The sequence below is a fragment of the Pseudomonas azerbaijanoccidentalis genome, assembly GCF_019145495.1.
GTDB lineage: Bacteria > Pseudomonadota > Gammaproteobacteria > Pseudomonadales > Pseudomonadaceae > Aquipseudomonas > Aquipseudomonas azerbaijanoccidentalis.
This window is the reverse complement of record NZ_JAHSTU010000004.1, coordinates 1-230,686: the sequence shown is the minus strand read 5'-3', so window position 1 is coordinate 230,686 and position 230,686 is coordinate 1. Positions and strand designations below refer to the sequence as shown.

198 protein-coding genes, 1 tRNA gene, 5 pseudogenes and 1 riboswitch (1 of these 205 cut by a window edge) are annotated in these 230,686 nt (G+C 59.2%); of the genes and pseudogenes, 103 read left to right on the top strand and 101 right to left on the bottom strand.

Going from position 1 to position 230,686, the window contains the following annotated elements; translation table 11 throughout:
• The 11 genes from KVG88_RS15215 to madM all read left to right on the top strand — a co-directional run.
• Positions 1 to 741: the 3' portion of an Hpt domain-containing protein gene (locus tag KVG88_RS15215; protein ID WP_217871940.1), read on the top strand. It extends 5,292 nt beyond the left edge of the window; only the last 741 of its 6,033 coding nucleotides appear in the window; its start codon lies off the left edge, out of view; the stop codon is at positions 739 to 741.
• Complete coding sequence (locus KVG88_RS15210; RefSeq protein ID WP_150701740.1) at positions 734 to 1,204, top strand: chemotaxis protein CheW; 471 nt, start codon at positions 734 to 736, stop codon at positions 1,202 to 1,204. The genes KVG88_RS15215 and KVG88_RS15210 overlap by 8 nt, the downstream gene beginning before the upstream one ends.
• A 194-nt stretch (positions 1,205 to 1,398) precedes the next feature.
• Positions 1,399 to 3,069: a malonate decarboxylase subunit alpha gene (gene mdcA / locus KVG88_RS15205; RefSeq protein WP_150701739.1), complete on the top strand. Its 1,671-nt coding sequence runs from the start codon at positions 1,399 to 1,401 to the stop codon at positions 3,067 to 3,069.
• Positions 3,069 to 3,944, top strand: coding sequence for a triphosphoribosyl-dephospho-CoA synthase (locus KVG88_RS15200; protein WP_217871939.1), 876 nt, complete (start codon positions 3,069 to 3,071; stop codon positions 3,942 to 3,944). The genes mdcA and KVG88_RS15200 overlap by 1 nt, the downstream gene beginning before the upstream one ends.
• Positions 3,944 to 4,243: a malonate decarboxylase subunit delta gene (locus KVG88_RS15195; RefSeq protein ID WP_150701737.1), complete on the top strand. Its 300-nt coding sequence runs from the start codon at positions 3,944 to 3,946 to the stop codon at positions 4,241 to 4,243. Before KVG88_RS15200 ends, KVG88_RS15195 begins: the two co-directional genes overlap by 1 nt.
• Positions 4,236 to 5,087, top strand: coding sequence for a biotin-independent malonate decarboxylase subunit beta (locus KVG88_RS15190; protein ID WP_150701736.1), 852 nt, complete (start codon positions 4,236 to 4,238; stop codon positions 5,085 to 5,087). Before KVG88_RS15195 ends, KVG88_RS15190 begins: the two co-directional genes overlap by 8 nt.
• Entirely contained in the window at positions 5,084 to 5,887 is an 804-nt protein-coding gene (gene mdcE, locus KVG88_RS15185; RefSeq protein WP_217871938.1) for a biotin-independent malonate decarboxylase subunit gamma, read from the top strand. The genes KVG88_RS15190 and mdcE overlap by 4 nt, the downstream gene beginning before the upstream one ends.
• Positions 5,881 to 6,501, top strand: a complete 621-nt coding sequence (locus KVG88_RS15180) for a malonate decarboxylase holo-ACP synthase (RefSeq protein WP_217871937.1) — start codon at positions 5,881 to 5,883, stop codon at positions 6,499 to 6,501. The genes mdcE and KVG88_RS15180 overlap by 7 nt, the downstream gene beginning before the upstream one ends.
• The gene (gene mdcH / locus KVG88_RS15175) at positions 6,498 to 7,409 is read left to right on the top strand and encodes a malonate decarboxylase subunit epsilon (RefSeq protein WP_217871936.1); all 912 of its coding nucleotides are present in this window, start codon (positions 6,498 to 6,500) and stop codon (positions 7,407 to 7,409) included. Before KVG88_RS15180 ends, mdcH begins: the two co-directional genes overlap by 4 nt.
• Before the next feature lie 66 nt (positions 7,410 to 7,475).
• Positions 7,476 to 7,892: a malonate transporter subunit MadL gene (gene madL / locus KVG88_RS15170; protein WP_217871935.1), complete on the top strand. Its 417-nt coding sequence runs from the start codon at positions 7,476 to 7,478 to the stop codon at positions 7,890 to 7,892.
• Position 7,893: 1 nt separating this feature from the next.
• Positions 7,894 to 8,658 (top strand): malonate transporter subunit MadM, encoded by a 765-nt coding sequence (gene madM / locus KVG88_RS15165; RefSeq protein ID WP_150701731.1) that lies wholly within the window; start codon positions 7,894 to 7,896, stop codon positions 8,656 to 8,658.
• Between the two features lie 117 nt (positions 8,659 to 8,775).
• Here madM and KVG88_RS15160 read toward each other — a convergent pair whose 3' ends face one another.
• Positions 8,776 to 9,684, bottom strand: a complete 909-nt coding sequence (locus KVG88_RS15160; RefSeq protein ID WP_217871934.1) for a LysR family transcriptional regulator — start codon at positions 9,682 to 9,684, stop codon at positions 8,776 to 8,778.
• 209 nt (positions 9,685 to 9,893) lie between these two features.
• Between KVG88_RS15160 and trhA the strand changes: the two genes are divergently transcribed.
• Positions 9,894 to 10,511, top strand: coding sequence for a PAQR family membrane homeostasis protein TrhA (gene trhA / locus KVG88_RS15155; RefSeq protein ID WP_056853953.1), 618 nt, complete (start codon positions 9,894 to 9,896; stop codon positions 10,509 to 10,511).
• A 112-nt stretch (positions 10,512 to 10,623) separates the two neighbouring features.
• Here trhA and KVG88_RS15150 read toward each other — a convergent pair whose 3' ends face one another.
• Both KVG88_RS15150 and KVG88_RS15145 read right to left on the bottom strand, forming a co-directional pair.
• Entirely contained in the window at positions 10,624 to 11,343 is a 720-nt protein-coding gene (locus tag KVG88_RS15150) for a 16S rRNA (uracil(1498)-N(3))-methyltransferase (RefSeq protein WP_217871933.1), read from the bottom strand.
• Positions 11,344 to 11,483: 140 nt separating this feature from the next.
• On the bottom strand, positions 11,484 to 12,890 hold the full coding sequence (locus KVG88_RS15145) for an adenosylmethionine--8-amino-7-oxononanoate transaminase (RefSeq protein ID WP_217871932.1): 1,407 nt from the start codon (positions 12,888 to 12,890) through the stop codon (positions 11,484 to 11,486).
• A 222-nt stretch (positions 12,891 to 13,112) separates the two neighbouring features.
• Here KVG88_RS15145 and KVG88_RS15140 point away from each other — a divergent pair, with 222 nt between their 5' ends.
• On the top strand, positions 13,113 to 14,876 hold the full coding sequence (locus tag KVG88_RS15140) for a flavin monoamine oxidase family protein (protein WP_217871931.1): 1,764 nt from the start codon (positions 13,113 to 13,115) through the stop codon (positions 14,874 to 14,876).
• Positions 14,877 to 15,248: 372 nt separating this feature from the next.
• On the opposite strand, the gene llpB is transcribed toward KVG88_RS15140, so the two are convergent.
• Complete coding sequence (gene llpB / locus KVG88_RS15135; protein ID WP_217871930.1) at positions 15,249 to 15,761, bottom strand: lectin-like bacteriocin LlpB; 513 nt, start codon at positions 15,759 to 15,761, stop codon at positions 15,249 to 15,251.
• A 472-nt stretch (positions 15,762 to 16,233) separates the two neighbouring features.
• Between llpB and KVG88_RS15130 the strand changes: the two genes are divergently transcribed.
• Positions 16,234 to 16,785: a cytochrome b gene (locus KVG88_RS15130; protein WP_150701726.1), complete on the top strand. Its 552-nt coding sequence runs from the start codon at positions 16,234 to 16,236 to the stop codon at positions 16,783 to 16,785.
• A gap of 32 nt (positions 16,786 to 16,817) precedes the next feature.
• The gene (locus KVG88_RS15125; RefSeq protein WP_150701725.1) at positions 16,818 to 17,414 is read left to right on the top strand and encodes a YceI family protein; all 597 of its coding nucleotides are present in this window, start codon (positions 16,818 to 16,820) and stop codon (positions 17,412 to 17,414) included.
• 148 nt (positions 17,415 to 17,562) lie between these two features.
• Here the strand turns inward: KVG88_RS15125 and rhlE2 are convergent.
• From rhlE2 to ahcY, 4 genes and pseudogenes are all read right to left on the bottom strand, one after another.
• Positions 17,563 to 19,442, bottom strand: a pseudogene (gene rhlE2 / locus KVG88_RS15120) (RNA helicase RhlE2).
• A gap of 223 nt (positions 19,443 to 19,665) precedes the next feature.
• A complete protein-coding gene (locus tag KVG88_RS15115; protein ID WP_217871929.1) occupies positions 19,666 to 20,481 on the bottom strand; it encodes a substrate-binding periplasmic protein in 816 nt (271 codons plus the stop codon).
• 186 nt (positions 20,482 to 20,667) lie between these two features.
• Positions 20,668 to 21,513 (bottom strand): methylenetetrahydrofolate reductase [NAD(P)H], encoded by an 846-nt coding sequence (gene metF, locus KVG88_RS15110; protein WP_150701722.1) that lies wholly within the window; start codon positions 21,511 to 21,513, stop codon positions 20,668 to 20,670.
• A 129-nt stretch (positions 21,514 to 21,642) separates the two neighbouring features.
• A complete protein-coding gene (gene ahcY / locus KVG88_RS15105) occupies positions 21,643 to 23,052 on the bottom strand; it encodes an adenosylhomocysteinase (protein WP_150701721.1) in 1,410 nt (469 codons plus the stop codon).
• 23 nt (positions 23,053 to 23,075) lie between these two features.
• A riboswitch (S-adenosyl-L-homocysteine riboswitch) is annotated at positions 23,076 to 23,178 on the bottom strand.
• 197 nt (positions 23,179 to 23,375) lie between these two features.
• On the opposite strand from ahcY, the gene KVG88_RS15100 reads away from it, so the two are divergent.
• Together KVG88_RS15100 and KVG88_RS15095 are read left to right on the top strand one after the other, a co-directional pair.
• Positions 23,376 to 23,780 carry an acyl-CoA thioesterase gene (locus KVG88_RS15100; RefSeq protein WP_150701720.1) on the top strand — a complete coding sequence of 135 codons (405 nt, stop codon included), beginning with the start codon at positions 23,376 to 23,378 and terminating at the stop codon, positions 23,778 to 23,780.
• A gap of 72 nt (positions 23,781 to 23,852) precedes the next feature.
• Positions 23,853 to 24,749 carry a formate/nitrite transporter family protein gene (locus KVG88_RS15095; RefSeq protein ID WP_150701719.1) on the top strand — a complete coding sequence of 299 codons (897 nt, stop codon included), beginning with the start codon at positions 23,853 to 23,855 and terminating at the stop codon, positions 24,747 to 24,749.
• Between the two features lie 48 nt (positions 24,750 to 24,797).
• Here the strand turns inward: KVG88_RS15095 and KVG88_RS15090 are convergent, their stop codons facing one another.
• Together KVG88_RS15090 and KVG88_RS15085 are read right to left on the bottom strand one after the other, a co-directional pair.
• A complete protein-coding gene (locus KVG88_RS15090; RefSeq protein WP_217871928.1) occupies positions 24,798 to 26,795 on the bottom strand; it encodes a patatin-like phospholipase family protein in 1,998 nt (665 codons plus the stop codon).
• Between the two features lie 250 nt (positions 26,796 to 27,045).
• A complete protein-coding gene (locus KVG88_RS15085; RefSeq protein ID WP_150701717.1) occupies positions 27,046 to 28,215 on the bottom strand; it encodes an MFS transporter in 1,170 nt (389 codons plus the stop codon).
• Between the two features lie 294 nt (positions 28,216 to 28,509).
• On the opposite strand from KVG88_RS15085, the gene KVG88_RS15080 reads away from it, so the two are divergent.
• On the top strand, positions 28,510 to 29,343 hold the full coding sequence (locus KVG88_RS15080; RefSeq protein ID WP_150701716.1) for an EamA family transporter: 834 nt from the start codon (positions 28,510 to 28,512) through the stop codon (positions 29,341 to 29,343).
• Positions 29,344 to 29,374: 31 nt separating this feature from the next.
• Entirely contained in the window at positions 29,375 to 29,758 is a 384-nt protein-coding gene (locus KVG88_RS15075) for an MAPEG family protein (protein ID WP_150701715.1), read from the top strand.
• Between the two features lie 96 nt (positions 29,759 to 29,854).
• On the opposite strand, the gene mltA is transcribed toward KVG88_RS15075, so the two are convergent.
• A complete protein-coding gene (gene mltA, locus KVG88_RS15070) occupies positions 29,855 to 31,027 on the bottom strand; it encodes a murein transglycosylase A (protein WP_217871927.1) in 1,173 nt (390 codons plus the stop codon).
• 128 nt (positions 31,028 to 31,155) lie between these two features.
• On the opposite strand from mltA, the gene KVG88_RS15065 reads away from it, so the two are divergent.
• Complete coding sequence (locus KVG88_RS15065) at positions 31,156 to 31,605, top strand: c-type cytochrome (RefSeq protein ID WP_075946268.1); 450 nt, start codon at positions 31,156 to 31,158, stop codon at positions 31,603 to 31,605.
• An 85-nt stretch (positions 31,606 to 31,690) separates the two neighbouring features.
• On the opposite strand, the gene KVG88_RS15060 is transcribed toward KVG88_RS15065, so the two are convergent.
• From KVG88_RS15060 to KVG88_RS15045, 4 genes are all read right to left on the bottom strand, one after another.
• Entirely contained in the window at positions 31,691 to 32,086 is a 396-nt protein-coding gene (locus KVG88_RS15060; RefSeq protein WP_150701712.1) for a DUF1090 domain-containing protein, read from the bottom strand.
• Between the two features lie 64 nt (positions 32,087 to 32,150).
• Entirely contained in the window at positions 32,151 to 33,866 is a 1,716-nt protein-coding gene (gene ligB / locus KVG88_RS15055; RefSeq protein WP_217871926.1) for an NAD-dependent DNA ligase LigB, read from the bottom strand.
• A 210-nt stretch (positions 33,867 to 34,076) separates the two neighbouring features.
• Positions 34,077 to 35,267, bottom strand: a complete 1,191-nt coding sequence (metK, locus tag KVG88_RS15050; protein ID WP_150701710.1) for a methionine adenosyltransferase — start codon at positions 35,265 to 35,267, stop codon at positions 34,077 to 34,079.
• An 18-nt stretch (positions 35,268 to 35,285) separates the two neighbouring features.
• Positions 35,286 to 36,281, bottom strand: coding sequence for an ArsR/SmtB family transcription factor (locus KVG88_RS15045; protein ID WP_150701709.1), 996 nt, complete (start codon positions 36,279 to 36,281; stop codon positions 35,286 to 35,288).
• Between the two features lie 272 nt (positions 36,282 to 36,553).
• Between KVG88_RS15045 and tkt the strand changes: the two genes are divergently transcribed.
• From tkt to fba, 6 genes are all read left to right on the top strand, one after another.
• Positions 36,554 to 38,551 carry a transketolase gene (gene tkt / locus KVG88_RS15040; RefSeq protein WP_150701708.1) on the top strand — a complete coding sequence of 666 codons (1,998 nt, stop codon included), beginning with the start codon at positions 36,554 to 36,556 and terminating at the stop codon, positions 38,549 to 38,551.
• A gap of 165 nt (positions 38,552 to 38,716) precedes the next feature.
• The gene (epd, locus tag KVG88_RS15035) at positions 38,717 to 39,772 is read left to right on the top strand and encodes an erythrose-4-phosphate dehydrogenase (RefSeq protein WP_150701707.1); all 1,056 of its coding nucleotides are present in this window, start codon (positions 38,717 to 38,719) and stop codon (positions 39,770 to 39,772) included.
• A 17-nt stretch (positions 39,773 to 39,789) separates the two neighbouring features.
• Positions 39,790 to 40,953 carry a phosphoglycerate kinase gene (locus KVG88_RS15030; protein ID WP_217871925.1) on the top strand — a complete coding sequence of 388 codons (1,164 nt, stop codon included), beginning with the start codon at positions 39,790 to 39,792 and terminating at the stop codon, positions 40,951 to 40,953.
• Positions 40,954 to 40,987: 34 nt separating this feature from the next.
• Positions 40,988 to 41,209 carry a hypothetical protein gene (locus KVG88_RS15025; protein WP_217871924.1) on the top strand — a complete coding sequence of 74 codons (222 nt, stop codon included), beginning with the start codon at positions 40,988 to 40,990 and terminating at the stop codon, positions 41,207 to 41,209.
• A 56-nt stretch (positions 41,210 to 41,265) separates the two neighbouring features.
• Positions 41,266 to 41,598 (top strand): MliC family protein, encoded by a 333-nt coding sequence (locus KVG88_RS15020; protein ID WP_217871923.1) that lies wholly within the window; start codon positions 41,266 to 41,268, stop codon positions 41,596 to 41,598.
• Positions 41,599 to 41,849: 251 nt separating this feature from the next.
• Entirely contained in the window at positions 41,850 to 42,914 is a 1,065-nt protein-coding gene (gene fba / locus KVG88_RS15015; RefSeq protein ID WP_007981624.1) for a class II fructose-bisphosphate aldolase, read from the top strand.
• Between the two features lie 737 nt (positions 42,915 to 43,651).
• Here fba and KVG88_RS15010 read toward each other — a convergent pair.
• Positions 43,652 to 44,320, bottom strand: a complete 669-nt coding sequence (locus KVG88_RS15010; protein WP_150701702.1) for a polysaccharide lyase family 7 protein — start codon at positions 44,318 to 44,320, stop codon at positions 43,652 to 43,654.
• A gap of 318 nt (positions 44,321 to 44,638) precedes the next feature.
• Here KVG88_RS15010 and KVG88_RS15005 point away from each other — a divergent pair, with 318 nt between their 5' ends.
• Genes KVG88_RS15005 through KVG88_RS14995 form a run of 3 tightly spaced genes read left to right on the top strand, consistent with a single transcriptional unit; the run spans position 44,639 to position 47,648 of the window.
• Positions 44,639 to 46,762: a putative bifunctional diguanylate cyclase/phosphodiesterase gene (locus KVG88_RS15005; protein ID WP_217871922.1), complete on the top strand. Its 2,124-nt coding sequence runs from the start codon at positions 44,639 to 44,641 to the stop codon at positions 46,760 to 46,762.
• A 45-nt stretch (positions 46,763 to 46,807) separates the two neighbouring features.
• Entirely contained in the window at positions 46,808 to 47,314 is a 507-nt protein-coding gene (locus KVG88_RS15000) for a M48 metallopeptidase family protein (protein WP_217871921.1), read from the top strand.
• Positions 47,315 to 47,351: 37 nt separating this feature from the next.
• Positions 47,352 to 47,648, top strand: coding sequence for a winged helix-turn-helix domain-containing protein (locus tag KVG88_RS14995; protein ID WP_217871920.1), 297 nt, complete (start codon positions 47,352 to 47,354; stop codon positions 47,646 to 47,648).
• Positions 47,649 to 47,771: 123 nt separating this feature from the next.
• Here KVG88_RS14995 and KVG88_RS14990 read toward each other — a convergent pair whose 3' ends face one another.
• The gene (locus KVG88_RS14990) at positions 47,772 to 48,224 is read right to left on the bottom strand and encodes a GNAT family N-acetyltransferase (protein WP_150701698.1); all 453 of its coding nucleotides are present in this window, start codon (positions 48,222 to 48,224) and stop codon (positions 47,772 to 47,774) included.
• 255 nt (positions 48,225 to 48,479) lie between these two features.
• Between KVG88_RS14990 and KVG88_RS14985 the strand changes: the two genes are divergently transcribed.
• Positions 48,480 to 49,217: a substrate-binding periplasmic protein gene (locus KVG88_RS14985; RefSeq protein ID WP_150701697.1), complete on the top strand. Its 738-nt coding sequence runs from the start codon at positions 48,480 to 48,482 to the stop codon at positions 49,215 to 49,217.
• Positions 49,218 to 49,288: 71 nt separating this feature from the next.
• Here KVG88_RS14985 and yccS read toward each other — a convergent pair whose 3' ends face one another.
• The 12 genes from yccS to betI form a co-directional block, all read right to left on the bottom strand.
• Positions 49,289 to 51,472, bottom strand: coding sequence for a YccS family putative transporter (gene yccS, locus KVG88_RS14980; protein ID WP_150701696.1), 2,184 nt, complete (start codon positions 51,470 to 51,472; stop codon positions 49,289 to 49,291).
• Positions 51,473 to 51,690: 218 nt separating this feature from the next.
• A complete protein-coding gene (locus KVG88_RS14975; protein ID WP_217871919.1) occupies positions 51,691 to 52,869 on the bottom strand; it encodes a BaiN/RdsA family NAD(P)/FAD-dependent oxidoreductase in 1,179 nt (392 codons plus the stop codon).
• Positions 52,870 to 52,915: 46 nt separating this feature from the next.
• Positions 52,916 to 54,253, bottom strand: a complete 1,338-nt coding sequence (gene dbpA / locus KVG88_RS14970) for an ATP-dependent RNA helicase DbpA (RefSeq protein ID WP_248692268.1) — start codon at positions 54,251 to 54,253, stop codon at positions 52,916 to 52,918.
• Positions 54,254 to 54,479: 226 nt separating this feature from the next.
• Complete coding sequence (mdtD, locus tag KVG88_RS14965) at positions 54,480 to 55,907, bottom strand: multidrug transporter subunit MdtD (RefSeq protein ID WP_217871918.1); 1,428 nt, start codon at positions 55,905 to 55,907, stop codon at positions 54,480 to 54,482.
• 185 nt (positions 55,908 to 56,092) lie between these two features.
• The gene (locus tag KVG88_RS14960) at positions 56,093 to 57,430 is read right to left on the bottom strand and encodes a TldD/PmbA family protein (RefSeq protein ID WP_217871917.1); all 1,338 of its coding nucleotides are present in this window, start codon (positions 57,428 to 57,430) and stop codon (positions 56,093 to 56,095) included.
• Positions 57,430 to 58,872: a TldD/PmbA family protein gene (locus tag KVG88_RS14955; RefSeq protein WP_217871916.1), complete on the bottom strand. Its 1,443-nt coding sequence runs from the start codon at positions 58,870 to 58,872 to the stop codon at positions 57,430 to 57,432. Before KVG88_RS14955 ends, KVG88_RS14960 begins: the two co-directional genes overlap by 1 nt.
• A gap of 229 nt (positions 58,873 to 59,101) precedes the next feature.
• Positions 59,102 to 59,446 (bottom strand): AzlD domain-containing protein, encoded by a 345-nt coding sequence (locus KVG88_RS14950; RefSeq protein ID WP_150701690.1) that lies wholly within the window; start codon positions 59,444 to 59,446, stop codon positions 59,102 to 59,104.
• Between the two features lie 4 nt (positions 59,447 to 59,450).
• On the bottom strand, positions 59,451 to 60,167 hold the full coding sequence (locus KVG88_RS14945) for an AzlC family ABC transporter permease (RefSeq protein ID WP_217871915.1): 717 nt from the start codon (positions 60,165 to 60,167) through the stop codon (positions 59,451 to 59,453).
• Positions 60,167 to 61,159: a hypothetical protein gene (locus KVG88_RS14940; RefSeq protein WP_217871914.1), complete on the bottom strand. Its 993-nt coding sequence runs from the start codon at positions 61,157 to 61,159 to the stop codon at positions 60,167 to 60,169. Before KVG88_RS14940 ends, KVG88_RS14945 begins: the two co-directional genes overlap by 1 nt.
• Before the next feature lie 227 nt (positions 61,160 to 61,386).
• The gene (gene betA / locus KVG88_RS14935) at positions 61,387 to 63,093 is read right to left on the bottom strand and encodes a choline dehydrogenase (RefSeq protein WP_217871913.1); all 1,707 of its coding nucleotides are present in this window, start codon (positions 63,091 to 63,093) and stop codon (positions 61,387 to 61,389) included.
• Positions 63,094 to 63,239: 146 nt separating this feature from the next.
• Positions 63,240 to 64,712 carry a betaine-aldehyde dehydrogenase gene (gene betB / locus KVG88_RS14930; RefSeq protein WP_217871912.1) on the bottom strand — a complete coding sequence of 491 codons (1,473 nt, stop codon included), beginning with the start codon at positions 64,710 to 64,712 and terminating at the stop codon, positions 63,240 to 63,242.
• A gap of 61 nt (positions 64,713 to 64,773) precedes the next feature.
• Positions 64,774 to 65,367, bottom strand: a complete 594-nt coding sequence (gene betI, locus KVG88_RS14925) for a transcriptional regulator BetI (RefSeq protein ID WP_150701685.1) — start codon at positions 65,365 to 65,367, stop codon at positions 64,774 to 64,776.
• Positions 65,368 to 65,746: 379 nt separating this feature from the next.
• On the opposite strand from betI, the pseudogene KVG88_RS14920 reads away from it, so the two are divergent.
• Together KVG88_RS14920 and KVG88_RS14915 are read left to right on the top strand one after the other, a co-directional pair.
• Positions 65,747 to 67,311, top strand: a pseudogene (locus tag KVG88_RS14920) (BCCT family transporter); the annotation flags it as partial.
• Positions 67,312 to 67,381: 70 nt separating this feature from the next.
• A complete protein-coding gene (locus tag KVG88_RS14915) occupies positions 67,382 to 67,687 on the top strand; it encodes a hypothetical protein (protein ID WP_191630458.1) in 306 nt (101 codons plus the stop codon).
• A gap of 179 nt (positions 67,688 to 67,866) precedes the next feature.
• Here KVG88_RS14915 and choV read toward each other — a convergent pair whose 3' ends face one another.
• The 3 genes from choV to KVG88_RS14900 all read right to left on the bottom strand — a co-directional run bounded on the left by choV (position 67,867) and on the right by KVG88_RS14900 (position 70,898).
• A complete protein-coding gene (gene choV, locus KVG88_RS14910; RefSeq protein ID WP_150701682.1) occupies positions 67,867 to 69,045 on the bottom strand; it encodes a choline ABC transporter ATP-binding protein in 1,179 nt (392 codons plus the stop codon).
• Positions 69,042 to 69,887 (bottom strand): choline ABC transporter permease subunit, encoded by an 846-nt coding sequence (gene choW, locus KVG88_RS14905; RefSeq protein WP_150701681.1) that lies wholly within the window; start codon positions 69,885 to 69,887, stop codon positions 69,042 to 69,044. The genes choV and choW overlap by 4 nt, the downstream gene beginning before the upstream one ends.
• A 66-nt stretch (positions 69,888 to 69,953) precedes the next feature.
• Entirely contained in the window at positions 69,954 to 70,898 is a 945-nt protein-coding gene (locus KVG88_RS14900; protein WP_150701680.1) for a choline ABC transporter substrate-binding protein, read from the bottom strand.
• A gap of 435 nt (positions 70,899 to 71,333) precedes the next feature.
• Between KVG88_RS14900 and KVG88_RS14895 the strand changes: the two genes are divergently transcribed.
• Together KVG88_RS14895 and gbdR are read left to right on the top strand one after the other, a co-directional pair.
• Positions 71,334 to 72,710, top strand: coding sequence for an L-serine ammonia-lyase (locus tag KVG88_RS14895; RefSeq protein ID WP_150701679.1), 1,377 nt, complete (start codon positions 71,334 to 71,336; stop codon positions 72,708 to 72,710).
• A gap of 520 nt (positions 72,711 to 73,230) precedes the next feature.
• Entirely contained in the window at positions 73,231 to 74,334 is a 1,104-nt protein-coding gene (gene gbdR, locus KVG88_RS14890) for a choline metabolism transcriptional regulator GbdR (RefSeq protein ID WP_095052585.1), read from the top strand.
• Positions 74,335 to 74,446: 112 nt separating this feature from the next.
• Here gbdR and KVG88_RS14885 read toward each other — a convergent pair whose 3' ends face one another.
• The 6 genes from KVG88_RS14885 to KVG88_RS14860 all read right to left on the bottom strand — a co-directional run bounded on the left by KVG88_RS14885 (position 74,447) and on the right by KVG88_RS14860 (position 79,857).
• On the bottom strand, positions 74,447 to 74,713 hold the full coding sequence (locus KVG88_RS14885) for a hypothetical protein (RefSeq protein WP_150701678.1): 267 nt from the start codon (positions 74,711 to 74,713) through the stop codon (positions 74,447 to 74,449).
• A gap of 351 nt (positions 74,714 to 75,064) precedes the next feature.
• Complete coding sequence (locus KVG88_RS14880; protein WP_217871911.1) at positions 75,065 to 76,228, bottom strand: gamma-butyrobetaine dioxygenase; 1,164 nt, start codon at positions 76,226 to 76,228, stop codon at positions 75,065 to 75,067.
• Positions 76,229 to 76,241: 13 nt separating this feature from the next.
• Positions 76,242 to 76,718 (bottom strand): thioesterase family protein, encoded by a 477-nt coding sequence (locus KVG88_RS14875; protein WP_217871910.1) that lies wholly within the window; start codon positions 76,716 to 76,718, stop codon positions 76,242 to 76,244.
• A gap of 124 nt (positions 76,719 to 76,842) precedes the next feature.
• On the bottom strand, positions 76,843 to 77,808 hold the full coding sequence (locus KVG88_RS14870; protein WP_150701675.1) for an L-carnitine dehydrogenase: 966 nt from the start codon (positions 77,806 to 77,808) through the stop codon (positions 76,843 to 76,845).
• Between the two features lie 131 nt (positions 77,809 to 77,939).
• Complete coding sequence (gene cdhC / locus KVG88_RS14865; protein ID WP_075946234.1) at positions 77,940 to 78,827, bottom strand: 3-dehydrocarnitine:acetyl-CoA trimethylamine transferase CdhC; 888 nt, start codon at positions 78,825 to 78,827, stop codon at positions 77,940 to 77,942.
• A gap of 85 nt (positions 78,828 to 78,912) precedes the next feature.
• A complete protein-coding gene (locus KVG88_RS14860) occupies positions 78,913 to 79,857 on the bottom strand; it encodes a choline ABC transporter substrate-binding protein (RefSeq protein ID WP_150701674.1) in 945 nt (314 codons plus the stop codon).
• A 210-nt stretch (positions 79,858 to 80,067) separates the two neighbouring features.
• On the opposite strand from KVG88_RS14860, the gene KVG88_RS14855 reads away from it, so the two are divergent.
• Positions 80,068 to 81,012 (top strand): GlxA family transcriptional regulator, encoded by a 945-nt coding sequence (locus KVG88_RS14855; protein WP_217871909.1) that lies wholly within the window; start codon positions 80,068 to 80,070, stop codon positions 81,010 to 81,012.
• A gap of 86 nt (positions 81,013 to 81,098) precedes the next feature.
• Here KVG88_RS14855 and KVG88_RS14850 read toward each other — a convergent pair whose 3' ends face one another.
• Positions 81,099 to 81,515 (bottom strand): DUF3010 family protein, encoded by a 417-nt coding sequence (locus KVG88_RS14850; RefSeq protein ID WP_217871908.1) that lies wholly within the window; start codon positions 81,513 to 81,515, stop codon positions 81,099 to 81,101.
• Between the two features lie 61 nt (positions 81,516 to 81,576).
• Complete coding sequence (locus KVG88_RS14845; protein ID WP_150701671.1) at positions 81,577 to 81,978, bottom strand: lysozyme inhibitor LprI family protein; 402 nt, start codon at positions 81,976 to 81,978, stop codon at positions 81,577 to 81,579.
• 224 nt (positions 81,979 to 82,202) lie between these two features.
• Between KVG88_RS14845 and KVG88_RS14840 the strand changes: the two genes are divergently transcribed.
• From KVG88_RS14840 to KVG88_RS14805, 8 genes are all read left to right on the top strand, one after another.
• Positions 82,203 to 83,180 (top strand): dipeptidase, encoded by a 978-nt coding sequence (locus tag KVG88_RS14840; protein WP_056853892.1) that lies wholly within the window; start codon positions 82,203 to 82,205, stop codon positions 83,178 to 83,180.
• Positions 83,181 to 83,348: 168 nt separating this feature from the next.
• On the top strand, positions 83,349 to 83,879 hold the full coding sequence (locus KVG88_RS14835; protein WP_027617090.1) for a DUF5943 domain-containing protein: 531 nt from the start codon (positions 83,349 to 83,351) through the stop codon (positions 83,877 to 83,879).
• Between the two features lie 15 nt (positions 83,880 to 83,894).
• A complete protein-coding gene (gene dgcA, locus KVG88_RS14830) occupies positions 83,895 to 85,955 on the top strand; it encodes a dimethylglycine demethylation protein DgcA (protein ID WP_150705234.1) in 2,061 nt (686 codons plus the stop codon).
• Positions 85,956 to 86,097: 142 nt separating this feature from the next.
• The gene (dgcB, locus tag KVG88_RS14825) at positions 86,098 to 88,044 is read left to right on the top strand and encodes a dimethylglycine demethylation protein DgcB (RefSeq protein ID WP_217871907.1); all 1,947 of its coding nucleotides are present in this window, start codon (positions 86,098 to 86,100) and stop codon (positions 88,042 to 88,044) included.
• Entirely contained in the window at positions 88,044 to 89,264 is a 1,221-nt protein-coding gene (etfA, locus tag KVG88_RS14820; RefSeq protein ID WP_217871906.1) for an electron transfer flavoprotein subunit alpha, read from the top strand. Before dgcB ends, etfA begins: the two co-directional genes overlap by 1 nt.
• Before the next feature lie 15 nt (positions 89,265 to 89,279).
• Positions 89,280 to 90,050, top strand: coding sequence for an electron transfer flavoprotein subunit beta (gene etfB / locus KVG88_RS14815; RefSeq protein ID WP_150705237.1), 771 nt, complete (start codon positions 89,280 to 89,282; stop codon positions 90,048 to 90,050).
• 123 nt (positions 90,051 to 90,173) lie between these two features.
• Positions 90,174 to 90,740, top strand: coding sequence for a GNAT family N-acetyltransferase (locus KVG88_RS14810; protein ID WP_217871905.1), 567 nt, complete (start codon positions 90,174 to 90,176; stop codon positions 90,738 to 90,740).
• A gap of 148 nt (positions 90,741 to 90,888) precedes the next feature.
• Complete coding sequence (locus KVG88_RS14805; protein WP_217871904.1) at positions 90,889 to 92,124, top strand: retropepsin-like aspartic protease; 1,236 nt, start codon at positions 90,889 to 90,891, stop codon at positions 92,122 to 92,124.
• A 731-nt stretch (positions 92,125 to 92,855) separates the two neighbouring features.
• Here the strand turns inward: KVG88_RS14805 and gbca are convergent.
• Positions 92,856 to 94,151, bottom strand: a complete 1,296-nt coding sequence (gene gbca, locus KVG88_RS14800) for a glycine betaine monooxygenase oxygenase subunit (RefSeq protein ID WP_217871903.1) — start codon at positions 94,149 to 94,151, stop codon at positions 92,856 to 92,858.
• 283 nt (positions 94,152 to 94,434) lie between these two features.
• Here gbca and gbcB point away from each other — a divergent pair, with 283 nt between their 5' ends.
• Complete coding sequence (gene gbcB, locus KVG88_RS14795; RefSeq protein ID WP_150705242.1) at positions 94,435 to 95,535, top strand: glycine betaine monooxygenase reductase subunit; 1,101 nt, start codon at positions 94,435 to 94,437, stop codon at positions 95,533 to 95,535.
• A gap of 133 nt (positions 95,536 to 95,668) precedes the next feature.
• Here gbcB and KVG88_RS14790 read toward each other — a convergent pair whose 3' ends face one another.
• Entirely contained in the window at positions 95,669 to 96,493 is an 825-nt protein-coding gene (locus tag KVG88_RS14790) for an SDR family oxidoreductase (RefSeq protein WP_217871902.1), read from the bottom strand.
• Positions 96,494 to 96,679: 186 nt separating this feature from the next.
• Positions 96,680 to 97,720: a threonine aldolase family protein gene (locus tag KVG88_RS14785; RefSeq protein WP_150705244.1), complete on the bottom strand. Its 1,041-nt coding sequence runs from the start codon at positions 97,718 to 97,720 to the stop codon at positions 96,680 to 96,682.
• Between the two features lie 131 nt (positions 97,721 to 97,851).
• On the opposite strand from KVG88_RS14785, the gene KVG88_RS14780 reads away from it, so the two are divergent.
• From KVG88_RS14780 to fdhA, 8 genes are all read left to right on the top strand, one after another.
• Positions 97,852 to 98,580: a TraX family protein gene (locus KVG88_RS14780; protein ID WP_224792413.1), complete on the top strand. Its 729-nt coding sequence runs from the start codon at positions 97,852 to 97,854 to the stop codon at positions 98,578 to 98,580.
• 283 nt (positions 98,581 to 98,863) lie between these two features.
• Positions 98,864 to 100,117: a serine hydroxymethyltransferase gene (gene glyA / locus KVG88_RS14775; RefSeq protein ID WP_217871901.1), complete on the top strand. Its 1,254-nt coding sequence runs from the start codon at positions 98,864 to 98,866 to the stop codon at positions 100,115 to 100,117.
• 23 nt (positions 100,118 to 100,140) lie between these two features.
• Complete coding sequence (locus KVG88_RS14770) at positions 100,141 to 101,391, top strand: sarcosine oxidase subunit beta (RefSeq protein WP_008057117.1); 1,251 nt, start codon at positions 100,141 to 100,143, stop codon at positions 101,389 to 101,391.
• A gap of 14 nt (positions 101,392 to 101,405) precedes the next feature.
• Entirely contained in the window at positions 101,406 to 101,735 is a 330-nt protein-coding gene (locus KVG88_RS14765; protein ID WP_007980417.1) for a sarcosine oxidase subunit delta, read from the top strand.
• Complete coding sequence (locus KVG88_RS14760) at positions 101,732 to 104,749, top strand: sarcosine oxidase subunit alpha (protein WP_150705247.1); 3,018 nt, start codon at positions 101,732 to 101,734, stop codon at positions 104,747 to 104,749. Before KVG88_RS14765 ends, KVG88_RS14760 begins: the two co-directional genes overlap by 4 nt.
• A gap of 100 nt (positions 104,750 to 104,849) precedes the next feature.
• Positions 104,850 to 105,482, top strand: a complete 633-nt coding sequence (locus tag KVG88_RS14755) for a sarcosine oxidase subunit gamma (protein WP_150705248.1) — start codon at positions 104,850 to 104,852, stop codon at positions 105,480 to 105,482.
• A 112-nt stretch (positions 105,483 to 105,594) separates the two neighbouring features.
• A complete protein-coding gene (gene purU / locus KVG88_RS14750; RefSeq protein ID WP_150705249.1) occupies positions 105,595 to 106,452 on the top strand; it encodes a formyltetrahydrofolate deformylase in 858 nt (285 codons plus the stop codon).
• A gap of 200 nt (positions 106,453 to 106,652) precedes the next feature.
• Positions 106,653 to 107,852, top strand: a complete 1,200-nt coding sequence (gene fdhA / locus KVG88_RS14745; protein ID WP_150705250.1) for a formaldehyde dehydrogenase, glutathione-independent — start codon at positions 106,653 to 106,655, stop codon at positions 107,850 to 107,852.
• Positions 107,853 to 107,914: 62 nt separating this feature from the next.
• On the opposite strand, the gene KVG88_RS31095 is transcribed toward fdhA, so the two are convergent.
• A complete protein-coding gene (locus KVG88_RS31095) occupies positions 107,915 to 108,994 on the bottom strand; it encodes an RHS repeat-associated core domain-containing protein (RefSeq protein ID WP_225934026.1) in 1,080 nt (359 codons plus the stop codon).
• Positions 108,995 to 109,094: 100 nt separating this feature from the next.
• Here KVG88_RS31095 and KVG88_RS14735 point away from each other — a divergent pair.
• Positions 109,095 to 109,288, top strand: a pseudogene (locus KVG88_RS14735) (formaldehyde dehydrogenase, glutathione-independent); the annotation flags it as partial.
• Between the two features lie 53 nt (positions 109,289 to 109,341).
• Here KVG88_RS14735 and KVG88_RS31090 read toward each other — a convergent pair.
• Positions 109,342 to 110,463: an RHS repeat-associated core domain-containing protein gene (locus tag KVG88_RS31090; protein ID WP_225934025.1), complete on the bottom strand. Its 1,122-nt coding sequence runs from the start codon at positions 110,461 to 110,463 to the stop codon at positions 109,342 to 109,344.
• A gap of 95 nt (positions 110,464 to 110,558) precedes the next feature.
• On the opposite strand from KVG88_RS31090, the pseudogene KVG88_RS14725 reads away from it, so the two are divergent.
• Positions 110,559 to 110,757 (top strand): annotated as a pseudogene (locus tag KVG88_RS14725) (formaldehyde dehydrogenase, glutathione-independent); the annotation flags it as partial.
• 60 nt (positions 110,758 to 110,817) lie between these two features.
• On the opposite strand, the gene KVG88_RS14720 reads toward KVG88_RS14725, so the two are convergent.
• Positions 110,818 to 111,837 carry an RHS repeat-associated core domain-containing protein gene (locus KVG88_RS14720; protein ID WP_217871900.1) on the bottom strand — a complete coding sequence of 340 codons (1,020 nt, stop codon included), beginning with the start codon at positions 111,835 to 111,837 and terminating at the stop codon, positions 110,818 to 110,820.
• A gap of 224 nt (positions 111,838 to 112,061) precedes the next feature.
• Between KVG88_RS14720 and KVG88_RS14715 the strand changes: the two genes are divergently transcribed.
• Positions 112,062 to 112,619 (top strand): DUF2780 domain-containing protein, encoded by a 558-nt coding sequence (locus KVG88_RS14715; protein ID WP_150705252.1) that lies wholly within the window; start codon positions 112,062 to 112,064, stop codon positions 112,617 to 112,619.
• Here KVG88_RS14715 and yihG read toward each other — a convergent pair whose 3' ends face one another.
• Positions 112,620 to 113,507 (bottom strand): 1-acylglycerol-3-phosphate O-acyltransferase, YihG family, encoded by an 888-nt coding sequence (gene yihG, locus KVG88_RS14710; protein WP_217871899.1) that lies wholly within the window; start codon positions 113,505 to 113,507, stop codon positions 112,620 to 112,622.
• Positions 113,508 to 113,672: 165 nt separating this feature from the next.
• Between yihG and rloA2 the strand changes: the two genes are divergently transcribed.
• Entirely contained in the window at positions 113,673 to 114,176 is a 504-nt protein-coding gene (rloA2, locus tag KVG88_RS14705) for a retropepsin-like aspartic peptidase RloA2 (protein ID WP_217871898.1), read from the top strand.
• 23 nt (positions 114,177 to 114,199) lie between these two features.
• On the opposite strand, the gene KVG88_RS31085 is transcribed toward rloA2, so the two are convergent.
• On the bottom strand, positions 114,200 to 115,081 hold the full coding sequence (locus KVG88_RS31085; protein WP_225934024.1) for an RHS repeat-associated core domain-containing protein: 882 nt from the start codon (positions 115,079 to 115,081) through the stop codon (positions 114,200 to 114,202).
• Positions 115,082 to 115,260: 179 nt separating this feature from the next.
• Between KVG88_RS31085 and creB the strand changes: the two genes are divergently transcribed.
• From creB to creD, 3 genes are all read left to right on the top strand, one after another.
• Positions 115,261 to 115,941, top strand: a complete 681-nt coding sequence (creB, locus tag KVG88_RS14695; RefSeq protein WP_217871897.1) for a two-component system response regulator CreB — start codon at positions 115,261 to 115,263, stop codon at positions 115,939 to 115,941.
• Positions 115,941 to 117,368 (top strand): two-component system sensor histidine kinase CreC, encoded by a 1,428-nt coding sequence (gene creC / locus KVG88_RS14690; RefSeq protein WP_217871896.1) that lies wholly within the window; start codon positions 115,941 to 115,943, stop codon positions 117,366 to 117,368. The genes creB and creC overlap by 1 nt, the downstream gene beginning before the upstream one ends.
• Before the next feature lie 160 nt (positions 117,369 to 117,528).
• Complete coding sequence (gene creD, locus KVG88_RS14685; protein WP_217871895.1) at positions 117,529 to 118,899, top strand: cell envelope integrity protein CreD; 1,371 nt, start codon at positions 117,529 to 117,531, stop codon at positions 118,897 to 118,899.
• Between the two features lie 181 nt (positions 118,900 to 119,080).
• Here the strand turns inward: creD and KVG88_RS14680 are convergent, their stop codons facing one another.
• From KVG88_RS14680 to KVG88_RS14640, 9 genes are all read right to left on the bottom strand, one after another.
• Positions 119,081 to 119,710 carry a glutathione S-transferase gene (locus KVG88_RS14680; protein ID WP_217871894.1) on the bottom strand — a complete coding sequence of 210 codons (630 nt, stop codon included), beginning with the start codon at positions 119,708 to 119,710 and terminating at the stop codon, positions 119,081 to 119,083.
• A gap of 113 nt (positions 119,711 to 119,823) precedes the next feature.
• A complete protein-coding gene (locus KVG88_RS14675) occupies positions 119,824 to 121,116 on the bottom strand; it encodes an MFS transporter (protein ID WP_217871893.1) in 1,293 nt (430 codons plus the stop codon).
• A 263-nt stretch (positions 121,117 to 121,379) separates the two neighbouring features.
• Complete coding sequence (locus KVG88_RS14670) at positions 121,380 to 121,559, bottom strand: hypothetical protein (protein WP_217871892.1); 180 nt, start codon at positions 121,557 to 121,559, stop codon at positions 121,380 to 121,382.
• Entirely contained in the window at positions 121,556 to 122,686 is a 1,131-nt protein-coding gene (locus KVG88_RS14665; protein ID WP_150703884.1) for a PepSY-associated TM helix domain-containing protein, read from the bottom strand. The genes KVG88_RS14670 and KVG88_RS14665 overlap by 4 nt, the downstream gene beginning before the upstream one ends.
• Before the next feature lie 72 nt (positions 122,687 to 122,758).
• Entirely contained in the window at positions 122,759 to 125,191 is a 2,433-nt protein-coding gene (locus KVG88_RS14660; RefSeq protein ID WP_217871891.1) for a TonB-dependent siderophore receptor, read from the bottom strand.
• A 145-nt stretch (positions 125,192 to 125,336) separates the two neighbouring features.
• Complete coding sequence (locus KVG88_RS14655; RefSeq protein WP_217871890.1) at positions 125,337 to 126,311, bottom strand: FecR domain-containing protein; 975 nt, start codon at positions 126,309 to 126,311, stop codon at positions 125,337 to 125,339.
• Positions 126,308 to 126,826 (bottom strand): RNA polymerase sigma factor, encoded by a 519-nt coding sequence (locus tag KVG88_RS14650; RefSeq protein WP_217871889.1) that lies wholly within the window; start codon positions 126,824 to 126,826, stop codon positions 126,308 to 126,310. The genes KVG88_RS14655 and KVG88_RS14650 overlap by 4 nt, the downstream gene beginning before the upstream one ends.
• Positions 126,827 to 127,034: 208 nt before the next feature.
• Positions 127,035 to 127,742 (bottom strand): 3'-5' exonuclease, encoded by a 708-nt coding sequence (locus KVG88_RS14645; protein ID WP_150703880.1) that lies wholly within the window; start codon positions 127,740 to 127,742, stop codon positions 127,035 to 127,037.
• Positions 127,739 to 129,679, bottom strand: a complete 1,941-nt coding sequence (locus KVG88_RS14640) for a putative nucleotidyltransferase substrate binding domain-containing protein (protein WP_217871888.1) — start codon at positions 129,677 to 129,679, stop codon at positions 127,739 to 127,741. Before KVG88_RS14640 ends, KVG88_RS14645 begins: the two co-directional genes overlap by 4 nt.
• 254 nt (positions 129,680 to 129,933) lie before the next feature.
• Between KVG88_RS14640 and KVG88_RS14635 the strand changes: the two genes are divergently transcribed.
• A complete protein-coding gene (locus KVG88_RS14635) occupies positions 129,934 to 130,380 on the top strand; it encodes a response regulator (protein WP_150703878.1) in 447 nt (148 codons plus the stop codon).
• Positions 130,381 to 130,534: 154 nt separating this feature from the next.
• Here KVG88_RS14635 and KVG88_RS14630 read toward each other — a convergent pair whose 3' ends face one another.
• Complete coding sequence (locus KVG88_RS14630; RefSeq protein ID WP_217871887.1) at positions 130,535 to 132,712, bottom strand: malate synthase G; 2,178 nt, start codon at positions 132,710 to 132,712, stop codon at positions 130,535 to 130,537.
• A 535-nt stretch (positions 132,713 to 133,247) separates the two neighbouring features.
• Here KVG88_RS14630 and KVG88_RS14625 point away from each other — a divergent pair.
• Positions 133,248 to 133,766, top strand: coding sequence for a glycine cleavage system transcriptional repressor (locus tag KVG88_RS14625; protein ID WP_150703876.1), 519 nt, complete (start codon positions 133,248 to 133,250; stop codon positions 133,764 to 133,766).
• A gap of 215 nt (positions 133,767 to 133,981) precedes the next feature.
• Here KVG88_RS14625 and rarD read toward each other — a convergent pair whose 3' ends face one another.
• From rarD to KVG88_RS14600, 5 genes are all read right to left on the bottom strand, one after another.
• Positions 133,982 to 134,869, bottom strand: a complete 888-nt coding sequence (rarD, locus tag KVG88_RS14620) for an EamA family transporter RarD (protein WP_217871886.1) — start codon at positions 134,867 to 134,869, stop codon at positions 133,982 to 133,984.
• Positions 134,870 to 135,027: 158 nt separating this feature from the next.
• Positions 135,028 to 136,002: a serine/threonine protein kinase gene (locus KVG88_RS14615; protein ID WP_150703874.1), complete on the bottom strand. Its 975-nt coding sequence runs from the start codon at positions 136,000 to 136,002 to the stop codon at positions 135,028 to 135,030.
• A 179-nt stretch (positions 136,003 to 136,181) separates the two neighbouring features.
• Complete coding sequence (locus KVG88_RS14610) at positions 136,182 to 138,083, bottom strand: PhoX family protein (RefSeq protein ID WP_217871885.1); 1,902 nt, start codon at positions 138,081 to 138,083, stop codon at positions 136,182 to 136,184.
• Between the two features lie 66 nt (positions 138,084 to 138,149).
• Positions 138,150 to 138,914 (bottom strand): TOBE domain-containing protein, encoded by a 765-nt coding sequence (locus KVG88_RS14605; RefSeq protein WP_217871884.1) that lies wholly within the window; start codon positions 138,912 to 138,914, stop codon positions 138,150 to 138,152.
• A gap of 81 nt (positions 138,915 to 138,995) precedes the next feature.
• A complete protein-coding gene (locus KVG88_RS14600) occupies positions 138,996 to 139,736 on the bottom strand; it encodes a ComF family protein (RefSeq protein ID WP_217871883.1) in 741 nt (246 codons plus the stop codon).
• 92 nt (positions 139,737 to 139,828) lie between these two features.
• Here KVG88_RS14600 and bioB point away from each other — a divergent pair, with 92 nt between their 5' ends.
• The 11 genes from bioB to KVG88_RS14545 all read left to right on the top strand — a co-directional run bounded on the left by bioB (position 139,829) and on the right by KVG88_RS14545 (position 154,552).
• Positions 139,829 to 140,884 (top strand): biotin synthase BioB, encoded by a 1,056-nt coding sequence (gene bioB / locus KVG88_RS14595; RefSeq protein WP_150703870.1) that lies wholly within the window; start codon positions 139,829 to 139,831, stop codon positions 140,882 to 140,884.
• 132 nt (positions 140,885 to 141,016) lie between these two features.
• Complete coding sequence (gene bioF, locus KVG88_RS14590) at positions 141,017 to 142,195, top strand: 8-amino-7-oxononanoate synthase (RefSeq protein ID WP_217871882.1); 1,179 nt, start codon at positions 141,017 to 141,019, stop codon at positions 142,193 to 142,195.
• The gene (locus KVG88_RS14585) at positions 142,188 to 142,919 is read left to right on the top strand and encodes an alpha/beta fold hydrolase (RefSeq protein WP_217871881.1); all 732 of its coding nucleotides are present in this window, start codon (positions 142,188 to 142,190) and stop codon (positions 142,917 to 142,919) included. Before bioF ends, KVG88_RS14585 begins: the two co-directional genes overlap by 8 nt.
• Entirely contained in the window at positions 142,912 to 143,724 is an 813-nt protein-coding gene (gene bioC, locus KVG88_RS14580; protein ID WP_150703867.1) for a malonyl-ACP O-methyltransferase BioC, read from the top strand. The genes KVG88_RS14585 and bioC overlap by 8 nt, the downstream gene beginning before the upstream one ends.
• Positions 143,721 to 144,401, top strand: a complete 681-nt coding sequence (gene bioD / locus KVG88_RS14575; protein WP_130930290.1) for a dethiobiotin synthase — start codon at positions 143,721 to 143,723, stop codon at positions 144,399 to 144,401. Before bioC ends, bioD begins: the two co-directional genes overlap by 4 nt.
• A 107-nt stretch (positions 144,402 to 144,508) precedes the next feature.
• On the top strand, positions 144,509 to 144,805 hold the full coding sequence (locus KVG88_RS14570; protein ID WP_150703866.1) for a pyrroloquinoline quinone biosynthesis protein PqqE: 297 nt from the start codon (positions 144,509 to 144,511) through the stop codon (positions 144,803 to 144,805).
• A gap of 276 nt (positions 144,806 to 145,081) precedes the next feature.
• Complete coding sequence (locus KVG88_RS14565) at positions 145,082 to 146,887, top strand: phenylacyl-CoA dehydrogenase (protein WP_150703865.1); 1,806 nt, start codon at positions 145,082 to 145,084, stop codon at positions 146,885 to 146,887.
• A gap of 268 nt (positions 146,888 to 147,155) precedes the next feature.
• Positions 147,156 to 149,270, top strand: coding sequence for a cytochrome-c peroxidase (locus KVG88_RS14560; protein WP_217871880.1), 2,115 nt, complete (start codon positions 147,156 to 147,158; stop codon positions 149,268 to 149,270).
• A 152-nt stretch (positions 149,271 to 149,422) separates the two neighbouring features.
• Positions 149,423 to 150,715: a GGDEF domain-containing protein gene (locus KVG88_RS14555; protein WP_150703863.1), complete on the top strand. Its 1,293-nt coding sequence runs from the start codon at positions 149,423 to 149,425 to the stop codon at positions 150,713 to 150,715.
• Positions 150,716 to 150,800: 85 nt separating this feature from the next.
• Positions 150,801 to 152,597: an acyl-CoA dehydrogenase C-terminal domain-containing protein gene (locus tag KVG88_RS14550; RefSeq protein ID WP_217871879.1), complete on the top strand. Its 1,797-nt coding sequence runs from the start codon at positions 150,801 to 150,803 to the stop codon at positions 152,595 to 152,597.
• A 176-nt stretch (positions 152,598 to 152,773) separates the two neighbouring features.
• Positions 152,774 to 154,552: an acyl-CoA dehydrogenase C-terminal domain-containing protein gene (locus KVG88_RS14545; RefSeq protein ID WP_217871878.1), complete on the top strand. Its 1,779-nt coding sequence runs from the start codon at positions 152,774 to 152,776 to the stop codon at positions 154,550 to 154,552.
• 228 nt (positions 154,553 to 154,780) lie between these two features.
• On the opposite strand, the gene KVG88_RS14540 is transcribed toward KVG88_RS14545, so the two are convergent.
• A complete protein-coding gene (locus KVG88_RS14540) occupies positions 154,781 to 155,710 on the bottom strand; it encodes a LysR family transcriptional regulator (RefSeq protein ID WP_217871877.1) in 930 nt (309 codons plus the stop codon).
• Positions 155,711 to 155,880: 170 nt separating this feature from the next.
• On the opposite strand from KVG88_RS14540, the gene KVG88_RS14535 reads away from it, so the two are divergent.
• From KVG88_RS14535 to KVG88_RS14520, 4 genes and pseudogenes are all read left to right on the top strand, one after another.
• Positions 155,881 to 157,164 carry an aspartate aminotransferase family protein gene (locus tag KVG88_RS14535; RefSeq protein ID WP_217871876.1) on the top strand — a complete coding sequence of 428 codons (1,284 nt, stop codon included), beginning with the start codon at positions 155,881 to 155,883 and terminating at the stop codon, positions 157,162 to 157,164.
• Positions 157,165 to 157,417: 253 nt separating this feature from the next.
• Positions 157,418 to 157,775 (top strand): annotated as a pseudogene (locus tag KVG88_RS14530) (type II toxin-antitoxin system RelE/ParE family toxin).
• A complete protein-coding gene (locus tag KVG88_RS14525) occupies positions 157,768 to 158,088 on the top strand; it encodes a helix-turn-helix domain-containing protein (RefSeq protein ID WP_150703858.1) in 321 nt (106 codons plus the stop codon). Before KVG88_RS14530 ends, KVG88_RS14525 begins: the two are co-directional and overlap by 8 nt.
• An 83-nt stretch (positions 158,089 to 158,171) precedes the next feature.
• Positions 158,172 to 158,330, top strand: coding sequence for a YqaE/Pmp3 family membrane protein (locus tag KVG88_RS14520; protein WP_003228885.1), 159 nt, complete (start codon positions 158,172 to 158,174; stop codon positions 158,328 to 158,330).
• A 3-nt stretch (positions 158,331 to 158,333) separates the two neighbouring features.
• On the opposite strand, the gene KVG88_RS14515 is transcribed toward KVG88_RS14520, so the two are convergent.
• The 10 genes from KVG88_RS14515 to KVG88_RS14470 all read right to left on the bottom strand — a co-directional run bounded on the left by KVG88_RS14515 (position 158,334) and on the right by KVG88_RS14470 (position 169,300).
• A complete protein-coding gene (locus KVG88_RS14515; protein WP_217871875.1) occupies positions 158,334 to 160,160 on the bottom strand; it encodes a S9 family peptidase in 1,827 nt (608 codons plus the stop codon).
• On the bottom strand, positions 160,126 to 161,262 hold the full coding sequence (gene pqqE / locus KVG88_RS14510; RefSeq protein ID WP_437179949.1) for a pyrroloquinoline quinone biosynthesis protein PqqE: 1,137 nt from the start codon (positions 161,260 to 161,262) through the stop codon (positions 160,126 to 160,128). Before pqqE ends, KVG88_RS14515 begins: the two co-directional genes overlap by 35 nt.
• A 7-nt stretch (positions 161,263 to 161,269) precedes the next feature.
• Entirely contained in the window at positions 161,270 to 161,545 is a 276-nt protein-coding gene (gene pqqD / locus KVG88_RS14505; protein ID WP_150703855.1) for a pyrroloquinoline quinone biosynthesis peptide chaperone PqqD, read from the bottom strand.
• Positions 161,542 to 162,294 (bottom strand): pyrroloquinoline-quinone synthase PqqC, encoded by a 753-nt coding sequence (gene pqqC / locus KVG88_RS14500; protein WP_150703854.1) that lies wholly within the window; start codon positions 162,292 to 162,294, stop codon positions 161,542 to 161,544. Before pqqC ends, pqqD begins: the two co-directional genes overlap by 4 nt.
• Before the next feature lie 128 nt (positions 162,295 to 162,422).
• Positions 162,423 to 163,334 carry a pyrroloquinoline quinone biosynthesis protein PqqB gene (gene pqqB, locus KVG88_RS14495; RefSeq protein WP_217871873.1) on the bottom strand — a complete coding sequence of 304 codons (912 nt, stop codon included), beginning with the start codon at positions 163,332 to 163,334 and terminating at the stop codon, positions 162,423 to 162,425.
• An 81-nt stretch (positions 163,335 to 163,415) separates the two neighbouring features.
• The gene (gene pqqA / locus KVG88_RS14490) at positions 163,416 to 163,490 is read right to left on the bottom strand and encodes a pyrroloquinoline quinone precursor peptide PqqA (protein ID WP_003444522.1); all 75 of its coding nucleotides are present in this window, start codon (positions 163,488 to 163,490) and stop codon (positions 163,416 to 163,418) included.
• A 158-nt stretch (positions 163,491 to 163,648) separates the two neighbouring features.
• Positions 163,649 to 166,078 (bottom strand): pyrroloquinoline quinone biosynthesis protein PqqF, encoded by a 2,430-nt coding sequence (pqqF, locus tag KVG88_RS14485; protein WP_217871872.1) that lies wholly within the window; start codon positions 166,076 to 166,078, stop codon positions 163,649 to 163,651.
• Between the two features lie 48 nt (positions 166,079 to 166,126).
• Entirely contained in the window at positions 166,127 to 166,921 is a 795-nt protein-coding gene (locus tag KVG88_RS14480; RefSeq protein WP_217871871.1) for a carbon-nitrogen hydrolase family protein, read from the bottom strand.
• Between the two features lie 12 nt (positions 166,922 to 166,933).
• Complete coding sequence (locus KVG88_RS14475) at positions 166,934 to 168,616, bottom strand: flavin monoamine oxidase family protein (protein WP_150703850.1); 1,683 nt, start codon at positions 168,614 to 168,616, stop codon at positions 166,934 to 166,936.
• A gap of 222 nt (positions 168,617 to 168,838) precedes the next feature.
• Positions 168,839 to 169,300: an Lrp/AsnC family transcriptional regulator gene (locus KVG88_RS14470; RefSeq protein ID WP_217871870.1), complete on the bottom strand. Its 462-nt coding sequence runs from the start codon at positions 169,298 to 169,300 to the stop codon at positions 168,839 to 168,841.
• 185 nt (positions 169,301 to 169,485) lie between these two features.
• Between KVG88_RS14470 and KVG88_RS14465 the strand changes: the two genes are divergently transcribed.
• Positions 169,486 to 171,840, top strand: coding sequence for a glucose/quinate/shikimate family membrane-bound PQQ-dependent dehydrogenase (locus KVG88_RS14465; RefSeq protein WP_217871869.1), 2,355 nt, complete (start codon positions 169,486 to 169,488; stop codon positions 171,838 to 171,840).
• 112 nt (positions 171,841 to 171,952) lie between these two features.
• On the top strand, positions 171,953 to 172,630 hold the full coding sequence (locus KVG88_RS14460) for a zinc metalloprotease (RefSeq protein ID WP_217871868.1): 678 nt from the start codon (positions 171,953 to 171,955) through the stop codon (positions 172,628 to 172,630).
• A gap of 352 nt (positions 172,631 to 172,982) precedes the next feature.
• Here KVG88_RS14460 and KVG88_RS14455 read toward each other — a convergent pair.
• From KVG88_RS14455 to rpsU, 5 genes are all read right to left on the bottom strand, one after another.
• Positions 172,983 to 173,059, bottom strand: a tRNA-Ile gene (locus KVG88_RS14455).
• 15 nt (positions 173,060 to 173,074) lie between these two features.
• Positions 173,075 to 176,821 (bottom strand): bifunctional diguanylate cyclase/phosphodiesterase, encoded by a 3,747-nt coding sequence (locus KVG88_RS14450; protein ID WP_150703846.1) that lies wholly within the window; start codon positions 176,819 to 176,821, stop codon positions 173,075 to 173,077.
• A 123-nt stretch (positions 176,822 to 176,944) separates the two neighbouring features.
• Positions 176,945 to 178,792: an RNA polymerase sigma factor RpoD gene (gene rpoD / locus KVG88_RS14445; RefSeq protein ID WP_217871867.1), complete on the bottom strand. Its 1,848-nt coding sequence runs from the start codon at positions 178,790 to 178,792 to the stop codon at positions 176,945 to 176,947.
• Positions 178,793 to 178,859: 67 nt separating this feature from the next.
• Positions 178,860 to 180,833, bottom strand: a complete 1,974-nt coding sequence (gene dnaG / locus KVG88_RS14440) for a DNA primase (RefSeq protein WP_217871866.1) — start codon at positions 180,831 to 180,833, stop codon at positions 178,860 to 178,862.
• A 481-nt stretch (positions 180,834 to 181,314) separates the two neighbouring features.
• Entirely contained in the window at positions 181,315 to 181,530 is a 216-nt protein-coding gene (gene rpsU, locus KVG88_RS14435; protein WP_002551877.1) for a 30S ribosomal protein S21, read from the bottom strand.
• Between the two features lie 199 nt (positions 181,531 to 181,729).
• Here rpsU and tsaD point away from each other — a divergent pair, with 199 nt between their 5' ends.
• Positions 181,730 to 182,755: a tRNA (adenosine(37)-N6)-threonylcarbamoyltransferase complex transferase subunit TsaD gene (tsaD, locus tag KVG88_RS14430; protein WP_150703843.1), complete on the top strand. Its 1,026-nt coding sequence runs from the start codon at positions 181,730 to 181,732 to the stop codon at positions 182,753 to 182,755.
• A gap of 23 nt (positions 182,756 to 182,778) precedes the next feature.
• Here the strand turns inward: tsaD and plsY are convergent, their stop codons facing one another.
• Positions 182,779 to 183,348: a glycerol-3-phosphate 1-O-acyltransferase PlsY gene (plsY, locus tag KVG88_RS14425; RefSeq protein ID WP_150703842.1), complete on the bottom strand. Its 570-nt coding sequence runs from the start codon at positions 183,346 to 183,348 to the stop codon at positions 182,779 to 182,781.
• Between the two features lie 74 nt (positions 183,349 to 183,422).
• Between plsY and folB the strand changes: the two genes are divergently transcribed.
• Both folB and folK read left to right on the top strand, forming a co-directional pair.
• The gene (gene folB, locus KVG88_RS14420; RefSeq protein ID WP_150703841.1) at positions 183,423 to 183,779 is read left to right on the top strand and encodes a dihydroneopterin aldolase; all 357 of its coding nucleotides are present in this window, start codon (positions 183,423 to 183,425) and stop codon (positions 183,777 to 183,779) included.
• Positions 183,770 to 184,288: a 2-amino-4-hydroxy-6-hydroxymethyldihydropteridine diphosphokinase gene (folK, locus tag KVG88_RS14415; RefSeq protein WP_217871865.1), complete on the top strand. Its 519-nt coding sequence runs from the start codon at positions 183,770 to 183,772 to the stop codon at positions 184,286 to 184,288. Before folB ends, folK begins: the two co-directional genes overlap by 10 nt.
• Positions 184,289 to 184,374: 86 nt before the next feature.
• On the opposite strand, the gene KVG88_RS14410 is transcribed toward folK, so the two are convergent.
• From KVG88_RS14410 to KVG88_RS14360, 11 genes are all read right to left on the bottom strand, one after another.
• Entirely contained in the window at positions 184,375 to 185,598 is a 1,224-nt protein-coding gene (locus tag KVG88_RS14410) for a multifunctional CCA addition/repair protein (protein ID WP_217871864.1), read from the bottom strand.
• A 63-nt stretch (positions 185,599 to 185,661) separates the two neighbouring features.
• Entirely contained in the window at positions 185,662 to 187,224 is a 1,563-nt protein-coding gene (locus tag KVG88_RS14405; protein WP_150703838.1) for a SpoVR family protein, read from the bottom strand.
• The gene (locus KVG88_RS14400; RefSeq protein WP_150703837.1) at positions 187,221 to 188,492 is read right to left on the bottom strand and encodes a YeaH/YhbH family protein; all 1,272 of its coding nucleotides are present in this window, start codon (positions 188,490 to 188,492) and stop codon (positions 187,221 to 187,223) included. The genes KVG88_RS14405 and KVG88_RS14400 overlap by 4 nt, the downstream gene beginning before the upstream one ends.
• A gap of 140 nt (positions 188,493 to 188,632) precedes the next feature.
• Positions 188,633 to 190,555 (bottom strand): PrkA family serine protein kinase, encoded by a 1,923-nt coding sequence (locus tag KVG88_RS14395; RefSeq protein ID WP_007980217.1) that lies wholly within the window; start codon positions 190,553 to 190,555, stop codon positions 188,633 to 188,635.
• A gap of 297 nt (positions 190,556 to 190,852) precedes the next feature.
• Positions 190,853 to 191,182: a thiosulfate sulfurtransferase GlpE gene (gene glpE / locus KVG88_RS14390; protein ID WP_217871863.1), complete on the bottom strand. Its 330-nt coding sequence runs from the start codon at positions 191,180 to 191,182 to the stop codon at positions 190,853 to 190,855.
• A gap of 33 nt (positions 191,183 to 191,215) precedes the next feature.
• Positions 191,216 to 192,100, bottom strand: a complete 885-nt coding sequence (locus KVG88_RS14385; RefSeq protein ID WP_217871862.1) for a symmetrical bis(5'-nucleosyl)-tetraphosphatase — start codon at positions 192,098 to 192,100, stop codon at positions 191,216 to 191,218.
• Positions 192,100 to 192,480, bottom strand: coding sequence for a Co2+/Mg2+ efflux facilitator ApaG/CorD (apaG, locus tag KVG88_RS14380; protein WP_150703834.1), 381 nt, complete (start codon positions 192,478 to 192,480; stop codon positions 192,100 to 192,102). Before apaG ends, KVG88_RS14385 begins: the two co-directional genes overlap by 1 nt.
• A gap of 123 nt (positions 192,481 to 192,603) precedes the next feature.
• Positions 192,604 to 193,422: a 16S rRNA (adenine(1518)-N(6)/adenine(1519)-N(6))-dimethyltransferase RsmA gene (rsmA, locus tag KVG88_RS14375; protein WP_150703833.1), complete on the bottom strand. Its 819-nt coding sequence runs from the start codon at positions 193,420 to 193,422 to the stop codon at positions 192,604 to 192,606.
• Positions 193,419 to 194,408 (bottom strand): 4-hydroxythreonine-4-phosphate dehydrogenase PdxA, encoded by a 990-nt coding sequence (pdxA, locus tag KVG88_RS14370; protein WP_217871861.1) that lies wholly within the window; start codon positions 194,406 to 194,408, stop codon positions 193,419 to 193,421. Before pdxA ends, rsmA begins: the two co-directional genes overlap by 4 nt.
• Positions 194,405 to 195,727 (bottom strand): peptidylprolyl isomerase SurA, encoded by a 1,323-nt coding sequence (gene surA, locus KVG88_RS14365; RefSeq protein ID WP_217871860.1) that lies wholly within the window; start codon positions 195,725 to 195,727, stop codon positions 194,405 to 194,407. Before surA ends, pdxA begins: the two co-directional genes overlap by 4 nt.
• Positions 195,702 to 198,500, bottom strand: a complete 2,799-nt coding sequence (locus tag KVG88_RS14360; protein ID WP_217871859.1) for an LPS-assembly protein LptD — start codon at positions 198,498 to 198,500, stop codon at positions 195,702 to 195,704. The genes surA and KVG88_RS14360 overlap by 26 nt, the downstream gene beginning before the upstream one ends.
• Before the next feature lie 130 nt (positions 198,501 to 198,630).
• Between KVG88_RS14360 and KVG88_RS14355 the strand changes: the two genes are divergently transcribed.
• Genes KVG88_RS14355 through KVG88_RS14345 form a run of 3 tightly spaced genes read left to right on the top strand, consistent with a single transcriptional unit; the run spans position 198,631 to position 201,087 of the window.
• On the top strand, positions 198,631 to 199,650 hold the full coding sequence (locus tag KVG88_RS14355; protein ID WP_217871858.1) for an aminoglycoside phosphotransferase family protein: 1,020 nt from the start codon (positions 198,631 to 198,633) through the stop codon (positions 199,648 to 199,650).
• A complete protein-coding gene (murU, locus tag KVG88_RS14350) occupies positions 199,647 to 200,318 on the top strand; it encodes an N-acetylmuramate alpha-1-phosphate uridylyltransferase MurU (RefSeq protein WP_217871857.1) in 672 nt (223 codons plus the stop codon). Before KVG88_RS14355 ends, murU begins: the two co-directional genes overlap by 4 nt.
• A gap of 1 nt (position 200,319) precedes the next feature.
• On the top strand, positions 200,320 to 201,087 hold the full coding sequence (locus KVG88_RS14345) for a TerB family tellurite resistance protein (protein ID WP_217871856.1): 768 nt from the start codon (positions 200,320 to 200,322) through the stop codon (positions 201,085 to 201,087).
• A 138-nt stretch (positions 201,088 to 201,225) separates the two neighbouring features.
• Here KVG88_RS14345 and KVG88_RS14340 read toward each other — a convergent pair whose 3' ends face one another.
• Positions 201,226 to 202,218, bottom strand: a complete 993-nt coding sequence (locus KVG88_RS14340) for an alpha/beta hydrolase family protein (protein WP_217871855.1) — start codon at positions 202,216 to 202,218, stop codon at positions 201,226 to 201,228.
• 73 nt (positions 202,219 to 202,291) lie between these two features.
• Between KVG88_RS14340 and KVG88_RS14335 the strand changes: the two genes are divergently transcribed.
• The 14 genes from KVG88_RS14335 (at position 202,292) to KVG88_RS14270 (ending at position 217,992) form a co-directional block, all read left to right on the top strand.
• On the top strand, positions 202,292 to 204,691 hold the full coding sequence (locus KVG88_RS14335; protein ID WP_217871854.1) for a PAS domain-containing sensor histidine kinase: 2,400 nt from the start codon (positions 202,292 to 202,294) through the stop codon (positions 204,689 to 204,691).
• Entirely contained in the window at positions 204,692 to 205,321 is a 630-nt protein-coding gene (locus KVG88_RS14330; protein ID WP_020798801.1) for a response regulator, read from the top strand.
• Positions 205,322 to 205,605: 284 nt separating this feature from the next.
• Positions 205,606 to 206,730 (top strand): ABC transporter ATP-binding protein, encoded by a 1,125-nt coding sequence (locus KVG88_RS14325; RefSeq protein ID WP_150703824.1) that lies wholly within the window; start codon positions 205,606 to 205,608, stop codon positions 206,728 to 206,730.
• Between the two features lie 44 nt (positions 206,731 to 206,774).
• Entirely contained in the window at positions 206,775 to 207,818 is a 1,044-nt protein-coding gene (locus tag KVG88_RS14320) for an ABC transporter substrate-binding protein (protein ID WP_056853528.1), read from the top strand.
• Positions 207,819 to 207,998: 180 nt separating this feature from the next.
• Positions 207,999 to 209,246, top strand: a complete 1,248-nt coding sequence (locus KVG88_RS14315; protein WP_053162906.1) for an ABC transporter permease — start codon at positions 207,999 to 208,001, stop codon at positions 209,244 to 209,246.
• 12 nt (positions 209,247 to 209,258) lie between these two features.
• Positions 209,259 to 210,083, top strand: a complete 825-nt coding sequence (locus tag KVG88_RS14310) for an ABC transporter permease (protein WP_130905963.1) — start codon at positions 209,259 to 209,261, stop codon at positions 210,081 to 210,083.
• Positions 210,084 to 210,257: 174 nt separating this feature from the next.
• The gene (locus KVG88_RS14305; protein ID WP_150703822.1) at positions 210,258 to 211,406 is read left to right on the top strand and encodes an iron-containing alcohol dehydrogenase; all 1,149 of its coding nucleotides are present in this window, start codon (positions 210,258 to 210,260) and stop codon (positions 211,404 to 211,406) included.
• A 115-nt stretch (positions 211,407 to 211,521) separates the two neighbouring features.
• Entirely contained in the window at positions 211,522 to 212,196 is a 675-nt protein-coding gene (gene rpe, locus KVG88_RS14300) for a ribulose-phosphate 3-epimerase (protein ID WP_217871853.1), read from the top strand.
• Positions 212,193 to 213,011, top strand: a complete 819-nt coding sequence (locus KVG88_RS14295; RefSeq protein WP_217871852.1) for a phosphoglycolate phosphatase — start codon at positions 212,193 to 212,195, stop codon at positions 213,009 to 213,011. Before rpe ends, KVG88_RS14295 begins: the two co-directional genes overlap by 4 nt.
• A 70-nt stretch (positions 213,012 to 213,081) precedes the next feature.
• Positions 213,082 to 214,563, top strand: coding sequence for an anthranilate synthase component I (gene trpE, locus KVG88_RS14290; RefSeq protein WP_217871851.1), 1,482 nt, complete (start codon positions 213,082 to 213,084; stop codon positions 214,561 to 214,563).
• 114 nt (positions 214,564 to 214,677) lie between these two features.
• Positions 214,678 to 215,271 (top strand): aminodeoxychorismate/anthranilate synthase component II, encoded by a 594-nt coding sequence (locus KVG88_RS14285; protein ID WP_096514722.1) that lies wholly within the window; start codon positions 214,678 to 214,680, stop codon positions 215,269 to 215,271.
• Positions 215,272 to 215,280: 9 nt separating this feature from the next.
• Complete coding sequence (trpD, locus tag KVG88_RS14280) at positions 215,281 to 216,330, top strand: anthranilate phosphoribosyltransferase (protein WP_217871850.1); 1,050 nt, start codon at positions 215,281 to 215,283, stop codon at positions 216,328 to 216,330.
• Positions 216,327 to 217,163: an indole-3-glycerol phosphate synthase TrpC gene (trpC, locus tag KVG88_RS14275; protein WP_150703818.1), complete on the top strand. Its 837-nt coding sequence runs from the start codon at positions 216,327 to 216,329 to the stop codon at positions 217,161 to 217,163. The genes trpD and trpC overlap by 4 nt, the downstream gene beginning before the upstream one ends.
• A gap of 127 nt (positions 217,164 to 217,290) precedes the next feature.
• Positions 217,291 to 217,992 carry a lipoate--protein ligase family protein gene (locus KVG88_RS14270; RefSeq protein ID WP_217871849.1) on the top strand — a complete coding sequence of 234 codons (702 nt, stop codon included), beginning with the start codon at positions 217,291 to 217,293 and terminating at the stop codon, positions 217,990 to 217,992.
• Positions 217,993 to 218,002: 10 nt separating this feature from the next.
• Here KVG88_RS14270 and crp read toward each other — a convergent pair whose 3' ends face one another.
• Complete coding sequence (crp, locus tag KVG88_RS14265) at positions 218,003 to 218,647, bottom strand: cAMP-activated global transcriptional regulator CRP (RefSeq protein WP_075946134.1); 645 nt, start codon at positions 218,645 to 218,647, stop codon at positions 218,003 to 218,005.
• Positions 218,648 to 218,877: 230 nt separating this feature from the next.
• On the opposite strand from crp, the gene KVG88_RS14260 reads away from it, so the two are divergent.
• Both KVG88_RS14260 and speD read left to right on the top strand, forming a co-directional pair.
• Positions 218,878 to 219,300 carry an OsmC family protein gene (locus KVG88_RS14260; protein WP_008061600.1) on the top strand — a complete coding sequence of 141 codons (423 nt, stop codon included), beginning with the start codon at positions 218,878 to 218,880 and terminating at the stop codon, positions 219,298 to 219,300.
• A gap of 239 nt (positions 219,301 to 219,539) precedes the next feature.
• Complete coding sequence (speD, locus tag KVG88_RS14255) at positions 219,540 to 220,334, top strand: adenosylmethionine decarboxylase (RefSeq protein WP_150703816.1); 795 nt, start codon at positions 219,540 to 219,542, stop codon at positions 220,332 to 220,334.
• Positions 220,335 to 220,419: 85 nt separating this feature from the next.
• On the opposite strand, the gene coq7 is transcribed toward speD, so the two are convergent.
• From coq7 to hemJ, 6 genes are all read right to left on the bottom strand, one after another.
• Positions 220,420 to 221,067, bottom strand: a complete 648-nt coding sequence (coq7, locus tag KVG88_RS14250) for a 2-polyprenyl-3-methyl-6-methoxy-1,4-benzoquinone monooxygenase (RefSeq protein WP_150703815.1) — start codon at positions 221,065 to 221,067, stop codon at positions 220,420 to 220,422.
• 165 nt (positions 221,068 to 221,232) lie between these two features.
• A complete protein-coding gene (locus tag KVG88_RS14245) occupies positions 221,233 to 221,571 on the bottom strand; it encodes a histidine triad nucleotide-binding protein (protein WP_008027110.1) in 339 nt (112 codons plus the stop codon).
• 81 nt (positions 221,572 to 221,652) lie between these two features.
• Positions 221,653 to 222,441: an SDR family NAD(P)-dependent oxidoreductase gene (locus KVG88_RS14240; RefSeq protein WP_150703814.1), complete on the bottom strand. Its 789-nt coding sequence runs from the start codon at positions 222,439 to 222,441 to the stop codon at positions 221,653 to 221,655.
• Between the two features lie 61 nt (positions 222,442 to 222,502).
• Positions 222,503 to 223,459, bottom strand: a complete 957-nt coding sequence (locus KVG88_RS14235; RefSeq protein WP_217871848.1) for a DUF805 domain-containing protein — start codon at positions 223,457 to 223,459, stop codon at positions 222,503 to 222,505.
• A 76-nt stretch (positions 223,460 to 223,535) separates the two neighbouring features.
• The gene (locus KVG88_RS14230; RefSeq protein ID WP_217871847.1) at positions 223,536 to 224,504 is read right to left on the bottom strand and encodes an NAD(P)H-dependent flavin oxidoreductase; all 969 of its coding nucleotides are present in this window, start codon (positions 224,502 to 224,504) and stop codon (positions 223,536 to 223,538) included.
• Positions 224,505 to 224,535: 31 nt separating this feature from the next.
• Complete coding sequence (gene hemJ / locus KVG88_RS14225) at positions 224,536 to 224,964, bottom strand: protoporphyrinogen oxidase HemJ (protein WP_217871846.1); 429 nt, start codon at positions 224,962 to 224,964, stop codon at positions 224,536 to 224,538.
• A 134-nt stretch (positions 224,965 to 225,098) separates the two neighbouring features.
• Between hemJ and argC the strand changes: the two genes are divergently transcribed.
• Both argC and erpA read left to right on the top strand, forming a co-directional pair.
• Positions 225,099 to 226,133 carry an N-acetyl-gamma-glutamyl-phosphate reductase gene (gene argC / locus KVG88_RS14220; protein ID WP_150703810.1) on the top strand — a complete coding sequence of 345 codons (1,035 nt, stop codon included), beginning with the start codon at positions 225,099 to 225,101 and terminating at the stop codon, positions 226,131 to 226,133.
• Between the two features lie 167 nt (positions 226,134 to 226,300).
• Positions 226,301 to 226,651, top strand: coding sequence for an iron-sulfur cluster insertion protein ErpA (gene erpA / locus KVG88_RS14215; protein WP_007906865.1), 351 nt, complete (start codon positions 226,301 to 226,303; stop codon positions 226,649 to 226,651).
• 66 nt (positions 226,652 to 226,717) lie between these two features.
• Here erpA and KVG88_RS14210 read toward each other — a convergent pair whose 3' ends face one another.
• Together KVG88_RS14210 and KVG88_RS14205 are read right to left on the bottom strand one after the other, a co-directional pair.
• Positions 226,718 to 227,809: an anhydro-N-acetylmuramic acid kinase gene (locus tag KVG88_RS14210; RefSeq protein WP_217871845.1), complete on the bottom strand. Its 1,092-nt coding sequence runs from the start codon at positions 227,807 to 227,809 to the stop codon at positions 226,718 to 226,720.
• Between the two features lie 3 nt (positions 227,810 to 227,812).
• Entirely contained in the window at positions 227,813 to 229,252 is a 1,440-nt protein-coding gene (locus KVG88_RS14205) for a peptidoglycan DD-metalloendopeptidase family protein (protein ID WP_217871844.1), read from the bottom strand.
• A gap of 198 nt (positions 229,253 to 229,450) precedes the next feature.
• Between KVG88_RS14205 and tyrS the strand changes: the two genes are divergently transcribed.
• On the top strand, positions 229,451 to 230,650 hold the full coding sequence (gene tyrS, locus KVG88_RS14200) for a tyrosine--tRNA ligase (protein ID WP_217872133.1): 1,200 nt from the start codon (positions 229,451 to 229,453) through the stop codon (positions 230,648 to 230,650).
• The last annotated feature ends 36 nt before the right edge of the window (positions 230,651 to 230,686 follow it).

Sequence of the window (230,686 nt, the reverse complement as noted above, 5' to 3'; positions counted from 1 at the left end):
CATTTCCGTCTCGATCCGCCGAGCTATGAATACGCCGGGCAACGCTATGAACTGTGTTACCTGGGCGAACTGCTGAAAACCAGTCCGCGTCCAAAGCTGTTGGGCCAAAGCCTGCCGCTGCCGGTGTTGCTGGTGCAGTGCAACGATCGGCACATCGCGGTGCTGGTCGACGCCATGGCCGGCACGCGCGAGATCGTAGTGAAAAGCCTCGGCCCACAGTTCGCCGCCGTGCAGGGTGTCTCCGGGGCGACGATTCTGGGGGACGGCCGCGTTGTGCTGATTCTGGATTTGCTGGCGCCGATCCGCGCCATGCAAGCGCGTGTACCGCAACGTCCGGGAGGTCACGAAATCGAGGCCGAGCCGCAGCGTCCGTTACTGGTAATGGTGGTCGACGACTCGGTCACGGTGCGCAAGGTCACCAGTCGTTTGCTCGAACGCCATGGCATGAACGTGCTGACCGCCAAGGACGGAGTCGACGCCATGCTGCTGCTCGAAGAGCACATGCCCGACCTGATGCTGCTGGACATAGAAATGCCGCGCATGGACGGCTTCGAAGTGGCGACTCAAGTGCGCAACGATGAGCGCTTGCAGCATCTGCCGATCATCATGATCACCTCCCGCACCGGCCAGAAACACCGCGACCGGGCGATGGCCATCGGCGTCAACGACTACCTCGGCAAGCCGTACCAGGAATCGGTACTGCTTGAAAGCATTGCCCTGTGGAGCAAAACCCATGCTTGAGCGGCTGATCAGCCAGCGCACCAGCCACCTCACCGGCCTGCTGCTGCCTCTGGCCGACCGTAACCTGATCTTGCCCAACGTCGCTGTCGCCGAGCTGATCGACTACCAGCCGGCGGCGTTCGATCTGGATACACCGCCGTGGTATCTGGGCCGAGTGACGTGGCGCAACCGGCAAATTCCGCTGCTCAGTTTCGAGTCGGCGTGCGGGCAAAAAATCGTCCTGGGCGAGCGCGCGCGAATTGTCATTCTCAATGCGTTGGGTGGGCGCGCTGAGCTGAAATTCATTGCGATGCTGGTGCAGGGGATTCCGCGCTCGTACAAGCTCGACAGTCAGTTGAGCTATGTCGACGTGCCGCTGTGTGCGCTGGAGAAAGCGGCGGTGCAGGTGGCGGATCAAGTGGCAAAGGTGCCGGATTTGCTGGCGTTGGAGGAGTTGCTGGTGAATGCCGGGTTGGGTATTTGATCCAAAGTTTGTGGTGACTTCACAGGCGGCAACCACTAACCCTGTGGGAGTGGGCTTGCCCGCGATGGGGCCCGCATAAACGACGCAGATCCCGATCATTAACCTGAGCGTAACTATTCACCACTCCGCTTGATTGATACCCCACACCCAACACTCCTAAGGTAGCTCCACGACAGCGAACCCGTGGAGTGGTCATGACTACAACAATATCCCCCGACTCACGATGGACGCGGCGGCGCAGCGAAAAGCAGCGGCGCCTCGAACAGGTGCGAGGTCTTGCCGACGGTGTGGTGTTGCCTACCGACAACATCGTCGCGGCGCTTGAGGCGTTGATCCTGCCGGGCGATCGCGTGGTGCTGGAGGGCAACAACCAGAAGCAGGCGGATTTCCTTTCCCGCTCCCTGGCCAAGGTTGACCCGGCCAAGCTCCACGATCTGCACATGATCATGCCCAGCGTCGGCCGCTCCGAGCACCTGGACCTGTTCGAACGCGGCATCGCCCGCAAGCTCGACTTCTCTTTTGCCGGCACCCAAAGCCTGCGCATCAGTCAGTTACTCGAAGACGGCCTGCTGGAAATCGGCGCGATCCACACCTACATCGAACTCTATGCACGGCTGGTGGTGGACCTGATTCCCAACGTCGTGCTCTCAGCCGGTTTCATGGCCGACCGCGCCGGCAACATCTACACTGGGCCAAGCACCGAAGACACCCCGGCGCTGATCGAACCGGCGGCGTTCAGCGACGGCATCGTGATTGTTCAGGTCAACCAATTGGTCGACGACGTCAGCGATTTGCCGCGCGTCGACATTCCGGCGTCCTGGGTTGATTTCGTGGTGGTGGCCGACAAGCCGTTCTACATCGAACCGTTGTTCACCCGCGACCCACGACACATCAAGCCTGTGCACGTGTTGATGGCGATGATGGCGATCCGCGGTATCTACGAAAAACACAACGTGCAGTCGCTTAACCACGGCATCGGTTTCAACACCGCGGCCATCGAGCTGATTTTGCCGACCTACGGTGAATCCCTCGGCCTCAAGGGCAAGATCTGCCGCAACTGGACCCTCAACCCGCATCCAACCCTGATCCCGGCAATTGAAAGCGGCTGGGTGGAAAGCGTGCATTGCTTCGGCACCGAACTGGGGATGGAGAACTACATCGCCGCCCGGCCCGACGTGTTCTTCACCGGACGCGATGGCTCCCTGCGTTCCAACCGGATGTTCTGCCAATTGGCCGGACAGTACGCCGTGGACCTGTTCATCGGTGCCACCCTGCAAGTCGATGGCGACGGCCATTCTTCCACCGTGACCCGTGGGCGCCTGGCTGGTTTCGGCGGAGCTCCGAACATGGGCCACGACCCGCGCGGGCGCCGTCACGGCACGCCAGCCTGGCTGGATATGCGCCATGACGACGCGGGGGAACCGATGCTCGAACGTGGCAAGAAACTCGTGGTGCAGATGGTCGAAACCTTCCAGGAGGGCGGCAAGCCGACTTTCGTTGAAACCCTCGATGCGGTCGAAGTGGCGAAGAAAAGCGGCATGCCGCTGGCGCCGATCATGGTGTACGGCGACGACGTCACCCACCTGCTGACCGAAGAAGGCATCGCCTATCTGTACAAGGCACGCTCGCTGGAAGAGCGTCAGGCCATGATCGCGGCGGTCGCGGGCGTGACAGCCATCGGCCTGCGCCACAACCCCAAAGACACTGCGCGCATGCGCCGCGAAGGCCTGATCGCCTTGCCCGAAGACCTCGGCATTCGCCGTACCGACGCCACCCGTGAACTGCTGGCCGCGAAAAGCGTGGCCGATCTGGTGGAGTGGTCCGGTGGCCTCTACAACCCGCCCGCCAAGTTCAGGAGCTGGTAATGCACGCATTCAATCTGCAACCGAAAACCCTGAACCTGGCCGAGCGTTTGGCGGACATGGCGGTGGACGCGCTGATCGATGAAGCCGACCTGTCGCCGAAGCCGGCGCTGGTCGACCGTCGCGGCAATGGCGCCCACACCGATTTGCACCTGGGCTTGATGCACGCCTCGGCGCTGTCCCTGTGGCCGGCCTTCAAAGAGATGGCCGACGTCGCCATCAACATCGGCGAAATCAGTTTGCCGCTGCGCGAAGCCGTGGGCCGTATCGGTCGTGAGGGCGAGCTAGCCATGCTCGATACCACGGCTGGCGTGAACACCCATCGCGGTGCGATCTGGGCCTTGGGCCTGTTGGTCACCGCCGCGGCGCTGGAACCCGAATCCACCAGCGCAGCTGCAATGACGTTGCGCGCTGCACGGTTAGCCTTGCTCGATGATCGTTACGCCCCGCGTCCGCTCAGCCATGGTGCGCAAGTCGCCCAACGCTTCGGCGCTCGTGGTGCCCGTGAGGAAGCGCAACTTGGCTTCCCTGCGGTCACTCAACGGGCTCTGCCGCAACTCAAGCGCAGCCGCGCCGACGGCCATGGCGAACAGAATGCGCGGCTCGATGCCTTGCTGGCGATCATGACCCAGCTGGTCGACACCTGTGTGCTGTACCGCGCTGGCGAAGAAGGCCTGGACACCATGCAACTCGGCGCCCAAGCGGTGCTCGATGCCGGCGGCAGCGCCAGCCTTGCCGGACGTCGTCGGTTGCATGAGCTGGACCAACAACTCATCGCATTGAATGCCTCGCCCGGTGGTGCTGCCGACCTGCTCGCAGCCTGCCTGTTCATCGACCGTGTCGAGTCGGGCGAAAGCTTTATACAGGGAGCTTTCTGATGGAAACCTTATCCTTTGAATTCCCGGCCGGGCAGCCACCACGCGGTCGCACGCTGGTGGGTTGTGTCGGCTCAGGCGATCTCGAAGTCATGATCGAACCGGGGCAGGCCGGCAAATTGACCATCACCGTGCAGACCTCGGTCAACGGCAGTGAACAACGCTGGCAGCATTTGTTTGCGCGGATGTTCGACGGCCAGACGCCACCGGCCATGGACATCGACATCCACGATTTCGGCGCCACCCCCGGCGTAGTCCGCCTGCGTCTGGAACAAGGCTTTGAGGAGATCGGCCATGACTGACAGCGCAGCCTTGCTCAACAAGCACAGCTTCGTCGAACTCGGTGCCCGGCAACGAGCGAAAGCCTTGCTTGATGCGGGCACCTTTCGTGAATTGCTCGACCCGTTCCAGCGCGTGATGTCGCCGTGGCTGTCACGCCAGGGCGTGGTGCCGCAGGCGGATGACGGCGTAGTCATCGCCAAAGGCACCGTCGATGGTTTGCCAGTGGTGATCGCCGCCATCGAAGGCGCATTCCAGGGCGGCAGCCTCGGTGAAGTCGGCGGGGCAAAAATTTCCGGCGCACTGGAACTGGCCGCTGAAGACAACCGCAAAGGCATCCCGACGCGTGCCGTGTTGCTGCTTGAAACCGGCGGCGTGCGTTTGCAGGAAGCCAATCTGGGCCTGGCGGCGATTGCCGATATCCACGCGGCGATTGTCGACTTGCAACAGTATCAGCCGGTGGTTGGCGTGGTCGCGGGCAGCGTCGGTTGCTTTGGCGGCATGTCGATTGCCGCCGGGTTGTGCAGCTACTTGCTGGTGACCCAGGAAGCGCGCCTTGGCCTCAATGGCCCGCAGGTGATCGAGCAGGAGGCCGGGCTTGAGGAGTACGACTCCCGCGACCGGCCGTTCATCTGGAGCCTGACCGGTGGCGAGCAGCGCTTCGCCAGTGGTTTGGTGGACCGCTACGTCGCTGACGATGCGACGCAGATTCGCCAGCAGGTCGGTGAGTTGCTCAAGCAAGGTTTGCCGGCGCAACCGCGCAGCCGTCAGGCCGATCTGTTCCTGCAACGGTTGGCGCGTCTGGACGCCGAACCGCAAATCGAGCCGTCAGTGGTTCGCGACCTGTATCAAGGAGAGCGCTCATGAGTGCGTATTCCCTAAGAGGCCTGAACTGGTTCAACGCCTTGAGCGCCAAAGCCAATCCTGTTGACGGTTTGCCGGCCTCGTTGAAAGTCGCCGATGGCGTCTTGGGCGGGCAGCCGGTGCGGTTTATCGCCGTGGTCGCCGACCCGGAAAACCGCTTCGTTCGTGCCCGTAATGGCGAGGTTGGTTTGCTCGAAGGATGGGGGCTGGCCAAGGCTGTGGATGAAGTGATCACCGCGGATCAGGACAAACCGCAGAAGCGCGCATTGATCGCGATTGTCGATGTGCCGAGCCAGGCCTACGGTCGACGCGAAGAGGCACTCGGCATTCATCAAGCGTTGGCGGGTGCGGCGGACAGTTATGCCCGCGCACGTCTGGCCGGGCATGCCGTGATCGGTTTGCTGGTGGGCAAGGCAATGTCCGGGGCGTTTCTCGCGCACGGTTATCAGGCCAACCGCTTGATCGCCCTGCGCGATCCGGGGGTGATGGTGCATGCCATGGGCAAGGCATCGGCGGCGCGGGTGACTTTGCGCAGTGTTGAAGAACTGGAAACCCTGGCCGCCAGCGTGCCGCCGATGGCGTATGACATCGACAGCTATGCCAGCCTGGGTTTGCTGTGGGAAACCTTGTCGGTGGAGCAGATCGAACAGCCGACCTCGGCAGATGTGGCGCGGGTGACTGACTGCCTGAGCCAAGCGATGGGCGATGTCGCCACGAAGGGCGTTGATCTCAGCGGTCGCCTCGGCGCAACCAATCGCGCGGCATCGAGCAAGGTTCGCCAGTTGCTGAGTGAGCAGTGGTGAACACGTTTCTCGCCCACGACCTGCTCTGGGGTATGACCCCGGCGCAGTTGCCTGCGGACGCGCCTGCGTGGGCAGTCGAGTCGCTCAGCGCCGGGCAACCGGTGGTGGTGCGGCGCGCGCTGTCGACGGCGGATCGGATGGCGGTCGGCGTGCGTGGGCGTTTGCGCGAGCAGCGTTATGCGGCGTCGATGGCGATGGCTTCGATAACCCGTCGCGTGATGCCCGAAGAACTCTGCCATGTCGACGTCGCCCGAGACTTGCCGGCACTCGAAGCCTTGGCGCAATTGCGTCCGGCACTCGATGCTTGCGGTTGGGTCTGGGGTGTCAGCGGCAGCGCCGGGTTCGAGTTGGCCAGCGGGTTTGCTGCCCTCCATCAGGGCAGCGATCTGGATCTGATCCTGCGCACACCAATGCCCCTGGCGCGGGATCAGGCTCGGGAGCTGGTCGCGTTGCTCGATACGGCGGTGTGCGTGGTGGACCTGCAATTGCAGACACCGCTGGGTGGTGTTGCCCTGCGTGAATGGGCCGGCGCATCGAATCGCGTGCTGCTGAAAAGCGCCAGCGAGGCCTGTCTGGTGACTGATCCATGGAACCCGCAGGAGCAAGCAGCGTGAGCAGCTTGCTGGTGTTCCCGGGGCAAGGCGCGCAGCAGCCGGGCATGCTCCAGCGCTTGCCTCGGGAAACGCTGATTGAGGCCAGCGACGTGCTTGGTAAAGACGTTTTACTGTTGGATTCTACCGAGGCATTGCAGTCGACAAGGGCGGTACAGCTTTGCTTGCTGATCGCCGGTGTGGCGGCTGCGCGGCAGTTGTCGATGACGCCGGATTATGTCACCGGGTTGTCCATCGGTGCCTATCCGGCAGCGGTGGTGGCCGGTGCCTTGAGCTTCAGTGATGCGTTGCAGTTGGTCAGTTTGCGCGGTGAGTTGATGCAGCGAGCTTATCCACAGGGCTACGGCATGACCGCGATCATCGGTCTTGATCTGACCACTGTGGAAGGGTTGCTGGCGCAGGTTCACAACGCTGATTCGCCGGTTTACCTGGCCAACATCAACGCAGATAACCAGGTGGTGATCGCCGGCAGCGACGGTGCAATGAAAGCCGTGGCCGAGTTGGCGAGAAGTCGCGGTGCTGGTCTGGCCAAGCGTCTGGCAGTCAGCGTGCCTTCGCATTGCCCGCTGCTGGAAGCGCCTGCGCAAACCCTCGCCGAAGCCTTCGCCAAGGTGTCACTGCAAACACCGAAAATCGGCTACCTGAGTGGCAGCCGCGCGCGGCCGGTGACCCGGATCGAAGCGCTGCGCGACGACCTCGCGTTCAACATGTGCCGCGTAGTGGATTGGCGCGGCACGGTACAAAGCGCTTACGAGCGCGGCGTACGGCTACAGATCGAACTGCCGCCCGGTGCGGTGCTGACCGGGCTGGCGCGCCGGGTGTTCGAGCAAGGCACCGTGATTGCTTTCGATGGTGCACGGCTCGATACCCTGCAGGCGCTGTTGCGTGAGGAGGGAAGCCGCCAATCCTAGACCACCCGACTTAAGGCTTCGAACAACAAAAACAACATTCGACGATGCACTTTGAGGACGACAACAATGATTATTTACGGTGTGGCGCTGCTCGCGATCTGTACGCTGGCAGGGGTGATCGTGGGTGACATGCTCGGCGTGTTGCTGGGCGTCAAATCCAACGTCGGCGGGGTCGGGATCGCGATGATTCTGTTGATCTGCGCAAGGTTGTGGATGCAAAAAGGCGGCGGCATGACCAAGGACTGCGAAATGGGCGTCGGCTTCTGGGGCGCCATGTACATTCCGGTGGTGGTGGCGATGGCGGCGCAACAAAACGTGGTTACGGCGTTGCACGGCGGGCCGGTGGCGGTACTGGCGGCAATCGGTTCGGTGGTGGTCTGCGGCTGCACCATTGCCTTGATCAGCCGGACTCACAAAGGCGAACCGTTGCCCGATGAATCCGAAGAGATAAGCCCCGTTGGCACACCCGTAGGAGGCCGCTGATATGTGGGATCTCATTGAGAAAGGTCTGGAGCATAACGGCCTGGTCACTGCATTCGCCTTCGTCGGCGTGATCATGTGGGTGTCTGTGGTGCTCTCCAAACGCCTGACGTTCGGGCGCATTCACGGCTCGGCAATTGCCATCGTCATCGGGCTGGTGCTGGCCTGGGTGGGCGGCACCATGACCGGCGGGCAAAAAGGCCTGGCGGACCTGACGCTGTTCTCCGGCATCGGCTTGATGGGCGGCGCCATGCTGCGCGATTTCGCCATCGTCGCCACAGCGTTCGAAGTGCAGGCCACTGAAGCGAAAAAGGCCGGTTTGATTGGCGTCATCGCGCTGCTGCTGGGCACCGTGCTGCCGTTCATTGTCGGTGCGTGCATGGCCTGGGCGTTCGGTTATCGCGATGCGGTGAGCATGACCACCATCGGCGCGGGGGCGGTGACTTACATTGTTGGCCCGGTAACCGGTGCGGCCATCGGCGCGACTTCGGATGTGATGGCGCTGTCGATTGCCACGGGGCTGATCAAGGCAATTCTGGTGATGGTCGGCACGCCGGTGGCGGCACGCTGGATGGGCCTGGATAACCCGCGTTCGGCGATGGTGTTTGGCGGCTTGGCCGGCACCGTGAGCGGTGTGACGGCGGGCCTGGCGGCGACGGATCGGCGCCTGGTGCCTTATGGTGCGTTGACGGCGACATTCCACACCGGGCTTGGGTGCTTGTTGGGGCCTTCGCTGCTGTACTTCATTGTTCGCGGGATTGTTGGCTAGCCATTAATCCTGAGTCGTCAGATCCGACGCCATCGCGGGCAAGCCCGCTCCCACATGGACAGCGTAAATCCTGTGGGAGCGTGGCTTGCCCGCGATGCAGGCGACGCGGTCTCAAGCCTACCGATTGGCATACATCCGACACTCCGCCAGCAACGCCAGCAAATTCGGATCGCGCTCCTTGGCCTTCAAAAACACCACGCCGATGTGCTGCTGCAAGCGGTATTTTTCCTGCAACGGGATGAGCTTCACCCGGTTCTCGTACACCGCCGCAATCCTCCCCGGCAGCAACGCATAACCCACGCCCGAACTGACCATGCTCAGCAGGGTGAAGATGTCGTTGACCTGCATCGCCACCTTCGGCTCGAACCCCGCCTGCTCGAATACCCGTTTGCCGTCCTGGTGCGTGGCGAAGCCCTGGGTCAGGGTGATGAAGGTTTCATCGCGAACCTCGGCCAGGTCCACTTCGGCGCGTTGCGCGAACTTCGAATCGGCCGGTGTGGCGAGGAAAATGTCGTCGGAGAACAGCGGAATGTGTTCCAGGTCCGGGTCGATGATGCTGTCGTCCAGCGACACCAGGATCGCATCGACTTCCATGTTCTTGAGCTTGTACAGCAGGTCGAAATTGGAACCGAGAATCAGGTCGATGTTGAGCTCGCTGCGGCGGATTTTCAGGCCCATGATCAACTGCGGCACGGTCTTCACCGTCAATGAATACAGCGAACCCAACTTGAAGCGCTCAGCGGAAAAACCGGCCGCCTCGCGGGTCAGGCGCACGCTCTCGACGACGTCCTGAATCAGCTTCTGCGCCCGCTCTTCCAGCACGTAGGCGCTTTCCAGCGGCGTCAGATTGCGCCCTTCGTGTTTGAACAGCGGGCAGCGCAGGGCGCTTTCCAGCGAGTGGATGGCGCGGTGAACGCTGACGTTGCTGGTCTGCAACTCGACGGCGGCCCGGGCAAGGTTGCCGGTGCGCATGAAGGCCAGGAACACCTCAAGCTTTTTCAGGGTCAACTCTTCATCGATCAGCATGGGGCAGACTCTTATTGGAATGACCTGATTGTAAGGCTCTTTGTGGGAGCTGCCGAAGGCTGCGATCTTTTGCTGTTGGTTTTTAAGATCAAAAGATCGCAGCCTTCGGCAGCTCCTACAGGGGATTTCGTTGTATGGAAACATTGCGCTTTTAGGCTTGAGGCCTGAGCCTTGCGCACTGCGGTAACGAATGTCGAGGTAAGTAACGCATGTATCACGGGGAAAGATTGAACGCCTGGACGCATTTGGTCGGCGCGGTGGCGGCGACGGTCGGCGTGGTGTGGATGCTGGTCATCGCCAGTATGGACGGCAGTCCGTGGAAGATCGTCAGCGTGGCGATCTACGGTTTTACCTTGATGTCGCTGTACAGCGCATCGACTGTTTACCACAGCGTGCGCGGGCGCAAGAAAGCGATCATGCAGAAGGTCGATCACTTCTCGATCTACCTGTTGATTGCCGGCAGCTATACACCTTTCTGTCTGGTGACCCTGCGCGGGCCGTGGGGCTGGACGTTGTTCGGGATTGTCTGGGGGTTGGCGTTGATCGGCATCCTGCAGGAGATCAAGCCACGTTCCGAAGCGCGCATTCTGTCGATCGTGATTTATGCGGTGATGGGCTGGATCGTGTTGGTTGCAGTCAAGCCACTGCTGGCGGCACTGGGCAGCGCCGGGTTTGCCTGGTTGGCGTCGGGCGGCGTGTTGTACACCGTGGGCATCATCTTTTTTGCCCTCGACCATCGCCTGCGCCATGCCCACGGGATCTGGCATCTGTTCGTGATCGCCGGGAGTTTGCTGCACTTTGTGGCGATTCTGTTTTATGTCCTTTAGACCGAGTCGCGGCCAATCGCTAGCAGGGCTAGCTCCCACAGGAGATTTCCAGTGAACATGAAATGGGACACCCAAAATTCAATGTGGGAACTAGCCTGCTAGCGATGGCGGCCTAGAAGTCCCCCCAAAGCTGCTGGGCCACCGCCAACGCCACAACCGGCGCGGTTTCGGTGCGCAGCACGCGGGGGCCGAGGCGGGCAGCATGAAAACCGCTGGCCTTGGCTTGTTCGACTTCAGCATCGGACAACCCACCTTCGGGGCCGATCAGGAAGGCCAACGTTGCAGGCTTGGCGTGGCTCACCAGCGGCTCGGCCACCGGATGCAGTACCAGCTTCAATTCAGCTTCAGTCTGCTTCAACCAGTCAGCCAACAGCATCGGCGGATGAATCACCGGCACCCTTGAACGACCACACTGCTCGCACGCGCTGATCGCCACCTGACGCCAGTGCAGCAAGCGTTTGTCGGCGCGCTCGTCTTTGAGCCGTACTTCGCAGCGGTCGCTGAAAATCGGGGTGATTTCGGTGACGCCCAGTTCGGTGGCTTTCTGAATCGCCCAATCCATTCGCTCACCACGGGACAAGCCCTGGCCGAGATGAATCTGCAGCGGCGATTCGACCTGGCCGGCGAAGCTTTCATCGATCTGCACCACCACGCGCTTCTTGCCGACTTCAAGCAACCGGGCGCGAAACTCCTGGCCCGAACCGTCAAACAACTGCAACGGGTCGCCCTCGGCCATGCGCAGCACGCGGCTGATATAGTGGGCCTGGGCCTCGGACAGTTCGTGCTCGCCAGTGCTCAGGGGGGCGTCGATGAAGAAGCGGGACAGTCTCATGAAGGGTCTCTGGAAAAGTATTGGATCGGTGTGACTTCTGTGGGAGCGAGCCTGCTCGCGATGACGATCTGACATTCAACATTGATGTCGGCTGAAAGACCGCTATCGCGAGCAGGCTCGCTCCCACATTGACCGCATTATCAACCCGGATCGCGGAACCCCGGATGGAAATCCTTCGGTACTGCCACGCTGACGCTGTCGCGGGTGGCGATGTCGATGCCTTCGCTGGCCACTTCGGCCAGGAAGTCGATCTGCTCCGGGGTGATCACATACGGCGGCAGGAAATACACCACGCTGCCCAACGGACGCAGCAAGGCACCGCGCTCCAACGCATGCTGGAACACCGTCAAGCCACGACGCTCCTGCCACGGGTACGCTTCTTTAGTCGCTTTGTCTTTGACCATCTCGATGGCCAGCACCATGCCGGTCTGGCGCACTTCCGAGACATTCCGGTGATCGACCAGATGCGCGGTGGAGGAGGCCATGCGCTGGGCCAGGGCCTTGTTGTTCTCGATGACGTTGTCTTCTTCGAAGATGTCCAGCGTCGCCAACGCGGCCGCGCAGGCCAGCGGGTTGCCGGTGTAGCTGTGCGAGTGCAGGAAAGCGCGCAGGGTCGGGTAGTCGTCGTAGAACGCGCTATAGACTTCATCGGTGGTAATGCACGCCGCCAGCGGCAGGTAACCACCGGTCAGGGCCTTGGACAGGCAGAGGAAGTCCGGACGGATGCCGGCCTGCTCGCAGGCGAACATCGTCCCGGTGCGGCCGAAGCCGACGGCGATTTCGTCGTGGATCAGGTGCACGCCGTAGCGGTCGCAGGCTTCGCGCAACAGCTTGAGATACACCGGGTGGTACATGCGCATGCCGCCGGCGCCCTGGATCAGCGGCTCGACAATGACGGCAGCGACGCTGTCATGGTTCTCGGCCAGGGTCTGTTCCATGGCGGCGAACATGTTGCGCGAATGCTCTTCCCAGCTCATGCCTTCGGGGCGCAGGTAGCAATCCGGGCTCGGCACTTTGATGGTGTCCATCAGCAGCGCTTTGTAGGTTTCGGTGAACAGCGGCACGTCACCCACCGACATCGCCGCCATGGTTTCGCCGTGGTAGCTGTTGGTCAGGGTGACGAAGCGCTTCTTATTCGGCTGTCCGCGATTGAGCCAGTAGTGAAAACTCATTTTCAGCGCGACTTCGATGCAGGACGACCCGTTATCGGCATAGAAGCACCGGGTCAGGCCTTCGGGCGTCATCTTGATCAGACGCTCGGACAACTCGATCACCGGTTGATGGCTGAAACCGGCAAGGATCACGTGTTCCAGCTGATCGACCTGATCCTTGATGCGCTGGTTGATCCGCGGGTTGGCGTGGCCGAACACGTTGACCCACCAGGAACTGACCGCATCGAGGTAGCGTTTGCCTTCGAAGTCTTCCAGCCAGACGCCTTCACCGCGCTTGATCGGGATCAGCGGCAGTTGTTCGTGGTCTTTCATCTGGGTGCAGGGATGCCACAGCACCGCGAGGTCGCGTTGCATCCACTGATTATTCAGGCCCATTTTCTCTCTCCTCGAGGCGGTCCGCGGCAGGCGCGAACAAACAATCGCGCAAGCCTATGCAATGCACGCCACCGGGACAACCCATTGTGTCGATTGAGCTACTTTGTATAGGCCGATAGACGTTGCTGGCGGGCGTCAGATGCCTGACGTATCCTTCTCGGCTCTTGAGTCGTCTGGCTCGCAAAAATCGCTCATTTTTCGTGTATTTCCGGAGTTCGCTGAATGTCTGTCGGTTGGCTGCGCGCCTGTGCGCTGGTGATGTTGGGGCTGTTCAGCGTGTCTGCGCTGGCCAAGGATAAAACCGCGATCGTGATCGGTGGCGGGGTCTCGGGCCTGACGGCGGCGTATGAACTGCAAAACAAAGGCTGGCAGGTCACCCTGCTGGAAGCCAAATCGAGCCTGGGCGGCCGTTCCGGCATGGCCACCAGCGAGTGGATCGGCAACGACAAGACCCAGCCGGTGCTGAACAAATACGTATCGACCTTCAAGCTGAGCACCACGCCGGCCCCTGAGTTTGTGCGGACTCCAGGCTACTTGATCGACGGCGTGTATTACACCGCTGCCGATCTGGCCACCAAGGACCCGACCACTGCCGAAGCGCTCAAACGCTACGAAAAGACCGTTGACGACCTCGCTCGTTCGATCGATGACCCGCAAAACCCGTCGGCCAACAGCACCCTGCACGCCCTGGACCAGATCAATGTGTCCAACTGGCTGGATCGCCTGAACCTGCCGGCCACCGCCCGTCAGCTGGTGAACCAGCAGATTCGTACCCGTTATGACGAACCTTCGCGCATCTCGCTGCTGTACTTCGCTCAGCAGAGCCGTGTGTACCGCGGCGTTTCCGACCGTGACCTGCGGGCTTCGCGCCTGGTCGGTGGCAGCCCGGTGCTGGCTCAGGCCTTCGTCAAACAGCTGAAAACCATCAAGACCAGCTCGCCTGTCTCGGCGATCATCCAGGATAAGGACAGCGTCACCGTCAAAGTCGGCAGCGTTGGCTATCAGGCGGACTACGTCGTGCTGGCCGTGCCATTGCGCGCGCTGAACAAGATCCAGATGACCCCGGCGCTGGACGCTCAACACCTGGCCGCGATCAAGGGCACCAACTACGGTTGGCGCGACCAGATCATGCTGAAGTTCAAGACCCCGGTCTGGGAGCCCAAGGCGCGCATGTCCGGCGAAATCTTCAGCAACGCCGGCCTTGGCATGTTGTGGATCGAGCCAGCCCTGAAGGGCGGCGCCAACGTGGTGATCAACCTGTCGGGCGACAACGCCCGCGTGATGCAAGCGTTTGGCGACAAGCAAATGGTCGATCAGGTGTTGATCCGTCTGCATGCGTTTTATCCACAGGCGCGTGGCTCGTTCACCGGCTATGAAATCCGTCGCTATAGCACCGACCCTTCGATGGGTGGCGCTTACCTGGCCTTCGGTCCAGGCCAGATCAGCAAATACTGGCGTCTGTGGGAACGTCCGATCCAGCGCGTAGCGTTCGCTGGCGAACACACCGACACCCTGTACCCGGGCACCCTGGAAGGCGCATTGCGCACCGGCCAGCGTGCTGCCAGTCAGGTTGAAGACCTGGCAGCAGGCAAGTCCTTCGAACCTGCGAAAGTCGTACCGGCAGCTGCTGCGGCAGCGGCAGGCGCTGGCGCGGCGGCGAAGAAGGGCAACTTCTTCACCAACCTGTTCGGCGGCTCGGATGACGAGAAAAAGCCAGAGCCGGTCAAGGCACCTGAGCCTGTTGCACCACCAGCCCCGGCGCCTGCTCCAGCCCCGGTCGCTGCACCGGCGCCGGTTGAAGCTCCGAAGCCTGCAACACCGGTGAAAGCAGAACCGGCCAAGAAAGCTCCCGCCAAGACCCCGGCAAAACCGGCCGCCAAGACCGAGGCCAAAAAAGCCCCGGCCAAAGCCCCGGTGAAGAAAACCGAGCCGGCCAAGAAGCCCGCGGCCAAACCGGCCGCGACGACTGAGACCAAAGCTCAGTAACGTTCAGGTATATAAAAGCGCGGCCCGAGGGCCGCGCTTTTTTTTGCTCATTTATCAGACGTCGTGATTCATGATCCCGGTCCTACACACTCCGAATACATATCAGACTCTTCCCACAATTTAATCAGAAGTAAATGATGGATGATGAAGGGCGTTGAAATCTATGCTTTTCAAAACTCCGGAGGGTATATGAAAGCACTAGTGGTGATAATGTTATTGATGTCACTTTATGGTTGTAAGGGTGGTGAGTTTTCCCTGAAGGATACGGTCATGAGCTGGCCTATAAATGTGATATCAATCCATATGATTCTGATTGCTTACAACCACCTCCCATTTACAAAGGTCCTTAGAAGTTAAAGTCATTCAAAGCGATTAAAGAGGGCCCAGCGAAAATTTCCATTCATGAATCTGTTTACCATCCGGTAGCACTTTTACCCACCTTTGCTTGGACTTTGGAATTCGACCAGGGACAAAGCCAAAGCGCGCCCAGCACAGGTTTCCCGTGCGCTGATCGTAAATGACCAAATTGCCGTCGTCTTGCATGACCATACAAGCGTTGTACCAAAGCGATTTATCAATGCTGTGAGTGCTGTCAGCGATCCATAAACGCCTTCTGGACGGGTCATAAAGAAAACCATTGTTGCTGATCACAAACATCACGGGTTCACGCATTTTTTTCGGATATAACGTTCTGCTGTAAATCTGATTGCCATCTGCAATCCAGATCACGGCACCGTTGTCGGTGATTACTAAATTGCCATCCACTTTCAGTACCAAGCGAAATCGTCCGTTTGGGGACATGAGATATTGCCCAGGTGTCATTGTTTGGTTGGGAGGCAGTACTGGCGAGCCACTCGCTTGAAACGGCGTATATCTGATAGCCATGGTTCATTCCTTGATCAATGAGTTGTTGAGTGCTCATTGAATCAAGTCCAACTTTGTAAGTTGCGGTACATATGTATTGCAAACTAATTAACCAAGCCACATCGCGACTCCACGTAGCAGCTGCCGAAGGCTGCGTTCGGCTGCGCAGGTGGTCTATCTGACAGACCGCGAGTTTTGACTTTGCGCCTGCTTCGCAGCCGAACGCAGCCTTCGGCAGCTGCTACAGGTTGCATTCTGCTCAAGGGCCGTGTGGTGGGTCGAAAAAAAACGGTGGCAGCCATCGAATAAAAATTTTGATACAGGTGTTGTCTGTTTTGTATTCACTTTTTTTCACAATTTCGGCTTTAATCTTTCCTTAACTTGCTTGCTGCAGGGTCTTGATCGCATTTATCGATATTTCAAAGCGAAATTTTCGGCTTTAATTCGATAGATAAATCGATAGTCTTGGGCCAGCACTTACAGGATCTAGGCAATGCAGCTACGAAACTCTACCTCCCGTTACGGCTGGGTCAGCATCTTCATGCACTGGGGTGTGGCACTGGCGGTCGTCGGTTTGTTCGCGCTCGGGTTGTGGATGGTCGGGCTCGACTACTACAGCACTTGGCGTAAAGACGCGCCGGACCTGCACAAGAGTATCGGCCTGGTGTTGCTGGGTGTGATGGTGCTGCGGGTGTTGTGGCGTTTTATCAGCCCGCCGCCACCGACCCTGTCCAGCTACAGCCGCATGACGCGCCTCGGCGCCAAGTTCGGCCATGGCTTTCTGTATCTCAGTCTGTTTGCTGTGATGGTTGCCGGTTACCTGATTTCCACCGCAGACGGTGTCGGTATCCCGGTGTTTGGCTTGTTTGAAGTCCCTGCGCTGGTATCCGGACTGCCGGACCAGGCAGATACCGCTGGCGTGATTCACTTCTACCTGGCGTGGGCGTTGGTAATTTTTTCCGGCCTCCATGCGTTGGCAGCATTGAAGCACCACTTTATCGACCGTGATGTGACCCTCAAACGAATGCTGGGTCGCAAAGCCTGAAGTTCAACCTCGACTCCAAAGGAAAACAAAGTATGTTGAAAAAGACTCTGGCCGCTCTGGCAATCGGCTCCGCCCTGTTGTCCGCCGGTAACGTAATGGCCGCTGACTACGTGGTCGACAAAGAAGGCCAGCACGCCTTCGTTGACTTCAAGATCAGCCACCTGGGCTACAGCTTCATCACCGGTACTTTCAAGGACATCGACGGCAAGTTCAGCTTCGACGCTGCCAAGCCTGAAGACAGCAAGATCGAGTTCAACGTGAACACCGCCAGCGTGTTCACCAATCATGCCGAGCGCGATAAGCACATCGCCAGTGGTGATTTCCTCAACGCAGGCAAGTTCGCCAAAGCCACCTTCGTTTCCACCAGCGTCAAATCCACCGGCAAGAACGCCGCTGGCAAAGACACTGCCGACGTGGCTGGCGACCTGACCATCGCAGGCGTGACCAAGCCAGTCGTGGTCAAGGCCACTTTCCTGGGTGAAGGCAAGGATCCATGGGGCGGCTACCGTGCCGGTTTCGAAGGCACTACCAGCATCAAGCGTTCCGATTTCGGCAAGCAGAAAGACCTGGGCCCAGCGTCCGATGCCGTTGAGCTGTACGTATCCTTTGAAGGTGTGAAGGCGAAGTAATGCTGAGACTGTAGGAGCTGCCGCAGGCTGCGATCTTTTGATCGTTTAAAAGATCGCAGCTTGCGGCAGCTCCTACAAAAGCACTTTGCGGCCATAAAAAAATGCCCCGACTCTCACGAGCCGGGGCATTTTTTATGGCAGTGTTAAATCAGCGATTGCGGGTCAGCAACGCCGGTTTTTCACCACGAGGACGGCTTGGCAGTTGATCCAGTTGCTCAGGTGTCGGGAAGCGGTCAGCCTTCGACTCCTTGTGCATGATCTTCGGTGCCGGACCGCGCGGGTTCTGCACGGCCGGTTCCGAACGCGGCTGGTCGTCACGTGCCGGGCGACGGTTGCGCGAATCTTCGCGACGGGCCTGGCCGTCACGTGGCGCACCATTGCGTGGGCCACTGCGCTTGGCCGGTGGAGTGCCGGTGGTGGCGCCATCGCTGTTGCGTGGACCGCTCTGACGACCCTGTGGCTTGCCGCCACGCGGTGCGCCTGCACCAGCAGCCGTGCCTTGTGCCGGAGCACCCGGACGACGGCCACGGCCCTGAGCCGGCTTTTGCTGCGGAACGTAGTCGACGCGGTTACCGAAGTTATCGATATCGTCGTCCAGGAACTCGTCCGGTGCACGGTCAGCAGCGGCACGAGGCGGCTGCGACGGACGCTGTTCGCGGGCCGGGGTGCCTTCGCGTGGCTTCTGCTGACGGGCAGGACGCTCGCCGCGTTCGCCCGACGCCGGTTTTTCCTTGCCCTTGTCCTTGCCTTTGTCTTTACGGCCGCCACCGCCGCCACCGCCATTCGGACCGTCGCCGCGCGGGCCACGTGGGTTGCGCGGGTTGCGCATGTCCGGACGCTCGCGCACTTCAGGCTTTTCGGCCTCAATGGTGCTGGCATCGAAACCCATCAGGTCGCCATCGGCGATTTTCTGCTTGGTCATGCGCTCGATGCTTTTCAGCAGTTTTTCTTCATCCGGGGCGACCAGCGAAATCGCCTCGCCCGAACGACCGGCACGGCCGGTACGACCGATGCGGTGCACGTAGTCTTCATCGACGTTTGGCAGTTCGAAGTTGACCACGTGTGGCAACTGGTCGATGTCCAGGCCGCGAGCGGCGATGTCGGTGGCGACCAGGATGCGCACGGTGCCGGCCTTGAAGTCGGCCAGGGCTTTGGTGCGGGCGTTCTGGCTCTTGTTACCGTGGATCGCGACGGCGCTCAGGCCGTGCTTGTCCAGGTACTCGGCCAGGCGGTTGGCGCCGTGCTTGGTGCGGGTGAAGACCAGCACTTGTTCCCAGGCGCCTGCGGTGATCAGGTGCGCCAGCAGCGAACGCTTGTGGCTGGCCGGCAGGCGGAATACGCGCTGTTCGATACGCTCGACCGTGGTGTTCGGTGGCGTGACTTCGATGCGTTCCGGGTTGTGCAGCAGTTTGCCGGCGAGGTCGGTGATGTCTTTGGAGAACGTCGCCGAGAACAGCAGGTTCTGACGTTTGGCAGGCAGGCGCGCCAGGACTTTCTTCACGTCATGGACGAAGCCCATGTCGAGCATGCGGTCGGCTTCGTCCAGTACGAGGATTTCCACGTGGGACAGGTCGACGCTGCCTTGGCCGGCGAGGTCGAGCAAGCGACCAGGGCAGGCCACGAGCACGTCTACGCCACGGGACATGGCCTGAACCTGAGGGTTCATGCCGACGCCGCCGAAGATGCAGGCGCTGACGAATTTCAGGTCACGGGCATAGACCTTGAAGCTTTCGTGTACTTGCGCCGCGAGTTCGCGAGTTCGCGAGTCGGGGTCAGGACCAGTACGCGTGGCTGGCGCGGGCCGTGACGCTGGGATTTGTCCGGGTGACCGTTGGGGAACAACCGCTCCAGGATCGGAAGGGCGAAACCGCCGGTTTTACCGGTACCTGTCTGTGCCGCGACCATCAGATCGCGACCTTGCAACACGGCGGGAATGGCCCGCTGTTGCACCGGAGTAGGCTCGGTATAGCCCGCTGCCTCGATGGCGCGGACTAAAGCCTCGGAGAGACCGAGGGAAGCAAAGGACATGAGTAATCCTGTTCTAAGTTAGGGCTTGGCCCAATGGGAGTCTTGCCTGGCGCGAATAGCGTTTAAGAGGACGCAATCCCGTCCGGTCCTGCTTCGGTCACGAAAGCTCGTCTGGAGCGCTCGCGCGGGCTGCAAAGCTGCGCTGTAGCGGGGTCGAGATGCCTTTACGATTCCGAGCGTCCGGGCGTGAGCCTGGCGGGAACGCCGGAGTATAACAGAGCAATCACTGCGCGCCGCTTTCCTGCTGCTCAACGGTTTTTGCGGTAGTGGCCGTGGCCCTTGCAGAACTCAAGGCGTTTGGCGGCGCGGCACCATACCGCGCACTCAGCTCCGCGTAGGCGGGCTCACGTTTGAACCGCTTGAGTTCGGCCCCGAAACGCTGCACCAGCAAATCCATGCCGGCATTGCGGCGCACCGCCAGGAACTGGCTTTGCTGGCTGATGATTGCCGGGTTTTCGGTGATCTTGTCGCGTATGTTCAGTTCGTCGAGCAAGTGCTGGCCGACTCGGCGATCGGTGATCAGCAGGTCGATTCGGCCACGGACCAACTTGCCGAAATTCGCTTCATGGCTCGGCGCCGGTTCGCGGGTGAACAGCGTCGAGTCGCGGAAATCCTGGCTGTACAGGTAACCGGGCGAGGTGCCGATGGTCAGGCCGCGCAGTTCGTCGAGGGTACGGAATGGATGGGGCCGGTCGTTGGCGTAGAACATCACGAACTGCACTTCCGACAGCGGTTCGCTGGGGTAGAGCAGGGTCGCATCGCGTTCGTCGCTGTGGAAAATATCCAGCGCGCCGTCCGCCTGACCCGATTCGAGCATCGACAGGCAGCGCTTCCACGGCAGGAATTGCCATTCCACTTCGATGCCCAGGCGCTTGAAGACAATCGCGGTAGTTTCGTAGTCCAGCCCCAGGGCGTTGCCATTCTCTTCGTAGACGTAAGGTGCCCACGGTTCCGTGACAATGCGCAGCTTCTCGCCCCGAGCGGCGAAGCTCAGGCAAGTGAAAACAAGCAGGGCGAATAACTGCGTGATCAAAGGCATGGGATTGAGATTACGACGAGAAACAGGAAAGAGCCAGAACCGGGAACCAGAAGCTCTATCTCCGAGTGTTGCGTCACAATAAATGCAAAAGATCGCAGCCTTCGGCAGCTCCTGCATGGGGACGTGTAACCCCTGTAGGAGCTGCCGAAGGCTGCGATCTTTTGCTCTTGCCTTTACCGCTTTTGCTTAACGCGGCAACTTCAGGTTGTTCCACACCGCCAGGCTCGCTTCAGCCTGATTCAGTGTGTAGAAGTGCAGGCCCGGGGCGCCACCTTCGAGCAGTCGTTCGCACATCTCGGTGATGACTTGCTCGCCGAAACGCTGAATGCTCGCGGTGTCGTCGCCGTACGCTTCCAGCTGCTTGCGGATCCAGCGCGGGATTTCCGCACCGCAGGCATCGGAGAAGCGCGCCAGCTTGCTGTAGTTGGTGATCGGCATGATGCCCGGCACGATCGGGATGTTCACGCCCAACGCCCGCACACGCTCGACAAAGTAGAAGTAGCTGTCGGCGTTGAAGAAGTACTGGGTGATCGCACTGTCGGCGCCGGCGTTGGCCTTGCGCACGAAATTAGCGATATCGTCTTCGAAGTTGCGCGCTTGCGGATGCATTTCCGGGTAAGCGGCGACTTCGATGTGGAAATGGTCGCCGGTCTCTTCACGAATGAATTCAACCAGGTCATTGGCGTGGCGCATTTCGCCGCTGGCCATGCCCATGCCGGAAGGCAGGTCACCGCGCAGGGCAACGATACGCTTGATGCCGGCCGCTTTGTATTGGCTCAGCAGGCCGCGCAGGTCGTCCTTGCTGTCGCCCACACAAGACAGGTGCGGTGCGGCAGGAACTTTGACTTCGCTTTCAAGCTGCAAAACGGTGTTCAGCGTGCGATCACGGGTCGAACCGCCGGCGCCGTAGGTGCAGGAGAAGAAATCAGGATTGTAAGTGGCCAACTGGCGAGCAGTGGCGAGCAGCTTTTCATGCCCAGCATCGGTCTTCGTAGGGAAGAACTCGAAGCTGTAGCGACGATCTTGGGACATGGTCATATCCTTGGAAACACGTAAGCCTGACGCAAGCTCCATGCAGGAGCTGCCGCAGGCTGCGATCTTTTAAGATCAAAGGATCGCAGGCTTCGCCAGCTCCTGCAAAGAGCGTTTACACAGCGCCGATCAGTAGCGGTAAGCGTGCGGCTTGAACGGACCTTCGACGGTCACGCCGATGTACTCGGCCTGGGTCTTGGTCAGTTGAGTCACGACGCCGCCGAAGCCACGGACCATTTCCAGGGCCACTTCTTCGTCGAGTTTCTTCGGCAGTACTTCTACGGTCAGGCGCTCGGCTTTCTGGGCTGGCGACAGGTCGGCGTACTTCTGGCCGAACAGGAAGATCTGTGCCAGAACCTGGTTGGCGAACGAACCGTCCATGATACGGCTTGGGTGACCGGTAGCATTGCCCAGGTTAACCAGACGGCCTTCAGCCAGCAGGATCAGGTAGTCATCGTTCTGCGGGTCGAAATCGCCAGCGCCGGTACGGTGAATTTTGTGAACCTGTGGCTTCACTTCTTCCCATGCCCAGTTCTTGCGCATGAAAGCGGTGTCGATTTCGTTGTCGAAGTGGCCGATGTTGCAGACAACAGCGCGCTTCTTCAGGGCTTTGAGCATGTTCGAGTCGCAAACATTGACGTTGCCCGTGGTGGTCACGATCAGGTCGATCTTGCCCAGCAGTGCTTTGTCGATGCTGGCTTCGGTGCCGTTGTTGATACCGTCGATGAACGGCGATACCACTTCGAAACCGTCCATGCAGGCTTGCATGGCGCAGATCGGGTCGACTTCGGAGACTTTAACGATCATGCCTTCCTGACGCAGGGACTGAGCGGAGCCCTTGCCCACGTCGCCGTAGCCGATGACCAGCGCTTGCTTGCCGGACAACAGGTGGTCGGTGCCGCGCTTGATCGCATCGTTCAGGCTGTGACGGCAGCCGTACTTGTTGTCGTTCTTGCTCTTGGTGACCGAGTCGTTGACGTTGATGGCCGGGATCTTCAGCTCGCCCTTGGCCAGCATGTCGAGCAGGCGGTGCACGCCGGTGGTGGTTTCTTCGGTCACGCCGTGGACGCGATCCAGAACCTGAGGGTACTTCTTGTGCAGCAACTCGGTCAGGTCGCCGCCGTCGTCGAGGATCATGTTGGCATCCCAAGGCGCGCCATCTTTGAGGATGGTTTGCTCCAGGCACCACTCGTACTCTTCTTCGGTTTCACCTTTCCAGGCGAAAACCGGGATGCCGGCAGCAGCGATGGCAGCAGCGGCTTGGTCCTGAGTCGAGAAAATGTTGCAGGACGACCAGCGTACTTCGGCACCCAGGGCAACCAGGGTTTCGATCAGCACGGCAGTCTGAATGGTCATGTGGATGCAGCCAAGGATCTTCGCGCCCTTGAGCGGTTGCTCGGCGGAGTACTTGTTACGCAGACCCATCAGTGCCGGCATTTCGGATTCGGCGATGATGGTTTCGCGACGGCCCCAGGCAGCCAGGGACATGTCGGCGACTTTGTAATCGTTAAAATCTGCAGGCGTGATAACAGCGCTCATGAAGAGCCTCCATTCGTAATGTATGCGAATGGGCGCCGTTGTGCGTTTAGTGTCCAGCCAGTAAAGGCCGGGCAACGCCCCATCCGAGCCTGACAGGTCGAACCTGCTGCAGCGCCCCTCGGACAGGTGGCGGGAAACGGTATCAAGTGATGATGACCGTTTTGAAACGGAGGCGATTATAGCGGGCTATGCTGATCTTCCAAAGCGTTTCTGTTGGTCAATGTCCGAACGGTAATCGAGGCCATAGGCGATGCCTGATAGAGCTCTAGGCCGGGCTCTGCCATGATGGTCAGCATCATTCGGCAAGACGCTCAGGAGTGAATATGAATTTCCACACCCGCAAATGGGTTAAACCCGAAGACCTCAACCCCAACGGCACGCTGTTTGGCGGCAGTCTTCTGCGCTGGATCGACGAAGAAGCGGCCATTTACGCCATCGTCCAGTTGGGCAACCAGCGCGTGGTCACCAAGTACATTTCAGAAATCAATTTCGTCAGCGCTTCGCGTCAGGGCGACATCATCGAGCTCGGCATCACCGCCACCGAATTCGGTCGCACCTCAATCACCCTGACCTGCGAAGTGCGCAACAAGATCACTCGCAAGAGCATTCTCACCGTTGAAAAAATGGTGTTTGTGAACCTCGGTGAAGACGGCTTGCCGGCGCCCCATGGCCGAACCGAGATCAAGTACGTCAAAGATCAGTTCAAGGAAGATGAAGCCGTCGAATAATTCGAGGATGACGAACGGAATCTGAACCGCGCGGGTCGTAACTACATCGCACGCCAGCGGTTCAGGAGTTCTATGGACACTCGTAAAGACGGCAAGACCCCCGACCTCTCCGCCAAAGAGCAGCACGAGGTCGAAAAAAACCAGCCACCGCGCGCGGCGGTGCTGCACGAAATCATCCGCACCCAGGGCGATCAGGAACTCGAACGCAGCATCGCCGCGCTGTGGTGGTCGGCGCTGGCGGCCGGGTTGACCATGGGCTTGTCACTGATGGCAATGGGATTGCTCAACTCCCGATTGCCGGACGACGAAGGCTTCAAGGTGATTGCCAGTTTCGGCTACTGCGCCGGTTTTCTTGCGGTGATCCTCGCCCGCCAGCAACTGTTCACCGAAAACACCCTGACCGCCGTGCTGCCAATCATGAGCAAACCCACACTGGGCAATTTCGGTCGATTGCTGCGGCTGTGGGGGGTGGTGCTGTTCGGTAACCTCTGCGGCACCTTGCTGGTGGCCTACGTCATGCTGGAGTTGCCGATTTTCGACAGCAAGACCGACGAGGCCTTCCTCGACATCGGCCGCAAGGTCATGGAGAACCACACCAGCCAGATGTTCGCCAAGGGCATCATTTCGGGCTGGATGATTGCGACCATGGTCTGGATGATCCCGTCCATGGAGAGCGCCAAGATGTGGATCATCATTCTCATCACCTACTTCATGGCGCTGGGTGATTTCACTCACATTGTGGTTGGCTCGTTGGAGGTCTCGTACCTGGTGTTCGCCGGTGAGCTGCCATGGCAGGATTTTTTTCTGGTGTTCGCAGGCCCGACGCTGGCGGGCAACATCATTGGTGGCAGCTTTATTTTTGCGCTGATCAGTCATGCGCAAATCCGTAGCGAAAGCGGTGCGCCGAAGGAAAAAAATGGTGGCAAGGCCGACACGGACTCTCCCGAAGAAACCAGCCGGCGGTCATGACGAGCGAGCAGGGTGAATTGCTCGCCCGAGCCAGTCCGGCGGTTGTGTTTATCGGTCTGGAATCAACCATGCCCGAGCTTGATCGACGGTGGTCGAGTTGAATGTGCGTGACAACGATGGAAGGCTGCGCGAGACGTACTGATCGGCAATTTGGTTGAGCGCAGCGTTGAAGTCTGTGGGATTTTTCGACTCGCGCAGTAGGCTGATCGCCCGAGTCAGCAGCTTGACGTTGGAATCTGGCTGGCCGAGGCGGTATAGCGAGGGGTAGATCACTTCGCGGATGAAGTTTTCGCTTTTGGTTTTAATATCGCGTACGCCCATTTCCTCGATCGCTTTGGTCAGCACGGCGGATTTCGGCCCTGCGTTCTGGGCATCGATGCGTTTAACGGCTTGAAGCAACTCCATGTAGTCCGGAGCATTTCCATGGTTCAGTTTGAGTGCCAGCCATTCAATTTTACCCGGTGTGTCGCCCAGTTGATCAAGACGGTTGATGGCCTCTATCAGTGACGCCGTAAGGCCTAGCAGGTCGGGGTACTTGGCTTTCGCCTCGATCAGGCCCTGGCTTAAATCGGCCATTAGCTGTTGAGCTTGCTGGCGGAACTGGATGATTTTTACGCTCGACTCATCGTTTTGCAGCTCGTTCGCAGCAGCGTCGAACAAAGAGTCATCGAGGGCCAAGAGTGCGCCACCGATTGAGTTGAATGTATAGGTTTCGCTGCCTTCACCGTTTTTCAGGTAATCGCTGACTTCAACTTCCAGTTTTTGCTGCAGGTGGTTCTTGAGCACCAGTTGCATGCTGAAATTTACGGTGCCGTTGACCGTGCCCCTGAAGTCACCTTTTTCAGTTTTCAGTGGAACGACGACAGTCTGCTTTTCAAAGGCTTTGAGGCTGCGCGTTTCCTGCGCGTTCCGAGCCGCATAGCTCACGCCAACGACTTTATCGGTCAAGTTCGAGATGAACGTTCCACGATCTTTTTGCAGCTCTCCATCTCCGTTCTCAAACTTGAGAATCAACTGAGCCTGTTCGCAAATCGGGCTCATAGGGAACTGAGGTTCGTAGAGGTCCACGACAGGGGTATTGAGCATGATTCCGCCATCCTGGAAGGTGGTTGACTCTCCGTCAGACTGAAAGGGCAAACTTTGTTCCGAAGGCTGCTGGAACACGAAGGGCAACGAACCTGAAATATGAGCGGCGCGGGCGACATCCATTTCCGGGGTCAGGCTGGCGTTGAACACGACCATTTGGGGGCGTCCGTCGAACATGGCTGTTCCGGTGATATGCAGTTGCTTGATTTGCGGCATGTCCTTGCTCAGTGTCGCCAGATCACCGAATGTCACATAGCCTTTGTTTTTAATCTGGTCTACGCAGTCTTTGGTTTCTGTCGAAAGATTTTTTTGCTTTTCGAAGTGCGACTGAATCGATTCGACCATTTTCTCGTGAAGCAAATTTTCCAGCGGCACGGCTTTGGATTGAAGGCGAGGCATCAGATCGAGCAGCAGCCGTCCAATGGTGCCAGTTTTCCCCGGTACCCTTGCGATGACCTTGCCAATCTCGGAGCTGACCTGCTGTATCGGTCCCAGTATTTTGCTGGAACTGTTGAGCAACTCTACGAGGTTGGTCTCGTCCGACATCTTGTCGAAGTCGGCATGCACCATGCCGCTGGCCAGAAAAGCTGCCGAAATAGCGCCGGCCGAAGAACCGGAAATGCTTTGGATGTTGTCCAGCGTCTGATAATCCCCCAGTGCTTTGACCATCCCCGAAAACGCCACGCCCTTGGCGCCTCCGCCGCTAAGAACCAGGTGTTTGATATCGGGATGCTTGAGGTCCATTTCGACCACGTCGTTTTCAAAACGACGAATCGTCAATCCACGGTCGGTCAGGGATTCAACCAGCCTTTCAGATTTTCCTTGTCCGATTCGCATGGCGCCGAACCTGAAATCATTGCAGTCAATTTCTTTCAAGTCGGTCAGAGGGCCTTGCGAGGCATTTTCCTGAAAGGTTGACGAACTGGGTGGGAGTAATTGGGGCGTGCCGATTATGTTCATGAGTGTCTCTTCCTTTGAGAACGAATTCGGAAGTTGCACTTTATGAGAGTCGAAGGGGGGTGAGAGCAGGGCGTAATGCCTTGGGACAATCGCCTCAGGACGCTTTGCGAGAGGTCTGTGCGTGACTGAAAAGGCTCTGGCATGAGCCTTTCAGAGGGGCAGAATTAATCGTGTGTCAGCCCCGAAGAAACTTCATACAGATTGCGTCCAGTTTCTCCAGACAGTCAGTGCCGGTTTTCTGATCAGCGATTCAATGGGCTGTTTCTGGCGCACGGGCACTGCGACGTTGCCGATAAATGAAGTACAGCGCGGTCAGCACGGTCAGGCCGCTGACCAGTGCGCCGGTCCAGGGCAGGTCTGCGAGATCGGCCCCACTAGCGACTACCAATCCGCCAATCCAGGCACCGGCCGCGTTGCCGAGGTTGAACGCGCTCTGGTTCAGCGTTGAGCCAAGGTTGGGCGCTTCATGGGCTTGATCGATGATCAGCAATTGCAGAATCGGGCAGAGGGCGAACGCAAATATTCCCCACAGCACCAGCGTGATCGCCGCCGGGACGACCGAGTGGCTGGTCTGGCTGAACGCGGCCAACACCAGCACCACGGCCAGCGCCATACCCACGAGTGACGGCAACAAACGGCTGTCGGCCAAGCGTCCGCCGAGCATGCTGCCCGCGGTCAGGCCCACGCCGAACAACAGCAGCATGATCGTCACGCCATGGGGGCTGACACCGGTGATGTCCTGGAGGATCGGCGCGATGTAGGTGAACACGCTGAACAGGCTGGTCGACGCCAGTACGCTCATGCCCAGCGCTAACAGTACGTTGGCCTTGCCCAGCACTTTGAATTCGCTGGCGAGGTTGGCTTTGTCCATCGCAATGTTTTTTGGCAACCAGAGCCACTGGGCAATCGCGGCGATCACACCGATGACCGATACCGCCCAAAACGTCGAACGCCATCCGGCGTACTGACCGAGTGCGGTGCCCAAGGGCACGCCCAGCACGTTAGCCAGGGTCAAGCCTGTGAACATCATGGCAATCGCCTGGGCGCGTTTGTTGGGTGCGACGAGGCCGGCGGCTACAACCGAACCAATGCCGAAGAACGCTCCATGACACAGCGCCGTCACCACTCGGGCGGCCATCAGCGTGGCGTAATTCGGTGCCAGGGCGCAGAGCATGTTGCCGAGGATGAACATCAGCGTCATGCCCAGCAGCGTGGCTTTGCGCGGCATGTTGGCGGTGCCGACCGCGAGGATCGGCGCGCCGAACACCACCCCCAAGGCATAACCGGTGATCAACAGCCCGGCGTGGGGAATGCTCACGGCGAGGTCGCGGGCAACATCGGGCAGCAGGCCCATGATGACGAATTCAGTGGTGCCGATGCCGAACGCGGCAACAGCGAGGGCAAGCAAAGCGAGTGGCATGCGCAAGGTCTCTATCGGTAGTCTTGACGCTCTGATCAGGCATACGCATGCCAGGGCCCGTTCTCGACGAGAGCGGACCAGGGCAGGTTTTTTATTGGAATTAGTCGTGCGCAACTGAGTGCGGCGTGGTCGCTTGCAGTATAAACAGCCACTGACATATGGCGAATCAATTCTCCATCCGCTTTATGTAGGAGCTGTCGCAGGCTGCGATCTTTTGGCTTTTAAAAGCAAGCTCAACGGATTGCACCCTGCGGCAGCTCCTACAGGGGAGGGTGACCAAAAAAGGAGTGTGCCGTGTTTGCGACGGCGTTGGTATTGGTGGCGGCGCTGTTGCACGCGGCGTGGAATACCCTGATCAAATTCAGTGCGGAGCGGCTGTTGGTCGTGGCCTGCATGGACAGCGTGGCACTGCTGTTTGTCGCCATGATGCTACCGTTCGTGGCAATGCCGCCGCTGGAAATCTGGCCATGGATTCTGGCCTCGGCGGCATTTGAGTTGCTCTACCGCTATTTGCTGATCCAGGCCTATCGGGTCGGCGATCTCGGGTTGGTCTATCCGCTGATGCGCGGACTGTCGCCATTGGTGGTGCTGGCGTTGACGCTGATCTTTGCCGGTGAAGTCCTGACGAACCAACAGATTTTCGGAATCCTGTTGATACCGCTCGGCATGCTGTGCCTGCTTTGGCAGGGTGGCGGCGGGGCACGCCTGCCGTGGTCGATGCTGCCGGTGGTGGTGCTGATCGGACTGTGCATCGGTTGCTACACCTTTATCGACGGTCAGGCGTTGCGGCGCTGGTCGCATCCACTCGACTACCTGGTTTGGGTGACGCTGCTCAGCGCCTGGCCGTTTCCGCTGTTGGCCTGGGTGCGCAAACGACCCGCGTTCAAGTTGTTCTGGCGCGAGCAGTGGCGGTTGGGTTTGGCCGTCGGGTTTTGTGTGCTGTTCAGCTACGCTCTGGTGCTGTGGGCCATGCAGCTGGGCTCGATTGCCGAAGCCGCGGCGTTGCGCGAGATCAGCGTAATTCTGGTGGTGCTGTTTGGCATGCGTTACCTGAAAGAACCTTTTGGCGGACCGCGCCTCTTAGCTTGTGGACTGGTGTTGATCGGCATTTTGATCATGAAATTTTGACTGTTCTGAAATCTGAAGAAGGGACTGCTTTATGACGGTTGCTCTGTGGTGCATTTTGATCGCGATTTTCCTGCCCTACATCTGCACGGGCATCGCCAAGGCCAGTGGCGGGTATCGTCTGAGTGACAACCATGACCCCCGGGACTTTCTCGAGTCACTCAACGGTTTGGCCCGGCGCGCGCATGCGGCGCAACTGAACAGTTTTGAAGTGACTCCGGCGTTCGCGGCGGCAGTGATCGTTGCGCATCTGGCGGGCAATGCGGAATTGGTGACGCTCAATGTGTTGGCAGTGCTGTTTATCACCAGTCGGCTGTTGTACATCATTTGCTATCTGGCGGACTGGGCGATTTTGCGGTCGTTGGTGTGGTTCGTGGGGATGGGGTTGATCGTGAGCTTTTTTGTGGTCTCGGCTTAAAAACAAGATCAAAAGCTCGCAGGCTTTGCCAGCTCCTGCATCGACGGTACGCGTACCGGTCCCGTAGGAGCTGGCGAAGCCTGCGAGCTTTTGCTTTTAAGGTTTATCCGCCACCTGAGGCACTTGCGGAAGCGCCGCGCCTTTGGGCCAGAGCAGCCAGATTTGTCCCTGTTGCTTCATGTCCCCCGCCAGTTGTCCCGCCGCCTCGCCGGTGCCCCAGAACAAATCCGCCCGCACTTCGCCGGCAATCGCGCCGCCGGTGTCCTGCGCCGCGACCGGTCGCACCAATGCGCTGCCGTCCGGTTTGGTGGTCGACAACCACAGCAGGCTGCCCAGCGGGATGACTTTGCGATCCACTGCTGCACTGTAACCCGCCGTCAGCGGCACATTGAGCGAGCCGCGTGGCCCTTCATTGCTGTCCGGGTTGCGGGTGAAGAACACGTAGCTTGGGTTGCTTCCCAACAGCTCGGGGATGCGCGACGGATTGGCCTTGGCCCAGTCGCTGATCGCGCCCATGGTCACGTCTTCTTTCTTCAGTTCGCCTTGCTCCACCAGCCAGCGGCCGATGGGACGATACGGATGACCATTCTGGTCGGCATAGGCAATGCGCAACTGGCGGCCGCTGTCGAGCTGGATCCGACCCGAGCCCTGGATTTGCAGGAATTGCAGGTTCATCGGATCGGTCAACCAGGCCACGACGGGAGCCTTGACCCCTTTGGTTTCAATCGTTGCCGCATCGTCGTAAGGCTTGAGCACGCGACCTTCAAGACGACCGCGCAGGCGTTTGCCTTTGAGTTCCGGATAGATACTGTCGAGGGAGACGATGATCATGTCCTCGGGGACGCCATACACCGGCACATTGGCAACGCTGGTCTGGGTCAGGCTGCCGGGGTAGACCGGTTCGTAGTAGCCGGTGATCAAGCCGTTCGGGTTGTCGTTGGCAGCGCGCAGGCCGTAGACGTCGAGGTTCTGCTTGAGGAAGCCGCGAATCTCATTGGCAGTTTGCGGTACGTTGGCGGCCGCAGCACAAGTGCCGCCCCAGACCGGGTCGGCCTTGAGGCGAGTACAGGCGCTGCGCCAGGAACCGAAACCGGCGACGAGGTCGGTGTCCGACACTGCCGGCAGGGCGTCCCATGTGGCACTGGAGTATGTGGCCAGCGCATGGGTTTTCGGTTGTTGCTTGTCGCCACCGGTGCAACCTGCGAGCAGGGCCACCATCGGCAGGGTCCAGATCAGGCTGTGACGCCATGCCTTGGAACGGCTGTTCATGGAGTGATTCCTTTGTCGATTACCTGAGTGCTCCATGCGCTCAGGCAACCCGTATTGATAATAGGGCTATTGGTGTTTGCCGGTGACACGAGGATACTGGCCGCCGTTTCCCGTGACCTGAAGCCACCATGACTCTTAAAAGACTTTCTGTTGTATTGCTGGCATGCCTGACGTTGTCCGCGTGTGGCGGTGTCGACCCCAACTCGCCGCTTGGCCAGCGCAAAGCCATTTTCAAACAGATGCTCAAGACCGGCGAAGACCTGGGCGGCATGTTGCGTGGGCGTATTCCCTTCGACGGGGCGAAATTCGCTGACGGCGCGGTGAAGCTCGACGCGTTGTCCCATGAGCCCTGGAAGCACTTTCCACAAGTGCGAGAAGAGGACCATACCAGCGCCACCAGCGATGTCTGGGAAAAACAGGCACGCTTTCAGGAAATGGCCCGCACCCTTGAAGCCGCCACCGGTGAATTGGTGATAGCCAGCAAAGTTCAGCCCTACAAAGCCAGCAACCTGGGGCCGGCGGTGCAGAAGGTCGAAGACGCCTGTAGTGCGTGCCATAAAGAGTTTCGGGATCACTGATTGCTGAAAAGATCTCCGCCTTCGGCGGCTCCTATAAGGGAATGCGAACTCCTGTAGGGCTGCCGAAAGGCTGCGATCTTTTGATTTACTTATCCAGCTCGTCTACCGCTTCCTGCAATTCCTTGCGAGATTCGGCCAGCTTGTCTTTACGCTTGTTGATCTTCTCTGGATCGCCTTTTTTCATGGCCTTGTCGAGGTCGGCCTGACGCTGGCTGACTTCGTGTTTGGCTTCGAGCACTTTGTTTTCCCGTTCTTTTTTCAGCGAAGCGTCGGTGCAGTTGGCAGTGACTTCGCTGAGGGCTTTTTCCAGGCCGGCCTGTTGGTCGGCGTTGCCATGGGATTTGGCCAGCTCGATCTGATTGATGATGCCTTGCTTCTTGGCCGCGCAGCCGGTCAGGCCTGGTGCGTCTTCGGCGGCCATCAATGGAGCGGCCATTACGCTGCAAAGGGTCAACAGGGCCAGCGGTGAAAGAAATTTCATAAAAGCTCCAGGTGAAAAAGGCAATCTTGTCGATGCGGCGATGGCTTGTTTGAGCCCATCGGCACTAGGGGGTTCCCCGGTCGGCTGGCGTCGGCGGTTGCTTGAAACCGTCAATGCCCGCCTCACGCAATATTTCGCTCAGGGCGAGGACCTGCGGCTCGCGGAAAAACGCATTCAACTGCGCCGCGCGCCCCGGACCAATACCGGGTTCGGCCTGCCATTGTTCAATGTCTCGTTGTTCCAGTGCCTGCCATGACCCACCCAACTGTGCCTGCCCCGTAGGCGGTAGGCCCAAGGCTTTCAGCCAGCGGGCGAAGGGGCGATCCCGGGCAGCATTGAAACTGTTCAATAAACGAGCAGCGCTGCGCTCGCCCAAACCATCAATGTTAGCAAGCTCTTGAAGGTCGAGGGTCAACCAATCCAGAAGACTGTTCAGGCTACCTGTTGCAAGAAGTTTTTCCCAAGTGCCGGGACCGACGTGGGACAAGGCCAGGCCCTGTTTGCCGCTGAGCCAGGTCAGGCGTGCGAGAAACTGTTGCTCGCAGCCCGGTGTCGGCTGCCAGCAGCTCAGCGAATGAAAGTCCTGCGCCTGCGGCACACTGATTTCTGCTCGTTCGCTGGCGCGTATCACCACGCTGTCGAGCCTCGGAATCGTCAGGCCGGCCAGGCTGATGGCAACTTGATCTCCGGGGCGAATATCCATTGCCTGCCAGCGTTGCAGTGAGCTCACGCTGACTCGCTTGATTTGGCGGTCATCGAGCATGACCGCAGAAAGCTCCAGCACGGGGGTGATCCGCCCGGTCCGGCCAATCTTGAAGTTAACCTTGCGTACCTCGGCGAGGGCTTGGGCGAAGGGGTATTTCCAGGCGACGCCCCAGTAAGGTGGTTTGGCCTGCCAGCGCTCAGCAGCAGGGCGTTTGCCCTGGCGCAGGACAACACCGTCGCTGGCAAACGGCAGGGGCGAGCGATACCAGTGCTCGCGCCAACGTTCGGCGTCGCTAAATGCGTTGACCGGCTGGTTATAAAGCGCCGTGTCTGCAAAGCCCAGCTCATGCAGTTTTTCGATGCGCTCCGGCATGTTCGCTGGGCCTTCAGGCCACTCCCAGACAAACAGACCGACCCCGGCAGCCTGCTCGGCGCTCAGCATTTTGCGGGCCATCAAACCGGCGACCGTGGCGCGTGCGTTAAGGCTGCCGGCGCGAGTCTGCACGTGATCGGTCAGGCGCCAGTAGAGTTCGCCTTGCACCAACAGGTCCGAAGGCTGGGACAGTTGTTGAGGGATCGCCGGCATCTGGCGAGCCGCAGGCGTCCAGTCCTGGCCCTGCACGCCGTCGCCGCGACTGATGGCTTGAGTCAGCAAGCCCTGGTGATAAATCAGGGTTACGGCTACACCGTCAACCTTGGGTTGAACCCAGATATCCGTGCGGCCACGCAGCCAGTTTTCGACAGCCTGAGCATCGCGCAATTTGTTCAGACCGGTATGGGCGACAGGATGCGCGTACGTCCCGCGTGCGGTGCGTAGCGGGTCTGCTGTTTCGTTCTGGTTGAAGCATTGGCGCCATGCATTGAGCCTCTCACGGGACTGATCGTAGAGTTCGTCGGCGACCAGGGAGCGGCCTTGGCGATGATAGCTGTCGTCCCAGAGAGCGATTTGTTTTTGCAGGGCGGCGATTTCGCTCGAAGCGCGCGTGGCTTGCCAGTCAGGGCATTCAGCTGCGTTGGCATTGAGCCAGGTGAAGATCAGAAAAAAACAGAAAAACAGGCGCGGGAAGGGGAGCATCGAGAGCGTCCTTGCTCAATGGGATGCTTGAAGGTTAGGTCAGGATTCGAGGGTGCCAGGACCGGGTGTTTTGCCGGGTATTTCGGGTGGTTGTACTGGCATCATCTTCAGATCGCCGCCCGGAGCAAGCTCGCCCGCACAGTTAGGCGCAGACAATAAAAAGCCCCGCACGGCGAACCGTGCGGGGCTTTGGGTACCGCCAGGAAAGTCTTACAGGCCGGCAGCGGAACGCAGGTCGTCGGCGCGGTCGGTTTTTTCCCAAGTGAAGGTGGTGAAGGTGTCTTCGCCAACAGTCTTGGTAGCCGGGGTGCGACCGAAGTGGCCGTACGCAGCGGTTTCCTGGTACATCGGATGCAGCAGGTCGAGCATGGTGGTGATCGCGTATGGACGCAGGTCAAACACTTCGCGGACCAGTTTGACGATTTTGTCGTCGCTGATCTTGCCGGTACCGAAGGTATTCAGCGAGATCGAAGTCGGTTGAGCAACACCGATGGCGTAGGAGACCTGAATCTCGCAGCGCTCGGCCAGGCCGGCAGCGACGATGTTCTTGGCAACGTAACGACCGGCGTAGGCGGCCGAACGGTCAACCTTCGATGGATCCTTACCGGAGAACGCGCCACCGCCGTGACGAGCCATGCCGCCGTAGCTGTCAACGATGATCTTGCGACCGGTCAGGCCGCAGTCGCCTACCGGGCCACCGATGATGAACTGGCCGGTCGGGTTGATGTGGAACTGGGTGTCCTTGGACAGCAGTTCGGCAGGCAGCACGTGCTTGACGATCAGCTCCATCACGCCTTCGCGCAGGTCGTTGTACGACACTTCCGGGTTGTGCTGGGTCGACAGAACAACGGCGTCGATGCCGACAACCTTGCCGTTTTCATAACGGCAGGTCACTTGCGACTTGGCGTCCGGACGCAGCCAAGGCAGCAGGCCGGATTTACGGGCTTCGGCCTGGCGCTGCACCAGTTGGTGCGAGAAGGTGATCGGTGCTGGCATCAGCACGTCGGTTTCGTTGCTGGCGTAGCCGAACATCAGGCCCTGGTCGCCGGCACCCTGATCTTCAGGCTTGGCACGGTCAACACCCTGGTTGATGTCTGGGGACTGCTTGCCGATGATGTTCATTACGCCGCAAGTCGCGCCGTCGAAGCCAACGTCGGAACTGGTGTAGCCGATGTCGGTGATCACGTCACGAACGATCTGCTCAAGGTCAACCCAGGCAGTGGTGGTGACTTCGCCGGCGATGATGGCTACGCCCGTTTTCACCAGAGTCTCGCACGCCACACGGGCGAACTTGTCTTCAGCAATGATGGCGTCCAGCACCGCATCAGAAATCTGGTCGGCGATTTTGTCCGGATGCCCTTCAGACACGGACTCGGAGGTGAAAAGGGAGTATTCGCTCATCTCGATGTTTTCCTGAAATTACCGATGGTGAGTGTCGCCAGCCGGCCGCTGAAAGTGGCGGACCTGGATCTGGAAACCATTACGTAAGCCTACATAGAGGCTTTCCCCGGGAACGAGTCCCGCAGCGGTGGCCCAACGGGCCAGATCGTCCTGTTCAAAACCCAACCAGAGATCACCGCAGGCCTCCTTGGCCCAACTCTGGTTGTGGCTACATAACTCTGTCACTAACAGGCTACCGCCTGGTTGCAGCAAATGGGCCATGTGCTTGAGCGCATCGGCCGGTGCGGCAAAGTGGTGCAGCACCATGTTCAGTACTACGCAATCGGCCGTGAGGCTGACGCCGTTCAATGCATCGGCCAGTTGCAGGCTGACGTTAGTCAGCTTGTCGCGTTCGCAGACCTGGCGCGCCAGTTCGAGCATCGCCGGACTGTTGTCCAGCGCCGTCACCTCGGTGAAGCGGCGCGCCAGCTCCGGCAGAAATGCGCCGTCTCCGGGGCCGACTTCAATGGCTGTGGCGCCCTGACCGAAGCTCAGCTTGTCGAGCAGGGCCACCACGCTGTCGCGGTACTGCGGCAGACCGGCGATCAGGTCTTGCTGGGCGCGAAACTTCTCCGCGACCCGTGAGAAAAAGTCCTGGCTGGCCGCCGCACGTTGCCCGTGGACCTGTGCGATGCGCGCCAGTACGTCAGCCGGCAGCGTCAGGTTGTCCACTTCGTCGAGCAGCGCGGCGTGCAGTTTGCCGCCCAGCAACTCGGTGTGGGGCAGGGCCCGACGGTAAAAAATCGCGTTGCCTTCACGGCGGGTCGCCACCAGGTCGGCCTGGGCCAGCACCTTGAGGTGGTGGCTCATGCCTGACTGGCCGATGCCGAAGATCTGTGCCAGCTCCAGCACACCGAACGAGTCGTTGGCCAGCGCGCGCAATACATTCAACCGCAGAGGGTCGCCGCCAGCCTTGCACAAGGCCGCCAGCTCATCGCAATCGTCATGTTGAATGGAAGGCACGCGTAAGTTCATAGGGCCGGCAGTCTAGTCATGGGTCGGAAGCATCGCAAGAGCAATATCAAAAAGTTTTGATATTGCTCGATAGATGGCACTTCTTGACGTTAGCTTCAGTCAACAAACGAACGGCGGAAAGGTTTCACCCACCGAAACCGTCGTTATCGATTGGAAAAACGCCCTCAGATGACTATCTGTCATTGCCCCGAGGCGTCCCGGTGAGGGAAAATGCTCGCCTTTTTTCCGTTTCGATTTACTCACTCTTGTTTCAGAATCCCAGGAGAACAGCGATGCCTAGCCGTCGTGAGCGTGCCAACGCCATTCGTGCCCTCAGCATGGATGCCGTGCAAAAAGCCAACAGCGGCCATCCCGGTGCCCCTATGGGTATGGCAGATATCGCCGAAGTGCTTTGGCGCGACTACCTCAAGCACAACCCGAGCAATCCATCGTTCGCCGACCGTGACCGCTTCGTGCTGTCCAACGGTCACGGCTCGATGTTGATCTACTCGCTGCTGCACCTGACCGGCTACGACCTGTCGATCGAAGACCTCAAGCAGTTCCGCCAACTGCACAGCCGCACCCCGGGCCACCCGGAACTCGGCTACACCCCGGGTGTTGAAACCACCACCGGTCCATTGGGCCAAGGCCTCGCCAACGCCGTGGGTTTTGCCCTGGCTGAAAAAGTCCTGGCTGCCCAGTTCAACCGTCCTGGCCACAACATCGTTGATCACCACACCTATGTGTTCCTGGGTGATGGCTGCATGATGGAAGGCATTTCCCACGAAGTCGCTTCCCTGGCCGGTACCCTGGGCCTGGGCAAACTGATCGCCTTCTACGATGACAACGGCATCTCCATCGACGGTGAAGTCGAAGGCTGGTTCACCGACGACACCCCGAAGCGTTTTGAATCCTACAACTGGCAAGTGATCCGCAATGTCGACGGTCACGACCCGGAAGAGATCAAGACCGCGATCGAGACGGCCCGCAAAAGCGAGCAGCCGACCCTGATCTGCTGCAAGACCACCATCGGCTTCGGTTCGCCGAACAAGCAAGGCAAGGAAGACTGCCACGGCGCTCCACTGGGCGACGCGGAAATCGCTTTGACCCGCGCTGCGCTGAAGTGGAACCACGGCCCGTTCGAAATCCCGGCCGACATCTATGCCGAGTGGGATGCCAAGGAAGCCGGCCGCGCCGTAGAAGCCGAGTGGGACCAGCGTTTCGCCGCCTACTCCGCTGCATTCCCGACCGAAGCCAACGAACTGGTGCGTCGCCTGAGCGGCGAACTGCCGGCCGACTTCAGCGAGAAAGCCTCGGCTTACATCGCCGAAGTGGCTGCCAAGGGCGAAACCATCGCCAGCCGTAAAGCCAGCCAGAATGCCCTGAACGCGTTCGGCCCGCTGCTGCCTGAGTTCCTTGGCGGCTCGGCTGACCTGGCCGGTTCCAACCTGACCCTGTGGAAAGGTTGCAAAGGCGTCACCGCCGAAGACGCCAGCGGCAACTACATGTACTACGGCGTGCGTGAATTCGGCATGACCGCGATCATGAACGGCGTTGCCCTGCACGGCGGCCTGGTGCCTTACGGCGCGACCTTCCTGATGTTCATGGAATACGCCCGCAACGCAGTGCGCATGTCGGCCCTGATGAAGCAGCGTGTCATCCACGTCTACACCCACGACTCCATCGGTCTGGGCGAAGACGGCCCGACTCACCAGCCGATCGAGCAACTGGCCAGCCTGCGCTGCACGCCGAACCTCGACACCTGGCGTCCAGCCGATGCCGTTGAATCGGCCGTCGCCTGGAAAAACGCTCTGGAGCGCAAGGACGGTCCTTCGGCCCTGATCTTCTCGCGTCAGAACCTGCAGCACCAAACCCGTGATGACGGCCAGATCGCCGACATCAGCCGTGGTGGTTATGTGCTGAAAGACTGCGCAGGCGAGCCTGAGCTGATCCTGATCGCTACCGGTTCGGAAGTCGGCCTGGCTGTTCAAGCCTTCGACAAGCTGACCGAACAAGGTCGCAAGGTTCGTGTGGTTTCCATGCCGTGCACCAGCGTGTTCGATGCCCAGGACGCCGGCTACAAGCAATCGGTCCTGCCGTTGCAGGTCAGCGCCCGTATCGCCATCGAAGCCGCTCACGCGGACTACTGGTACAAGTACGTCGGCCTGGAAGGTCGCGTGATCGGCATGACCACCTACGGCGAGTCGGCCCCTGCGCCTGCCTTGTTCGAAGAGTTCGGCTTCACCCTGGAAAACATCCTGGGTCAGGCTGAAGAGCTGCTGGAAGACTAAGCACCGTGCGGTGGTCTCACGACCACCGCCGTCCCGGTAGGAGCTGCCGCAGGCTGCGATCTTTTGATCTTGATCTTCAAAACCAAGATCAAAAGATCGCAGGCTCGTTTCACTCGACAGCTCCTACACGGGATTGTGTTGTTAGCGAATACTATCGAGAACCCCATGCCTCAACCGCGTCCCTACAAAGTTGCACTCAACGGCTACGGCCGGATTGGTCGTTGCGTCTTGCGTGCGTTGTTTGAGCGAGGCGCGAAAGCCGGGTTTGAAATTGTCGCGATCAACGATCTGGCCGATATGGCCAGCATCGAATACCTGACACGCTTCGACTCTACGCACGGGCGTTTCCCCGGTGAAGTGAAGGTCGATGGCGATTGTCTGCATATTAATGGCGACTGCGTGAAGGTCCTGCGCAGTGCCACCCCAGAAGGCATCGATTGGGCGTCGCTAGGCGTCGATCTGGTCCTGGAGTGCTCCGGCGCTTACCACACCCGCGAAGACGGCCAGCGTTTCCTCGACGCCGGTGCTCCGCGTGTGCTGTTTTCCCAGCCGATGGCCAGCGAGGCCGATGTCGACGCCACCATCGTCTACGGCGTGAACCAGGATTGCCTGACCGGCGACGAACTTCTGGTATCCAATGCCTCCTGCACCACCAACTGCGGCGTACCGCTGTTGCGTCTGCTGGATCAGGCTATTGGTCTGGAATACGTGTCGATCACCACGATCCACTCGGCGATGAACGATCAGCCGGTGATCGATGCCTATCACCACGAAGACCTGCGCCGCACCCGTTCAGCGTTTCAATCGGTGATCCCGGTGTCCACTGGTCTGGCGCGCGGCATCGAACGTTTGTTGCCGGAACTTGCGGGGCGAATTCAGGCCAAAGCCGTACGTGTGCCGACGGTGAACGTGTCTTGCCTCGACATTACGATGCAAACCGTAAGCGATACCGACGCCACCGAGGTCAACCGGATCCTGCGCGAGGCTGCCACCAGCGGCCCGCTCAAAGGCCTTTTGGCCTACACCGAGTTACCTCACGCCAGTTGTGATTTCAACCATGACCCACATTCGGCGATCGTCGATGCCAGTCAGACCCGCGTTTCCGGCCCACGGCTGGTTAACATCCTGGCCTGGTTCGACAACGAATGGGGTTTTGCCAACCGAATGCTGGACGTTGCAGAACACTATCTGCAAACAGCCTCTCCATCATCAAAACAGTAACTCAGGAACTGCGACCCATGACCGTGTTGAAGATGTCCGACCTCGATCTGCAAGGTAAGCGCGTACTGATCCGCGAAGACCTCAACGTCCCAGTCAAGGACGGTGTAGTCACCAGCGATGCGCGAATCCTGGCTTCGCTGCCGACCATCAAGCTGGCCCTGGAAAAAGGCGCGGCCGTAATGGTTTGCTCGCACCTTGGTCGTCCGACCGAAGGTGAGTTCTCGGCCGAGAATAGCCTCAAGCCAGTCGCCGACTACCTGAGCAAGGCCCTGGGCCGCGAAGTGCCGTTAGTGGCTGATTACCTGGGCGGCGTCGACGTGAAAGCGGGCGACATCGTGCTGTTCGAAAACGTGCGCTTCAACAAGGGCGAGAAAAAGAACGCTGACGAACTGGCCCAGCAATACGCCGCCCTGTGCGACGTGTTCGTGATGGACGCCTTCGGCACCGCTCACCGTGCCGAGGGTTCGACCCACGGCGTGGCCAAGTTCGCCAAAGTCGCTGCTGCCGGCCCTCTGCTGGCTGCCGAACTGGATGCACTGGGCAAAGCCCTGGGGGCTCCGGCCCAGCCAATGGCAGCCATCGTTGCCGGTTCCAAGGTATCGACCAAACTCGACGTGCTGAACAGCCTGAGCCAGATCTGCGACCAACTGATCGTTGGCGGCGGCATTGCCAATACCTTCCTGGCCGCTGCCGGTCACCCGGTAGGCAAATCGCTGTACGAGCCGGACCTGCTGGACACTGCTCGTGCCATCGCTGCCAAGGTCAGCGTTCCGTTGCCGGTTGACGTCGTGGTGGCCAAGGAATTCGCCGAAAGCGCTGCAGCGACCGTCAAACTGATCGCTGACGTAGCCGCGGACGACATGATTCTCGACATTGGCCCACAGACCGCTGCCAACTTCGCCGAGCTGCTGAAATCGTCGAAAACCATCCTATGGAACGGCCCGGTCGGCGTGTTTGAATTCGACCAATTTGGTAACGGCACCAAAGTGCTGGCCCAGGCCATCGCTGAAAGCTCGGCGTTCTCCATCGCGGGTGGTGGCGATACCTTGGCTGCCATCGACAAATATGGCGTTGCTGAACAAATCTCCTACATTTCTACCGGCGGCGGCGCGTTCCTCGAATTCGTCGAAGGCAAAGTGTTGCCAGCCGTTGAAGTCCTGGAAAGCCGGGCCAAGGCCTGAGGCCGCCCGTTTGACCAGGCAAGGGAGTGGTGAAATGGTCAAGACGATAGCGCTGTTGATCGTCGCCGGTTCGCTGGCGGCTTGCGGGAGTAACCCGAAAGCCACCCCGGAACCGGCGCCGTCTTCGCCCCAGAATGGTTGCTACCAGGCCGACTGGCAGGCGGAAACCAATCCGGTGCTCAACAAGCGCTCCGGGCCTGATGGCCTGGACAAGTACGAGACACAGACTCCCGCCAAGGAACATGGTTGTCCTTGACGGGTCTGACTCTTTACTCAGGGCCGGTGGCGTGTGCCGCCCGCCGAGGAACACGGATGAAAGGTTTTATCGCCATTACGGCGCTGGCACTGCTGGCAGGGTGCGCCAACTTGAACCCGTTCCAGTCGTCAGCACCTGCTGACAACTGGACCACCTGGACCTGCGACAGTCAGGCCAAGGTGTTGTGGCGCTACACCGACGACACCCACCAGCAAGTCGACGTTCGCCTGGGCGGCGCCGATCAGGTTTACCGCCTGAAAGAAGAGCCCGGCGCCTCGGGTTCGCTGTACAGCGACAACATGCTGGCGTTTCACATAAAAGGTGAGGAAGGCCTGGTTTACTGGGTCGCCACCAATGATTTGATTGGCCGTGGCTGTAAAGCGCAGTAATTGACACACCGCAGGCCTAAAGTGGGAGCGAGCGTGCTCGCGATAGCGGTCTGACAAGCGCTGCAATGTTGGCCGCAAGATTGCTATCGCGAGCAGGCTCGCTCCCACAGGGGACCTGCGTTGTTCTGAAGATTTTGTACCACCGGATTCGCAGCCCGGGTTTAACCCCCGATCTGCAATAACTTGAATAGCCGCCGCCGCTCCGGCAGGCTGGCACGATTAACGACCCTCAACCGGGAGAGACACACACAATGGCACTTATCAGCATGCGCCAGATGTTGGACCACGCAGCCGAGTTCGGCTACGGCGTTCCAGCTTTCAACGTCAACAACCTTGAGCAGATGCGCGCCATCATGGAAGCCGCTGACAAGACTGACTCCCCGGTGATCGTCCAGGCTTCGGCCGGTGCTCGCAAATACGCCGGCGCGCCGTTCCTGCGTCACCTGATCCTGGCAGCTATCGAAGAATTCCCGCACATCCCGGTGTGCATGCACCAGGACCACGGCACCAGCCCTGACGTCTGCCAGCGCTCCATCCAACTGGGCTTCAGCTCGGTGATGATGGACGGTTCCCTGGGCGAAGACGGCAAGACCCCGACCGACTACGACTACAACGTCCGCGTTACCCAACAAACCGTAGCCATGGCTCACGCCTGCGGCGTTTCGGTAGAAGGCGAGCTGGGCTGCCTGGGTTCGCTGGAAACCGGCATGGCCGGTGAAGAAGACGGCATCGGCGCTGAAGGCGTTCTGGATCACAGCCAGATGCTGACCGACCCGGAAGAAGCCGCTGACTTCGTAAAACGCACTCAGGTGGATGCCCTGGCCATCGCCATCGGCACCAGCCACGGCGCCTACAAGTTCACCAAGCCGCCTACCGGCGACGTGCTGGCCATCGACCGCATCAAAGAAATCCACAAGCGCATTCCGAACACTCACCTGGTGATGCACGGTTCGTCTTCGGTTCCGCAAGAGTGGCTGGCGATCATCAACCAGTACGGCGGCGACATCAAAGAAACCTACGGCGTACCGGTTGAAGAAATCGTCGAAGGCATCAAGCACGGCGTGCGCAAGGTCAACATCGACACCGACCTGCGTCTGGCATCCACCGGCGCGATGCGTCGCCTGATGGCCACCAACCCGAGCGAGTTCGACCCGCGTAAATTCTTCGGCGCCACCGTCACCGCCATGCGCGACGTGTGCATCGCTCGCTACGAAGCTTTCGGCACCGCCGGCAACGCTTCCAAAATCAAGGCGATCTCGCTGGAAGGCATGTATCAGCGTTACCTGAAAGGTGAACTGAACGCGAAGGTCAACTAAGCCGCTTAGGTTTTAGTTTCATAAAGAACCCGCCGAAAGGCGGGTTTTTTATTTATTCGATCAGGACGGGTTAAAATTGTGACCATATGGGAGTACTAAGATTGATTGTGGTAATTTCGAAACGTTATTAAGTTCTGGTATTTGTGACAGGTGACAGGTTAAATATTTAATTTTAATTTACCAGCTAAATGTGACATTGATGCCCGATTGGTTCTTCGTTGGTTACATACTTGGCGGAAGGGAGAATTAGAATGAACTCATTGCAAGTGAGGTTTATTGTGCCTGTGATTATGCTTGCCCTGCACAGCAGCGCCAATGCTGCCAGTGATCCTGAATGCTTAACACTATGGGAGGCGACGACCGCTTCCGAAAGCTGCCGACTATTAAGTGATTTGACTAAAATGCAAAACGAATCGGGTGTATTTCAGTGCAGGGTCAACGTCTCATGTATTGCTCCCGGTACGTATACTGAAAAACCGGGATCGTTATATTCACGAGAAATTAGTAATAGGATGAATAGTGACCTCGCATGGCCGATAAGTTTAATGAAGGGGGGATTAAACAATTGCAATGGGATGCTGACTTTTCGGAGTTGCTAGATGGGGGTATGGTTTGGAAAGGAAATTGAGCCGGCATAAAAGGGGAGCGACGGTGCCAGTCGCCCCCTTTTTATGGATGCTGAATTTTAACTAAGGTTTTAGATTTTTTTATAAATATTTCTAACAGATGCGAGTTTTTTATTTGTCGTGATCTATATCCAACTTGCTAAATGTCACTTTCCCGCCTTCACTGGTGTACCCGGTGTTGTCCTGCACGTACACCCCGGCCTTGAAGTACAACGGTTTGTCTCGCCAAGTGGCGCTGATGTTGGTGTCCCACTGGTAGCCCGCTGCGCTTACGCCCAGTGCACCGCCGGGGCTGAGGTGGATGAGGTAGTTGAATTCACGGTTGAGCTTGATGCCGGTGGCGAGGGTGATGACCCGGCTTTCGGCATCGCCGGGGCGCATGCGCACTTTGATGACGAGGTTGCCGGTTTCGCTCGCGGTTTTGTATTGGTATTCGAGTTTGACCATCGGCTTCTGGCTGTTGTATGCATGGATCTGCCCGATGACGATCTTGCCCGAACTGGGCACCTGGTTCACCGCCAGCGTGGCGTGCAGCAGGTTGTCGGCATCCGGGTAGTACCAGTTGCGCAGCGTGCCGTTGCTGTAGGTTTCCCGCAGTTCGGTGCGCGGATAGATGGCGTTTTCAGTTTTTGAACCGGTTACCGGTGACCAGAAAAACAGAGTGCCGGTGTCGGAGTGGAAGTATTGATCCTTGAAGCCGTCCACCAATTTTGAGGTTTCAACGGTGTACGGCGGACTGCCGACGGGAACGCTAAGGTTCCAGGTTGCGAGATCGATCATAAAAAGCTTCCACGGATTTTGCTGCACGCACGTGCCAGAAGCTCTAGCACGCGCCTTGGAGGGCGGTCTTTATAAGCGTAGGCGGCCGCTTTGTTAATCTCGGACTGACAGATGGATGACGTCAAAATCCTGTTAAATGGCCATCCTTCCCGGTTTTAGCGGCCTCCAGAGACGACCGTTAGTCGGCGAATTAACCCTTTAGTTAGATGATGGCGTACTGACAGCTTCTGATTTTATTGATCCCGGTCTAGAGTGAAGGCACAGTATTTGTCCGGTTTTCACGAGAAACCGGCCTGACGTCCCGAATAGAGAAGCAGCATGGAATGCGCGCACCCACCGCCAATTGAAGGCAACTCAACGTTATTGATCGTCGACGATTACCCTGAAAACCTGATCAGCATGCGCGCGTTGTTGCAGCGCCAGGACTGGCAGGTCATCACCGCTGCCTCGGGTTTCGAGGCACTCGGCTTGCTGCTTGAACATGATGTCGATCTGGTGCTGCTCGATGTGCAGATGCCAGGCATGGATGGTTTTGAAGTGGCGCGCCTGATGCGCGGGAGCCAGCGGACCCGACTCACGCCGATCATTTTCCTGACCGCCAACGAACAGTCCCAGGACGCCGTGATCAAGGGCTACGCCAGCGGCGCCGTGGATTACCTGTTCAAACCGTTCGATCCGCAGATTCTCAAGCCCAAAGTCCAGGCGTTGCTAGAGCATCAGCGCAATCGCCGTGCCTTGCAGCGCCTGAGCCACGATCTGGAGCTCGCTCGCGCCTTCAATGCCTCAGTGCTGGACAACGCTGCCGAAGGCATTCTGGTGGTCAGCGAGGACGGTCTGATCCGCTTCGCCAACCCGGCGATGTCGCGGCTGCTCAGCGCCACGGTGCAGGAACTGCAAGGCAAGGAATTTCTGGATTTCCTGCAAAAACCGCACATTGCGGTGTGGGCCGATTCAGACTTGCTGGCCGGCTACAAACGCGGTGAGACGTTGCGCCTGCATGACGCACTACTGCGTACCGCCCCCGGCCAGCAAGTACCGGTGGCGTTGTCCTGCGCACCCTTGCCTGCCGAGCAGCATGCAATGGTCGTGACCGTGCTGGACATGTCCGTAGTACGTCACTTGCACCAGCAGCTTGAGTTTCAGGCGGTGACCGATCCGCTGACCGGGTTGCTCAACCGCCGCGGTTTTTACCAGACCGTGGAAAACCTGCTGTTGCGCGGCGAGCGAACCGACAGTGCCTGGGTCCTGATGTACCTTGATCTCGACGGTTTCAAGCGGGTCAATGATTCCCTGGGTCACGATGCCGGCGATCGGGTGTTGCGCTGGGTCTCCGAGCAATTGAAGGCTTGCTTGCGGCCCTTCGACATCCTGGCGCGCATGGGCGGTGACGAATTCACCGCGTTGCTGGATCTGGAGTTCCCAGAGCAAGCGGCGAAGATCGCCGAGAAGCTGATCGAGCGCGTATCGATCTGCCAGCAAATCGACGGTCTGGACATCGCGCTGGGCGCGAGCATCGGCATTGCCACGTTCCCCGATTGCGGCGCCAATCTGGACGGCTTGCTGCGGGCTTCAGACATCGCCATGTATGAAGCCAAGCGCGCCGGTCGTCAGCAGTATCGCTTCTACGATCATGAAATGAATGGTCGGGCCCGCTCACGACTGATGCTGGAAGAAAGCGTGCGCGACGCTATCGAGAACCGTGATTTCAACCTGGTGTATCAACCGCAGGTGGCCATCGCCGACGGGCGGATTCGCGGGTTTGAGGCACTGTTACGCTGGCAGCATCCAAGCGTGGGGGACGTGCCGCCGGGGCTGTTCCTGCCGTTGCTGGAAGAGGCGCGGTTGATCAGCCGCCTGGGCAGCTGGATTTACCAGCGCAGCGCCGGGCAGCGTAAAGCCTGGGAAACCCTGTTTGCCGAAGACCTGGTGCTGGGTGTCAGCCTGAGCAGTACGCAGTTTGCCATGCCCAACCTGGTCACCGAGTTGCGCCAGGTGTTGGAACGACATGGCCTGAAGCCGCGTCATCTGGAAGTTGAAGTGACGGAAGACGCCCTGACCCACAACCCGGAAGAAACTCGCAAACAGCTGCGTTTGCTGCGCAACCTCGGGGTCAGGGTGGCGCTGGATGATTTTGGTTCCGGCCCTTGTTCGATGTCCCATTTGCGTGACCTTGAGCTGGACACGCTGAAGCTTGATCGCCACTTGATCGCCCGTCTGCCCGAGTCTTCCCGGGACGCGGCGCTAGTGCGCAATGTGATCGAGTTGTGCAAACAGTACGGCATGCTGGTGATTGCTGAAGGGGTTGAAACCGTTGAGCAATACCAGTGGTTGCAAGCCAACGGCTGCGAGTATGTGCAGGGTTTTCTGGTGGCGCGGCCGATGATGGCCGAAGACACCGGGCACTTTGCGCAGCCGTTCGACTGGAGCGCGTTGACCGGCTGAATTCGCTACACTGGCGACCTCTTCATGATGTGTGTTGCCGCTGCGATGACTGCGTTGAAATACCTCCAGGCTTATCCTGCTTCCTTGCAGGACCAAGTGCGCCAGCTGATCGCTGAGGGTCGGCTGGGCGACTACTTGAGCAAGCGCTATCCGGAAAAGCACGGTGTGCAGAGCGACAAAGCGCTATACACCTACGCACTGGATCTCAAGCAGGAATATCTGCGCAACGCTCCGGCCATCGACAAGGTGCTGTTCGACAACCGGCTGGACCTGACGCACCGCGCCCTCGGTTTGCACACCACCATTTCCCGAGTGCAGGGCGGCAAGCTCAAGGCGAAAAAAGAAATCCGTATCGCCTCGTTGTTCAAGGAAGCGCCTTCCGAATTTCTGAAAATGATCGTGGTTCACGAGTTGGCGCACTTCAAAGAGTCCGACCACAACAAGGCGTTCTACAAGCTGTGCGAGCACATGCTGCCGGGGTATCACCAGGTGGAATTTGATGTGCGGGTCTACCTGACGTGGCGGGATTTGCCGGCGCCCACAGGCACGTAGGAGCTGCCGCAGGCTGCGATCTTTTAAGGAGTGTCAGATGGACGTTAGCAAGACCAAGAGCAGCTTCTACCGCCGCTTGTACGTGGCGTACCTGATCGATAGCGGCCTGGCCAGCAGCGTCCCCGCGCTGACCGATGTCACCGGCATGCCCCGACGCACCGCCCAGGACACCATTGCCGCGTTGGCGGACCTGGACATCGTTTGTGAATTCGAGCAGGAAGAGGGCGCGCGCAACCATGCCGGACGCTACCGGATTCGCGACTGGGGGGCGATTGACCGGGGGTGGATAGAGCGTAATTTGCGGCAGATAAAAAACGTGTTGGAGTATCCCTGAGTTTCTCGCTGCCAGTGCTGACGCTATCGCGGGCAAGCCCGCTCCCACAGGTTCCGAGGCGGGTTGCAAATTAGCGCTGCGCTCGCGTTCACTGTGGGCGCTGGCTTGCCAGCGATAGCATCCTCAGGAACGCCGCATGCCAATGTGCGGAATGCCATCCTCGACATACTCCTCACCCGCCACCACAAACCCGTACTTCCCGTAATACCCCTGCAAATGCGCCTGGGCCGAGAGATAGATCGGCATATCGGGCCAGCGTTTTTCGGCCTGTTTGAGTGCTCGCTCCATCAATTCATGACCGAGCCCTTTGCCTCGACCCAGCGGCGCAGTCACCACCCGGCCGATGACCACGTCGCCACCCTGTAGTTCGGGGTCGAGCAAACGCAAATACGCCACCAGTCGATCCCCGTCCCAGCCCATCAAATGGCAGGTATCACCTTCCAGATCCTGGCCGTCGATGTCCTGATAGATGCACTTCTGCTCAACGACAAACACTTCATCACGCAACTGCAAAATGGCATAGAGCTGTTCTTTGCCCAGATCGCTGTGGTGTTTGCAGACCCAATCAATTGTCATGTTCTGATTTCCTGAAAACGTCCCTCCGATACTAAGCGTCCAGGCGCTGGATGTCTTTATGGCAGAGAAATCTGTGATAAAGACCAAAATGCCATCATTCATTTCGCGCGGCGCTGACTTCTTTGTGTAATCTGGGATTACGCGATGCGCAGTGGCTTCAATGAGCTACCGTTTAGTGCCTGTTTGTGCCGTTACTGGATCTTGGGGTTTTGGCTGAAAACACGTCGGGTAGCCGCCCGCTAAGGATTTTCTAGCATGCCGCGATTGCATCGAGCCTTTGCTTTGATTGGATTGCTGTTGCTGACTCAAAGTGCGGCAGCAGAAAAGCTGCGGCTGGTGGCTGATGCCTGGCCGCCGTTCACCGACGCGACATTGGTCAATGGCGGGTTGGCCACGGACATTGTCAGTACCGCACTGGCGCGCGCCGGCTATGCCAGTGATTTCGAACAGGTGCCTTGGGCGCGCGCGCTGCTGGGCGTGACCGAGGGGCGCTACGACGTGCTGATCAACGCCTGGTACACCGACGAGCGCACGAAACTGGGGAAATTCTCCGGTGAGTATCTGGTCAATCGCGTGCGCTTTCTCAAGCGCAAAGATGCGCCCATCGAATTCAATAATCTGCAGCAACTGCACACTTATCCGATTGCAGTGGTGCGCGGGTATGCCTACTCACCGGCGTTCGATGAAGACCCATCATTCCAGAAAATTCCGGTACACAGTTTTGCAATGGCCGTGCGGATGGTTGCCGCCGACCGGGTCAAGCTGACGCTGGAGGACGAATACGTCGCGCGGTATTACCTGGCCCGTGAGCCTGCCAAAGTGCGCAATGCCGTGGAGTTCCTGCCCAAACCATTGAGCGAGAACGGCCTGCACATTTTGGTCAGCCTGAAGAACCCTAAACATGAGCAAATCGTCGCCGGCTTCGACCGGGCGATTGCCGCGATGAAGGCGGATGGCAGTTATGAGCGGCTGTTAAAGCAGCATGGGATGTAGCGGCAGATCGCATTTTTGTAGCAGCTGCCGAGCCTGCGAGGCTGCGTTCGGCTGCTACAAAAGTCCGTGCATCAATCCTCGCTCGTATCCTTGATCAAATGCGCGGCAAGCGTGCGCAATGGCCCCAACTGCCGACAGATCAACGCCAATTGCGTCTGCACCAATCGTTGGCCTTCATCGATTTCATCGGGCATTTGCTCAAGTTCATTGGCCAGCGCTTCTTCCTCATCGCTCTGAATCGCAATCGCGGATTTGCTCGCCAACCCTTGAGCGATTTCGTCGATGCTGATGGCCAGTTTCACCCCGGCGTTTTCAATCAAGTGCTCGCGCACATCGGCCGGTAATTGCGTTTCTCGGTGCGCACCCAGGCCGGACAGATAACTGAGCAAGGTGTGCGACAGCACCAGAAAACGAAACCCCACATCCGCTTCCTTACGGAAATGCCCTGGCTCCATCAGCATGTTGGCCAGGGTGGTCGACAGCGCCGCGTCAGCGTTGTGTGCGTTGCGCCGGGCCAGGCGATACGCCAGGTCGTCGCTTTTGCCGGCGGCGTATTGCTGCATGATTTGACGCAAGTAAATGCTGTTGCAGGTCAGGGTGTTGGCCAGCACTTTGTTCAGGCGTCGACCCTGCCAGTCCGGCAGGAACAGGAACACCGCGAGCCCGGCGATCAGGCTGCCGAGCAAGGTATCGAACAGACGTGGCAGGAACAGCCCGTAACCGTCACCGACCTGATTGAAGCAAAACAGAATCATCAAGGTGATTGCCGCCGTCGCCAGCGTGTAGCGGGTGGTGCGGTTGGTAAAGAACACAATGCCGGCGGCGATGGCGAAACACGACTGGATCAGCGGATTGGGGAACAGGTCGAACAGCGCCCAGGCCAGGGTCAGACCGATGGCAGTGCCGATGATCCGCTGCCCGAGTTTGCGCCGCGTAGCGCCGTAGTTCGGTTGGCAGACAAACAGCGTGGTGAGGATGATCCAATAACCCTGGGACGGGTGGATCAAGTGCACCATCGCATAGCCGATGCTCAACGCCAGGGGCAAACGCAGGGCATGGCGGAACAGCAGCGACGTCGGCGTCAGCTGGGTGCGCAAACGTATCCACACGTCCTTGAGGCTGCGCGGTGAGCGATCGAGCAAGCTGCTGTCGGTGGCGTCCGCCAGGGCATCGGGGTTGCTGGCGTCGCTGAGCAAGCGGTCGAGCGTACCGAGGTTCGCCGCCAGCGCCCGAAGTGAGCGCAGCAAGCCGCGCCAGGCCGGGTTGCTCTGGATGCGCAAATGTTCGAGGGAGGCGTGCAGGTCGCCCAAGGCTTCGGCGAAACTCGCGTCATAGATGAACGGCTGGCGCATCTGGATCGATTCGGCCAGTGCCCGGCAGGCCTTGCCTTGCTGGCGCAGCAGGCGCTGACAGCGGAACAGCACGTCGCTGTGAAAGAAGGCATCGGCCAGGGCGTTGTAAGGGTAGTGCGAAGAACTGGCGCGCTCGTGGATGTCTTGGGCGAGGAAGTACAGTTTCAGGTAACGGCTGACTTTCGAGCCTGGCCGACCGTTGCCGACCCGGTGCAGGATAATTTCCTTGGCAGCGTTCAGTGCTGCAACGACCCGGCCGTTTTGTTGCGCCAGTTCCAGTCGCCGCGCTTCCACGTCCATCTGGCGGATCGGCTCGAACAGTGAGGATTTCAGTTTCAGGTAAAAACCCAGCTCGCGGAACAGCCGCGCCAGGCTCTGTTGCACCGGCTGATTGGAGAACAGCGCCTGCCACAGCACCGAGAGCACGCCGTACCAGGCCGCACCGGCCACCAACAGCAGGGGCTCGTGCCAGAAGTCGGTGACCGCGCCACCGCGTTGGTCCACGCCGATCATGGTGTAGACCGACAGAATCAGCGTCGCCGAGGCAATTGCCCCATAGCGTTCGCCCAGCGCGCCGAGCATGGTCAGGCAGAACGCGGCAAGGGCAAAGGCAATGATGAAGAGATAGGGGTAAGGGAAGAGCAGTTCGACGGACAGGGCGGCAACGGCGAAACACACCAGCGTTACGGCCAATGCGTTGAGGCGGCCCTGCCAACTGTCGTCGGTCTCGGCCAGGGCGCTGGCGATAATCCCGAGGAACAACGGGATCAGCAGCCCCATTTCATCCTGATACCAACACAGCGCCATGGTGCCGGTCAGGGCGATGAATACCCGCACGCTGTAGCTGAATTTATCCAGCGCCCAAAGGCGACGCAGAGACTGACGGAACGAAGTCGATGACATGAAGTGCGAAGGCCTTCCGAGGCAATGACGCTAAATTGAGCCACTAATGACGCCGACGCAATGGCGCCGATCACATCAGACAGCAAAATTTGTTCCTTTCCTGATTGAAATACGGTCCCTGTAGGAGCTGCCGCAGGCTGCGAACTTTTGACTTTGCTTTTCAAGATCAAAAGATCGCAGCCTCGTTCCACTCGGCAGCTCCTACAAGAACGGTGCGATCAGACGTACTGCGCGGCGGCGTAACCTGAGGCCCAGGCCCACTGGAAATTGAAGCCGCCCAGATGCCCGGTCACATCGAGCACTTCGCCAATGAAATACAAGCCGGGGCTTTTCAGCGATTCCATGGTCTTGGAGGACACTTCGTTGGTGTCCACGCCGCCCAGTGTCACTTCCGCAGTCCGGTAGCCTTCGGTGCCGGCCGGCACGACTTTCCAGCTCGCCAGTTTTTCGGCGATGTCGGCAATCTCAGCGTGCGTGTACTGCTTCATCGGCTTGGACACGAACCAGTTGTCCGCGAGCAAGCTGGCCATCTTCTTGGTGAAGATTTCCCCGAGCAGGGTTTTCAGCTCGCTGTTGGGGCGTTCGGCCTGTTGCTGTTGCAGCCAGGTCGGTACGTCGTGGTCCGGCATCAGGTTGATCTCAACTGTGTCACCCGATTCCCAGAACGAAGAAATCTGCAAAATCGCCGGGCCGCTCAGGCCGCGGTGAGTGAACAGGATGTTCTCGCGAAAGCTCTGGTCGTTGCAGCTCACCAGGCAATCCACTGAAGTCCCGGACAGCTCGCTGCACAATTCCTTGAGCTGATCGGTGATGGTGAACGGCACCAGGCCGGCGCGGGTCGGCAGCAATTCGTGGCCAAATTGCCTGGCCACCTGATAGCCAAAGCCGGTCGCGCCCAGGGTCGGGATCGACAGACCGCCAGTGGCGATCACCAGGGATTCGCACGTCACCTGGCCGAGGGTGGTGTCGAGCAAGTAGCCCTTTTCGAGCTTCTCGATGGTCTGGATCGAAGTGTCCAGGTTCAGGCTGACGCCGACCTGATCGCACTCGTTCAGCAGCATCTCCAAGATGTCGCTGGATTTGTTATCGCAGAACAGCTGGCCGAGTTTTTTCTCGTGGTATGGCACGCCATGCTTGGCGACCATGCCGATGAAATCCCATTGGGTGTAGCGTGCCAGCGCTGACTTGCAGAAATGCGCGTTCTGCGAGAGGAAATTGCTCGGTTCGGTGTACATATTGGTGAAATTACAACGGCCACCGCCCGACATCAGGATTTTCTTGCCAGCCTTGTTGGCGTGGTCGAGCAGCAACACCTTGCGCCCACGCTCGGCGGCGGTCAGTGCGCACATCAACCCTGCGGCGCCAGCGCCAATGATCACGACTTCGGTAGAGCGCAAAACGGTGTCCTCAAAATAGAAAACCTGTAGGAGCTGTGTGGCGTTGTTACAGAATACGCACGCGCAGCGATCGGCCTTTGATCTTGCCGTCGTTCAGGCGTTGCAGGGCCTGCTTGGCAACGCCACGATCCACGGCCACGTAAGCCTGGAAGTCAAAGATTGCGATCTTGCCGACCTGGGCGCCCGGGATGCCGGCGTCGCCAGTCAGTGCGCCCAGAATGTCGCCTGGACGAACCTTGTCTTTACGGCCAGCGCCGATGCACAGGGTGCTCATCTGCGGCAGCAGCGGACCGCCGCCCTGGGAAGTGAGGTTGTCCACCTGATCCCAGGTCAACGGCGACTTCTGCAATTGCTCGATGGCTTGTGCGCGCTGGGCTTCGGATGGGGCGACCAGGCTGATCGCCAGGCCTTTCTCACCGGCGCGACCGGTACGGCCGACGCGGTGGATGTGGATTTCCGAATCACGGGCCAGCTCGACGTTGATCACCATGTCCAGGGAGTCGATGTCCAGGCCACGGGCCGCGACGTCGGTGGCAACCAGTACCGAAGTGCTGCGGTTGGCGAACATCGCCAGCACCTGATCGCGGTCACGCTGTTCCAGATCGCCGTGCAGGCCGACGGCGGAGATGCCCTTGGCGGTCAGGTGATCGACGGTTTCCTGAACCTGCTGCTTGGTAAAGCAGAAGGCCACGCAGGACGCCGGACGGAAGTGGCCGAGGACTTTGGTCACGGCGCTCATGCGCTCTTCCGGGGAAATCTCGTAGAAGCGCTGCTCGATTTGCGTGTCGTCGTGGAACGCTTCGGCCTTCACTTGCTGCGGGTTGCGCATGAACTTCGAGGCCAGTTGTTTGATGCCCACCGGGTACGTGGCGGAGAACAGCAAAGTCTGGCGACGCTCCGGGGCCTGCATGATGATTTCTTCGATGGAATCGTAGAAACCCATGTCGAGCATACGGTCGGCTTCGTCGAGGATCAGGGTGTTGAGGCCGTGAAGGACCAGCGAGCCCTTGCGCAGGTGCTGCTGGATCCGCCCCGGCGTGCCGACGATGATGTGTGCGCCGTGCTCCAGCGAAGCGATCTGTGGGCCGAGGGACACGCCGCCGCACAGGGTCAGGACCTTGATGTTGTCTTCGGCACGGGCCAGACGACGGATTTCCTTGGCGACCTGGTCGGCCAGCTCGCGGGTCGGGCACAGGATCAGTGCCTGGCAGCCGAAGTAGCGCGGATTGATCGGGTTCAGCAGGCCGATACCGAAGGCCGCGGTTTTGCCGCTGCCGGTCTTGGCCTGGGCGATCAGGTCCATCCCCTTGAGGATCACCGGCAAGCTTTGCGCCTGGATCGGCGTCATCTGGGCATAACCGAGGGAGTCGAGGTTAGCCAGCATGGCGGCGGACAGCGGCAAAGTATTAAATTCGGTGGCGATGGTGGTCACGGGACTGGCCTGCAAAACAAAATGTCGCGCAGTGTACCAGTCCCGCTGCCTCAACCTGCAAATTCTGGACGAGTTGTAGCCGCTGCCGAGGCACGAGGCTGCGTTGCGTGTCCGCAGGACCGCCATCGGGGCCGCTTCGCCGCCCAACGCAGCCTCGTACCTCGGCAGCGGCTACGGGTCAGTGTTCGATGTCGTGCTCGCGGCTGACCACTCGTCGTCCGTCTTTAGGGGACAGCTGCGAAAAGATCGTGGCGGCCAGCATGGCCATGATCCCGACCGTCACAAAGGTCAGCTGGAACGCGCCCAGCACCGTATCGACACCGTCGTTGCCGAGCTCCGCCGTAAACCCGCCCAGCAGTGCACCGGCGCACGCCACACCCAGGCTCAGGGACAATTGCGCAACTACCGACAGCAGGCTGTTGCCGCTGCTGGCGCTGGCGTCGTCGAGGTCGATCAATGTCACGGTGTTCATCGCGGTGAATTGCAGCGAGTTGATCGCACCGAGAATCGCCAGCAGGCATAGCAGCAGCCAGTAGGGCGTCTGCTCGCTGACCAGACCCATGGCCGCCAGCATGATGCCCAGCGCCAGCGTGTTGCCGGTCAGCACAATGCGATACCCCAGGCGCTCGATCATCGGTCGCGCGACCCATTTGGCGATCATGGCGGCGGCGGCCAGCGGCAGCATGCTCATCCCCGCCTGCGACGGTGAATACCCCAGCGCCACTTGCAGCAGCAACGGCACCAGGAACGGCAGTGCGCCGCTGCCAAGCCGGGCGAACAGGTTGCCGAGAATCCCCACGGCGAAGGTCCGCGTCTTGAACAGCGACGGCGCAAACAGTGGATTGTCGATGTGACCGGCGCGTAGCCAGTACGCTGCCAGACAGGCCATGCCGCCGAACAGCAGCAGCATCACCCGCAGGTGCGGCAGGTGCAGTTCGCCCAGGCCTTCCATGGCGACGGTGATCAGAATCATCGCGGCGCCGAACAGCAAGAAGCCCAGGCTATCGAAGCGTGTGCGCTCGGAACCGCGCAAGTCGGGAATGAATTTCCACACGGCGTAGCAACCGATCAGCCCCACCGGCAGGTTGATCAGGAAGATCCAGTGCCAGGTCAGGTATTGCACCATCCAGCCGCCCATGGTCGGGCCGATCAGCGGGCCGAGCAGGCCGGGAATGGTGATGAAGCCCATGATCCGCACCAGTTCCGAACGCGGGTAGGCACGCAGCACCACCAGTCGCCCGACCGGCAGCATCAACGCACCGCCCAGGCCCTGGATCACTCGGGCGCCAATCAATTGGCTGAGGCTGGTCGACAATGCGCAAAGCAGCGAGCCGAGGCTGAACAGCAGAATCGCGCTGAAGAAGATTTTCTTGGTGCCGAAGCGGTCGGCGATCCAGCCGGAAGCGGGAATCAGCAACGCGACGGTGAGCATGTAGGCGATGATTACGCCCTGCATACGCAGCGGATCTTCTGCCAGATCGCGGGCCATGGCCGGCAGGGCGGTGTTGAGGATCGTCCCGTCGAGGGACTGCATGAAGAACGCAATGGCGACGACCCACGGCACCCAGCGGGCGGTGACAGGATCGAGAGGCGGGCGATTGGGCATGGGACCTCTTATGGGTTGAGATGAAGCATTGCGCAAGACGAAAGACCCTGTAGCAGCTGGCGAAGCCGGCGTTCGGCTGCGAAGCAGCCGTTAACACTGCCAATGCGTTTCCGGTTGAAACCCGGTAGCCGGACAGGCGAGGACTTCGTCCTCGAACGCAGGCTTCGCCAGCGGCTACAGGTTTGTCACAGCGTCAGGGTCAACCGGCTGACAAGTGCCCCCGGCAACAACGCCGAGGCCGTTGCCCGCTGGCTGTAAGTACTCGCCGACAGCAACATTTCGCGCTCCTCGGTCAACGCTTCCAGCTGCGAACCGAGCAGGCTGAAGGCGCTGTCATCAAAACGCATGGTGCTGACGGGCGCCTGTATCTCGCCGTTCTCGACCCAGAACGTCGCAAACCGGGTCATGCCGGTCAGGCGTGCCGCCGGTTGATCCGAGAAGTTCAAGTACCACAGGTTGCTGATGTACAGGCCCGTGCCCAGTTGCTTGAGGATGTCCGAATCAGGCAATGCCCCGGCCTTCATGTTCAGCGCACTGGGCGACTCTCCGCCGCTGGCGCCATTGGCGGTCAAACCGTATTCCGCGGCGCTACGTGAGCCAACCAGTTGCGCCCCGGCCTTGCCGTCGACGATCAACCCCAGGTCGCTGCGCGGATAACCTTCATCGGAAAATGCCGGACTCAACGAGCCGCTGACTTTTTCATCCAGCGAGACCAGCGGGCTGAAGTGTTGATCGCCCGCGTAGAGTTTCTGCAGCGGGCTGCTTTTGCTGGCAATCGACTGTGCCGAGAAACCACCCCAGCACAACATGCCCATGATTTCTTCCAGCGCGGCGGGGGCGAGGTAAGCGCGGTACTGACCCGGCGCCAACGTACGCAGCGGCCGGCCGAGAAACTCAAGCTGCTCGCGCGCTTGCTGGAAGCGCTTGGCAAAGCCTTCACTGTTCCAGTCGTGCCCGGCATAGCTGGCTTTCACTGCCTGACCGTTGTCATGGAACAGGCTGAAATCAAAGTTGAAGCTGTTGGCCTGGTGCCAACCGAATGCTCCGGCGGAACTGGCAAATCCACGGCTGATTGGCCCGGCAGCGTAGAAGCCGACCATGTCCAGTCCTTCAGCCGCACGGGTGATTTCGGCAACCGCTTGCTCGGTATCCGGCAGTGGGTGTTCCTGCACGTTCTTGCTTTGCCAGCCGTTGTAGTTGAGCAGCAGGTACGGGTCCTTGGGTAGCAACGGCAAGGTTTCGCGCAGTTGTTGCAGACCTTCGGCCAGACGCTCGAGGTCGACTTCTGGATCGCCGGCCAAGGTGATTTGCAAGTCGGCGTGGCGGCCATCGTTGATCAGCTTGAGGCCGATGCTCGCTTGCTGCACCTGCCCGGCCTGACGGACCTTGGCGTGGTTGAAACGCACGAAGGCCGATGATTCGGCGGCGTAGCTGAGGGTGAATTGTTCCGGCTCGCGCAGCGCTTGGCGAAAACCTGCGACCAATGCCTTGAACGAATCGGCTTGAGCCCTGGATGTACTCATCAGGCGTCTCCCCCAAACACATCAACGTTACTGAAGACACACGCGGGCGAGGCGTGGCCGACGCGGATCACTTGATTCGGCTCGCCCTTGCCGCAGTTCGGCGTGCCAAGGACCTTGAAGGTGTTGACATCGCCGACGGCGCTGAGGCTTTTCCAGAACTGTGCGGAAATCGCCCGGTAATTCGGGTTCTTCACCACGCCCTTCAGCTCACCGTTTTCGATCAACTGGCCCCATTCGCAACCGAACTGGAACTTGTTGCGCGCATCGTCGATGGACCAGGAACGGTTGGTACTCATCAGAATGCCGTGCTCGATGTTGCCAATCAGTTGTTCCAGCGGTTGATCGCCCGGCTCGATATTCAGGTTGGCCATGCGGTCGATCGGCGGACGATTCCAGCCACAGGCGCGGCTATTGGCGACACCGTCCATGCCTGCGCGAAATTGCGACAGCGCACCGCCCAACGGCCGCAGCAACAGGCCTTCGCGGATCAGGAATTGTTTGCTGGCGGGCGTGCCGTCGTCGTCATGACCGTAACTGGCGAGCTGCTCGGGGATGTCCGGGTCGAACGTCACATTGAGCAGTTTCGAGCCGTATTGCAGGCGGCCGAAGTCTTCGGCTTTGACGAAACTGGTGCCGGCGTAATTGCGCTCATCGCCGAGGATGCGGTCCAGCTCCAGCGGGTGACCAATGGACTCGTGGATCTGCAGCATCATTTGGTCGGGCATCAGCAGCAGGTCGCGCGGACCTTGCGGGGTGTTCGGCGCCGACAGCAATTGCAGTGCCTGATCGGCGATGTTCACTCCTGCTCCGATCAGTCCGCAGCGGCTGATGACATCAAAACCACCCTGTTGGCCGAAGTTTTCCCGACCGAGGGTACGGGTCTGGCTGTCGTTGCCGTCGTAGGCGGTGACATCGAGACCGGGGTAAACGAAGCGCTGGGCCTGACGCAGCTCGGCGCCGGCGCTGTTGAGGTAGATCTGCTCGACGTGGGTAATGCCGATGCTCACCTGCCAATTCACCAGGCGCTCGTCCTTGGGCACGGCGGCGGATTCGGCACTGAGCACGGCGTAGCAAACACTCAGGGACGGAAAGGGCTGATCGAGGTTCGGTGAAAAGTAATCGGCGCGGTCGCTGGAAACAGACTGTTCGCGCAGGTTCAACAAGGCATGAGGCTTGAGTCGGCGGGCCTGGTGTTCGGCACGCTCAAGCGCCGCTTGCAGGCCTTGTTGCGAGAGGTCATTGGTCGCGGCATAGGCTTCGACACCGTTGACCCGAACGGTCAGCATCGCCCCTTCGTCACGGCTCAGGCTCGGCGGTTCAGCGACGTTCTTGCGCACCGACAGGTACTGGCCGGACTCGCGCACATAGCGCAAGGAAAAGAATTCAGCGCCCGTGCGCAACGCAGCAAAGCGCTGCTTGAGCTGGGGGTGGAAATCGAACATTCGGGAACCTCCTTGGTATGGAGTGACGGTGACGCGGTGCCGCGAGGGGGGTGAAACGATTGCGTGGCGCTAGAGTAGGCCTGCGCGGGGGGAGGATCAAGGCTGGATCAGTTTCGGGAAAGACTGACAAGGTGCAGATGGCGCGAGACGACTTGATTGATGATCCCGTTCGCGAACAGCCATTGCAGTCTGCTCGCGAACAATCTTGCCGCTTGGCAAAGGACCGCTGTTAGCCGTTCAAATAAACGAAAGCCGCAACATAGATGAAGAGGCTTGCAAAAAAAGCAGGCAGAATTTTTCTTGTTTTTACGACCGCGAGGAAGGTGCCGACCAGCAGGAGTAATTTCAATGCATCCAGCGTTTCAAATTGCTGTATCAGAGTGAGGGCATCCCTTTTGTTAAATGCCGTGTCGTAAATGATGACCCCCAGCATTGCTTGCGCGCTGTAGCTGATGAACCGATAAAAGGAACCTTGGGTTTGCGTCAGCGCAGTGCTGTTTTTGAAGGCAAAGGGGAGGGCACGAAATGCAAAGGCAGTCATGGCGGAGAATGCAATAAGAAGCCAGATTGTCATGGCGCTACACCGTCTCTTTTCTGTAGTTGTTTTCAATGAGTACGAGTAGTCCGCCGATGATAAACGGCGTGCAGAGCAAGCTGTAATCCTTGAATAGATAGACCAGCAATGGTGCACCGACAAAGCCAAGCCAGTAACTCGATACTTCTGAATAGTGGGGCCAATGCTTGCCGGCCAAGGCGGTAAATTGCAAGGGTAGTAGAAGTGTCATCGCAGCATAGATGACCGGCGAGGTGAACTCCGCACCGGCGATGAAGCCGATGTAGGTGCAAATTATCGATACGCCAAATATTGGAAGGCCAAGACCGATCATGTAAATAAATGGATGATCGGCTTTGCGTTTGAAGCGAGTGAGGCAGCCCGTGAATATGGAAGGTGTAATCAGAATCAAAGAGGCCATGGTTTTGGCGGTGGAAGTATTTCGTATGTAGGGGGCAAGTGTAGCGGACATTAATACGAAGCGAGCGTTGAGCGCCACGATGATAGGGAGCAGAATCCATCCGTCGCTATGGCTTTGTATTATTAAAAACTGTAATGGGGTGGAGAATATCAATAAGGTCGTTGCAATGGATTGAGTTAATGATAACGATTGTGCTGCACTTAAAATGCCTATGGATAAGTATAGAAAAATGAAGGCAACTCCGAAGGTTATTGCATCGCGAGCACCCTCATTAAAAACCTGGGCGGCCGTGGATCGGGTGGAGGTATCTGGAGTGGCCATCAATGCGCGTCCTGTGTACAAGTTGTCTCATCCAGGGGGAAGTAGCGTTTTCTTGGCCCCTTACTTCGAAACAGCAGACGCGGTGTTGTGGTGAGCGTCGAGTGTTGCGCTTGTTCGCGAGCCTCGTTGGCTTTGATGTTCAGCATCGGGCGGGCATGAAGTATTTTGTGGTTGGCTACGATCAGGAACGTGCCGGTTTCGGCTGTTGAAACATGGTGTTTTGCGTCTGGCAGGCCGCAGCGGATTTTGTCCAGCACGTGTTGACCGCCATCCCTTGCGCGCATCCGCTCCCCGTTTTCCGAATCGATGCGGAAATCCAGCGAAAACTGAAAGCCGTAAAGTTCGGAATACTCAACTACGTGACGAACCCTTTCTTTCAAACCGCTGACGTTTTTTCCTGAAATGAACGTTGCTTGCATCGTGAGTAATTGATGCATTTCCTCGTCGTTCAAGTCGCACAGTAGATCGCTTGGAAAGTAATAGGCGGTGGGGGTTTTTGTAGTGTCACGGCAAACGGTCAGCGCCAGGTAGTCAACGTTCAGGCTTTCATATAAATCATCGGAGTGCGGTGTGATATCGCCATGGCCGTTACCCCATTCCCGGTATTTCTCTGCAGAGGGTTTTAAATACAGCGCTTTGTGTTCTTCGTAATCGTATTGTATGTCAGTGAGATGAAACAGGTCAGCCAGGGCTTCGTGCACGGTTAAAGCGAGTTTTGGTGAATCAAAGCTGAATACATTTTTGATACAGACGGCCGCGCACCCGCTTGTCAGCCCCACCTTGTCAAAGTAGAGGGTGTCTTCAGTTCGTAAGTAGCTAAGTAGTAGAGTAACCAATTGTGTTTTCAAGATATGCATTTCTTGAACGCTATTTTTTCTCCACCAGGACTCAATAACGCCGGACAAGTAACCAAAGTCCAGGGTGATGGCTTTTTCTTGGGATATTTTATTTCGGAAATGACTCACTTCATTAGTTACGTCCGTGTCAGGCATTTTGAGTCTCCATTGAAATTATTTTTATTTGGCTGAAGCGCGGCGCGGATAGTAATGGAGGTCTTCAAATTTGTGGGGATGCAAGTGTTACGAGTCTTGTTTAACGGTGTTATTTGATTTTGGTTACTGGTTGTGAAGATTGTTGTTTGATGTGCGGGGATTGTGTTAGCCAAAAAAAACCGCCAACCCAGAAAGGTTGGCGGTTTTTATTGAAGCAAGGGCACTAATTATGAGTGAGCAGTCAGGCCCACTTCACGCATCGGCTTGCCCTTCACCGGCGCTTCACCTGCCACATAGTAAGGGGCGGTGCTGCGTGGCAACGGCTTGCGACCGCGGATCTTGTCGGCGATTTTCTCGGCCATCATGATCGTGGGTGCGTTGAGGTTGCCGGTGGTGATGATCGGCATGATCGAGGCATCGACCACGCGCAGGCCTTGCATGCCGTGCACGCGACCTTCGCCATCGACCACGGCCATGTCGTCGGTGCCCATTTTGCACGAGCAGGACGGGTGGAACGCGGTTTCGGCGTGTTCACGGATGAACTTGTCCAGTTGTTCATCGGTTTGCACATCGATGCCCGGGCTGATTTCGCGACCACGGAAGGCGTCCAGTGCAGGCTGCTGCATGATTTCACGGGTCAGGCGAATGCCGTCGCGGAATTCCTGCCAGTCCTGCTCGGTGGCCATGTAGTTGAACAGGATGCTCGGGTGCTGGCGCGGGTCTTTCGACTTGGCCTGGATGCGACCGCGACTTGGCGAACGCATGGAACCCATGTGCGCCTGGAAGCCGTGCTCTTTCACACCGTTGCTGCCGTTGTAGTTAATCGCAACCGGCAGGAAGTGGTACTGGATGTTCGGCCATTCGAATTCTTCACGGGTGCGGATGAATCCGCCGGCTTCGAACTGGTTGCTGGCGCCGATGCCGGTGCCGTTGAACAGCCACTCGGCACCAATGGCCGGCTGGTTGTACCAGAGCAGCGATGGGTACAGCGAGACCGGTTGGGTGCAGGCGTATTGCAGGTATAGCTCAAGGTGATCCTGCAGGTTTTCACCAACGCCCGGTAGGTCGTGGACCACTGGAATGTCGAGCGTGTTCAGCAGCTCGGCCGGTCCGACGCCGGAGCGTTGCAGGATTTGCGGCGAAGCGATGGCGCCGGAGCACAGCAGCACTTCTTTACGCGCCTTGGCTTCAACGCGTTCTTCAGCGTCGCCAACCAGGTACCGCACGCCGACCGCACGCTTGCCTTCGAACAGGATCTTGTCGGTCAGGGCGTGGGTGACGATGGTCAGGGTCGAACGCTTCTTGGCCACGTCCAGGTAACCACGAGCGGTGGAGGCACGACGACCTTTTGGGGTCACGGTGCGGTCCATCGGGCCGAAGCCCTCCTGCTGGTAGCCGTTCAAGTCTTCGGTGCGCGGGTAACCGGCCTGCACGCCGGCTTCAACCATGGCGTGGAACAGCGGGTTGTTGCCGGCTTTCGGTGTGGTCACGCTGACCGGGCCTTCGCCACCGTGGTAATCGTTCGGGCCGATGTCGCGGGTTTCCGCTTTACGGAAATACGGCAGGCAGTCCAGGTACGACCAGTCTTCCAGGCCTGGCAGTTTTGCCCAGCCGTCATAGTCCATGGCGTTACCACGGATGTAGCACATGCCGTTGATCAGCGAGGAACCACCCAGGCCCTTGCCACGACCGCATTCCATGCGACGGCCGTCCATGTGTGGTTCTGGATCGGTCTCGTAGGCCCAGTTGTAGCGACGGCCTTGCAGCGGGAACGCCAGCGCCGCAGGCATTTGTGTGCGGAAGTCGAAGCGGTAGTCCGGGCCGCCCGCTTCGAGCAGCAGGACGGTGACGCCTTCGTCTTCAGTCAGACGGGTCGCCAGGGTGTTACCGGCCGAGCCGGCACCGATGATGATGTAATCGAATACTTGGGACATTGAATGCACCCTCTTTGAAGTTGGTCAGGTCTTGGCGAGTGCTGCGCACTCGATCGCCAGCAGGCTGGCTCCCACATTGGAATGCGTACTCCTGTGGGAGCCAGCCTGCTGGCGATGACGGCCTCGCAGGCGAAGCAAATGCCGCCTTAGAACACCGAGACGTAATCGCCCAGTTCGACCTGTACCGATTTGATGCGGGTGAAGTTGTTCAGCGAGCTGATGCCGTTCTCACGGCCCACACCCGACTGCTTGTAGCCGCCAACCGGCATCTTCGCGTCGGACTCGCCCCAGGCGTTGATCCAGCAGATACCGGCTTCGAGCTGATGAATCACGCGGTGCGCGCGGTTCAGATCCTTGGTGACGATACCGGCGGCCAGGCCGAAGTCGGTGTCGTTGGCGCGGCGGATCACTTCTTCTTCGGTTTCGTACGACAGGATCGCCATTACCGGACCAAAGATTTCTTCACGCACGATGGTCATGTCGTCGGTGCAGTCGGTGAACACGGTCGGCGCAACGAACGCACCTTTGGCGAATTCGCCGTCAGTCAGACGCTGGCCGCCGCACAGAACGCGTGCGCCTTCTTCCTTGCCCTTGGCGATGTAGCCCAGCACGCTTTCCATGTGCGCGAAGCTGACCAGTGGGCCGAAGTTGGTATTTTCGTCTTCCGGGTTGCCGATGCGGATGCGAGCAACGCGCTCAGCGATCTTGGCTTCGAAAGCGGCTTTCAGGTGGCTCGGTACGAACACGCGAGTGCCGTTGGTGCAGACCTGGCCGGAGCTATAGAAGTTGGCCATCATCGCGGTGTCGGCGGCGCGATCGAGGTCGGCGTCGTCGCAGATGATCAGCGGGGATTTGCCGCCCAGTTCCATGGTCACGTCTTTGAGCGACGAAGCGGAAGCGCTGGCCATGACTTTCTTGCCGGTGTCGGTGCCGCCGGTGAACGAGATCTTCTCGATGCGCGGGTGCTCGGTCAGCCAGGTGCCGACTTCACGGCCGCTGCCGGTCAGAACGTTGAACACACCGTTTGGCAGGCCGGCTTCGGTGTAGATCTCGGCCAGTTTCAGGGTGGTCAGCGAGGTGACTTCGCTTGGCTTGAAGATCATCGCGTTACCGGCCGCCAGGGCAGGCGCGGATTTCCACAGGGCGATCTGGATCGGGTAGTTCCACGCGCCGATACCGGCCACGACGCCCAGCGGCTCGCGACGGGTATAGACGAACGAGGTGGTGCGTAAAGGGATCTGCTCGCCTTCGATCGCCGGCACCAGGCCTGCGTAGTATTCCAGCACGTCGGCGCCGGTAACGATGTCGACGTACTTGGTTTCGGAGAACGCTTTACCGGTGTCCAGAGTTTCCAGGGCGGCCAGTTCGTCGTTGCGCTCGCGCAGGATGTCCACGGCACGACGCAGGATGCGCGAACGCTCCATGGCGGTCATGGCGGCCCAGATTTTCTGGCCTTTTTCGGCGCTGACAACGGCGCGCTCAACGTCATCGAAGGTTGCGCGCTGTACTTTTGCGAGGACTTCACCGTTAGCCGGGTTGATGGCTTCGAAAGTGGCGTCGCTGCTGGCGTCGCTGTACGCACCATCGATGTAGAGTTTTTGCAGTTCGAAACGGGCCATAAAGTCCTCGCAAGAGCATAAGTGGTTGGCGCGGTCCGGTGATTGAGCGTTTGTGTGTGCTCTAACTCACCTGCTTGGCCAGTTGGATATCCATGTATTCGTAAGCGATCTGTTGCGCCTGCCCGGTGTCGAAAGCGTCTCCCGACAGCGCGCCACGCAACCACAAACCGTCAATCAACGCTGCCAGGCCCCGGGCGGCGCTGCGCGCATCATCGAGCGGCAGCACACGGCGGAACTGGCAGCACAGGTTGGAATACAGACGGTGATCGTTGATCCGCTGCAACCTGTGCAAAGACGGCTGGTGCATGCTGGTGGCCCAGAAGGCCAGCCAGGTTTTCATTGCCGGGCCGTTGACCTGGCTGGCGTCGAAGTTGCCTTCGATGATCACCTGCAGATGCGCCCGCGGGCTGTCATCTGTCAGCGCCAACCGGCGCGCGGTGACGTTCTCGCTCAGGACAGTCATCAAGTACCCCATGGTGGCGGCAATCAGGCCATTCTTGTCCTGAAAGTAGTGACTGATGATGCCATTCGAGACACCGGCCAAACGGGCGATCAGCGCAATGCTGGCGTCCCCCATTCCGACCTGATCGACGGCCTGCAAAGTGGCTTCGATCAATTGCTGGCGGCGGATGGGTTGCATACCGACCTTGGGCATCTTGCACATCTCCTTAGGCCTTCCGGCGGACGCAAAACGTCTGTCGGACTGAGGGCCAGTCTATTTTGTTTTGATTGAACGTTCAATCAACAAAGAATAAGATCTGCGACAATTCGTCGCTGCTTACAGATTTTTCCTACGCATAAATGACGATAAACCGACATCTAAAACGGCTCGAAACCTATACGCCACGGCGCTTTTGGGGTTTCGGGCATTTTCGGGGTGTCTTTATAACACCCGCTGGTCGGCTGCCAACTAACCGATTAGTCGGGTAACGCGTTGCCTTGTGATCTTCTCCCGCACTGCCCGGAGCAACTGTGCCATGAGTTCTGCCTCACTAATAAAGACCCCACCCGAGAAGGTGACGGTCAACGGTTGGGTGTTCTACACCTCCACCGCGTTGATTCTGTTGTTGACTGCCATTCTGATCATTGCCCCGCAAGAGGCAGGCCGAATGCTCGGTATGGCGCAAGCCTGGCTGTCGCGCAGCTTTGGCTGGTACTACATGGTGGTGATTGCCGCCTATCTGATTTTCGTGGTCGGCCTGGCATTTTCGTCCTACGGCAAGCTGAAACTGGGGAGCAAGGACGATACGCCGGACTTCAGCTACGGCGCCTGGGCGGGGATGCTGTTCTCGTCGGGTATCGGCATTTCGTTGCTGTACTTCGGCGCGTCCGAGCCGCTGGACCACTACTTCAACCCGCCGGAAGGCGTCTCCGCCAGCAACCTCGCGGCCCGTCAGGCGGTGCAGCTGACGTTCTTGCATTGGGGCCTGCATGGCTGGGCGATTTACGCGCTGGTCGGTTTGGCCGTTGCCTACTTTGCCTACCGTCACAACCAGCCGCTGGCGTTGCGTTCGGCGTTGTATCCGCTGGTGGGCGAGCGTTGGGTCAAGGGTGCGGCCGGGCATGCGGTGGACGGCTTCGGCATGTTCGTGACGCTGTTGGGTCTGGTGACGAACCTGGGGATCGGTTCGCTGCAAGTGTCGTCCGGCCTGGAAAACCTGTTCGGCATGGAGCACAGCAACACCAACCTGCTGATCGTGATCATCGTGATGAGCACCGTGGCGACCATCGCCGCCGTGTCGGGCGTGGAAAACGGTATCCGCCGTCTGTCCAACCTGAACATCGTGCTGTTCAGCGGCCTGCTGATTTTCGTGCTGCTGTTCGGCCCGACCCTGCACCTGCTCAACGGCTTCGTGCAGAACGTCGGTGACTACCTGAACGGTGTGGTGCTGAAGACCTTCGACCTCTATGTGTACGAAGGTGACGCTGAGAAGTCCGACCGCTGGTTGGGCCTGTGGACTTTGTTCTACTGGGCCTGGTGGATTTCCTGGGCGCCATTCGTGGGCATGTTCATCGCGCGTATTTCCCGGGGTCGCACGGTGCGTGAACTGGTGGCTGGCGTGTTGCTGATTCCGCTGGGTTTCACCCTGGCGTGGCTGTCGATCTTCGGTAACTCGGCCCTGGACCTGGTGATGAACCACGGGGCGGTGGAACTCGGGAAGACGGCGCTGGAACAGCCGTCCATGGCGATCTACCAGTTGCTGGAACATTATCCGGCGTCGAAGGTTGTGATCGGCGTGTCGATTTTCGTTGGTTTCGTGCTGTTCCTGACTCCGGCGGATTCCGGGGCGGTGATGATGGCCAACCTTTCGTGCAAGGGCGGTAACGTCGATGAAGATGCGCCGCACTGGTTGCGGATTTTCTGGTCGGCGGTGATCACCCTGGTGACCATCGGCCTGCTGTTCGCCGGTAACTTCGAAGCCATGCAAACCATGGTGGTACTGGCTGGCCTGCCGTTCTCGGTGGTGTTGGTGTTCTTTATGTTCGGCTTGCACAAGGCCATGCGCCAGGACGTGCAGATCGAACAGGAGCAAGCGGAGTTGGCGGCACGTGGTCGTCGTGGTTTCAGCGAGCGCCTGACCCAACTGGACCTGCAACCGAGCCAGTCGGTGGTCCAGCGTTTCATGGACAAGCATGTGAGCCCCGCATTGCAGGACGCGACGGCGCAAATGCGTGCGCAAGGCCTGCAAGTGCAGACGTTGTTGGGCAAGTCCAAGCGTTGCATGGGCGTGCGGGTCGAGATGGAAGAGGGCAACCCGTTTGTCTATGAAGTCAGCCTGGATGGCTATCTGGCGACGCCGACTGAATCGGCTCAATCCGATGAGGCGCGTCAGCGTTACTACCGCGCCGAGGTGTACCTGCACAACGGCAGCCAGGACTACGACCTGATGGGCTTCACTCAGGATCAGATCACCCGTGACGTGCTCGATCAGTTTGAAAGCCATCGGCAGCTCCTTGGCCGGGTTTACAGCTGAGTTGTGAGTGGCGCGGTGTTTCTATCTGGAGCACCGCGTTGTTCCTTTGAAAAGATCGCAGCCTTCGGCAGCTCCTACATTGATCGCATTTCCCTGTAGGAGCTGCCGAAGGCTGCGATCTTTTGATCTTCAAACAAAAACGCCGCGATCCTCTCGCGGCGTTTTTGTGTCTGTTGCCTTTACCCCAGGTTCTTGCCGAGCAGCGCGTGATACAGCTCGCTGTCGCCGAGAATCCCCACCACATGGTTATTGTCGTGTAGCACCAGTTTGTTGCCGGTCTGATAACGAATCTGCAACGCGTCGCGCATGCCGATGCTCGAGTCCACCAGCGTAGGGCGACGGCCCAGGCCTTCAACGGCCTGACCCGGTGCCCAGTTCTGCAAGTCCAGCGCCGAACCGTTCTGACGAGCGCCCTTGATGGTGTTGCCTTCAGCCAGGTCCAGCCACGAATCGCCGCCCGGATCGAGGCACACCGAACCGTTGATACGTTTGCAGTTGTCCAGGGTGCGCATCAGGCTGCGACCGCAGAGCACGTTCAGTGGGTTGGTGTGGGCCACGAAAGTGCGCACGTAATCGTCGGCAGGGTTGAGGACGATTTCTTCGGGCTTGCTGTACTGGATGATCCGGCCGTCTTTCATGATTGCAATGCGGCTGCCGAGCTTCAGGGCTTCGTCGAGGTCGTGGCTCACGAACACGATGGTTTTGCTCAGCTTGCGTTGCAGCTCCAACAGTTCGTCCTGCAGACCCTGGCGGATCAGTGGGTCGAGTGCCGAGAACGGTTCGTCCATCAGCAGAATGTCGGCGTCCATCGCCAACGCACGGGCCAGACCCACACGCTGCTGCATGCCGCCGGACAGTTCATCGGGCTTCTTGTTGCGCCATTGGGTCAGGCCCACCAGCTCGAGTTTTTCGTCGACCAGTTTTTTGCGTTCTTTCTCCGGGCGGCCCTGCATTTCCAGACCGAAGCTGATGTTCTCGCGCACGGTCAGCCAAGGCATCAGGGCGAACTTCTGGAACACCATGGCGATGCGCTTGGTGCGCATCATTTTCAGTTCGGCCGGAGTACAGGAAGCAATGTTGATCTGCTTGCCTTCATGCTCGACGAACAGCTTGCCGCGGCTGACGGTGTTGAGGCCGTTGATGCAGCGCAGCAGGCTGGATTTGCCGGAGCCGGACAGGCCCATCAGCACGCAGATTTCACCTTTCTCGACATCCAGGCTGGCCTTTTCCACACCGACGATCTGCCCGGTTTTTTTCAGGATCTCGCTGCGGGTCATGCCCTGGTCAAGCAGTTTCAAGGCTTCGCGCGGGTCTTTGGTGAAGATCACGTCGACGTCTTCAAAGCGAATTATGCTCATGCGTCACCCCCTACTTTGGCGTCGGGTTGTTTGCAGATACGGTCGAGCATGATCGCCAGCAGTACGATCGCCAGGCCCGCTTCGAAGCCCAGGGCGATATCAGCAGTGTTCAGTGCGTTGACCACGGGTTTGCCCAGGCCATCGGCGCCCACCAGTGCCGCGATCACCACCATCGACAACGACAGCATGATGCACTGGGTAATGCCGGCTGCGATGCTTGGCATGGCGTGGGGCAGTTCGATCCGTGAAAGCAGTTGGCGACGCGAGCAGCCGAAGGCCTTGCCGGCGTCCATCAGTTCTTGCGGGACATCGCGGATGCCCAGGTAGGTGAGACGGATGGGCGCGGCAATCGCGAACACCACCGTCGAGATCAGGCCCGGGACCACGCCCAGACCGAAGAGGGTCAGGGTAGGAATGAGGTAAACGAAGGTCGGTACCGTCTGCATCAGATCGAGTACAGGACGCATCATGGTGTAGAACATCGGTTTATGCGCGGCGACGATGCCCAACGGCACGCCGATGACCACGCAGACCAGGGTGGCGAACAACACCTGGGCGAGGGTTTCCATGGTTTCCTGCCAGTACCCCAGGTTGAGGATCAGCAGAAAGGACGCAATGACGAAGGCGGTCAGGCCCCATTTGCGCTGGATGAAGTGTGCCAGTAGTGCGATCAGGCCGATCAAGACCAACGGGTTGAACCAGGTCAGCGCAAACGTCACGCCGTGGATCATCGTTTCCAGTGACACGGCAATTGCGTCGAAGGTGTTGGCGCCGTGTTGCGTCAACCATTCAACGAAGCCTGCGATGTACTGGCCTAAAGGTATTTTCTGATCAATCAGCATGGTAGTGAACGTCCGCATGCAAGGAAATAAACAGCCCGGACGGCGTGAGCCGTCCGGCATAAGCGATTACTGCAGTTTGGCTTTCACGGCCTCCAGGCCAGGTTTACCGTCAATGGTGGTCACGCCAGCGAGCCAGGTATCGAGCACCTGTGGATTCTTTTTCAGCCAGGCCTTGGCGGCCGCGTCAGGCTTCATCTTGTCGTCCAGGATGTTGCCCATCAGTTCGCTTTCCATGTCGACGGTGAACTCCAGGTTCTTCAGCAACTGACCCACGTTGCTGCACTCCTGGGCGTAACCCTTGCGGGTGTTGGTCGCCACGGTGGCGGCACCGAAATCCGGGCCGAAGAAGTCATCGCCGCCGGTCAGGTATTGAATCTTGAAGCGCTTGTTCATCGGATGCGGCGCCCAGCCGAGGAACACCACGGCGGTGTCGCGTTTTTGCGCACGATCAACTTGCGAGAGCATGCCCGCTTCGGAGGATTCGACGACTTTGAAACCGGCGGTTTTCAGGCCGAAGGCGTCCTTGTCGATCATGCTCTGGATCAGACGGTTGCCGTCGTTACCCGGCTCGATGCCGTAGATCTTGCCGTCGAGCTCTTTCTTGAATTTGGCGATGTCGGCGAAGTCATGCAGCCCCTTGTCGTACAGCGCCTGAGGAACGGCGAGGGTGTACTTGGCGCCTTTGAGGTTGGTGCGAACGGTCTCGACGGTGCCGGCATCGCGGTAAGCCTTGATGTCGTTTTCCATGGTCGGCATCCAGTTGCCCAGGAACACGTCCATGTTCTTGCCGTCGGCCAGGGACTTGTAGGTCACGGGCACGGAAATCATGGTGGTCTTGGTCTTGTAGCCGAGGGCGTTGAGTACGACGCTGGTGGTCGCGGTCGTCGCGGTGATGTCGGTCCAGCCGACATCGGAGAAGTTTACGGTGCTGCATTGGGCCGGTTCGGCGGCTTGCGCCAGAACCGGCAGACTAAGCATGGCGGCCAACAACAACGACGGGGAACCTTTCATGGATGGACTCCTTGGTGTTTTTTTTGGCAGTGTTCCGACTGGACCACCGCACTTATAGGTTGCGGTTGGATGGCGTTTTGGAGACATCTCTACCACGGCGCCTTGCAATCGAGTCGATACGATCATGTACCAGTGAAAATCTGACGCCTACAGGGTGCGTCGTAACCAGTACAGGGATGGTCGCATCCAGTGTCAGTGACGTCGTTTACAGCTTTTTTCAGGCTCTTTTGTCCGTCTGAGTCGCAAAAAAACGGCGAAAACGCGACGTAAAAGACACGCGGCGTTAGTGGACATGAGTGCGTCGGTGTGAGACGTCGAAGCGCACGTTAAAAGCCTGATGATGCGGCCATCCTGACGGATTGCAGCTTGAGCGTAGCAGCTCCGTCACCGGGCGCTTTTGCGCCTGGAGTTGGCACATTCAGGAGTCCGGCAGTAATGGCTATCAGTGTTTTCGACCTGTTCAAAATCGGCATCGGCCCTTCCAGTTCGCACACCGTTGGACCAATGCGCGCAGCGGCGTTGTTCGTGCAGGGTTTGCGCGAGCGGGGGCTGCTTGAGCAAGTGCGGCGCGTTGAAGTACAGCTTTATGGTTCGTTGTCCGCGACCGGCATTGGTCACGGCAGCGACAACGCAGTGATCATGGGCCTGATGGGCGAGTGGCCGGATGCGATCGATCCGTCGCAAATAGGCATCCGCATCGCCACCCTGCATGAAACCCATACGCTGTTGCTCGATGGTCGCCTGTCGGTGCCGTTCATCTGGGCGCGGGACATGCGCCTGATCGACGAAAACCTGCCATTCCATCCCAACGCCATGACCCTGATTGTCGAAGGCGATGACGGCGAGCTGCATCGTGACACCTACTATTCGGTCGGCGGTGGGTTTGTCGTTGATGAGGCGCAGGCCTCCAGTGGTGTCGTCGACCTGGACCGCACGGAACTGCCGTACGATTTTTCCAGCGCCGCCGAACTGCTGGAACTGTGCAAGAAGCACAACCTGCGGGTGGCCGAGTTGATGTTGGCCAACGAGAAGGTCTGGCGCAGCGAAGAGGAAATCCGCAGCGGCCTGATGACCCTCTGGCGCGCCATGCAGGATTGCGTCGAGCAGGGCCTCAAGCACGAGGGGATTCTGCCCGGTGGCCTGAATGTGCGCCGACGTGCGGCCAAACTGCATCGCAGCTTGCAGGAACTGAACAAGCCCAACGTGATCGGCTCGACCCTGAGCGCCATGGAATGGGTCAACCTGTTCGCCCTGGCGGTCAACGAAGAAAACGCAGCGGGTGGGCGCATGGTCACGGCGCCGACCAATGGCGCGGCGGGGATCATTCCGGCGGTATTGCACTACTTCATGAAATTCAGCGAAGACGTGACCGACGCCAATGTCGTCGACTACTTCCTCGGTGCGGCGGCGGTGGGGATCCTGTGCAAGAAAAACGCTTCGATCTCCGGTGCCGAAGTCGGTTGCCAGGGCGAAGTCGGTTCGGCCTGCGCCATGGCGGCGGCGGGGCTGGCGGAAATCCTCGGTGCTTCGCCTGAGCAGTTGTGCAACGCGGCGGAAATCGGTCTGGAACACAACCTCGGCCTGACCTGCGACCCGGTCGGCGGCCTGGTGCAGGTGCCGTGTATCGAGCGCAACGCGATTGCGGCAGTGAAAGCGATCAACGCGGCGCAGATGGCTTTGCGCGGTGATGGGCAGCACTTTATCTCGCTGGATCGGGTGATCCGCACGATGCGTGATACCGGTGCCGATATGCATGACAAATATAAGGAGACATCGCGGGGTGGGTTGGCGGTTAGCGCGGTTGAGTGCTGAAACCGCGTTGCCCTTATCGCCAGCAGGCTGGCTCCCACAGTGGATTTGTATCGACCACAAAACCTGTGGGAGCCAGCCTGCTGGCGATAGGGCCAGACCAGTCAAAACTGCGCGCTAAGTGAACATCCGATTTAAATCGCGCCACCTTTTGGCGCGTCGCTTACAGATAAGTACCTGACTTCAAAATCAGGACCGTCCCGTCCCTGACCACTCGTCACCCGTGCTTGCGGTGACACTCTTTGCGGCTGCTCGCAGCCCTGTTCCCACAAGTGCTACCGATTTGCTCACACGCAACGGGGCAGAGCACTTGCCTTGCCTGATGGCACTCTTAACCCTTACTCGCCGCGTGTCATATACAGACACATTCCGACGTCGTTTTTAGGAGTTATTGAACGCGCATTCAAATTTAGGCACGGCATTTGCTCTGTCATTACAAAGCCCGTCTCCCACGCGAGAACGATGGCAATAACAAGAGCCTCCGCCTGAGGCCATCACCCGCTTTGTGTGAGGAGATACCGCGATGACGACGTTCAACTCCGGGGCTCAACCCCAGAACCGTGCGCCTCAATCCATCGGCTTTCTGCTGCTGGACAATTTCACGCTGATTTCTCTGGCGTCCGCTGTTGAGCCGCTGCGGATGGCCAACCAGTTGTCCGGTCGCGAGCTGTATCGCTGGACTACCCTCACCGTCGACGGTGGCCAGGTCTGGGCCAGTGACGGTCTGCAAATCACCCCTGACGCCTCCATGCACAAAGCGCCGCCTCTGGACACCGTGATTGTCTGCGGCGGCATCGGAATTCAACGCACGGTTACCCGCGAACACGTGTCATGGCTGCAAAGCCAGGCGCGGCAGTCCCGTCGTCTCGGCGCTGTCTGCACCGGCAGTTGGGCTTTGGCTTGCGCCGGGCTGCTGGACGGGTTTGATTGCAGCGTGCACTGGGAATGTCTGGCAGCGATGCAGGAAGCTTTCCCGCGTGTAGCCATGAGCACTCGCTTGTTCACCCTCGACCGTAACCGTTTCACCAGCTCCGGTGGCACCGCGCCGCTGGACATGATGCTGCACCTGATCAGCCGCGATCACGGCCGTGAACTGTCTGCCGCAATCTCGGAAATGTTCGTCTACGAGCGTATCCGCAACGAACAGGATCACCAGCGCGTGCCGCTCAAGCACATGCTGGGCACCAACCAGCCTAAGTTGCAGGAAATCGTTGCGCTGATGGAAGCCAACCTAGAAGAGCCGATCGACCTCGACGAACTGGCGGTGTATGTCGCCGTGTCCCGTCGCCAGCTCGAGCGTCTGTTCCAGAAGTACCTGCACTGCTCACCGTCGCGTTACTACCTCAAGCTGCGCCTGATTCGTGCGCGGCAGTTGCTCAAGCAAACGCCGATGTCGATCATCGAAGTGGCATCGGTGTGTGGCTTCGTGTCCACGCCGCACTTCTCCAAGTGCTACCGCGAATACTTCGGCATTCCACCGCGTGACGAACGCGTAGGGTCCAACACCACCCAGCAAGTGGCGATGATGCCGCTGCCGCAAGCCTTGGTGCTGTCGCCGTTGTCCGGGCCGTTGTCGGCGTTGAGCCAGGCGCGTAATGAGTCGACGTTTGCCAGTGTAAGGCTCTAAAGCCGAGTTGCATTCATCGCGGGCAAGCCCGCTCCCACAGGGAACTTCGTTGGATCACAAATCTGCAATCCAACCTGAAAACCTGTGGGAGCGGGCTTGCCCGCGATTGGATTTAACGGCCGGTATGGCTTTGCTGATACTCCGCCAATGCCGGCAGCAGCTGCTTGTCGATTGCCTGGCGCACCGCCGGCAAGATCGTTGCGCTGCTGGTGTACATCTGCTTGACCATGGTCCTCAGGGTGATCGCCCGCACGTCGTTCAAACCCCGCACCGCACACTCACAAGCCTGTTCGGCAGTCGCGCCGTTGGGCACTTCAAAACCCAATGACTTCAGTTGGCCCAACAGGTCTTCCTGGTCTATCAAATCGGCGTGCATCATGACGCAATCCTTCTTCAGGGAACGGTGTCGTGGTTCGATTCTGGTGGGGGTGCCTGGTGTCGGCAAGGGCGATTTGTCGCAATGGCAGCATTGGCTATGAATAGGTCGTTTTCGGGCAACTTACCGGCCAAAGGAGGGGGCACACTGGCTTCAGCTCGCTTCACGAAGGTTTGGTCACCCTCGCACGGCAGCTCCTCAACAGTACCCTCTGCCTCGATCCTGTCACGGCTTGATCGGGGCTTTTTTTGGCGGGTTGAAAAGCAAAAGATCGCAGCCTTCGGCAGCTCCTACAGGGGGCGCGTATTACCACGCGTTTGTAGGAGCTGCCGAAGGCTGCGATCTTTTAGCGGTCTAGCGTTGCAACACCAGAATGCGCGACAACAACTCATCCCGGTCGACATAACATCCCTGGAAATGCCGCGCCCCCGTGGCGGGATCAAACGCGTTGCGGGCGTGCAAGGTGCGACGGTTGTCGAAGCACCACAGCTCGCCTGGGTTGAGCCGTTGCATCAGCCTGAACCGAGGCTCGCGGGTCATCGCAATGAAGCGGCGATAGGCGTTATAGAGCTTGGGCATTTGATCCACCGACGCATCGAACGGCCCGCGCAGAAAATTCGCCATGCGGATTTCCGACACCTGCCCCAAGGCGTTCAGAGCGATGATCGGTGCCAGGCAGCGGTAGTCGCTGTGGCGGTCCTTGTTGCGAAACTCCACCGGGATCTCGCAAAGGCTTTTGAAGGCCTGCGGATCCTCCTGACGCAACGCATCGGCAATCGCAAAACCATCGACGAAAATGCTCTCGCCGCCCTCGGCATCGTTGACCAGGCAATGCAGAAATTGCAGCCCCGGTTGCAACTCGCGGGTTGGCAGATCGCTGTGCAACGGCAAGTTGAATGCGGTGTAGGCGTTGCTGTCGGCGTCGGCCTTGGATTGCACGTTGAACAGCACGCCGAAGTTGCTCTCGCGGATGAAAGAAATCCGCTGGGCGATCAGTTTCAGCGAGCCGGGTTCAGTGGGCACGCCACGGACCTGGGTCAGGCCGGTATCACGCACCGCCAACAGCCATTGCAGCAAGGCGTCGTTGTCGGTCATCAGCGCTTTATATTCGAACACCGGCAGCTGCAAATCGCTGTGCCAGAGCCTGGCTTGGGGTTTGCCTGCCAGGCGCTCGGCGCGAGACTCGTCGTCATAGGCATGCGCCCTCAGCCAACCGGGATCGAAGCGACTAAGATGGCCGTCCTGCCACTGGACACTCAGGCAACCTTGCGTGTCGACGCTGGTTTCGGCCGCTGTCAGGTCTTGCGGCACGTCGACGATTTCCAGTACCTGCTCGCGAGTCACCGTGTAGACGCATTGCGGGCACGGGCAGTTGTCCCGCAGCCATTGATGATGGAAAGGGCTGACACGCTGGTCGGCCCACTTCACCAGAACACGATCCGCCAAGGCCTGCACGCCTGTCAGCGCGCTGATCAACGGATAAGTACGGAAGTCGGCAAAAGCGGCGGCGGTGTTCATGGCGATCTCCTTGTTATTTTTTTGGCGGTAATGCGATCACCCGGCCGATGTAGGCGGGGGTTGGCAGGTCGGCCTGCTCGGCCATGATGGCTTGCAGTTTTCCCAGGGTCTGTTCGCTGAACGGTGTGGAGCGAGGACCGGCCAGGTCCACGTGCAGCAGCATTTGTTCGTTGCCGGCCAGCTCCTTGTCGTCACCGGCCAGATGCAGGCTGTGATAGAGATGCAGGCGCTTGCTGTCGTGGGCGATGATTTGTGTGTGCACCTCGACGTCGGCGTCGAGTTTCACTTCGTGCAGGTAATTGAGGTGCAGCTCCAGGGTGAACAGCGAATTGCCGCTGGCTTCGCGATTATTGCTGTCCATGCCGAGGCTATCCATCAGGGCATCGGTGGCGTAGCTGAAAATCAGCAGGTAGAAGGCGTCACGCAGGTGGCCGTTGTAGTCGACCCAGTCGGGGATGATTCTGGTTTGGTAGGTGGTGAGGGTGGGCATGGTGGCTGATCCAGAACAGATTGTGATTGGAATGCCGTCATCGCCAGCAGGCTGGCTCCCACATTGGAATGCGTTCTCCTGTGGGAGCCACCCTGCTGGCGATGGGGCCAGTCCTGATAGTCGATTACTCGCTGAATGCCATCCCATGCTTCTCTTTGGTGGTCTTCACCGCCTCAAGCACCGCCAGCAGGCAGTCATCACGATAGCGCTCCAGCGCCGAAATGCTGTGTTTGCCAAGTTGATCGCTGGTGCCGTCGACCACATCGTCGATCAGTTTGTCGGTCAACTCCGGCGCCGGCAGATAAGTCCACGGTAACTGCAAGGCCGGCCCGAACTGCGCCATGAAGTGGCGCATACCGGCATCACCGCCGGCCAGAGTGTAGGTCAGGAATGTGCCCATGAACGACCAGCGCAGACCGGCACCAAAACGAATCGCATCGTCGATTTCGCCCGTGGTTGCCACGCCGTCGTTGACCAGGTGCAACGCCTCACGCCAAAGCGCTTCGAGCAAGCGGTCGGCGATGAATCCCGGCACTTCCTTGCGCACGTGCAGTGGGCGCATGCCGAGGGACTCGTAGACTTTCATCGCCGCTTGCACGGCTTCGGGCGCGGTGTTCTTGCCGCCGACCACTTCCACCAGTGGCAACAGGTAAACCGGGTTGAACGGGTGGCCGACCACGCAACGTTCCGGGTGGGTCGAACTCTCGTAGAACTCGCTCGGCAGCAGGCCGGAGGTGCTGGAACCGATCAGTGCGTTGGGCTTGGCCGCTGCGCTGATTTTGCTGTGCAGTTCAAGTTTCAGCTCAAGGCGTTCCGGGGCGCTTTCCTGAATGAAATCTGCGTCGCGAACGCATTCTTCAATGGTCGCAACGAAGCGCAAGCGATCCTGTGAAGCGCCGGCTGCCAGGCCTTGTTTTTCCAGCGCGCCCCAGGCATTGGCAACCCGTTTGCGCAGCGCCGCTTCGGCGCCTGGCGCCGGGTCCCAGGCCACTACATCGAGGCCATGGGCGAGGGCGCGGGAGACCCAGCCACTGCCGATGACACCGCTGCCCAGCGCAGCGAAAGTTTTGATTTCGGTGATGAAGGTCATGGCAACTTCCTAAAGCATTCGGTGGACTCTGTAGGAGCTGCCGCAGGCTGCGATCTTTTGATTTTGTTTTTACAAGAAAGATCAAAAGATCGCAGCCTGCGGCAGCTCCTACGGGGTAGTGTTTGGGAGGCTTAGCCGCGTTGGGTCAGGCCCATTTTCTTGCGGCCTTCCGCCGGGGTCAGGACGCGGGCGCCGAGACGGCTGAGGATTTCCGAGGCGCGCTCGACCAGTTGGCCGTTGGTCGCCAGTACACCTTTGTCCAGCCACAGGTTGTCTTCCAGACCAACCCGCACGTTGCCGCCCAGCAGCACCGCTTGCGCGGCCATCGGCATCTGCATGCGACCGATGCCGAAGCCTGCCCAGACGGCGTCGGCCGGCAGGTTGTCGACCATGGCTTTCATGGTGGTGGTGTCAGCCGGGGCGCCCCACGGGATGCCCAGGCACAGCTGGAACAATGGGTTGTCGAGCAGGCCTTCCTTGATCATCTGCTTGGCGAACCACAGGTGACCGGTGTCGAAGATTTCCAGCTCGGCCTTCACGCCCAGCTCTTGAATGCGTTTGGCGCCAGCGCGCAGCTGGGCCGGGGTGGACACGTAAATGGTGTCGCCGTCGCCGAAGTTCAGGGTGCCGCAATCGAGGGTGCAGATTTCCGGCAGCAGTTCTTCGACGTGGGCCAGACGGGTCAGCGGGCCGACCAGGTCAGTGTTCGGGCCGAATTCCATCGGGTTCTCACCGGCGCCGATTTCCAGGTCGCCGCCCATACCGGCGGTGAGGTTGACGATGATGTCGACGTCCGCTTCGCGGATGCGCTCCATCACTTCGCGGTACAGCGCCACGTCACGGCTGAACTTGCCGGTTTGCGGGTCGCGAACGTGGCAGTGGACCACGGTGGCACCGGCCTTGGCGGCTTCCACGGCGGCAGCGGCGATTTGTTTCGGGGTGACCGGCACGTGTGGGCTCTTGGCGGTCGTGTCGCCAGCACCGGTGAGTGCGCAGGTGATGATGACGTCGTGGTTCATGGGGCGGTTTCCTTCAGGCGTGGTGGTCCTGTTCGCAGCCCTGCCGGGCTGCGAATCAGCGGTTCGGTTCGGAATAAAAGAGCGGTTACTTACTGGTCAGTTTCAGGTTTTCAGCAGCTGGTTTGCCGTCGAAAGTGGTCACACCTTCAAGCCAGCGCTGCTTGTCTTGCGGGTGATCCTTGAGCCATTGCTTGGCCGATTCGAAAGCGTCCTTGTGATCCAGCAGCGGCTGCATCATCCGGCTCTCGTCTTCGGCGGTGAACGTGAGGTTGCTCAGCAGGCGGCCGATGTTCGGGCACTGTTCGGCGTATTTCGGCGCGGTAACGGTCCAGACCGTGGCCATGCCTTCGTTCGGGCCGAGGGCGTCGTCGCTGCCGGTGAGATAGGTCATCTTCACGTTGACGTTCATCGGGTGCGGCGCCCAACCGAAGAACACCACGGCCTCTTTGCGGCGAACGGCGCGATCGACGGCGGCGAGCATGCCGGCTTCGCTGGACTCGACCAGCTGAAACTTGCCGAGGCCGAACTGGTTCTTGGCGATCATTGCCTTGATCTGGGTGTTGGCGCCCGAACCCGGCTCGATGCCGTAGATCTTGCCGCCCAGCTCTTTTTCAAACTTGGCGATGTCGGCAAAGGTTTTCAGGCCCTTGTCGGCGAGGTAAGTCGGTACGGCGAGGGTGGCGCGCGCATCTTTCAGGCTTGGCGCTTCAAGCACCTTGACCTGGTTGGCGTCGACGAACGGGGTGATGGTCTGGGTCATCAGCGGGTTCCAGTAACCCAGGAACAGGTCCAGGCGCTGATCGCGGATCCCGGCAAAGATGATTTGCTGGGAGGCGCTGGTTTGTTTGGTGCTATAGCCGAGGCCGTCGAGCAATACCTGGGTCATCGCGCTGGTAGCGATCACGTCGGTCCAGTTCACCACGCCCATGCGCACATTCTGGCAAGCGGCGGGTTCGGCGGCCATGACGCTGGCGCTCAGCAAAGCGGTACCACTGAGTGCAAGAACACAGCTGCTGATCAGTCGTTTCATTCTCAGGTTCCTCGGCAGTTCGTTTATTGTGAGTTCCGGCGTCTGATGCGCCGGTGATGCCAAGTTACGCAGCTGTGTCCCTGTAAAAGCGCACTGCGGCGACCAGCTCTTGCACTGCAGCGACCTGTGCTCTTGAATGCCTGTTGCAAGTGGCGTATCTACATCCTCACGCTACCCGTCCTCTCGTTACCCGCTAAGCGAGTGCGCTCCATGTCCCAGGATTTCTATTTCTTGTTGATGCCGGGTTTCTCGGCCATTGGATTTATCTCGGCCATCGAGCCGCTGCGGGTCGCCAATCGCTTTCGCGGCGAGCTTTATCGTTGGCATGTATTGAGCGCGGATGGCGGGGCGGTGCTGGCCAGTAACGGGATGTCGGTCAACGCCGATGCGGCGCTGGAGCCGCTGAAGAAAGGTGCGACGTTGCTGGTGGTCGCCGGTTTCGAACCGCTGAAATTCGCCACGCCTGCGCTGGAGCACTGGCTACGGCGGCTGGACAACGAAGGCGTGACCCTTGGTGCCATTGACACCGGCAGCTTCATCCTCGCCGAAGCGGGCCTGCTCGAGGGTCATCGCCTGACCCTGCACTGGGAAGCCATCGACGCTTTCAAAGAGTCCTATCCGCAGCTAAGCGTCACCCAGGAGTTGTTCGAGATCGACCGGCGGCGCATCACCTCGGCCGGCGGTACGGCTTCCATCGATTTAATGCTGGATCTGATCGCCCAGGCCCACGGCCCCGAATTGGCAATTCAGGTCAGCGAGCAATTCGTGCTCGGCCGCATCCGCCCGCGCAAAGACCACCAGCGCATGGAAGTCGCCACGCGTTATGGCATCAGCAACAAGAAATTGGTGCAGGTGATTGGCGAAATGGAACAGCACAGCGAACCCCCGCTGAGCACACTGGAACTGGCGGAATCGATCAAGGTGACCCGTCGCCAGTTGGAGCGACTGTTTCGGTTGCACCTGAACGACACACCAAGCAATTTCTACCTGCGGTTACGGCTGGAAAAAGCCCGACAGTTGCTGCGGCAGACCGACATGAGCGTGCTGGAAGTGAGCATCGCTTGCGGGTTTGAATCGCCGTCGTATTTCACCCGCAGTTATCGGGCGAAGTTTGAGCGTTGCCCGAGGGAAGACCGGCGTACCGCAAAAGCATAAAATCAAAAGATCGCAGCCTTCGGCAGCTCCTACACTGTCCTCTGTAGGAGCTGCCGAAGGCTGCGATCTTTTGATCTTGTAGTTTTTTACTTCTTCACCAACGCCGAGCAAGCCGCTTTGTAAGCCTCATGCTGATACTTGTTCAGCGTCGCCGGCAGCTCAAAGTTGTGCTTTTTAGCCTGGGCATTGATCGTCTGCGGTGACAACAACGTCACTTCGCAATTCTCCAGCAACTGGAAAATCCCTTCGATCTTGAACGTGGTCGGGCCACCGGCAAACTCGCCTTTCTTGCTGCGCTTCTTGATCGCAATGCGATCGATCGAATTCTCGCGCACGAACGAAGCAACCTGCGCGGCGAACACTTTGACGTTGGCGGCTTCGTCGTCATCGTCGAGGGCGACTTTCTTGGTGGCAAGCGCCAAGTGGCTCAGGGCCGAGCCTTCGAGGGTGGCCACGGCGATGATCGCTTCGCTGCCTTTGATTTCAATGCCGCAGACTTTCATGTTGAATCCCTTAACTGGCTGATGGCGTGTAGCTTACAGCTCAAGTTGACTGGCGATTGCATCACTCCTGCCCAATCGACTCCAAAAACTCCGACCGTTCATCACTCATTCGCGCCACGCAATCGTTCTGCGCCATGGTGAAGGCCTTGCTGCCGGTGGTGGCGGGGAAGGCTTCCACGGCGCAGTCGGCGTCACGGGTTTTCAGCCATTGGGCTTGGGCGGCTTTGATTTTGGCAGTGATGTCGGCCAGTTGCGACGGGTTCTTGCCGTAGAGCGACTGCATGCGGTCGTTCAGGCTGTTGAGGTTTTCGCTGAGCAGGTCTTCGGCGGTGGTTTTGCTGAAGGCCGAGCACTCGAGGGTCTGGACGTCGTTTTCGACTTTGTCGCACGGGTTGTCGTCGGACTCCTGTGCTGCGTGTACGCCGGTCGCAATCAATGCCAAAGCCAGAAGGATGGATTTCATTCAGGTCGCCGCTCTATTCCAGTGATGGGGCGAATTCTGGCCCAAGCCGACGGCCTTGAACAGGTCGCCAATAGTGCCTGCCGACGACCCTTTGTCGCGGATTGACGCTTTCGGCAATTCCCCTGTCGTTTTTGCACCCGGCTGCCCCCGCACCGAGGCATATGCTGGCCCCAAAGCGCCGGCAGACGATTCGGCGCATGAATCGCTAATAAGGGGACAGCCTGATGAGCCCAGCCGAATTGCACGCCGACAGCATCGTTATCGACGGGCTGATTATTGCCAAGTGGAACCGTGAGCTGTTCGAAGACATGCGCAAGGGCGGTTTGACCGCCGCCAACTGCACCGTATCGGTGTGGGAAGGCTTCCAGGCTACCGTCAACAACATTGCCGCCAGCCAGAAACTGATCCGCGAGAACAGCGACCTGGTGATGCCGGTGCGCACCACCGCTGACATTCGCAAGGCCAAGGAAGTCGGCAAGACCGGCATCCTGTTCGGTTTCCAGAATGCCCACGCGTTTGAAGACCAGATTGGCTATGTCGAGGTGTTCAAGCAGCTCGGCGTCGGTATCGTGCAGATGTGCTACAACACCCAGAACCTGGTGGGCACCGGTTGCTACGAGCGTGACGGCGGCCTGTCCGGCTTCGGTCGCGAAATCGTTGCCGAGATGAACCGTGTGGGCGTCATGTGCGACCTGTCCCACGTCGGTTCCAAGACTTCCGAAGAGGTCATTCTCGAATCGAAGAAACCCGTCTGCTACTCCCACTGCCTGCCGTCGGGTCTCAAAGAGCACCCGCGCAACAAGTCCGATGAAGAGCTGAAGTTCATCGCCGACCACGGCGGTTTCGTCGGCGTGACCATGTTCGCGCCGTTCCTCGCCAAGGGCATCGATTCGACCATCGACGATTACGCCGAAGCCATCGAATACACCATGAACATCGTCGGCGAAGACGCCATCGGCATCGGCACCGACTTCACCCAGGGCCATGGCCAGGACTTCTTCGAATACCTGACCCACGACAAGGGCTACGCCCGCCGCCTGACCAGCTTCGGCAAGATCATCAACCCGCTGGGCATCCGCACCGTCGGCGAGTTCCCGAACCTGACCGAAACCCTGCTCAAGCGCGGCCATTCCGAGCGCGTAGTGCGCAAGATCATGGGCGAGAACTGGGTCAACGTCCTCAAGGATGTTTGGGGCGAGTAACCCGACTTCCACAAAACGAAACCTGTAGCAGCTGCCGAGGCACGAGGCTGCGATGGGCTGCGAAGCGGCCCCCGAGGGCGGTCCTGCGGACCACAACGCAGCCTCGTGCCTCGGCAGTTGCTACAGGACGACACGACAACACAACGAATTTTCTGGAGTTAAGTTTCCATGGCCAAGATCGCCCCGCAATTGCCTATCGAAGTCGACAGTGAAACCGGTGTCTGGACTTCCGACGCCTTGCCGATGCTGTACGTACCGCGCCATTTCTTCGTCAACAACCACATGGGCATCGAGGAAGTGCTGGGCGCCGATGCCTACGCCGAAATCCTCTACAAGGCCGGCTACAAATCTGCCTGGCACTGGTGTGAAAAAGAAGCTGAATGCCATGGTCTGGAAGGCGTCGCGGTGTTCGAGCACTACATGAAGCGCCTGTCGCAACGTGGCTGGGGCCTGTTCAAGATCCAGGACATCGACCTCGACAAAGGCACTGCCAGCGTCAAGCTCGAACACTCGGCGTTCGTCTACGTGTACGGCAAAGTCGGGCGCAAGGTCGACTACATGTTCACTGGCTGGTTTGCCGGTGCCATGGATCAAATCCTGCAGGCCCGTGGCAGCCAGATTCGCACCGTCGCCGAGCAAGTCTACGGTGGCTCCGAAGAAGGCCACGAAGACGGCTTGTTCACCGTCAAGCCGTTGTAAGTCGAGGAACCCGCCATGGCTTTCGAAGCAATGTTCCAGCCGATCCAGATCGGCAAACTGACCATCCGTAATCGCGTGCTCAGCACCGCGCACGCCGAGGTCTATGCCACCGACGGCGGCATGACCACTGACCGGTACGTCAAGTATTACGAAGAGAAAGCCAAGGGCGGGATCGGCCTGGCGATTTGCGGCGGTTCGTCGGTGGTCGCCATCGACAGCCCGCAGGAGTGGTGGAGTTCGGTCAACCTGTCGACCGACCGCATCATTCCGCACTTCCAGAATCTGGCCGACGCCATGCACAAGCACGGCGCCAAGATCATGATCCAGATTACCCACATGGGCCGTCGCTCGCGTTGGGACGGTTTCAACTGGCCAACGCTGATGTCGCCTTCGGGCGTGCGTGAGCCGGTGCACCGTGCCACCTGCAAGACCATCGAACCGGAAGAAATCTGGCGGGTGATCGGCAACTACGCGCAGGCTGCACGTCGCGCCAAGGCCGGTGGCCTGGACGGCGTGGAATTGTCGGCGGTGCACCAGCACATGATCGACCAGTTCTGGAGCCCGCGCGTCAACAAGCGTACTGACGAATGGGGCGGCACCTTTGAAGGCCGCATGAAATTCGGCCTGGAAGTCTTGAAAGCCGTGCGCGCCGAGGTCGGTGACGATTTCTGCGTGGGCATGCGCATCTGCGGCGACGAGTTCCACCCGGACGGTCTGTCCCATGAAGACATGAAGCAGATCGCCAAGTATTACGATGACACCGGCATGCTCGATTTTCTCGGCGTCGTGGGTTCGGGTTGCGACACTCACAACACCCTGGCCAACGTCATTCCGAACATGAGCTACCCGCCTGAGCCGTTCCTGCACCTGGCCGCCGGTATCAAGGAAGTGGTCAAGGTTCCGGTGCTGCACGCGCAGAACATCAAGGACCCGAACCAGGCCACGCGTATCCTTGAAGGCGGTTACGTCGACATGGTCGGCATGACCCGTGCGCACATCGCTGACCCGCACCTGATCGCCAAGATCAAGATGGGCCAGATCGACCAGATCAAGCAGTGCGTCGGCGCCAACTACTGCATCGACCGTCAGTACCAGGGTCTGGATGTGCTGTGCATTCAGAACGCGGCGACGTCCCGTGAATACATGGGCGTGCCGCACATCATCGAAAAAACCACCGGCGTGAAACGCAAGGTGGTGGTGGTCGGTGCCGGTCCTGCCGGGATGGAAGCCGCTCGCGTTGCCGCCGAACGTGGCCACGACGTGACCCTGTTCGAGAAGAAGGAATTCATCGGCGGGCAAATCACCACCGCCTCGAAAGCACCGCAGCGGGACCAGATTGCCGGTATCACCCGCTGGTATCAGCTGGAACTGGCGCGCTTGAAAGTCGACCTGCGCCTGGGCACTGCGGCGGATGCGCCGACCATCATGGACTTGCGTCCGGACGTGGTGGTGCTGGCCGTCGGCGGTCACCCGTTCATCGAGCAGAACGAACACTGGGGCGCGGCTGAAGGCCTGGTGGTCAGCAGCTGGGACGTGCTCGACGGCAAGGTGGCGCCGGGCAAGAACGTGTTGGTCTACGACACCATTTGCGAGTTCACCGGCATGTCGACCGCCGACTTCATTGCGGACAAGGGCAGCCAGGTCGAGATCGTCACCGACGACATCAAGCCAGGCGTGGCGATTGGCGGTACGTCGTTCCCGACGTACTACCGCAGCATGTACCCGAAAGAAGTGATCATGACCGGCGACATGATGCTGGAGAAGGTCTACCGCGAAGGCGACAAGCTGGTGGCGGTGCTGGAAAACGAATACACCGGCGCCAAAGAAGAGCGGGTGGTGGACCAGGTGGTCATCGAAAACGGTGTGCGCCCGGACGAGGAAATCTACTACGCGATGAAGGAAGGCTCGCGCAACAAAGGCCAGATCGACGTCGAAGCCTTGTTCGCGATCAAGCCGCAACCTTGTCTGGAGCAGAGCGGCGACGGCTACCTGCTGTTCCGCATCGGCGACTGCGTGGCACAGCGCAACGTGCATGCGGCGATCTATGACGCGCTGCGGTTGTGCAAGGATTTCTAAGGTTTTGACACCCCCTGTGTAGGAGCTGCCGAAGGCTGCGATCTTTTGATCTTGTTTTTAAGATCAAGATCAAAAGATCGCAACCTGCGGCAGCTCCTACGCCGACCGTGTTTCTCCAAGATGTACTGGTGGGAGCTTCACCATGTTGAACACCCTTCTTCCAATCCTGTTGTTCGCTGCCCTGGGCCTTGGCGTCCTCGGCGCGTTGCGGCGGGTAGCCATGTGGCGCCGGGGCCGGGCCTCGAAGGTCGACCTGATCGGCGGCCTGTTCGCCATGCCCAAGCGCTACATGGTCGACTTGCACCACGTGGTGGCGCGCGACAAGTACATCGCCAACACCCACGTGGCCACGGCCGGCGGTGCGGTGGCGTCCATCGTGCTGGCGATTCTGGTGCACGGTTTCGGCCTGCATAACCGTATCCTCGGTTATGCACTGTTGCTGATGTCCGCGGTGATGTTCGTCGGCGCGATCTTCGTTTATCTGCGTCGACGCAACCCGCCTTCACGCCTGTCGAAAGGCCCGTGGATGCGCCTACCGAAAAGCCTGCTGGCGTTCTCGGCCTCCTTCTTCCTGTTGACCTTGCCCGTGGCCGGGATCCTCCCGGAAAACTTCGGTGGCTGGCTGCTGGCGGCGATTCTCGGTGTCGGCGTGTTGTGGGGCGTGTCCGAATTGTTTTTCGGCATGACCTGGGGCGGGCCAATGAAGCACGCCTTCGCCGGTGCTTTGCACCTGGCCTGGCACAGTCGCGCCGAACGCTTTGGTGGCGGCCGTTCCACCGGTTTGAAACCGCTGGACCTCAGCGACCCGAGCGCACCGCTGGGCGTGGAAAAACCCAAGGATTTCACTTGGAACCAGTTGCTCGGTTTCGATGCCTGCGTGCAGTGCGGTAAATGCGAAGCCGCGTGTCCGGCGTTCGCCGCCGGCCAGCCGCTGAACCCGAAAAAACTGATTCAGGACATGGTCGTCGGGCTTGCTGGCGGCACCGATGCCAAGTTCGCTGGCAGCCCGTATCCGGGCAAGCCGATTGGCGAGCATGCTGGCAATCCGCATCAACCGATCGTCAACGGTCTGGTCGATGCCGAGACGCTGTGGTCCTGCACCACCTGCCGCGCCTGCGTCGAGGAATGCCCGATGATGATCGAGCACGTCGATGCCATCGTCGACATGCGTCGTCACCTGACACTGGAAAAAGGCGCAACCCCGAACAAGGGTGCCGAAGTCCTGGAGAACCTGATCGCCACCGACAACCCGGGCGGTTTTGCACCGGGCGGGCGGATGAACTGGGCGGCGGATTTGAACCTCAATCTGCTCAGCGAGAAGAAGTCCACCGACGTGCTGTTCTGGGTCGGCGACGGCGCTTTCGACATGCGCAACCAGCGCACCCTGCGCGCGTTCGTCAAAGTGCTCAAGGCAGCGAAAATCGACTTCGCCGTGCTCGGCCTCGAAGAGCGCGACAGCGGCGACGTGGCACGGCGCCTGGGCGACGAAGCGACTTTCCAATTGTTGGCCAAGCGCAACATCCAGACCCTGGCCAAGTACAGCTTCAACCGCATCGTCACTTGCGATCCGCACAGCTTTCATGTGCTGAAAAATGAGTACGGCGCTTTCGACGGCAACTATCTGGTACAGCACCACAGCACCTACATGGCTGAAATCATCCAGGCCGGTGCGCTGAACCTCGGCCAGCACAAAGGCGACAGCGTGACCTATCACGACCCGTGCTACCTCGGCCGCTACAACGGCGAATACGAGGCGCCGCGCCAGGTGCTGCGTGCGCTCGGGATTGAAGTCAAAGAGATGCAACGTTCCGGTTTCCGTTCGCGTTGCTGCGGCGGTGGCGGCGGCGCGCCGATCACCGACATTCCGGGCAAGCAGCGGATTCCCGACATGCGCATGGAAGACATTCGCGAGACCGGCGCCGAGTTGGTGGCCGTGGGTTGTCCACAGTGCACGGCGATGCTCGAAGGCGTGGTCGAACCAAGGCCGCTGATCAAGGACATCGCCGAACTGGTGGCCGATGCATTGCTTGAAGACGAAGCCGCCAAGCCATCGACACCGGCCAAACGTGAACCTGCGGAGGTGCACTGATGAGCGACATTATTCGACGCGACCCCCGTGCTGAATGGATCGCCCGCAACCGCTTGCATCCGCTGCATGCGGCCATGCAACCGGCGCAACACAGCTGGATGGGACCCAATGGCGTCATCCGCAAGAACCTGCATGGCGTCGGTTTTATCGGCCCCAATGGAATCAAGCGCATCGACCGCAGTGGTGCTCAACAGGGCGGGGCCACCAAGCGCACCGCCGCCGTTGAAGTGCAATTGCCGCTGCATCAAGTGCCAGCACCGGCGTTCTACATTTGCGTGGTGCCGGACATGGTTGGTGGCCGCTTGGGCAGCCACGACCGCGACCTGTTGGGCCTGGCCCATCAATTGGCCGGCAGCGACGGCGCGGTACTGGCCGTGGTGTTCGGTGAACACAAGGAAAGCGCATTTGCCACCGCCGGCGTCGATCGCTTGCTGGTGCTCGATGGCGAAGAGTTCAGCGGTTATGCACCGGAGCAACGTGTCCAGGGCCTGCGGGCTGTGGATAACCAGTTCAACCCGCGTCATTGGCTGTTGCCGGACAGCCGCAGCGGTGGTGGCGAACTGGGTCGACGCTTCGCGGCTGCACTGGGCGAACGCCCGGCCACCCGAGTCTGGCAGGTCAAGGATCAGGAGTGCATTGGTCGCGCTGGCGCCGGTCTGCAGGATTTGGCCCGCCCGGTGGCGCGCTTGATTCTGGCGGCCGTGGAATGTGCTGAACCGGTCAGCGAAACCCGTCACGAAGCCTTGCCGGTAGAGTTATCCACAACCGTGGCCCGCAGTCTCTCGCGCATCGAGGATCTGGGGGCTGTGGCGGTGGACCCGGCGGCAATTCCGATGGCCGAAGCGGAGTTCATCTTCTCGGGTGGCAACGGGGTCAAGGATTGGGCGTTGTTCCACCAGACCGCCGTAGCGCTGGGGGCCACCGAAGGTGCATCCCGGGTGGCGGTGGACGATGGTTACATGGCCCGCGATCGCCAGGTCGGCGCGTCGGGCACCTGGGTCACTGCACGGGTCTACGTGGCGGTGGGGATTTCCGGGGCGATCCAGCACCTGCAAGGCATCGGTGCCTGCGACAAGGTGGTGGCGATCAACCTCGACCCTGGTTGCGACATGATCAAACGGGCCGACCTGTCGGTGATCGGTGAAAGTGCCGAGATTCTTCAAGCCTTGATCGCGGCGGTAGAGGCTTACCGCAACGACGCCAAGCGCGATGCGGCTTAAGGGAAGGAAAGGGTTATGAGCACGAAAATCATCAGCCTGGTGTCCATCGGTGCCCACCCGACGTCCGGTCGGCCACGTCGAGCGGAGCAAGATGCGCGGGCGGTGGAACTGGGTCTGCAACTGGCTGGGGATAACTTGCAGGTGCTGCATGCCGGCGACGTCGCCGAGCCTGCGCTGCGTGCCTATCTGGGTATGGGTCTTGAACAACTCCATGTGCTGGAACAGCCGCAAGGCGCCGATGCGCTGCCGGCGTTGACCGCGTATTTGCGCGACGCCGGCGCACAAGTGGTGCTGACCGGCAGTCAGGCGGAAACCGGCGAAGGTTCGGGCATGTTGCCGTTCCTGCTGGCCGAAGGCCTTGGCTGGCCGCTGGTGGTGGGACTGGCGCAGGTCGAGTCCATCGACGGCGGTTCGGCGCTCGTGCTGCAAGCTTTGCCTCGTGGTCAGCGTCGTCGGCTGAAAGTGCGTTTGCCGTTTCTGGCAACGGTGGATAACGCCGCGCCGAAGCCTCGGCAAAGTGCTTACGGCCCGGCGCGACGCGGAGTGCTGCAGGCCGATGACGTGGAAATCGTCGACGATGAATTGCTGGCAGTTGCCACCTTGCAACCAGCCAAGCCGCGGCCAAAACGCTTGAAGGTGATCAAGGCCAAGAGCGGCGCCGACCGGATGAAAGCCGCAACGGCGAAAGCCAGCGGTGGAGGGGGACAAGTGCTTAAAGGCGTAACGGCGCAGGCGGGGGCCGAGGCCATCCTCAAGTTGCTGATCGAAGAAGGCGTGGTCCGCTGATGCTTCTGTAGGAGCTGCCGCAGGCTGCGATCTTTTGATCTTGTTTTTTACAATCCAAAGTCAAAAGATCGCAGCCTTCGGCAGCTCCTACGGGTGGAATGTATAACCTGGCAGAGAAAAATCATGACCGTTAAATTTCGCTCGGCAGTGCGCGCCGATGCGCGGGAGATTGCGCGTCTGTTCCAGATCTCATCGGAAGGCGCGTCGGATTACATCTGGAGCCAGTTGGCCGAGCCTGGCCAGGATTTGCTCGACGTCGGCGCCATCCGTTATGCCCGCGACGACGTGGACTTCTCTTACCAGAACTGCCTGATTGCCGAAGCTGACGGTCAAGTCATCGGCATGATGCACAGCTACGTCATGCGCCACGACCCTGAGGCCGTGCCCACCACCGACCCGGTGCTGGCGCCGTACGCCGACATGGAAGTGCCCGACACGCTCTACATCTCCAGCCTCGCCCTGCACGAGGACTGGCGCAACCGGGGCCTGGGCGTGCAATTTCTGGCCCATGCCCAGCAACGCGCCAACCGCCTCGGGCTCAAGGGCTTGAGCCTGATCGACTACGCCGCCAACACCGGTGCGCGGCGTTTTTATGAACGGCACGGTTTTGGGGTCATCAAGACCTGCCAGGTTACGCCGCATCCGATGATTCGCGTCACGGGTGACGCGCACCTTATGCACAGGCCTTGATCCGGCCTCAAAAACCGGCTGCACGAAGTTATCCACAAAGCCATGGCTCACCTTCACGGTGAGCTAAAATTTCCCATGCGCTGTTTAAGGGTGCAGCACGGTTCCGGGATCTCAGACATTCAGCGCTTGCTCATAAAACTCGTCTTTTATGAATGGGTTGAATATGAAGACTGTCTGGCGGTCTTTGCTGCTCTTTGCATGGGGCATGTGTGTGTCTGTGGCAACGCTGTCGGCTACTCAGACGAAAGCGCCCGAGGCGCTACGTGGGGCCGATCAGGACTTTGATCAGTGGCTGATGACCGATCAAGGTCAGAAGGCCTCGCTGGCGCAAATGCGCCAGCGTTGCGAGCGGGTGCTGGATGCCGCGAAGCACCTTAACTGTTCGGTATCCGTGATTGCCCGGATGTTCGAGGACAAAGCCGCCAACCAGCTGCCGGATTACTTTCTGTCGATCAAGCGTCAACACGCCCTGGCCATCGCCGCCAATCCAGAGTTGAACGTTCTGTTCTCGATGTTCGGGAGCCAGTCCCTCGCGATCCTGAGGGCGGCAGACGACTTTGTCGTGAGAAAAACCGCGCGCCGCGAAGTGCTCAGGATCCATCCCTACGCCAGTGATTTTTTCGTCGCTGAAGAGGTATTGCCGTTCATCGATGTCGAGGCGGCCAACGGCCATTCGGCGCGTTTCATTCTCGACACCGGGGCCCCGCAAACCCGGGTCAATTACGACACGGCGAAGCTAATGGGCATCACCTTGTTGAGCGACTCCCACTACGCCTACAGCACGTTTTATGGCGAGAGCGACCTGACCGCCCGACTGGGGATTCTGGAATCGATCAAGGTGGGCTCCAGCGAATTCGACCACGTGCTGGTATTCGTCAGCGACCGGGACAACTTGCTTGGGCTCGACCTGATCAGCAAGCTGGGACGGTTGAAAATCTCCCGTAAGACCCTGGAGATCAACCCCGCGCCTGCCGCACGGTGTGAGTCGCCGATTGTGTATTCACGTGTGGATATCAACCAGCGCCTGGTCATCGCCGCACGCCTGGATAACCGGACCACACAGGCGATTGTCGACACCGGCAACGTTGATTACCTGACGTCGGCGCTGCCGGGGGACCAGGTCAATGTCGTGAAGACCCTGACACCGGGCAGCTCACCCCTCAACCCCGCCGACAAGCAGCGCTATCAAACTTTCAAGGGTGTGCTGAACCTGCCGGGCCATAGCCTGGCGATCACCTACAAATACTACCCGGGCTTCACCATTCCCCCGTCGTGGGTGCTGGGACGGTATGTGCCGTCGATTTTGCTGGGTTGGCGAGCGTTCGATGACTTTGAGTTGAATCTGGATGTCGAGGCAGGGCGATCGTGTTTCAACAAGGTTTGAGTCTGTTTACCCACAATCCCTGTGAGCGCCTCTGTGGATAACATGTTCGTCCCTTGCTCAAAGCCATGCGAACCGTGGGCTCCAGGCGATCGATCAAAAAACACTCAGCGTAACGTACGGTTTTTCAAAGCATTTTTCAGGGAATGAGACCGCTTTAAGGGTAAAACTTGCCCCCAATCTCTGTTGGCGCTTCTGTGGATAAGATGTTTGCTTAGTGCTACAGGCCTTGTAGAACGTGGCTTACAAGGATCTGGTTAAATAATGATCAAATCATGGGTTTAAGGCGTTACAGCGTGCGCAACGCCGTATTTTTCGAGGCTTTCAGCGGTTTTCCACAGCGGTGAATAAGTTGCCCCCAAAGTCTGTTGGCGCTTCTGTGGATAAGGTGTTTGCCATCCTCTACGAGCCATGGATTACGTGGCTTTCAGGTGATTGATCAAAAAACGATCAGGCGCAACGAAAATTCGATGTTCTGGATAAGTCACGGATTTTCTTTGGTTTCTGCGGAGAATTTTTTCGAGGAATCCACACTTGTCCCCAATAGCTGTGGGTGGAGGTGTGGATAACTTGTTTGCGGAAGGCTGAAAGCGGCGGTCGATATAGTCGGGAACGAAATAGATCATATTTCGTACAGTTCTAATCGATCGAGGTATTGCCAATAAAAGATCGCAGCCCTGCGGCAGCTCCTACACGGATCGTGTGATTCCGTAGGCTGCGATCTTTTGCTCTGATTAACCTTGAACTGGAACACCCTTGAGGTAAGGCGCAGGCTCGGCGCCCAGGTTGCTCAGCAGGCGTTCGCTGTACCAATCCACAAAGTTCACCACACCAAACTCATAGGTCTTGGAGTAAGGCCCCGGCTGGTACGCGGTGGAGTTGATGCCGCGCTGGTTCTCTTCAGCCAGACGACGGTCCTGGTCGTTGGTGGCGTCCCACACCTGACGCATGCGGTCGACGTCGTAGTCCACGCCTTCGACCGCGTCCTTGTGCACGATCCACTTGGTGGTGACCATGGTTTCCTGGGCGCTGATCGGCCACACGGTGAACACGATGATGTGGTCGCCCATGCAGTGGTTCCAGGAGTGCGGCAGGTGCAGGATGCGCATCGAGCCCAGGTCCGGGTTCTTGATGCGCCCCATGAGCTTGGCGCAGCCCTGTTTGCCGTCGAGGGTCATCGACACGGTGCCTTTAAGCAGCGGCATGCGCACGATGCGGTTACGCAGGCCGAAGCTGGCGTGGGCGTAAGGGATCTTCTCGGCTTCCCAGGCAGCGGCGGAGGCGGCGACGTGGTCTTTGAAGGCCTGGTCGGCGCGCGGGTCGGTGACGTCGTCCCATTCCAGCAGGGTTTTCAACAGTTCCGGGTGCGACGCGTTGCAGTGGTAGCACTCGCGGTTGTTTTCAAGCACCAGTTTCCAGTTGGCCTTTTCCATCAAGGTGGTAGTGATCGCCACCTTGGTGTTCTCCATGTCGTACGGTTCCATGTAATGGTTCAGCGTCGACAGGAAGTCATCGATGGCTGGCGGGTTCTCCGACAGGCTGATGAAGATGTAGCCGCCGGCGGTCTTCACGCTCACCGGTTTGAGGCCGTACTGCTTCATGTCGAAGTCGGCACCCATTTCGGTGCCGGCGAACAGCAGGCGACCGTCGAGTTCGTAGGTCCACTGGTGGTAGTGGCAAACCAGTTTGGCGACCTTGCCTTTCTCACTGGTGCACAGGCGCGAGCCACGGTGGCGGCAGACGTTGTGGAACGCATGCACCACGCCTTCGGCGCCGCGGATGACGATGATCGGGTTCTTGCCGACTTGCAGGGTCAGGTAGTTGCCCTTGGTCGGGATCTCGCAGGTCATGCCGGCGATCAACCACTCTTTCTGAAAGATTTCCTGCATGTCGATATCAAACAGGCGCTCGTCCGAGTAAAACGGCTGCGGCAGCGAGAACGTGCGCTCGCGCTCTTGCAGCATTTGCGCGGTGGCCTTGCGTGCGGGTTCCAGCGGATCGCCCAGGCTCAGGGTAGTAGTGACGTCCATCGTTTAATCCTCAAGGCCATTCTGTGTGGCCGGCGAAAGTGGCTAATCAGGTTTGCTACGCAAGGTGTAAAAAAGCAGTCGTTGTGTGGAGCGAGTGTGGGGCCGGCGCTGGCCAGAACCTTATCCATGGGCGACATGATGCAATCTGTTCCCGACGCGCAAGCCCCGGTAGTTGCGGGCTGGTCGCGATAAGCATGTGAATGTCGCAGATAGGTAAATGGGTGGTTCGCGCTATACGCAGAATCGCCAACATGAAGGCCGACAGTCGGCCGTGGAGATCAGCATGTCCAACAGCTTCCTGAACCCGGTAACCACCCAGACCTGGGCCAATGGTCGACACATCGTCCGTTGCGTCAAAGTCATCCAGGAAACCTGGGATGTGCGCACCTTCTGTTTCATGGCCGACCAGCCGATCATGTTCTTCTTCAAACCAGGGCAGTTCGTCACCCTGGAGCTGGAGATCGAAGGTGAGCCGATCATGCGCTCGTACACCATTTCCAGCTCGCCGTCGGTGCCGTACAGCTTTTCGGTGACCATCAAGCGTGTGCCGGGCGGGCGGGTTTCCAACTGGTTGCACGACACGTTGCACGAAGGCCAGGAGCTGGCGGTGCACGGACCGGTGGGCCTGTTCAACGCCATCGACTTCCCGAGCCCGAAAATCCTGTACCTGAGTGGCGGCGTGGGCATCACCCCGTGCATGTCCATGGCGCGCTGGTTCTACGACACCAACGCCAACGTCGACATGACGTTTATCCACAGTGCCCGTTCGCCCAAAGACATCATCTATCACCGCGAACTGGAACACATGGCGTCGCGGATCGATAACTTCAGCCTGCACCTTATCTGCGAGAAGCACGGACTGGGCGAGCCATGGGCCGGTTATCGCGGATACCTCAATCATAAGATGCTGGAACTGATGGTTCCTGACTTCCTCGAGCGCGAAGTGTTCTGCTGCGGCCCGACGCCGTACATGAACGCGGTGAAGCGCTTGCTCGAAGCCGCTGGTTTCGACATGTCGCGTTACCACGAAGAATCCTTCGGTGCGACCCCGCCAGAGGCGCGGGCCGACGCCGTGGAGCACGCCGAGCAAGCGGCCGACGCACCGGAACTCGACGTGGCGGACTTGCATCAAGTGGAATTCACCGCTTCGGGCAAAAGCATTCGCGTGGCACCAGGCGAGACGGTGCATGCGGCTGCAGCCAAGGTCGGCCTGCTGATCCCGAAAGCCTGCGGCATGGGCATTTGCGGTACCTGCAAGGTGCTGAAGCTGGGCGGTGAAGTGGAGATGGAACACAACGGCGGGATCACCGAAGAAGACGAAGCCGACGGGTTCATCCTGTCGTGCTGCAGCGTGCCGAAGGGCGACGTGCGCATCGAGTTCTGATCAACACGCAGTACCTTGTAGGAGCTGTCTCGTGAAACGAGGCGGCGATCTTTTGATCTTGATCTTTAAAATCAAAGTCAAAAGATCGCCGCCTCGTTTCACGAGACAGCTCCTACAGAGGGTGTGGATATCGTCAGTCGACGAATAGGTCGGTCATGAGTTTTTCGTTGCTGTCCGGCGCGAACCGATAACGTTCGAATTCCGTCACTCCGCTTTCCCGCAAAATTTCCTCATCAATCAACAAGCGCCCGGTCAGGCTGCGTCCGCTGCTGCTCAGAATCACATGCGCCGCATCCGCCATGATCGCCGGCGTGCGCGCATGCTTGAACGACTCCCGTGAGCCCAACTGAAACTCGATCGCCGCCGTGGCAATCATGGTCTGCGGCCATAGCGAGTTGACGCTGATGCCGTAGTTCTTGAATTCCTCGCTCATGCCCACGGTCAGCATGCTCATGCCGTATTTGGTCACGGTGTACGGGCTGTACTGGGCGAACCATTTGCTGGCCAGGTTCAGCGGCGGCGACAGGTTGAGGATGTGCCCTCCGGACTTCTTCAGGTACGGCAGCGCCGCCTGGCTGCACAGCAAAACGGCGCGGGTGTTGATCTGGTGCATCAGGTCGAAGCGCTTGAGTTCGATGTGCTGAACACCGGTCAACTTGATCGCGCCGGCGTTGTTGACCAACGCGTCGATGCCACCGAAATGTTCATTGGCTTGGGCCAGTGCGTCGCGCACGGCAGCCTCTTCACGCACGTCCACCTGCAAGGCCAGCGCCTTGCCACCGGCGGCTTCCACTTCCTGCGCCACACTGAAGATCGTCCCCGGCAGCTTGGCGTGGGGTTCGGCACTTTTAGCGGCGATCACGATGTTGGCGCCATCACGCGCGGCGCGCAAAGCGATCTCGCGGCCGATGCCACGGCTGGCGCCAGTGATGAACAGGGTTTTGCCTTGCAATGACATGCGTACGCTCCTGGTTATTGTTATGTGAGCGGATAGAAGCGGCTCGTCAGTCAATGTAGACGATGTCTTTCAAGGTGGAGGGAGGAGTCGAGTTCCCTGTAGGAGCTGCCGCAGGCTGCGATCTTTTGATTTTGAAAAAACCGAATCAAAAGATCGCAGCCTGCGGCAGCTCCTACGGGATCGGGGTCAGGCGGTCATGACTTCGCGGATGTCGCGGGCCAGCTCACGCACGCGCTCTTCTTCGGTGTCCCACGAGCACATGAAGCGTGCGCCGCCGTTGCCGATGAAGGTGTAGAAGCGCCAACCCTTGGCAGTCAGCGCGGCGATGGCCGGTTCCGACAGTTGCAGGAACACGCCGTTAGCCTGAACCGGGAACATCAGCTCGACACCTGGAATGTCGCCGACCAGTTCGGCAAGCAATTGCGCGCAGTGGTTGGCGTGGTTGGCGTACTTGAGCCACGCGTCGTTTTCGAGGATTCCGACCCACGGCGCCGACAGGAAGCGCATCTTCGACGCCAGTTGCCCGGCCTGCTTGCAGCGATAGTCAAAGTCTTCGGCCAGTTTGTGGTTGAAGAACAGGATTGCCTCACCCACTGCCATGCCGTTTTTCGTGCCGCCGAAGCACAGCACGTCGACGCCGGCCTTCCAGGTCAGGTCGGCAGGCGAGCAGCCGAGGTATGCACAGGCGTTGGAGAAACGCGCGCCGTCCATGTGCAGGTTCAGGCCCAATTCTTTGCAGGTCGCGCTGATGGCGCGGATTTCGTCCGGGGTGTAGACACTGCCGACTTCGGTGGCTTGAGTCAGGGTCACGACGCGCGGTTTCGGGTAGTGAATGTCCTGGCGCTTGAGCGCAACCTCGCGGATCGATTCTGGTGTCAGCTTGCCGTTTTCAGTGCGGGCGATCAGCAGTTTGGAGCCGTTGGAAAAGAATTCCGGCGCGCCGCATTCGTCGGTTTCGACGTGGGCGGTTTCCGAGCAGATCACGCTGTGGTAACTCTGGCACAGCGACGACAGGGCCAGCGAGTTGGCGGCAGTACCGTTAAAGGCGAAGAACACTTCGCAGTCGGTTTCGAACAGTTTGCGGAAACCGTCGGACGCGCGGGCGGTCCACTCGTCGTCGCCGTATGCGCGCTGGTGGCCGTGGTTGGCCTGTTCCATGGCAGCCCAGGCTTCAGGGCAAATGCCGGAATAGTTGTCGCTGGCGAATTGTTGGCTCTTATCGGTCATGGCCTGCTTCCGTGGTCGGGACGCCTATGGTGAAGCGACCCGTGGTCAATGAGGGTGCGCACTTTACCGAAGATCATTCGGGGAGCACACGGGATGTTGCTGTCAGGAAAATACACAATCGAAGGACGATTATGCACGCGACTATGCACTTAAAGCAGCGCGACGGGGCACTGGATCTGCTGAAGTGGCTGGCGCTTTTGAGCATGGTGCTTGATCACCTGCGATATGTCGGATATTCCATCGATCTGCTGTATGTGCCGGGGCGCCTGGCGTTTCCGTGGTTTTGTCTGGCGATGGCGGCGAACGTGGCGCGCAAGCCGGCGCAGGCGAGCGGTGGGCAGTGGCGTTATCTGGGATGGTTGCTGCTGTTTAGTGCCGCCAGCGAAATTCCCTACCGCCTGTTCATACCCAACCCTGACACGCTCAACGTACTGCCCACGCTTGCCCTTGGCTTGCTGGTGGCTCGGGGTTGGCAGCTACCGACCCTGCCATCGCGGCTGTTGGCAATCGGCGCGCTGGTTTTAGCGGCCTTCTTTTCACAGCGATTGATGTTTGGTTTTTTTGGCGTGCTGTTGCCGCTGGTGTTGCTTTGGGTGATCCATCGCTCGTGGTATTTCGCCTTGTTGCCAGGGTTGGTGTGCCTAGCCGCCAATCAATGGCAAGTGCTTTATTACTCTGTTCGATTGGGCAATCACGTGGCCATGGCGGCTACCGCCACTTGTCTGATTGCGCCATGGCTGGGGCTGTTCTTATTGCGACACGCCCGTGACGTAAAACCACCCCCGATGCGGCGGTGGGCGTATGCGCTGTATCCCGTGCATTTCCTCATGTTGTTACTTCTCCGCCAGATCGTTGCATGACCCTGTGGGAGCTGGCTTGCCAGCGATAGCGGTGGACCAGCCGCCATCAATGCCGGATGTGGTGACGCCATCGCTGGCAAGCCAGCTCCCACAGGGTTTCTCGATGAATTGAGGATCGTGTTCGGCATGCCATTTCCCACCATGTCGTAAACGCACCTTTGCGTGGCGCCCGTAGGCATTTGACCTCTCGACGCCGGTCATACCATCGCTATCAAAGGGCACTGCCGAAACGCCAGTGCCTTACCGAGACGAATGGCGCACAGATGCCGCTGGGAGAGACGCGATGTTCAGCAAGCAAGACCAGATCCAGGGTTACGACGATGCACTGCTGGCGGCGATGAATGCCGAGGAGCAACGCCAGGAAGATCACATCGAGCTGATCGCGTCGGAGAACTACACCAGCAAACGCGTGATGGAAGCGCAAGGCAGCAGCCTGACCAACAAGTACGCCGAAGGCTATCCGGGCAAGCGCTACTACGGTGGCTGCGAGCACGTCGACAAGGTTGAAGCCCTGGCCATCGAGCGCGCCAAGCAACTGTTCGGTGCCGATTACGCCAACGTCCAGCCGCACTCCGGTTCCTCGGCCAACAGCGCCGTGTACCTGGCCCTGCTGCAAGCCGGCGACACCATCCTGGGCATGAGCCTGGCCCACGGCGGTCACTTGACCCACGGTGCCAAAGTGTCGTCCTCGGGCAAGCTGTACAACGCCGTGCAGTACGGCATCGACACCAAGACCGGCCTGATCGATTACGACGAAGTCGAGCGCCTGGCCGTCGAGTGCAAACCGAAGATGATCGTTGCCGGTTTCTCGGCTTACTCCAAGACCCTGGACTTCCCACGCTTCCGTCAGATCGCCGACAAAGTGGGCGCGCTGCTGTTCGTCGACATGGCCCACGTGGCCGGTCTGGTCGCTGCTGGCCTGTACCCGAACCCGCTGCCGTACGCCGATGTGGTCACTACCACCACGCACAAGACCCTGCGCGGTCCACGTGGCGGCCTGATCCTGTGCAAGGCCAATGAAGAGATCGAGAAAAAGCTCAACGCCGCGGTGTTCCCTGGTGCCCAGGGCGGCCCGCTGATGCACGTGATCGCCGGTAAAGCCGTGTGCTTCAAAGAGGCGCTGGAGCCAGGCTTCAAGGCTTACCAACAACAAGTGATCGACAACGCCCAGGCGATGGCGAGCGTATTTATCAAACGTGGCTACGATGTAGTGTCCGGCGGTACCGATAACCATCTGTTCCTGGTCAGCCTGATCCGTCAGGGTCTTACCGGCAAAGAAGCGGACGCAGCCCTCGGTCGCGCCCACATCACCGTCAACAAGAATGCTGTCCCGAACGATCCTCAGTCGCCGTTCGTGACCTCCGGCCTGCGCATTGGCACCCCGGCGGTGACCACGCGCGGTTTCAAGGTGACCCAGTGCGTAACGCTGGCCGGCTGGATCTGCGACATCCTCGACAACCTCGGCGATGCCGATGTCGAGGCCAATGTTGCCCAGCAAGTGTCGGCACTGTGCGCGGACTTCCCGGTTTATCGCTGAGCGCGGTTTTGGAGTAAATGACTATGCAACGCTATTCGGGCTTCGGCCTCTTCAAACACTCCCTCAGCCACCACGAAAACTGGCAGCGCATGTGGCGCACACCGACCCCGAAAAAGGTCTACGACGTGGTCATCGTCGGTGGTGGCGGGCACGGTCTGGCGACCGCCTACTACCTGGCCAAGGAACACGGCATCACCAACGTGGCCGTGGTCGAGAAGGGCTGGCTGGGCGGTGGTAACACCGCGCGCAACACCACCATCGTTCGCTCCAACTACCTGTGGGACGAGTCGGCGCACCTGTACGAACACGCGATGAAACTCTGGGAAGGCCTGTCCCAGGACCTGAACTACAACGTGATGTTCTCCCAGCGTGGCGTCTACAACCTGTGCCACACCCTGCAGGACATCCGTGATTCCGAGCGTCGGGTCAGCGCCAACCGCCTCAACGGCGTTGATGGCGAGCTGCTCGATGCCAAGCAAGTGGCGGACGAGATTCCGTACCTCGACTGCTCGAAAAACACTCGCTACCCGGTGATGGGCGCCACCGTCCAGCGTCGGGGCGGCGTGGCCCGTCACGATGCCGTGGCCTGGGGCTTTGCCCGTGCCGCCGACGCCTTGGGCGTGGACCTGATCCAGCAGACCGAAGTGATTGGTTTCCGCAAGGAAAACGGCGTGTGCATCGGTGTCGAAACCAACAAGGGCTTCATCGGCGCCAAGCGCGTCGGCGTGGTCACTGCCGGTAACTCCGGGCACATGGCCAAGCTCGCCGGTTTCCGTCTGCCAATCGAATCCCACCCGCTGCAAGCGCTGGTGTCCGAGCCGATCAAGCCGATTATCGACAGCGTGATCATGTCCAACGCCGTACACGGTTACATCAGCCAGTCCGACAAGGGCGACCTGGTGATCGGCGCCGGTATCGACGGCTACAACGGCTATGGCCAGCGTGGTTCGTACCCGGTGATCGAGCACACCGTCCAGGCCATCGTCGAGATGTTCCCGGTATTGTCCCGCGTACGTATGAACCGTCAGTGGGGCGGCATCGTCGACACCACACCGGATGCGTGCCCGATCATTTCGAAAACCCCGGTACCGAACATGTTCTTCAACTGCGGTTGGGGCACCGGCGGCTTCAAGGCGACACCTGGCTCGGGCAACGTGTTTGCCGCGAGTTTGGCCAAGGGTGAAATGCACCCACTGGCCGCACCTTTCTCCATCGACCGTTTCCACAACGGTGCGTTGATCGATGAACACGGCGCTGCTGCGGTTGCCCACTAACAGGAGAAATCCCCATGTTGCATATCTTCTGTCCTCACTGCGGCGAGTTGCGCTCCGAAGAGGAATTCCACGCATCCGGCCAGGCGCACATCCCGCGTCCACTGGATCCGAACAGCTGCACCGACGAGGAGTGGGGCGACTACATGTTCTTCCGCGATAACCCTCGCGGTCTGCACCACGAACTGTGGGATCACGTTGCCGGTTGCCGTCAGTACTTCAACGTCACCCGTGACACCGTGACCTACGAGATTCTCGAGACCTACAAGATCGGCACCAAGCCACAATTCACCGACAAGACCGATAGCCCGAAAGCGGCCAGCACGGCTCTGGGAGAGAAGGTATGAGCCAGATCAATCGCCTGTCCAACGGCGGACGGATCGACCGCAACAAAGTCCTGACCTTCACCTTCAACGGCCAGAGCTACAAAGGCTTCGAAGGCGACTCCCTGGCCGCTGCACTGCTGGCCAACGGCGTCGACATCATCGGTCGCAGCTTCAAGTATTCCCGTCCGCGCGGCATCTTCGCCGCAGGCGCGGAAGAGCCGAACGCGGTGCTGCAGATCGGCGCCACCGAAGCCACGCAAATCCCGAACGTACGCGCCACGCAACAAGCGCTGTATCAAGGTTTGGTCGCCACCAGCACTAACGGCTGGCCGAGCGTGAACAACGACATGATGGGGATTCTCGGCAAGGTCGGCGGCAAGCTGATGCCACCGGGCTTCTACTACAAAACCTTCATGTACCCGCAATCGTTCTGGATGACTTACGAAAAGTACATTCGTAAGGCTGCCGGTCTTGGCCGTTCGCCGACCGAGAACGATCCGGACACCTACGACTACATGAACCAGCACTGCGACGTGCTGATCGTCGGCGCCGGCCCTGCTGGCCTGGCCGCTGCACTGGCCGCTGCGCGCAGCGGTGCCCGTGTGATCCTGGCTGACGAACAGGAAGAGTTTGGCGGCAGCCTGCTCGACTCCCGCGAAAGCCTCGACGGCAAGCCGGCGACCGAGTGGGTCGCCAGCGTCATCGCCGAACTGAAGAACACTCCGGACGTGCTGCTGTTGCCGCGCGCCACGGTCAACGGTTACCACGACCACAACTTCCTGACCATTCACGAACGCCTCACCGATCACCTCGGCGACCGCGCCCCGATTGGCCAGGTACGCCAGCGTATTCACCGTGTTCGTGCCAAGCGTGTGGTACTCGCGACCGGTACTCACGAGCGACCACTGGTCTACGGCAATAACGACGTGCCGGGCAACATGCTGGCCGGCGCTGTGTCGACTTATGTTCGCCGCTACGGCGTAGCGCCAGGCAAAAAACTGGTGCTGTCGACCAACAACGATCACGCCTACCGCGTTGCCCTGGATTGGCTCGATGCCAGCCTGCAAGTGGTGGCCATCGCCGACGCCCGCAGCAACCCGCGCGGTGCGCTGGTGGAAGAAGCTCGCGCCAAAGGTATTCGCATCCTCACCGGCAGCGCCGTGATCGAGGCCCGTGGCAGCAAGCGCGTCACCGCTGCTCGCGTCGCCGCCATCGATGTGAAGGGACACAAAGTCACCAGCCCGGGCGAATGGCTCGACTGCGACCTGATCGCCAGCTCCGGCGGTTACAGCCCTGTCGTTCACTTGGCTTCGCACTTGGGCGGCAAGCCGATCTGGCGCGAAGACATCCTCGGTTTCGTACCGGGTGAAGCACCGCAGAAACGCGTGTGCGTCGGTGGCATCAACGGCGTTTATGGCTTGGGTGATTCCCTGGCCGACGGTTTTGAAGGCGGCGTTCGCGCCGCCAGCGAAGCCGGTTTTGGTCCGGTCGAAGCGACCTTGCCAAAAGCCCTGGCGCGTCTGGAAGAGCCGACGTTGGCGCTGTTCCAGGTGCCTTACGAAAAAGTCACCGCACGTGCACCCAAGCAATTCGTCGATCTGCAAAACGACGTCACCGCTGCCGGTATCGAACTGGCGACCCGCGAGGGCTTCGAGTCGGTCGAGCACGTCAAGCGCTATACCGCGCTGGGCTTCGGCACCGATCAGGGCAAGCTCGGCAACGTCAACGGTCTGGCCATCGCCGCCCGTTCGCTGAACGTGACCATCCCGCAGATGGGCACCACCATGTTCCGCCCGAACTACACGCCGGTGACTTTCGGCGCCGTGGCCGGTCGTCACTGTGGGCACATCTTCGAACCTGTGCGTTTCACTGCACTGCATCACTGGCACCTGAAAAACGGCGCCGAGTTCGAAGACGTCGGTCAATGGAAACGTCCGTGGTACTTCCCGAAATCCGGTGAAGACATGCACGCCGCGGTCAAGCGCGAATGCAAAGCCGTGCGCGACAGCGTCGGCCTGCTGGACGCGTCGACCCTGGGCAAGATCGACATCCAGGGTCCGGACACCCGCGAGTTCCTCAACCGCATCTACACCAACGCCTGGACCAAGCTCGACGTGGGCAAGGCGCGCTACGGCCTGATGTGCAAAGAAGACGGCATGGTCTTCGACGACGGCGTGACGGCTTGCCTTGCCGACAACCATTTCGTGATGACCACCACCACCGGCGGCGCTGCGCGCGTGCTGCAATGGCTGGAAATCTACCATCAGACCGAATGGCCAGAGCTGAAGGTGTACTTCACTTCCGTGACGGATCACTGGGCAACCATGACCCTGTCCGGGCCGAACAGCCGCAAGCTGCTCAGCGAAGTCACCGACGTTGACCTGAGCAACGAAGCTTTCCCGTTCATGACCTGGAAAGAAGCTCTGGTCGGCGGTGTACCGGCACGGATTTTCCGGATTTCGTTTACCGGCGAACTGTCGTACGAAGTCAACGTGCAAGCCGACTATGCGATGGGCGTGCTCGAGAAAATTGTCGACGCCGGCAAGAAGTACAACCTGACGCCGTACGGCACCGAAACCATGCACGTGCTGCGGGCGGAGAAGGGCTTCATCATCGTCGGTCAGGACACTGACGGCTCGATGACCCCGGACGACCTGAACATGGGCTGGTGTGTTGGCCGCACCAAACCGTTCTCGTGGATCGGTCAGCGCGGCATGAACCGTGAAGACTGCGTGCGTGATCAGCGTAAGCAACTGGTTGGACTGAAGCCGATCGATCCGAACAAATGGCTGCCGGAAGGTGCGCAACTGGTGTTCAACACCAAGCAGGCGATCCCGATGACCATGGTCGGCCACGTGACCTCCAGCTACGCGCACAACTCCCTCGGCTATTCGTTTGCCATGGGCGTGGTCAAGGGCGGCCTGAACCGCATGGGCGAGCGCGTGTTTGCACCTCTGGCGGACGGCAGCGTGATCGAGGCGGAAATCGTTTCTTCGGTGTTCTTCGATCCGAAAGGCGAACGCCAGAATATTTGATGACCTCGAGATCTGTGGGTTGGCTGCCAATCGCTAGCCTGCTGGCGATAGCGGCAGTGCAGCCACCACAGGAACCAACAGAATTCAGCAAAGGTGCTTTATGACCACAGCCAATGTTTACCAACAACGCCCAACCACCGGGGCCAAGGCCGAGTCGTCGCTGCATCACGCCGACCTCGCCAGCCTGGTGGGCAAGGGTCGCAAAAACGCCGGTGTGACCGTGCGTGAGAAAAAACTTCTGGGCCACCTGACCATTCGTGGCGATGGTCACGATGCCGCGTTCGCCGCTGGCGTGCACAAGGCTCTTGGCATTGAATTGCCGGGCGCGCTGACCGTCATCGTCAAAGGCGAAACCAGCCTGCAATGGATGGGGCCGGATGAATGGCTGCTGATCGTGCCAACCGGCGAAGAATTCGCCGCCGAGCAAAAATTGCGTGAAGCGCTGGGCGAGTTGCACATTCAGATCGTTAACGTCAGCGGTGGTCAGCAGATCCTTGAACTGAGCGGCCCGAACGTGCGCCAGGTGCTGATGAAATCCACCAGCTACGACGTGCACCCGAACAACTTTCCGGTGGGCAAGGCGGTCGGCACGGTGTTCGCCAAGTCGCAACTGGTGATCCGCCACACTGGCGAAGACACTTGGGAGCTGCTGATCCGTCGCAGCTTCTCGGATTACTGGTGGTTGTGGTTGCAGGATGCGGCCGCTGAATTCGGCCTCAGCGTTCAGGCCTGATACCTGTAGCAGCTGCCGCAGGCTGCGTTCGGCGACGAAGTCGTCGTGAAACCTGCGGCAGCTGCTACACAAAGCGGCGTTGCTGCTACTTTTGAACAGGAGTCACCGCACTATGAGCCGCGCCCCAGACACATGGATTCTGACTGCCGATTGCCCCAGCGTGCTCGGTACGGTGGACGCGGTGACGCGCTTTCTGTTCGAGCAGGGCTGCTACGTCACCGAACACCACTCCTTCGATGACCGGCTCTCGGGCCGTTTCTTCATTCGCGTGGAATTCCGCCAACCGGATGGCTTCGACGAGCAGTCGTTTCGCGCCGGTTTGCAGGAGCGTGGTGAATCGTTCGGCATGATCTTCGAGCTGACCCCGCCGCACTATCGGCCGAAAGTGGTGATCATGGTCTCCAAGGCCGATCACTGCCTCAACGATTTGCTCTACCGCCAGCGCATCGGCCAGTTGTCGATGGACGTCGCCGCTGTGGTCTCCAACCACCCGGACCTCAAGCCGTTGGCCGATTGGCACCAGATTCCGTACTACCACTTCCCGCTCGACCCGAACGACAAACCGTCGCAAGAGCGTCAGGTGTTGCAGGTGATCGAAGACGCCGGCGCCGAGCTGGTGATCCTTGCTCGCTACATGCAGGTGTTGTCGCCAGAGCTATGCCGCAAGCTCGATGGCAAGGCAATCAACATTCACCACTCCCTGCTGCCAGGTTTCAAAGGCGCCAAGCCTTATCACCAGGCCTACAACAAGGGCGTGAAACTGGTCGGCGCGACGGCGCATTACATCAACAACGACCTCGATGAAGGGCCGATCATTGCCCAGGGCGTCGAGGTGGTCGACCACAGCCATTACCCTGAGGATTTGATTGCCAAGGGGCGCGACATAGAAGGCCTGACCTTGGCGCGGGCGGTTGGGTATCACATCGAGAGAAGAGTATTTTTGAACGCCAATCGTACGGTCGTTCTTTAGATCGCCATCGCTGGCAGGCCAGCTCCCACAGGTTTCGGGTTGTTCACAAATCCCGTGTTCATTCCGAATAACTGTGGGAGCTAGCCTGCTAGCGATGGGGCCATAACTGGCAACACAAGAAACAGCATCTGTACCCGAGCACTTAACGCGCTGCCTGACTGGGCAACGCGGTTCCATAAAAACAACAGCGAGGTGAAAGCATGTCTGGCAATCGTGGTGTGGTGTATCTCGGCGCTGGCAAGGTCGAAGTACAGAAAATCGACTATCCGAAAATGCAGGACCCGCGCGGCAGGAAGATCGAGCACGCCGTCATCCTGCGTGTGGTCTCCACCAACATCTGTGGTTCCGACCAACACATGGTGCGCGGTCGTACCACCGCTCAAACCGGTCTGGTTCTGGGTCATGAAATTACCGGTGAAGTCATCGAGAAGGGCCGCGACGTCGAAAACCTGCAAATCGGCGATCTGGTCTCCGTACCGTTCAACGTGGCTTGCGGGCGCTGCCGTTCCTGCAAGGAAATGCACACCGGCGTGTGCCTGAGCGTCAACCCGGCACGTCCCGGCGGTGCCTACGGTTACGTCGACATGGGCGACTGGACCGGTGGTCAGGCTGAATACGCGCTGGTGCCGTACGCCGACTTCAACTTGCTGAAACTGCCGGATCGCGATCGCGCAATGGAAAAAATCCGTGACCTGACCTGCCTCTCCGACATCCTGCCAACCGGCTACCACGGTGCCGTGACCGCTGGCGTCGGCCCGGGCAGCACTGTTTACATCGCAGGTGCCGGCCCGGTCGGCCTGGCGGCTGCCGCTTCCGCTCGCCTGTTGGGCGCAGCGGTAGTGATCGTCGGTGACGTCAACACCGTACGCCTGGCACACGCCAAGGCCCAGGGTTTCGAAATCGCCGACCTGTCCCTCGACACCCCGCTACACGAACAAATCGCCGCGCTGCTGGGCGAACCCGAAGTGGATTGCGCCATCGACGCCGTCGGCTTCGAAGCCCGCGGCCATGGCCATGACGGTGTGAAACACGAAGCCCCGGCCACCGTACTCAACTCGTTGATGGGTGTGGTGCGCGTAGCCGGCAAAATCGGCATCCCTGGCCTCTACGTGACTGAAGATCCGGGCGCCGTCGACGCTGCTGCGAAAATGGGCAGCCTGAGCATTCGCTTCGGCCTGGGCTGGGCCAAATCCCACAGCTTCCACACCGGCCAGACCCCGGTCATGAAGTACAACCGCCAGCTCATGCAGGCAATCATGTGGGACCGCATCAACATCGCCGAGGTGGTGGGTGTGCAGGTCATCAGCCTGGATCAGGCGCCGGAAGGTTACGGCGAGTTCGATGCAGGCGTGCCGAAGAAGTTTGTGATTGATCCGCATAAGTTGTTTAGTGCGGCGTAAGGGGTTTAGGCGAAAGAAGAGGGCGACTTAATGTCGCCCTTTTTATCGTTAGGATGCTGAAATCAAAAAAGCATATCTCCGTTCATTGCTCTAATTTGCGCAGCAACAGTATTTGGTTGGTCAACTTGGGGAGGTAGGTAAGACCTTGGACCGTAATGCAAGCTCTTGTTGTTGGGGCCAACTAGTCGGGTCATTGCATAAGGAAAGTCCTGCTGGGCTTGCGCGAGAGTTACTCCAGTATTGACGGCTGCTGAGGGGGCTATCCCTCTGACTTCTCCAAACCCTACACTATCGATTTTTGGCAGTCGGGTTTCTGGTTGACCAGCACTCAAAAGTTTTTTCATATTGATCTCGGAGAGTGCGCTAACAGAATTCTTCATTCGTTTTGAAGTGAGGGAAACACTGGCAAGATATTTGCCCTCAAGATGACCGAACACCTTTGCCAGCATTTCATCGGGCATATCGTTCAGCCTCTTCATAGGCGGAAGCGTTGGGCTGACTCTTTTTGCCACGCCTGGTATGGCATTCCCCCAAGCTGGTTCATGCAGTTTGGATGCTGCTCCCATTTTTACTATGCGAGAGATATTGTTTCGGACTAGCGCCCAGCCGGAAAAGTGTCCAGTCGGGTCTGCCTTATTAATCGGGTCCCCCACACAATATGCATACCCATTCAACCCGCCCCTCCCAAACGGACTCCAACTGTCAGGGCTGTTAAATCGCATCAAAACTTGGTTAAACGCCCGATAACCATTCCCTAACAAAAAACACCCCGTCACCGGATCCGGTCGTTCGCCGTTGAAGCCGAGCAGGCTGAGCAAACCGCTCTCTGCCGGGCGATGGCCATAAGGCGAGTAGGCAATGGGATGTGGCCGAGAGACGTCAAGTACATACAAAACCGAACGCTGTTGATCAGTGGCAAGCAAACGCGTGTCCGCCACACCGCTCTGACGCTGCTGCTGAGCCAGCAGTCGATCATCGTGCTGCATGATCGAACGCTGCACCGCGCCTTCAATCTCGGTGGCCAGTCGATCTTTCAGATAAAAACGCCGGGTGACTGCTTGCGCCGAGGGCGTGCAATCAACCAATCGATCCAGCGGGTCGTAGTGGTACCGGCAGAGCAACGTTTCACGATTGGGCAGCATGGATTCTCTTCCTGAATGATTCATCGATCCAGGGTTTTACTGTGATGCAATCGGCCAGTCCTGCCTACTAGCAGATCTGATAGGGTCCCAACCTCGGTGCTTCAACACCAGCCAGACCCCAGACATGAAGTACAACCGTCAGTTGATGTGGGCGCTCATGTGGGACCGCATCAATATCGCCAAGTGGTGGGCGTGCAGGTGATCAGCCTGGATCAGGCGCCGGAAGGTTACGGCGAGTTCGATGCAGGCGCGCCGAAGAAGTTTGTGATTGATTCGCATAAATTGTTTAGTGCGCAAGAATTCGAGCAAATAGTACGGCGACCTTCGGGTCGCCATTTTTTATGCGTTCATACAGATCTACGTCGTATGAAAATTTGCTGTTTGGATAGTTTTTCCATCTGTTTAGCATTGACTCGTGCTTGCTCATAAGAGGGTAACGGTTCCTTGCCATAGTTTGGCGGTGGACGAAACGATTGCGTATAGCTGGGAGGTGGGTCGAAAATTGCTCCGACGGTGTCTGTTATGAGTCCGCCATTGCCATATCTGGCTCTTAAGTAAGATGTGACATTTTCCATGTGCACATCATAGGCACTGACGTTACTACTCCTTCTGGGTGGTGTGCCGGTTGAAGCAGAGCGTTGAATAGATATAGGTTGAATGTCCCCATTTGAGGTTCGCGGACTGTTGTTTGAATATGTTGATAATGATTCATACGAGGTGGCTGAACCAGGCGCACCTGGATGGCGTGCTTCTGTGCCGGCAAAAGCTAACTGGTCTTGGGTCGTCCAGGCAGGAGACTTCGCGTTTGGAAAGGGGTGGAGTCTGTTTGCCATTGGATTGTGAAATGGCGTCTCCGTATTGGGAGTAACACCAGGTGAGACGCGTGGTCTGCCCCTCATTAGTCCAATCGACCGCAGAATAGTTTTTAACCAAACTGGGGTATGCCCTGTAGGATCTCCTCCATTCACCGGATCTCCCACACAATACGCATAAGCATTTAGTCCACCCTCCCCAAACGGACTCCAACTGTCCGGGCTGTTAAACCGCATCAACACCGGGTTAAACGCCCGATAACCATTCCCTAACAAAAAACACCCCGTCACCGGATCCGGTCGTTCGCCGTTGAAGCCAAGCAGGCTGAGCAAACCGCTCTCTGCCGGGTGATGGCCATAAGGCGAGTAGGCAATGGGATGTGGCCGAGAGACATCGAGTACATACAAAACCGAACGCTGTTGATCAGTGGCAAGCAAACGCGTGTCCGCCACACCGCTCTGACGCTGCTGCTGAGCCAGCAGTCGATCATCGTGCTGCATGATCGAACGCTGCACCGCGCCTTGAATCTCGGTGGCCAGCCGATCTTTCAGATAAAAACGCCGGGTGACTGCCTGCGCCGAGGGCGTGCAATCAACCAATCGATCCAGCGGGTCATAGTGGTACCGGCAGAGCAACGTTTCACGATTGGGCAACATGGACTGTCTTCCTGAATGATTCATCGATCCAGGGTTTTACTGTGATGCAATCGGCCAGTCCTGCCTACTAGCAGATTTGATAGGGTCCCAACCTCTTCAACACCAGCCAGACCCCGGTCATGAAGTACAACCGCCAGCTGTTGCAGGCGATCAGTGGGATCGCATCAACAGCGCCGAAGTAGTGGGCGTGCAGGTCATCAGCTTGGATCAGGCGCCGGAAGGTTATGGCGAGTCTGATGCGGGCGTACCGAAAAGTTTGTGATTGATCCGCATGAGTTGTTTAGTGCGGCGTAAGGGTGGGTAAAAAAGGGCGACTTGATGTCGCCCTTTTTTGTGAGCGTGTTTTGAGTTTACTTACTGCTGAATGTTGAATATTTTATTTATGTCCGGATTCTGTGTGTAATTATCATCGTTGAATCTGATGAGGATTACGTCGTCATAAATGTGTTTACGTAAAACCAGCTCTTTGTGTTCTGGTATGAATTCATAGTCCTTGCCAAGTGATTTTTCGGAAGGGTTCTTAAGATATGCTGCTAGTAATCCATCAGTATTGCGGTCGAACATTTTTTTAGAGTTAAAGTTGGCATAACGTTGTGCTTTCGAAACATCCGGTGTTGTATAAAATCCAGGCCCATAGGAAAGGTTTGGAGCTGTACCAAATTCTGGTTTGGGACCGGTGCGTTGCATTTCTTTTGCAAACTTCTCTGAAGTTCCATGGAATCCAATAAGTGTATATTCGTCGTCTTTGATATTTATGCGAATAGGTGGTACTAAAGTTTCAATGGAAGGTTTTGATTTTTTAATCCATCCAAAGTGTCTAAGTGCCGGCTTAAAAAAGTTTGGAACGTGCCCGTTTTTGTCCACGTGATTAACAGGATCCCCCACACAATACGCATACGCATTCAACCCCCCCTTCCCAAACGGACTCCAACTGTCCGGGCTGTTAAACCGCATCAACACCGGGTTAAAAGCCCGATAACCATTCCCCAACAAATAACACCCTGTCACCGGATCCGGTCGTTCGCCGTTGAAGCCAAGCAGGCTGAGCAAGCCGTTCTCCGCCGGGCGATGACCATAGGGTGAGTAGGCGAGAGAATTAAACCGAGTCGCGTCGAGAACGTTCAACACAGAACGCTGTTGATCAGTGGCAAGCATATGAGTTTCCACGCCACGACTCTGACGCTGCTGCAGAGCCAGCAGTAGATCATCGTGCTGCATGATCGAACGCTGCACCGCGCCTTCAATCTCGGTGGCCAGTCGATCTTTCAGATAAAAACGCCGGGTGACTGCCTGTGCCGAGGGCGTGCAACCAACCAGTCGATCCAGTGGGTCGTAGTGGTACCGGCAGAGCAACGTTTCGCGATTGGGCAGCATGGACTGTCTTCCTGAATGATTCATCGATCCAGGGTTTTACTGTGGCTCAATCGACCAGCCTTGCCTACTAGCAGATCTGATAGGGTCGCCGGCATCAGAACTGCTTTGTGACGAGCGGCTGGGAAATGCACGCTGACCTGAGGAACACGCCCACGCTTTCCCGGTCAAACCGGCAGCTTTGCGCCCGTCAGCCGGGCGTTTTCATGACGCAAGAGGATGTCGGAATGAAGATTTCACGCGGTTTTGCATTGGCATCACTCATGACCCTGGCAGCCAGCCCGGTCTTCGCACAGTTCAGCCTGGGCGACGCAGCCAATGCCATTGCGGGGATGAAAGGCGAAAACGCGGCGACTGACGCGGCGCCTACTCCGGAAACGGCGGATCTGTTGGGTGCACTCAGCCAATTGAACATTACCCCGCAACAAGCCGTCGGGGGCACCGGAGCCATGTTGGGGTTGGCGAAGAATCAGTTGAGCTCGACCGATTATTCGGAACTGGCGAAAAGCGTGCCTGGCATCGACATACTCTCGGGTGGCGGCGAGTTGGGGGCACTGGCCGGTTTACTTGGCTCCAGCGGCAAGGCCGCCGGGCTGGATAACGCCTTGGGCAACGTCAAGGACACCACTGACCTGAACAACGCCTTCAGCGCCTTGGGCATGGACAGCGGCATGATCGGCCAGTTTGCCCCGGTGATCCTGCAATACCTCGGTCAGCAAGGCGTTGGCGGTTCGCTGCTGCAAAGCCTGGGCGGGATCTGGGGCACTGGCGTTACGGGTAGCTGATCAGCGGCCTTCGGCGCGCAAGGCGTCGATGCGTTGGTCCTTCTCGGTCCAGAGCAGGTTGACCCAGTTCTGGACCGTTTCACGAAACTGCGGATCGTTTTCGTAGTCGCCCTGCCACAGCGCCGGGTCGAGTTCGCGGGTCTTGATGTCGATGATGATTCTCGGCACGTTGCCACTGATCAGGTCCCAGAATCCCGGAATTGTCTGCTGCGGGTAAACCACCGTCACATCGAGAATCGCATCCAGCTGTTCGCCCATTGCCGCCAGCACAAACGCCACGCCGCCAGCCTTTGGCCTGAGCAGATGGCGGAACGGTGATTGCTGTTGGGCACATTTCGCGGCGGTGAAACGCGTGCCTTCCAGATAATTGACCACGGTCACCGGCTGCCGCTTGAACAGCTCGCAGGCCTGTTTGGTAATCTCCAGATCCTTGCCGGCCAATTCCGGATGCTTCGCCAGGAAGGCCTTGGTGTAGCGCTTCATGAACGGGTAATCCAGCGCCCACCAGGCCAGGCCCAGGAAGGGCACCCAGATCAGTTCTTTCTTGAGGAAGAATTTGAAAAACGGCGTGCGCCGGTTCAGCGTCTGGATCAGCGCCGGGATATCGACCCAGGATTGATGGTTACTGATCACCAGATACGAGGTGTCGCGCCGCAGGTCGTCGCCTCCGCGAATGTCCCATTGGGTAGGAATGCAGAAGCGGAAGATCAGTTTGTCGATCTCCGACCAGGTCTCGGCGATCCACATCACCGACCACGAGGCGTAATCACGAAAGCGTCCGGGCAGGACCAGTTTGAGCAGGGCAAACACCATCAACGGGCCGATCAGGACCAGGGTGTTGAGCAACAGCAGCAGGGTAACGAAACAGCCGGTGAGCAGGCGGCGCATAGGCAACTCTTGAAAGCGTTTGGGCGCGCCATGATAAGCAGCTTCGGGCGGCAGGCCAAATCGGTGCTGACGAATGTTTCACTTCCGTGCCGTTAAGCTTGTGGGAACGATCATGTGCACAACGGTCTAAAATCCCGCTGCTCACTTCTCATGGAAGCCCAATACGTGAAATCCCTACTCGCACTGCTTTCCCTCATCGCCCTGCCGGTCTTGGCCGCCGAGCCGACCCTGTACGGGCGTTACGAATACATTGCGCTGCCGGAAATCGGCGGTGAAGTGCTCAAAGCCAAAATGGACACCGGCGCGCTGACCGCGTCGCTGTCGGCCAAAGACATCGAAACCTTCACCCGCGACGGCGAAGACTGGGTGCGTTTCCGCCTCGCCACCAAAGATGCGAGCAATAAAGTTTACGAGCACAAGGTCGCGCGGATCAGCAAGATCAAGACTCGCTCCGAAGAAGACGAAGATGAGGACACCGCCGCGCCCACCAAGCGTCCGGTGGTCGATCTGGAATTGTGCCTGGGCAATGTGAAACGCACCGTCGAGGTCAACCTGACTGACCGCAGCAGCTTTAACTACCCACTGTTGATCGGCGCCAAGGCCCTGCGTGAGTTTGGCGCGGCGGTGAACCCGGCGAGAAGGTTTACGGCGGATAAGCCGGATTGTTGATTTTTCAAGGACGCCTACACGAGCTATTTAAGGAGATCTATACCTGTATTTTGCCGAATATAGTTAGCTCGTCTGATTTCCTGTATATCTGCGAGAACTGAAAACCTGTGACCTTCAGGATGGACGGACACCATATTCCTAAAAATTGATATCGATACATCGAAGTGACGGACATCCAGCTGCCCATTGGCTGCCCATATAGGAGTCGCTACATCAGGTACAAATATCTTCGGTGTTTTACGGAGGGGCGTGAACGGATATTCTTTCAGTGCGTTAGTGTAAAGAAGTGTGCTTTTTTTAAGATTTCCAATATTGAGTTTGTCCGTGTAGCTACCGATGACTTGAGCAATTGGCTCGCTATGGTGAATTTTCGAAACGGCGGTATTTATATCGTTGATATTTAATTTCGATGATGCTGTCGTTGTATTTTTTTTCGTTGTAGAAGCGCTTGCTGTGATTGGATAGGAGGAATGACCAGCACGCTTACGGTTAAGGTCCGTTCGTGAAATGGTTTTTGACTGATTGGATATTCTGGGTAATGGATTTTTTAAGGCGTTAAATACGTATACATGTCCTGTTGGGTCACTGCGATTTCTAGGGTCACCCTCGCAGTAAGCGTAAGAATTAATCCCTCCGTCCCCAAACGGACTCCAACTATCCGGACTATTAAACCGCATCAAAACCGGATTGAACTGCCGATAACCGTTCCCCAAATGATAATGTCCGGTCAGCGGATCTGGTTGTTCACCGTTAAACCCAAGCAGACTCATCAAGCCATTTTCCGCCGGACGATGACCATAGGGTGTATAGGCGATGTACTGAGGACGCGTTGCGGCCAAGGCACTTATTACTGAGTGCTGATGATCGGTTACCAACAGTATCGTTGTGCGCGAGTGTGTAGACATTGACCAATCTCCGTATCAGTTCCGAAAGGGCGGATTAACAGCATCAACCCGTTTTCAGCCATTGCCTACTATCAGAACTGCTAGGTACTACAGACCGGACCATTCATCTGCTCAGCTGGATTGACGCCGATTCTCCCTTGAGTCACCGTTCGCCCACTCAACCCCCACGCCCGGACGCCATGCCTCATATCCTGATTGTCGAAGACGAAGCGGCGATTGCCGACACCCTGATTTTCGCTTTGCAGGGCGAGGGCTTCACCACCACGTGGCTGACCCTCGGCGCGGCGGCGCTGGAGCATCAGCGGCAGACCCCGGCGGACCTGATCATCCTGGACATCGGTCTGCCGGATATCAGCGGCTTTGAAACCTGCAAGCAGTTGCGGCGTTTCAGCGAAGTACCGGTGATGTTCCTCAGTGCGCGGGATGGCGAAATCGATCGTGTGGTGGGCCTGGAGATCGGTGCCGATGATTACGTGGTCAAGCCCTTCAGCCCTCGTGAAGTAGCAGCGCGGGTCCGGGCGATTCTCAAACGCATGGTGCCGCGGGCTGTCGTCGAGCCGGCGTCTGCGCTGTTTCGCATCGACAATGAAAGAGTGCAAATCAGCTATCGCGGCGAGCCGCTGAGCCTGACCCGTCACGAATTCCGCTTGTTGCAATGTTTGCTCGATCAGCCCGAACGCGTCTTCAGCCGCGAACAGTTACTCGACGCGCTGGGCGTGGCCGCCGATGCCGGGTACGAGCGCAGCGTCGACAGCCACATCAAGAGCGTACGCGCCAAGTTGCGACGGGTGAAGGCCGACGCCGAGCCAATCCAGACCCATCGCGGCCTTGGTTACAGCTACAGCCCGGGACACAGCTGATGCCGTTGGGGATACGGATTTTTCTGGTCTACGTGCTGTTCATCGGTCTGACCGGCTACTTCGTGCTCAACACGGTGATGGAAGAAATTCGCCCGGGCGTGCGTCAGTCCACCGAGGAAACCCTGGTCGACACCGCCAACCTGATGGCGGAAATCCTGCGTGATGATTTCAAGGCTGGCACCCTGAATCAGAACCGCTGGCCCGAACTGCTCCGGGCCTACGGTGAGCGACAACCGGCGGCGAACATCTGGGGCTTGCCGAAGAATCAGGTCAACCACCGCATCTATGTCACCGATGCCAAAGGCGTGGTGGTGCTGGACTCCAGCAACGCAGCGGTGGGGCAGGATTATTCGCGCTGGAACGACGTTTACCTGACCTTGCGCGGCGAATATGGCGCGCGTTCGACACGCAGTGATCCCGACGACGCGACGTCCTCAGTGATGCACGTCGGCGCGCCGATTCGCGACAACGGGCGAATCATCGGCGTGGTGACCGTGGCCAAGCCCAACAGCTCGTTGCAGCCTTATGTGGATCGCACGGAACGCCGGTTGCTCGCATACGGCGCCGGGCTGATCGGCCTTGGCTTATTGTTCGGCGCACTGTTGTCGTGGTGGTTGAGCCGGGCATTGCGACGGTTGACCGCTTATGCACAAGCCGTGAGCGAGGGCCGACGGGTCGAAGTGCCGCATTACCGTGGCGGCGAGCTGGAGCAATTGGCGACGGCGGTGGAACAGATGCGCACGCAGCTTGAAGGCAAGGCCTACGTCGAGCGTTACGTGCACACCTTGACCCATGAACTGAAAAGTCCGTTGGCGGCGATTCGCGGTGCGGCGGAGTTGCTGCAAAGCGAAATGCCGTTGGCGCAGCGGCAGCGGTTTGTCGGCAACATCGACAGCGAAAGTGCGCGCATGCAGCAGTTGATCGAGCGGCTGCTGAATCTGGCACAGGTCGAGCAGCGCCAAGGGCTGGAGGAGCGGGTAGCGGTGCCATTGGCGGTTTTGGTGGACGGCCTGTTGAACGCACAAACGGCGCGGATCGAAGGCAAACAGTTGCGGGTAGAGCAAACAATTGCATCGGAACTGGCGTTGATCGGCGAACCGTTTCTGTTGCGTCAGGCGCTGGGCAATCTGCTGGACAACGCGCTGGATTTCACGCCGGTTCAAGGCGTGCTGCGTTTCACCGCTGAGCGGATCGGTGAGCAAGTCGAGTTCAAACTGTTCAACCAGGCCGAGCCGATTCCCGACTATGCATTGCCGCGTTTGAGCGAACGTTTCTACTCTTTGCCTCGCCCTGACAGTGGGCGCAAAAGCACTGGGCTTGGGCTTAATTTTGTTGAGGAAGTGGTCAAGTTGCATGGTGGGAGTCTTACGGTCGGTAATGTAGTTGGCGGTGTGCAGGTCAGTTTGCGTTTGCCTTCAATGCGCTAAAGATCGCAGCCTTCGGCAGCTCCTACAGGTGCACATCGATCCCAGTAGGCGCTGCCGAAGGCTGCGATCTTTTCCGAACTCCACACACTCTCCACATTCTCTCCACAAATCCCCCACACGGCCCCATCAGACTTTCCCCATCGAAAACAGGGAGAGTCCCATGAACCGCAGCCTTACCCTCAAACTAGGGGCGATCGCCCTGCTGATTCTGTTGTTGCTGATCCCGTTGCTGATGATCAACGGGGTAATCCAGGACCGGCAGCAACTGCGCGACGGCGTGCTCGAAGACATCGCCCGCAGTTCCAGTTACAGCCAGCAATTGAGTGGGCCGCTGATGGTGGTGCCGTATCGTAAAGTCGTGCGCACCTGGAAAACCCACGAAAAAACCAACAAGCGATATCAGGAAATCGGCGAGGAGCGCGGGCGCCTGTACTTTCTGCCGGAGCGCTTCGAACTCGACGGCGCCGTGCAGACGGAATTGCGCTCGCGGGGCATCTATCAGGCGCGATTGTTCCATGCCGACAACCGCATCAGCGGGCATTTTTCACTGCCAGCCCAACTGGGCATCAAGGAAGACTTCGCCGATTACCAATTCGACCAGCCGTTTTTGGCCGTCGGTATCAGCGACATTCGCGGCATCGAAAACGCGTTGAAACTCGAACTCAACGGCCAGAGCCTGGACTTCGTTCCCGGCAGTCAGGTTGGCTGGTTGGGCGAGGGCGTCCACGTGATCCTGCCGGTAGTGGACCCGAAGCAAGTCACTGAACTGGCCTTCGGTTTCGACTTGAAACTGCAAGGCACCGGCCAATTACAGATCTTGCCGGTGGGCAAGACCAGCAAGGTTTCGCTGAGTGCCAACTGGCCGCATCCGAGCTTCATCGGCAACTACTTGCCCGCGCAGCGCGAAATCACCGATCAGGGTTTCACCGCCAACTGGCAGACATCGTTTTTCTCCACCAACCTGCAAGAAATTTTGAACAGCTGCGTCTCCCGTGGCGGTTGCGAATCGCTGAGCAGTCGCAGTTTCGGCGTGAGCTTTATCGATCCGGTGGATCAGTATTTGAAAAGTGATCGGGCGATCAAATACGCGTTGCTGTTCATCGTCCTGACCTTCGCTGGTTTCTTCCTTTTTGAAGTGCTGAAAAGCCTCGCGGTGCACCCGGTGCAGTACGCGTTGGTGGGGGTGGCGCTGGCGTTCTTCTATTTGCTGTTGTTGTCGTTGTCCGAGCACATCGGCTTTGCCTTGGCGTATCTGTTGTCGGCCAGCGGTTGCGTGTTGTTGATCGGGTTTTACGTTTGTCACGTGCTGCGCAGCGTGCGACACGGGCTGAGTTTTTCGGCGGGATTGGCGGCGTTGTATGGGCTGCTTTATGGCTTGTTGAGTGCTGAGGATTACGCGCTGTTGATGGGCTCGCTGCTGCTGTTCGGGTTGCTCGGCGTGTTCATGGTGCTGACGCGAAAACTCGATTGGTATGGGGTGGGGCAGAAAGCGGCCAAGCCATTGGAGTTTGATATTGGAGCGGTGCAATGAGCCGGTCGCTGGGGTTGCGCGAAGACCAGCGGGAGGGAAGGGTATTGGCGATGCTGATTGCCGGATTGTTTCCGTTAGATTCGTTGTGGTGCCATCGCGAGCAAGCTCCCTCCCACATGAGATCGCAGTCAAAAGTGGGAGCGAGCCTGCTCGCGATAAGGCCGGGACAATCCGCGAAAATTTAAACCTTGGGCATCGTCGCAATCATCGATGGCCGCTGGCTCACCTCGAAATACCACGCCGCCAATTGCGGGTTTGCCGTGCGCCAGTCCAGGTCCGGATGGCGCAAGTCCACGTAACCCAAGGCACACGCCACGCTGATCGCGGCCACGTCAAAGTGGCTGGTCAGCTCGGCGATGGCGTCTTTTTCCAGCAACGCCAGGGCGCGACGGATTTTGTCGCGCTGGCCGTCGAGGTACGCATCCCAGTGTTTTTCCGGAGCGCGCAGGACGACTTCGTAGCGCACCAATACGGCCGCGTCCATGATGCCGTCGGCCAGCGAGGCCAGGGTCAGGCGCCGCCAGCGGGCCGAACCTTCGCGGGGGATCAGTGGGTTGCCGACGTGCTGGTGGTCGAGGTAATCGAGGATCACCCGGCTGTCGTGAATGACGTTGCCGTCGGCCAGGCGCAGGGCGGGGATTTTGCTCAGGGGGTTGTCGTCGATCAGCGTCAGGTCCGGGTCGACCGGAGTGAGCACGCAGTTCTGCAGGGCTACGCGGTCCAGTTGACCGGTTTCGTGCAGCAGCACCATGACTTTACGAACGAAGGGTGAAAGGGTGTTGTGGAACAGGGTCATGCTCGGGGCGGACATGGCAACGTCTCGATCGGTGGCAATGTCGGGCAGCATAGCGTGTTGAGCCGATAGCTCAACACCACAAACTCCCCTGTAGGAGTGAGCCTGCTCGCTCCTACAGGGATTGTGGTTTAGCTGGCTGGAACTGCAGCTTGTAGATTTGGGCCGGCCTGTTGAGGTTTGAGCTCACGGGCAACCGTCCAGACGATGAACGCGGCGATGATGTCGAAGATCGCCAGCACCACGAACAGCGGGCTGTAGCCGATCTTGGTCACCATCACGCCAAACACTAAAGTAAATGCTGCGGCGCCGAGGTAACCGAACATGCCGCCCATGCCGGTGGCGGTGGCCACTTCGTTTTTACCGAACGAGTCCGAGGTGATCGCATACAGCGCGCCGGACAAGGTCTGGTGGGCGAAGCCGCCAATGCACAGCAGCGCAATCGCGGTGTACGGGCTGGCGACCAAGCCGATGCAGGCAGGGCCGATCATGCAGGACGCGCCGAACAGCAGGACCATTTTGCGCGAGGTGAACAGCGAGACCTTGCAGTACTTGTGGAAGAACGGGCTCAGATAACCGCCGAGCACGCAGCCCAGGTCAGCAGCGAGGAACGGCAACCATGCAAACATCGCGATCTCTTTGATGTTCATGTGCCGCTCGGTCATCAGGTACAGCGGAATCCACGCATTGAACGTCTGCCAGGCCGGCTCGGAGAGAATCCGCGCGCTGGCGATGGCGTAGAAGTTGCGGCTGCCGATGATTTTCTTCCAGCTGCCTTTCTTGGTAGCCGGGTCTTTGAAGTGATCTTCCTGGCCGCTGAGGATGTACTCGCGCTCTTCATCACCCAGCAGCTTTTGATTGCGCGGGTGTTTGTAGAGCACCATCCACAAGAACGTCCAGGCCACACCCAGACCGCCAACGATCAGGAACGCCAGTTCCCAGCCGCTGTGCAAAATCGCCCAGACCACCAGTGGCGGTGCGAGCACGGCACCAATCGACGAACCGATGTTGAACCAGCCGATGGCCACCGAGCGCTCTTTGGCCGGGAACCATTCGGTGGACGTCTTGACCGCGGCCGGCAAGCCCGCCGCCTCCGTCAGCCCGAGCAGGCCCCGGAAAAATGCCAGCCCTTGCCAGCCGCTGGCCATGGCCGCCATTGCGCAGGCAACCGACCAGGCAAAGGCAAAAATCGCGAAGCCCATTTTGGTGCCGATGGCATCGATGATGTAGCCCGCCACCGGTTGCATCAGCGCGTAGCAAATCTGCCACGCGACGACGATGTGCGAATACTGCTCGGTGCTGATGTTCATTTCGCTCATCAGGGTGGGAGCGGCCACCGAGAGGGTATTGCGAGCCAGGTAGTTGACCATCAGGCCGGCCGTCACCAGGCCGACCATCCACCAGCGGATACCTTTGACTTTCATCACTTCACCGTCTTTTTTTGGATTTATTGTGGGTGCTGCCGTTGTTGTAAGTTGTCGTACAACGTACGCCTTTATAGAAGTGCAAGGGTTAAAGTGTCAACAAATATGTCAGAGAATTTGCGAGGTGAATCGACGGGAGGGGAGGTTGGGTCGTCGTATGACGTCGAGTTTTGATAACCCTGTAGGAGCTGCCGAAGGCTGCGATCTTTTGATTTGAAAACCCAGAGTCAAAAGATCGCAGCCTTCGGCAGCTCCTACAGGTGTCAGCGGCGTTGTAGGAGGCCGCGCAGGCCAAGAAGTGCCGGGACGCCCAGACCCAGCCAACTGAGGGAGTCCCAGAAGCCATCGCCCAGCAACGCGGCAAACAACCCTGTCGCGCTGAGCAAAGCAATAACGGTGGGCGCGGCAAACACCTTCCAGAAACTTGACTGCCGAGGCTTCATGCCACGCGCTCCGCTTTTTCCAGCACCGGTTTGGCGGCCTTGCGCCGCACCACCCAAAGGTAAACCCCGCTGCCGAGGACGATGATGGTCAGCACATCCAGCGTCGCCCACAGAATTTGCATCGGCATACCGCCGTAGTCACCGAAGTGCAGCGGCTGCGACATGCCCATGGCGTCCATGTACCACGGACGTTCGGCCACGGCGGTGACTTGCAGGGTGCTGGCGTCGATCAACACGGGCGTCAGCAGGTGCGAAGTCAAATGCGTGCTGCCTTTCATGAACACCGCGTAATGGTGCTCGCTGGAGAACCGCGTGCCGGGGAAGGCGATGAAGTCGGGCTGCATGCCCGGCGCGGCCTCTTTGGCGATGTCGAGCAGCCGCGTGGCCGGTGCCAATTGCGTCAGCGGCGGCGCGTCGCGGTATGGCGCGACCATCGCGCTCAGGCTGTCGTTACGCCACGCGGCGATCAGCAGGTCGGCACAAGCGCTGATCACGCCGGTCACGCCCACCACCAACGCCCAGGTCAACGTCACCACGCCGATCAGGTTATGCAGGTCGAGCCAGCGCAGGCGAGTGGATTTGTCCTGGCGCACCGTGGCGAATTTCAAGCGACGCATGAACGGCAGGTACAGCACCGTGCCCGACACAATCGCGACCACGAACAGCAAACCCATGAACGCCAGCAACAACTTGCCTGGCAACCCCGCAAACATGTCCACGTGCAGGCGCAACATGATCATCATGAAGCCGCCATTGGCCGATGGCATCTCCAGCGCTTCGCCGGTGCGGGCGTCGAGCATGAAGGTGTGTGACGAGTTCGGCTCGGTGCCCGCCGTGGCCGCCATGATGGCGATGGCGGCATTGGGCTCGTCTTCCTCGAAGCCGAAGTACTGCATGACTTCACCGGGCCGATGTTTTTCAGCCGCTTGTACAAGTTGCTGCAAATTCAGCTGCGGGGTGTCCGCCGGCATGACCTTCAACTCGGCGGCATCGCCTAGCAGGTGGTCGATCTCGTGGTGGAAGATCAACGGCAGGCCGGTCAATGCCAGCATCAGCAGAAACACGGTGCAGATCAGGCTGGACCAGGTGTGGACGAAGGACCAGCGGCGAATTGTTTTACTTTTCATTTCATAGCCTTCAGAAAAACCAAAGCCGCCCACGAAGGACGGCCTGGTCATAGGGCATGTGTGGTCAAGCCTTTACCACTTGTAAGTGGCGCTGGCGACGACACTGCGCTGGTCGCCGTAGTAGCAGTAGAAACTGTCGCAAGTCGAGATGTAGTCCTTGTCGAACAGGTTGGTCGCATTCAGCGCCAGCGAGGCACCTTTCAAGCTGTTGTCCAGACGGCCGAGGTCGTAGTGAACAGCCGCGTCGAACACGGTATAGGCGTCGGCCTTGCCCAGTTCGGTGTTGGCCTGGTCGCCGTAAGTATTGCCGGTATAGCGAACACCGCCGCCGATACCGAAACCGTCGAGAACGCCGTTGTGCCAAGTGTAATCGGTCCACAGCGATGCTTGCTGGTTAGGCATCAGTTGCAGGCGATTGCCCTTGAAGGCGCCGTCTTGAACTTCAGATTTGGCCAGGGTGTACGCGGCGATGACCTTGAGGTTCTCGGTCACGTCGGAAACCGCTTCCAACTCCAGGCCTTTGACTTTCACTTCACCGGTCTGGCTGGTGATCGAAACGTTGTCCGAGTTGGTGGTGGTGACCGAGACGTTTTTCTGGGTCAGGTTGTAGATCGCCGCGGTCAGCAAGGTATCGCTGCCCGGAGGCTGGTACTTGATACCCAGTTCCCATTGCTCGCCTTCGGTCGGTTTGAACGAATCGGTTGGCGAGGCGGTGGCGTTGCTGGTTGGCTGGAACGACTCGGCGTACGACAGGTACGGCACGAAACCGTTGTCGAACACGTAACTGATCGCTGCGTTACCGCTGAAGTTGCTGTCGCGCTCAGTGTTGGTCGCATCACCCTTGTTGAAGAATTTGGTGCTGGTGTGGACCCAGTCCTCACGCCCGCCGAGTGTCAGGCGCCATTGGTCGAGGGCCATCTGGTCCTGGACGTAGAGGCCGGTCTGATAGGTTTTCTGATCGTAGTCGTAGAACGCACTGGAGCGTGGTGGGCGCACGATTTCCACGCCCCGCACCGGGTTGTTCACGTTGGTCGCTGGGGCACTGCCGAAGATCGAGGTGTAGTTGGTGTTGCTGCGTTGATGATCGAGACCGAGCAGCAGGGTGTGACTGACATCGCCGGTGGCGAAGTCGGCCTGGAAGTTGTTGTCCACGGCGAACTGGCTGATGTCTTCGTCGACGCTGGTGGTCGAGCGGCCAACGTTGCCGTCGTTGTCGACTTGGGTGAACGGGTAGGCGCCGACGGTGATGCCCTGAAAGGACAAATCAGACTTGGTGTAGCGCAGGTTCTGACGGAACTGCCAGACATCGTTGAGGCGATGTTCGAACGCATAGCCCAGTGCGTAATAGGTGCGGTCGTAGTATTCCCAGTCCGGATCGCCCAGGTTCTTGTGGTGGGAAACATCGCCGAACGGCATGTTGATCTTGGTGCCCTGGACCGGCAGGAACTGGCTGGTGATGCCGGTATCATCACGGGTGAATTGCGTGAGCAGGGTGAATTTGGTGTCTTCGTCGATGTTCCAGGTCAGGCTTGGCGCGATGTTGTAGCGCTTGTTGTCGACGTGGTCGATCTGGGTGCCGCTGTCGCGCACTACGCCACTCAGGCCATAGAGGAACTGGCCTTCATCGTCGATCTTGCCGGTGCTGGCGAAGTTGATCTGACGATGATTGTCGCTGCCGTATTGCAGTTGGATTTCGTTGCTCGACTCAGCGCTGGGACGGCGGCTGACCATGTCCAGCAGGCCACCCGGTGGGGTCTGGCCATAGATCGATGAGGCCGGACCGCGCAGCAGTGCAAGGCGGTCGAGGTTCCAGGTTTCCTGTTTCGGGTTGGCGTACACACCTTTTGGCAGTGGCAGGCCATCGAGGAACTGGGTGGGTTCAAAGCCACGCACGCGCAACCAGTCGGCGCGGGTGTCGCTGCCATAGCTGCTGGCAGTGATGCCGGGCATGTAGCGCACGGCATCGTCGAGGCTGTGCACGTTGCGGTCGTCCATCTGCTCTCGGGTTGCCACGGAAATCGAACGGGGTACTTCAACCAGCGCGGTATCGGTCTTGGTGCCGGCTGCGGTGCGTTTGGCCAGATAGCCTTGCACCGGGCCCCAGGCGCTTTCAGGGTCTGCTTCCACGCCAATCACGCTGGTTGCTGGCAAAGCCATAGCGCCTTCAGGCACCGCCACCAAGGTGTAGCTGCCGGTAGCGCTTTGTTCCAGTTGCAACCCAGTCCCCCGCAACGCTTCACGCAAAGCGCTGTCGGCATCGAACTGGCCGTTGACCGGGGCCGAGGTCTTGCCCGCAGCCAACGATGGGTTCAGCGACAGCGCGATGCCGGCCTGGCTGGCGATCTGGTTCAAGGTGCTGGCCAATGGCGCGGCCGGCAGGTTGTAAGCGCGAACGCTGGATGCCTGTTCAGCGGCGATCAGTTGGCTGCTGGCCAAAGGGGTGCAAAGAGCAATGGCAACCGCCAGCAAACTGGGGCGCAACAAGGTGTCTAGCGAACGGGACATACAGCGGCTCCTGAAAGGGAATACTTCTCAATTGCCTAGGTGCCGAACGAAACTCGAAAAGTGATAGGGCTGGATGAAAATAATTTAGATTCAGCAATTCGTAGCGAGGTTGAAGCCTGATCGCGAGCAGACACTCGACACCGCGTCAGGGCTTGGCATCGCTCTTGGCCGCCACCGTTACCCACCATTGGGTGTGCTGTTCAATCTGCACCGGCAAAGTCGGAAGCAGCGCATTCAGGGCCAGGTCGGTGTCATGCAACGGGAAACTGCCGGTGATCCGCAGGTCCGCCACTTGCGGTGCCACGCCCAGATGCCCGCGCCGATAGCGCCCGAGTTCGTGCACCAGATCCTCCAGCCGCGCGTTGTCCACCACCAGCATGCCGCGGGTCCAGGCATCCGCGCCGAGATTGAGCGCCGCCACCGGCCCCAGGCCGTCATTGCGGATCAGCACTTGCTGGCCTTCACTCAGAATCTGTTCGTCGGTGTTCGATTGCGGATGGGCCGCCACCGCCGATTTCAAAACGCTCAGACGCGTACCTTCTTCTTCGCGCTTGACCAGGAAACGCGTACCCAAGGCCCGCATGCTGCCTTCGCGAGTTTCGACGATAAAGGGCCGGGCATCGCCATGACCGGTTTCGACGAGAATTTCCCCTTCCTGCAGGATCACCAGGCGCTGCTTTGCATCGAAGCGCACGTCCACCGCGCTGTGGGTGTTGAGGTTGATCAACGTGCCGTCGGCCAGTCGAATGCTGCGCTGTTCGCCAGTGGCAGTGCGTTGGTCGGCCAACCAGTAGTCGACCGGCAGGTAACGCTCACCGGCAAACAGCGCCAAGCCGAGCACCGCAACGACGCTGGCCACGCCGCTGCCGAGCTTGCGCACTCGGCGACGAATGCTTTCTCGCGATTGCAGCAAGGCTGTACGGGCCGGGCCGCTGGCGACGCTGAAGCGTTGGTCGAGCATGCCCAGCTGACGCCAGGCGCGGGCGTGCTCTTCGTGGGCCGCGTGCCATTTGGCGAACTCTTCGCGCTCCACCGGGTTGCCGGAGTCGAGCGACAATTGCCAGGCAATGGCGGCGTCGAGCACTTGTGCCGACACCGGCTTGGAACTGAGCGGACTCATGTCGGCTCACCGTACAACGCGATGTAGCACTGGCGGACGCCTTGGGCCAGGTACTGGCGCACGCGCGGCACCGATACACCGAGCTGTTCGGCAATTTCCGCGTGGCCAAGGCCATCGAGACGGTTGTAGAGAAACGCCGCCCGCGCTTTGCTTGAGAGCTTGCCGAGCAGGCGGTCGATGTTTTTCAGATCTTCGAGGATCATTTGCTGTTCTTCCACCGACGGTTGCTCGGCTTCGGGAAGCAGCATCAGTTCGGTGAGGTAAGCCTGTTCAAGCGCAGCGCGGCGGAAGTAATCAAACAGCAGGCCCTTGGCAATCGCCACCAGAAAGGCCCGGGGCTCGCGCGGCTCCTTGAGTTCTTCACGGCCCAGCAAGCGCACGAACGTGTCCTGGCTCAAGTCCTCGGCCCGCTGCGGGCAAGCGACGTTGCGACGTAGCCAATTCAATAGCCAACCGCGATGGTCGCGATAAAGCGCACCGACGAGCTCACTTTGAGGGCTTGGGACTGACGACACGCAGCATCACCGTTTGGGAAGTGTTAACTAACGAGAATAGTTCGCGATTGTGTCAGAGGCGAGGGAGGTAAAGCAATTGGCGTTGGTCGGGTGTTTTGACTTGGCACAAAACCCTGTAGGAGCTGCCGAAGGCTGCGATCTTTTGACTTTGGTTTTCAAGATCCAAAGATCGCAGCCTTCGGCAGCTCCTACGTAGGCATCATCGCTATTAGAAGGAAGGCGTCTGCTGGCGCCGCTTCCACTGATTCAACCGCTGCTGCAAATTCAGCGGGCTGTGAATCTGCTGCTGTCGGGCTCGGCTGAACAGGATCAACGCCAGTTCGGCCGTGGCCAATGCATCGGCACTGGCGTTATGGCGCTCGAACACTTCCAGCTTGAACCAGTCGATCCACTCGTCCAACCCGGCCTCGCGAATGTGCGCTTGTGGACAGACCAGCGGGGCAATGTCCGCCACATCCATAAAGCTGTGCTGCAACTTGTAGCCCAGATGCTCTTTCAGTGCGCGGCCGAGCATGTGCTGATCGAAGGGCGCATGAAAGGCCAGCAACGGACTGTCGCCGACGAACTCCATGAAATCGAGCAGCGCCTGGGCCGGATCGCTGCCGGCGGCGATGGCGCTGGGGCCGAGGCCGTGAATCAACACGCTGGGTCCGAGTTTGGCGTCGGCGCATTGCAGGGTGCGTTCGAACTGCTGGCTGAAGTCGATCGCGCCGTCCTCGATCACCACCGCGCCGATGGACAACACCCGATCCTTGTTCAGGTTCAGCCCAGTGGTTTCCAGGTCGAGCACCACCCAGCGTTGTTCGCGCAGGCTGCACTCGCTCAACGTGCCCGCCGCAGGCAAATGTTGCAGGCGCTGTTGCAGTTCACCGGACAGGCTCGGACCGGCCGGACGCAGCCATGAAAACAGACTCATAGCTGATACCGCAGGGCCAGACTGCTTTGCAGGCGTTGTGCCTGGCGCAGGGATTCACGCAGGATTCGCCGGTCCAGATGATTCAGGCTGTCCGGGTCGACGCGGTTGGAGTAAGGCAAATTCTCGCGGGTTTGCAGTTGATGCTGTTGCATGCGGGTTTGCTGGATGAAGTGATAGGCCTCTTCGTACGCCGCACCGTCCAGAGGCTCGATGATCTCTTTGTCCACCAGTTGGCGAAAACGCTCCAGGGTGTTGTTGGTTTCGATGCCATGGGCCAGGGCCAGTAACCGTGCGCCGTCGACGAAGGGCGTCAGGCCCTGGATCTTCAGGTCCAGCGTGGCTTTCTCGCCATTTTTACGCGCCAGGACAAACTCGCGGAAACGTCCTACGGGCGGGCGATTGCGCAACGCGTTTTCGGCCAGCATGCGCTGGAACAAACGGTTGTCGGCGACCTGGTCGAGAATCCCGCGACGCAACTGCTCGCACCCTTGCTCGCTGCCCCAGACCACGCGCAGGTCGAAATAGATGCTCGAACCCAGCAGATTCTCCGGCGTCGCTTCGCGGATAAATGCGGCAAAACGACGTGCCCATTCAATACGGGACAAACACAGCTCGGGGTTGCCGGCCATGATGTTGCCCTTGCACAGCGTGAAGCCACATAACGCCAGGCTGAGGTTGATCTGATGGGCGATGGGCAGCAACTTGCCGCGAATCTCGGCGGCATGGGCCGCGTCCCGCGCCTCGAACAGAATGCCGTTGTCCTGGTCGGTGTGCAGCGTTTGCTCGCGTCGTCCTTCGCTGCCGAAACACAGCCAGCTGAACGCCACACCAGGATCACCCTTCTCGGCGAGAGTCAGTTCAATCACCCGGCACACGGTGTGGTCGTTGAGCAGGGTGATGATGTGAGTGATCTGCGTCGAGGACGCGCCATGGGCAAGCATGCGTTCGACGAGTTGGCCGATCTCGCCACGGATGGCCACCAGGTTCTCCACGCGCGGCGCATTGCGGATGGTCCGCGCCAGGTGCACCAGGTCGACCCGTTGCAGTGAAAACAGATCGCGCTCGGACACCACGCCACACAGGCGTTGATCCTTGACCAGACAGACGTGGGCGATATGCCGCTCGGTCATGGCAATCGCAGCGTCGAAAGCGCTGTGGTCCGGTGTCAGGTAAAACGGCGAGGGGGTCATGTGTCGTTCGATGGCTTCGGCAAAATCTCCGGCGGCATTGGCCACCACGTGCCGCAGGTCGCGCAGGGTGAAAATCCCCAACGGCGCCTGGTGTTCATCGACCACCACAATGCTGCCCACTTGCTGCTCGTGCATCAGCGTCACGGCTTCACGCAGGGGCGTGCTCGGACCGCACATGACCGGATGGCGCATGGCCAATTCGCCCAGGCGAGTATTGAGCGAGTACTGGGTGCCGAGGGTTTCCACGGCTTTTTGCTGGACCTGTTGATTGACCTGATCCAGCAGGCTGCTTACGCCGCGTAGGGCAAAGTCGCGAAAGATGCCGGAAATGGCGAAGAGCTTGATGAACGCGAGCTTGTTCAGTTGTAGGCAAAAGGTGTCTTCGGCCGCCAGGTGTTCCGTGCGCGTCGCACGTTCACCCAACAATGCGGCGAGCGGAAAACACTCGCCGGTGGTGATCTCGAAAGTGGTTTCCGTACCGCCCTTGGCCGAATGAGGACGCTCACCCACGACCCGGCCTTGCTTGACGATGTAGAAGTGTTCAACCGGGCCATCGGTGGGCTTGATGATGCTCTCACCGGGCGCATAAAAACGCAGCTGACATTGCTCAACCAGGTACGCCAGATGGGCGTGTTCCATCTGATTGAAAGGCGGGAATCGCTGAAGGAATTGCAAAGTGCCCTGGATGTTCTGCAACACCGCGGTTTTCCCTGCCTGTGTGAAGGCGTCCGCTTTACTCATAACCATTACCGCAGTCTTTTTTGGAGTTGTTGTTGTCGGGTGACTCAACCATGGTCGACCCCTGCGGCCGGGGTGCCCATTGGACGTAAGTCTAGGTAGGCCGTAAACGTGATGTATTGTCAGAAATCCCTTACGCAAACGTGAGAAAAACCTCTCCATTTGCCTCTTGGAAAAATATCCGACGAAGTGCACATTGAAGGTCTGCTTAGCGATGTCTCACCACTGTGCTAGGGAACTGACTTGAACATGTAGAGAACGCCATGTCCGACCACGATATTTTGAGTGACGCCGAGCGCGAAGCGCTGAGTGCTGTCATGCAGGAACCCGAACTGCCGCCGCAGCGGGTGCTGATCGTCGACGACGACAAGGACGCCCGAGAGTTACTGTCGGAGATTCTGGCGCTGGACGGTATTCGCTGCATGACAGCGGCCAGTGGCGAAACTGCACTCAAAATGTTGGAAGAGAAACCTTCGATCGGCCTGGTGATTACCGATCTGCGAATGGGACATGTCGATGGCCTGGACCTGATCCGCCAAGTCCGCGAGTCGGTGCGGGCGGCGATGCCAATCATCATTGTCTCGGGCGATGCCGACGTAAAAGACGCCATTGCCGCGATGCATTTGAGCGTGGTGGATTTTCTGCTCAAGCCTATCGATACCGGCAAGTTGCTGGGGCTGGTCAGGCATGAGTTGGGGATGGATTTGTAAGCCGCCAGAAAGATCGCAGCCTTCGGCAGCTCCTACAGGGAAACGCAAATCCCATGTAGGAGCTGCCGAAGGCTGCGATCTTTTGATCTTCACGTAATAAAAAGCCCCGGCTCTTTCGAGTCGGGGCTTTTTCATGTCCGGCGTAAACGCTCTGTTACAGGCCGTTGGCAGCCTTGAACTCGCGACGACGACGGTGCAGGACCGGCTCGGTGTAGCCGTTCGGCTGCTTGGTGCCTTCGACCACCAGTTCGACTGCTGCCTGGAAGGCGATGTTGCTGTCGAAGTTCGGGGCCAGTGGGCGGTACAGCGCGTCACCGGCGTTCTGACGGTCAACCACCGGCGCCATGCGCTTGAGGCTTTCCATCACTTGCTCTTCGGTGACGATGCCATGACGCAGCCAGTTGGCGATGTGCTGGCTGGAAATACGCAGCGTCGCACGGTCTTCCATCAGGCCGACATCGTTGATGTCCGGCACTTTCGAGCAACCAACGCCCTGGTCGATCCAGCGCACCACATAACCAAGAATGCCCTGGGAATTGTTGTCCAGTTCGTTCTTGATCTGTTCGGCGGTCCATTGCGGGTTCACCGCCAGCGGAATGGTCAGGATGTCGTCCACCGAGGCGTGCGCACGTTTGGCCAGTTCGGCCTGACGGGCAAACACATCAACCTTGTGGTAGTGCAGCGCGTGCAGGGCAGCGGCGGTTGGCGAAGGTACCCAAGCGGTGTTGGCACCGGCCAGTGGGTGAGCGATTTTCTGTTCGAGCATCGCCGCCATCAGGTCGGGCATGGCCCACATGCCTTTACCGATTTGTGCGCGACCTTGCAGGCCGGTGCTCAAGCCGATATCGACGTTGGAGTTCTCGTAGGCGCCGATCCATTTTTCCGCCTTCATGTCGGCCTTGCGCACCATCGGGCCGGCTTCCATGGAGGTGTGGATTTCGTCGCCCGTGCGGTCGAGGAAACCGGTGTTGATGAACACCACGCGCTCGCTGGCAGCCTTGATGCAGGCCTTGAGGTTGACCGTGGTACGGCGCTCCTCGTCCATGATCCCGACTTTGAGGGTGTTGCGCGGAAGGCCCAGCACGTCTTCGATGCGACCGAACAGTTCGTTGGTGAACGCCGCTTCTTCAGGCCCGTGCATCTTCGGCTTCACGATGTAGATGGAGCCGGTGCGGGTGTTTTTGCGCGAGGTGTTGCCGTTCAGGTTGTGCATCGATGCCAGGCAAGTCACCAGGCCATCGAGAATGCCTTCCGGCACTTCGTTACCGTCTTTGTCGAGGATCGCATCGATGGTCATCAGGTGACCGACGTTGCGCACAAACAACAGCGAACGACCGTGCAGGTTTACCGCGTTACCGTCGACGCCGGTGTAGGCGCGGTCGGCGTTCATGGTGCGGGTAAACGTCTTGCCACCCTTGGCCACTTCTTCCGACAGATCGCCCTTCATCAGGCCGAGCCAGTTGCGGTAGATCACCACTTTGTCATCGGCATCGACGGCGGCGACGGAGTCTTCGCAGTCCATGATGGTGGTCAGTGCGGCTTCCATCAGGATGTCTTTGACGCCGGCTGCGTCGGTCTGGCCGACCGGGGTGCTGGCATCGACCTGGATTTCGAAATGCAGGCCGTTGTTTTTCAGCAGGATCGCGGTCGGTGCCGAAGCTTCGCCCTGGAAGCCGATCAGTTGCGCATCGTTGCGCAGGCCGCTGTTGCTGCCGCCTTTAAGGGCGACCACCAGTTTGCCGTCGACGATTTTGTAGCTGGTGGAATCGACGTGGGAGCCGGCCGCCAATGGCGCCGCTTCGTCGAGGAAGGCGCGGGCGAAGGCGATGACCTTGTCGCCGCGTACCTTGTTGTAGCCTTTGCCTTTTTCCGCGCCGTCAGCTTCGCTGATGGCGTCGGTGCCGTAGAGCGCGTCGTACAGCGAACCCCAGCGGGCGTTCGAAGCATTGAGAGCGAAGCGGGCATTCATCACCGGCACCACCAGCTGTGGACCGGCCATGCGGGCGATTTCTTCATCGACGTTTTGCGTCGTTGCCTGGAAATCGGCCGCTTCTGGCAGCAGATAACCGATGTCTTGCAGGAAGGCTTTATAGGCCACAGCGTCGTGCGCCTGACCTGTACGCTCCTGGTGCCAGGCATCGATACGAGCCTGGAAATCATCGCGTTTGGCGAGTAGGGCTTTGTTCTTCGGTGCCAGGTCATGAATGACCTTGTCGGCACCGGCCCAGAACTTATCGGCGGTGAGGCCGGTACCGGGAATGGCTTCGTTGTTCACGAAGTCGAACAGGACTTTGGCGACCTGCAGGCCACCGACTTGAACGTGTTCAGTCATTGCTTGCCTCACTCTGCTCAGCTATTTCGCTTTTCAGCTCTTCAATTTAACAATGAAGCCTCTGGCCATTTAAACCACAAACCCTGCGACCAGTACATGCCATTTCTGACGGCTGGGTGGTGACCAATCAACGGCTTGAGGGCCTTGCTGACGGGGCTTTCAGGGATGCGACTGCGCCTGTGGCAGACATCGATCCAACGTTATGTAGTGCGCGCTGCGGCATACTACATGATGAATTGCGCTTGTGAAAATTAGACTAATTACGTCGTTCTGCGACCCCGTGACGCATTGCAGTCACGTCGGGGATCGGGATGTTCTCAAAAAACTATGAGATTGTTCCAGTTAAATATAAAAAGTTGTACACGATTTGTTGTTTGCTGCTGGCCGGCGCTGCACCGGACCGCTGGCAAGCCAGCGCCTGCAGGGGCTGCGTAATCCCTCTAGGAGCTGGCTTGCCAGCGATGGCGTCAGCCGATTCAGCGCAGCAATCACCCTTGCCTATACTTCTCTTTCAATAACAAAAGAGGACTGCGCCATGGACCACCTCGTACTCACCGTTTTCGCACCGGACAAGCCAGGGCAGGTCGAGCGCATCGCCCAATGCATTGCCGAGCAGGGGGGCAACTGGCTGGAAAGCCGCATGTCGCGCATGGCCGGGCAGTTCGCCGGGATTCTTCGGGTGGGGGTGCCGGCGGAAGCCTACGATTCACTGGTCGATGCCTTGCAAGGGTTGTCGGCCCACGGCATTCGCGTATTGATTGCCGAAAGCGGCATCGAGCAGTCCTGCACCTGGAAACCCATCGCCATGGAACTGGTGGGCAACGATCGCCCCGGCATCGTGCGTGACATCACCCGCTTGTTGAGCGAGCAGGGCGTCAACCTTGAAAGACTGGTCACTGAAGTTCGCCCGGCGCCGATGAGCAGCGAGCCGTTGTTCCACGCCGAGGCCATTCTGGCGGTGCCACTGACCCTTTCTCTGGACGTGCTGCAATCACGTCTGGAAACCCTGGCGGACGATCTGATGGTGGAATTGGTGCTGCGCAGTGAAACTTGATCGGGTTATCCAAGTTTAACGTGCACCTGCTTGTGGATAACCTGTAGAAACTGCCCGCCAGGCCACGCCGGCCGGGGCTTTTCAGGATTTGATCAAAAAACCAGCAGTTTCAGTCACTTGCGCACAAACGGCGGGGATCACGCTGTGGATAACCTTGGGAAGGAACGATGCAGGCCACGTAAAACGTGGCCTGCAGGACTTTGAGCGTTTTTTGATCAGCTGCGTCGACGCAGGCTGAGCCACGCATCAACGCTATACACCGCCAAACCGGCCCAGATGAATATGAAGGCCACCAATGTGCTGGACGACAAGTGTTCGCCAAACAGCAGCACGGCCTGCAACAGCACCAACGTCGGGGCCAGGTACTGGAGGAATCCCAGCGTCGTGTAGGGCAAATGCCGCGCGGCGGCGTTGAAACACACCAGGGGCACCAGCGTGACCGGACCTGCGGCTACCAGCCACCAAGCCTCGGAGGTGGTCCAGAACTCAGGTTGAGCGCTTGCTGCCGTCGAATTAAACAGCAACCAGGCGATGGCGATCGGCACCAACATCCAGGTTTCCACCACTAACCCCGGCAACGCCTTGACCGGCGCCTGCTTGCGAATCAGCCCGTAGAAACCGAAGGTCAGCGCCAGCACCAGCGACACCCACGGCAAACTGCCCACTTGCCACACCTGCTGGGCCACGCCGACGCCTGCCAGGCCTACCGCAATCCATTGCATGCGGCGCAGACGCTCACCGAGCATCAGCATCCCCAGCAACACGTTGACCAGCGGGTTGATGTAGTAACCGAGACTGGCTTCGAGCATGCGCCCGTTGTTCACCGACCAGACATAGGTCAGCCAGTTGGCGGCGATCAAGGTGCCGCTCAGGGCCAGGATCGCCAGGCGCTTCGGATTTTCGCGCAGCTCGCGCCACCACCCCGGGTGCTTCCAGACCAGCAGCAACAGGGCACCGAATAGCGCCGACCACAGCACGCGGTGAATGATGATCTCCACGGCAGGCACGTTGGCGATGGCTTTGAAGTAGATCGGGAAAAGACCCCAGATGATGTAGGCACTCAGGCCCAGTATGTACCCGCGACGCGGGTTGGCGGCTTGCATGCAGAATCCTTGCTTAGGCAGCTAACAAAGAAGGGATTGTAAGGTGGTTGTATAGATGTGTCGTGTCAGAAAAAAGATCGCAGCCTTCGGCAGCTCCTACAGGGTGTACACATTTCCACTGTAGGAGCTGCCGAAGGCTGCGATCTTTTGATCTTGAATTAAAAAAGTTTCAGCGGTTCTTCATTCAGTGCCGCCAACTGTTCACGCAACGCCAACACCTGATCGCCCCAATAGCGCTCGGTGCCGAACCAAGGAAAGCTGCGCGGGAAGGCTGGGTCATCCCAGCGGCGGGCGAGCCAGGCGCTGTAGTGCATCAGGCGCAGGGCACGCAGCGGTTCGATCAGCGCCAGTTCACGTGGGTTGAAGTCATGGAACTCGTTGTAGCCGTCCATCAGTTCCGACAACTGCCCCAGGCAGTCCTGACGGTCGCCCGCCAGCATCATCCAGATGTCCTGTACCGCCGGGCCCATGCGACAGTCGTCGAGGTCGACGATATGGAACATCTCGTCGCGGCACATCATGTTGCCGGGGTGGCAATCGCCGTGCATGCGGATGTTCTGGTGCGGCGTATTGCTGTAGGCATCTTCCACGCGCTTGAGCAGATCGCGGGCGACGGACTCGTAGGCCGGAAGCAAGCTGCGGGGAATGAAGTTGCCTTCGAGCAAGGTTGTCAGCGAGTCATGGCCGAAATTCTGCACCGCCAAGGCTTCGCGATGTTCGAACGGCTTGGTCGAGCCCACGGCGTGCAGGCGCCCGAGCAGTTGCCCCAGGCGATACAGTTGATCGAGATTGCCCGGCTCCGGCGCCCGGCCGCCACGGCGAGGGAACAGGGTGAAGCGAAAGCCGTTGTGTTCGTGCAGGGTTTCACCGTTGTGGATCATCGGCGCAACCACGGGGACATCGACCCCGGCGAGTTCGAAGGTGAACTGGTGTTCTTCCAGAATCGCTTCGTTGGTCCAGCGCTGTGGGCGGTAGAACTTGGCGATCAGCGGTTCGGAGTCTTCGATGCCGACCTGATACACGCGGTTCTCATAGCTGTTGAGCGCCAGAATGCGCGCGTCGCTCAAGAAGCCGATGCTTTCGACGGCATCGAGCACGAGGTCTGGGGTGAGGGTTTCAAACGGGTGGGCCATGCTGACTCCTGCGCGCAGCAGGCTGCTGCGTCCGGCCAGGCATGGTAGCGCAGACGGACGCAGTTGGGTGGTGTGACTGTGCTGACGCCATCGCGGGCAAGCCCGCTCCCACAGGTCATGCGTCGGTTTTGAAATCGCGCCAATCCTGTGGGAGCGAGCTTGCTCGCGATGAGGCCTGATCAGGCGCCGATAATCCCGCCATCCTCGCGGGTAATCGCCATCACCGAAGACCGCGGTTTGCCATTGGGCAAGTGCTCGGGGAAGGTCGAGCCACCGAATTCACCCGGGTGCTGAATCCCGATAAACAAGGTTTTCTGGTCCGGTGAGAAACTGATCCCCGTCACCTCGCAACCAATCGGGCCGACCATGAAACGGCGGATTTCCCCGGTCACCGGGTCGGCGCACAGCATCTGGTTGTTGCCCATGCCGGCGAAGTCTCCGGCATTGCTGGCATCGCCGTCGGTTTGAATCCACAACCGCCCGGCATTATCGAACGCCAGCCCGTCCGGGCTGTTGAACATGTTTTGCGGGGTGATGTTGGAAGAACCGCCCTTCGGTGTGCCGGCATGCACTTGCGGGTTGCCGGCCACCACAAACAGATCCCAGCCAAATGTTTTCGACCCGTGATCGTCGCGGTCGGTGCGCCAGCGCAGGATTTGCCCGTAGACGTTTTTCTCCCGCGGGTTCGGCCCGCCCACCGGTTGCCCGTCTTCGCCGCGTTTGGCGTTGTTGGTCAGCGTGCAGTAGACCTGGCCATCCTTGGGGCTGACCACGATCCATTCCGGGCGATCCATGCGCGTGGCTTTCACCACGCTGGCAGCCAGCCTCACATTGATCAGCACTTCGGCTTGATCGGCAAAACCGCTGCTGGCGTCGATGCCGTTTTTGCCGTGGGTCAGTTCGATCCATTCGCCCTGGCCTTTGGGGTGATCGGCATTGCTGTCACCGGCGTCGAACCGCGCCACGTACAAAGTGCCATGGTCGAGCAAGTCACGATTGGCCTTGGGGCTCTTGTGGTTGATCTTGTCGCGGCTGACGAACTTGTAGATGAATTCGCCGCGCTCGTCGTCGCCCATGTACACCACGGCATGGCCATCGCGGGTTTGCGCCAGTGCCGCGTTTTCATGTTTGAAACGGCCCAGCGCAGTGCGCTTGACCGGTGTCGATTTCGGGTCGAACGGGTCGATCTCTACCACCCAGCCGTGGCGGTTGAGTTCGTTGGGATTCTTGGCCAGGTCGAAACGCGGATCGTGTTGATGCCAATTAATCTCTTTACTAGTGACCACCGCGCCGTAGCGCTTTTGTGCGGCATCGAACTTCTGTTCGGCATTGCTGCTGCCAAAGCAGTCGGTGAAGTTTTCTTCGCAAGTCAGATAAGTCCCCCACGGGGTCATGCCGTTGGCGCAGTTCTGGAACGTGCCGAGGACGGTTTTGCCCTGTGGATCGGCGCTGGTTTTCAGCAAGGCGTGTCCGGCAGCCGGGCCACTCACGTTAATGGGCGAATTGCCGTGGATGCGCCGGTTGTAGCGCGAGTCCTGAACGAACTGCCAGTGGCCCTTCTTGCGTTGCACTTCAATCACCGACACGCCTTCGCTGGCCAGGGCTTTGCGCACGTCTTCAGAGGATTGCGGCATGCCGGCGTGGGGGAAGAGGTAACGGTAATTGGTGTATTCGTTGTTGATCGCCATCAGCGCGCGATCGTTGTCACCGGGAAAGGCGAACAGGCTCATGCCGTCGTTGTGGTCGCCGAACTGGACTTCCTGCTGCTCGGCACTGCCGTTGCCGCTCGGGTCGAACGCCGGGCCGTTTTTGTGCAGGGGCTGACCCCAGCTGATCAGCACTGAAGACTTGTAACCCGGCGGCAGGCTGATGCTGTCGGCGGTGGCGGCGGGAATGCTCTCAAAGCCCAGCAGTGTGCTGTTGCCAGCGCTGACACTGGCGGCCAGCACGCTGCGGCTCAAGAGGTTGCCGCCAAAAAACATCGCGGCGCCGCACAGGGCACCCGCGCTGATAAAGCCGCGACGGCTGAGGCCGACCATCTGTTCGAGGTCGGTCGACTGGTTTTCTTCTAATAGGCTCATTTCAGGCTCCCTGCGATTTGTGCAGTCACCTTAATGGCGAGAAATGAAGGTTTTGTTGCAGCGCGTTTACAGCGGAGTGCCCAGCAAGACCTGCGACGGCGAAAATTCGACCCGCACGGGTTTGCCGCAGGTCAGCCCCAGGGATTGCAAGTGCCAAGGTTCGGCCAAGGCGCACAGGGTCAAACCGTTCGGCAAAGTAATGCGCACTTCGCTGGGGCCGTCTTCGGCGTCGAGGATTTGCTCGATGGTGCCGATCAGGCAATTGTTTCCCGGGGTTGCGGGGGCGTCGCTGGCCATCAAGTCGAGCCAACCAGCCTTGATCAGGGCCACCACTTCGGTGCCGACTTGCAGGTCCAGTCGCTCGGTGCTGTCGTGGGTGATTTGCGCTTCGACGATCAGGTTTTCGGCCATCTCCAGGCGAATCAGGTCGTTGCGCCCCTGGGGTTCGATCGCTGCAACTTTGCCGTGCAATTGGTTGCGTGCGCTGGTGCGCAACATCAAGCGTCCAAGCAAATCCAGATCGCTGGCGTCTTCAGCCGCTTCCAGCACCTGAGCCTGCAAGGCCTGCAACTTCTGATACAGGCGCAATACGCGCTCGCCTTCGCTGGACAATTTGGCGCCACCACCGCCCTTGCCACCGACACTGCGCTCCACCAACGGTTTTTGCGCGAGGTTGTTCAGCTCATCAATGGCATCCCAAGCGGCCTTGTAGCTCAGCCCCGCGCTTTTTGCGGCGCGGGTGATCGACCCCTGCTCGGCAATGTGTTGCAGCAACGCAATGCGTTGCGGGCGGCGAACAATGTGTTGGGACAACAATGAAGGCAAGGACATGGCGAGGCGCTTTGGGCTGTGACGGTGGCAAGGACGTTGGCTGCTGAGAGGCTGGGAGTCAAGTCACGCCATAAATCCGGGTCAGGCTGTGTCTCCGGGTTTGGGTGTACGTGCCAGGCAATAAACGTCGACCCGTGCGGCACCGGCGTCCATCAATAGCTGGGCCAGAGCCTGCGCTGTGGCGCCGGTGGTCAGCACATCATCCACTAGCGCCAAATGCCGTCCCTTGAACGAGGCTTCGGGCGTGAGGGCGAAGGCGTTGCGCAGATTCTTTTTGCGCGCTTCGGCGTTGAGGTTTTGTTGCGCGCCGGTGTCTTGGGTCCTCACTAATGACCGCTCATCGCAGGGGATTTCCAGACTTTTACCAAGCCAGCGCGCCAGCATCGCAGCCTGATTGAATCCCCGTTGACGCAGTCGACGTGTAGCCAGTGGCACTGGCAGCAAAAAATCGGCTCGCGGTAGATCATCTTCGAAGTGATGTTGCAGGGCTTGGGCGAGAAGTTCGCCGAGCAGGTGGCCAAACGGCCATTTCGCGCTGTGTTTGAAGCGGGTAATCAAGCTGTCTATCGGAAAGTTGTAAGTCCAGGGGGCGATGACCTGTTCGAACGCCGGCGGTTGCGCCAGACATTGGCCGCAGGTCAGGCCTGCCGCGGGCAATGGCAAGGCGCAGCTTTGGCAATGGTCGCCGAGCCACGGCAGGTCGGTTTCGCAGGCCATGCAGATGGGGGCGGAACCATCGGCGGGTTCGCTACAGAGTAAGCAAATCTGTGTGTTTTTTAACCAGATGTAAACCTGTGCTTTGTTGTGTGGTTGACAGCGCATCGCTCTTCCTTAAATATGCCGAACATCCGTGTTGCGCCTGTGGGTATTCCGTTCTCCAGTCGCATGCCCAGCATAAATCAAAGGAAACGCCCATGAGCGCCAGCACCACTGCAACCCTGCGTCATGACTGGACTTTGGCCGAAGTCAAAGCACTCTTCGTTCAACCCTTCAATGACCTGCTGTTCCAGGCGCAGACGGTGCACCGCGCGCATTTCGACGCCAACCGCGTTCAGGTATCGACCCTGCTGTCGATCAAAACCGGCGCCTGCCCGGAAGATTGCAAATATTGTCCGCAGTCGGGTCACTACAACACTGGCCTGGAAAAAGAAAAACTGATGGAAGTGCAGAAGGTCCTCGAAGAGGCCGCTCGCGCCAAGGCCATCGGTTCGACCCGTTTCTGCATGGGCGCGGCGTGGAAACATCCGTCGGCCAAAGACATGCCTTACGTACTGAAGATGGTTGAAGGCGTGAAAGCGCTGGGCCTGGAAACCTGCATGACCTTGGGTCGCCTGGATCAGGACCAGACCGAAGCACTGGCCAAGGCTGGCCTCGACTACTACAACCACAACCTCGATACGTCGCCTGAGTTCTACGGCAGCATCATCACCACCCGCACCTACAGCGAGCGCCTGCAAACCCTGGCCTATGTGCGTGAGTCGGGAATGAAGATCTGTTCCGGCGGCATCCTCGGCATGGGCGAGTCGCTCGACGATCGCGCCAATCTGCTGATCCAGCTGGCCAACCTGCCGGAGCATCCGGAGTCGGTGCCGATCAACATGCTGGTGAAAGTCGCCGGTACGCCGCTGGAAAACGCTGAAGACATCGACCCGTTTGATTTCATCCGCATGCTCGCCGTCGCCCGGATCCTGATGCCGCAATCCCATGTGCGCCTGTCCGCCGGTCGCGAAGCGATGAACGAGCAGATGCAGGCCCTGGCGTTCTTCGCTGGCGCCAACTCGATTTTCTACGGCGAAAAACTGCTGACCACGGCCAACCCGCAGGCCGACAAAGACATGCAGCTGTTCTCGCGTCTGGGCATCCTGCCGGAAGCCCGTGAAGAGCACGCTGACGAAGTGCATCAAGCCGCGATCGAACAGGCGTTGGTGGAGCAGAAGAGCAGCGAGCAGTTCTATAACGCCGCCGTCTAAACGCCTCACCGGTTGTCTGTAGGCGCTGTCGAAGGCTGCGATCTTTTGAGCTTGATTTTTAAAGATCAAAAGATCGCAGCCTTCGGCAGCTCCTACACGGGGTCGTACCTCCTTCCTACTCGCGAGGCCTGCATGTCTTTCGATCTCGCCGCACGCCTTGCTGCCCGTCGTGCCGAAAACCTCTACCGCCAGCGCCCGCTGCTCGAAAGCCCGCAAGGGCCGCAAGTGGTGGTCGATGGCCAACCGTTGCTGGCGTTCTGTAACAACGATTACCTGGGCTTGGCCAATCACCCACAAGTCATTGAAGCCTGGCGCGCCGGCGCTTCGAAATGGGGCGTCGGTGGCGGGGCTTCGCATCTGGTGATCGGCCATGCCGGGCCGCATCACGCGCTCGAAGAAGCCTTGGCCGATCTCACCGGACGCCCGCGCGCGTTGCTGTTCACCACCGGTTACATGGCCAACCTCGGTGCGGTCACGGCATTGGTGGGGCAGGGCGACACGGTGCTGGAAGACCGGCTCAATCACGCATCGTTGCTGGATGCGGGGCTGTTGTCCGGTGCGCGGTTCAGTCGCTATCTGCATAACGATGCCGCGAGCCTGGCCAAGCGTCTTGAAAAAGCCATCGGCAATACCCTGGTGGTCACCGACGGCGTGTTCAGCATGGATGGCGACATTGCCGACCTGCCGGCGCTGGCCCGGGAAGCCAAGGCTAAAGGTGCGTGGCTGATGGTTGATGACGCGCATGGTTTCGGGCCGTTGGGTGCCAACGGTGGTGGCATCGTCGAGCATTTCGGTTTGAGCCAGGACGATGTGCCGGTCTTGGTCGGCACCCTCGGCAAGGCGTTCGGCACGGCCGGTGCTTTTGTCGCGGGCAGTGAAGAACTGATCGAAAGCCTGATCCAGTTCGCCCGCCCGTACATCTACACCACCAGCCAGCCGCCGGCATTGGCCTGCGCCACACTGAAAAGCCTCGAACTGCTGCGCACGGAACACTGGCGCCGCGAGCATCTGCAAACGCTGATCCGCCAGTTCCGCCGAGGCGCCGAACAGATTGGCCTGGAGCTGATGGACAGCTTCACGCCGATTCAACCGATCATGATTGGCGACGCCGGTCGCGCGGTGCGGTTGTCACAAATGTTGCGCGAGCGCGGGCTGATGGTGACCGCGATTCGTCCGCCGACCGTGCCCGCCGGCAGCGCCCGTTTGCGGGTGACCTTGAGCGCCGCCCATAGCGAGGCGCAGGTGCAGCTATTGTTAGAAGGACTGGCCGATTGTTTCGACCAACTGGGACCGGAGCCAAGCCATGCGTAATCGACTGATTCTGCTGCCTGGCTGGGGCCTTGGCGTTTCGCCGCTGGAGCCCTTGGCGGCAGCCTTGCAAGGGCTGGACGAACACTTGCGTGTGGAAATCGAGCCGCTGCCGGAACTGGAATCCAGTGACCTTGAAGAGTGGCTTGATGAGCTCGATTCGACGGTGCCCCAGGACGCCTGGCTCGGCGGCTGGTCATTGGGTGGCATGCTCGCTTCCGAGTTGGCGGCCCGGCGTGGCGATCGCTGCTGCGGTTTGTTGACGCTGGCGAGTAACCCTTCTTTTGTCGCCCATGATCAGTGGCCGAGCGCGATGCCGGGGGAAACCTTCGATGCGTTTTTGGCCGGTTGCGCTGCTGATCCGCGCGGGACTTTAAAGCGCTTTTCGCTGCTTTGCGCCCAAGGTGCCGAAGACCCTCGCGGGTTGTCACGGTTGTTGCTCGGCGGGGCGCCACACACGGCGGCACCGGTGTTGATGAGCGGCCTGGAAGTGCTGGCGCAACTTGATACTCGTCACGCCTTGCAAGCCTTTCGCGGTCCGCAACTGCATCTGTTTGGCGGTCTTGACGAACTGGTGCCTGCCGAGGCGGCGGGCGAGTTGCTGACGCTGACCCCGGATATCGAAATCGGTCTGATTGAACAGGCCGGCCACGCGTTTCTTCTGGAGGACCCCCACGGTGTAGCGGGGGCGATCCAGGCCTTTTTGCATGAGTCCGGTGATGACTGATTTATCCCTACCCAACCTGCCCGGTGGTTTGCCCGACAAGCGCCAGGTCGCGGCTTCTTTTTCCCGCGCGGCGGCGAGCTACGACAGCGTGGCTGAGCTGCAACGTGATGTGGGCAATCAATTGCTGCGCCGCTTACCCGCGCCGCTCGCGCCACAGCGCTGGCTTGACCTCGGTTGTGGCACCGGGCATTTCAGCCGTGCGCTGGGCGAGCGTTTCCCGCACGGTCACGGAGTGGCGCTGGACATCGCCGAGGGCATGCTCAATCACGCCCGGCCATTGGGTGGCGCTGCGCACTTCATCGCTGGCGACGCCGAGCGCCTGCCATTGCGTGATGCGACCTGTGACCTGATCTTTTCCAGCCTGGCTGTGCAGTGGTGTGCGGACTTCACGTCGGTACTCAGCGAAGCCCATCGGGTGCTGAAACCGGGCGGTGTTTTTGCATTTGCTAGTCTGTGCGTGGGAACGTTGTACGAGTTGCGCGACAGTTGGCGTCAGGTCGACGGCATGGTGCACGTCAATCGCTTCCGCGAGTTCGCTGTTTATCAACAGCTGTGCGCGGCCAGCGGCTTGCAGGTGGTCAGTCTGGAAAACCGTGCGCATGTATTGCATTACCCGGACGTGCGCAGCCTGACCCACGAACTGAAGGCTTTGGGTGCGCATAACCTCAATCCCGGACGGCCGGGCGGTTTGACCGGTCGAGCGCGGATTCTGGGTTTGGTTGAGGCTTATGAGCAATTTCGTCAGGCCCAAGGCCTGCCAGCGACTTATCAAGTGGTGTACGCCGTTTTGGAGAAACCCTTATGAGCGCAGCCTATTTCATCACGGGTACCGACACTGATGTCGGCAAAACCACGGTGGCCGCTGGCTTGTTGCATGCCGCGCGAACGGCTGGCCTGAGCACCGCAGCAGGCAAGCCGGTGGCGTCCGGTTGCACCGTGACTCCCAAGGGGCTGCGTAACGCCGATGCGCTGGCATTGTTGGCGGAGTGTTCGTTGCCGTTGACGTATCCACAGGTCAATCCGGTGGCCCTGGAACCGGCGATTGCGCCGCACTTGGCCGCGCGCGAAGCCGGCATCGCGCTAACCGTGCAATCTCTGGTTACGCCGATGCGGCAGATTCTGGACATGCAGGCCGATTTCACTTTGATCGAAGGGGCGGGCGGCTGGCGCGTGCCCTTGGCGGATCAGGACAACCTGTCGGATCTGGCGATGGCGCTGGGTCTGCCGGTGATTCTGGTGGTTGGCGTGCGTCTGGGCTGCATCAACCATGCGTTGCTCACGGCCGAAGCGATTGCCCGGGACGGTTTGCAACTGGCAGGTTGGGTGGCCAACATCATCGATCCTAAGACTTCGCGTCTGGAAGAAAACCTGGCGACTTTGGCCGAACGCATCCCGGCGCCTTGTCTGGGGCGGGTGCCCAAACTCAAGCTGGTAACGGCCGAAGCCGTGGCGGAACATCTGCAACTGGACCTGCTGGACTAGAATTTGCCTATGGCAAGGCACAGTGCCATTAGTGTTTTTGTCGGGCATTTTGTCAGCATGTCTGCTTCAATGAGTGTTGGTTATCCTTTGCAAGGACGAGTTCTCCCATGGAAATCTCAGGTAACACCGCTTTTTATGCCGGTCTGAGCACTATTCAGACAGGGCAGAACCGTGTTGATCAAGCCGCCGGGCAGATCGCCAACAACACCATCGAACGTTCGGTTACCAGCCAGTCCTCAGATGCTCAGGTCGATCGCCTGCGTTCAGTCGACCGCAGCCAGCAATCGGACCTGGCCAGCAACATGGTCGAGATGTCTCAGGGCAAACTCCAGGTTGAACTGGGCGTCAAGGTTGCCAAGGCATCCGACGAAGTGCTCGGAACGCTGATCGATACGTTTGCCTGATCTGCGACTGAAACCGCACTGCCAACGCCGCGATCATTCGCGGCGTTTTTCTGCGTAAGTCCTTCTCCCTAAACTAATCTTTCCTACACTGCGTGATGCTCTGTCAGCGGCGTTGCGCGGCTGCGCGCCTTGTATTCGCGTAAGTGATGACGAACGGCAAAAGATCGATGCTTGACAAGATTTGGGCGTAAACGTATGTTTCAAACAACTGTTTGACCGTCACAACAAATCCCCACGGTCGTTCATTCCCGGTTACATCAGCAGAGGTTTATCGCTATGCCTGACTACAAGGCCCCCTTGCGTGATATTCGCTTCGTACGTGACGAACTGCTCGGCTACGAAGCGCACTATCAGAGCCTTCCGGCTTGCGCAGACGCAACTCCGGACATGGTTGACGCCATTCTCGAAGAAGGCGCCAAGTTTTGTGAGCAGGTACTGGCTCCGCTGAACCGCGTGGGTGACACCGAAGGCTGCACCTGGAGCGAGTCCGGCGTTAAGACCCCGACTGGTTTCAAAGAGGCCTACAAGCAATTCGTCGAAGGCGGCTGGCCAAGCCTGGCGCATGACGTAGAGCACGGCGGCCAAGGCTTGCCGGAGTCTTTGGGTCTGGCCGTCAGCGAAATGGTTGGCGAGTCCAACTGGTCGTGGGGCATGTACCCAGGCCTGTCGCACGGCGCGATGAACACCATCTCCGAGCACGGCACCCCGGAACAGCAAGACGCCTACCTGACCAAACTGGTATCCGGCGAGTGGACCGGCACCATGTGCCTGACCGAGCCGCACTGCGGCACCGACCTGGGCATGCTGCGCACCAAGGCCGAACCTCAGGCCGACGGCTCCTACAAAGTTTCCGGCACCAAGATCTTCATCTCGGCCGGTGAACACGACATGGCTGACAACATCGTCCACATCGTGCTGGCCCGCCTGCCGGATGCACCGGCTGGCACCAAAGGCATTTCGCTGTTCATCGTGCCGAAGTTCCTGCCGAATGCAGACGGTTCGGTCGGCGCGCGTAACGCGGTGTCCTGCGGTTCCCTGGAACACAAGATGGGCATCCACGGCAACGCCACTTGCGTGATGAACTTCGACGCGGCCACCGGTTACCTGATCGGCCCGGCGAACAAAGGTCTGAACTGCATGTTCACCTTCATGAACACTGCACGCCTGGGTACCGCGCTGCAAGGTCTGGCCCACGCCGAGATCGGCTTCCAGGGCGGCCTGAAATACGCTCGCGATCGTCTGCAAATGCGCTCGCTGACTGGCCCGAAAGCGCCGGATAAAGCCGCTGACCCGATCATCGTGCACCCTGACGTACGCCGCATGCTGTTGACCATGAAGGCGTTCGCCGAAGGCAACCGCGCAATGGTTTACTTCACTGCCAAGCAAGTCGACATCGTCAAGTACGGCGTGGACGAAGAAGAGAAGAAGAAAGCCGACGCACTGCTGGCCTTCATGACGCCAATCGCCAAAGCCTTCATGACCGAAGTCGGTTTTGAATCGGCCAACCACGGCGTGCAAATCTATGGCGGCCACGGCTTCATCGCCGAGTGGGGCATGGAGCAGAACGTTCGCGACAGCCGCATTTCGATGTTGTACGAAGGCACCACCGGTATCCAGGCACTCGACCTGCTGGGCCGTAAAGTGCTGATGACTCAAGGCGAGGCCCTGAAAGGCTTCACCAAAATCGTCCACAAGTTCTGCCAGACCAACGAAGGCAACGAAGCGGTTCAAGAGTTCGTCGCACCGCTGGCTGCACTGAACAAGGAATGGGGCGAACTGACCATGAAGGTCGGTATGGCTGCCATGAAAGACCGCGAAGAAGTTGGCGCGGCCTCCGTGGACTACCTGATGTACTCCGGTTACGCCTGCCTGGCTTACTTCTGGGCTGACATGGCGCGCCTGGCTGCCGAGAAACTGGCTGCCGGCACTTCCGAAGAGGCGTTCTACACCGCCAAGCTGCAGACCGCGCGTTTCTACTTCCAGCGCATCCTGCCGCGTACCCGCACTCACGTTGCAACCATGCTGTCGGGCGCCAACAACCTGATGGACATGAAAGAAGAGAACTTCGACCTGGGCTACTAAGCCTTAAGGCAGTTCTTCAAAAAACCGCTGTTCCTTCGGGATCAGCGGTTTTTTTTGCATTTTGATCCCCCAACTGCGGGGCCAATTCCCCAGCATAAACGGTGAAGGGCCGCAGCGTGATCTCGTATTTATTGATGCAAAATGTTTCGAGATGGATGGCAAATTAATTGCACTGCGCAGATTAACCGGCGCTAACGAGAAATCCTGTCTTGTTCATCGAAGCCTCTCGCCCGGCGAATTCATTACAACAACAGTCAGGGTGAAGCACATGAGCATCTGTCGACTTGTTCGTTTAACCGTCTGGTTATCCTTCGTTTTCTCTACCGCCAGTGCAACGGCGGCCACGCCTGGCGAAGTGGACTTTCCCGTGCCGGAAGTGCCCAGCCTGCAATCGCTGCGCGGCATGACCCCGCCTGATCCGTCCGGGACCGAAGGCGGGCGCAAGGTCGATCTGATGACCGACTACGTGCTCAATCGCTCGGCGGCGATCCTGTTGGGCAAAGCGTTGTTCTGGGACATGGAGGTCGGCAGCGACAGCACCACCGCCTGCGCATCCTGCCACTACCACGCGGGCGTCGATCACCGGACCACCAACCAGATCAACCCCGGTCAGGCGCACACCAATGCCAACGTCTCGTCGATCTTCAACAAACCCTTCGTGGCATCGGATATTCCAGGCGACGTGCCTACCTACACGACCCGATCCGGCGGCAAGGGCGGCCCGAACTACCTGCTGAAAAAAGCCGATTTCCCGACCCACTTGCTGTCCGATCCACTGGATCGAAACTCGCCGATTGTCTATTCCTCCGACGATGTGATCGGCTCACAAGGCGTTTTCGACGCCAACTTCGTCAAGCCCAATCAGCCGCGTTTCGACAAGTGCATCCAGCAACCGGATGGCATCTTCCAGGTCGGCGGCATCAACGTCCGCCGCAGTACCGGGCGAAATGCGCCATCGGTGATCAACGCGGCGTTCAACGTGCGCAACTTCTGGGATGGCCGGGCCAACAACGTGTTCAATGGCTTCTCGCCGTTTGGCAATCGCGATCCCGATGCCGGGATTTATGTGACCAACGAACGCAGCACGACGGCGGTGAAAGTGCGACTGGCCCTCAACGACGCCTCGGCCGCCTCGCAAGCAGTAGGCCCTCCGGGCAGTGCGGTGGAGATGTCATGCGGCGGGCGCACCTTCGCCGACATCGGCCGGCGCATGCTCGACACGTTGATGCTCAAGCAGCAGCGCATCTCCTCCACCGACTCCGTGCTCGGCCCGGTGTCCGGTGCACGTCGGCCGACGTATCGCGAACTGATCAAAAACGCCTTCCAGCCTCGGTTGTGGAACGCTTCGCAAAATGTGCTGGTGGGCGGCGTGCCGTACACCCAGATGGAAGCCAACTTCCCGTTGTTCTTCGGCCTGGCGATTCAGATGTATGAAGCCACGCTGGTCTCCGATCAAGCACCGCTGGACGCCTACCTGCAGGGCGATCACACGGCCATGAACGATCAGCAAGTGCAGGGCATGAACCTGTTTCTGGGCAAGGGCAAGTGCGTCAATTGCCACGGTGGCGCGGAGCTGACCAATGCCGCTAGTCGTTTGCAGTTCCATCCCCGCGAGCGCATCGAGCGCATGGTCATGGCCGACAACCTGACCACGCTGTACGACAACGGCTTTTACAACACCGGTGTGCGTCCGACCTCGGAAGACCTGGCGCTGGGCGGTGCCGACGGCTGGGGCAACCCGCTGTCCTTCACCCGTCAATACAACACCGTGCTGCAAGGCGGGAAGATCCCTGACCCGCTGGACGTCGACGTCTGCACCTTCGAGGCGCCGTTGAGCACTGCAATTCCGTGTGATGCCACGCAACTGCCCAATGTGAATTTCCGCGATGCGGTCGATGGCGCGTTCAAGACACCGACGCTGCGCAACATCGCGCTGACCGGTCCGTACTTCCACAACGGCAGCCGCTCGACGTTGAAACAGGTCATGGAATTTTACAACCGTGGCGGCGACCGGCGCGGCGAGGATGCGAGCAACACCAGCGGATTTGAGCACCCGGCGGCCAACCAGCACAACGGCTCGAACCTTGACCCGGACATGATCAACCTGAACCTGACCCCTGATGAGCTAGAAGCAGTGGTCAAGTTCATGGAAGTCGGCTTGACCGACCCGAGGGTGGCATGGGAACGGGCGCCGTTCGATCATCCGTCGCTGGTGCTGCCACAGGGCCAGGTGGGTGATGAAAACACCGTCACACAAAAACCGGTCAGCGCGAAGATCACCACACGCCAGGCGCTGGACGCCAACATCCAGCTCAAGCCGATCGGGGCCGAAGGACGCAGACCTGAGGAAGGGCCGCTACAGCCGTTCAACAACGACATTTGAGGCGTTTTCCTCCTGCGTCACTGGCAGTCTCGATGCTGCCAGTGACGCTCTTTAAAAAATACCTCAGTAAAACACTCAGCAAGTCGGGGTTTCTGCCGTTACAGTGGTGGGCACAATGCCATCTTTTGATATGACGGGTCGGAGCTTTACCCTTGCCGCGTTCTTCCGCTGTACGTTTCAGTCATTTCCTACCGTCATTGCTTCTTTTGCTGGCGGGCCTCGCGGCTGCGTACGTCAAGGACCTGAACGTTTTCTTCACATCACTGTTCAACGTACTGCCAACCCTGGTCCTGCTGCTCGGCGGTGCCTACTGCGCGGTTTACCGACGCCAGCGTGAACTGTTTCTGATGGTCACGGTGTACATCGCCTACTTCCTGCTCGACACCCAAACCGACTTTTACCGCGACAACGGCAAGGTGCGCGAAGACGCGGCCGTGGTCTTCCATCTGTGTTGCCTGCTGCTGCCCTTGCTGTTTGGCGTGTTTGCGGCGTGGCAAGAGCGTACGCATCTGTTTCAGGACATGGTGGCGCGCTTTGCCGTGTTGCTGGCGGTGGGCAGCGTGGCATTGGGGCTGGAGCAGAGTTACCCGCAGGCATTATTGATGTGGTTGTCGGAGATCCGCTGGCCGGCCTTGCACGGTGCCTGGATGAGCCTGATCCAGTTGTCCTATCCGGTGTTCATCGCCTCGTTCGTGCTGTTGGCGTACCAATACTGGCGCAATCCGAGGCCGCTTCACGCCGCGCAGTTGGTGGGCTTGCTCGGTCTGTTCTGGATGTTGCCGAAAACCTTCATCCTGCCGTTTACCCTCAACATAATGTGCAGCCAGGTGATGCTGATGATCGCCGCCGCTGTTGCGCATGAAGCCTATCAAATGGCTTTCCGCGACGAGCTGACAGGGCTGCCGGGCCGTCGTGCGCTCAACGAACGCATGCAGCGGCTGGGGCGCAATTACGTGTTGGCCATGAGCGACGTCGATCATTTCAAGAAATTCAACGACACCCATGGTCATGATGTCGGCGATCAGGTGTTGCGGTTGGTGGCCAGCAAGCTGGGGAAAATTGGTGGCGGCGGTAAGGCGTATCGCTACGGCGGCGAGGAATTCGCCCTGGTGTTTGCAGGCAAAACTCTCGAAGAGTGTATGCCGCATCTGGAAGTCATTCGCGAATCCATCGCCACCTACAACATTCATCTGCGCAACCAGGACAGCCGTCCGCAGGATGACAGCCAGGGTCGCCAGCGCCGCGCAGGTTCCGGCGCTTCGAGCGTGTCGGTGACCGTCAGTATCGGTGTCGCCGAGCGACTTGAGCAGCGCACCCCGGAGGAAGTCCTCAAGTCTGCCGACCAGGCGCTGTACAGCGCCAAGGGCGCGGGCCGTAACTGCGTGATGGCGTTCGGTCAGAACCGTCGTGGCGCCGTGCGCATGGACGCCGCTACGGTTGAGTGATGATGGCGCATTCAGCGTCTGGACTGTGATTGTGAGGCGTGGTCGGCGGCAGTAGGTTGGGAAAATCTGCTGACGGAGAATGACCATGCCTGAGTACAAAGCTCCCCTGCGCGACATGCGCTTTCTGATCGACCACGTCTTCGATTTTCACGGCAACTACGCTGCGCTGGGGGCTACCGATGCCAGCCCGGACATGGTCGATGCGATCCTCGAAGAGGGCGCCAAATTCTGTGAGAACGTGCTCTCGCCCCTCAACCGCAGCGGCGACGAAGAGGGCTGCCATTTCGACAATGGTGTCGTCACAACGCCTACAGGTTTCAAGCAGGCTTTCGCACAATACGTGGAAGGTGGCTGGCATGGTCTGGCGGCAGATCCGGCTTACGGCGGCCAGGGCTTGCCCAGCTCTCTGGGCCTGGTGATCAGCGAAATGGTCGGATCCAGCAATACCTCCTGGGGCATGTACCCCGGCCTGACCCACGGCGCCATGTCGGCCATCCACGCCCATGGCACCGAAGAGCAGAAGCAGACGTACCTGAGCAAACTTACCGCCGGCCAATGGACCGGCACCATGTGCCTGACCGAAGCCCATTGCGGCACCGACCTGGGCATCATCAAGACGCGCGCCATCCCTCAGGCCGACGGCAGCTACGCGATTTCCGGCAGCAAGATTTTCATCTCTGCCGGTGAGCACGACATGAGCGGCAACATTATCCATCTGGTGCTGGCGAAACTGCCGGATGCACCCGCCGGGACCAAAGGCATTTCGCTGTTCATCGTGCCCAAGTGTTTGCCCGACACAACGGGTGAAGCGGGCGAGCGTAATGGCGTTTCCTGCGGCTCGATCGAACACAAGATGGGCATCAAGGCTTCGGCCACCTGCGTGTTGAACTTCGACGACGCCAAGGGCTTTTTGATCGGTGAGCCGAACAAGGGCCTGAACTGCATGTTCACCATGATGAACCACGCGCGGCTGGGCACCGGCATGCAAGGGTTGTGTCTGGGCGAGGCGAGTTTCCAGGGCGCGATCAAGTACGCCAACGACCGTTTGCAGATGCGCTCGCTAACCGGCCCGAAAGCCCCGGAGAAAGTGGCTGACCCGATCATCGTGCACCCCGATGTTCGACGGATGTTGCTGACCATGAAGGCCTTCAACGAGGGCAACCGCGCGCTGACCTACTTCACCGCGCAGTTGCTGGATGTCGCGCACCTGAGCGCGGATGAAGCGGCGCGCCAGGACGCCGAAGACCTGCTGGCGTTCCTCACGCCGATCTGCAAAGCCTTCATGACCGACACCGGCCTGGAGGTGACCAACCACGGCATGCAGGTGTTTGGTGGGCACGGTTTCATCCGTGAGTGGGGCATGGAGCAACTGGTTCGTGACTGTCGGATCGCGCCTATCTATGAAGGCACCAATGGCATACAGGCACTGGACCTGCTGGGGCGTAAGGTCTTGGGCAGTCAGGGTAAACTGCTGCGGGGCTTTACCAAAATCGTCCACAAATTCTGTGCGACGAACGCCGCACATCCGCAGCTGGCGGTCTACGTCGCTCAGCTCAACGAATTGAACCGGCAGTGGGGCGAGTTGACCACCCAGGTTGGCATGGCCGCGATGAAAAACCCGGATGAAGTGGGTGCCGCGTCGGTGGATTACTTGATGTACAGCGGCTACATCATCCTCGGCTATCTGTGGCTGCGGATGGCGTTGGTGGCGCAGGCACAGTTGGAGTCCGGCAGCGGTGATGCTGATTTCTGTCGAGGGAAATTGGCAACCAACGCGTTTTACTTCAAGCGACTGTTGCCACGTACCGCCGCTCATCGGGCGGCCATTGAGGCGGGCAGCGATTGCCTGATGCAGCTGCCAGCAGAGTTGTTTGCGCTTTAGTCATGTAAATCCGTTACTAAAGAAGCTCGCCTTGTGCGGGCTTTTTTGTTGGTGACTAAAAATAACAAAAAGGTCATGAGCTGACCCTATGTGTCGCAAAAGTTGTTGGGGTACACTCCGACCCAACGAATACACTACTCCTGTGAATCACCTGTTTAGATCTTGCGAGGTTTGCCATGGCTGACTACAAAGCGCCCCTGCGCGATATGCGCTTCGTCCTCAATGAAGTTTTCGAGGTCGCCAAACTCTGGGCCGAGTTGCCGGCGTTGGCGGATTCTGTCGATGCTGAAACTGTCGAAGCCATTCTCGAGGAGGCCGGCAAGGTCACCAGCAAAAGCATCGCGCCGCTGAGCCGTGCCGCTGACGAAGAAGGTTGCCACTGGGCGGACGGTGCCGTCACCACGCCGGCAGGTTTCCCACAGGCGTATCAGACCTACGCTGAAGGCGGTTGGGTCGGTGTCGGTGGCGATCCTGCCTACGGCGGCATGGGCATGCCCAAGGCTGTATCGGCGCAGGTCGAGGAAATGGTCAATTCCGCCAGCCTGTCGTTTGGCCTGTATCCGATGCTGACCGCCGGCGCTTGCCTGTCGATCAACGCCCACGCCAGCGAAGAGCTGAAAGCCGCGTTCCTGCCCAACATGTACGCCGGTGTCTGGGCCGGTTCCATGTGCCTGACCGAGCCGCACGCCGGCACCGACCTGGGCATTATTCGCACCAAGGCCGAACCTCAGGCCGACGGTTCCTACAAGGTCAGCGGCACCAAGATCTTCATTACCGGTGGTGAACACGATCTGACCGAAAACATCATTCACCTGGTGCTGGCCAAACTGCCGGACGCGCCAGCGGGTCCGAAAGGCATTTCGCTGTTCCTGGTGCCGAAGTTCATGGTCAATGCCGATGGCAGCCTGGGCGCGCGCAACCCGGCGAACTGCGGTTCGATCGAACACAAGATGGGCATCCAGGCGTCCGCGACCTGCGTGATGAACTTCGACGAAGCTGTCGGTTACCTGGTCGGCGAGCCGAACAAAGGCCTGGCGGCGATGTTCACCATGATGAACTACGAACGTCTGGGCGTCGGTATCCAGGGCCTCGCCACCGGCGAGCGCTCTTATCAAAATGCGGTGGAATACGCCCGCGACCGTCTGCAAAGCCGTTCGCCAACCGGCGCGCAGAACAAGGACAAGGTTGCCGACCCGATCATCGTCCACCCGGACGTTCGTCGCATGTTGCTGACCATGAAAGCCTCGAATGAAGGCGGTCGTGCGTTTTCCACTTACGTCGCCATGCAACTGGACACTGCCAAGTTCAGTGAAGACGCCGCGACCCGCAAGCGTGCAGAAGACCTGGTGGCGTTGCTGACGCCAGTGGCCAAGGCCTTCCTGACTGACCTCGGTCTGGAAACCACGGTTCACGGCCAGCAGATTTTCGGCGGCCATGGCTACATCCGTGAGTGGGGCCAGGAACAACTGGTGCGTGACGTGCGCATCACCCAGATCTACGAAGGCACCAACGGCATTCAGGCACTGGACCTGGTCGGGCGCAAGATCGTCGGTAGCGGCGGGGCGTTCTACAACCTGTTCGCCGACGAGATTCGTCACTTCACGGCCACTGCCAGCGCCGATCTGGCGGAGTTCACCAAGCCATTGAACGACGCGGTGACCACCCTCGACGAACTGACTGCGTGGCTGCTCGACCGGGCGAAATCCAACCCGAATGAAATCGGCGCCGCATCGGTCGAGTATCTGCAAGCCTTTGGCTACGTCGCTTACGCCTACATGTGGGCACTGATGGCAAAAGCCGCTTTCGGCAAAGAAGCGCAGGACGATTTCTACGCGAGCAAACTGGGCACGGCGCGGTTCTATTTCGCACGCCTACTGCCGCGTATTCACTCGTTGAGCGCGTCTGTGAAGGCCGGGAGTGAGTCGCTTTTCCTGCTGGATGCGGCACAGTTCTGACAATGTAACGTCATGTAAGCATTCTCTTACATGACGTGCTGCTTATCTCCCATAGAAGCAAATTGGATCCACGGCTAATCTACTTCACATGGACGTAGCGCAGGAAGCGCAAAAGCAACAACACGGACACGTAGGATTCTGCCAGGACGGCGGAGTGAAATGGATGTCAGGGAAACAGTCTGCAAAGCCCCGCTTCGGCGGGGTTTTCTTATGCCTGCGAAAAAGTATTCAGCTCAGTCCATCCAGTGCCGGCGGACTGTTCAAGCGTTCATCCGGCCGATTGATCACCTCTTCCAGCAACGTACGTAACAACGTCATCGACGCTTGTTGCCGTTGCACATCACGACACACCAAACCCACTTTCAACGGCACCCGCGGTTCACTGAGCGGTTTCCACAGCAGTTCATGGTTGCCATGGGTCTTTTGCGAACGCCCCGGCAACACCGTCGCCAGTCGCGTATGCGGCAGGCTGTCGAGAATGCCCGCCATGTTGTTCAACTCAGCCTGTACCTGGGGGCGTCGTCCCAAATTGGCCAGTTGCGCCTGCCAAATCTGGCGAATCTGAAACTCTTCGCCCAAGAGCAGCATGGGCAATTCGGCAGCTTGGCTCATCGAAACTTTCTTGAATTCCCGCAAAGGGTGTTCCGCCGGGATGACAAGCGTCAGCTCGTCTTCGTACAGCATCACCCCGTGCAGCCCAGGTTGCCGGGGCGGCAGGTAACTAATGCCGATGTCCAGCGAACCATTGAGCAACCGTCGTTCGATTTCCAGACCGGTCAGTTCATAGATCTGCACCACCAGATGCGGCTGGGCCTTACGCACGCGTTCGAGCATCTGTGGCACCAGGCTGGTATGCACCGTTTGCAAAACCCCGATGGCCAGTGTTCGCAGTGCTTGCCCCTTGAAGTTACCCAACGCCTCACGCGCCCGTTGCATGCCATCAAGCAAGGGCAAAGCGTGGTTGTACAGCGTATGGGCCGCCAGCGTCGGCAACAGGCGTTTGCTGCTGCGTTCGAACAGGCTCACATCGAGGTTTTGTTCGAGTTGGCGGATCTGTTGGGACAGTGCCGGTTGAGAGATCGACAGCCGTTCGGCAGCCCGGCCAACATGGCCCTCTTCATACACCGCGACGAAATAACGCAGTTGCTTGAAATCCATAAGTAATACTTATCGAAAATGCTGGTAAATCGAAATGGCTCAACGCCTGGTCAGACGCCTAGTCTAACCGCATTCACAAGGCTTACAGGGCCACAGACCACGATGAATACCGTTTGCTTTGATGGTGTTTACATAGGTAACGCAAAAAACCTGCATCGAGGGTTGAACCCATGAATCTGTTCAACCTGCGCCGTCCTTCGCCATGTCTTGATGACCTGATCGCGGACAATTCCTTTGCCTCCAGGCACGACAACCTTTCCAGTGAGTGCCTGATGCCCAGTGTCGAGCGGCCCCAACAGGTTTTTGTTCGCGGCCAGGGTTCATGGTTGTGGGACAGCGATGAACGCGCTTACCTGGATTTTTCCCAGGGCGGCGGGGCGAATTGCCTCGGCCACAGTCCAAAGGCACTGGTCAATGCCATCACCGCGCAAGCGCAGGCACTGATCAACCCCGGCTCCGGCCTGCATAACCGCGGCATGCTTAATCTCGCTGAACGTTTGTGTCTCAGCACTGGCAGCGACCAGGCGTATTTACTCAACACGGGCAGCGAAGCCTGTGAGGCGGCAATCAAACTGGCGCGTAAGTGGGGCCAACAACATCGCGGCGGTGCTTCGCGGATCATCGTTGCCAATAAGGGTTGTCATGGCCGTAGTCTGGCGACGATTTCAGCGTCGGACAGTTCGACACTGGCCAACCGATTCGAGCCGCAGTTGCCGGGCTTCAGTCATGTGCCTTTCAATGACCTCCCGGCTCTGCACGCCGCTGTCGATGAGCGGACCGTGGCAATCATGCTCGAACCGATCCAGAGCGAAGCCGGGGTGGTTCCAGCGACGGCGCATTATTTCAAGGGCGTCGAGCGAATGTGTCGCGACCTTGGCATCCTGTTGATCCTCGACGAAGTGCAAACCGGCATCGGTCGTTGCGGCACTTTGCTTGCCGAACAATCCTACGGTGTGCGCGCCGATATCGTCATCCTCGGCAAAGGGCTGGGCGGTGGCGTTCCCCTCGCGGCGCTGTTGGCGCGGGGCAAGGCTTGTTGTTTCGAGACCGGCGAACTGAGTGGCACCCATCATGGCAATGCACTGATGACCGCGGCGGGGCTGGCCGTACTCGACAGCGTGCAGGACAAAGGATTTCTCGAACATGTCGGCGAAACGGCTCAGCACCTGCGCGAAGGTTTGCAGCGTCTGTCCCATCGCTACGGCCATGGCGAACTGCGCGGGCAAGGACTGCTTTGCGGGCTGACCTTGTCAGATGAATCTGCCGATGCAGTGGTCAACGCAGCTTTGTATGAAGGCTTGCTGCTCAACGCCCCGCAACCCGACTGCCTGCGCTTCACTCCCGCACTGACCGTCAGCAAGGCCAACATCGACGAAATGCTCCTGCGCCTGGCCCGCGCCTTCTCCCGCGTACGCACCGCACAACTGCAGTGCCGCAAAGGGATCGCCGTCTGAACAGACGCGCCCTACAGAATTTTCCGAACCGTCTCGCGGTAAAACGCACGCCCCACGCCTGATTCTTTTGGTGTGGGGCGTTTTTTTTGTGGCCGGGTTTTGCCAACGGCGAATTCGGCTTGAGCGTTACCTGCATCAATGTCTTTCTAGAGGGCGTCGGCAAGGAGTGTCGATGCCAATGCTGCTGTGGCTTTGCGGAGTTGGCTTTGAGTTCTATACCACTCAGTGGTATGTTTTTAGAAAAGGGATGCGAATGTCACCAAGGCTGTTCAAGACAAAACGCTTTGCAATGCAGGCCGCGAAGGCCTGGATGGGTGATGATGAGCTTCGGGAAGCATTCACTGAAATGCTCAACGGCCAAGCTGACAATCTCGGTGGTGGGGTTTGGAAGAAACGTTTGAACGCCAACCGTCATCGATCGATTGTTTTGGCCAAAAGGGGGCCGTCACTGGATTTATCAGTTCCTGTACGCGAAGAAGGATCAGGCCAATATCAGCCAGGCTGAGCTAATCGGGTTTCGAAAAATGGCAAAAACGTACGAGAGGCTGACAGCGATGCAGGTTCAGTGCCTGCTGGATACGAAGGAGTTTATGGAGATAACTAATGAGTAAGAAATTCAAAAGCGAGGCGTTCGAATCAATCCACGAATCAGCCAGCGCTTTGTATGCCATCGGAGCCATCAGCAAAGCGACCATGCGCGAGTTCGATGAGTCGTGCCTTGCGACTGTCCCTGACGCAATCGCAGCAGAAGAGATCAAGGCATTGCGCGAGCGCAACAATGTCAGTCAGCCGGTGTTCGCGCGATACCTGAACACCAGCGCCTCCACGGTCAAACAGTGGGAAGCCGGGGCTAAGCACCCCAGCGGGATGGCGTTGAAGCTGCTGAGCATCGTTCAGAAACACGGCCTGGAGATACTGGCCTGAAGAGTCGGGCTGAACCCTGACCAACGGCAAAGGTCGATTAGCTGTAGGGCTCGCACGAGCCCGCATCAATCAGGAGCTGCTCCATGGACTTTATTCGCATCATCATCGCCATTCTGTTGCCACCGCTGGGTGTGTTTCTGCAAGTGGGGTTTGGCGGGGCGTTCTGGCTGAATATCTTGCTGACGTTATGCGGTTACATTCCCGGGATCGTGCACGCTGTGTACATCATCGCCAAGCGTTGAGTTTTACGGCAGCAGATCCATCACCCGCCGATAAAACAACCACTCCTGCTCCAGCGCATGGGCCTGGTGGGTAGCCTTGCGGAAACCATGGCGTTCGTCCGCGTAGTAATGCGCTTCCACCAGGATGCCGTTGCGCTTCAGGGCGTTGACCATGTCGCGGGTCTGTTGCGGCACGACCACGGCATCCAGTTCCCCTTGGAAAAAGATCACCGGCACACGAATGTTGCCCGCATGCAGTAACGGCGTTCTAGCGGCATAGCGCTCGACGTCTTGCACGGGGTCGCCGATCAGCCAATCGAGGTAGTCGCCCTCGAACTTGTGGGTTGCCCGACCCAATGCCACTGGATCGCTAACGCCATACAGACTGGCGCCGGCGCGGAACACGTCATGGAACGCCAGCGCACTCAGCGTGGTGTAACCCCCCGCGCTGCCGCCACGAATGAACGCTTTGTCGCCATCGATCAAGCCACGATCAGCGAGATGGCTGACCACCGCGCAGGCATCTTCGACATCCACTTCACCCCAACTCAAATGCAGGGCCTGACGGTAGGCGCGGCCATAGCCGCTGCTGCCGCGATAGTTGAGGTCCGCCACGGCGAAACCGTGTTGTGCCCAGTATTGAATGCGCGGGTCGAGCATCGGGTAGCACGCCGATGTCGGGCCGCCGTGGATGAATACCACCAGCGGCGGTTTAGCCTCGCCGGTCATCGCCGGGTAGAAGAAACCGTGGGCTTCACCCGAGCCACTTGGATAACGCAAGGTTTGCGGACGACTGATCTGCTCGGCGGGCAACGGTGCAATACCGCCCGCCAGCACGTTGACTTGCCGAGACTGGCGATCGATAGCGATTACCGCGGCTGAGCTGACCGGCGACGCGGCGATGCAGTAAATAAACTGCTCATCCACGGCCAGATGACGGAAGCGGCTATAGCCGCCGGTAAAGTCCTCACTGGATTGCCCGACGATGCCCAACCGGCCGAAACCACCCTCAGTCCAGCTCGCCAGATAGGTGTCTTCGCTCAGTGGTAACCACGTGCAGCCGCCGAGCTGCCAAGGTGCCGGACCATGGTCCGCAGTTGCGCTCGGCAATGGGGTCAGACCGTTTTGCGTTTGCACCCACGGCTGCCAATAACCGCCACGATCAGTCAGGCAAAACAAACGGCCGTCGTTATCAAATCGGGGTTGCTGCAGGGATTCTTGAGCTCCGTCCCCGGCGACGCAATCGGCGGGGCCGAACTCGCCATTGCGTTGGCGCTCGGCAACCATCAATCGGGTTGCGGTCCATGGCTGATCCGGGCGGCTCCACTCGATCCAGGCCAGTCGACTCGAGTCCGGGCTGAGCGTCGGTGCCGCGTAAAAGTCGGCGCCTTCAGCCAGCAGATGCCGTTCGCCATCGGCCAGATCGATGGCCACCAAGCGGTGTTCATTGTGATTTTCTTCAACCGCCAGCACCTGACCATTGGCGAACTGCAAATCGCCGTAGCGGCACACGCCGGATGTCAGCATTTGCGGCGTGTCGCCCTGCAGCGATTGACGATACAGCTGCTGGTCCGCCTCGTTGACGAAGATAATCCCGTCGTCCGTCAGACAGAACGCACCGCCGCCGTATTCGTACACTCGACTACGCACGCTGAAGCCCGGTGGCGTCAGGCATTTCGCTGATCCATCAAGCCAATGCCAGATCCGGCACGCGGCGTCCTGCGGACGGTATTCGTTCCAGAACAAACCGTGTGGGCCGACTTGCAGCTCGGCGAAATCGATGCCGGCCGCAACGGCGTTGGCAGCGCTTAAAGGTTCAGCTTTTGGCGATGAGGCGTGAGTTTCGTTCATTGCGAAAGGCCAGTTGTTCGATGGTCTGGGTCGCGTGCTCGGCTTCTTCGCGAGCATTGAGGATCACGCCGTGATGTTCGGACTTGCTGCACACAGGGTCGGCATTGCTCGCGTCGCCGGTGAGCATGAAGGCCTGACAACGGCAGCCGCCGAAGTCTTTTTCTTTCTCGTCGCACGAGCGGCAGGGCTCGGGCATCCAGTCATAACCACGGAAACGGTTGAAGCCGAACGAGTCATACCAGATGTGTTGCATGCTGTGGTCGCGCACATTGGGAAACTGTACCGGCATCTGTCGGGCACCGTGACACGGCAGTGCGGTTCCGTCCGGTGTGACTGTCAGAAAGATACTGCCCCAGCCATTCATGCAGGCTTTCGGGCGTTCTTCGTAATAGTCCGGCGTGACGAAAATCAGTTTGCACGGATGGCCTTCGGCTTCGAGCTTGGCCCGGTATTCGTTGGTGATGCGTTCGGCGCGCACCAGTTGCTCTTTGGTTGGCAACAGGCCAACGCGATTGAGCTGCGCCCAGCCGTAAAACTGGCAGGTGGCGAGTTCGACGAAGTCCGCTTCCAGCGCGATGCACAACTCAATGATGCGGTCGATTTTGTCGATGTTGTGCCGATGGGTGACGAAGTTCAGCACCATCGGATAACCGTGGGCCTTCACCGCACGAGCCATTTCCAGTTTCTGTGCGAAGGCCTTTTTTGAACCGGCCAACAGGTTATTCACCTGCTCGTCGCTGGCCTGGAAACTGATCTGGATGTGATCGAGCCCGGCCTTCTTGAAGTCGCTGATTTTCTGCTCGGTCAGGCCGATGCCGGAAGTGATCAGGTTGGTGTAGAAACCCAGCTTGCGGGCCTCGGCGATCAGTTCGGCGAGGTCCTGGCGCACCAACGGTTCGCCGCCGGAAAAGCCCAGTTGCGCAGCGCCCATCTCCCGCGCTTCGCGAAACACCTTGATCCACTGTTCGGTGCTGAGCTCTTTGCCTTGCTCGGCAAAGTCCAGTGGATTGGAGCAATACGGGCATTGCAGCGGGCAGCGATACGTCAGCTCGGCGAGCAGCCACAGCGGCAGGCCGATTTCCGGTTTGGGCGGTACTTGCACCGATGAATCAGGCAAGTTCGATCCAGTGCTGCGCACGGGCAACCTCCATGAATTGCTCGACGTCTTCACCGAGCTCAGGCACGCCGGGGAACTGCTGGTCGAGTTCGGCGATGATCGCCGCGACATCACGCTCACCATCAATCAAACCGCCGATCAATGCGGCGCTTTCATTGAGTTTAATCATACCTTCGGGGTACAGCAGCACATGGCCTTTCTGCGCCGGTTCGTACTGGAAGCGGTAGCCCGGACGCCAGTTCGGCGTCTTGCTGCGATCGAAACTCATAAGGTGATTCCTTTGTGCCAGACCCGTTCCCCGGTCACGCTGTGATACGGCGGGCGTTTCAGTTCGTAGGCCATGCTCATGGCATCGAGCATGCTCCAAAGAATGTCCAGTTTGAACTGGAGAATTTCCAGCATGCGGTCTTGGCCTTCCCGGGTTTTGTAATGCTCAAGCGTGATCGCCAAACCATGCTCGACATCACGCCGCGCCTGACCCAGGCGCGTGCGGAAATACTCGTAGCCGGCCGGGTCGATCCACGGGTAATGCTGGGGCCAGCTGTCCAGGCGCGACTGGTGGATCTGCGGCGCAAACAGTTCGGTCAGCGAGCTGCTGGCGGCTTCTTGCCAGCTGGCGCGGCGGGCGAAGTTGACGTAGGCATCGACGGCGAAACGCACGCCGGGCAGCACCAGTTCCTGGGAGCGCAGTTGATCCGGGTCCAGGCCAACGGCTTGGCCCAGGCGCAACCAGGCTTCGATACCGCCATCTTCACCGGGGGCGCCGTCATGGTCGAGCAAGCGTTGAATCCACTCGCGACGGATCTCGCGGTCCGGGCAGTTGGCCAGAATGGCCGCGTCCTTCAGGGGGATGTTCACCTGATAGTAGAAACGGTTGGCGACCCAGCCCTGGATCTGCTCGCGGCTTGCGCGGCCTTCATACATCGCCACGTGATAGGGGTGATGGATGTGGTAGTAGGCGCCTTTGGCCCGTAGCGCGGCTTCGAATTCGGCGGGGGACATTGGGGTGTCAGTCATTTCTTTTCTCCGGGTAGGACCGGTGGATTCTTCATCGCCTGGGCTGGCCTCATCGCTAGCAGGCTAGCTCCCACAACCCCTGTGGGAGCTAGCCTGCTAGCGATAGACCGCACAGCGGTCTCAATTGCCTACAGCACAATACTCATGCCGTCATACGCCACTTCAACCTGACGTCGATCCAGCTCCGCGCGCTGTGGCGAATCCTCATCGAGGATCGGGTTGGTGTTGTTGATGTGGATAAGTACTTTGCGCGGGTCGGGCAACTGCTCAAAGACCTCAAGCATACCGCCAGGCCCGCTCTGCGCCAGGTGGCCCATCTCGCGACCCGTACGCGTGCCCACACCGCGACGCTGCATTTCATCGTCATCCCACAGGGTGCCGTCCACCAGCAGGCAATCGCTGCCGGCCATGATTTCCAGCAACGGCGCATCGACCTTGCCCAGGCCCGGTGCGTAGAACAGTTTGCCGCCGGTGTTCAGGTCTTCGACGATCAGCCCGATGTTGTCACCCGGATGTGGATCGAAGCGGTGCGGCGAGTAAGGCGGCGCGGCGCTGCGCAGTGGCAGCGGAGTAAAGCGCAGGTTCGGACAGGCCGGCACGCTGAAGCTCTGATCGAGCTCGATGCGGTTCCAAGTCAGCCCGCCATTCCAGTGGTTCAACATGGTGAACAGCGGAAAACCGCTGCTCAGATCCTCGTGGACCATGTCGGTGCACCAGACCTGATGCGGGCAACCTTCACGCAACATGAGCAGCCCGGTGGTGTGGTCGATCTGGCTGTCCATCAGGATGATCGCGCTGATCCCGGTATCACGCAGTGCGCGGCCCGGTTGCATCGGGGCGAAGCTCTGGAGCTGGGCGCGGATGTCCGGGGAGGTGTTGCACAGCACCCAGTTCACGCCGTCATCGGAAATCGCGATGGACGATTGCGTCCGCGCCTTGGCCCGCAGGCTGCCGTCGCGAAAACCTGCGCAGTTCACGCAGTTGCAGTTCCACTGGGGGAAACCGCCGCCGGCAGCGGAACCTAGAATCTGGACAAACATGGGCGCTCCATCATTTCAACGCTGAAAATAAAACGCCTCGGATATCCGAGGCGTTGTGCTGCTCATCTGCCAGGGCAGAGATTAGCGGCTTGCGAAGTACATGGTGACTTCAAAGCCGATACGCAGGTCGGTGTAAGCCGGTTTGGTCCAGGCCATAAATTGAACTCCTTCAGGTAGGGTGGGACAGCGCTATCTATAGGTATAGTCCACCTCAGGTCAGAGATGTTCCAAATAGTTAGGCTGCTATGTTACTCAAAATTTCAAAGAGATTGCCCGTGAAACTTTGAGAAAGCTCGTTGCAGCCCCGGTAATGATCATTTTGTCGCTTGCCAAGGTGCACTAGGTGCAGGGCTGTTAGCCAGGCAGCGCCAGCCGCCTTCGGCCTGATTCAATCGCTGTGCGGCGCCGAGCAGTTCGGCTCGGCTGACCCGCAGGATCGCCTCGGGCAATTGCATCAGATAATCCGACGAGCGGCCCGCCAGTTTGCCCTGCCAAAGCAGTTCTGCCGCCTGAAGGGAGGGCAATGCAGCGCTGGAAAACTGCTCGGCCAAGGTCTGGCGCTGGGCGATAAGCGAGCTGTCATCGATGGCGTCGATCAACGTGGGCAATTCGCTGAGGAACTGCTCAACGTGTTGCAGCAGGTTTTCCGGCGCCACGCTGGGCGATTGCACGCCGAACAGCAACCCGGTTTGCCCGTGAGTCTGGCGCAGGGCGCTGAACACTGCGTAACCGAGTTGCAACTCCACCCGCAGGCGCTGGTAGAACGGCATCTGACAGACGTGGGCGAGTAAACGCCACGCGGCTTCGTCAGCCAATTCTTCAGAGGGCGTAGGGCAGAACAGCAGGAGCGCGTGCTCGCTGGAGCCGATATCGATTTGGCTCCACAGGCGTTGCGAATGGAGCGTGAGCGAAGGACTCGATTGAGTGTCCGGTGTGCCGGGGACGCGGCTTAAGGCCAGGCCCATGGCCGCTTGCGTCTGAGCCGATAAGCCGATGGCGAGCCCATCCCATCGTGCACTCGACCAGAGTTGCTGCACGTCATCCGAGTAAGCTGTTCGCCCAAGGCAATGATCGGGCAATGCCTTGAGCAGTTGGCGAATCGGTATCAACGCGACGTTTGTCTGCTCGGACTGTGAAACAGAGGCATCAGGCTTTGTCAGCTCTTTCAGCGCATGCTCCAGGACGGTGGGCATCGGCTCTTGTAGCCCGGTCAATTTCAGCAGCCACTCATTGCCCGACGCACTGAAGGAAAAATCCACACCGGCCTGACGCGCATCTTCGCGCAACGGTTGCAGGTCACTTTCCAGGCGTGATTGCAGGCGGCTGCCGGGCGTTGAGCCCAGGCGCCAGCGCAAATAAATCGCACCCTCCGCGCCGGTGTCCGGCAATGCTTGGCTGAATTGCATAGGTGACCGTTCGCGACGGCTGCGCGAGCGGTCCTGGGCAAAGGTGCGCAGGCCACGGTGGGCGCTGGTCTGGCCGCGAATCAGCCCGGCGTTGGATGCCGGTGCTTCGGCGCGCAAAAACGGATTGGGTGCTGGCAAATGCCATGGACCGCTGAAGTTATCCACAGCGCCAATTTTCCTGAGGATGTTCTGGAGGGCTGTAACACCCTGTGCAGACAGCCCCATTTCGCGTTGTTCGCTGTCCAGTCGAGCCAGTTGCAGAGCGCTACTGACGTGTTGCTGACGCTGGAGCACCGCGGCGTATTCTTCGCGCAGCCTGTTCCAGTCTTGTTGGGCGAAGAAGCTCAGCCAATCCGTGAGCCGTTCAGGGATCTCGCTCGCTGATGCATCAGTGGGCAAAGTGAATTCGATGTGCAGCAAGGCTTGCCCGGCGAACTGATACAGCGGATCTGCCTTGAGCTTTTCGGCCAGACCGCGCTCGCGTAAATCCGCCAGCAAACCGCCCGGTTTGTCGGTATTCAGCCAGTGGCACAGGAAGCCGAGTGCTTCGGCGGAGCAGTCAGGCAACGCTTCGAGGGCAAACAGCAAATTCAACCGGCGCTCGCCAGCCTGTTGATAACTTACGATTGGGGTCGCCATCAACGGGACCGGAGATGGCTGCGGGGCCTTTTCACCGACGGCAATGACACGGGCAAAAGTCTCGGCCAAATCCCTTAATTCATCGACGCTCTGCGGGCCGGCCAAACTCAAGGTCATCTGCCCAGCTCGGTAAAACCGCTGATGAAAATCCTTCAACGCTTGCTGAAACTCGGGTTGTTGCAATGGCAGGCTGTCGCGATTGCCGGCATGGAAACCCCGCAGTGGATGAGCCTCGGACAGCCCATCAAACAACGCCATTTGCTGTTGCGCCGTCGGATCTTGCGACCAAGCGACAAATTCCGCGTGCAGCACTTCCCGTTCCCGCTGTTGATCGTCCGGATTCATACGCGGGTGCGCGAGCATGTCTGACAGACGCTGCAACCCTCCGGCGAATGCCGGGGTTGGCAACTCGAAAAAGTAGTCGGTGGTCCGTTCGCTGGTCCGGGCATTCACCTGTCCGCCATGGCTCTGAACGTAAGCCATCAACCCTTGGCCTGCGGGAAAACGCTCAGTGCCCAGAAACAGTAGATGCTCAAGAAAATGCGCCAGTCCCGGCCACGCCAGCGGCACATCATGGCTGCCTGCGGCAACCCGCAACGCCGCTGCGCAACGCTTTAAATTTGGGGCATGTCGCAGCGTCACCCGCAAGCCATTGGCCAGGGTTTCAGTGTGGGGGCGAAGAGGATTCAGCGCGGGCATGGGCACTTCCAGAACAGTGAAGTGCCAATGCTAGCGGATATCGGTGGATCAGCGCTTGTTCAGTGCGCTGTAGAGTTCCGGGCGACGATCAAGCAAATAACGATTGGCGGCACGAGAGTCGGCCATCAACTGACGATCCAACTCGCCGACAATCAGCGCCTCATCAAGGCCGGCCTGGGCGATGCGGCTGCCATCCGGCGCGGCGATGCTGCTTTGGCCGCAGTAGTGAATATCGCCTTCGCTTGCGCAGTAATTGGCGTAGGCCACGTAGCACTGGTTTTCGAAGGCGCGAGAGCGGACGGTGACATCAGCGACAAAATCAAACGGAATCATGTTTGCCGTCGGTGCCAGGATCAGCTCGGCACCCTCGAGGGCCAGGCGTCGGGCGTTTTCCGGAAACTCCAGGTCGTAGCAGATCAGAAACCCTAGCTTCCAGCCGTTAAGTTCAACCACAGGGAAATCGTTGCTACCGGCGCTGAACATCGATCGGTCGAGATCGCCAAACAAGTGCGTTTTGCGGTAGTTGCAGATGCGCTCGCCATTGGCGTCAATCAACTGCACAGCGTTGTAGATCTGTCCGTCCTCGGTGCGCTCGGGGTAGCCATACAAAATGGCGATCCCGGCGGCCCGGGCAATGCGCGCGACCTGTTGCGCCGACTCACCGTTGTGCACTTCCGCCAACACGCTGACGGCATCGACGCCGATGTTGTAGCCGGTCAGGAACATCTCCGGCAGCACCAGCAAATCGGCGCCTTTGGCTTCCAGCGCCAACTGGTGCAGGCGTTGCAGGTTGCCGGCGACATCCAGCGGCAACGGTGGGCATTGGTAAAGGGCTACGCGCATTTCGGAATCCTCTTACTCGGGCAGGGCGATCGGTCCGATCTCGTTGAACACATCTCCTGGACCCGGATTCTCGGCGTGAGTTGCACCGCCGAAGTGTTTCATGATGCCCCACACCGCGTTGAGCGAGGTCTGCACTGCGCCTTCAACCCAGGCTGGCGTCCACGAAACGTCGTCGCCCGCGATGAAGATACCGCGCTGTTCGGCCGGCATGTCGTCCTGCATGAAGTGCGCGTACATGCGTTGGTTGTACCGGTAGTGGCCGGGCAGGGCGCCCTTGAAGGCCCCGAGGAAATGCGGATCGGCCTCCCAAGACACGGTGATCGGATCGCCGATGATGCGCGCGGCGATGTCGACTTTCGGGTAGATCTTCTTCAACGCATCCAGTGCCAGTTTCACCCGTTTTTCCACCGGGTGCGGCAGCATCTTCAGTGCATCACTCATCCATGAGTACGACAGGCAAATTACCCCCGGCTTGTCATCGCCGTTGTCGAACAGATAAGTGCCACGGGTCAGGCGATCGGTGAGGGTCATGCTCATCAGGTCTCGGCCGGTTTCCGGATCTTTGTCCTTCCAGAACGGGCGGTCGACCATCACGAAAGTCTTCGACGACTGCATGTAACGGGTGCGGTCCAACGCCATCCACATTTTTTGCGAGAACAGGGTTTCGTCGCATTCGATCTGGGTGGTCAGCAGCCAGCTCTGGCAAGTGGTCAGCACAGCGGCGTATTCGCGGGTGTCGCCGTTGTTGTCGGTGACCGCAAAACGGCCATCGGGGGCGTGAGCGATTTTCTTCACGCCGGAACGTGGCGCCCCCCGGTGCAGCGACTTGAGACTGGTGCCTTGCGGCCAGTGCACGCAACGATCCGGTACATGGCGCCAGATGCCCTGAGGCACTTGTTCCACGCCGCCCACTACCAGGTGCTGGTGATCGTCACAGTTGGTCATGACAACGCGGAAGATTTCCAGCATGGAGTTGGGGAAGTCCGAATCCCAGCCGCCCGTACCGAAACCGACCTGGCCGAACACTTCGCGGTGATGGAACGACAGTTTGGCGAACGCTTTGGAAGTGGCGACGAAGTCATAGAAGGTGCGGTCGTCCCACAGCGGCACCAAGGTGTTCCACAATTCTTTGAGGCGTGGCACGTCACGGTCGCGAATGGCTTGCTGGATATCCGAGAACTGCGAGCCAGCTTCCAGGGCATCAGCCCAGGCGTCGGCCACTTCTTGGAACAGTGCAGGAAGATCCGCCAGTTTCTGTGCGTAGTGGGTTTTACCTTCCAGGTCGATGACGGTGCTGCCAGAGGCGGGTGTCAGCGGGTTGGGGAAGGGTTTTGTCTCAAGACCCAACTTGTCGACATAGTGATAGAACGCGGTGGATGACACCGGAAAGCGCATGCCACCCAACTCGGCAACGATGCCATCGGTACCGTTGAACGCCTGGGAACGCAGACGGCCACCCATTTTCGAAGCTTCGTAGACCACAGGCTTGAGGCCAAGCTTCATCAGCTCGTAAGCGGCCACCAACCCAGCGATACCGGCACCGACAATCGCCACTTCGGCCCCATGATTGTGCTCGGGAATACTGCCCAGTCCGGCCGGGTGTTCGATCCAGTCGTCGAAGCCGAAAGGAAAGTCAGGGCCGAAAATAGTGACTGGTTTCTTACCGTCTGCAGGATGGCGATTGTTCTTGTTCATGGCTGACCTTGCTGGCGACCCGACGCGGAATGCGCATCTGAGTATAGGAAAAGATGCCAGCCATTCTAGAGAGCACAGAACACGTTAATAAGACGCAAAGTGTCGTCGTTTTGCCATTTTATTGGTCGATATGACGATAAAGCGATGCACATTGCCTACTGTGGGAGCGGGCTTGCCCGCGAAGAGGCCCGACCAATCACTGAAAGTTCATCGGATTGACACTTAAACCGGCTGCCCCCGATCAATCTTGCTGCTCAAGATGATCGACGTCGTGGTCTTCTCAACCCCATCCACACTGCCAATTTGATCCAGCAACTGGTCCAGCTGCTCCGGTGAATCGGTGCGCAACCACGCCACATAATCAAATTCGCCACTTACCGCACACAACTGCTGCACCTGCGCCATCGCACTCAGGCGGCGCAACACCTCCTTGCCGGAGCGCGGCTGCACCGTAATCCCCACATACGCCTGCAACCCGCCATCCACCACACGCTGGCCGAGACGCACGCCGTAACCGGTGATCACTTTGGCTTTTTCCAGCCGCGCCAGGCGCGAAGTCACCGTGGTACGGGCGATGCCCAGTTTCCGGGCCAGCATGGCCACGCTCTCACGGGCGTTGATCTGCAGGGCCGCAATCAACTGGCGGTCAATTTCATCGAGAGTGGGTGGGCGAGTGTCTGGCAAAGCGGCTTCTCCAGCGGCATGGCTCAATGCGCAAGCATGTTACAGGCAGTTTCTGCACGACGCTCGCAGCGGATACTTGGTCTAGCCTTACTACCGTTCAGGAGATTTCTGCCTGCGACAAATTGCCATAAGTAACTATGTAGTACATTATTCCGCCCTTGTCACAAATGGGGAAAAATTCCGACATGAATAATTCTGGGGCTGCCGCCGGCAGCAAATGGCTGCTGGCGGGGCTGGGTGTGCTGATTGCACTGATCGGGCTTGGCCTGGTCGGCGGTGGTGGTTATCTGATCGCGCTTGGCGGGAGTTGGTACTTCCTGCTGATGGGCCTGGCGATGCTGGTGTCCGGGTTGATGATTGCCCGTCGCAAGCCGCTCGGCGCCTGGCTGTATGGCGTAGCGCTGATCCTCACTGCCATCTGGGCCGTGTGGGATGCGGGTCTCGAATACTGGCCGCTGGTTTCGCGGGTGCTGACCTTTGCTGTAATCGGTCTGGTCGTCGCGTTGATCTACCCGACCCTGGTCCGCGCTTCGGGCGCGAGCGGCGGTCGTGGCGCCTACGGTTTGGCAGGCATTCTGGGTGTTGGCGTCGTGGCGACAATGGCCTACATGTTCGTGCCGACCCACGTGGTTGAAAACACCACCGTGCCTGCGGTAACGCCGGTTACCCCGGGCACCGAGCAGAAAGACTGGGCGCATTGGGGCAACACCACCGCCGGCAATCGCTTTGCCGCGCTGGACCAGATAAACAAAGGCAATATCGACAAGTTGCAGGTCGCGTGGACCTTCCGCACCGGCGACATCCCGCAAAGCACCGGCGCTGGCGCCGAAGACCAGAACACCCCGCTGCAAATCGGCGACACGGTCTACACCTGCACCGCCTACGGCAAAGTCTTCGCCCTGGATGTCGACACCGGCACCCAACGCTGGAAGTTCGATCCGCAAGGCACCGCGCCTAACTGGCAGCGCTGCCGTGGCCTGGGCTATTCCGAAACCCCGGTGTCTTCGGACAGTCAGCCAACTGCCTGTGCGAAACGTCTGTTTCTGCCGACCGGCGATGCGCGCTTGATCGCGATCAATGCCGAAACCGGCAAGCCCTGCGAAGAGTTCGGTAACAAGGGTACCGTTGACCTGACCACCGACATGGGCGAAGTGAAGCCCGGTTACTATCAACAAACCTCGACCCCGCTGGTTGCAGGGGACGTAGTGATCGTCGGCGGCCGCGTTGCCGATAACTACTCCACCGGTGAGCCGCCGGGCGTGGTCCGTGCCTACGATGTGCGCAGCGGTGAACTGGTCTGGGCGTGGGATCCGGGCAACCCGAACACCACCAAACGCCCACCGGCTGGTGAGACCTATACCCGTGGCACGCCGAACGTGTGGTCGGCCATGTCCTACGACGCCAAACTCGGTCTGGTCTACCTGCCAACCGGCAATGCGACGCCTGACTTCTTCGGCGGTCAGCGCACCGAGATGGACAACAAGTGGAACTCGTCCGTCGTTGCCATCGACGTGAAGACCGGCCAGGTACGCTGGCACTTCCAGACCACCCACAACGACCTGTGGGACTTCGACCTGCCGGCCCAACCGCTGCTGTACGACGTGCCGGACGACAAAGGCGGTACCCAGCCCGCGCTGGCGCAAGTCACCAAGCAAGGTGAGATCTTCCTGCTCAACCGTGAAACCGGCGTGCCGATCGCTCGCGTTGAAGAGCGCCCCGTGCCGCAGGGCCATGTGCCCGGCGAACACTACTCGCCGACCCAGCCGTTCTCGGTGGACATGCCGTCAATCGGCAACAAAACCCTGACCGAATCCGACATGTGGGGCGCCACACCGTTCGACCAGTTGATGTGCCGCATCCAGTTCAAAGGCATGCGCCACGAAGGCGTCTACACCCCGCCGGGCATGGACCGCGCCTTGCAATTTCCCGGCTCGTTGGGCGGTATGAACTGGGGCAGCGTCTCGGTCGACCCGAACACGAACTACATGTTCGTCAACGACATGCGCCTGGGCCTGGCCAACTACATGATCCCGCGCGACAAGATCGGCGCCGGGGCCAGCGGTATCGAAATGGGTGTGGTGCCGCAGGAAGGCACACCGTTCGGCGCCATGCGCGAGCGCTTCCTGTCGGCGGTGGGCATTCCGTGCCAGAAGCCACCGTTCGGCACCATGTCGGCCATCGACCTCAAAACCCACAAACTGATGTGGCAAGTCCCGGTCGGCACCGTGCAAGACACCGGCCCGATGGGGATCCGCATGCACCTGCCGATCCCGATCGGCATGCCGACCCTCGGCGCATCGCTGGCCACCCAGTCGGGCCTGCTGTTCTTCGCCGGCACCCAGGACTTCTACCTGCGCGCCTTCGATACCGGCAACGGCAACGAAATCTGGAAATCGCGTTTGCCGGTGGGCAGCCAGTCCGGGCCGATGACTTACGTTTCACCGAAAACCGGCAAGCAGTACATCCTGCTGACGGTAGGCGGTGCACGCCAGTCGCCGGATCGTGGGGATTATGTAATCGCCTACGCTTTGCCCAAGTAAGGGCTGAAGCTTGAGTCAGAAAGCCGCGCCATTGCGCGGCTTTTTGTTGGGCGCAAGAACCTGTATGGAAATCGGCTAGGATTGAGGTAGTCGAGGTCGCGAGGTGAAGGACATGAAAACCAAGCTTCCTGCTGCTGTACGGGACCGTGCCTTGCAGATCGCCCATCACGAAATGGGTCACTATGTGGTTGCCCGCGCGCTGGGATTTGAAACGGGCGGAGTGACCCTGACAGTGACCATGGACCTGCGGCATCGAGGCGGGGCGTCCATTTCCTTGGTGCGCCCCATTTCGTCGATAGACACCCTCAAGGACTATTTGCAAGCGCGGATCATGGTGCTCATGGCCGGCGCCATGGCCCAGACACTGCCTTCAAAACCATCAGCCGCCAAACGCGTCGATAAGCCCAAAGCCACAGCCATCCTCAAAGGTGAACTGGGGGCGGAGCAGGATTACGCAAAAATCAGAGAGCTTCAGCAATTGCTGCGCAACCTCGCCTATCCAGAGACCGACGCGTCATCTGAACGCATATCGGCGCAACTCAACACGATGACGGATCGGCTGTGGGATCGGACGCAAAAAATCATCGAGGAGCAGGCGGGGACGATTGGTGAATTGGCTGTGATGCTAGTGGATGGCATGGTCATCGTGGAGCAGTGGGGAAGGCCGGCGGATACGTATGAAGTCATGTGTGCGGGGCCGATGCTGGAGCGGTTGCGGGCGGTGCAGGCCATCCCTTCGTTACAGGCTTGGACTGATCGCTGCAGCGATGTCGAAAGGTCGAGGCGTTAATTGCTCGTGAGCATAGCGTCTTGCACCAGAAGCGACAGTGCATCAGTCGCCGCTAACACTAGGCGTCCCACGCACAGCCGTCATAACTCAGGATCAAAAAATACAAGCAATCGTGAGGCGGACACTGTTGCGGCTAGAATTCGACGGGTTTCCGAGCCCGATCACTGAATGGTCAGCGACGTCCAAAGACTATCCCGTCAAAAACGCGCACCAAGGCGGCAAAGTGCCCAACCGCAAGATTCGGAGTTTGCATACAAGGTCCTACGGCGTCATCCGATAAAGCGAGACGTTAAGTAAACAAAACCAAACGCCAGGCACGAAAAAGCCGCGCAAAAAGCGCGGCTTTCTTGTTTGGTGGGCCCACACGGACTTGAACCGTGGACCAAAGGATTATGAGTCCTCTGCTCTAACCAACTGAGCTATAGGCCCTCAGTAGGTCGCGGATTATAACGACGGTTTGGCGGCTGTGCTATCCGAAAAATCCAATACGGTTGTACGAAGAAACGTCGCGGCAAATTCGTCGGGGGGTAGGGGCAGGCTGACGATGTAGCCCTGGATTTGTTCGCAGCCTTCTGCGGCGAGGAATTGTTGTTGTGCCTGGGTCTCGACCCCTTCGGCGATCACGGTGAATTGCATGCTGCGGCCGAGGGCGATGATGGCGCGGACGATGGCGGCGTCGTGGGGGTCATCTGGCAGGCCGCGGACGAAGGACTGGTCGATCTTGAGGATGTCCAGCGGCAGGCGTTTGAGGTAACTCAATGACGAGTAGCCGGTACCGAAGTCGTCGATCGCCAGTTGCACGCCGAGGTGTTTGAGCTGATGCAGCACGGTCAAGGCTTCCTCGGCCTGGCTCATGATGAAGTTTTCGGTGATTTCCAGTTGCAGGAAATCGGGTTTGAGGCGGTAGTCCTTGAGCAACTGTTCGATGCGTCCGAGCAGGTTCGGTTGGCGCAGTTGCGCGCCGGCGAGGTTGACCGACAGTGGGCCGAGCCCCTCGTAGGATTTATTCCATTCGTGCATCTGCCGGCAGGCGGTTTCCAGCACCCAATCGCCGATCTGCAGGATCATGCCGTTTTCTTCGGCCAGGGAAATGAAGTGTTCCGGCGGCACGTCGCCAAAGGTCGGGTGGCGCCAGCGGATCAGCGCTTCAGCGCCGACCAGGCGATAGTCTTCGAGGCTGATTTTCGGTTGGTAATAGAGGTGCAGTTCATTGCGTTCGATAGCACGGCGCAGTTCATGCTCAAGCGCCACACGTTCGCTGGCCTGGGCGGTGAGGTCGCGGGTGTAGCTTTCGACCCGGTTACGACCTTTGGCCTTGGAGCGGTACATCGCGGCGTCGGCGTTCTTGATCAGCGTGGCCACGTCGCAGCCGTCCTGTGGATAAAGACTGGTGCCGATGCTGGAACTGATAAAGAACTCGTGTTCGCCTGCCTGGAACGGCGCGGTGAAGCAGTTGAGCAGCTTGGTGGCGATGTTGTCGGCGTCGCTGGGTTGCTGCAGGCCGGGCAGGAGGATGATGAATTCGTCGCCGCCCAGACGCGCGACGGTGTCGATATCGCGCAGCTGTTCCTTGAGGCGAACCGCAATGCCCTTGAGCAAAAGGTCGCCGACCGGGTGGCCGAGGCTGTCGTTGATGTGTTTGAAACGGTCGAGGTCGAGGAACAGGACGGCGCCCTGGCCACCGTTTTCTTTCTGGCTGTTGAGCGCGGCCAGCAAGCGGCTTTCGAACAGCGTGCGGTTGGGCAGACCGGTCAGCGGGTCGTGGTGGGCCTGGTAGTCGAGTTTGGCCTGGGCGTGTTTGAGGCTGGAAATGTCGGCGAACACGGCCACGAAATGGGTGATGAACTTGTCGCGGTTGCGCACGGCGCTGATGGTCAACCAACTCGGGTAGAGCTCACCATTTTTGCGCCGGTTGGAAATCTCGCCTTGCCAGTGACCCTCGGCCGTCAATTGGTGCCACATCGCGGCGTAGAACGCACTGTCATGCAGGCCAGAGGCGAGCAGACGTGGCGTGTGACCCAATGCTTCGCTTTCGCTGTAGCCGGTGATTTCCGTGAATGCGCGGTTGACCGCGCTGATGTGTTGCTGGGTATCGGTGATCAACACGCCTTCGGCGGTGCTCTCGAATACGGTAGCGGCCTGTTGCAGTTTTTCCTGCATCAGGTGGCGCTCAGTGATGTCGCGGGCGATGGTCAGCATGCAGTCTTCGTCGCCAATCGGCAGTGGGCGGCTCGACACCTCGCACAGACGGATCTGCCCGTCGCTGCGGCGGATATGGCAACTGAAGTCGCGGACGAAACCGTCACGGTGCAGCAGGTCGAGCATCTGTTTGCGTTCGTTGAGGTTGACCCAGATCCCTAGATCCAGGGCCGAGCGATCCACCGACATCGCACTGTTGAAGCCGGTAATGCGACTGAAACCTTCGTTGACTTCGATCAGCAGACCGTCGCTCTGCCGGGACAGCAGCAAACCGTCTGGAGAGGCGTGGAAAGCCTTGGCGAATTTCTCTTCGGAGGTTTGCAGTTGCTGTTGGGTTTCTTTGAGTTGGGTGATGTCGCGCACGACCACCACCAGTGCCGGGGTGGTATCGAGGTCGAACGGTTCGGCGGAGATCAGGCCGGTAAACACCTGGCCATTGCTACGGCGAAAGGGCATTTCCAGATTGCGAATACTTCCAGCCTGCAAGCGTTGCAATAAGCCCGGCCCGACACCGGGAATGCCCCAGATGTTGAGATCGGTGGCGGTCTGTCCAATGACGTCTTCGGCACGTAGGCCGATCTGTTCTTCGAAGGCCTCGTTGACCTCCAGCAGGCAACCGTCGGAGAGCCGTGCGATGACCAGAATGTCCGGGCATTGCTGGAACACCGAAGCGAATTTTTGCTCCGACAGACGTAGCGCCTCTTCAGTGCGCTTGGCCTCGCTGATGTCGATCATCAGCCCGCGCATCACCGGCTCATGCCCGTGCTCGATCAAGCTGACAATGTCACGCACCCACAGGCACCGCCCGTCAGCGGTGATCACGCGGTAATCGAGGCTGTGATCGCGTCCGGCCAACACTTCGTGATCGCAAAAGCTCTGCGCCCGGATGAGATCGGCGGGGTGAATGATGTTGCGCCAGAAACCCGGAATCAACCAATGGGAAAGAGGGTAGCCGAGCAGGTCTTCCGCGTGAGGCGACACATAGCTGTAAGTGAAATCGCTCATCCGCGCTTCCCAGGCGATCGCCGACAAGCTTTCCACCAAACCGCGATAGTGATACTCGCTGCTGCGCAGTTCCTGTTCCAGGTCGACTCGCCGGGCAATTTCCGAACTCAGCCGGCGGTTGATCCGGATCACCACCGCCAGCACGGTGATCAGCAGCAATAAGCCGGGCAGGCCATAGATCAGCAGGTCGGACCAAAACGTACGGTGATCGAGGACGTTGCCGACCCATTGTTCCTGAATGGCGCTGATCTCGGAAGGCGACATGTCGGCCAGGACTTTGTCGAGGATGCCGACCAGCATCTTGTTGTCGCGTGGAACGCCCATTGCCAGTTGATAGCGATAGGGTGTTTCGCCGCTGACGTAGAGCCCGTCGAGTTTCAGCTGGCGCAGGCTCCATACGCTGGAGGCGAGATCGCCCACCACGGCGTCCACTTCATCGGTGGCCAATGCCTGCAAGGCCGAGCTGACGTTGGGCATGGCCACCAGGTTCAGGTCCGGGTGGTGAGTGCGCAACAGTTCGTGGGGCGCATAGTTTTCCACTACGGCGATTTTCAGCCCGTACAGGTCTTCGAGCTTGCGGGGCTGGGCACCGCCGACGTGAGCCAGGATGACAATCGGAAAATCCAGGTAGGGGCGGGTGAACGACAGGAAAGCCTGGCGTTCCGGCGTCGACATGATGCCTGGCAAGAGGTCGAGCTTGCCTTGCTTGGCCTGATCGAGCACAACCGTCCAGCTGACCGGTTCGATAGGCGTCAGTTTGACGGCCAATCGCTGGCGAATCACGTTGATATAGTCAGCCGCAAGGCCCTGATACCGCCCCTCGTCGTCGCGAAACTCGAAGGGGGGCCAGGACGCATCGACACCCAGTCGCAAGTCCGGGTGGGCCGCAAGCCAGCTACGTTCTTCGTCGGTTAGAGTCAGCGCGCCAGCCGTTGCGGTCCAGGTCATCAGCGACAGCATAAAAAGCACGGTCGGCAGTCTGGGCATAACGGTCTCGTTATGGCTCTGGGGAATGTTTCGAGTGTAGACGGGCTATGGAGCGGAGGGGGCGTGCGGAGATATTAATCTGCCATAAAACAAAACCCCCGGCCTGGGCCGGGGGTTCTGGTATCACTCGTCGAGGAAGGAGCGCAGATGCTCGCTTCTCGTCGGGTGGCGCAGCTTGCGCAGCGCCTTGGCTTCGATCTGACGAATCCGTTCACGGGTCACGTCGAACTGCTTACCAACCTCCTCAAGGGTGTGGTCGGTATTCATGTCGATACCGAAGCGCATGCGCAGTACCTTGGCTTCACGGGCAGTGAGACCGGACAGCACTTCGCGAGTCGCTTCTTTAAGGCTCTCAACAGTGGCAACATCGATTGGCGACTGCATGGTCGAGTCTTCGATGAAGTCACCCAGATGGGAGTCTTCGTCATCACCGATCGGGGTTTCCATGGAGATCGGCTCTTTAGCGATCTTCAATACCTTGCGGATCTTGTCCTCAGGCATTTCCATGCGTTCGCCCAGCTCTTCCGGGGTCGGTTCGCGACCCATTTCCTGCAACATCTGGCGGGAAATACGGTTGAGCTTGTTGATCGTCTCGATCATGTGCACCGGAATACGAATGGTGCGGGCCTGGTCGGCGATCGAGCGAGTGATCGCCTGACGGATCCACCAGGTGGCATAAGTCGAGAATTTGTAGCCGCGGCGGTATTCGAACTTGTCTACCGCTTTCATCAAACCGATGTTGCCTTCCTGGATCAGATCGAGGAACTGCAGGCCACGGTTGGTGTACTTCTTGGAGATGGAGATCACCAGACGCAAGTTCGCTTCAACCATCTCTTTCTTCGCGCGGCGGGCCTTGGCCTCACCGATCGACATGCGACGGTTGATGTCCTTGATCTCGGCGATCGTCAGACCGGTTTCGGTCTCCAGCGCGGTCAGCTTCTGCTGGCAACGAATGATGTCCGGTTGCAGACGACCAATGGCTTCAGCGTATTTGCTTTTGCCTTTGGCCAGTGCATCGGTCCAGCTTTCGTCGACTTCGTTGCCTGGGAACTGGCGCAGGAAGTCGGCACGCGGCATGCGCGCATCACGAACGCAGAGCTGCATGATTGCACGCTCTTGCTGACGCAGACGATCCAGGGCACTGCGAACACGCTCGACCAGGCCTTCGAATTGCTTCGGCACCAGTTTGATCGGCATGAACAGCTCAGCCAGGACCAACAGTTCAGCAATAGCTGCCTTGTTGTTGCGACCGTGCTTTTTCAGCGCCTTGCGGGTGATTTCCATCTGATCGGCAACGGCGCCAAAGCGCTGTGCAGCGATGACCGGATCCGGACCGCTTTCAGCTTCTTCTTCGTCATCCGAAGCTTCGGCGTCATCGTCATCGGTATCGTCGTCCGCTTTCACGGCTTTCGGATCGATTGGCGGTGGCACTTCGGCGGCAGGCGGCGCAATGCCGTCGTCCGGGTCGATGTAACCGCTCAGGACGTCGGACAGGCGACCACCTTCGGAGGTGACACGGGTGTACTCGGAGAGGATATGGTCAACCGTGCCAGGGAAGTGCGCGATTGCGCTCATCACTTCGCGGATGCCCTCTTCAATACGTTTGGCGATTTCGATTTCGCCTTCACGCGTGAGGAGCTCTACCGTACCCATTTCGCGCATATACATGCGCACCGGGTCGGTGGTGCGACCAATGTCGGTCTCGACCGCTGCCAACGCAGCAGCTGCCTCTTCGGCCGCGGCTTCGTCGGTATCGGCGTCGGCCAGCATAAGGGAATCCTTATCTGGCGCAACCTCGAATACGTTGATCCCCATGTCGTTGATCATGCGGATGATGTCTTCCACCTGTTCCGGATCTGAAATATCCTCCGGCAGGTGGTCGTTGACCTCCGCGTAAGTCAGGTAGCCCTGCTCACGACCAAGTGTGATCAACTCTTTGATACGAGACTGCTGTTGCGCTTTTCCGGACATAACACCCTATCCACTGAAGGTCTTGGCGGGCAAAAAACAAGCCGAGGATTATACCTGAGCTATGACCTCACGCGCCAGTTGAGGTCGGGTTTGGTACAGCCATATTGCGTTTTAATAGGTCGCGCATCTGATTTGCGATCTGATTTGCTTCCTCGGCAGTCAATCCTGGCTGCTTCGCTTTCCTGATGAGTTCTTCCAGGCTATCGGTGTGTTGACCCGCTGATAACCTAGTAATGGTGTCTAAAAACTGTTGTTCAAGGTTGTCGCCCTGAATCAGCCATTCCTTTTCTGCCAGGGCCTTGAGCAAGCGACCCTGTTCCGTGCCATGCCAACGGGCCATGAGCTGAATTGAGTTTAGCTTAGGATTTTTTTGCACCGCCTCGATGAGAGCTACCAGCAATTGCGCGTAGGTGTTGCTCTCATTGGCGAAATGGTTGGCGGTTTCTACCTTGCCAGCCAGTTGCGGATGGTGAATCAGCGTGCGCAGTGCAATCAGCGTAGGGGCCTCGACAGCAATCGGTTTGCGCGGAGGTTGATCGCGATCCCCGCCCCGCTTGCCGTTCTTGTCCCACGGTTTCTTGTCCCATTTCTTGCCGCCGGCGCCGGGTTTCTTCGGCGTCCATTCTTGTTGCGGCACATACATTTCTTGCGATTGCGGCTGATGATAGTCGCTGAAATCGGGCATCGCGTCGTAATCGAAGCCGGGGTCGTAGGCCGGAGGCGCTTCCTGTGGAGCGCTTTGAGCCAGTTGACTCACTGCTTCGCCGCTCAGTCCGGTGATTTCGCTCAAGCGTTGACGCATCAGGATGCGCAGGTTGGCGCCAGGCACTTTGTCGATCAGCGGCGCTGCGAGGGTGGCCATGTGGGCCTTGCCTTCCAGCGAGCGCGGGTCTGATTCTTCAGTGAGTTGCTGGAAGAAGTAGTCGGCCAGCGGCTGTGCGTGCTGATTGATGCGTGCACGGAAGGCGTCAGTGCCTTCAGCGCGGATCAGGGTATCCGGGTCTTCGCCTTCGGGCAGGAACAGAAAGCGCGCGCGGCGGCCGTCCTGCAAGCTCGACAATGTGGCTTCGAGGGCGCGCCAGGCGGCGTTGCGGCCGGCCTGGTCGCCGTCAAAACAAAACAGTACGTTTGGCACGACGCGAAACAGTCGTTTCATGTGCTCTTCGCTGGTGGCGGTACCCAGCGTCGCGACGGCGTTGCGCAGGCCTTGCTGGGCCAGGGCAATCACGTCCATGTAGCCTTCGACGACGATGATTTCGTCGAGGTTGCGGTTGTTTTTGCGCGCCTCATACAGGCCGTAAAGCTCCTGGCCTTTATGGAACACCGGGGTTTCCGGGGAGTTCAGGTATTTCGGCTTGTCATCGCCCAGGACCCGGCCACCAAACGCAATGATGCGCCCGCGGCTGTCGCGGATCGGGAACATGACCCGGTCACGGAAGCGATCGTAGCGCTTGCCGGTTTCGGCGTTCTCGATCAGCAGGCCGGCATCGATCATGACTTTTTGTTGCAGGGTATCGCTGCTCAAGTGTTTGAACAGGTTGTCCCAGCCTGGCGGAGCAAAGCCCAGGCCAAAATCACGGGCGATTTCGCCGGTCAGGCCGCGGCCTTTCAAATAATCCACGGCAGCTTTGCGCGATGGATGGCTTTTCAGGGCCTGGCGATAGAAGTCGGCGGCAGCGGTGAGCAGCGCATACAGTGGCGAATCGGTCGGTTGCCGCGGCTTGTGCGGGCGGCCGCTTTCTTCGCGGGGGATTTCCATGCCGGCGGCTTTGGCCAGTTCTTCGACGGCCTGGACGAAATCCAGGTTGTCGTGGTCCATGATGAAGCCGAGGGCATTGCCACCAGCGCCGCAGCCGAAGCAGTAATAGAACTGCTTGTCGGGGCTGACGCTGAAGGACGGTGTTTTTTCCTTGTGGAACGGGCAGCAGGCGGTGTGGTTCTTGCCGGCTTTTTTCAGTTGCAGGCGCGAGCTGACCACATCGACGATGTCGGTGCGGTTCAGAAGGTCGTCAATGAAGCTCTGGGGAATTAGCCCGGCCATGGCGTTCTCGTCATCTGCGCTTAAAGGTGCCCGAAACGAAGGGCGGCCAAACGCGGGTCATTGTTTGAGGCGCGCAGGGTGTGCGGCTCGACCAGTGTCGTCTGCGTAATCGCTATCGGGAAGTGTATCTGCCGAAAATCCACTGACGTTAATACTCATCAGTATTCGACTATTTGAAAGTGTTGCGCTGAATCCGGCTGCGACCCGTCAAGGGTCTCGGATAGCTCATCATGTGGCATGCAAGTGATGCCTTGGGCTGATCGTCGTGAGAGGAATCAGTGGGTGTGCTCGTCAGTAGCCTTGAAAGGCTCGTCAGAAAAGACGTGCACCGCTGGCAAAAGAGCCAGGTCTGACGTGATAAAGCAGATTTGTCTCGGTCGCATCTGCGGCGTCGACGGTGAAGCATCAAGCGTTTTACGCAAATGCCATTAGCCCGGCTGAGGGCCGGGCTTGGCAGAAGCTTGCTACGATCGTCTGTGTATTAGTACAGACGAACGGCGCGGCGCTGTTCGCGCTGAACTTTCTTGGCGTGACGCTTAACAGCGGCTGCTGCTTTGCGCTTACGCTCAGAAGTTGGCTTCTCGTAAAATTCGCGGCTACGAACTTCAGCCAGTACACCGGCTTTTTCGCAGGAGCGCTTGAAACGACGCAGAGCTACGTCGAAGGGTTCGTTCTCTTTTACTTTGACGGCTGGCATCCAGAGCTACCTTCATTCATTACCGGGGTCAACATCCTCGCGGCAAAAGAGCACTTGAAGACGTCGGTTTTTAAGGGTTGCGGATGTTAACCCCTCATCGCTCGGAATGCAAAGCCTCTGATCGAAAACCGCTGGTCGGGGCATCACGCGGCGACTATTATGCGCGCCTTCGAATTCAGCCTAAACAAGGCGCAAACCCATGCTAGTACTGGGATTAGAAACCTCCTGCGACGAAACCGGTGTCGCATTATATGACAGTGAACGCGGCCTGCTGGCCGACGCGCTGTTCAGCCAGATCGACCTGCACCGCGCCTATGGCGGTGTGGTGCCGGAGCTGGCTTCGCGCGATCACGTCAAACGCATGCTGCCCTTGATTCGTCAGGTGTTGGCGCAAGCCGACTGCGTGCCGACCGAGATCGATGCGATCGCCTATACCGCGGGTCCTGGCCTTGTTGGCGCACTGCTGGTGGGCGCTTCCTGCGCTCAGGCGCTGGCCTTTGCCTGGGGCATTCCGGCGTTGGGCGTGCACCACATGGAAGGTCACTTGCTGGCGCCGATGCTGGAGCCGCAACCACCGGAATTTCCGTTCGTCGCTTTGTTGGTCTCGGGTGGACATACGCAGCTGGTTCAGGTCGATGGAATCGGTCAGTACTCGCTGTTGGGCGAGACCCTCGATGACGCGGCGGGCGAAGCTTTCGACAAGACAGCGAAGATGATGGGTCTGCAATATCCGGGCGGCCCGGAAATCGCGCGCATGGCAGAGCAGGGCGTTGCAGGACGTTTCGTTTTCCCGCGTCCGATGTGCGACCGTCCGGGTCTGGATTTCAGCTTCAGCGGCCTGAAAACCTTCGCACTGAATACCTGGCAGCAGTGCGTCAGCGCCGGGGACGACGGCGAGCAAGCCCGTTGCGACATCGCTCTGGCGTTCCAGCAGGCGGTGGTGGAGACTTTGACCATCAAGTGCAAGCGTGCGTTGAAAGCGGCTGGCATGAAGCGTCTGGTGATCGCAGGGGGCGTCAGTGCCAACAAGGCTCTACGCGCTTCTCTGGAAAAAATGCTCGGGGACATGAAGGGCGATGTTTTTTATGCCCGTCCTGAGTTCTGCACCGATAATGGCGCCATGATCGCGTTTGCCGGTTGCCAGCGCTTGAAGGCCGGTCAGCAGGAAAGCCTGGCGATCAGCGTGCAGGCACGCTGGCCCATGGAGCAGCTGTCGGCCTTGTAATGAATAGCGTTCATGTCCGGCATCTAAAAATGCCGTTCGCGCCCTGCAAACAGGTCGCGTAGATTGCCGCGATGACGCCAGACGATCAGCCCCGTGAGCGCGCTCATGGGCAGCAAGGCTGCCGGCTCTTGCCAGGCCAGTAGCGGCAGGGTCAGTGGCGTGGCGATCAAGGCCGCCAGTGAGCTGGTACGGGTCAGGTAGAACGTCAGCAGCCAGGCGCACACCGCCAGCAGTGCTGCCGGCGGATACAGGCCCAGCAGCATCCCGGCAGCGGTGGCGACACCCTTGCCACCGCGAAAGCGAAAGTACAGCGGGAACAGATGCCCGATAACGGCGCAGACGCCGATCCAGGCTTGATCCTGTAGCGAAAGGCCCGCAACACCGGCGATCAGCACGGGCAGCAGGCCTTTGAAGAGGTCGCCTAGCAAGGTCAGGATGGCGAGTTTTTTGCCAACCAGACGCAGCATGTTGGTAGCGCCGGCATTGCCGGAGCCACTCATTCGCGGATCGGGATTACCGGTCAGGCGGCTGAGCAAAATGGCGAAGGACAGAGAGCCGAGCAGGTAGGCGAGGATCGCCAGTAACCAAAACATGCTAACTATTCCGGGCGAGGACGCCCTGATTCTAACGGCGCATTGCGCCCTTGTCGTGTAGCGGAGAGAAGTGCTTGGACAGAGTGTTTATCGAGGGCCTGGAAGTCGATACCGTGATCGGTGCCTACGACTGGGAGCGAGGCATCCGACAGTGCTTGCGTCTTGATCTGAGTTTCGCCTGGGACAATCGCCCGGCCGCTGCCGGCGACGATCTGACCCTGGCGCTCGACTACGCGAGCGTTTCGTCGCGCATCCAGGCCTTTGCCGAGCAGGCGCAGTTCCAGTTGGTCGAGACTTTCGCTGAGCGCCTGGTTGAAGTGCTGATGAGCGAATTCAAAATCACCTGGGTGCGCCTCAAGCTGACGAAGCCGGGTGCCGTTCCTGCCGCTATCGGTGGCGTGGGTGTGGAGATCGAGCGCGGATGTCGCTAACCCAGGTTTACCTCGGTCTCGGTAGCAATATCGAGCGCGAAACCCATTTACAGGCCGGCCTGGACGCCTTGGCGGGTTTCCTGGTGGATATCCATTGTTCGCCGGTTTTCGAAAGCCAGCCGGTGGGAATCAAGAGCGGGCCGTTCTTCAACTTCGTGGTATCGGCGTATACCGACCTTCCGTTGATTGAGCTGGATCGTCGCTTGAAGTTTATCGAGGCGGATAACGGCCGTTACGCGCCGGATCGCCGAGGTTTGCCGTTGGATATCGACGTGTTGTTGTTTGGCGATCTGGTGGGCAACTTCGATGGCTTGATCTTGCCGCGGGCAGAAATTCTGAAAAATGCTTTTGTGCTGTGGCCGTTGTCGCTCATTGCGCCGGATCGCGTGCACCCGGGTGTAGGAAAAAGTTTTGCGACGCTGTGGGGTGAGGCGCAGATCGATCAGGTCTTGGCGCCAGTGGCTTTCGAATGGCGCGGTGAGCAGCTGACGCCCTCTGATTTACTTTAAAGCGAAAAGATCGCAGCCTTCGGCAGCTCCTACAGGGCACATCAATCTATGTAGGAGCTGCCGAAGGCTGCGATCTTTTAACCTGGTCAGGCTTTTTCTTTGTAAACCTTCAGTGCCTTCAGTCGCTCACGCTTGATCGCCTCACCCAGTTCCGGCCCTTTGAATCCCTTCTCCAGCAACGGCTGAACCGCGACGCTGCGAGCCGCAGTTGCCGCTCCGCGCAAATAATCCGCCTGTGGGTAACTTCTTTCTTCCAGTCCTTTGCGTCCGCGAGCGTCCATCTCGCACGCGGCGATGAACTCTTCGAATCGCTGTGGCCGTCGGTAAACGTCGAAGCTCTGCAACAACTCCAGCAGGGTCGACGGTTTCAACTCCAGTGCTCGATGCCCGTGGGTGTGATATTCACCCACCAGCAAGGCCAGTTCCTGACAATCCCTTGGCGCCTTGAAGCGTTCATTGACCGCTTTGATCAGCTTCAGTCCCTTGAACTCGTGGGCAATGTGGCGCGGCCATTCTTCTTCAGGTGTCAGGCCTTTGCCCAGGTCATGCAGCAGGCAGGCCCAGCGCACGGTCAGCGGTTGTTTATGCTTCGCGGCTTGTTCCAGCACACTCAGGGTGTGCACGCCGGTGTCGATTTCAGGGTGATGAGCTTCAGGTTGCGGTACGCCGAACAGGGCGTCGACTTCTGGCATCAGCACTTTCAGGGCATCGCACGCACGCAATACTTCAATAAATACCTGAGGCTGGTCTTCCATCAGCGCACGGGAAATTTCTTTCCAGCTCCGTTCCGCGGTCAACGCTTGGAGTTCGCCTGACTGACTGAGCTGGCGCATGAGTTCCAGTGTTTCGGGGGCGACGGTAAAACCGAGCCCGGCATAGCGAGCCGCAAAGCGGGCAACTCGCAGGACCCTGAGCGGATCTTCGGCAAACGCGGGGGAAACGTGGCGAAGAATGCGCGCTTCCAGGTCGCGTTGACCGTGATAAGGATCGGTCAGGTTTTGCTGATCATCCTCGGCCATGGCGTTGATCGTCAGGTCGCGGCGGATCAAATCTTCTTCAAGGGTGACTTCAGGGCTGGCGTGGAACGTGAAGCCGCCATAGCCGCGTCCGCTTTTGCGTTCAGTGCGGGCGAGGGCATATTCCTCACCGGTTTTGGGATGGAGAAACACCGGGAAATCCGCACCGACCGGACGAAAGCCCTTGGCGAGCATCTCTTCGGTGGTGGCGCCGACCACCACACGGTCGATGTCCGTGACAGGAATGCCCAGCAGGCGATCGCGTACGGCACCGCCGACTTTATAAATCCGCATAAAAAACCTCCGTTAGCTCGACAGGATAACCGTTGCGTCGGGCTTTCGGAGGCCGAAACCGAATCAAAGATGAATGACGGCCAGGTCCAGTCGACCGTAATCACCTTCGCTGTGCTCGTTTCTGGGCGGCACGTGGTGAGTTTTCATGACCTGTTCCCCTTGCAGGGTTTCCAGGTGGATGTCGAAACCCCAGAGTCGGTGCAGGTGCTTGAGCACTTCCTCGGTGGACTCTCCCAGCGGCTTGCGGTCGTGTTGCTGGTGGCGCAGGGTCAGCGAACGGTCGCCGCGGCGGTCGATGCTGTAGATCTGCACGTTCGGCTCGCGATTACCCAGGTTGTACTGGGCGGCGAGGGTTTCACGAATGATGCGGTAGCCACCCTCGTCGTGAATCGCCGGAACCAGCAGGTCGTCCTTTTGGTCGTCGTCAAGAATGCTGAACAGTTTCAGGTCGCGGATGACCTTGGGTGACAGGTACTGCAGGATGAAACTCTCATCCTTGAAGCTGCTCATGGCGAACTTGATGGCGGCCAGCCAATCGGTACCGGCGATGTCCGGGAACCAGCGGTAATCCTCTTCGGTGGGTTCTTCACACATACGACGGATGTCGCGGTACATGGCAAAGCCGAGGGCGTAGGGGTTGATGCCACTGTAGTAAGGGCTGTCGAAACCAGGCTGGAACACTACGCTGGTGTGGGACGTCAGGAACTCCATCATGAAGCCGTCGGTGACCAGGCCTTCGTCGTAGAGGTCATTCATCAGGGTGTAGTGCCAGAACGTGGCCCAACCCTCGTTCATCACCTGAGTCTGGCGTTGCGGGTAGAAATACTGGGCAATCTTGCGCACGATGCGCACGATTTCCCGCTGCCAGGGTTCCAGCAGCGGCGCGTGCTTTTCGATGAAGTACAGGATATTTTCCTGCGGCTCGGCGGGGAAGCGAGCATTGTCCTTGTCGCTGTACTTGTCTGCGCCCTTGGGAATGGTGCGCCACAGATCGTTGATCTGTTTCTGCAGGTGTTCTTCCCGATCCTTTTGCCGGCGGCGTTCCTCTTCGGCGGAAATCGGATAAGGACGCTTGTAGCGGTCGACGCCGTAGTTCATCAGGGCGTGGCAGGAGTCGAGCAGGTCCTCCACCGCGTCGATGCCGTGGCGTTCTTCGCACTGCATGATGTACTGCTTGGCAAACACCAGGTAATCGATGATCGAACTGGCGTCGGTCCAGGTGCGGAACAGGTAGTTGCCTTTGAAAAAACTGTTGTGCCCGTAGCAGGCATGGGCCACCACCAGCGCCTGCATGCAGATGGTGTTTTCTTCCATCAGGTAGGCAATGCACGGGTCGGAGTTGATCACGATCTCGTAGGCCAGCCCCATTTGGCCACGACTGTAGGACTTTTCAGTGCTGAGGAAGTGTTTGCCGTAGGACCAGTGGTGATAACCCAGCGGCATACCGACAGAGGCGTAGGCGTCCATCATCTGTTCGGCGGTGATCACTTCGATCTGGTTAGGGTAAGTGTCGAGGGCGTACCCCGCCGCAATACGACTGATTTCGCGGTCGTAGGCCTGGATCAGCTCGAACGTCCATTCGGAGCCGGTGGAAATGGGTTGGCGCTTCTGCTCTTTGGCGGTCATGTCACTAACCTGCGCTGGAAGAGTTCACGGAAGACCGGATAGATATCCCCGGCCGAGACCAGTTGTTGCTGGGCAAACGTGTCGGAAAAGGCTTCGGCGATGCGCTCGTATTCGAACCACAGGGCCTGATGTTCGCGTGGGGTTATCTCAACGTAAGTGTAGTACTGCACGAAAGGCATGATCTGGTTGATCAGGATGTCGCGGCAGATCGGCGAATCGTCATTCCAGTTGTCGCCGTCGGAAGCCTGGGCGGCGTAGATGTTCCACTCATTGCTCGGATAGCGTTCGGCCATGATCTCCTGCATCAGCTTCAAAGCGCTGGAGACGATGGTGCCGCCGGTTTCGCGGGAGTAGAAAAACTCCTCCTCATCCACTTCGCGGGCACTGGTGTGGTGGCGGATGAACACGACGTCGATCTTGTCGTAGTTACGCTTGAGAAACAGGTACAACAGGATGAAGAAACGCTTGGCGATGTCCTTGGTCGCTTGGGTCATCGAACCGGACACGTCCATCAGGCAGAACATCACGGCCTTGGAGCTGGGATTGGGTTGTTTGATGAGCAGGTTGTACTTGAGGTCAAACGTGTCGAGAAAAGGTACGCGATGAATGCGCGCGCTGAGTTTTTCGATTTCCGCTTCGAGCTCCTGGATATCGCCGAAGTTATCCGGTTCTTCCAGCTTCAGTCGTAGAAGTTCTTCTTTGGCCTCACGCAGTTTTGCGCGGCTGCTGCCGGAGAGGGCGATTCGCCGTGCATGGGCCGAGCGCAGGGTACGGATGATGTTGATGCGCGAGGGATTGCCTTCATTGCTGATACCGGCGCGAACGGTCTTGAAGGTGTCGGTGCCGGTCAGGTTGCGCTTGACCAGGTTCGGCAACTCCAAGTCCTCGAACATGAATTCGAGAAATTCCTCCTGGGTGATCTGGAAGACGAACTCGTCCATCCCTTCACCCGAATTGCCGGCCTTGCCGGGGCCTCGACCGCCGCCGCCGCCCGGGGGGCGAGCGATATGTTCGCCGCTGGTGAATTCCTTGTTGCCGGGGTGGACAACCGTCTGTTTGCCTCCGCGACCATGGTGAAGCACCGGCTCGTCGATATCGCGACCGGGAATGCTGATTTGCTCGCCGTGCTCCATATCGGTAATGGAGCGCCGACTGACCGCCTCTTCGACAGCCTTTTTGATGTGATCACGGTAACGCCGCAGAAACCGCTGACGGTTCACCGTGCTCTTGTTCTTGCCATTGAGACGTCGGTCGATCACATAGCTCATAGGGAGCCCTCCGGGCAGCTTCCAGTTACAAGCTTCAAGCCGCAAGCTCAAAGCTTTCAAAGCAAGCGGTGGCTGGAAAAACGGGCCTCAAGCACCCACTCGGTGTGCTTGAGGCTTGTAGCTTGCCGCTTGCCGCTGCCTCACTGTGATTTTCTGACCCGCAGATACCACTCGGACAGCAGTCGTACCTGTTTGTCGGTGTAACCCCGCTCGACCATCCGTGTGACGAAGTCGTTGTGCTTCTGCTGGTCCTCTTTGCTGGCCTTGGCATTGAAGCTGATGACCGGCAGCAGGTCCTCGGTGTTGGAGAACATTTTCTTCTCGATAACCACCCGCAGTTTTTCGTAGCTGAGCCAGGTTGGGTTTTTGCCGTTGTTGTTGGCCCGGGCACGCAGGACGAAGTTGACGATTTCGTTGCGGAAATCCTTCGGATTGCTGATGCCGGCCGGTTTTTCGATTTTTTCCAGCTCCTCGTTCAATGCCACGCGGTTGAGGATTTCGCCGGTTTCCGGGTCGCGGTATTCCTGGTCCTGAATCCAGAAGTCGGCGTACAGCACGTAACGATCGAAGATGTTCTGGCCGTACTCGCTGTAAGACTCGAGGTAGGCAGTCTGGATCTCCTTGCCGATGAATTCGATATAACGCGGTGCCAGATACTCCTTGAGGAAGCGCAGGTAGCGTTCGCGGGTCTCGGCCTGGAACTGTTCCTGCTCGATCTGTTGCTCCAGCACGTAGAGCAGATGCACCGGGTTGGCGGCGATTTCGTGCGGATCGAAGTTGAACACCTTCGACAGGATCTTGAACGCGAAACGGGTCGACAGGCCATTCATGCCCTCGTCGACACCCGCGTTGTCGCGGTATTCCTGGATCGACTTGGCTTTCGGATCGGTGTCTTTGAGGTTCTCGCCGTCATACACGCGCATCTTCGAGTAGATGTTGGAGTTTTCCGGCTCCTTCAGGCGCGAAAGAACAGTGAACTGGGCCAGCATCTTCAAGGTGTCGGGCGCGCAATGGGCCTTGGCCAGCGAGCTGTTGAACAACAGTTTGTCGTAGATCTTCACTTCGTCGCTGACCCGCAGGCAGTACGGCACTTTGACGATGTAGATCCGGTCGATGAACGCCTCGTTGTTCTTGTTGTTGCGGAAGGTGTGCCATTCCGATTCGTTGGAGTGAGCGAGCAGGATCCCGGTGAACGGAATCGCGCCAAGACCTTCGGTACTGTTGTAGTTACCTTCCTGGGTGGCGGTCAACAGTGGGTGCAGCACCTTGATCGGTGCCTTGAACATTTCGACGAATTCCATCAGGCCCTGGTTGGCCCGGCACAGTGCGCCCGAGTAGCTGTAAGCGTCGGCGTCGTTCTGCGGGAATTCTTCCAGTTTGCGAATATCGACCTTACCGACCAGTGCCGAGATGTCCTGGTTGTTTTCGTCGCCCGGTTCGGTTTTGGCCACGGCGATCTGGTTGAGGATCGACGGGTAGAGTTTCACCACGCGGAACTGACTGATGTCGCCACCGAATTCGGCCAGGCGTTTAGTGGCCCATGGCGACATGATGGTGTTGAGGTAGCGCCGTGGGATGCCGAAGTCTTCCTCGAGGATGGCCCCATCTTCTGTGGAGTTGAACAGCCCCAATGGCGACTCGAAAACCGGCGAGCCCTTGATGGCATAGAAGGGCACTTTTTCCATCAGTTGCTTGAGCTTCTCGGCCAGGGACGATTTACCGCCACCGACAGGGCCGAGCAGGTAGAGGATTTGTTTCTTCTCTTCCAGGCCTTGGGCGGCATGGCGGAAATACGACACGATCTGGTCGATGCATTCTTCCATCCCGTGGAAGTCTTCAAAGGCCGGATAGCGTCGGATGACCTTGTTGGAGAAAATTCGTGACAGCCTCGAGTTGGTCGAGGTGTCGAGCAGCTCCGGTTCACCGATGGCCAGCAACAAACGCTCGGCGGCGGAAACGTAGGCGCTGCGGTCCTTTTTGCACAGCTCAAGATACTCTTGCAGCGAGAGTTCTTCCTGGCGTGTGGACTCGAAACGTTGTTGGAAGTGGCTAAAGATACTCATGACGTCACCTCGCTCGATACGTGGAGCCGACGCCGGATCATTCAGTCGATGCTGGCAGCAACCGAACAGGCAGTCGCTGTTTACCCCCCAGAAACCTTTCGAAGCTGACGCCTCCGAAAGCTACTCCCGATGATCCGCGCGCCGGTGTACCGGCTCTCCCCTGTTTTGGATGGCCTGCGCTTAAGGATAGTTGGGAATTCAGGAGGTAAAGGCGAGATACGTAATTAGTTGTGGCAGACCGTTCGTCTGCCACCGCGCGAGCCCACGGCAGCCGCGGGCTTGCGTGTTACAAAAAAATTATTCGGAAGTGCCTTGCGCCGTTTCTGAAGGATACGTCGTGCGCCACAGCTCAAAACCGCCATCCATGCTGTAAACGTCGGAGAAGCCCTGGCTGACCAGGTAGGCGGCAGCGCCTTGGCTGGAGTTGCCGTGGTAGCAAACCACCACGGTCGGTGCGTCGAGGTCGGCGCCCTGGATGAAGGCGTGCAGGGAATGGTTGTCCAGGTGCTTCGAGCCGCTGATGTGCAGGGCCGCGAAAGTGGCTGGATCACGGACGTCGACCACCACGGCGCCTTGTTCGCGCAGGGTCTGGGCCTGTTCCGGGGGAATGCGTTTGAATTCGCTCATGGCGGGTTCCTGTGGTTCGGCTGTAAGCGCAGTCTAACGCGGAGCGCTGACTGACGATGGTTCGGAAATGGGTGGGGCGACTGGTGGCGCAGCGGCATGGCCGTGCTCGTCGCATTTGCAGGACAGGCGTTCAAGGGTGTCGACATTCATCAGTGTCAGGGCGCCGCCCCAGACACAGCCAGTGTCCAGCGCGAAGATCCCTGGATCATCGACTTTGCCTTCCAGTGCAGCCCAGTGACCGAAGATGATCTTCAGGTCCTTGGTCTTGCGTTCCTTGTGCTGGAACCAGGGCTTGTAGCCTGCTGGCGCGGTACCGAGGCCTTCCTTGCTCTTGAGGTCGAGTTTGCCCTCGGCCGTACAGAAGCGCATCCGCGTGAAATAGTTGGTGATTACCCGCAGGCGCGTAACGCCTTTGAGGTCGTTGTCCCATTTCGCCGGATCATTGCCGTACATGCCATCAAGGTAAGGCGGGAGCAGGTTATCGTCACGCAGCGCGGTTTCGACTTCGTCCGCGCACTTCAGGGCCTTGCGCAAGGACCACTGCGGTGGAATGCCTGCGTGCACCAGTGCGGTGTTTCGTTGTTCGTCGTAATGCATGAGCTTTTGCTGGCGTAACCAGTCCAGCAACTCGGCGCAATCGGGGGCTTCGATGATTTCGCGCAGCGTGTCGCCTTTCTTCAGGCGTTCGATGTTTCGCCCGGCGGCCAGCAGGTGCAGGTCATGGTTGCCGAGCACGCACACCAGCGATTCACGGATGCTATAGAGGAAGCGCAAGGTTTCGAGCGATTGCGGGCCACGGTTGACCAGGTCGCCGACCAGCCACAAATGATCCTTGGCTGGATCGAAAGCAACTTGTTTGAGCAGGCACTGCAGCGCTTCAAGGCAGCCTTGCAGGTCGCCGACGGCATACGTTGCCATCAGTGCAACGACCCCGGCACTGCCAGGCGGAACGGCGCAATGAGCGCATCGAAGTGTTTACCGTCGTCGGCAATCATCTGATAGCTGCCCTGCATGGTGCCGACCTTGGTGGTCATGACCGTGCCGCTACTGTAGGTGTGGCTCTTGCCCACCTCGATCAGCGGCTGCTGGCCAACCACGCCCGCGCCACGCACCTCTTCAACGTGTCCGTCGCCATCGGTAATCACCCAGTGCCGTGACAACAGCTTGGCCGGTATCAGACCATTGTTTTGTACGGTGATGGTATAGGCGAAGGCAAAGCGGTCGTGTTCGGGTTGCGATTGTTCTGCCAGATAGCGGGTGACGACGCTGACGTCGACCTGATAACGAGGATCGGACATGCAAGAGGCCTTAAAAACGAAGCGGGACGCGGGGCGTAGCTGATGAGGTTCAGTCTAGGCCAAGTACCGGGTAGTAAACCAGACATGGGCGCTGGTGTCCTACCCGATAACGCATCGGCGCTGTCAGGCGTCCGCTGGCTTTTGCAGCGGTTGCTCGCTGAGCTTGTCGGCGAGGCGCACGAAAGCAGCCAGATCGAGCTGCTCGGGACGCAGGCTGCCATCGACGCCGGCGGCTTCGATTTCGGCGTTGCTCAGCAGTAGCTTGAGGGTGTTGCGCAGGGTTTTGCGGCGCTGGTTGAAGGCTTCGCGCACAACGCGCTCCAGCAGTTTGTGGTCTTTGGCAGGGTGCGGCAACACGGCGTGAGGCACCAGGCGCACGATGGCCGAGTCTACTTTTGGTGGCGGGTTGAACGCACCCGGACCGACGTTGAACAGATGCTCAACCCGGCAGTGATACTGAACCATGATCGACAACCGGCCCCAATCACCACCACCTGGGCCTGCCGCCAGACGCTCGACCACTTCTTTTTGCAGCATGAAGTGCATGTCGCGGATCAGGTGGGAGTTGTGCAGCAGGTGGAAAATCAGCGGCGTGGAGATGTTGTACGGCAGATTGCCGACCACGCGCAGGCTGCCAGGCGCAGCGTTCAGGCTATTGAAGTCAAACTTCAGCGCATCACCCTGGTGCAGGTTGAAATTGCTCTTGTCGGCGAACTGCTGGTTGAGGATCGGGATCAGGTCCTTGTCCAGTTCCACTACGTCGAGTTGCGCCCCGCTGCTGAGCAGGCCTTGGGTGAGGGCACCCTGGCCCGGGCCGATTTCCAGCAGGCGATCATCTGCCTTGGCATGAATGGAGCGCAGAATGCGGTCGATAACGCCGGCATCGTGCAGGAAGTTCTGGCCAAAGCGCTTGCGGGCCTTGTGTTGGTATTGCTCGGTCATAAACGGGTCTCGGCCATCTGGTAGGCGGTTTCCAGGGCGACTTGCAGGCTGCCGGTGTCGATCTTGCCGCTCCCGGCCAAGTCCAGGGCGGTGCCGTGGTCGACCGAGGTGCGGATGATCGGCAGGCCGAGGGTCACGTTGACTGCCGCGCCGAAGCCTTTGTATTTCAGCACAGGCAGACCCTGGTCGTGGTACATCGCCAGCACTGCGTCGCAGTGCTCCAGATATTTGGGGGTAAACAGAGTGTCGGCGGGCAGCGGACCGCGCAGGTCCATGCCTTCGCCGCGCAGGCGCTCTAATGTGGGTTCGATGATATCGATTTCTTCATGGCCCAGATGTCCGCCTTCGCCAGCGTGGGGGTTGAGCCCGCACACCAGGATGCGCGGCTGGGCGATGCCGAACTTTTCTTGCAGATCGGTATGCAGAATTCGCGTGACCCGTTCCAGGCGCTCGGGAGTGATCGCATCGGCGATCTCGCGAAGGGGCAGGTGGGTCGTGACCAGTGCCACGCGCAAACCGCGGGTGGCGAGCATCATCACCACTTGCGCGGTATGGGTCAGGTCGGCGAGGAATTCAGTGTGCCCTGAGAAGGCGATTCCGGATTCATTGATCACACCCTTATGCACCGGGGCGGTGATCATGCCGGCAAAGTGTCCGTCCAGGCAGCCTTGGCCGGCGCGGGTCAGGGTTTCAAGAACGAAAGCCGCATTGGCCTTGTCCAGTTGCCCCGCGATGACCTTGGCGTTCAGCGGTGTATCCCAGACATACAAACTGTTGGCTGGTGCAGGCAGGTCTGGCCAGTTGTCCGGCGTAACCGGCAACAAGTCGACGGCCACACCGAGCTGCGCGGCCCGCTCAAGGAGCAGGTCGCGGCTGGTGATGGCAATCAGGGGGTGTGGCTGGGCTTGCGAGGCGAGCAGCAGGCACAGGTCTGGACCTATGCCGGCCGGTTCGCCGGGTGTCAGCGCGAAACGTTTGGGTTTCACTGCGCTGCCTGGTCGGCGCCAGGGAGTTTGATTTCTACGTACGCTTCGTCACGGATCTGACGCAGCCAGGTTTGCAGCTCTTCATCGTATTTGCGGTTGCGCAGTACGGTCATGGCTTGTTGCTCACGAGCCTGGGTGGTGCTATCGGTGGCGCGACGGCCAAGGACTTCCAGTACGTGCCAGCCATATTGAGTCTGGAACGGCTTGGACAGTTGACCTTGTGGGGTCTTGGCCATCACTTCGCGGAACTCCGGAACCAGGGCGTTCGGGTCGATCCAGCTCAAGTCGCCGCCGTTGAGCGCAGAACCCGGGTCTTCCGAATAGCTTTTCGCCAGTTCGCCGAAGTCTTCGCCCGCTTCGATACGGGTGTAGAGCGATTCAACCAGCGCCTTGGTTTTAGCTTCGTCGCGGATCGGGCTCGGTTTGACCAGAATGTGACGCACGTGCACTTCATCGCGCATCTGGGTTTCGCCGCCACGCTTGTCGAGGATCTTCAAGATGATGAAGCCGCCCGGCGTGCGCATTGGCTGGGTCACGTCGCCGACGGTCATGCTGCTCAGCAGACGATCGAAAGGAGGTGGCAGTTGGGCGGCTTTACGCCAGCCCATGTCGCCGCCTTCCAGAGCAGTTTCACTGGCGGATTTGGCGATGGCCAGTTGACCGAAGTCAGCGCCTTGCTTGAGCTGCTGATAAATCGCGTCAGCCTGTTTGGCAGCATTCTGAATCGCGTCGGAGTTGGCGCTTTCCGGCGTTGGGATCAGGATGTTGGCCAGGCGGAACTCTTCCGACAGCTGCATTTTGCCAAGGTCAGAAGCCAGGAAGTTCTTCACTTCCTGCTCGGAGACCTGGATGCGTTCGGCCACACGGCGCTGACGCACACGGCTGATGACCATTTCGCGGCGGATCTGGTCACGAGCGTCGTCGTAAGACAGGCCGTCGCGGGTCAGGGCGGCGCGGAACTGGTCGACCGACATATTGTTGCGCTGGGCGATAGTGCCAACAGCCTGGTTCAGTTCTTCATCGGTAATGCGGATGCCGGAGCGTTCGCCGATCTGCAATTGCAGGTTCTCGACGATCAGGCGCTCAAGCACCTGTTGCTCCAGTACGCTGGCCGGTGGCACGGCAGTGCCGCGCTTGGCGATGGTTTGCTGAACTTCATGGACGCGCTGGTCCAGTTGGCTCTGCATGACCACGTCGTTATCGACAATGGCCACCACTTTATCGATGGACTGTACCGCGGCGTTAGCCGCGGTACCCAGGAACAGCGCGCCCAGCAACAGCGGGCGCAGACAATCAGAAAGCTTGGTCTTCACGTTCACGATAACCTTGGATGCCTTTGTCGAGGAAGCTCTCTACTTTGGCGCCAGTCAGGCCGCCGAGTCCCTTCAGAACAATTTGGAGGAAGACGCCGTGGTCGCCTTTTTCGTTTTGCGGTGCTTCCTGACTGAATTCGTCGTAGGAAACCCAGTAACGGTTGATCAGGCGCAGTTTCCAGCAGCAGTTGTCGTACTCGAAACCACCGAAGGCTTCCAGCGTACGGTTGCGGTTGTAGTCGTACTGCCAGCGGCTGATGGCGTTCCATTGCGGCACGATCGGCCAGATGACCGAGAAGTCGTGCTGTTGGATCTTGTAGTAATCCTTCACATAACCTGGCTGGCCCGGGGTGCCATAGTCACCACCGCCCACTTGCCATTTACCGGTGTTCTGGTCGTAACGGACCTGGTCATTGCGATAGCGATAGCCAGCGTTGATGACCTTGTTCGGGTTGTCTTCAGGCTGGTAGTGGAACATCGCGCTGCCCGAGCGAGGGCTGCGGCTGTCCGGGTCCCAGTTGTAGTCAGCTGTGGTGCGCCAGTCACGGTTGAAGCGGTATTCGTACTCCAGCGCGTAAGGAGAAACGTTGGACTGTGCGTCATCGCGGGTTTTTGCATCAATGCCCGGCAACTGAACTTCACGATCCTTGAAGTACAGAGCCTGGCCGACGCTGACGCGTTGGCGCTCGAAACCGTTGTCTTCGATCCAGCGGCTGGTCACGCCCAGGGACAATTTGTTCTCGTCACCGACACGGTCGGCGCCGGAGAAGCGGTTGTCACGGAACAGCGACGCATAGTTGAAGGTGTATTCACTGGTGTCGAATACCGGGATGTCTTCCTGATCCTTTTCCGGGACATACAGGTAGAACAGGCGCGGTTCGAGGGTCTGGCGATAATTCTTGCCAAACCATTGGGTGTTGCGATCGAAGTACAGACCACTGTCGATGCTGGCGATCGGTACGCCGCGGTTTTGGTTGCTGTCAAACGTGCCATTCAGCTGGTTCTGTTCTGCAGTCTGCGCAGCAATCTGGTTTTTGCCGATGCTGTCCAGGTCCAGTTGGTATTGCGTGTACTGGTACTTGAGCTTTGGCGTTATGTAGCCATAAGACGCCTGCATCGGCAAGCTTACAGCCGGTGCAAGGTTGAGGCGATCACCGGTGGCGCGGGCCAGACCTTGAACGTTGGTGTCGAGGCGCGGGGATACATTGCCATCTTCGTCGGTGAAGCTACCGTTTTGCAGATCCCGGTCAAACCGAACGATTTCAGTGTTGTAGCTGAAATCCAGGCCGCCTGGATGCATCGGCAGCGCACCATCAAAGGTGATTTGCGGCAAACGGTCATACGGCGTGATGTTGGAGACGGTTGCCAGCTGATACGCCTGTGCGTTGATGCGAGCGGTGTAGCTATCGCCGCGGTAGCTGACGGAGCCCTGCTGGTTCACGAAGTCCGAGCTTTTAACCCCGATCTGGTCAGTCTGCAGATCCTGGAAGTAATAAGGATCGCTGATCTTGGTGTAGTCGACTTGCGTGAAGACACGCGAGTCCAGACCACCCTTGTGCTGCCAGTTGTACATGTAGCGGGTTTTTTCGTAGTCGGTCTGCAGCTTGCGCTCGTCCTCTTCGTCGTTGAGGTAAGCGGCGCCGAACTGACCTTCGCTGGACTTGGTCAGGTAGCGGAATTCGCCTTCCATCAACAAGCCGCGCTTGCTCATGTAGCGTGGGTACAACGTGGCATCGTAGTTCGGTGCCAGGTTGAAGTAGTACGGAGTGACCAGCAGGAAGCCGGTATCGGTGCCGCTGCCGATGGTCGGCGGCAGGAAGCCGGACTGGCGACGGTCGTCGATCGGGAAATAGATGTACGGCGTGTACAGGACCGGAATGTCCTTGACCCGCAGTGTCACGTTGGTCGCGGTACCGAAGCCGGTGGCTGGGTTCAGGGTGATGTTGTTGCCCTTGAGCTGCCAGGCGTTGCTGTTCGGTTCACACGTGGTGTACGTACCATCCTTGAGGCGGATGATGGCGTTCTCGGCACGTTTGGCGTACAGCGCGTTACCGCGGATACGGGATTTGTGCATCACGTATTCGGCGTTGTCGACCTTCGCTTCACCAGTGTCGAGCTGCACGTCGGCGTGGTCGCCCACGATCAGGGCACCGTTGTCGCGAATGCGCACGTTACCGCTCAGCTCACCACGGCTCTCGGCCTGGTAAAGGTTGGCTTCGTCGGCTTCGACCTGCATGCTGCCCTGACGCATGACCACGTCACCGGCCAAGGTGGCAACTTGCTCATCCTGCTTATAGCGCGAAGCTTTCGCGCCGATAAAGGTGGGCGCGTCGCTTTTATTCGTCTTGTCATTCATGCCAGGACGAATCGGTTCGATATAGGAACCAGAGCAATAAGGACCGGTTTCAGCCAGTTGCGCTGCGGTGAGCTGCTCGCGGGGAACCCAGTCGAGGTGACTGTAGTCTTCGCTACGCGACTTCAGGCCTCGGCCCTTGGACTCGGTCACCAGTGCAGTCTTGGCACCGGTGTCTTCGCTGGTACCTTCCTCGGCCGGGGTTTCACCGGTCGCGGAAACGGCGCTACCGTCATGCACCGGACGCGGAGGCAATGCAGCCGCCGGCGACTTTGGCGCACAGTCCCAGGCACCCGAAGCAGAGACTGAGCAGTCATACTGTTCCGCGGCGACCACGAAGGAAGTGGCGAGGGGTTGCAAGGCCAGCAGACTGCCGGTTACCAACAACGGAAATTTTTTACGAAACGCGGGGGATTTCAATGCCATCTTATTAGTCCGGGCTTCCTGCGTGCCATCTGCCCGCGGTGTGGGCCGCACGCCTCTCGATGGTCTGAAAAAGATGCTGGATAATAAAGCATGACCCGCTTGACGGCTAGCGCCGTCGGAGACCCTTGCAATGCCTGACCAAGATGTACGTTTGCAACACCTGAAAGTTTGGCTCGATGAGCAGTTGGCAATCCTTTTTGCGGAACAGGGCTGGGGTGCCGTACCCCCGGCCACGTTGACCGCGGCCAGTAGCGACGCGAGTTTCCGGCGATATTTTCGTTGGGAAGGCGCCGGTAGAAGTTTCGTCGTAATGGACGCGCCACCGCCCCAGGAAAACTGCAAACCCTTCGTGGATATCGCTTTTTTGCTGGCGAAATCCGGAATAAATGTGCCGAAAATTTATGCCGAAGACCTCGAGCGCGGATTTCTTTTGCTTAATGACTTGGGCAACAAGACCTATCTGGACGTGATCGACAGCGAAAATGCCGACGATTTGTTCAAGGACGCCCTGCAAGCGCTGCTGGCTTTTCAGCAGTTGCCGATGGTCGCACCCCTGCCAAGCTATGACGTGGCATTGTTGCGTCGCGAGCTCGAACTGTTCCCCGAGTGGTATGTGAAGCGCGAATTGGGCATCGAGTTGGACGCCGCGCAGCAAGTGCTCTGGCAGCAAGTCAGTGATTTGTTGATCGACAGCGCGCTGGCTCAGCCAAAGGTCCTGGTTCATCGCGACTACATGCCGCGCAACCTGATGATCAGCGAGCCGAATCCCGGTGTGCTGGATTTCCAGGATGCGGTCTACGGCCCGGTGACCTACGACGTGACCTGCCTGTTCAAGGATGCGTTCCTCAGCTGGCCCGAAGAGCGCGTGCGCGGCTGGCTGCAGAGTTACTGGCAGCAGGCATCGGCGTTGAATATCCCGGTGCAGCCGGATTTTGAAGATTTCCTGCGCGCCAGTGATCTGATGGGCGTGCAACGTCACCTGAAGGTGATCGGCATCTTCGCCCGCATCTGCCACCGCGACGGCAAACCGCGCTACTTGGCGGATGTGCCGCGTTTCTTTGCCTATATAGATGCAGTGATCGCCCGCCGCCCTGAATTGGCGGAACTGGATGTATTGCTGGCCAGTCTGCGTGCTGGAGTGAAAGCATGAAGGCGATGATTCTCGCGGCGGGCAAAGGCGAGCGCATGCGCCCGCTGACCCTGACCACGCCAAAGCCGCTGGTGCGCGCGGGCGGAGTACCGCTGATCGAGTATCACCTGCGCGCGCTGGCCGCCGCCGGATTTACCCAGATCGTGATCAACCATGCCTGGCTGGGTCAGCAGATCGAAGATTACCTGGGCGACGGTTCGCGCTATGGCGTGAGCATCCAGTACTCGCCGGAAGGCGAGCCGCTGGAGACCGGTGGCGGAATTTTCCGCGCGTTGCCGCTGTTGGGGGATGACGCCTTTGTCGTGGTCAATGGCGACATCTGGACCGATTACGACTTCAGCGTGCTGCATCAACCTATCGCCGGTCTGGCCCATCTGGTGCTGGCGACCAACCCGGCCCATCACCCGAACGGCGACTTTCAGTTGATCGATGGGCAGGTCCGCGACGGTCAAACGGATGCCGCAACCCTGACCTACAGCGGCATCGCGGTACTGCACCCGCAGTTGTTCGACGGTTGCTCTGCCGGGGCGTTCAAACTGGCGCCGCTGCTACGCACCGCGATGGCAAACGGGCAGGTGTCCGGCGAACGCCTGAACGGGTTGTGGGTGGATGTCGGCACTCATGAACGCCTGGCGGAAGCGGAAACCTTGATCGAAGCGAGACGCTGAGATGCTGTGGCCAGGGACTCTGATCGGAGCCGGAGCAGGTTTTGCCATTGCCAGCATTCCGGGGGCCATGCTCGGTGCTTTGCTGGGGCAGGCGCTGGATCGGCGCATGCACCTGCAGAGCTGGGCGCATTTGCGTGAAAAACTCGGCGGTCGTCCTGTTCTGCGCAACGATGAATTGCTGTTCGTGTTGCTCGGCAGGCTGGCCAAGTGCGACGGTCGGGTGGTCGACGGGCATATCCAGCAGGCGCGCCAGGAAATGCGCTCGCTGGAAATGAGCGAATCGGCACAACGCCGGGCGATCGCCGCGTTCAATCGCGGCAAGTCGGGCAACGACCAGTTGCGCGGTTACTTGCGGCGGTTGAGCAATCAACCGCACGCGGCCGAAGGTGTCTTGCGCGCCTGCTGGCGGATGGTCTGGGCCGATGGCCGCGCCGGCCATCAGGAACGCGAACTGCTCGCGCAATGGGGCAAATGGCTGGGTTGGACGACGCATCAGGTCCAGGCGTTGGCCCACGACTACGAGCCGCAGAAGCGGCCGTTGGGCAACAGCGTTGTGAGCTATCAGGATGCCTTGCGGTTGTTGGGGGTGTCGGCCACCAGTGAACCGGAGCAGATCAAGCGTGCCTACCGTCGCCTGCTCAGCCGGCATCACCCGGACAAAATTGCCGGCAGCGGGGCGACGGCGTCGCAGGTGCGTGAGGCGACGGAGAAAACCCGAGAGTTGCACAGTGCCTACACGTTGATTCGTCAGCGGCGGGATTTTCGCTAGCAGGACAGTTAGGTGTTGTTTTCAATGGCGCCATCGCTGGCAAGCCAGCTCCCACAGTATTTGAGTCGTACACAAATTTTGTGATCGACATAAATCCTGTAGAAGCTGGCTGGCCAGCGATGGGGGCGACGCGCTCTATCAATTCGCCGCATTCTGCGGATTCAACCAGCCGCGTACCCGCCGAACCAGCTGTTCCCGCTGCGCCTTGCTGTCGCCCGGCAACGCCTTGAGCGAAACCTGGCTGAACGCCGAAGTCTTCAAGCGCTTGCTGGCCTGCAACCTGGCCAGCGCCGCGTTGCGGTCCAACGGCTTGTCCATGTAGAAAATGTCCGCGGTAGGCAATTTCAGGGACGGCGCGAGTTCGTCCAGTTCGGGCTTGGCCTGCGCGGGCGTCTGAGCCGCGACCATGACGAAACGCTCGACTTGCGAAGGCTGCTTTTCACTCAGATAGCGAGCAGCCCAATAAGCGCCGGTGCCATGCCCGAGGACGACAATGCTGCGAGCGCTTTGCTGTTCGGCAAAGGCAATCGCGGCGTCGATGCGGGCGAAGATGCGTTCGGCATCCGCCTTGGACTTCTCTTCGCTGGTTTCAGCGACGGGTTTGTCTGCCACGTCGGCTTCACCACCGGCAGCCTGTTCGATGGGGGCTGCGGTGGTCGAGTCTTTGCTGCCAGGATCCGGCGTCTTCGGCACTTGTGGCACTTCGGCAACGCGTGGCGCAATGGCATCGCTTTGCACGTCCGGCAAGGTGATACTCAGGCTGCTCCATTCGGCGTCCGGCAATTGGCGCCGCAACGGACCGATTGCTTGCGGCCAGTCAACGGTTTCGCCAGCACCAGGCACGATAATCACCGCGCCTTTGGGTTCGGCCGTGTTGGCCGGTTTCCACAAAGCCAGGAACGTATCGCCGCCCGCTTGCAGTTGCTGTTGTTCCTGGGCCGGGATTTTTCGTTCCAGTGCGTTCGCTTCTTCCTGACTACGCTCAGGCAACGGCTGACGTTCAGGCGGCTTTTCTTGCGCGGGTTGTTCCGCGGCCGCAGGTGCGGGGTCAGCAGCCTCGACGGAAAAAGCGCATGGCAGGATCAGCGACAGGCACAATGCTGGCAGTGCCAGGCGATAGACAGGGGGCATCGGATATTCCAGGCCAGAAGTGATTCCGGCAGCCTAATGGGTTGGTCAGTATTTGTCAGTGTGTGAGAGTTCGATGATGCGTTTTCGCTGCCTGTGGGTTATCGGCTGGTTGTGGTTTCCCTTGATGGGCTGGGCGGCGGCCGTGCCACCGGCACACATCGCCGCATTGTCCGCCGGCCAGCAACAATGGTTGGCGCAGCAGGGTGAGCTGCGCGTCGGGCTGGTGTTGCAGGCACCGTATGCGCAATACGATCGCCGCTTGCAGCGCCTGTCCGGGGTCAACGTCGAGTTGATGAAGTGGCTGGCCAGGTCGCTCAAGGTCGAGCTGAGCTGGCGTAACTTTGCTGATCTTGAACAACTGGAATCCGCTGCGCGCGCGGGTGAAATCGATATCGCCCCGGGGTTGAGCCAGACGCCCGGTGGTCTGCGCCTCTGGCAGTTTTCCGATCCCTACATGCGAGTGCCGCAACTGGTAGTCAGCGACCAGAAGAGCACCGGCGCCGTGGAACTGGAAAAACTCGACAGCCAGACTCGCGTGGCCGTGCGCATGCCCAGCGCCACCGCCGATTACTTGCGCGGCAACTATCCGCACCTGAACCTTCAGGGCGTGCCGATGGAGCGTCAGGCGCTGCAATTGCTGTTGAGCCAGCAGGCCGGGTACGCCGTAGTCGATGAAGCGCAGTTGGGGCGTTTGTCGGTCGAACCGGAATTTGCCGGGTTGGTCGTGGTGGGGGACATCGGCCTGCCGCAACTGCTGCGGGTGGCCACGCGGCGCGATAAACCGGAACTGGCAGGCATCGTCGAAAGTGCGCTGCGGTCAATCCCAGCAAAAGATCTGGAAACCCTGCATAACCAATGGCTGCAACCCAAATACCCGCGGCTGACCGAGTCGCCGGGTTTCTGGCAAAACCTCTGTCTGCTCTTGCTGGTATTGATGTTGAGCAGCATGGCAATCGTATTCTGGCAGCGCCGTCAGCAGCACGGCCTTGAGCAGCGGCTGGCAGCGGCTCAGGCCGACATTGCCCTGCGCGCGGCCAGTGAAGAAGCGTTGAGGCTGACGCAGTTTTCCATCGATCAAAGCACCGTCGGCATCCTTTGGGTCAACTGGGACAGTCACGTGCGCTATGCCAACCGCGCCGCCGAAACCATGCTTGGCTACCCATCCGGCGGGATCATCGATCGGCCCCTGATCGAATTCGAACCGGGGCTGCACATGGACCGCTGGTTGAATCTGTGGAAGCGCGCCCGAGCCAACGACGACGCGCCGCAAAGTTTCGAAACCAATTGTCTGCGAGCCGACGGCAGCATCCTGCCGGCGGATGTTTCTCTTAGTTTCCTGCGCTTTCGCGATGGCGAATATCTGGTGGTCTACCTCACCGACGTCACTGAGCGTCGTCGTGCATTGGCGGCGTTGCAGGAAAGTGAAGCGCGGTTGCAAGGGATCGCGGCGAACGTTCCCGGATTAGTCTTTCGTCTGGAGCGGGCACCGGTGACAGGGCAGATCGACTTTGCCTACATCAGCGAGGGCAGCGAAAGTCTAGTGGGTTACTCGCCGGCGACTTTGGCTCACCGTGACAAAGGTCTGCGCAGTCTGGTGCACCCGGACGACAAGGCCAGTTATCACCAGACCCAGGATCATGCGTTGGATACCGACAGCGACTGGTCGTGGCAAGGGCGGATTCTGACGCGCCAAGGCGAACAACGTTGGGCGGAGATCAAGGCGATTACCCGTCAACTTGAGGACGGCGCCTACGTCTGGGACGGCATTGTCTGGGACATCAGCGAGAGCAAGCGCATCGAACTGGAACTGGCCAGCTCCCGCGAGCAACTTCGTGAATTGTCAGCGCACCTTGAAAGCGTGCGGGAAGAGGAGAAAGCGCGCATTGCCCGGGAAGTGCATGACGAGTTGGGCCAGATGCTTACCGTGTTGAAGCTGGAAACCTCCATGTGCGAATTGGCCTACGCCCAGCTCGACCCTGGTCTGAACGAACGCCTGAACAGCATGAAGCGTTTGATTGCTCAGTTGTTCCAGTTGGTGCGCGATGTGGCCACGGCATTGCGTCCGCCGATTCTCGACGCCGGTATTGCCTCGGCCATTGAGTGGCAGGCCCGGCGATTCGAGGCGCGTACGCAGATCCCGTGCCTGGTGCAAGTGCCGGACAATCTACCGGTGCTCAGCGATGCGAAGGCGATCGGTCTGTTTCGCATCCTTCAGGAAGCGCTGACCAATGTCATGCGCCACGCCCAGGCGCATACTGTCGAACTGACACTGGCGCTTGAAGGCGACGAGTTGTGTCTGACGGTCAGTGATGATGGCGTAGGATTTGTCGCCGCAGTTGGCAGGCCAACATCCTTTGGCGTGGTCGGCATGCGCGAGCGGGTGCTGATCATGGGCGGTGAGTTGTCGCTTGAAAGTGAGTTGGGGGAGGGCACGACCCTTATCGTGCGAGTGCCGCTGGATGAGGAGAAGTAAGTGATCCGTGTACTGGTAGCCGAAGACCACACCATCGTCCGCGAAGGCATCAAGCAGTTGATCGGCCTGGCCAAGGACTTGCTGGTGGTGGGGGAGGCGAGCAATGGTGAGCAGTTGCTCGAAACCTTGCGGCATGTGCCTTGCGAGGTGGTATTGCTGGATATCTCCATGCCGGGCGTGAATGGTCTGGAAGCGATTCCACGGATTCGTGCGCTGAACAATCCGCCGGTGATCCTGGTGCTGTCGATGCATGATGAAGCGCAAATGGCCGCCCGGGCCTTGAAGGTCGGCGCGGCGGGGTATGCGACCAAGGACAGTGATCCGGCATTGTTGCTGACCGCCATTCGCCGGGTCGCCGCGGGCGGGCGTTACATTGATCCAGACTTGGCCGATCGCATGGTCTTCGAAGTCGGCCTGACCGATTCGCGACCCTTGCATTCCTTGCTGTCAGAGCGCGAGTTCTCCGTGTTCGAACGCCTGGCCCAGGGCGCCAACGTCAACGACATCGCCCAGCAACTGGCCCTGAGCAGCAAGACCATCAGCACCCACAAGGCGCGGCTGATGCAGAAGCTCAACATCACCTCGCTGGCCGAGCTGGTGAAGTACGCGATGGAACACAAACTTCTCTGAAAGCCCCCATTGTCCATTGTGGGAGCGAGCAGGCTCGCTCCCACACAGGATGTTTAGTGCATGTCCAATTGCGACATGCCTTCCAATGCTGTCTCTACCGGTTCCTGCCGCTTGCAGCCAACAGCTTGCCACTGCCGTTATCCAATCCCGCCATCCTTGTAGGGCAATCCCTACCCCCAACCTTCCATCCGGCTGAGGCGATTCTCTCCTGCGCCCCGATTTGCGCAGGTCCCAGCGTCCACTAGGCTTAGTCCACAGCAGTCATCAACAACAAAGGTGTGGGTATGAGCCAGGTCGATTCAAGTGCAGGGGCCAATGATGTTCTGGTCAGCTTTCGTGGTGTGCAGAAGAGCTACGACGGCGAGAACCTGATCGTCAAAGACCTCAACCTGGACATTCGCAAAGGCGAATTCCTCACCTTGCTCGGGCCGTCCGGTTCCGGCAAGACCACCAGCCTGATGATGCTCGCCGGTTTCGAAACACCGACTGCGGGCGAAATCCTGCTGGCCGGGCGCTCCATCAACAACGTGCCACCGCACAAGCGTGACATCGGCATGGTGTTCCAGAACTACGCGCTGTTTCCGCACATGACGGTTGCCGAGAACCTGGCGTTCCCGTTGACCGTGCGCGGTTTGAACAAAAGCGACGTCAGCGACAGAGTTAAAAAAGTCCTGAGCATGGTCCAGCTCGACACCTTTGCGCAGCGTTACCCGGCGCAACTGTCCGGTGGCCAGCAGCAACGGGTCGCATTGGCCCGCGCCTTGGTGTTCGAACCGCAGCTGGTGCTGATGGACGAACCCCTTGGCGCACTCGACAAACAACTGCGTGAACACATGCAGATGGAAATCAAACACCTGCACCAGCGCCTGGGCGTGACCGTGGTCTACGTGACCCACGACCAGGGCGAAGCCCTGACCATGTCCGACCGCGTGGCGGTATTCCATCAAGGCGAAATCCAGCAGATCGCCCCGCCGCGCACGTTGTACGAAGAGCCGAAAAACACCTTCGTCGCCAACTTCATCGGTGAGAACAACCGCCTCAATGGTCGTCTGCACAGCCAGACCGGCGACCGCTGCATTGTGGAGCTGGGGCGCGGTGAGAAGGTGGAGGCCCTGGCGGTCAACGTCGGCAAGACCGGCGAGCCCGTCACATTGTCTATTCGCCCGGAGCGCGTGAGCCTCAATGGTTCCAGCGAGTCGTGCGTCAACCGCTTCTCGGGAAGGGTGGCGGAATTCATCTATCTGGGCGACCACGTCCGGGTTCGCCTGGAAGTCTGCGGCAAGACCGACTTTTTCGTGAAACAACCGATTGCCGAGCTCGATCCCGGGCTGGCAGTTGGCGATGTGGTACCGCTTGGCTGGCAGGTCGAACACGTTCGTGCGCTCGACCCACTTCTAGAGGCGAACTGATCGCCCTTCTGCTTCACCAACCCTGCACGTGGAGAACAATATCAATGTTGAAATCCCTGAAATTCACAGCTCTGGTCATGGGCATGATCGGCGCCTCGCACGCGATGGCCGCAGGCCCGGACCTGACCGTGGTGTCCTTTGGCGGGGCGAACAAGGCGGCGCAGGTCAAAGCCTTCTACGCACCGTGGGAAGCGGCAGGCAACGGCAAGATCGTGGCGGGCGAATACAACGGTGAAATGGCCAAGGTCAAAGCCATGGTCGACACCAAGAGCGTGTCCTGGGACCTGGTAGAAGTTGAGTCGCCAGAACTGTCCCGTGGTTGCGACGAAGACATGTTCGAACAACTGGACCCGGCGCTGTTCGGCAAAACCGAAGATTACGTCAAAGGCGCCATCCAGCCATGCGGCGTGGGCTTCTTCGTGTGGTCGACCGTGTTGGCCTACAACGCCGACAAACTGAAAACCGCACCGACCAGCTGGGCGGATTTCTGGGACACCAAGCAGTTCCCGGGCAAGCGTGGCCTGCGTAAAGGTGCCAAGTACACCCTGGAATTCGCACTGATGGCCGACGGCGTTGCGCCAAAAGACGTCTACAAAGTACTGGCCGGCAAGGATGGTCAGGACCGCGCGTTCAAGAAACTCGACGAACTCAAGCCAAACATCCAGTGGTGGGAAGCCGGCGCACAGCCGCCGCAATACCTCGCCTCGGGTGACGTGGTCATGAGTTCGGCCTACAACGGTCGCATCGCTGCCGTGCAGAAAGAAAGCAACCTGAAAGTGGTGTGGAACGGCGGTATCTACGACTTCGACGCATGGGCCATTCCAAAAGGCCTGGACGCCAAGCGCGCCGAAGCGGCGAAGAAATTCATCGCCTTCTCGGTACAGCCACAGCAGCAGAAGACCTACTCGGAAAATATCGCCTACGGCCCGGCCAACACTCAGGCCGTTCCGTTGCTGGCCAAGGACGTCCTGAAAGACATGCCGACCACCCCGGAAAACATCGCCAACCAGGTGCAAATCGACGTCAGCTTCTGGGCTGATAACGGCGAGCAACTGGAACAGCGCTTCAATTCCTGGGCTGCGAAGTAATCCTTCGCCCGTAGGAGCCGCCGGAGGCTGCGATCTTTTGATTTTGCGTTTCCAGGATCAAGAGATCGCAGCCTCGTTGCACTCGACAGCTCCTACAGGTGCGATGTGTTTCATGAGTATTGATGTAATGCGGCATCGCTCTGTGTGAGGCCGCCCATCCAAAGATTTCCGGAGTACGCCATGGCTATCGCCGTTCCCGTGAACGCGGGCACTGACCCCACCTTGAAGCAGCGGCTCAAGCATGCCGAGCGGGTCAACCGCTGGAAGGCCCAGGCCTTGATCGCGCCGCTGGTGCTGTTTCTGTTGCTGGTGTTCCTGGTGCCGATCGTGGCGCTGCTCTACAAAAGCGTGGGCAACCCGGAAGTGGTCGGCGGCATGCCGCGCACCGTGACGGCCATCGCCAGTTGGGACGGCCGCGGCCTGCCCGCTGAACCGGTTTACAAAGCAGCGGCCGAAGACCTCGCCGAAGCGCGCAAGAATCAAACCCTGGGCGATTTGTCCAAACGCCTGAACATGGAACTGGCCGGCTACCGCAGCCTGCTGACCAAAACCGCCCGCGCCTTGCCGCTCGCAACCGAGCCGGCTTCTTATAAAGAAGCACTGGAAGGTCTCGATGAGCGTTGGGGCGACCCGGCCTACTGGCAAGCGGTGCGCCGCAACACCAGCAGCATCACCCCGTATTACCTGCTGGCGGCTGTCGATCACCGTATCGACGACCTCGGCGAAATCGCTCCGGCCACCCCGGACCAGGCGATCTACCTCGACATCTTCGCCCGCACCTTCTGGATGGGCCTGGTCATCACCGTGATCTGCCTGGTGCTTGCGTATCCGTTGGCTTACCTGCTGGCGAACCTGCCATCGCGCCAAAGCAATCTGTTAATGATCCTGGTGCTGTTGCCGTTCTGGACCTCGATCCTGGTACGGGTCGCGGCGTGGATCGTGTTGCTGCAATCGGGTGGCCTGATCAACAGCGGCCTGATGGCCATGGGCATCATCGATAAGCCGATCGAGTTGGTGTTCAACCGCGTCGGTGTCTACATCTCGATGGTGCACATCCTGCTGCCGTTCATGATCCTGCCGATCTACAGCGTGATGAAAGGCATCTCGCCGACCTACATGCGCGCCGCGATTTCCCTTGGCTGTCATCCGTTCGCCAGCTTCTGGCGGGTGTACTTCCCGCAGACCTATGCCGGTGTCGGCGCCGGTTGCCTGTTGGTGTTCATCCTCGCCATCGGCTACTACATCACCCCGGCGTTGCTGGGCAGCCCGAACGATCAAATGGTCAGCTACTTCGTCGCCTTCTACACCAACACCAGCATCAACTGGGGCATGGCGACCGCGCTCGGCGGGCTGCTGTTGCTGGCGACGGTCGTGCTTTATCTGATTTACAGCTGGCTGGTGGGCGCGAGTCGCCTGCGCCTGAGCTAAGGGGAGAACGAAATGCTGAGTCCTTATATGTCGCCCATCGAACGGGTGTGGTTCTACAGCTTGCGGATTCTCTGCGGCTTGATCCTGTTGTTCCTGATCCTGCCGGTGCTGGTGATCATTCCGCTGTCGTTCAACTCCGGCAGCTTCCTGGTGTACCCGCTGCAAGGCTTCTCTTTGCAGTGGTATCACGACTTCTTCGCCTCGGCGGAGTGGATGCGCGCCCTGAAGAACAGCATCATCGTCGCCCCGGCGGCCACGGTGCTGGCAATGATTTTCGGCACGCTGGCGGCCATCGGCCTGACCCGTGGCGATTTCCCTGGCAAGGCCTTGGTAATGGCGTTGGTGATTTCGCCGATGGTGGTGCCGGTGGTGATTATCGGTGTGGCCAGCTACCTGTTCTTCGCGCCGTTGGGGTTGGGCAACAGTTTCTTCTCGCTGATCGTGGTGCATGCGGTGCTGGGTGTGCCGTTCGTGATCATCACCGTGTCAGCGACGTTGCAGGGCTTTAACCACAACCTGGTGCGTGCCGCTGCCAGCCTCGGCGCCTCGCCGCTGGTTGCGTTCCGTCGGGTGACGTTGCCGCTGATTGCGCCAGGGGTGATTTCCGGTGCGTTGTTCGCCTTCGCGACTTCCTTCGATGAAGTGGTGGTGACGCTGTTTCTCGCCGGCCCCGAGCAAGCGACCCTGCCTCGGCAGATGTTCAGCGGTATCCGCGAAAACCTCAGCCCGACCATTGCTGCCGCCGCAACGCTGCTGATTGCCTTCTCGGTAATCCTGCTGCTGACCCTGGAATGGCTGCGTGGCCGCAGCGAGAAACTGCGCACCGCACAGGTCTGACGCGGTCCCTTGTAGGAGCTGCCGAAGGCTGCGATCTTTTGATCTTGAAAATACAAATCAAAAGATCGCAGCCTTCGGCAGCTCCTACAGTTCATTCACGACCTGAATACCAGCGAACTAAAAATCCCCAGCTACTATTGTGCCCAGCTCCCACATCTATAAGAGGCTGCGCACATGAGTCTTTCCTCTTTCAAAATCGCTCACAAACTGATCACCGGCGCAGGGGCTATCGAGCAACTGTCCGCCGAGCTCGCACGCCTGGACATCGACAACCCGCTGATCGTCACCGACGCCGCGCTGGTCAAGTCTGGCACCGTCGAGCTGGCGCTGGCGCAGTTGGGCGGGCGAAGCTACGAGATCTTCGACCGCGTGCTGCCTGACCCGGAAATCGCCATCGTCGAAGACTGCATGCAGGTGTATCGCGAAGGCGGGCATGACGGCTTGATCGGCTTGGGCGGTGGCAGTGCCATCGACATTGCCAAGAGCGTCGCTGCATATGCCGGCTATCACGGCGCGCTGGAGGATCTGTTCGGCGTCGACCAGGTGCCGCGCAAAGGCCCGCCGCTGATCGCGATCCCGACCACCGCCGGCACCGGTTCGGAAGTGACCAACGTGGCGATCCTTTCCGACAAGGTCGCGCAATTGAAGAAGGGCATCGTCAGCGACTATCTGTTGCCGGACGTGGCGCTGGTCAGTCCGCAGATGACCCTCACCTGCCCGCGCAGCGTCACCGCCGCCAGTGGCGTCGATGCCTTGGTGCATGCCATCGAATCCTATCTGTCGGTCAATGCCTCGCCGATCACCGATTCCCTGGCCATCGGCGCCATCAAGCTGATCGCCAAGGCGCTGCCCAAGGCGTACGCCAACCCCTCGAACCTGCAGGCGCGTGAGGACATGGCCACCGCCAGCCTGATGGCCGGCATGGCGTTCGGCAATGCCGGAGTGGGCGCGGTCCATGCCCTGGCGTATCCACTGGGCGGGCGTTTCAATATCGCCCACGGCGTGAGCAATGCCTTGCTGCTGCCCTATGTCATGACCTGGAACAAGATGGCCTGCGTCGAGCGCATGCAGGATATCGCCCAGGCCATGGGCGTGCAGACCGCTCACCTGAGCGTCAATGAAGCGGCCGACAAGGCCGTGGCCGCCATGACCGAATTGTGTGCAGCGGTGGAAATCCCTCAGGGCTTGCGCAGTTTCGGCGTTCCCGAAGACGCCATCCCGGCCATGGCTGTGGAGGCGGCGGGGATTGAACGCCTGATGCGCAACAATCCGCGCAAACTGAATGCCGTCGATATCGAAAAGATCTATCGCGCGGCGTATTAGGGCCTTCGCTGATCAGCGATGATGGCAAGGTCCAATCATCGCGCTCACGGTGCGCGCGCCAAAGCATGAGGTATACAATGCGCGCCATCGTGATTCTGCTCAGAAAAGGTGCGTCATGCAGCCCTTCGTAATTGCTCCGTCGATTCTCTCCGCCGACTTCGCCCGCCTGGGTGAAGAAGTGGACAACGTCCTGGCCGCTGGCGCCGACTTCGTGCACTTCGATGTCATGGACAACCATTACGTGCCCAACCTGACCATCGGCCCGATGGTGTGTGCGGCGCTGCGCAAGTACGGCGTGACCGCGCCGATCGACGCGCACTTGATGGTCAGCCCGGTGGACCGCATCGTCGGTGACTTCATTGAAGCCGGCGCGACCTACATCACCTTTCACCCGGAAGCCACGCAACACGTTGACCGTTCCCTGCAACTGATCCGTGAAGGCGGCTGCAAATCGGGCCTGGTGTTCAACCCGGCGACCCCGCTGGACGTGCTCAAGTACGTCATGGACAAGGTCGACATGATCCTGCTGATGAGCGTCAACCCGGGCTTCGGCGGGCAAAAGTTCATCCCCGGTACCCTCGACAAGCTGCGCGAAGCTCGGGCGCTGATCGATGCGTCGGGCCGTGACATTCGCCTGGAAATCGACGGCGGCGTGAACGTGAACAACATCCGCGAAATCGCTGCGGCGGGCGCCGACACCTTCGTCGCCGGCTCGGCCATCTTCAACGCACCGAACTATCAGGAAGTCATCGGCAAGATGCGTTCCGAATTGGCGCTGGCTCGCCCATGAGTGGTTTTGAGCAGCTGTTCCCGGGAAGCCTGCCAAGGCTGGTGATGTTCGATCTGGATGGCACGTTGATCGATTCGGTCCCCGACCTCGCGGCGGCTGTGGATAACATGCTGCTCAAACTCGGTCGCGCACCGGCCGGCATCGAGTCGGTGCGCGAGTGGGTCGGCAACGGCGCCCCGGTGCTGGTGCGACGAGCCTTGGCTGGTGGTATCGATCATTCGAAAGTCGACAATGCCGAAGCCGAGCGGGCGCTGGAGATCTTCATGCAGGCTTACGGCGAAAGCCATGAGCTGACCGTGGTTTACCCCGGCGTGCGCGACACCCTGAAGTGGTTGCACAAGCAGGGCGTCGAGATGGCGCTGATCACCAACAAGCCGGAGCGCTTCGTCGCGCCGCTGCTCGATCAGATGAAAATCGGCCGTTACTTCCGGTTGATCATCGGCGGTGACACCCTGCCGCAGAAAAAGCCCGACCCGGCCGCGTTGTTTTTCGTCATGAAAATGACCAACATCCCGGCCTCGCAATCCTTGTTCGTCGGTGATTCGCGCAGCGATGTGCTGGCGGCGAAGGCAGCGGGCGTCAAGTGCGTGGCCTTGAGCTACGGCTATAACCATGGCCGGCCGATCGCCGAAGAATCGCCGTCGCTGGTGATCGACGATCTGCGCAAGTTAATTCCCGGTTGCCTGGATCTTGCCGCTGAGATAACGTTGCCCGACGCTGTTCAATCCCCTCCTGGAAATCCCATCGTGGTGGTCACTCGCAAACTCTGGATGAAAGTCATCAAGGCCCTGGCCCGCTGGCGTTGGCGCGCCTGACTTTTACCTGGCCGGTTATCCGGCGCGTTTGCATACCTGACTGTTAGACCCTCAAGCCACGAGGCACATCATGATCCGCGAAGAATTCCTGCGTTTGGCCGCTGCCGGCTACAACCGCATCCCGCTTGCCTGCGAAACCCTGGCCGACTTCGACACGCCGCTGTCGATCTACCTGAAACTGGCCGACGAGCCCAATTCCTACTTGCTGGAGTCCGTACAGGGCGGCGAGAAATGGGGCCGTTACTCGATCATCGGCCTGCCGTGCCGCACCGTGATGCGCGTTCATGACCATCACGTCAGTGTCACCGTTGACGGCGTCGAAACCGAAAACCACGACGTGGAAGACCCGTTGGCCTTTGTCGAAGCCTTCAAGGCGCGCTACAACGTGCCGACCATCGCCGGCCTGCCGCGCTTCAATGGCGGCCTGGTGGGCTACTTCGGTTACGACTGCGTGCGCTATGTGGAAAAGCGTCTGGGCAAATGTCCGAACCCGGATCCGCTGGGCGTGCCGGATATCCTGTTGATGGTGTCCGACGCCGTGGTGGTGTTCGACAACCTCGCTGGCAAGATGCACGCAATCGTCCTGGCCGATCCGGCGCAGGAAGATGCCTTCGAGCAAGGTCGCGCACGCCTGGAAGAACTGCTGGAAAAACTACGTCAGCCAATCACTCCGCGCCGTGGCCTGGATTTCAGCAAGCAACAAACCGCTGATCCGGTGTTCCGCTCCAGTTTCACCCAGGACGATTACGAAAAAGCCGTCGACACCATCAAGGAATACATCCTGGCGGGTGACTGCATGCAAGTCGTGCCGTCCCAGCGTATGTCGATCGACTTCAAGGCTGCGCCGATCGATCTGTACCGCGCGTTGCGCTGCTTCAACCCGACGCCTTACATGTACTTTTTCAACTTCGGCGACTTCCATGTCGTCGGCAGTTCACCGGAAGTGCTGGTGCGGGTCGAAGACAACCTGATCACCGTGCGCCCGATTGCCGGCACCCGCCCGCGTGGGGCCAACGAAGAAGCCGATCTGGCACTGGAAAAAGACCTGCTGTCGGACGACAAGGAAATCGCCGAGCACTTGATGCTGATCGATTTGGGTCGTAACGACACCGGCCGGGTTTCGGAAATCGGTTCGGTGAAACTCACCGAGAAAATGGTCATCGAGCGTTATTCCAACGTGATGCACATCGTGTCCAACGTCACTGGCCAACTGAAAGCCGGCCTGACGGCGATGGACGCACTGCGGGCGATTCTGCCGGCGGGCACCTTGTCCGGTGCGCCGAAGATCCGTGCGATGGAAATCATCGACGAGCTGGAACCGGTCAAGCGGGGTGTCTACGGCGGCGCCGTCGGCTACTTCGCCTGGAACGGCAACATGGACACCGCCATTGCGATCCGCACGGCGGTGATCAAGAACGGCGAACTGCACGTGCAGGCTGGTGGCGGCATCGTCGCCGACTCGGTGCCGGCGCTGGAATGGGAAGAAACCCTGAACAAGCGCCGCGCGATGTTCCGCGCCGTGGCGCTGGCTGAACAAACTCCGCAAGGCTGACCGATGAACGTTGCCCGTCTGCCGGCCGCCTTGAGCAATCAAGCGCTGGACGCGGCGGGCCATTCATTCGAAGGCCGTATTAGTAGTCAGTGAATTCAAGAGGTTCTTAACGCCATGTTGCTGATGATCGATAACTACGACTCTTTTACCTACAACGTTGTGCAGTACCTCGGTGAGCTGGGCTCCCAGGTCAAAGTCGTGCGCAACGATGAACTTACCGTTGCCGAGATCGAAGCCCTCAACCCTGAGCGTATCGTCGTCTCGCCCGGCCCTTGCACCCCGACCGAAGCCGGCGTCTCGATTGACGTGATCAAACACTTCGCCGGCAAGCTGCCGATTCTCGGTGTGTGCCTGGGCCATCAATCCATCGGCCAGGCCTTTGGCGGCGACGTGGTTCGCGCCCGCCAAGTCATGCACGGCAAGACCAGCCCGGTGTTCCATGAAGACAAAGGCGTCTTCGAGGGTCTGAACAATCCGCTGACGGTCACGCGCTATCATTCTTTGATCGTCAAACGCGAAACCTTGCCTGATTGCCTCGAACTGACCGCATGGACTCAGCTCGAAGACGGCTCGGTCGACGAGATCATGGGCCTGCGTCACAAGACCTTGAACATCGAAGGCGTGCAGTTTCACCCTGAGTCGATCCTGACCGAGCAGGGCCACGAACTGTTCGCCAACTTCCTCAAACAAACCGGCGGCACGCGCTAAGGACTACTCATGAATATCAAGACAGCCCTGGGCCGTATCGTCGATCACCTTGACCTCAGTACCGAAGAAATGCGCGATGTGATGCGCGAAATCATGACCGGGCAATGCACGGACGCGCAGATCGGTGCGTTCATGATGGCCATGCGCATGAAGAGCGAAAGCATCGACGAAATCGTCGGGGCCGTGTCGGTCATGCGCGAGCTGGCGGACAAGGTCGAACTCAAGACCCTCGACGGCGTGGTCGATGTGGTGGGCACTGGCGGTGACGGTGCCAATATCTTCAACGTCTCGACTGCTTCCGCATTCGTCGTAGCGGCGGCCGGCTGCACTGTGGCCAAGCATGGTAACCGAGCGGTCTCGGGCAAGAGTGGCAGTGCCGACTTGCTGGAAGCGGCCGGCATCTACTTGAACCTGACCCCGGTTCAAGTGGCACGTTGCATCGACAACGTCGGTATCGGCTTCATGTTTGCCCAGACTCACCACAGCGCCATGAAGCACGCCGCCGGTCCGCGCAAGGACCTGGGTTTGCGCACGCTGTTCAACATGCTCGGCCCGCTTACGAATCCGGCCGGTGTGAAGCATCAGGTGGTGGGCGTATTCACCCAGGCCCTGTGCCGTCCGTTGGCAGAAGTGCTGCAGCGTCTGGGCAGCAAACATGTGCTGGTGGTGCATTCGAAAGATGGCCTGGATGAGTTCAGCCTCGCTGCTCCGACCTTTGTCGCAGAGCTGAAAAACGATCAAATCACCGAGTATTGGATCGAACCGGAAGACTTGGGCATGAAGAGCCAGAGCCTGCACGGCCTGGCGGTGGAAAGCCCGGCGGCGTCTCTGGAACTGATTCGCGATGCCTTGGGCAAGCGCAAGACCGAAAACGGTCAGAAAGCGGCCGAGATGATCATGCTCAATGCCGGCGCTGCGCTGTACGCAGCCGACCATGCCAGCAGCCTGAAAGAGGGCGTAGCCCTGGCGCACGATGCGCTGCATACCGGTCTCGCTCGGGAAAAACTTGAGGAGTTGGGTGCATTTACCGCGGTATTCAAAGTGGAGAATGAGGGATGAGTGTACCGACGGTTCTGGAAAAGATTCTGGCGCGTAAAGTCGAGGAAGTTGCCGAGCGTAGTGCTCGCGTAAGCCTCTCCGAGCTGGAAAACCTGGCCAAGGCGGCCGATGCACCCCGTGGTTTTGCCAAGGCGCTGATCGCTCAGGCCAAGCTCAAACAACCGGCGGTCATTGCTGAAATCAAGAAAGCCTCCCCAAGCAAAGGCGTGATCCGCGAGCACTTCGTTCCTGCCGATATCGCCAAAAGCTACGAGAAGGGCGGTGCGACGTGCCTGTCGGTACTCACCGACATCGATTACTTCCAGGGCGCCGATGCGTACCTGCAGCAAGCACGTGCAGCCTGCAAGCTGCCGGTGATCCGCAAGGACTTCATGATCGACCCGTACCAGATCGTTGAGGCCCGAGCCTTGGGCGCCGACTGCGTGCTGTTGATCGTCTCCGCACTGGACGACGTGAAAATGGCCGAGCTGGCCGCCGTGGCCAAAAGCGTCAACCTCGATGTGCTGGTGGAAGTCCACGACGGCGACGAACTGGAGCGGGCCTTGAAAACCCTCGACACACCGTTGGTGGGCGTGAACAACCGCAACCTGCACACCTTCGACGTCAGCCTGGAAACCACCCTCGACCTGCTGCCGCGCATTCCGCGCGACCGTCTGGTGATCACCGAGAGCGGCATCCTCAACCGCGCCGACGTCGAACTGATGGAAATCAGCGACGTTTATGCGTTCCTGGTCGGCGAAGCGTTCATGCGCGCCGAAAGCCCGGGCACGGAATTGCAGCGTTTGTTCTTCCCTGAGCGCGGCGTTCCTGTCAGTGGCTCGACCCTCGACTGAATAAAGCATCGCGAGCAAGCTCGCTCCCACATTGGATTTTTGCTGTAAACAAATCCCCTGTAGGAGCGAGCCTGCTCGCGATAGCGGCATAAGAAGCACCACAGACTCTATGTCCTACGGATCCCTTATGACCTCACCTGTTTCCCACACCATCGAAGCCGGCCTGCAAGCCGAACAGGATTTGCTGGCGTCGGTTTGCGCTGGCGGTGGAGAGTTCGGCCTGCTGTTCTGGCAACCAAGCGATCAGGCATTAGTGATGCCACGCCGCTTGAGTCGCCTGCCGGGTTTCGAAGCAGCATGTGAAGTATCAGCGGCAGCAGGTTGGCCCGTGTTGTTGCGCGATACGGGTGGAGAACCCGTCCCGCAATCAGCCACCACCATCAACATTGCTCTGGTTTACGCGCCACCGCGTAGCGAAGGCGATTTGAACCGCATTGAAACCGGCTACCGGCGTCTGTGCGATCCCATCTGCCAGTTGCTGGACGAGTTGGGCGGCACTTCGTCCCTGGGCGAAATTGACGGTGCATTCTGCGACGGTCGTTTCAACGTCAACCTCGACGGACGCAAGATGGTCGGTACCGCCCAGCGTTGGCGCCAGAGCCAGGGCGGTCAGCGTCCGGTAGGGTTGGTGCACGGTGCGATGTTGATGGATAACGACCGCGAATCGATGGTCGCGGCGGTCAACCGCTTCAACGAGGCTTGCGGTCTGGAGCAGCGGGTGCGAGCCGAAAGCCATATCGCCCTGCATGAGAAGTTCGCGGCGCCGGATGCACTGGCCCGTCTGGACGAGCTCTACCGGCTAATGCTCGAGCAGATGTTCAGCGGTTAGGTTTTCGAGCTTATCGAGTACCAAAGACCACCATGGTCTTGCCTTTGACGTCCACCAGGTTGCGTTCTTCAAGATCTTTGAGCACGCGACCGACCATTTCCCGAGAGCACCCGACAATCCGCCCGATTTCCTGACGGGTCACCTTGATCTGCATGCCATCGGGGTGGGTCATGGCGTCGGGCTGTTTGCACAACTCCAACAGGCAGCGCGCGACGCGACCGGTCACGTCAAAAAACGCCAGGTCGCCCACCTTGCGGGTGGTGTTGCGCAGGCGTTGTGCGATTTGTCCGCTAAGCACGTAAAGAATGTCTGGATCCTGCTGCGACAATTCACGGAATTTTGCGTAGCTGATTTCCGCGACTTCGCATTCGACCTTGGCCCGCACCCAGGCGCTGCGTTCCTGTTCCAGGCCTGCCTGTTCGAACAGACCCAGTTCACCGAAGAAGTCCCCGGTGTTCAGGTACGCGATGATCATTTCGCGTCCGTCATCATCCTCGATCAGGATGGTGACCGATCCCTTGATGATGAAAAACAGCGTTTCCGAGCGGTCGCCGGCACAAATGATGTTGCTCTTGGCCGGATAGCGGCGGCGCTGACAATGCATCAACAGCTTATCGAGGTTCTTGATCTTGAGTGTGGGGGCAATAGCAACCATGGTTGTATCCCGAAAAGACTGCACGGTATGTTTGATTTTTTTATGAATTGCGCAAGCCGCGGCAAAGGCTGGTCATGCGTCAGCGAATTGGCGTCAGCTTAACAGACACTTCCGGCAATATTCGAGAAATTACCTACAAGGCAGAAGGAATGGTCCTAAGAGGGTGGGCGCTGTCTATCCGGGGCCTGTGCTAAGCTGGCGACCCTTTTTTATACAGTGGAGTCTTGGCGATGAAGGCACGCATCCAATGGGCTGGCGAAGCCATGTTCCTCGGCGAATCCGGTAGCGGTCATGTCGTGGTCATGGACGGTCCGCCCGATGCCGGCGGTCGCAACCTGGGTGTCCGACCAATGGAAATGCTCCTGCTGGGTGTCGGCGGTTGCAGTAACTTTGATGTGGTCAGCATCCTCAAGAAATCTCGCCAGGCGGTGGAGAGTTGCGAAGCCTTCCTCGAAGCCGAGCGCGCGACCGAAGATCCGAAAGTCTTCACCAAGATCCACATGCACTTCGTGGTCAAGGGCCGTGGCTTGAAAGAAGCCCAGGTCAAGCGCGCCATCGAACTGTCCGCCGAAAAATACTGCTCGGCATCGATCATGCTCGGCGCGGCCGGCGTCGAGATTACCCACGACTACGAAATCATCGAGCTCGGTTGAATCGACATTCAACTATCATAAAAGCAGTGCAGACTCTGGCGATCCCAAGCTGACGTCTGCATAATGCGCCACTTTTTTCAGGGTAGTGGCCCGTCAGCCGACAGGCCGCGCTCCCGAACAGACAACCAAAATCGCCATCGCGAAGAGGTGTTAACCGTCCTACGCAGGTGCGTCGTTCGCATCTGACGGGCATGCTTGATCACGCGGCCGGGCCGCAAACACATAGAGAGTTTTTAACGGTGAAAAGCAAACTCAAGCTCCACGGGTTCAATAACCTGACAAAGACCTTGAGCTTCAACATCTATGACATCTGCTACGCGGAAACCCCGCAAGACCAACAGGCTTACGTCGAGTACATCAATAAAGAGTACAACGCCAAGCGCCTGACGCAGATCCTCACAGAAGTTGTCGATATCATTGGTGCCAACATCCTGAACATTGCCAGTCAGGACTATGAGCCACAGGGCGCCAGCGTCACGATTCTGATCTCTGAAGAGCCGGTAACCCCGACCGACAGCCAGATCGAAGAGTCCCCGGGCCCGTTGCCCGAAATCATCCTGGCCCACCTCGACAAGAGCCACATCACGGTGCACACCTACCCGGAAATCCATCCGGACGACGGTATTGCAACGTTCCGTGTGGATATCGACGTGTCGACGTGCGGGGTCATCTCACCGCTGAAAGCGCTTAACTTCCTGATTCACCAGTTCGATTCGGACATCGTGACCGTGGATTACCGTGTGCGCGGCTTTACCCGTGACGTCGAAGGCAAAAAGCACTTCATCGATCACGAGATCAACTCGATCCAGAACTACCTGTCCGAAGACACCCGCGACGCGTACCAGATGACCGACGTGAACGTGTATCAGGAAAACCTGTTCCACACCAAAATGCTGCTCAAGAACTTCGAACTGGATAACTACCTGTTCGGCGACGCCACCAGCAGCCTGTCCCCGGAGCAACGTGCCCAGGTGACTGATCGTGTAAAACACGAAATGCTCGAAATCTTCTACGCACGCAACATGCCGAACTAAGATCTTCGAACACAAAAAAAGGCGACCTCGGTCGCCTTTTTTCATGTCAAAACCCTCGCGATGAAGCCTTATCAGGCAACCTTCATCAGATCCGATAAGTACTCTTGGTCATCACTTTGGCCAGCAAACTCATGCCGAACTTCACCGGCGCCGGAAAGCGGAAACCGCCGGCATCCAGCGCGCTTTCGGCGTGCTGTTCTTCATCAATGCGCATCTGCTCAAGAATCGCCCGGGATTTTTCGTCCTCGGCCGGCAGTTGCTCAAGGTGCTCGTTCAGGTGTTTGCATACCTGATCCTCTGTTGCCGCAACAAAACCCAGACTGACTTTGTCGCTGATCAGCCCTGCCACCGCGCCGATCCCGAACGACATGCCGTAGAACAACGGATTGAGAATGCTGGTATGGCTGCCGAGTTGATGGAGACGTTGCTCGCACCAGACCAGATGGTCGATTTCTTCTTCGGCGGCATGTTCCATGGCTGCGCGCACTTGCGGCAGCTTGGCAGTCAGGGCCTGCCCTTGGTACAGCGCCTGGGCACAGACTTCACCCGTGTGGTTGATGCGCATCAGGCCGGCGACGTGCCGGGTGTCTTCGTCGCTCATTTTCACGTCCGGCTGCACGATGGCGGGCGACGGGCGGTACGGTTGGCCACTGAAGGGCAGCAAAGTACGCATCGCGGCATCGGCTTGCAGCAGAAGGCGGTCAATCGGCGAGTAGTGACGTTGGGTAGTCATGCTGACCTCCGGAAGAATCTCGGCGGCCAGTTTAACCCAATCGGCCGGGGAAGGTTTGCGCTGGGTCAAAAGCAAAAAGATCGCTGCCTTCGGCAGCTCCTACAGGTGTACGCGATCCAATGTAGGCGCTGCCGAAGGCTGCGATCTTTTGAGCGCTTAGTGAAATCAGCCCGGCGGCCAGTGCATCTGGCGTTGACCCAGCACATGCATATGAATGTGATAGACAGTTTGCCCACCTTCTTCATTGCAGTTCATGACAACGCGGAAGCCTTTTTCACACCCCAGTTCCAGCGCCAGACGCTGGGCGGTGAACAGAATGTGCCCGGCCAAAGCCTTGTCGTCCTCGGTCAGGTCGTTCAGGGTGCGCACCGGCTTCTTCGGAATCACCAGAAAATGTACCGGTGCCTGTGGGGCGATGTCGTGGAAGGCCAGAACCTGGTCGTCCTCGTAAATGATCTTCGCCGGGATTTCCCGGTTGATGATCTTGGTGAACAGAGTATCCACAGCTGTTTTCTCCGTTGTTGGGGCTGGCCTGAGTGTACCCATGGGATTTATCCGAGCCCAGTTATTTACCTTGCCGGACGGTCAGCGCGGGCAGTAAGCCTTATTGACCATGCCAGTAATTGTGCGGATCAGCCAGCGCGAGCCGAACCGGGGCAGGGTAGCGAACCAGCGGTTACGGCGGCCCGGAATAATGATTGCGCGATTTTTCTCCAGCGCCCGTACGGTGTAGAGCGCAACTTCTTCCGGGCTCATCAGCAGTTTGCTGTTGGCCAGTTTGTCTGAGTTCAATTGTGCGGTACGGAAAAAACCGGTGCGAGTCGGGCCGGGACACAGCACCGAAACCTTGACTGCACATTTTTTCAGCTCGACGCGCAAACCTTCGGAAAAGTGCAGCACATAAGCCTTGCTCGCGTAATAAGTGCTCATCCAGGGGCCGGGATGGAAGGCCGCGACCGAGGCGACATTCAGAATCTGCCCGCCGCCCTGTAGTGCCATGCTGTTGCCGATGGCGTGGCACAAGCGCGTGAGCGCCAGGATGTTCACTTCGATCAGGTCCTGCTCAGTCATCCAGTCCTGGGCGAGAAATGGGCCACAGGTGCCGATACCGGCGCAGTTGACCAGTAGATCGATCTGGCGATCACCTTCCTCCAGCTCCAGCAGGAACCCGGACAAGCGTAGCGGTTCGCCCAGGTCGCAGGCACGGAACAGCACTTCCACGCCAAACCGTTGAGTCAGTTCAGTTGCAATACTTTCCAGCTGATCACGCTGTCGGGCCACCAGAAGCAGGCTGCGGCCGCGCCGGGCCAGCGCTTCGGCCATCGCCAGGCCGATGCCGCTGGAAGCGCCAGTGATCAGAGCGTAACGGGTCATGCAATTCTCCATCGCAACAGCTCCGCGCCGCGACGCGGGTGTCACGGGAGGGGAGCGCTGTTCATTCTTTCGCAGAGTCTACAGGGGGCTGGGCTTCTTCGGCTGCATCGGCGGGGGAATTTGCGTCCGGTTCGACCTCGACTTCGATTTCGTCGGTGGTGACCGAACCACTTTGATAGCTGCTTTCGAGCGTGTTTTCGTATTCGTCCTGTATCGCCGAAATCCCGCCCGCCAGTGCGCCGACGATAAGCAGCGCGATCACTACGACCCATAGCGAGGACAGCACCTTGACCGCAGTGCTGTTGGGTGGTGGTGGAGCGCCGTATCGGTTTGCAGCCGGAGTTCCCGGCATCACCAGCATCAACAGCGGAAAGAAACTGCCCACGAACGGCACGAGGTTCAACAGCCAAAGCCAGCCTGACCAGCCAATATCGTGCAAGCGCTGGACGCTGATCATGATGCTGACGATGAGGAACGCCAGGCAAAGGATGAAGGCGAGGATGCCGGCAACGATCAGGCCGGCGGTTGAGTCGCCGCTCACAAGACCGAGGCCGATGATGGCGAATACGCCGACAACCGCCAGCGTAACCAGACTGAGCACCATCGACCACGCCAGAAAACGCAGGCGTCCGATGCGGCCTTCGACACCGAATGGTTTGAGTGTCGCGAACCCGGCAACACTTTCTCCGACATTGGCCTTTGGCGGGGCATAGGGCGAGTCCGGTTCCGCTACAGCGGCTGTTGGCACATGGTCGTGAACGTCGGACAGACTCAACTCGATCGATGGCTCGGACTCGATGCGCGCATCGATGCCGGTGTTCTTCAAAGCCTGTAAGTATGTTTGTGCATCGGCGTGGGACAGATCGCGCTTGAGTGCCACCGGCCGACCACTGAACAAGCGCTCGATGGCGGCGACGTCGCTCTTGAACAGCGCCGCGAGATTGAGTTTGGCAGTGCCTGAGTCGACACCTGGCAACAGAGCGCCGTCGAACACGATCTTGAAACGGTTTTCGCTCATTGCCGAGGCATCCTTGTCGCGAGAGTTTGGGTACAGCGAGTTTAAGGCCAGCCCTGTATGGCTGGCCCGTATTTATTCAGCGCGGCCAGCGCTTGGGCAGTTGCGCGGCGTGCTCCAAAGCCTTGCGATACTCGGCATCGAGGCGTGCAACCAATTGGTCAACACTCGGAAGGTCATCGATCTCGCCTACGCCCTGGCCTGCCGACCATACGGTTTTCCAGGCTTTGGCTTCATCGTTCAGCGGCTTGAGTTTGGAGCCGAAGTTGACCTCGCCCTTATTCTGCAGCGCCGCCATGTCAAAGCCGGCGGCTTCCAGGCTCTGGCGCATGAAGCTCGCTGGTACACCTGACACTGCTGGAGTATGGACGATGTCTGCGGCTCTGGATGTCAGCAGCATCTCTTTATAAGCCTCAGGCGCATGACTTTCGGTGGTGCCGATAAATCGTGTGCCGAAGTAGGCAAGATCGGCACCAAGCAACTGTGCGGCGAGAATTTCGTGGCCGTGGTTCAGGCAGCCGGCCAACAGCAGGGTCTTGTCGAAGAACTGTCGGATCTCGGCGATCAGTGAAAACGGGCTCCAGGTTCCGGCATGCCCGCCTGCGCCTGCCGCGACGGCGATCAAACCATCCACACCGGCCTCGGCAGCCTTTTCGGCATGGCGGCGGGTTGTCACGTCATGGAATACCAGACCGCCATAGCTGTGCACCGCATCGACCAGTTCTTTCACCGCGCCGAGGCTAGTGATCACAATCGGCACTTTGTGCTCGATGCAGATCTCCAGGTCTGCTTGCAGTCGCGGGTTGCTGTTGTGGACGATCAGGTTCACCGCATACGGCGCGGGGTTTTCCAGTGTCGCCAAGCCTGCTTCGATTTCGTCCAGCCAGGCTTTGAAACCACTGCTCTCGCGCTGGTTCAAAGCCGGGAAACTGCCGACCACGCCATTACGGCAGCAGGCGAGCACCAGTTGCGGGTTGGAAATCAGGAACATCGGCGCTGCCACCACGGGCAGACGCAGACGTTGTTCAAGCAGAGCGGGCAGCGACATTGGAAGTACCCCGGTGAGTTGTCTGTTGGAATTAGAACGGCCGAACGACGACCAGAATTACGATTGCCAGCAATATCAGAACTGGCACTTCATTGAACCAGCGATAAAAGACATGGCTGCGGGTGTTCTCGCCACGAGCAAAACGTTTCACCTGAGCGCCGCACATGTGGTGGTAGCCGATCAGCAGCACCACCAGGGTCAGTTTGGCGTGTATCCAGCCACCCTGGCTGAAGATGCTTGGGTTGAGGTAAATAAGCCAGCCGCCGAAGATCAGCGTGGCGATCATCGCCGGGCCCATGATGCCCCGGTACAGCTTGCGCTCCATGATGCTGAAGCGTTCTTTACTGACGGTGTCCTCGCTTTGGGCGTGATAAACGAACAGGCGCGGCAAATAGAACAGGCCGGCAAACCAGCAAACGATGCTGACGATATGAAGCGCTTTGATCCACAGATAGAGCATTTTTGGTTATTCCAGGTTCACGGTAGCCCGAATAGTAGAGGCTTGAGGCTCCGCACGTCACCTTGACGGTTGTCGCAGGGGCGCGCGGCCCCTATTATCGACGGCTTTCCAGTGGGTTCGTTGAGGGCAGGTTTATGGTCAAGGTCGGTATCGTCGGCGGCACGGGTTACACCGGTGTCGAACTGCTGCGTCTGTTGGCGCAACATCCGCAAGCTGAAGTGGTAGTCATCACTTCCCGATCCGAGGCTGGCCTGGCCGTGGCCGACATGTATCCGAACCTGCGAGGCCATTACGACGGCCTGGCGTTCAGCGTGCCGGACATCAAGACGCTGGGTGCCTGCGATGTGGTGTTCTTCGCCACGCCGCATGGCGTTGCACACGCATTGGCGGGTGAGTTGCTGGCAGCGGGCACCAAAGTTATCGACCTGTCGGCGGACTTCCGTCTGCAAGACGCCGATGAATGGGCCAAGTGGTACGGTCAGCCGCATGGCGCGCCGGAGCTGCTGGACGAAGCGGTCTATGGGCTGCCGGAAGTCAATCGTGAGCAAATCAAGAAGGCGCGCCTGATCGCGGTGCCGGGTTGCTATCCAACCGCTACGCAATTGGGCTTCCTGCCATTGCTCGAAGCCGGCCTGGCCGATGCTTCGCACCTGATCGCCGACTGCAAATCCGGCGTCAGCGGTGCTGGCCGCGGCGCCTCCGTAGGCTCGCTGTATTCCGAAACATCGGAAAGCATGAAGGCTTATGCCGTTAAAGGTCACCGCCACTTGCCGGAAATTCGCCAGGGCTTGCGTCGCGCAGCTGGCAAGGACGTGGGCCTGACCTTCGTTCCGCACCTGACTCCAATGATCCGTGGCATTCACTCGACGCTGTACGCGACCGTCGTGGACCGTTCGGTGGATCTGCAAGCGCTCTTCGAAAAACGTTATGCCGGCGAACCGTTCGTCGACGTCATGCCGGCTGGCAGCCACCCGGAAACCCGCAGCGTGCGCGGTGCCAACGTATGCCGCATTGCCGTGCATCGTCCGCAGGATGGTGATCTGGTGGTCGTGCTCTCGGTGATCGACAACCTGGTCAAAGGCGCCTCGGGGCAGGCGGTACAGAACATGAACATTCTGTTCGGTCTGGACGAGCGCCTGGGTCTGTCCCACGCGGGCATGTTGCCGTAACGCGAATTGCGCACAGCAAAAAGGCCCGTTGAACGGGCCTTTTTGCATTTCGGGCTGGCGATTGGGTTGGTTGATATACCATAACAATAGTTGACCGCTTTTCTAGGAGAAGCGGATAATGCGCGTCATCACGCAATATGACGGCGTAACGCCGGGAGATAGTCAGCATGAGCGTCGAATCCTTCACCCCCACGGCTTTGCAATTCACCCACGGTGCCGCGCACAAGGTGAAGAGCCTGGTCGATGAAGAGGGGAATGATCGCTTGAAGCTGCGCGTATTCGTTACGGGCGGCGGTTGTTCAGGTTTTCAGTACGGCTTCACCTTCGATGAAGAAGTGGCCGATGACGACACCATCGTCGAGCGCGAAGGTGTGAGTCTGGTGGTCGATCCGATGAGCTTCCAGTACCTGGCAGGCGCCGAGGTGGATTATCAGGAAGGTCTGGAAGGCTCGCGTTTCGTCATCAAGAACCCGAACGCGACCACTACTTGTGGCTGTGGCTCTTCGTTCTCGATCTGATCAGCATTCCAGCATCAAAAAGCGCCGCATGGCTTCAGGGCCCTGCGGCGTTTTGCTGTCTGGTGTTTAGGCGGGGTAGATGGCGCCAAGGACCCGCAGTCCACGGGCGCCGGTAACGCTTGGACGGTTGGCGGCGATGCCTTCGAGGCAGCAGTGAGCGAGCCAGGCAAACGCCATGGCTTCGACCCAGTCCGGATCGACGCCGTAGGCGGATGTGCTGCTGACTTTCGCCTTCGGCAGTAATCCGGCCAGTCGATTCATCAATGTGGCGTTGTGCGCACCACCGCCGCACACCAACACTTCTTGAGTGTCCTGCTGGGCGCCTTGCAACGATTCGATGATGGTCAGCGCGGTCAGTTCTAGCAGCGTTGCCTGGACATCTTCGTCCGCGAAGGTCGGGAGCTGCGCCAGGTGCTGCATCAGCCATGGCAGGTTGAACACTTCCCGGCCGGTACTCTTCGGGCCCTGGGTGACAAAGAACGGATCACTGAGCAGTGCCTTTAACAGGATCGGTTCGACCTTGCCGCTGGCAGCCCATTGGCCGTCACGATCATAGTTATCGCCGCGTTGTTGATGAATCCACGCGTCCAGCAGCACATTGCCCGGACCACAGTCGAAACCGGCCACTGGCTTGCCGGGCTCGATCAAGCTGAGGTTGCTGAAACCACCAATGTTCAGTACGGCGCGGTTGCCGGGCCGTTCCTCGAACAAAGCTTCATGGAAGGCTGGCACCAACGGGGCGCCTTGGCCGCCGGCGGCTACATCCCGACTACGAAAATCGCTGACCACAGTGATACCCGTCAACTCGGTCAGTAGCGCGGGGTTGCCGATTTGCACCGTAAAGCCGCGCGCTGGCTCATGGCGAATGGTCTGGCCGTGGCTACCAATTGCGCGGATATCGTCACGGGCGAGGTGCTGTTGAGCGAGGAGGGAATTGATGCCCTGTGCTGCCAGCTTCACCCAGTTTTGCTGGGCAATGGCGGAGCGGGCAATCTCGTCAGGACCACTGGCGCACAGGCCAAGCAGCTCTGTACGCAGGGAATCGGGCATGGGGATGTAATGCGTGGCGATCAGTTTGATCGCCGAAGTCTGCTCGATCAGCGCGATGTCCAGGCCATCAAGGCTGGTCCCGGACATCACACCTATATAAAGGGCCATGGCTTAACGCTTGGCCGAAGCCAACTGCGTGGCTTTTTCCTGGTCCATACGCGCCATCAGCGGTTGGCTCTGCGCCAGGAAGCGAGCGCGTTCGCCTTTAGAAATCGGATCGGCCATTGCTACTTTCTGGCCCAGCGGATCGACGTGAACGCCGTTCACCTGGAACTCGTAATGCAAGTGCGGCCCGGTGGAAAGACCGGTGGTGCCGATGTAACCGATAACCTGCCCCTGCTTGACCGTGCCGCCAGTCTTGATGCCTTTGGCGAAGCCCTGCATGTGGCCATACAGCGTGCGGTAGGTATTGCCGTGCTGGAGAATAACGGTGTTGCCGTAACCGCCACGGCGACCCGCCAGCAAGACCTTGCCGTCGCCCGCAGCCTTGATTGGCGTACCGCGCGGAGCTGCGTAGTCCACGCCTTTGTGGGCGCGGATTTTGTTCAGGATCGGATGTTTGCGGCCCATGGAGAACTTCGAGCTGATGCGGGCGAAATCAACCGGGGTACGGATGAATGCCTTGCGCATGCTGTTGCCATCAGCGGTGTAGTAGCTGCTGTTGCCTTGCTTGTTGGTGTATCGCACCGCGGTGTAAGTCTTGCCACGGTTGGTAAAGCGTGCGGACAGGATCGGGCCGTTACCGACAGCTTTGCCGTTGACCACTTTCTGTTCATAGATCACATCGAACTCGTCACCCTGGCGAATATCCTGGGCAAAGTCGACGTCATAGCCAAACACGCTCGCCATGTCCATGGTGAGGCTGTGCGACAGACCTGCGCGAGCGGCAGATTGCGAAAGCGAGCTGTTGATAACGCCGTGTACATAGGCGGATCGTACGGTCGGCTTGGCAGTGATGCGATTGAAGGTGAAGCCCTTGTCGTTCTTGCTCAGGGTAATGGTTTCGAGGTCGCTGACCTTGCTGTGCAGGCTGCTCAGTTGGCCATCGGCGCTCAATTCGAACTCAAGTTTTTGCCCGTGCTTGAGCTGGCTGAATTGCTTGGCCTGCTTGTCGCTGGCGAGCACGTCATGAACCGACGTGGCTGGAAGCCCCACCTTCTCGAAAAGCGTGGAGAGCGTATCGCCTTTGGCGACGATCACTTCCCTGTGGTTGGGGGCCTTCTTTTCTTCGGCCACCGTAGCGGCTGGGGTCGGGGCTGGCTCTGGCGCGGCCTCAGCGGTTTCCTGGGTCTCTTCGGCGCTGTTTTCGATCTGTGCGAAAGGTGACGCTGCTGGCTCATTTGTGGCTTGAACGGCTTCAGCAGCGTCTTGTTCTTGTGTCAGTTGTTCAGCAGGGCTTTCCAGTTCAAGACTCAGGGTTGTCTTTTTGGCTTCAACATCACTGGAAGGAAATACCAGAAGCGCCAGGCTCAGTAGGGCGGCGATGCCGCTCGCAGCGAGCAAGTGGGTCTTCGGGTAAAGCGGTGGCGCTTTAGACGATTCTTTGGTCATAAGTAGTTTTTTGACTTTGAAAAGATGAATGACATGATGAAGATGAAATAACTGTATAAAATATAACCAAATCATCTCTGAAGCAAGTCTGCGGACACCCTGTCCGTGGATTGGCGTCCGCGCGCCGGGCAAACCTTGTATTTGGCGGGCGTTCTTGTATGGTTGGTTCCCTTTGAATCTGAGCCTTGCAGGTTGGTTATGAAGTCGGTTGAAGAGCAGCTAGCGCTGATCAAACGTGGTGCGGAAGAACTGTTGGTCGAGTCCGAGCTGGTAGAGAAGCTCAAGCGCGGCCAGCCGCTGCGTATTAAGGCAGGCTTCGATCCGACCGCGCCGGATTTGCACCTGGGTCATACCGTGCTTATTAATAAGCTGCGCCAGTTCCAGGAGTTGGGGCATCAGGTCATCTTCCTTATAGGTGACTTCACCGGGATGATCGGCGATCCAAGCGGCAAGAGCGCAACGCGGCCTCCGCTGACTCGCGAGCAGGTTCTGGAGAACGCCGAGACTTACAAGACTCAGGTTTTCAAAATTCTCGATCCTGACAAGACCGAAGTGGCATTCAACTCCACCTGGATGGACCAGATGGGGCCGGCCGATTTTATTCGCCTGACCTCTCAGTACACCGTGGCTCGCATGCTCGAGCGCGATGACTTCGACAAGCGCTACACGACCAATCAGCCAATCGCCATTCACGAGTTCCTCTATCCACTGGTCCAGGGTTATGACTCGGTTGCCTTGCGTGCGGATGTCGAGCTAGGCGGTACCGATCAGAAGTTCAACCTGTTGATGGGGCGCGAGTTGCAGCGTGGGTACGGTCAGGAGGCTCAATGCATTCTGACCATGCCATTGCTCGAAGGGCTGGACGGCGTGAAGAAGATGTCCAAGTCTTTGGGCAACTACGTTGGGATTCAGGAAGCGCCGGGCGTGATGTACGGCAAGCTGGTTTCGATTCCGGATGCGCTGATGTGGCGCTACTTCGAATTGCTCAGCTTCCGTTCCATGGATGAGATCAATGCGTTCCGCGCCGATGTAGAGGCGGGTGCCAATCCGCGTGACATCAAGATCAAGCTGGCGGAAGAGATTGTTGCGCGGTTCCATGGTGAGGAGGCTGCGGCCAATGCTCACCGTGCGGCAGGCAATCGCATGAAGGATGGCGAGTTGCCGGACGATCTGCCGGAAATCGAGTTGACTGCTGCTGAAGATATGCCGATTGCTGCTGTCCTTAATAAGGCAGGCCTGGTCAAGAACTCGGCCGTGGCGCGAGATCTACTCGGATCTGGCGGTGTGCGTATAGATGGTGAGGTGGTCGATCGCACCTTTATATATGCACTGGGTGCGACCCATGTTTGTCAGGCAGGGAAGAAGGCATTTGCGCGTATTACGCTCAAATCCGAATAAACCTGAAATAAGGGGTTGACGGCGAATTTTAGAAGC

Excerpts from the sequence above, each read along its gene's own strand:
- yccS (WP_150701696.1), bottom strand. The coding sequence starts at position 51,472 with ATGTCATCGACTTCGTTCCGTCAGTCTCTGCGTCGCCTTTGGGCGCTG.
- KVG88_RS14645 (WP_150703880.1), bottom strand. The coding sequence starts at position 127,742 with ATGAGTCTGTTTTCATGGCTGCGTCCGGCCGGTCCGAGCCTGTCCGGT.
- tsaD (WP_150703843.1), top strand. The coding sequence starts at position 181,730 with ATGCTAGTACTGGGATTAGAAACCTCCTGCGACGAAACCGGTGTCGCA.
- gbdR (WP_095052585.1), top strand. The coding sequence starts at position 73,231 with ATGACGACGTTCAACTCCGGGGCTCAACCCCAGAACCGTGCGCCTCAA.
- rsmA (WP_150703833.1), bottom strand. The coding sequence starts at position 193,422 with ATGACCGAGCAATACCAACACAAGGCCCGCAAGCGCTTTGGCCAGAAC.
- KVG88_RS15145 (WP_217871932.1), bottom strand. The coding sequence starts at position 12,890 with ATGGGCCTGAATAATCAGTGGATGCAACGCGACCTCGCGGTGCTGTGG.
- dgcA (WP_150705234.1), top strand. The coding sequence starts at position 83,895 with ATGGCTTTCGAAGCAATGTTCCAGCCGATCCAGATCGGCAAACTGACC.
- KVG88_RS14720 (WP_217871900.1), bottom strand. The coding sequence starts at position 111,837 with ATGCTGCCCAATCGCGAAACGTTGCTCTGCCGGTACCACTACGACCCA.
- epd (WP_150701707.1), top strand. The coding sequence starts at position 38,717 with ATGCCTCAACCGCGTCCCTACAAAGTTGCACTCAACGGCTACGGCCGG.
- KVG88_RS14235 (WP_217871848.1), bottom strand. The coding sequence starts at position 223,459 with ATGAGCGAAAACCGTTTCAAGATCGTGTTCGACGGCGCTCTGTTGCCA.
- erpA (WP_007906865.1), top strand. The coding sequence starts at position 226,301 with ATGAGCGTCGAATCCTTCACCCCCACGGCTTTGCAATTCACCCACGGT.
- KVG88_RS14630 (WP_217871887.1), bottom strand. The coding sequence starts at position 132,712 with ATGACTGAACACGTTCAAGTCGGTGGCCTGCAGGTCGCCAAAGTCCTG.
- etfB (WP_150705237.1), top strand. The coding sequence starts at position 89,280 with ATGAGCACGAAAATCATCAGCCTGGTGTCCATCGGTGCCCACCCGACG.
- trpC (WP_150703818.1), top strand. The coding sequence starts at position 216,327 with ATGAGTGTACCGACGGTTCTGGAAAAGATTCTGGCGCGTAAAGTCGAG.
- apaG (WP_150703834.1), bottom strand. The coding sequence starts at position 192,480 with ATGTCCGATCCTCGTTATCAGGTCGACGTCAGCGTCGTCACCCGCTAT.
- choV (WP_150701682.1), bottom strand. The coding sequence starts at position 69,045 with ATGAGCATAATTCGCTTTGAAGACGTCGACGTGATCTTCACCAAAGAC.
- llpB (WP_217871930.1), bottom strand. The coding sequence starts at position 15,761 with ATGGCTATCAGATATACGCCGTTTCAAGCGAGTGGCTCGCCAGTACTG.
- KVG88_RS14320 (WP_056853528.1), top strand. The coding sequence starts at position 206,775 with ATGTTGAAATCCCTGAAATTCACAGCTCTGGTCATGGGCATGATCGGC.
- KVG88_RS14285 (WP_096514722.1), top strand. The coding sequence starts at position 214,678 with ATGTTGCTGATGATCGATAACTACGACTCTTTTACCTACAACGTTGTG.
- glpE (WP_217871863.1), bottom strand. The coding sequence starts at position 191,182 with ATGAGCGAATTCAAACGCATTCCCCCGGAACAGGCCCAGACCCTGCGC.
- KVG88_RS14520 (WP_003228885.1), top strand. The coding sequence starts at position 158,172 with ATGGACTTTATTCGCATCATCATCGCCATTCTGTTGCCACCGCTGGGT.
- metK (WP_150701710.1), bottom strand. The coding sequence starts at position 35,267 with ATGAGCGAATACTCCCTTTTCACCTCCGAGTCCGTGTCTGAAGGGCAT.
- creB (WP_217871897.1), top strand. The coding sequence starts at position 115,261 with ATGCCTCATATCCTGATTGTCGAAGACGAAGCGGCGATTGCCGACACC.
- KVG88_RS14855 (WP_217871909.1), top strand. The coding sequence starts at position 80,068 with ATGTCCCAGGATTTCTATTTCTTGTTGATGCCGGGTTTCTCGGCCATT.
- trpE (WP_217871851.1), top strand. The coding sequence starts at position 213,082 with ATGATCCGCGAAGAATTCCTGCGTTTGGCCGCTGCCGGCTACAACCGC.
- KVG88_RS14360 (WP_217871859.1), bottom strand. The coding sequence starts at position 198,500 with ATGGCATTGAAATCCCCCGCGTTTCGTAAAAAATTTCCGTTGTTGGTA.
- KVG88_RS14550 (WP_217871879.1), top strand. The coding sequence starts at position 150,801 with ATGCCTGAGTACAAAGCTCCCCTGCGCGACATGCGCTTTCTGATCGAC.
- KVG88_RS14615 (WP_150703874.1), bottom strand. The coding sequence starts at position 136,002 with ATGGCCCACCCGTTTGAAACCCTCACCCCAGACCTCGTGCTCGATGCC.
- KVG88_RS14625 (WP_150703876.1), top strand. The coding sequence starts at position 133,248 with ATGGACCACCTCGTACTCACCGTTTTCGCACCGGACAAGCCAGGGCAG.
- KVG88_RS15060 (WP_150701712.1), bottom strand. The coding sequence starts at position 32,086 with ATGAAATTTCTTTCACCGCTGGCCCTGTTGACCCTTTGCAGCGTAATG.
- hemJ (WP_217871846.1), bottom strand. The coding sequence starts at position 224,964 with ATGCTCTATCTGTGGATCAAAGCGCTTCATATCGTCAGCATCGTTTGC.
- KVG88_RS14770 (WP_008057117.1), top strand. The coding sequence starts at position 100,141 with ATGCAACGCTATTCGGGCTTCGGCCTCTTCAAACACTCCCTCAGCCAC.
- KVG88_RS14240 (WP_150703814.1), bottom strand. The coding sequence starts at position 222,441 with ATGACCCGTTACGCTCTGATCACTGGCGCTTCCAGCGGCATCGGCCTG.
- KVG88_RS15030 (WP_217871925.1), top strand. The coding sequence starts at position 39,790 with ATGACCGTGTTGAAGATGTCCGACCTCGATCTGCAAGGTAAGCGCGTA.
- ligB (WP_217871926.1), bottom strand. The coding sequence starts at position 33,866 with ATGCTCCCCTTCCCGCGCCTGTTTTTCTGTTTTTTTCTGATCTTCACC.
- madM (WP_150701731.1), top strand. The coding sequence starts at position 7,894 with ATGTGGGATCTCATTGAGAAAGGTCTGGAGCATAACGGCCTGGTCACT.
- KVG88_RS15020 (WP_217871923.1), top strand. The coding sequence starts at position 41,266 with ATGAAAGGTTTTATCGCCATTACGGCGCTGGCACTGCTGGCAGGGTGC.
- KVG88_RS14655 (WP_217871890.1), bottom strand. The coding sequence starts at position 126,311 with ATGAGTCCGCTCAGTTCCAAGCCGGTGTCGGCACAAGTGCTCGACGCC.
- dnaG (WP_217871866.1), bottom strand. The coding sequence starts at position 180,833 with ATGGCCGGGCTAATTCCCCAGAGCTTCATTGACGACCTTCTGAACCGC.
- betI (WP_150701685.1), bottom strand. The coding sequence starts at position 65,367 with ATGCCCAAGGTCGGTATGCAACCCATCCGCCGCCAGCAATTGATCGAA.
- KVG88_RS14635 (WP_150703878.1), top strand. The coding sequence starts at position 129,934 with ATGTCCGACCACGATATTTTGAGTGACGCCGAGCGCGAAGCGCTGAGT.
- KVG88_RS14870 (WP_150701675.1), bottom strand. The coding sequence starts at position 77,808 with ATGACCTTCATCACCGAAATCAAAACTTTCGCTGCGCTGGGCAGCGGT.
- KVG88_RS14895 (WP_150701679.1), top strand. The coding sequence starts at position 71,334 with ATGGCTATCAGTGTTTTCGACCTGTTCAAAATCGGCATCGGCCCTTCC.
- KVG88_RS15130 (WP_150701726.1), top strand. The coding sequence starts at position 16,234 with ATGCAGCTACGAAACTCTACCTCCCGTTACGGCTGGGTCAGCATCTTC.
- rarD (WP_217871886.1), bottom strand. The coding sequence starts at position 134,869 with ATGCAAGCCGCCAACCCGCGTCGCGGGTACATACTGGGCCTGAGTGCC.
- betB (WP_217871912.1), bottom strand. The coding sequence starts at position 64,712 with ATGGCCCGTTTCGAACTGCAAAAACTCTACATCGATGGTGCGTACAGC.
- tyrS (WP_217872133.1), top strand. The coding sequence starts at position 229,451 with ATGAAGTCGGTTGAAGAGCAGCTAGCGCTGATCAAACGTGGTGCGGAA.
- KVG88_RS14915 (WP_191630458.1), top strand. The coding sequence starts at position 67,382 with ATGCGTGCGCAAGGCCTGCAAGTGCAGACGTTGTTGGGCAAGTCCAAG.
- purU (WP_150705249.1), top strand. The coding sequence starts at position 105,595 with ATGAGCCGCGCCCCAGACACATGGATTCTGACTGCCGATTGCCCCAGC.
- etfA (WP_217871906.1), top strand. The coding sequence starts at position 88,044 with ATGAGCGACATTATTCGACGCGACCCCCGTGCTGAATGGATCGCCCGC.
- KVG88_RS14860 (WP_150701674.1), bottom strand. The coding sequence starts at position 79,857 with ATGAAACGACTGATCAGCAGCTGTGTTCTTGCACTCAGTGGTACCGCT.
- KVG88_RS14525 (WP_150703858.1), top strand. The coding sequence starts at position 157,768 with ATGAGTAAGAAATTCAAAAGCGAGGCGTTCGAATCAATCCACGAATCA.
- KVG88_RS14875 (WP_217871910.1), bottom strand. The coding sequence starts at position 76,718 with ATGCCCACCCTCACCACCTACCAAACCAGAATCATCCCCGACTGGGTC.
- pqqB (WP_217871873.1), bottom strand. The coding sequence starts at position 163,334 with ATGTTTGTCCAGATTCTAGGTTCCGCTGCCGGCGGCGGTTTCCCCCAG.
- KVG88_RS14990 (WP_150701698.1), bottom strand. The coding sequence starts at position 48,224 with ATGACAATTGATTGGGTCTGCAAACACCACAGCGATCTGGGCAAAGAA.
- mdcA (WP_150701739.1), top strand. The coding sequence starts at position 1,399 with ATGACTACAACAATATCCCCCGACTCACGATGGACGCGGCGGCGCAGC.
- KVG88_RS31090 (WP_225934025.1), bottom strand. The coding sequence starts at position 110,463 with ATGTTGCCCAATCGTGAAACGTTGCTCTGCCGGTACCACTATGACCCG.
- KVG88_RS14385 (WP_217871862.1), bottom strand. The coding sequence starts at position 192,100 with ATGGCAACGTATGCCGTCGGCGACCTGCAAGGCTGCCTTGAAGCGCTG.
- KVG88_RS14535 (WP_217871876.1), top strand. The coding sequence starts at position 155,881 with ATGAATCTGTTCAACCTGCGCCGTCCTTCGCCATGTCTTGATGACCTG.
- cdhC (WP_075946234.1), bottom strand. The coding sequence starts at position 78,827 with ATGAACCACGACGTCATCATCACCTGCGCACTCACCGGTGCTGGCGAC.
- bioF (WP_217871882.1), top strand. The coding sequence starts at position 141,017 with ATGTCTTTCGATCTCGCCGCACGCCTTGCTGCCCGTCGTGCCGAAAAC.
- dgcB (WP_217871907.1), top strand. The coding sequence starts at position 86,098 with ATGTTGAACACCCTTCTTCCAATCCTGTTGTTCGCTGCCCTGGGCCTT.
- KVG88_RS14785 (WP_150705244.1), bottom strand. The coding sequence starts at position 97,720 with ATGACCGATAAGAGCCAACAATTCGCCAGCGACAACTATTCCGGCATT.
- pqqF (WP_217871872.1), bottom strand. The coding sequence starts at position 166,078 with ATGCCCGCGCTGAATCCTCTTCGCCCCCACACTGAAACCCTGGCCAAT.
- KVG88_RS15085 (WP_150701717.1), bottom strand. The coding sequence starts at position 28,215 with ATGCCACTCGCTTTGCTTGCCCTCGCTGTTGCCGCGTTCGGCATCGGC.
- KVG88_RS14985 (WP_150701697.1), top strand. The coding sequence starts at position 48,480 with ATGCCGCGATTGCATCGAGCCTTTGCTTTGATTGGATTGCTGTTGCTG.
- KVG88_RS15210 (WP_150701740.1), top strand. The coding sequence starts at position 734 with ATGCTTGAGCGGCTGATCAGCCAGCGCACCAGCCACCTCACCGGCCTG.
- coq7 (WP_150703815.1), bottom strand. The coding sequence starts at position 221,067 with ATGACTACCCAACGTCACTACTCGCCGATTGACCGCCTTCTGCTGCAA.
- KVG88_RS15100 (WP_150701720.1), top strand. The coding sequence starts at position 23,376 with ATGAATTTCCACACCCGCAAATGGGTTAAACCCGAAGACCTCAACCCC.
- KVG88_RS14880 (WP_217871911.1), bottom strand. The coding sequence starts at position 76,228 with ATGAACACCGCCGCCGCTTTTGCCGACTTCCGTACTTATCCGTTGATC.
- madL (WP_217871935.1), top strand. The coding sequence starts at position 7,476 with ATGATTATTTACGGTGTGGCGCTGCTCGCGATCTGTACGCTGGCAGGG.
- KVG88_RS15115 (WP_217871929.1), bottom strand. The coding sequence starts at position 20,481 with ATGCCTTTGATCACGCAGTTATTCGCCCTGCTTGTTTTCACTTGCCTG.
- rpsU (WP_002551877.1), bottom strand. The coding sequence starts at position 181,530 with ATGCCAGCCGTCAAAGTAAAAGAGAACGAACCCTTCGACGTAGCTCTG.
- KVG88_RS14480 (WP_217871871.1), bottom strand. The coding sequence starts at position 166,921 with ATGCGCGTAGCCCTTTACCAATGCCCACCGTTGCCGCTGGATGTCGCC.
- KVG88_RS14885 (WP_150701678.1), bottom strand. The coding sequence starts at position 74,713 with ATGATGCACGCCGATTTGATAGACCAGGAAGACCTGTTGGGCCAACTG.
- KVG88_RS15075 (WP_150701715.1), top strand. The coding sequence starts at position 29,375 with ATGACGGTTGCTCTGTGGTGCATTTTGATCGCGATTTTCCTGCCCTAC.
- rpoD (WP_217871867.1), bottom strand. The coding sequence starts at position 178,792 with ATGTCCGGAAAAGCGCAACAGCAGTCTCGTATCAAAGAGTTGATCACA.
- mdcE (WP_217871938.1), top strand. The coding sequence starts at position 5,084 with ATGAGTGCGTATTCCCTAAGAGGCCTGAACTGGTTCAACGCCTTGAGC.
- KVG88_RS15190 (WP_150701736.1), top strand. The coding sequence starts at position 4,236 with ATGACTGACAGCGCAGCCTTGCTCAACAAGCACAGCTTCGTCGAACTC.
- crp (WP_075946134.1), bottom strand. The coding sequence starts at position 218,647 with ATGGTTGCTATTGCCCCCACACTCAAGATCAAGAACCTCGATAAGCTG.
- KVG88_RS14660 (WP_217871891.1), bottom strand. The coding sequence starts at position 125,191 with ATGTCCCGTTCGCTAGACACCTTGTTGCGCCCCAGTTTGCTGGCGGTT.
- mdtD (WP_217871918.1), bottom strand. The coding sequence starts at position 55,907 with ATGCCCAATCGCCCGCCTCTCGATCCTGTCACCGCCCGCTGGGTGCCG.
- KVG88_RS15025 (WP_217871924.1), top strand. The coding sequence starts at position 40,988 with ATGGTCAAGACGATAGCGCTGTTGATCGTCGCCGGTTCGCTGGCGGCT.
- KVG88_RS14840 (WP_056853892.1), top strand. The coding sequence starts at position 82,203 with ATGAGCCCAGCCGAATTGCACGCCGACAGCATCGTTATCGACGGGCTG.
- KVG88_RS14845 (WP_150701671.1), bottom strand. The coding sequence starts at position 81,978 with ATGAAATCCATCCTTCTGGCTTTGGCATTGATTGCGACCGGCGTACAC.
- KVG88_RS14460 (WP_217871868.1), top strand. The coding sequence starts at position 171,953 with ATGAAAACCAAGCTTCCTGCTGCTGTACGGGACCGTGCCTTGCAGATC.
- KVG88_RS14960 (WP_217871917.1), bottom strand. The coding sequence starts at position 57,430 with ATGAGTACATCCAGGGCTCAAGCCGATTCGTTCAAGGCATTGGTCGCA.
- KVG88_RS15200 (WP_217871939.1), top strand. The coding sequence starts at position 3,069 with ATGCACGCATTCAATCTGCAACCGAAAACCCTGAACCTGGCCGAGCGT.
- fba (WP_007981624.1), top strand. The coding sequence starts at position 41,850 with ATGGCACTTATCAGCATGCGCCAGATGTTGGACCACGCAGCCGAGTTC.
- creC (WP_217871896.1), top strand. The coding sequence starts at position 115,941 with ATGCCGTTGGGGATACGGATTTTTCTGGTCTACGTGCTGTTCATCGGT.
- KVG88_RS15000 (WP_217871921.1), top strand. The coding sequence starts at position 46,808 with ATGACTGCGTTGAAATACCTCCAGGCTTATCCTGCTTCCTTGCAGGAC.
- gbcB (WP_150705242.1), top strand. The coding sequence starts at position 94,435 with ATGTCCAACAGCTTCCTGAACCCGGTAACCACCCAGACCTGGGCCAAT.
- KVG88_RS14400 (WP_150703837.1), bottom strand. The coding sequence starts at position 188,492 with ATGAGCTATGTGATCGACCGACGTCTCAATGGCAAGAACAAGAGCACG.
- KVG88_RS14940 (WP_217871914.1), bottom strand. The coding sequence starts at position 61,159 with ATGCCTGACACGGACGTAACTAATGAAGTGAGTCATTTCCGAAATAAA.
- trpD (WP_217871850.1), top strand. The coding sequence starts at position 215,281 with ATGAATATCAAGACAGCCCTGGGCCGTATCGTCGATCACCTTGACCTC.
- KVG88_RS15195 (WP_150701737.1), top strand. The coding sequence starts at position 3,944 with ATGGAAACCTTATCCTTTGAATTCCCGGCCGGGCAGCCACCACGCGGT.
- KVG88_RS14955 (WP_217871916.1), bottom strand. The coding sequence starts at position 58,872 with ATGTTCGATTTCCACCCCCAGCTCAAGCAGCGCTTTGCTGCGTTGCGC.
- KVG88_RS14340 (WP_217871855.1), bottom strand. The coding sequence starts at position 202,218 with ATGCCCCCTGTCTATCGCCTGGCACTGCCAGCATTGTGCCTGTCGCTG.
- KVG88_RS14755 (WP_150705248.1), top strand. The coding sequence starts at position 104,850 with ATGACCACAGCCAATGTTTACCAACAACGCCCAACCACCGGGGCCAAG.
- bioD (WP_130930290.1), top strand. The coding sequence starts at position 143,721 with ATGAGCGCAGCCTATTTCATCACGGGTACCGACACTGATGTCGGCAAA.
- KVG88_RS14335 (WP_217871854.1), top strand. The coding sequence starts at position 202,292 with ATGATGCGTTTTCGCTGCCTGTGGGTTATCGGCTGGTTGTGGTTTCCC.
- KVG88_RS14355 (WP_217871858.1), top strand. The coding sequence starts at position 198,631 with ATGCCTGACCAAGATGTACGTTTGCAACACCTGAAAGTTTGGCTCGAT.
- KVG88_RS14305 (WP_150703822.1), top strand. The coding sequence starts at position 210,258 with ATGAGTCTTTCCTCTTTCAAAATCGCTCACAAACTGATCACCGGCGCA.
- KVG88_RS14315 (WP_053162906.1), top strand. The coding sequence starts at position 207,999 with ATGGCTATCGCCGTTCCCGTGAACGCGGGCACTGACCCCACCTTGAAG.
- KVG88_RS14205 (WP_217871844.1), bottom strand. The coding sequence starts at position 229,252 with ATGACCAAAGAATCGTCTAAAGCGCCACCGCTTTACCCGAAGACCCAC.
- KVG88_RS14600 (WP_217871883.1), bottom strand. The coding sequence starts at position 139,736 with ATGCGCTGTCAACCACACAACAAAGCACAGGTTTACATCTGGTTAAAA.
- KVG88_RS14780 (WP_224792413.1), top strand. The coding sequence starts at position 97,852 with ATGCACGCGACTATGCACTTAAAGCAGCGCGACGGGGCACTGGATCTG.
- KVG88_RS14345 (WP_217871856.1), top strand. The coding sequence starts at position 200,320 with ATGCTGTGGCCAGGGACTCTGATCGGAGCCGGAGCAGGTTTTGCCATT.
- KVG88_RS14805 (WP_217871904.1), top strand. The coding sequence starts at position 90,889 with ATGAATGGGTTGAATATGAAGACTGTCTGGCGGTCTTTGCTGCTCTTT.
- KVG88_RS15160 (WP_217871934.1), bottom strand. The coding sequence starts at position 9,684 with ATGCTGATCGATGAAGAGTTGACCCTGAAAAAGCTTGAGGTGTTCCTG.
- KVG88_RS15045 (WP_150701709.1), bottom strand. The coding sequence starts at position 36,281 with ATGAACTTACGCGTGCCTTCCATTCAACATGACGATTGCGATGAGCTG.
- KVG88_RS14230 (WP_217871847.1), bottom strand. The coding sequence starts at position 224,504 with ATGTCGCTGCCCGCTCTGCTTGAACAACGTCTGCGTCTGCCCGTGGTG.
- KVG88_RS14410 (WP_217871864.1), bottom strand. The coding sequence starts at position 185,598 with ATGCGGATTTATAAAGTCGGCGGTGCCGTACGCGATCGCCTGCTGGGC.
- KVG88_RS14295 (WP_217871852.1), top strand. The coding sequence starts at position 212,193 with ATGAGTGGTTTTGAGCAGCTGTTCCCGGGAAGCCTGCCAAGGCTGGTG.
- KVG88_RS14450 (WP_150703846.1), bottom strand. The coding sequence starts at position 176,821 with ATGCCCAGACTGCCGACCGTGCTTTTTATGCTGTCGCTGATGACCTGG.
- KVG88_RS14760 (WP_150705247.1), top strand. The coding sequence starts at position 101,732 with ATGAGCCAGATCAATCGCCTGTCCAACGGCGGACGGATCGACCGCAAC.
- gbca (WP_217871903.1), bottom strand. The coding sequence starts at position 94,151 with ATGGACGTCACTACTACCCTGAGCCTGGGCGATCCGCTGGAACCCGCA.
- bioC (WP_150703867.1), top strand. The coding sequence starts at position 142,912 with ATGACTGATTTATCCCTACCCAACCTGCCCGGTGGTTTGCCCGACAAG.
- tkt (WP_150701708.1), top strand. The coding sequence starts at position 36,554 with ATGCCTAGCCGTCGTGAGCGTGCCAACGCCATTCGTGCCCTCAGCATG.
- KVG88_RS15010 (WP_150701702.1), bottom strand. The coding sequence starts at position 44,320 with ATGATCGATCTCGCAACCTGGAACCTTAGCGTTCCCGTCGGCAGTCCG.
- KVG88_RS14810 (WP_217871905.1), top strand. The coding sequence starts at position 90,174 with ATGACCGTTAAATTTCGCTCGGCAGTGCGCGCCGATGCGCGGGAGATT.
- KVG88_RS14765 (WP_007980417.1), top strand. The coding sequence starts at position 101,406 with ATGTTGCATATCTTCTGTCCTCACTGCGGCGAGTTGCGCTCCGAAGAG.
- KVG88_RS14790 (WP_217871902.1), bottom strand. The coding sequence starts at position 96,493 with ATGTCATTGCAAGGCAAAACCCTGTTCATCACTGGCGCCAGCCGTGGC.
- KVG88_RS15125 (WP_150701725.1), top strand. The coding sequence starts at position 16,818 with ATGTTGAAAAAGACTCTGGCCGCTCTGGCAATCGGCTCCGCCCTGTTG.
- KVG88_RS14610 (WP_217871885.1), bottom strand. The coding sequence starts at position 138,083 with ATGAGCCTATTAGAAGAAAACCAGTCGACCGACCTCGAACAGATGGTC.
- KVG88_RS14405 (WP_150703838.1), bottom strand. The coding sequence starts at position 187,224 with ATGACCGCCAAAGAGCAGAAGCGCCAACCCATTTCCACCGGCTCCGAA.
- KVG88_RS14945 (WP_217871915.1), bottom strand. The coding sequence starts at position 60,167 with ATGGCCACTCCAGATACCTCCACCCGATCCACGGCCGCCCAGGTTTTT.
- KVG88_RS15095 (WP_150701719.1), top strand. The coding sequence starts at position 23,853 with ATGGACACTCGTAAAGACGGCAAGACCCCCGACCTCTCCGCCAAAGAG.
- metF (WP_150701722.1), bottom strand. The coding sequence starts at position 21,513 with ATGTCCCAAGATCGTCGCTACAGCTTCGAGTTCTTCCCTACGAAGACC.
- bioB (WP_150703870.1), top strand. The coding sequence starts at position 139,829 with ATGAGCGCCAGCACCACTGCAACCCTGCGTCATGACTGGACTTTGGCC.
- KVG88_RS14565 (WP_150703865.1), top strand. The coding sequence starts at position 145,082 with ATGCCTGACTACAAGGCCCCCTTGCGTGATATTCGCTTCGTACGTGAC.
- plsY (WP_150703842.1), bottom strand. The coding sequence starts at position 183,348 with ATGTTTTGGTTACTGGCGATCCTCGCCTACCTGCTCGGCTCTCTGTCC.
- KVG88_RS14900 (WP_150701680.1), bottom strand. The coding sequence starts at position 70,898 with ATGAAAGGTTCCCCGTCGTTGTTGTTGGCCGCCATGCTTAGTCTGCCG.
- KVG88_RS15090 (WP_217871928.1), bottom strand. The coding sequence starts at position 26,795 with ATGAACATAATCGGCACGCCCCAATTACTCCCACCCAGTTCGTCAACC.
- fdhA (WP_150705250.1), top strand. The coding sequence starts at position 106,653 with ATGTCTGGCAATCGTGGTGTGGTGTATCTCGGCGCTGGCAAGGTCGAA.
- murU (WP_217871857.1), top strand. The coding sequence starts at position 199,647 with ATGAAGGCGATGATTCTCGCGGCGGGCAAAGGCGAGCGCATGCGCCCG.
- KVG88_RS15150 (WP_217871933.1), bottom strand. The coding sequence starts at position 11,343 with ATGAGACTGTCCCGCTTCTTCATCGACGCCCCCCTGAGCACTGGCGAG.
- KVG88_RS14835 (WP_027617090.1), top strand. The coding sequence starts at position 83,349 with ATGGCCAAGATCGCCCCGCAATTGCCTATCGAAGTCGACAGTGAAACC.
- KVG88_RS31085 (WP_225934024.1), bottom strand. The coding sequence starts at position 115,081 with ATGTCTACACACTCGCGCACAACGATACTGTTGGTAACCGATCATCAG.
- argC (WP_150703810.1), top strand. The coding sequence starts at position 225,099 with ATGGTCAAGGTCGGTATCGTCGGCGGCACGGGTTACACCGGTGTCGAA.
- KVG88_RS14995 (WP_217871920.1), top strand. The coding sequence starts at position 47,352 with ATGGACGTTAGCAAGACCAAGAGCAGCTTCTACCGCCGCTTGTACGTG.
- pqqC (WP_150703854.1), bottom strand. The coding sequence starts at position 162,294 with ATGACTGACACCCCAATGTCCCCCGCCGAATTCGAAGCCGCGCTACGG.
- KVG88_RS14950 (WP_150701690.1), bottom strand. The coding sequence starts at position 59,446 with ATGACAATCTGGCTTCTTATTGCATTCTCCGCCATGACTGCCTTTGCA.
- KVG88_RS14325 (WP_150703824.1), top strand. The coding sequence starts at position 205,606 with ATGAGCCAGGTCGATTCAAGTGCAGGGGCCAATGATGTTCTGGTCAGC.
- yihG (WP_217871899.1), bottom strand. The coding sequence starts at position 113,507 with ATGCGCCGCCTGCTCACCGGCTGTTTCGTTACCCTGCTGCTGTTGCTC.
- KVG88_RS14640 (WP_217871888.1), bottom strand. The coding sequence starts at position 129,679 with ATGGTTATGAGTAAAGCGGACGCCTTCACACAGGCAGGGAAAACCGCG.
- KVG88_RS14395 (WP_007980217.1), bottom strand. The coding sequence starts at position 190,555 with ATGAGTATCTTTAGCCACTTCCAACAACGTTTCGAGTCCACACGCCAG.
- KVG88_RS14515 (WP_217871875.1), bottom strand. The coding sequence starts at position 160,160 with ATGAACGAAACTCACGCCTCATCGCCAAAAGCTGAACCTTTAAGCGCT.
- KVG88_RS14540 (WP_217871877.1), bottom strand. The coding sequence starts at position 155,710 with ATGGATTTCAAGCAACTGCGTTATTTCGTCGCGGTGTATGAAGAGGGC.
- KVG88_RS14465 (WP_217871869.1), top strand. The coding sequence starts at position 169,486 with ATGAATAATTCTGGGGCTGCCGCCGGCAGCAAATGGCTGCTGGCGGGG.
- KVG88_RS14675 (WP_217871893.1), bottom strand. The coding sequence starts at position 121,116 with ATGAAAGTCAAAGGTATCCGCTGGTGGATGGTCGGCCTGGTGACGGCC.
- KVG88_RS15140 (WP_217871931.1), top strand. The coding sequence starts at position 13,113 with ATGTCTGTCGGTTGGCTGCGCGCCTGTGCGCTGGTGATGTTGGGGCTG.
- KVG88_RS14560 (WP_217871880.1), top strand. The coding sequence starts at position 147,156 with ATGAGCATCTGTCGACTTGTTCGTTTAACCGTCTGGTTATCCTTCGTT.
- KVG88_RS14665 (WP_150703884.1), bottom strand. The coding sequence starts at position 122,686 with ATGAAAAGTAAAACAATTCGCCGCTGGTCCTTCGTCCACACCTGGTCC.
- pqqD (WP_150703855.1), bottom strand. The coding sequence starts at position 161,545 with ATGAGTTTCGATCGCAGCAAGACGCCGAACTGGCGTCCGGGCTACCGC.
- creD (WP_217871895.1), top strand. The coding sequence starts at position 117,529 with ATGAACCGCAGCCTTACCCTCAAACTAGGGGCGATCGCCCTGCTGATT.
- KVG88_RS14605 (WP_217871884.1), bottom strand. The coding sequence starts at position 138,914 with ATGTCCTTGCCTTCATTGTTGTCCCAACACATTGTTCGCCGCCCGCAA.
- KVG88_RS14680 (WP_217871894.1), bottom strand. The coding sequence starts at position 119,710 with ATGTCCGCCCCGAGCATGACCCTGTTCCACAACACCCTTTCACCCTTC.
- KVG88_RS14670 (WP_217871892.1), bottom strand. The coding sequence starts at position 121,559 with ATGAAGCCTCGGCAGTCAAGTTTCTGGAAGGTGTTTGCCGCGCCCACC.
- rpe (WP_217871853.1), top strand. The coding sequence starts at position 211,522 with ATGCAGCCCTTCGTAATTGCTCCGTCGATTCTCTCCGCCGACTTCGCC.
- mltA (WP_217871927.1), bottom strand. The coding sequence starts at position 31,027 with ATGAACAGCCGTTCCAAGGCATGGCGTCACAGCCTGATCTGGACCCTG.
- KVG88_RS14260 (WP_008061600.1), top strand. The coding sequence starts at position 218,878 with ATGAAGGCACGCATCCAATGGGCTGGCGAAGCCATGTTCCTCGGCGAA.
- KVG88_RS14715 (WP_150705252.1), top strand. The coding sequence starts at position 112,062 with ATGAAGATTTCACGCGGTTTTGCATTGGCATCACTCATGACCCTGGCA.
- KVG88_RS14850 (WP_217871908.1), bottom strand. The coding sequence starts at position 81,515 with ATGAAAGTCTGCGGCATTGAAATCAAAGGCAGCGAAGCGATCATCGCC.
- KVG88_RS15005 (WP_217871922.1), top strand. The coding sequence starts at position 44,639 with ATGGAATGCGCGCACCCACCGCCAATTGAAGGCAACTCAACGTTATTG.
- trhA (WP_056853953.1), top strand. The coding sequence starts at position 9,894 with ATGTATCACGGGGAAAGATTGAACGCCTGGACGCATTTGGTCGGCGCG.
- KVG88_RS14545 (WP_217871878.1), top strand. The coding sequence starts at position 152,774 with ATGGCTGACTACAAAGCGCCCCTGCGCGATATGCGCTTCGTCCTCAAT.
- KVG88_RS14475 (WP_150703850.1), bottom strand. The coding sequence starts at position 168,616 with ATGAACAAGAACAATCGCCATCCTGCAGACGGTAAGAAACCAGTCACT.
- choW (WP_150701681.1), bottom strand. The coding sequence starts at position 69,887 with ATGCTGATTGATCAGAAAATACCTTTAGGCCAGTACATCGCAGGCTTC.
- KVG88_RS14270 (WP_217871849.1), top strand. The coding sequence starts at position 217,291 with ATGACCTCACCTGTTTCCCACACCATCGAAGCCGGCCTGCAAGCCGAA.
- KVG88_RS14570 (WP_150703866.1), top strand. The coding sequence starts at position 144,509 with ATGGAAATCTCAGGTAACACCGCTTTTTATGCCGGTCTGAGCACTATT.
- betA (WP_217871913.1), bottom strand. The coding sequence starts at position 63,093 with ATGTCCCAAGTATTCGATTACATCATCATCGGTGCCGGCTCGGCCGGT.
- ahcY (WP_150701721.1), bottom strand. The coding sequence starts at position 23,052 with ATGAGCGCTGTTATCACGCCTGCAGATTTTAACGATTACAAAGTCGCC.
- KVG88_RS15065 (WP_075946268.1), top strand. The coding sequence starts at position 31,156 with ATGACTCTTAAAAGACTTTCTGTTGTATTGCTGGCATGCCTGACGTTG.
- folK (WP_217871865.1), top strand. The coding sequence starts at position 183,770 with ATGTCGCTAACCCAGGTTTACCTCGGTCTCGGTAGCAATATCGAGCGC.
- dbpA (WP_248692268.1), bottom strand. The coding sequence starts at position 54,253 with ATGCTGGCTAACCTCGACTCCCTCGGTTATGCCCAGATGACGCCGATC.
- KVG88_RS31095 (WP_225934026.1), bottom strand. The coding sequence starts at position 108,994 with ATGCTGCCCAATCGTGAAACGTTGCTCTGCCGGTACCACTACGACCCG.
- KVG88_RS14310 (WP_130905963.1), top strand. The coding sequence starts at position 209,259 with ATGCTGAGTCCTTATATGTCGCCCATCGAACGGGTGTGGTTCTACAGC.
- glyA (WP_217871901.1), top strand. The coding sequence starts at position 98,864 with ATGTTCAGCAAGCAAGACCAGATCCAGGGTTACGACGATGCACTGCTG.
- KVG88_RS14585 (WP_217871881.1), top strand. The coding sequence starts at position 142,188 with ATGCGTAATCGACTGATTCTGCTGCCTGGCTGGGGCCTTGGCGTTTCG.
- KVG88_RS14210 (WP_217871845.1), bottom strand. The coding sequence starts at position 227,809 with ATGGCCCTTTATATAGGTGTGATGTCCGGGACCAGCCTTGATGGCCTG.